General features: G+C 42.1%; 206 protein-coding genes, 2 rRNA genes, 3 pseudogenes and 2 riboswitches. Of the genes and pseudogenes, 155 read left to right on the plus strand and 56 right to left on the minus strand.

The genetic code is table 11. From position 1 onward, the window contains the following. The first annotated feature begins 70 nt into the window (after positions 1-70). From rrf (M3234_RS18285) to qoxD, 8 genes are all read left to right on the plus strand, one after another. A 5S ribosomal RNA gene (rrf, locus tag M3234_RS18285) occupies positions 71-187 on the plus strand. Between the two features lie 183 nt (positions 188-370). After that, positions 371-628 carry a DUF1292 domain-containing protein gene (locus M3234_RS18290; protein WP_262306098.1) on the plus strand — a complete coding sequence of 86 codons (258 nt, stop codon included), beginning with the start codon at positions 371-373 and terminating at the stop codon, positions 626-628. Positions 629-797: 169 nt separating this feature from the next. After that, on the plus strand, positions 798-1061 hold the full coding sequence (locus tag M3234_RS18295; RefSeq protein ID WP_262306099.1) for a hypothetical protein: 264 nt from the start codon (positions 798-800) through the stop codon (positions 1059-1061). A 106-nt stretch (positions 1062-1167) separates the two neighbouring features. Further along, positions 1168-1284 (plus strand): 5S ribosomal RNA (rrf, locus tag M3234_RS18300). 733 nt (positions 1285-2017) lie between these two features. Next, entirely contained in the window at positions 2018-2941 is a 924-nt protein-coding gene (qoxA, locus tag M3234_RS18305) for a cytochrome aa3 quinol oxidase subunit II (RefSeq protein ID WP_262306100.1), read from the plus strand. A gap of 38 nt (positions 2942-2979) precedes the next feature. After that, positions 2980-4926, plus strand: a complete 1947-nt coding sequence (qoxB, locus tag M3234_RS18310) for a cytochrome aa3 quinol oxidase subunit I (protein WP_262306101.1) — start codon at positions 2980-2982, stop codon at positions 4924-4926. Further along, on the plus strand, positions 4926-5522 hold the full coding sequence (qoxC, locus tag M3234_RS18315; RefSeq protein ID WP_066318675.1) for a cytochrome aa3 quinol oxidase subunit III: 597 nt from the start codon (positions 4926-4928) through the stop codon (positions 5520-5522). Before qoxB ends, qoxC begins: the two co-directional genes overlap by 1 nt. Before the next feature lies 1 nt (position 5523). Next, complete coding sequence (gene qoxD / locus M3234_RS18320) at positions 5524-5808, plus strand: cytochrome aa3 quinol oxidase subunit IV (protein WP_262306102.1); 285 nt, start codon at positions 5524-5526, stop codon at positions 5806-5808. 3 nt (positions 5809-5811) lie between these two features. On the opposite strand, the gene M3234_RS18325 is transcribed toward qoxD, so the two are convergent. Beyond that, on the minus strand, positions 5812-6084 hold the full coding sequence (locus tag M3234_RS18325; RefSeq protein ID WP_262306103.1) for a hypothetical protein: 273 nt from the start codon (positions 6082-6084) through the stop codon (positions 5812-5814). Positions 6085-6229: 145 nt separating this feature from the next. Between M3234_RS18325 and M3234_RS18330 the strand changes: the two genes are divergently transcribed. The 5 genes from M3234_RS18330 to M3234_RS18350 all read left to right on the plus strand — a co-directional run bounded on the left by M3234_RS18330 (position 6230) and on the right by M3234_RS18350 (position 9362). Then, entirely contained in the window at positions 6230-6655 is a 426-nt protein-coding gene (locus tag M3234_RS18330; protein ID WP_262306104.1) for an OsmC family protein, read from the plus strand. A gap of 66 nt (positions 6656-6721) precedes the next feature. Then, the gene (locus tag M3234_RS18335; RefSeq protein WP_262306105.1) at positions 6722-7600 is read left to right on the plus strand and encodes a LysR family transcriptional regulator; all 879 of its coding nucleotides are present in this window, start codon (positions 6722-6724) and stop codon (positions 7598-7600) included. Positions 7601-7724: 124 nt separating this feature from the next. Beyond that, a complete protein-coding gene (locus tag M3234_RS18340) occupies positions 7725-8156 on the plus strand; it encodes a CidA/LrgA family protein (protein WP_262306106.1) in 432 nt (143 codons plus the stop codon). Next, positions 8089-8775: an LrgB family protein gene (locus M3234_RS18345; protein WP_262306107.1), complete on the plus strand. Its 687-nt coding sequence runs from the start codon at positions 8089-8091 to the stop codon at positions 8773-8775. The genes M3234_RS18340 and M3234_RS18345 overlap by 68 nt, the downstream gene beginning before the upstream one ends. Positions 8776-8882: 107 nt before the next feature. Further along, on the plus strand, positions 8883-9362 hold the full coding sequence (locus M3234_RS18350; protein ID WP_262306108.1) for a GNAT family N-acetyltransferase: 480 nt from the start codon (positions 8883-8885) through the stop codon (positions 9360-9362). Positions 9363-9424: 62 nt separating this feature from the next. Here the strand turns inward: M3234_RS18350 and M3234_RS18355 are convergent, their stop codons facing one another. Beyond that, entirely contained in the window at positions 9425-10765 is a 1341-nt protein-coding gene (locus M3234_RS18355; RefSeq protein ID WP_262306109.1) for an APC family permease, read from the minus strand. Between the two features lie 130 nt (positions 10766-10895). Here M3234_RS18355 and M3234_RS18360 point away from each other — a divergent pair, with 130 nt between their 5' ends. Continuing rightward, positions 10896-11822 carry a D-2-hydroxyacid dehydrogenase gene (locus M3234_RS18360; protein WP_262306287.1) on the plus strand — a complete coding sequence of 309 codons (927 nt, stop codon included), beginning with the start codon at positions 10896-10898 and terminating at the stop codon, positions 11820-11822. Positions 11823-11862: 40 nt separating this feature from the next. On the opposite strand, the gene M3234_RS18365 is transcribed toward M3234_RS18360, so the two are convergent. Together M3234_RS18365 and M3234_RS18370 are read right to left on the minus strand one after the other, a co-directional pair. After that, positions 11863-12051, minus strand: coding sequence for a hypothetical protein (locus M3234_RS18365; protein WP_262306110.1), 189 nt, complete (start codon positions 12049-12051; stop codon positions 11863-11865). Between the two features lie 317 nt (positions 12052-12368). Further along, positions 12369-13691 carry a uracil-xanthine permease family protein gene (locus tag M3234_RS18370; protein WP_262306111.1) on the minus strand — a complete coding sequence of 441 codons (1323 nt, stop codon included), beginning with the start codon at positions 13689-13691 and terminating at the stop codon, positions 12369-12371. 181 nt (positions 13692-13872) lie between these two features. Here M3234_RS18370 and M3234_RS18375 point away from each other — a divergent pair, with 181 nt between their 5' ends. Beyond that, positions 13873-14847 carry an aromatic ring-hydroxylating oxygenase subunit alpha gene (locus M3234_RS18375; protein WP_262306112.1) on the plus strand — a complete coding sequence of 325 codons (975 nt, stop codon included), beginning with the start codon at positions 13873-13875 and terminating at the stop codon, positions 14845-14847. A gap of 149 nt (positions 14848-14996) precedes the next feature. Here M3234_RS18375 and M3234_RS18380 read toward each other — a convergent pair whose 3' ends face one another. Beyond that, on the minus strand, positions 14997-15704 hold the full coding sequence (locus M3234_RS18380) for a hypothetical protein (protein WP_262306113.1): 708 nt from the start codon (positions 15702-15704) through the stop codon (positions 14997-14999). A gap of 143 nt (positions 15705-15847) precedes the next feature. On the opposite strand from M3234_RS18380, the gene M3234_RS18385 reads away from it, so the two are divergent. From M3234_RS18385 to M3234_RS18435, 11 genes are all read left to right on the plus strand, one after another. Continuing rightward, positions 15848-16522: a phosphatase PAP2 family protein gene (locus M3234_RS18385; RefSeq protein WP_262306114.1), complete on the plus strand. Its 675-nt coding sequence runs from the start codon at positions 15848-15850 to the stop codon at positions 16520-16522. Positions 16523-16931: 409 nt separating this feature from the next. Next, positions 16932-17072, plus strand: coding sequence for a hypothetical protein (locus M3234_RS18390; protein ID WP_262306115.1), 141 nt, complete (start codon positions 16932-16934; stop codon positions 17070-17072). 119 nt (positions 17073-17191) lie between these two features. Further along, positions 17192-18193 (plus strand): LLM class flavin-dependent oxidoreductase, encoded by a 1002-nt coding sequence (locus tag M3234_RS18395; protein WP_262306116.1) that lies wholly within the window; start codon positions 17192-17194, stop codon positions 18191-18193. 363 nt (positions 18194-18556) lie between these two features. Continuing rightward, positions 18557-19558, plus strand: a complete 1002-nt coding sequence (locus M3234_RS18400; protein WP_262306117.1) for an ABC transporter substrate-binding protein — start codon at positions 18557-18559, stop codon at positions 19556-19558. A gap of 17 nt (positions 19559-19575) precedes the next feature. Continuing rightward, positions 19576-20448: an ABC transporter permease gene (locus M3234_RS18405; RefSeq protein WP_262306118.1), complete on the plus strand. Its 873-nt coding sequence runs from the start codon at positions 19576-19578 to the stop codon at positions 20446-20448. 8 nt (positions 20449-20456) lie between these two features. Beyond that, positions 20457-21248 carry an ABC transporter ATP-binding protein gene (locus M3234_RS18410; protein ID WP_262306119.1) on the plus strand — a complete coding sequence of 264 codons (792 nt, stop codon included), beginning with the start codon at positions 20457-20459 and terminating at the stop codon, positions 21246-21248. 134 nt (positions 21249-21382) lie between these two features. After that, positions 21383-22042, plus strand: coding sequence for a hypothetical protein (locus M3234_RS18415; RefSeq protein WP_262306120.1), 660 nt, complete (start codon positions 21383-21385; stop codon positions 22040-22042). Between the two features lie 166 nt (positions 22043-22208). Then, positions 22209-23861 (plus strand): helix-turn-helix domain-containing protein, encoded by a 1653-nt coding sequence (locus tag M3234_RS18420; RefSeq protein ID WP_262306121.1) that lies wholly within the window; start codon positions 22209-22211, stop codon positions 23859-23861. A gap of 69 nt (positions 23862-23930) precedes the next feature. Beyond that, positions 23931-24386 carry a HutP family protein gene (locus tag M3234_RS18425; RefSeq protein WP_262306122.1) on the plus strand — a complete coding sequence of 152 codons (456 nt, stop codon included), beginning with the start codon at positions 23931-23933 and terminating at the stop codon, positions 24384-24386. Between the two features lie 15 nt (positions 24387-24401). Next, on the plus strand, positions 24402-25511 hold the full coding sequence (gene hisC / locus M3234_RS18430) for a histidinol-phosphate transaminase (RefSeq protein ID WP_262306123.1): 1110 nt from the start codon (positions 24402-24404) through the stop codon (positions 25509-25511). 18 nt (positions 25512-25529) lie between these two features. After that, the gene (locus M3234_RS18435) at positions 25530-26516 is read left to right on the plus strand and encodes a C-terminal binding protein (protein ID WP_262306124.1); all 987 of its coding nucleotides are present in this window, start codon (positions 25530-25532) and stop codon (positions 26514-26516) included. A gap of 105 nt (positions 26517-26621) precedes the next feature. On the opposite strand, the gene M3234_RS18440 is transcribed toward M3234_RS18435, so the two are convergent. After that, positions 26622-27938 (minus strand): Na+/H+ antiporter NhaC family protein, encoded by a 1317-nt coding sequence (locus M3234_RS18440; RefSeq protein ID WP_262306125.1) that lies wholly within the window; start codon positions 27936-27938, stop codon positions 26622-26624. Between the two features lie 378 nt (positions 27939-28316). On the opposite strand from M3234_RS18440, the gene hisC (M3234_RS18445) reads away from it, so the two are divergent. The 7 genes from hisC (M3234_RS18445) (at position 28317) to M3234_RS18475 (ending at position 37499) form a co-directional block, all read left to right on the plus strand. Further along, on the plus strand, positions 28317-29429 hold the full coding sequence (gene hisC / locus M3234_RS18445) for a histidinol-phosphate transaminase (protein ID WP_262306126.1): 1113 nt from the start codon (positions 28317-28319) through the stop codon (positions 29427-29429). A gap of 15 nt (positions 29430-29444) precedes the next feature. Beyond that, positions 29445-30440 (plus strand): C-terminal binding protein, encoded by a 996-nt coding sequence (locus M3234_RS18450; protein ID WP_262306127.1) that lies wholly within the window; start codon positions 29445-29447, stop codon positions 30438-30440. A gap of 171 nt (positions 30441-30611) precedes the next feature. Continuing rightward, positions 30612-32147, plus strand: a complete 1536-nt coding sequence (gene hutH / locus M3234_RS18455) for a histidine ammonia-lyase (RefSeq protein ID WP_262306128.1) — start codon at positions 30612-30614, stop codon at positions 32145-32147. 173 nt (positions 32148-32320) lie between these two features. Then, the gene (purU, locus tag M3234_RS18460) at positions 32321-33223 is read left to right on the plus strand and encodes a formyltetrahydrofolate deformylase (RefSeq protein ID WP_262306129.1); all 903 of its coding nucleotides are present in this window, start codon (positions 32321-32323) and stop codon (positions 33221-33223) included. A gap of 140 nt (positions 33224-33363) precedes the next feature. Continuing rightward, a riboswitch (cobalamin riboswitch) is annotated at positions 33364-33563 on the plus strand. A gap of 139 nt (positions 33564-33702) precedes the next feature. Continuing rightward, on the plus strand, positions 33703-35991 hold the full coding sequence (locus tag M3234_RS18465) for a ribonucleoside-diphosphate reductase subunit alpha (protein WP_262306130.1): 2289 nt from the start codon (positions 33703-33705) through the stop codon (positions 35989-35991). A gap of 15 nt (positions 35992-36006) precedes the next feature. Continuing rightward, on the plus strand, positions 36007-37044 hold the full coding sequence (locus tag M3234_RS18470) for a ribonucleotide-diphosphate reductase subunit beta (protein ID WP_262306131.1): 1038 nt from the start codon (positions 36007-36009) through the stop codon (positions 37042-37044). Continuing rightward, on the plus strand, positions 37041-37499 hold the full coding sequence (locus tag M3234_RS18475) for a flavodoxin domain-containing protein (RefSeq protein WP_262306132.1): 459 nt from the start codon (positions 37041-37043) through the stop codon (positions 37497-37499). Before M3234_RS18470 ends, M3234_RS18475 begins: the two co-directional genes overlap by 4 nt. A gap of 41 nt (positions 37500-37540) precedes the next feature. Here the strand turns inward: M3234_RS18475 and M3234_RS18480 are convergent, their stop codons facing one another. Further along, positions 37541-38764 carry an NAD(P)/FAD-dependent oxidoreductase gene (locus M3234_RS18480; RefSeq protein ID WP_262306133.1) on the minus strand — a complete coding sequence of 408 codons (1224 nt, stop codon included), beginning with the start codon at positions 38762-38764 and terminating at the stop codon, positions 37541-37543. 257 nt (positions 38765-39021) lie between these two features. On the opposite strand from M3234_RS18480, the gene M3234_RS18485 reads away from it, so the two are divergent. The 11 genes from M3234_RS18485 (at position 39022) to M3234_RS18535 (ending at position 52811) form a co-directional block, all read left to right on the plus strand. Then, the gene (locus M3234_RS18485) at positions 39022-40245 is read left to right on the plus strand and encodes a benzoate/H(+) symporter BenE family transporter (RefSeq protein ID WP_262306134.1); all 1224 of its coding nucleotides are present in this window, start codon (positions 39022-39024) and stop codon (positions 40243-40245) included. A gap of 124 nt (positions 40246-40369) precedes the next feature. Next, positions 40370-41077, plus strand: coding sequence for a FadR/GntR family transcriptional regulator (locus M3234_RS18490; protein ID WP_262306135.1), 708 nt, complete (start codon positions 40370-40372; stop codon positions 41075-41077). A 53-nt stretch (positions 41078-41130) separates the two neighbouring features. Next, entirely contained in the window at positions 41131-42456 is a 1326-nt protein-coding gene (locus M3234_RS18495; RefSeq protein ID WP_262306136.1) for an FAD-binding oxidoreductase, read from the plus strand. Positions 42457-42460: 4 nt separating this feature from the next. Further along, on the plus strand, positions 42461-43825 hold the full coding sequence (locus M3234_RS18500; RefSeq protein WP_262306137.1) for a (Fe-S)-binding protein: 1365 nt from the start codon (positions 42461-42463) through the stop codon (positions 43823-43825). Beyond that, entirely contained in the window at positions 43826-45283 is a 1458-nt protein-coding gene (locus M3234_RS18505) for an FAD-linked oxidase C-terminal domain-containing protein (protein WP_262306138.1), read from the plus strand. A gap of 160 nt (positions 45284-45443) precedes the next feature. After that, positions 45444-47624 (plus strand): malate synthase G, encoded by a 2181-nt coding sequence (locus tag M3234_RS18510; RefSeq protein ID WP_262306139.1) that lies wholly within the window; start codon positions 45444-45446, stop codon positions 47622-47624. 97 nt (positions 47625-47721) lie between these two features. Then, complete coding sequence (locus M3234_RS18515; protein WP_262306140.1) at positions 47722-48498, plus strand: fumarylacetoacetate hydrolase family protein; 777 nt, start codon at positions 47722-47724, stop codon at positions 48496-48498. Positions 48499-48599: 101 nt separating this feature from the next. Next, entirely contained in the window at positions 48600-49376 is a 777-nt protein-coding gene (locus tag M3234_RS18520; RefSeq protein ID WP_262306141.1) for an IclR family transcriptional regulator, read from the plus strand. A 211-nt stretch (positions 49377-49587) separates the two neighbouring features. Then, positions 49588-51372: an L-lactate permease gene (locus M3234_RS18525; protein ID WP_262306142.1), complete on the plus strand. Its 1785-nt coding sequence runs from the start codon at positions 49588-49590 to the stop codon at positions 51370-51372. Positions 51373-51554: 182 nt separating this feature from the next. Then, positions 51555-52130, plus strand: coding sequence for a class I SAM-dependent methyltransferase (locus tag M3234_RS18530; protein ID WP_262306143.1), 576 nt, complete (start codon positions 51555-51557; stop codon positions 52128-52130). A gap of 144 nt (positions 52131-52274) precedes the next feature. Continuing rightward, positions 52275-52811 (plus strand): cysteine hydrolase family protein, encoded by a 537-nt coding sequence (locus M3234_RS18535; protein ID WP_262306144.1) that lies wholly within the window; start codon positions 52275-52277, stop codon positions 52809-52811. Positions 52812-52837: 26 nt separating this feature from the next. Here the strand turns inward: M3234_RS18535 and M3234_RS18540 are convergent, their stop codons facing one another. The 5 genes and pseudogenes from M3234_RS18540 to M3234_RS18565 all read right to left on the minus strand — a co-directional run bounded on the left by M3234_RS18540 (position 52838) and on the right by M3234_RS18565 (position 57564). Continuing rightward, complete coding sequence (locus M3234_RS18540; protein ID WP_262306145.1) at positions 52838-53722, minus strand: selenium metabolism-associated LysR family transcriptional regulator; 885 nt, start codon at positions 53720-53722, stop codon at positions 52838-52840. 12 nt (positions 53723-53734) lie between these two features. Further along, positions 53735-54831 (minus strand): annotated as a pseudogene (locus M3234_RS29725) (YeiH family protein). 244 nt (positions 54832-55075) lie between these two features. Further along, positions 55076-55741: a Dph6-related ATP pyrophosphatase gene (locus M3234_RS18555; RefSeq protein WP_262306148.1), complete on the minus strand. Its 666-nt coding sequence runs from the start codon at positions 55739-55741 to the stop codon at positions 55076-55078. Between the two features lie 461 nt (positions 55742-56202). Then, positions 56203-56364, minus strand: coding sequence for a hypothetical protein (locus M3234_RS18560; protein ID WP_262306149.1), 162 nt, complete (start codon positions 56362-56364; stop codon positions 56203-56205). Positions 56365-56490: 126 nt separating this feature from the next. Continuing rightward, positions 56491-57564 carry a sulfite oxidase gene (locus M3234_RS18565; RefSeq protein WP_311315665.1) on the minus strand — a complete coding sequence of 358 codons (1074 nt, stop codon included), beginning with the start codon at positions 57562-57564 and terminating at the stop codon, positions 56491-56493. Between the two features lie 343 nt (positions 57565-57907). On the opposite strand from M3234_RS18565, the gene M3234_RS18570 reads away from it, so the two are divergent. From M3234_RS18570 to M3234_RS18580, 3 genes are all read left to right on the plus strand, one after another. Further along, positions 57908-58522 carry a TetR/AcrR family transcriptional regulator gene (locus M3234_RS18570; protein ID WP_262306151.1) on the plus strand — a complete coding sequence of 205 codons (615 nt, stop codon included), beginning with the start codon at positions 57908-57910 and terminating at the stop codon, positions 58520-58522. Positions 58523-58543: 21 nt separating this feature from the next. Further along, positions 58544-59362 (plus strand): CPBP family intramembrane glutamic endopeptidase, encoded by an 819-nt coding sequence (locus M3234_RS29575; protein ID WP_262306152.1) that lies wholly within the window; start codon positions 58544-58546, stop codon positions 59360-59362. Positions 59363-59623: 261 nt separating this feature from the next. After that, on the plus strand, positions 59624-60640 hold the full coding sequence (locus M3234_RS18580) for an NADP-dependent oxidoreductase (RefSeq protein WP_262306153.1): 1017 nt from the start codon (positions 59624-59626) through the stop codon (positions 60638-60640). Positions 60641-60738: 98 nt separating this feature from the next. Here M3234_RS18580 and sinI read toward each other — a convergent pair whose 3' ends face one another. Continuing rightward, positions 60739-60846 carry a DNA-binding anti-repressor SinI gene (sinI, locus tag M3234_RS29730; RefSeq protein ID WP_396953967.1) on the minus strand — a complete coding sequence of 36 codons (108 nt, stop codon included), beginning with the start codon at positions 60844-60846 and terminating at the stop codon, positions 60739-60741. A 524-nt stretch (positions 60847-61370) separates the two neighbouring features. Beyond that, positions 61371-62027 (minus strand): DsbA family oxidoreductase, encoded by a 657-nt coding sequence (locus M3234_RS18585; RefSeq protein WP_311315668.1) that lies wholly within the window; start codon positions 62025-62027, stop codon positions 61371-61373. 206 nt (positions 62028-62233) lie between these two features. Between M3234_RS18585 and M3234_RS18590 the strand changes: the two genes are divergently transcribed. From M3234_RS18590 to M3234_RS18600, 3 genes are all read left to right on the plus strand, one after another. Then, the gene (locus tag M3234_RS18590) at positions 62234-63343 is read left to right on the plus strand and encodes an FtsZ/tubulin family protein (RefSeq protein WP_262306154.1); all 1110 of its coding nucleotides are present in this window, start codon (positions 62234-62236) and stop codon (positions 63341-63343) included. 150 nt (positions 63344-63493) lie between these two features. Further along, positions 63494-63667, plus strand: a complete 174-nt coding sequence (locus M3234_RS18595; protein ID WP_262306155.1) for a hypothetical protein — start codon at positions 63494-63496, stop codon at positions 63665-63667. 13 nt (positions 63668-63680) lie between these two features. Next, the gene (locus M3234_RS18600; RefSeq protein ID WP_262306156.1) at positions 63681-63902 is read left to right on the plus strand and encodes a hypothetical protein; all 222 of its coding nucleotides are present in this window, start codon (positions 63681-63683) and stop codon (positions 63900-63902) included. Here the strand turns inward: M3234_RS18600 and M3234_RS18605 are convergent, their stop codons facing one another. Both M3234_RS18605 and M3234_RS18610 read right to left on the minus strand, forming a co-directional pair. Beyond that, on the minus strand, positions 63903-64739 hold the full coding sequence (locus M3234_RS18605) for an RMD1 family protein (protein ID WP_262306157.1): 837 nt from the start codon (positions 64737-64739) through the stop codon (positions 63903-63905). It abuts the gene before it with no gap. A gap of 19 nt (positions 64740-64758) precedes the next feature. Then, positions 64759-65442, minus strand: coding sequence for a cell wall hydrolase (locus M3234_RS18610; RefSeq protein WP_262306158.1), 684 nt, complete (start codon positions 65440-65442; stop codon positions 64759-64761). Between the two features lie 446 nt (positions 65443-65888). On the opposite strand from M3234_RS18610, the gene M3234_RS18615 reads away from it, so the two are divergent. Both M3234_RS18615 and M3234_RS18620 read left to right on the plus strand, forming a co-directional pair. Continuing rightward, on the plus strand, positions 65889-66917 hold the full coding sequence (locus M3234_RS18615) for a threonine aldolase family protein (protein ID WP_262306159.1): 1029 nt from the start codon (positions 65889-65891) through the stop codon (positions 66915-66917). 116 nt (positions 66918-67033) lie between these two features. Next, entirely contained in the window at positions 67034-67741 is a 708-nt protein-coding gene (locus M3234_RS18620; protein ID WP_262306160.1) for a CPBP family intramembrane glutamic endopeptidase, read from the plus strand. Positions 67742-67788: 47 nt separating this feature from the next. On the opposite strand, the gene M3234_RS18625 is transcribed toward M3234_RS18620, so the two are convergent. Then, positions 67789-68574 (minus strand): Cof-type HAD-IIB family hydrolase, encoded by a 786-nt coding sequence (locus M3234_RS18625; protein WP_262306161.1) that lies wholly within the window; start codon positions 68572-68574, stop codon positions 67789-67791. 112 nt (positions 68575-68686) lie between these two features. Then, positions 68687-68790, plus strand: a riboswitch (SAM riboswitch). Between the two features lie 72 nt (positions 68791-68862). Between M3234_RS18625 and M3234_RS18630 the strand changes: the two genes are divergently transcribed. Together M3234_RS18630 and M3234_RS18635 are read left to right on the plus strand one after the other, a co-directional pair. After that, the gene (locus M3234_RS18630) at positions 68863-69186 is read left to right on the plus strand and encodes a hypothetical protein (protein WP_262306162.1); all 324 of its coding nucleotides are present in this window, start codon (positions 68863-68865) and stop codon (positions 69184-69186) included. A 186-nt stretch (positions 69187-69372) separates the two neighbouring features. After that, a complete protein-coding gene (locus M3234_RS18635) occupies positions 69373-70197 on the plus strand; it encodes a formate/nitrite transporter family protein (protein WP_262306163.1) in 825 nt (274 codons plus the stop codon). A gap of 89 nt (positions 70198-70286) precedes the next feature. Here the strand turns inward: M3234_RS18635 and M3234_RS18640 are convergent, their stop codons facing one another. After that, on the minus strand, positions 70287-71615 hold the full coding sequence (locus M3234_RS18640; RefSeq protein ID WP_262306164.1) for a 6-phospho-beta-glucosidase: 1329 nt from the start codon (positions 71613-71615) through the stop codon (positions 70287-70289). 186 nt (positions 71616-71801) lie between these two features. Here M3234_RS18640 and M3234_RS18645 point away from each other — a divergent pair, with 186 nt between their 5' ends. From M3234_RS18645 to M3234_RS18665, 5 genes are all read left to right on the plus strand, one after another. Then, positions 71802-72542 (plus strand): MurR/RpiR family transcriptional regulator, encoded by a 741-nt coding sequence (locus M3234_RS18645; RefSeq protein ID WP_262306165.1) that lies wholly within the window; start codon positions 71802-71804, stop codon positions 72540-72542. 76 nt (positions 72543-72618) lie between these two features. Beyond that, positions 72619-73113, plus strand: coding sequence for a hypothetical protein (locus tag M3234_RS18650; RefSeq protein WP_262306166.1), 495 nt, complete (start codon positions 72619-72621; stop codon positions 73111-73113). Positions 73114-73169: 56 nt separating this feature from the next. Beyond that, entirely contained in the window at positions 73170-73652 is a 483-nt protein-coding gene (locus M3234_RS18655) for a DUF456 domain-containing protein (protein WP_262306167.1), read from the plus strand. A 582-nt stretch (positions 73653-74234) separates the two neighbouring features. Then, positions 74235-75422, plus strand: a complete 1188-nt coding sequence (locus M3234_RS18660; RefSeq protein ID WP_262306168.1) for a CaiB/BaiF CoA transferase family protein — start codon at positions 74235-74237, stop codon at positions 75420-75422. Between the two features lie 22 nt (positions 75423-75444). Continuing rightward, positions 75445-76662, plus strand: coding sequence for an acyl-CoA dehydrogenase family protein (locus tag M3234_RS18665; RefSeq protein ID WP_262306289.1), 1218 nt, complete (start codon positions 75445-75447; stop codon positions 76660-76662). Between the two features lie 62 nt (positions 76663-76724). Here the strand turns inward: M3234_RS18665 and M3234_RS18670 are convergent, their stop codons facing one another. Then, complete coding sequence (locus M3234_RS18670) at positions 76725-77039, minus strand: DUF3870 domain-containing protein (protein ID WP_066318883.1); 315 nt, start codon at positions 77037-77039, stop codon at positions 76725-76727. A 238-nt stretch (positions 77040-77277) separates the two neighbouring features. Here M3234_RS18670 and M3234_RS18675 point away from each other — a divergent pair, with 238 nt between their 5' ends. Genes M3234_RS18675 through M3234_RS18715 form a run of 9 tightly spaced genes read left to right on the plus strand, consistent with a single transcriptional unit; the run spans position 77278 to position 86837 of the window. Beyond that, on the plus strand, positions 77278-78645 hold the full coding sequence (locus M3234_RS18675; protein ID WP_262306169.1) for a phenylacetate--CoA ligase family protein: 1368 nt from the start codon (positions 77278-77280) through the stop codon (positions 78643-78645). A 26-nt stretch (positions 78646-78671) separates the two neighbouring features. Next, positions 78672-79658: an amidohydrolase family protein gene (locus M3234_RS18680; protein ID WP_262306170.1), complete on the plus strand. Its 987-nt coding sequence runs from the start codon at positions 78672-78674 to the stop codon at positions 79656-79658. 2 nt (positions 79659-79660) lie between these two features. Then, entirely contained in the window at positions 79661-79990 is a 330-nt protein-coding gene (locus tag M3234_RS18685) for a thioredoxin family protein (RefSeq protein WP_262306171.1), read from the plus strand. Between the two features lie 33 nt (positions 79991-80023). Further along, on the plus strand, positions 80024-81649 hold the full coding sequence (locus tag M3234_RS18690; RefSeq protein ID WP_262306172.1) for an ABC transporter substrate-binding protein: 1626 nt from the start codon (positions 80024-80026) through the stop codon (positions 81647-81649). A 27-nt stretch (positions 81650-81676) separates the two neighbouring features. Further along, on the plus strand, positions 81677-82918 hold the full coding sequence (locus M3234_RS18695) for a CaiB/BaiF CoA transferase family protein (protein ID WP_262306173.1): 1242 nt from the start codon (positions 81677-81679) through the stop codon (positions 82916-82918). A 41-nt stretch (positions 82919-82959) separates the two neighbouring features. Then, positions 82960-83952 carry an ABC transporter ATP-binding protein gene (locus M3234_RS18700; protein ID WP_262306174.1) on the plus strand — a complete coding sequence of 331 codons (993 nt, stop codon included), beginning with the start codon at positions 82960-82962 and terminating at the stop codon, positions 83950-83952. After that, positions 83933-84901, plus strand: a complete 969-nt coding sequence (locus tag M3234_RS18705; RefSeq protein ID WP_262306175.1) for an ABC transporter ATP-binding protein — start codon at positions 83933-83935, stop codon at positions 84899-84901. Before M3234_RS18700 ends, M3234_RS18705 begins: the two co-directional genes overlap by 20 nt. Positions 84902-84925: 24 nt before the next feature. Further along, entirely contained in the window at positions 84926-85930 is a 1005-nt protein-coding gene (locus tag M3234_RS18710; RefSeq protein ID WP_262306176.1) for an ABC transporter permease, read from the plus strand. Between the two features lie 22 nt (positions 85931-85952). Continuing rightward, a complete protein-coding gene (locus M3234_RS18715) occupies positions 85953-86837 on the plus strand; it encodes an ABC transporter permease (RefSeq protein ID WP_262306290.1) in 885 nt (294 codons plus the stop codon). Between the two features lie 32 nt (positions 86838-86869). Here M3234_RS18715 and M3234_RS18720 read toward each other — a convergent pair whose 3' ends face one another. Next, positions 86870-87829 carry a LysR family transcriptional regulator gene (locus M3234_RS18720; protein WP_262306177.1) on the minus strand — a complete coding sequence of 320 codons (960 nt, stop codon included), beginning with the start codon at positions 87827-87829 and terminating at the stop codon, positions 86870-86872. Positions 87830-88024: 195 nt separating this feature from the next. Between M3234_RS18720 and M3234_RS18725 the strand changes: the two genes are divergently transcribed. Beyond that, a complete protein-coding gene (locus tag M3234_RS18725; RefSeq protein WP_262306178.1) occupies positions 88025-89395 on the plus strand; it encodes a phenylacetate--CoA ligase family protein in 1371 nt (456 codons plus the stop codon). Positions 89396-89456: 61 nt separating this feature from the next. Continuing rightward, positions 89457-90917, plus strand: coding sequence for an APC family permease (locus M3234_RS18730; RefSeq protein WP_262306179.1), 1461 nt, complete (start codon positions 89457-89459; stop codon positions 90915-90917). Between the two features lie 52 nt (positions 90918-90969). Here M3234_RS18730 and guaC read toward each other — a convergent pair whose 3' ends face one another. Beyond that, the gene (gene guaC, locus M3234_RS18735; protein WP_262306180.1) at positions 90970-91953 is read right to left on the minus strand and encodes a GMP reductase; all 984 of its coding nucleotides are present in this window, start codon (positions 91951-91953) and stop codon (positions 90970-90972) included. 326 nt (positions 91954-92279) lie between these two features. Here guaC and M3234_RS18740 point away from each other — a divergent pair, with 326 nt between their 5' ends. The 11 genes from M3234_RS18740 (at position 92280) to M3234_RS18785 (ending at position 98010) form a co-directional block, all read left to right on the plus strand. Further along, a complete protein-coding gene (locus M3234_RS18740; RefSeq protein ID WP_262306181.1) occupies positions 92280-92564 on the plus strand; it encodes an Ada metal-binding domain-containing protein in 285 nt (94 codons plus the stop codon). Between the two features lie 5 nt (positions 92565-92569). Continuing rightward, on the plus strand, positions 92570-93667 hold the full coding sequence (locus M3234_RS18745) for a threonine aldolase family protein (protein ID WP_262306182.1): 1098 nt from the start codon (positions 92570-92572) through the stop codon (positions 93665-93667). Between the two features lie 61 nt (positions 93668-93728). Then, positions 93729-93992 (plus strand): CGCGG family putative rSAM-modified RiPP protein, encoded by a 264-nt coding sequence (locus tag M3234_RS18750; protein ID WP_262306183.1) that lies wholly within the window; start codon positions 93729-93731, stop codon positions 93990-93992. A 112-nt stretch (positions 93993-94104) separates the two neighbouring features. Further along, entirely contained in the window at positions 94105-94539 is a 435-nt protein-coding gene (locus tag M3234_RS18755) for a PA2169 family four-helix-bundle protein (RefSeq protein WP_262306184.1), read from the plus strand. 28 nt (positions 94540-94567) lie between these two features. Further along, positions 94568-94702, plus strand: a complete 135-nt coding sequence (locus tag M3234_RS29350; protein ID WP_285858538.1) for a hypothetical protein — start codon at positions 94568-94570, stop codon at positions 94700-94702. A 50-nt stretch (positions 94703-94752) separates the two neighbouring features. Further along, positions 94753-95055, plus strand: a complete 303-nt coding sequence (locus M3234_RS18760; RefSeq protein ID WP_262306185.1) for an MTH1187 family thiamine-binding protein — start codon at positions 94753-94755, stop codon at positions 95053-95055. A 141-nt stretch (positions 95056-95196) separates the two neighbouring features. After that, complete coding sequence (locus M3234_RS18765) at positions 95197-95745, plus strand: short-chain dehydrogenase (protein WP_262306186.1); 549 nt, start codon at positions 95197-95199, stop codon at positions 95743-95745. An 18-nt stretch (positions 95746-95763) separates the two neighbouring features. Beyond that, positions 95764-95970 (plus strand): hypothetical protein, encoded by a 207-nt coding sequence (locus M3234_RS18770; protein WP_262306187.1) that lies wholly within the window; start codon positions 95764-95766, stop codon positions 95968-95970. A gap of 828 nt (positions 95971-96798) precedes the next feature. Continuing rightward, positions 96799-97104, plus strand: coding sequence for a BC1872 family protein (locus M3234_RS18775; RefSeq protein ID WP_262306188.1), 306 nt, complete (start codon positions 96799-96801; stop codon positions 97102-97104). A gap of 55 nt (positions 97105-97159) precedes the next feature. Beyond that, positions 97160-97606, plus strand: a complete 447-nt coding sequence (locus M3234_RS18780) for an ASCH domain-containing protein (RefSeq protein ID WP_262306189.1) — start codon at positions 97160-97162, stop codon at positions 97604-97606. Between the two features lie 161 nt (positions 97607-97767). Next, complete coding sequence (locus M3234_RS18785) at positions 97768-98010, plus strand: hypothetical protein (protein ID WP_262306190.1); 243 nt, start codon at positions 97768-97770, stop codon at positions 98008-98010. A gap of 54 nt (positions 98011-98064) precedes the next feature. On the opposite strand, the gene M3234_RS18790 is transcribed toward M3234_RS18785, so the two are convergent. After that, complete coding sequence (locus tag M3234_RS18790; RefSeq protein WP_262306191.1) at positions 98065-98529, minus strand: low molecular weight protein-tyrosine-phosphatase; 465 nt, start codon at positions 98527-98529, stop codon at positions 98065-98067. A gap of 120 nt (positions 98530-98649) precedes the next feature. Here M3234_RS18790 and M3234_RS18795 point away from each other — a divergent pair, with 120 nt between their 5' ends. The 11 genes from M3234_RS18795 to M3234_RS18845 all read left to right on the plus strand — a co-directional run bounded on the left by M3234_RS18795 (position 98650) and on the right by M3234_RS18845 (position 110734). Next, a complete protein-coding gene (locus M3234_RS18795) occupies positions 98650-99642 on the plus strand; it encodes an NADPH:quinone oxidoreductase family protein (RefSeq protein ID WP_262306192.1) in 993 nt (330 codons plus the stop codon). Between the two features lie 128 nt (positions 99643-99770). Beyond that, the gene (locus tag M3234_RS18800) at positions 99771-100892 is read left to right on the plus strand and encodes a DUF6688 domain-containing protein (protein ID WP_262306193.1); all 1122 of its coding nucleotides are present in this window, start codon (positions 99771-99773) and stop codon (positions 100890-100892) included. A 116-nt stretch (positions 100893-101008) separates the two neighbouring features. After that, positions 101009-103120, plus strand: a complete 2112-nt coding sequence (locus M3234_RS18805; protein WP_262306194.1) for an ATP-dependent helicase — start codon at positions 101009-101011, stop codon at positions 103118-103120. 12 nt (positions 103121-103132) lie between these two features. Beyond that, on the plus strand, positions 103133-103636 hold the full coding sequence (locus M3234_RS18810) for a GNAT family N-acetyltransferase (RefSeq protein ID WP_262306195.1): 504 nt from the start codon (positions 103133-103135) through the stop codon (positions 103634-103636). A 15-nt stretch (positions 103637-103651) separates the two neighbouring features. Then, the gene (locus M3234_RS18815; RefSeq protein ID WP_262306196.1) at positions 103652-104620 is read left to right on the plus strand and encodes a phosphotransferase enzyme family protein; all 969 of its coding nucleotides are present in this window, start codon (positions 103652-103654) and stop codon (positions 104618-104620) included. Positions 104621-104781: 161 nt separating this feature from the next. Further along, positions 104782-105648 carry an MBL fold metallo-hydrolase gene (locus tag M3234_RS18820; protein ID WP_262306291.1) on the plus strand — a complete coding sequence of 289 codons (867 nt, stop codon included), beginning with the start codon at positions 104782-104784 and terminating at the stop codon, positions 105646-105648. Between the two features lie 192 nt (positions 105649-105840). After that, positions 105841-107826 carry an NAD(P)/FAD-dependent oxidoreductase gene (locus M3234_RS18825; RefSeq protein WP_262306197.1) on the plus strand — a complete coding sequence of 662 codons (1986 nt, stop codon included), beginning with the start codon at positions 105841-105843 and terminating at the stop codon, positions 107824-107826. A 213-nt stretch (positions 107827-108039) separates the two neighbouring features. Then, complete coding sequence (locus M3234_RS18830; RefSeq protein WP_262306198.1) at positions 108040-108399, plus strand: DUF3147 family protein; 360 nt, start codon at positions 108040-108042, stop codon at positions 108397-108399. Between the two features lie 15 nt (positions 108400-108414). Beyond that, entirely contained in the window at positions 108415-108828 is a 414-nt protein-coding gene (locus M3234_RS18835) for a DUF3147 family protein (RefSeq protein ID WP_262306199.1), read from the plus strand. Between the two features lie 239 nt (positions 108829-109067). Beyond that, a complete protein-coding gene (locus M3234_RS18840) occupies positions 109068-110147 on the plus strand; it encodes a PrsW family intramembrane metalloprotease (RefSeq protein ID WP_262306200.1) in 1080 nt (359 codons plus the stop codon). Between the two features lie 239 nt (positions 110148-110386). After that, positions 110387-110734 (plus strand): hypothetical protein, encoded by a 348-nt coding sequence (locus M3234_RS18845; RefSeq protein ID WP_262306201.1) that lies wholly within the window; start codon positions 110387-110389, stop codon positions 110732-110734. Between the two features lie 51 nt (positions 110735-110785). Here the strand turns inward: M3234_RS18845 and M3234_RS18850 are convergent, their stop codons facing one another. After that, a complete protein-coding gene (locus M3234_RS18850) occupies positions 110786-111037 on the minus strand; it encodes a hypothetical protein (protein WP_262306202.1) in 252 nt (83 codons plus the stop codon). 190 nt (positions 111038-111227) lie between these two features. On the opposite strand from M3234_RS18850, the gene M3234_RS18855 reads away from it, so the two are divergent. Beyond that, on the plus strand, positions 111228-111596 hold the full coding sequence (locus M3234_RS18855) for a VOC family protein (RefSeq protein ID WP_262306203.1): 369 nt from the start codon (positions 111228-111230) through the stop codon (positions 111594-111596). Between the two features lie 80 nt (positions 111597-111676). Here the strand turns inward: M3234_RS18855 and M3234_RS18860 are convergent, their stop codons facing one another. After that, a complete protein-coding gene (locus tag M3234_RS18860) occupies positions 111677-112441 on the minus strand; it encodes a TatD family hydrolase (protein WP_262306292.1) in 765 nt (254 codons plus the stop codon). 220 nt (positions 112442-112661) lie between these two features. Between M3234_RS18860 and M3234_RS18865 the strand changes: the two genes are divergently transcribed. Both M3234_RS18865 and M3234_RS18870 read left to right on the plus strand, forming a co-directional pair. Further along, positions 112662-113240, plus strand: coding sequence for a DUF2087 domain-containing protein (locus M3234_RS18865; RefSeq protein WP_262306204.1), 579 nt, complete (start codon positions 112662-112664; stop codon positions 113238-113240). Positions 113241-113303: 63 nt separating this feature from the next. Next, on the plus strand, positions 113304-114518 hold the full coding sequence (locus tag M3234_RS18870; RefSeq protein WP_262306205.1) for an MFS transporter: 1215 nt from the start codon (positions 113304-113306) through the stop codon (positions 114516-114518). A 138-nt stretch (positions 114519-114656) separates the two neighbouring features. Here the strand turns inward: M3234_RS18870 and M3234_RS18875 are convergent, their stop codons facing one another. Next, complete coding sequence (locus M3234_RS18875; protein WP_262306206.1) at positions 114657-115778, minus strand: histidine kinase N-terminal domain-containing protein; 1122 nt, start codon at positions 115776-115778, stop codon at positions 114657-114659. Between the two features lie 274 nt (positions 115779-116052). Here M3234_RS18875 and M3234_RS18880 point away from each other — a divergent pair, with 274 nt between their 5' ends. Both M3234_RS18880 and M3234_RS18885 read left to right on the plus strand, forming a co-directional pair. Then, positions 116053-116253, plus strand: a complete 201-nt coding sequence (locus tag M3234_RS18880; protein ID WP_262306207.1) for a hypothetical protein — start codon at positions 116053-116055, stop codon at positions 116251-116253. 130 nt (positions 116254-116383) lie between these two features. Beyond that, complete coding sequence (locus M3234_RS18885) at positions 116384-117256, plus strand: aldose 1-epimerase family protein (RefSeq protein WP_262306208.1); 873 nt, start codon at positions 116384-116386, stop codon at positions 117254-117256. 71 nt (positions 117257-117327) lie between these two features. Here M3234_RS18885 and speD read toward each other — a convergent pair whose 3' ends face one another. Further along, a complete protein-coding gene (gene speD, locus M3234_RS18890) occupies positions 117328-118596 on the minus strand; it encodes an adenosylmethionine decarboxylase (protein WP_262306209.1) in 1269 nt (422 codons plus the stop codon). 209 nt (positions 118597-118805) lie between these two features. Here speD and M3234_RS18895 point away from each other — a divergent pair, with 209 nt between their 5' ends. Continuing rightward, on the plus strand, positions 118806-119531 hold the full coding sequence (locus M3234_RS18895; RefSeq protein ID WP_262306210.1) for a CPBP family glutamic-type intramembrane protease: 726 nt from the start codon (positions 118806-118808) through the stop codon (positions 119529-119531). A gap of 527 nt (positions 119532-120058) precedes the next feature. On the opposite strand, the gene M3234_RS18900 is transcribed toward M3234_RS18895, so the two are convergent. Together M3234_RS18900 and M3234_RS18905 are read right to left on the minus strand one after the other, a co-directional pair. After that, complete coding sequence (locus tag M3234_RS18900) at positions 120059-121054, minus strand: LLM class flavin-dependent oxidoreductase (protein WP_262306211.1); 996 nt, start codon at positions 121052-121054, stop codon at positions 120059-120061. Positions 121055-121056: 2 nt separating this feature from the next. Then, positions 121057-121350, minus strand: a complete 294-nt coding sequence (locus M3234_RS18905; protein WP_262306212.1) for a YkvR family protein — start codon at positions 121348-121350, stop codon at positions 121057-121059. 172 nt (positions 121351-121522) lie between these two features. On the opposite strand from M3234_RS18905, the gene M3234_RS18910 reads away from it, so the two are divergent. From M3234_RS18910 to M3234_RS18955, 10 genes are all read left to right on the plus strand, one after another. Then, the gene (locus M3234_RS18910; RefSeq protein WP_262306213.1) at positions 121523-123364 is read left to right on the plus strand and encodes a sigma-54 interaction domain-containing protein; all 1842 of its coding nucleotides are present in this window, start codon (positions 121523-121525) and stop codon (positions 123362-123364) included. A gap of 172 nt (positions 123365-123536) precedes the next feature. Then, entirely contained in the window at positions 123537-124988 is a 1452-nt protein-coding gene (locus M3234_RS18915) for an aldehyde dehydrogenase family protein (RefSeq protein ID WP_262306214.1), read from the plus strand. A gap of 176 nt (positions 124989-125164) precedes the next feature. Next, complete coding sequence (locus M3234_RS18920) at positions 125165-126253, plus strand: tartrate dehydrogenase (RefSeq protein WP_311315666.1); 1089 nt, start codon at positions 125165-125167, stop codon at positions 126251-126253. Positions 126254-126269: 16 nt separating this feature from the next. After that, positions 126270-127034, plus strand: coding sequence for an SDR family NAD(P)-dependent oxidoreductase (locus M3234_RS18925; protein WP_262306215.1), 765 nt, complete (start codon positions 126270-126272; stop codon positions 127032-127034). A 27-nt stretch (positions 127035-127061) separates the two neighbouring features. Then, on the plus strand, positions 127062-127922 hold the full coding sequence (locus tag M3234_RS18930) for an energy-coupling factor transporter ATPase (protein ID WP_262306216.1): 861 nt from the start codon (positions 127062-127064) through the stop codon (positions 127920-127922). After that, entirely contained in the window at positions 127923-128813 is an 891-nt protein-coding gene (locus M3234_RS18935; RefSeq protein WP_262306217.1) for an energy-coupling factor transporter ATPase, read from the plus strand. It begins immediately after the preceding gene. Beyond that, positions 128803-129645: an energy-coupling factor transporter transmembrane component T family protein gene (locus M3234_RS18940; RefSeq protein ID WP_262306218.1), complete on the plus strand. Its 843-nt coding sequence runs from the start codon at positions 128803-128805 to the stop codon at positions 129643-129645. The genes M3234_RS18935 and M3234_RS18940 overlap by 11 nt, the downstream gene beginning before the upstream one ends. 32 nt (positions 129646-129677) lie before the next feature. Then, entirely contained in the window at positions 129678-130229 is a 552-nt protein-coding gene (locus tag M3234_RS18945; RefSeq protein ID WP_066319113.1) for an ECF transporter S component, read from the plus strand. A 3-nt stretch (positions 130230-130232) separates the two neighbouring features. Continuing rightward, positions 130233-131192, plus strand: a complete 960-nt coding sequence (locus M3234_RS18950; RefSeq protein ID WP_262306219.1) for a P1 family peptidase — start codon at positions 130233-130235, stop codon at positions 131190-131192. 18 nt (positions 131193-131210) lie between these two features. After that, on the plus strand, positions 131211-132410 hold the full coding sequence (locus M3234_RS18955) for a M20 family metallopeptidase (RefSeq protein WP_262306220.1): 1200 nt from the start codon (positions 131211-131213) through the stop codon (positions 132408-132410). A gap of 64 nt (positions 132411-132474) precedes the next feature. On the opposite strand, the gene M3234_RS18960 is transcribed toward M3234_RS18955, so the two are convergent. Continuing rightward, positions 132475-132660, minus strand: a complete 186-nt coding sequence (locus tag M3234_RS18960; protein WP_311315667.1) for a YolD-like family protein — start codon at positions 132658-132660, stop codon at positions 132475-132477. Between the two features lie 216 nt (positions 132661-132876). On the opposite strand from M3234_RS18960, the gene M3234_RS18965 reads away from it, so the two are divergent. Beyond that, positions 132877-134178: an alkaline phosphatase gene (locus M3234_RS18965; RefSeq protein WP_262306221.1), complete on the plus strand. Its 1302-nt coding sequence runs from the start codon at positions 132877-132879 to the stop codon at positions 134176-134178. Positions 134179-134233: 55 nt separating this feature from the next. Here the strand turns inward: M3234_RS18965 and M3234_RS18970 are convergent, their stop codons facing one another. Further along, on the minus strand, positions 134234-134614 hold the full coding sequence (locus M3234_RS18970) for a VOC family protein (protein ID WP_262306222.1): 381 nt from the start codon (positions 134612-134614) through the stop codon (positions 134234-134236). Between the two features lie 102 nt (positions 134615-134716). Then, positions 134717-134929 carry a hypothetical protein gene (locus tag M3234_RS18975; RefSeq protein WP_262306223.1) on the minus strand — a complete coding sequence of 71 codons (213 nt, stop codon included), beginning with the start codon at positions 134927-134929 and terminating at the stop codon, positions 134717-134719. 327 nt (positions 134930-135256) lie between these two features. On the opposite strand from M3234_RS18975, the gene M3234_RS18980 reads away from it, so the two are divergent. From M3234_RS18980 to M3234_RS19015, 8 genes are all read left to right on the plus strand, one after another. After that, positions 135257-135904 (plus strand): helix-turn-helix domain-containing protein, encoded by a 648-nt coding sequence (locus M3234_RS18980; protein WP_262306224.1) that lies wholly within the window; start codon positions 135257-135259, stop codon positions 135902-135904. 36 nt (positions 135905-135940) lie between these two features. Continuing rightward, entirely contained in the window at positions 135941-136114 is a 174-nt protein-coding gene (locus M3234_RS18985) for a hypothetical protein (RefSeq protein WP_262306225.1), read from the plus strand. Positions 136115-136158: 44 nt separating this feature from the next. Beyond that, entirely contained in the window at positions 136159-137361 is a 1203-nt protein-coding gene (locus M3234_RS18990) for an FtsW/RodA/SpoVE family cell cycle protein (RefSeq protein ID WP_262306226.1), read from the plus strand. 52 nt (positions 137362-137413) lie between these two features. Further along, on the plus strand, positions 137414-137623 hold the full coding sequence (locus M3234_RS18995; RefSeq protein ID WP_262306227.1) for a twin-arginine translocase TatA/TatE family subunit: 210 nt from the start codon (positions 137414-137416) through the stop codon (positions 137621-137623). A gap of 113 nt (positions 137624-137736) precedes the next feature. Beyond that, positions 137737-138342: a sporulation membrane protein YtaF gene (gene ytaF, locus M3234_RS19000; protein ID WP_262306228.1), complete on the plus strand. Its 606-nt coding sequence runs from the start codon at positions 137737-137739 to the stop codon at positions 138340-138342. 165 nt (positions 138343-138507) lie between these two features. Then, positions 138508-139008: a redoxin domain-containing protein gene (locus M3234_RS19005; protein ID WP_253701353.1), complete on the plus strand. Its 501-nt coding sequence runs from the start codon at positions 138508-138510 to the stop codon at positions 139006-139008. Positions 139009-139041: 33 nt separating this feature from the next. Then, on the plus strand, positions 139042-139476 hold the full coding sequence (locus M3234_RS19010; RefSeq protein ID WP_262306229.1) for a glycine/sarcosine/betaine reductase selenoprotein B family protein: 435 nt from the start codon (positions 139042-139044) through the stop codon (positions 139474-139476). A gap of 27 nt (positions 139477-139503) precedes the next feature. Further along, positions 139504-139743 (plus strand): hypothetical protein, encoded by a 240-nt coding sequence (locus tag M3234_RS19015; RefSeq protein ID WP_082693083.1) that lies wholly within the window; start codon positions 139504-139506, stop codon positions 139741-139743. Positions 139744-139792: 49 nt separating this feature from the next. On the opposite strand, the gene acpP is transcribed toward M3234_RS19015, so the two are convergent. Further along, positions 139793-140020 carry an acyl carrier protein gene (gene acpP / locus M3234_RS19020; RefSeq protein ID WP_262306230.1) on the minus strand — a complete coding sequence of 76 codons (228 nt, stop codon included), beginning with the start codon at positions 140018-140020 and terminating at the stop codon, positions 139793-139795. A gap of 236 nt (positions 140021-140256) precedes the next feature. Here acpP and M3234_RS19025 point away from each other — a divergent pair, with 236 nt between their 5' ends. Together M3234_RS19025 and M3234_RS19030 are read left to right on the plus strand one after the other, a co-directional pair. Further along, on the plus strand, positions 140257-140448 hold the full coding sequence (locus M3234_RS19025) for a hypothetical protein (RefSeq protein ID WP_262306231.1): 192 nt from the start codon (positions 140257-140259) through the stop codon (positions 140446-140448). 143 nt (positions 140449-140591) lie between these two features. Continuing rightward, a complete protein-coding gene (locus M3234_RS19030) occupies positions 140592-140813 on the plus strand; it encodes a hypothetical protein (RefSeq protein WP_262306232.1) in 222 nt (73 codons plus the stop codon). Between the two features lie 28 nt (positions 140814-140841). Here M3234_RS19030 and M3234_RS19035 read toward each other — a convergent pair whose 3' ends face one another. Genes M3234_RS19035 through M3234_RS19045 form a run of 3 tightly spaced genes read right to left on the minus strand, consistent with a single transcriptional unit; the run spans position 140842 to position 144557 of the window. Further along, entirely contained in the window at positions 140842-141963 is a 1122-nt protein-coding gene (locus M3234_RS19035) for a Ger(x)C family spore germination protein (RefSeq protein WP_262306233.1), read from the minus strand. Then, positions 141960-143072 (minus strand): GerAB/ArcD/ProY family transporter, encoded by a 1113-nt coding sequence (locus tag M3234_RS19040; RefSeq protein WP_262306234.1) that lies wholly within the window; start codon positions 143070-143072, stop codon positions 141960-141962. The genes M3234_RS19035 and M3234_RS19040 overlap by 4 nt, the downstream gene beginning before the upstream one ends. A 21-nt stretch (positions 143073-143093) precedes the next feature. Then, on the minus strand, positions 143094-144557 hold the full coding sequence (locus M3234_RS19045) for a spore germination protein (RefSeq protein WP_262306235.1): 1464 nt from the start codon (positions 144555-144557) through the stop codon (positions 143094-143096). A 327-nt stretch (positions 144558-144884) separates the two neighbouring features. On the opposite strand from M3234_RS19045, the gene M3234_RS19050 reads away from it, so the two are divergent. From M3234_RS19050 to M3234_RS19085, 8 genes are all read left to right on the plus strand, one after another. After that, a complete protein-coding gene (locus tag M3234_RS19050) occupies positions 144885-146318 on the plus strand; it encodes a sigma-54 interaction domain-containing protein (RefSeq protein ID WP_262306236.1) in 1434 nt (477 codons plus the stop codon). Positions 146319-146569: 251 nt separating this feature from the next. Further along, a complete protein-coding gene (locus M3234_RS19055) occupies positions 146570-147334 on the plus strand; it encodes an SDR family NAD(P)-dependent oxidoreductase (RefSeq protein ID WP_262306237.1) in 765 nt (254 codons plus the stop codon). A 25-nt stretch (positions 147335-147359) separates the two neighbouring features. Then, positions 147360-148961 carry a class I adenylate-forming enzyme family protein gene (locus tag M3234_RS19060; RefSeq protein ID WP_262306238.1) on the plus strand — a complete coding sequence of 534 codons (1602 nt, stop codon included), beginning with the start codon at positions 147360-147362 and terminating at the stop codon, positions 148959-148961. Between the two features lie 15 nt (positions 148962-148976). Further along, on the plus strand, positions 148977-150299 hold the full coding sequence (locus M3234_RS19065; RefSeq protein WP_262306239.1) for an MFS transporter: 1323 nt from the start codon (positions 148977-148979) through the stop codon (positions 150297-150299). A 32-nt stretch (positions 150300-150331) separates the two neighbouring features. After that, on the plus strand, positions 150332-150895 hold the full coding sequence (locus tag M3234_RS19070) for a coiled-coil domain-containing protein (RefSeq protein WP_262306240.1): 564 nt from the start codon (positions 150332-150334) through the stop codon (positions 150893-150895). Positions 150896-150913: 18 nt separating this feature from the next. Beyond that, a complete protein-coding gene (locus M3234_RS19075; protein WP_262306241.1) occupies positions 150914-151975 on the plus strand; it encodes an alpha/beta fold hydrolase in 1062 nt (353 codons plus the stop codon). A gap of 329 nt (positions 151976-152304) precedes the next feature. Beyond that, positions 152305-153477 (plus strand): M20 family metallopeptidase, encoded by a 1173-nt coding sequence (locus M3234_RS19080; protein WP_262306242.1) that lies wholly within the window; start codon positions 152305-152307, stop codon positions 153475-153477. 136 nt (positions 153478-153613) lie between these two features. Beyond that, positions 153614-155338: a CocE/NonD family hydrolase gene (locus tag M3234_RS19085; RefSeq protein ID WP_262306243.1), complete on the plus strand. Its 1725-nt coding sequence runs from the start codon at positions 153614-153616 to the stop codon at positions 155336-155338. Positions 155339-155386: 48 nt separating this feature from the next. On the opposite strand, the gene M3234_RS19090 is transcribed toward M3234_RS19085, so the two are convergent. Together M3234_RS19090 and M3234_RS19095 are read right to left on the minus strand one after the other, a co-directional pair. After that, positions 155387-155545, minus strand: coding sequence for a hypothetical protein (locus M3234_RS19090; RefSeq protein ID WP_262306244.1), 159 nt, complete (start codon positions 155543-155545; stop codon positions 155387-155389). A 73-nt stretch (positions 155546-155618) separates the two neighbouring features. Next, entirely contained in the window at positions 155619-156629 is a 1011-nt protein-coding gene (locus tag M3234_RS19095; RefSeq protein ID WP_262306245.1) for a DUF3231 family protein, read from the minus strand. A gap of 155 nt (positions 156630-156784) precedes the next feature. Here M3234_RS19095 and M3234_RS19100 point away from each other — a divergent pair, with 155 nt between their 5' ends. The 6 genes from M3234_RS19100 to M3234_RS19125 all read left to right on the plus strand — a co-directional run bounded on the left by M3234_RS19100 (position 156785) and on the right by M3234_RS19125 (position 161573). Next, complete coding sequence (locus tag M3234_RS19100; RefSeq protein WP_262306246.1) at positions 156785-157249, plus strand: hypothetical protein; 465 nt, start codon at positions 156785-156787, stop codon at positions 157247-157249. Between the two features lie 3 nt (positions 157250-157252). Continuing rightward, entirely contained in the window at positions 157253-157426 is a 174-nt protein-coding gene (locus M3234_RS19105) for an SE1832 family protein (RefSeq protein ID WP_262306247.1), read from the plus strand. Positions 157427-157563: 137 nt separating this feature from the next. After that, positions 157564-158577 (plus strand): GNAT family N-acetyltransferase, encoded by a 1014-nt coding sequence (locus M3234_RS19110; protein ID WP_262306248.1) that lies wholly within the window; start codon positions 157564-157566, stop codon positions 158575-158577. 58 nt (positions 158578-158635) lie between these two features. Continuing rightward, on the plus strand, positions 158636-159328 hold the full coding sequence (locus tag M3234_RS19115; RefSeq protein WP_262306294.1) for an AIM24 family protein: 693 nt from the start codon (positions 158636-158638) through the stop codon (positions 159326-159328). A gap of 375 nt (positions 159329-159703) precedes the next feature. Then, positions 159704-161002: a PIN-like domain-containing protein gene (locus tag M3234_RS19120; protein ID WP_262306249.1), complete on the plus strand. Its 1299-nt coding sequence runs from the start codon at positions 159704-159706 to the stop codon at positions 161000-161002. A gap of 25 nt (positions 161003-161027) precedes the next feature. Then, positions 161028-161573: a hypothetical protein gene (locus M3234_RS19125; RefSeq protein ID WP_262306250.1), complete on the plus strand. Its 546-nt coding sequence runs from the start codon at positions 161028-161030 to the stop codon at positions 161571-161573. A 43-nt stretch (positions 161574-161616) separates the two neighbouring features. Here M3234_RS19125 and M3234_RS19130 read toward each other — a convergent pair whose 3' ends face one another. Then, positions 161617-162138, minus strand: coding sequence for a hypothetical protein (locus M3234_RS19130; RefSeq protein ID WP_262306251.1), 522 nt, complete (start codon positions 162136-162138; stop codon positions 161617-161619). 133 nt (positions 162139-162271) lie between these two features. Between M3234_RS19130 and M3234_RS19135 the strand changes: the two genes are divergently transcribed. The 3 genes from M3234_RS19135 (at position 162272) to M3234_RS19145 (ending at position 164362) form a co-directional block, all read left to right on the plus strand. Continuing rightward, entirely contained in the window at positions 162272-162631 is a 360-nt protein-coding gene (locus M3234_RS19135; RefSeq protein ID WP_262306252.1) for a hypothetical protein, read from the plus strand. Between the two features lie 80 nt (positions 162632-162711). Continuing rightward, the gene (locus M3234_RS19140; RefSeq protein WP_262306253.1) at positions 162712-162858 is read left to right on the plus strand and encodes a hypothetical protein; all 147 of its coding nucleotides are present in this window, start codon (positions 162712-162714) and stop codon (positions 162856-162858) included. Positions 162859-163624: 766 nt separating this feature from the next. Then, positions 163625-164362: an AbiV family abortive infection protein gene (locus tag M3234_RS19145; protein WP_262306254.1), complete on the plus strand. Its 738-nt coding sequence runs from the start codon at positions 163625-163627 to the stop codon at positions 164360-164362. A 15-nt stretch (positions 164363-164377) separates the two neighbouring features. On the opposite strand, the gene M3234_RS19150 is transcribed toward M3234_RS19145, so the two are convergent. The 6 genes and pseudogenes from M3234_RS19150 to M3234_RS19165 all read right to left on the minus strand — a co-directional run. Then, positions 164378-164737, minus strand: a complete 360-nt coding sequence (locus M3234_RS19150; RefSeq protein ID WP_262306255.1) for a hypothetical protein — start codon at positions 164735-164737, stop codon at positions 164378-164380. 238 nt (positions 164738-164975) lie between these two features. Next, positions 164976-165236: a recombinase family protein gene (locus M3234_RS29735; protein WP_396953971.1), complete on the minus strand. Its 261-nt coding sequence runs from the start codon at positions 165234-165236 to the stop codon at positions 164976-164978. A gap of 19 nt (positions 165237-165255) precedes the next feature. Next, positions 165256-165423 carry a recombinase family protein gene (locus M3234_RS19155; protein ID WP_262306256.1) on the minus strand — a complete coding sequence of 56 codons (168 nt, stop codon included), beginning with the start codon at positions 165421-165423 and terminating at the stop codon, positions 165256-165258. Then, positions 165410-165616 (minus strand): recombinase family protein, encoded by a 207-nt coding sequence (locus tag M3234_RS29740; protein WP_396953968.1) that lies wholly within the window; start codon positions 165614-165616, stop codon positions 165410-165412. The genes M3234_RS19155 and M3234_RS29740 overlap by 14 nt, the downstream gene beginning before the upstream one ends. Further along, positions 165552-165731: a hypothetical protein gene (locus M3234_RS19160; RefSeq protein ID WP_262306257.1), complete on the minus strand. Its 180-nt coding sequence runs from the start codon at positions 165729-165731 to the stop codon at positions 165552-165554. The genes M3234_RS29740 and M3234_RS19160 overlap by 65 nt, the downstream gene beginning before the upstream one ends. A 132-nt stretch (positions 165732-165863) precedes the next feature. Further along, positions 165864-166046 (minus strand): annotated as a pseudogene (locus tag M3234_RS19165) (isochorismatase family protein); the annotation flags it as partial. A gap of 386 nt (positions 166047-166432) precedes the next feature. On the opposite strand from M3234_RS19165, the gene M3234_RS19170 reads away from it, so the two are divergent. Then, positions 166433-166708, plus strand: a complete 276-nt coding sequence (locus M3234_RS19170; RefSeq protein ID WP_262306258.1) for a hypothetical protein — start codon at positions 166433-166435, stop codon at positions 166706-166708. Positions 166709-166976: 268 nt separating this feature from the next. Here M3234_RS19170 and M3234_RS19175 read toward each other — a convergent pair whose 3' ends face one another. Then, positions 166977-167867 carry a CPBP family intramembrane glutamic endopeptidase gene (locus tag M3234_RS19175; RefSeq protein WP_262306259.1) on the minus strand — a complete coding sequence of 297 codons (891 nt, stop codon included), beginning with the start codon at positions 167865-167867 and terminating at the stop codon, positions 166977-166979. Between the two features lie 218 nt (positions 167868-168085). Between M3234_RS19175 and M3234_RS19180 the strand changes: the two genes are divergently transcribed. Together M3234_RS19180 and M3234_RS19185 are read left to right on the plus strand one after the other, a co-directional pair. Next, a complete protein-coding gene (locus M3234_RS19180; protein ID WP_262306260.1) occupies positions 168086-168424 on the plus strand; it encodes a PadR family transcriptional regulator in 339 nt (112 codons plus the stop codon). Next, entirely contained in the window at positions 168424-168954 is a 531-nt protein-coding gene (locus M3234_RS19185) for a DUF2812 domain-containing protein (protein WP_262306261.1), read from the plus strand. The genes M3234_RS19180 and M3234_RS19185 overlap by 1 nt, the downstream gene beginning before the upstream one ends. 88 nt (positions 168955-169042) lie before the next feature. On the opposite strand, the gene M3234_RS19190 is transcribed toward M3234_RS19185, so the two are convergent. After that, on the minus strand, positions 169043-169933 hold the full coding sequence (locus M3234_RS19190) for a LysR family transcriptional regulator (protein WP_262306262.1): 891 nt from the start codon (positions 169931-169933) through the stop codon (positions 169043-169045). Between the two features lie 88 nt (positions 169934-170021). Here M3234_RS19190 and M3234_RS19195 point away from each other — a divergent pair, with 88 nt between their 5' ends. Further along, positions 170022-171041, plus strand: a complete 1020-nt coding sequence (locus M3234_RS19195) for a DMT family transporter (RefSeq protein ID WP_396953969.1) — start codon at positions 170022-170024, stop codon at positions 171039-171041. Positions 171042-171119: 78 nt separating this feature from the next. Here M3234_RS19195 and M3234_RS19200 read toward each other — a convergent pair whose 3' ends face one another. The 3 genes from M3234_RS19200 to M3234_RS19210 form a co-directional block, all read right to left on the minus strand. Next, complete coding sequence (locus M3234_RS19200; RefSeq protein ID WP_262306264.1) at positions 171120-171653, minus strand: phosphatase PAP2 family protein; 534 nt, start codon at positions 171651-171653, stop codon at positions 171120-171122. Beyond that, complete coding sequence (locus M3234_RS19205; RefSeq protein ID WP_262306265.1) at positions 171650-172801, minus strand: MGDG synthase family glycosyltransferase; 1152 nt, start codon at positions 172799-172801, stop codon at positions 171650-171652. Before M3234_RS19205 ends, M3234_RS19200 begins: the two co-directional genes overlap by 4 nt. Positions 172802-173043: 242 nt before the next feature. Beyond that, the gene (locus M3234_RS19210) at positions 173044-173220 is read right to left on the minus strand and encodes a hypothetical protein (RefSeq protein WP_262306266.1); all 177 of its coding nucleotides are present in this window, start codon (positions 173218-173220) and stop codon (positions 173044-173046) included. A gap of 286 nt (positions 173221-173506) precedes the next feature. Between M3234_RS19210 and M3234_RS19215 the strand changes: the two genes are divergently transcribed. The 3 genes from M3234_RS19215 to M3234_RS19225 all read left to right on the plus strand — a co-directional run bounded on the left by M3234_RS19215 (position 173507) and on the right by M3234_RS19225 (position 175297). After that, positions 173507-174175 (plus strand): hypothetical protein, encoded by a 669-nt coding sequence (locus M3234_RS19215; RefSeq protein WP_262306267.1) that lies wholly within the window; start codon positions 173507-173509, stop codon positions 174173-174175. Between the two features lie 25 nt (positions 174176-174200). Further along, positions 174201-174770 (plus strand): DUF4256 domain-containing protein, encoded by a 570-nt coding sequence (locus tag M3234_RS19220; protein ID WP_262306268.1) that lies wholly within the window; start codon positions 174201-174203, stop codon positions 174768-174770. Positions 174771-174919: 149 nt separating this feature from the next. Next, positions 174920-175297 (plus strand): SET domain-containing protein, encoded by a 378-nt coding sequence (locus tag M3234_RS19225; RefSeq protein WP_262306269.1) that lies wholly within the window; start codon positions 174920-174922, stop codon positions 175295-175297. An 88-nt stretch (positions 175298-175385) separates the two neighbouring features. Here M3234_RS19225 and M3234_RS19230 read toward each other — a convergent pair whose 3' ends face one another. The 4 genes from M3234_RS19230 to M3234_RS19245 all read right to left on the minus strand — a co-directional run bounded on the left by M3234_RS19230 (position 175386) and on the right by M3234_RS19245 (position 178255). After that, positions 175386-176273 carry an alpha/beta fold hydrolase gene (locus M3234_RS19230; protein WP_262306270.1) on the minus strand — a complete coding sequence of 296 codons (888 nt, stop codon included), beginning with the start codon at positions 176271-176273 and terminating at the stop codon, positions 175386-175388. Between the two features lie 240 nt (positions 176274-176513). Next, positions 176514-176873: a hypothetical protein gene (locus M3234_RS19235; RefSeq protein ID WP_262306271.1), complete on the minus strand. Its 360-nt coding sequence runs from the start codon at positions 176871-176873 to the stop codon at positions 176514-176516. A gap of 603 nt (positions 176874-177476) precedes the next feature. After that, the gene (locus tag M3234_RS19240; RefSeq protein WP_262306272.1) at positions 177477-177620 is read right to left on the minus strand and encodes a hypothetical protein; all 144 of its coding nucleotides are present in this window, start codon (positions 177618-177620) and stop codon (positions 177477-177479) included. 89 nt (positions 177621-177709) lie between these two features. Continuing rightward, positions 177710-178255, minus strand: coding sequence for an HD domain-containing protein (locus tag M3234_RS19245; protein ID WP_262306273.1), 546 nt, complete (start codon positions 178253-178255; stop codon positions 177710-177712). Between the two features lie 206 nt (positions 178256-178461). Between M3234_RS19245 and M3234_RS19250 the strand changes: the two genes are divergently transcribed. The 6 genes from M3234_RS19250 (at position 178462) to M3234_RS19275 (ending at position 183063) form a co-directional block, all read left to right on the plus strand. Then, complete coding sequence (locus M3234_RS19250; protein ID WP_262306274.1) at positions 178462-179334, plus strand: YitT family protein; 873 nt, start codon at positions 178462-178464, stop codon at positions 179332-179334. 160 nt (positions 179335-179494) lie between these two features. Then, the gene (locus tag M3234_RS19255) at positions 179495-179692 is read left to right on the plus strand and encodes a sporulation protein Cse60 (protein ID WP_262306275.1); all 198 of its coding nucleotides are present in this window, start codon (positions 179495-179497) and stop codon (positions 179690-179692) included. Positions 179693-179822: 130 nt separating this feature from the next. Continuing rightward, complete coding sequence (locus M3234_RS19260) at positions 179823-180059, plus strand: hypothetical protein (protein WP_262306276.1); 237 nt, start codon at positions 179823-179825, stop codon at positions 180057-180059. 79 nt (positions 180060-180138) lie between these two features. Continuing rightward, positions 180139-180723 (plus strand): Crp/Fnr family transcriptional regulator, encoded by a 585-nt coding sequence (locus M3234_RS19265; RefSeq protein ID WP_262306277.1) that lies wholly within the window; start codon positions 180139-180141, stop codon positions 180721-180723. Positions 180724-180749: 26 nt separating this feature from the next. Next, positions 180750-181748: an NAD(P)-dependent alcohol dehydrogenase gene (locus M3234_RS19270; RefSeq protein WP_262306278.1), complete on the plus strand. Its 999-nt coding sequence runs from the start codon at positions 180750-180752 to the stop codon at positions 181746-181748. 538 nt (positions 181749-182286) lie between these two features. Further along, positions 182287-183063, plus strand: a complete 777-nt coding sequence (locus tag M3234_RS19275; RefSeq protein ID WP_262306279.1) for an alpha/beta hydrolase — start codon at positions 182287-182289, stop codon at positions 183061-183063. A gap of 71 nt (positions 183064-183134) precedes the next feature. Here the strand turns inward: M3234_RS19275 and M3234_RS19280 are convergent, their stop codons facing one another. Both M3234_RS19280 and M3234_RS19285 read right to left on the minus strand, forming a co-directional pair. Then, entirely contained in the window at positions 183135-184730 is a 1596-nt protein-coding gene (locus M3234_RS19280; protein WP_262306280.1) for an acetolactate synthase large subunit, read from the minus strand. Positions 184731-184822: 92 nt separating this feature from the next. Further along, entirely contained in the window at positions 184823-185632 is an 810-nt protein-coding gene (locus M3234_RS19285) for a S1C family serine protease (RefSeq protein ID WP_262306281.1), read from the minus strand. A gap of 311 nt (positions 185633-185943) precedes the next feature. On the opposite strand from M3234_RS19285, the gene M3234_RS19290 reads away from it, so the two are divergent. The 4 genes from M3234_RS19290 (at position 185944) to M3234_RS29745 (ending at position 189517) form a co-directional block, all read left to right on the plus strand. After that, a complete protein-coding gene (locus M3234_RS19290; RefSeq protein ID WP_262306282.1) occupies positions 185944-186723 on the plus strand; it encodes a Cof-type HAD-IIB family hydrolase in 780 nt (259 codons plus the stop codon). A 418-nt stretch (positions 186724-187141) separates the two neighbouring features. Beyond that, complete coding sequence (locus M3234_RS19295; RefSeq protein ID WP_262306283.1) at positions 187142-187564, plus strand: ACT domain-containing protein; 423 nt, start codon at positions 187142-187144, stop codon at positions 187562-187564. Positions 187565-188436: 872 nt separating this feature from the next. Then, positions 188437-188787 (plus strand): hypothetical protein, encoded by a 351-nt coding sequence (locus tag M3234_RS19300; RefSeq protein WP_262306284.1) that lies wholly within the window; start codon positions 188437-188439, stop codon positions 188785-188787. A 577-nt stretch (positions 188788-189364) separates the two neighbouring features. Next, positions 189365-189517: a hypothetical protein gene (locus M3234_RS29745; RefSeq protein WP_396953970.1), complete on the plus strand. Its 153-nt coding sequence runs from the start codon at positions 189365-189367 to the stop codon at positions 189515-189517. Between the two features lie 65 nt (positions 189518-189582). Here M3234_RS29745 and M3234_RS19305 read toward each other — a convergent pair whose 3' ends face one another. After that, a complete protein-coding gene (locus M3234_RS19305) occupies positions 189583-191643 on the minus strand; it encodes a catalase (RefSeq protein WP_262306285.1) in 2061 nt (686 codons plus the stop codon). 78 nt (positions 191644-191721) lie between these two features. Between M3234_RS19305 and M3234_RS19310 the strand changes: the two are divergent. Continuing rightward, positions 191722-191889: pseudogene (locus tag M3234_RS19310) on the plus strand (tyrosine-type recombinase/integrase); the annotation flags it as partial. Positions 191890-192629: 740 nt separating this feature from the next. Further along, entirely contained in the window at positions 192630-192875 is a 246-nt protein-coding gene (locus tag M3234_RS19315; protein WP_262306286.1) for a hypothetical protein, read from the plus strand. The last annotated feature ends 190 nt before the right edge of the window (positions 192876-193065 follow it).

A 193065-nucleotide genomic window follows, 5' to 3' on the forward strand; every position in this document is an offset into this window, starting at 1 on the left:
AAAGCTTATTCGAGGAAGCTGTTGTTCAGCTCGTCGCAAGCCAGCAGGGAAGATAGTTCAGTGTAGTAGGCTCGGTAACAATGGCGAGATGGTCACACCCGTTCCCATCCCGAACACGGAAGTTAAGATTCTCAGCGCCGATGGTAGTTGGGGCGAAAGCCCCTGTGAGAGTAGGACGTTGCCGGGCATAAAAAAGACAATCTGTATTTGCAGGTTGTCTTTTTTAATTTTTAAATATATCCTGAAACAGTTAATTATCATAATAAATACATATTTGCTTCAACCTAGTTCGTGTAAATTCATATTTCTTATATCGGTTAGGGAATAGTATATAGGTAGGAATAAGTTTACAAGAAGGGGAGGCAACTAAATGAATAATGAACCAAGAGATTATATAACAATTGAAGATGAAGACGGGAATCAAAAACAATATGCTGTTGAGGCATTGTTTGATATGGAAGAGGAATCCTATGCCCTGCTAAAAGCGGATGATGAGACGCTCGTCATGAAAATTGAAGGCGAAGAAGGAAATCAATATTTGGTTGGTATTTCTAACCCCGAGGAGAGCGAAGCTATTTTGGCTGCTTATCAAATTGCGGTTGAAAATGCACCGGCTGAAAAGGTATAATATCCCCTTAATAGTTGAACTCACCCCAGATTGTCAAATTTGACTAACAAATTTGGAGTTTAGTTCGTATGTTTCATGAGGTGCCATATTTAATTCCAATACGATCAAAGGATATGATTTTGATTGCTCTGGGACAAACTAAGCTATCTGTAAATTAGGGAGTGAGTAAATGTTTTTGGAAGGAAGTATTATTGCGGGCGAATATGATTCTACCTTGAATGAATTTTCCTTGCAAAGGGTAAAAAGGTTCGAGACTGAATCGATTCTGAAAGAAAATCAGGTTAATCATATACATGAATATTTAAAAAAACATCAACATGAGGAAGATGGCCAAATTATTTCTCTTTATGATCAACTGCTTGTCCCTTTATCACCAAATGAAGTTGACCAATTAATTGAGGACTTGGAAAAAGTTAGATCAATGTTTCATTGAAATTTGCAATATGATTTTGAAGTGCAAATAGCAGGTTAAATAGTGGTGCTATATATAATTAAATAAAATGCCTTTTGTCAAGGAATGAACCCTTTAAAATAAATAGTCCGGCGGCAATTGCGAGGCTGTCCCACCCGTTCACATCCCGAACACCGGAGTTAAGCTTCTCAGTGCCGATAGTAGTTGGGGTGAAAGCCCCTGTGAGAGTAGGACGCTGCCGGGCAAGGGGAAGACAACCTGAAATATGGTTGTCTTTTTTGTGTTTATAAAGGGTAATTGCCTTTAAAAATGGGGCATCGCAGATATATTGGAATAATCGCGGATATATTGAATTTAACGCAGATAAAATCAAATGATCGCAGATATATCCAAAATTATCGCAGATATATGGAGAAACACCGCAGATATAATTTTCTTAGAGTCCATTTTGTAAAAAGAACACCGAAATTTCACCCCAAAACTACGTCAATAAATCCTATTGGAGCAGTAAAGCGCCGATTTTTACCCTCCGACTACGCCAATAGAGCCTATTTGTGCAGTAAACCTTAAATTTTCCCTCACCGACTACGCCAATCGGCGATATTGAAGCAAAAAACCACTCAATTTTCCTCTCACCTACGCCAATTTGTGCACCTATAGCCAGTCCAATCTTTTTTTAAAATCCATCCTACCAATCACTCAGTTACACAATTAATTCAGGTCCATTTTTGGAAAATACCCCCATATTAAAACGAAGCAATTCCCTCATAATAGTCCATCTAATATAAAAAATCCAATCAAAAGCATCTGAAATTGTTCGTTAACGGGAGATTATGAACTTTTTGTGACACATTTCACATTTCAATGTTTTTTTAATAAAAATGATTATAAGATAGTAATGCGAAGTGTGATTTACATCACTTACAAAAAACAATAATCGTAACTTTTGTTATAAACCAAAAGAAAGGGGTATCGCCTTGAAACGAATAGGAGTTTTATTGTCTTTGATTTTTACTATTTTCACAGTGCTTACAGGATGTGAGCCGTTGCTGGTTTTGGATCCCAAAGGACCACAGGCACAGGTTCAAGCGAATGACATTAAGACATCAATTATCATCATGTCATTTATTGTAATTGCCGTGTTTACCATACTCGCGATTATGTTATTCAAATATCGTGCCTCCAAGCAAAACAAAGATTACGAACCACCGCATATTGAAGGGAATGTATGGGTTGAAACGATTTGTGTCGGGATTCCGATTATTATCGTAGCATTCCTTTCCTTTATGTCGGTTAAATCCAACTATGCTGTGGAAGCAGCACCAAATGGATACGGAAATAAGGAACCGTTAGTTATTTATGCCGCTAGTTCCAATTGGAAATGGCATTTCAGCTATCCGGAGGAAAAAATCGAAACCGTCAACTATGTGTATATTCCAACCGATCGACCGGTTGAATTTAAATTATATTCCTACGGACCAATCACTAGCTTCTGGATTCCCCAGCTTGCCGGGCAAAAATATGCGATGGCAGATATGGTGAACACGCTGCACTTGGCCGCCGATGTTCCAGGGGAATATATGGGGCGGAATGCCAACTTTAGCGGCAAAGGCTTCGCAGAAAATACATTCAATGTAAAAGCGATGCCGCAAAAAGAATTCGATGAATGGGTAGACGAAGTAAAGGATACGGCCAAGCCGCTTACCGAAGAAAAATTCACCGAGTTATTGGAACCGGGCCATCTTGGCCAGTCCACTTATACAGGAACACACCTGGGATTCATGCCGCCGCCTGAAGGGGAAAACGGGGGACACAATCATGGTTCCAACGGTGGAGACAAAAATATGGAGCAGCATCAACCGAACGAAACTGATTCAAAAACAGAGCATGAACACCATTAATATTTTTAAATAAAACATCCGAAAGGAGCCAGAATAGGATGGAATTCTTTGAACGTTTTGCAATCCCACATCCAAGTGCGCCAATTTACGCTTCGATGGTAGCCATCGCGCTAACCATAGTAGCGATTATCGCCGGTCTTACCTATTTTAAAAAATGGGGCTATCTCTGGCGCGAATGGTTAACGACCGTCGATCATAAACGAATTGGGATTATGTATCTAATCTCGGCTTTACTCATGTTGTTCAGGGGCGGTGTAGATGCTTTGATGATGCGGGCGCAGCTAGCCGTTCCGGACAATAAGCTGCTTGACGCCCAGCACTACAACGAAGTGTTTACAACACATGGAGTGGTCATGATCATCTTCATGGCGATGCCGTTCATCATGGCATTAATGAACTTTGTCGTACCACTGCAAATCGGGGCCCGCGATGTCGCATTCCCGAGGTTAAATGCCCTGAGCTTCTGGTTGTTCTTCATGGGCGCAATGCTATTTAATATTTCATTCGTGGTCGGCGGTTCGCCGGATGCCGGCTGGACATCGTATTTCCCGCTCGCAGGCAATGAGTTCAGCACATCAGTCGGTTCTAACTACTATATGATCGCGATTCAGATTGCCGGGCTCGGCACGTTAATGACAGGGATCAACTTTATCACAACGATTTTCAAAATGAGAGCGCCGGGCATGACGCTTATGAAAATGCCGATGTTTACCTGGTCAGCATTAATCACAAATGCTATTATTGTTTTCGCGTTCCCGGTATTAACCGTGGCGTTGGCAATGGGAACAATGGACCGCCTGTTCGGCACCCACTTTTTTACAACGAATAATGGCGGTATGGATATGCTTTGGGCAAACCTGTTCTGGGTTTGGGGACACCCGGAGGTATACATCTTGATATTGCCGGCATTCGGGATTTACAGCGAAGTCATCTCGACGTTTGCTCGCCGGAATCTTTACGGCTATAAATCAATGGTTGTTTCGATGGTGCTGATATCATTTATGTCCTTCCTTGTTTGGGTACACCATTTCTTCACCATGGGGCAAGGAGCATTAACAAACAGTATCTTCTCGATTACAACGATGGCGATTGCCGTACCGACAGGAATTAAGATTTTTAACTGGCTGTTTACGCTATATAAAGGAAAAATTGAAATTACGACACCAATGCTATATGCGTTACTATTTATTCCGCTGTTTACCATTGGTGGTGTAACTGGAGTTATGCTCGGGATGTCGGCAGCTGACTATCAGTACCACAATACGATGTTCCTGGTCGCTCACTTCCATATGGTGATCATTCCTGGGGTCGTGTTCGCGATGCTTGCCGGTCTTACCTACTGGTGGCCGAAAATGTTCGGTTTCATGTTAAATGAGCGTCTTGGGAAGCTTGCTGCATGGGTCATCGGCATCAGCACGCTCGTCGCATTCATGCCAATGTTCTTCTCCGGACTGGACGGCCAAGCGCGCCGGATGTACACCTATTCGGCATCAACCGGGTTTGGACCGCTGAACATGATTTCCTTCGTGGGGGCAATTGGTCTCGCCGTTGGTTTTGCGATTATCGTGTATAACGTTTACTATAGTGTTCGTTATGCATCTAGAGACATCGGAGCGGATCCATGGAACGCAAGAACACTTGAGTGGGCAACACATAGCCCGGTACCTGAATATAACTTTGCCATCGTGCCGCATGTCAAATCGGCCGAAGCACTTTGGGATGCCAAGAAAAAGCGTCACATCCTGTTCCAGGGAGATTATGAAAAAATTCATATGCCAAATAACAGCGGTGTGCCGTTTATCATGAGTTCAATCTTCTTTGTTTGGGGCTTTGCAATGATTTTCAGCATGTGGGCAGTGGCCATTATTGCTACCATTGGAATCTTTGCTTGCATGGCTCACCGTTCGGTGGAGATTGATCATGGACGTTATATTTCTGTGAGAAAAATTGAGGAAACTGAAACAAAATTGCGAGGTGCGAAATAATGAAACTAGATCACTCGCTTCCGCTTGAATATCGTACTGAAGAAGGCCAATTGAAAATCTTGGGGTTTTGGATTTTCCTTGGAGCCGAAATCATGCTGTTCGGAACGTTGTTTGCTTCCTATTTTACATTGGTTGACCGTGTCGGAAGCGGACCGTCAGGAGCAGAGATTTTTGAAATTACACCGGTCTTGATTGAAACTCTAGTGTTGTTAACCAGCAGTTTTACGATTGGGCTTGGAATTCACGCCATGAGGCTTGGCCGCAAAAAAGCGATGCTGTCGTTCTTTGCTATCACCTTATTGCTCGGCCTTGCCTTCCTGGGTGTAGAAATTTACGAATTTGTTCACTATGTTCATATTGGAGCTGGGCTGCAAACAAGTGCATTTACAGCCATTCTCCTTACCACATTGGGAACGCACGGTTTGCACGTTACGTTTGGTTTGTTCTGGGGTCTGTTTATTCTCCTCCAGGTGAAAAAACGCGGGTTGACTCCGGAGACAGCCAATAAATCATTCATTTTCTCGCTGTACTGGCATTTCTTAGACGTCGTTTGGATTTTCATTTTCAGCTTCGTCTACCTGAAAGGAATGATGTAAGATGAAAGAATTATTTCCAATGAAACAAATCATGGGCTTTGTCTTTTCCCTCATGCTGACCGTTGTTGCCCTTGCCGTCTACTTTTTAAATATGTCGTTTGCCATGGGCATGACTATCCTGGTGGTGACTGCATTTATTCAGGCGGCTGTCCAGCTGGTCGTGTTTATGCACGCCGGTGAAACGAAGGATAAGGGCGCGATTTATACCAATGTTTATTATGGTGTAGCAATTGCATTGGTCACGATTTTTGGCACATTGCTTACAATGATTTGGGGTTATAACTAATTATTAAAAGGAGCGTCGTAACGGGCGTTCCTTTTTTGCTTGGATTGGGGTTAGCGGAATACCCTTATAAGATTTTTCCAGCATTTCCTCTGTGGCCACAAAAAATATTCCCATCAGAAAAATAAAAACCGCTCCGATGGCAGTTCCAATGCCAATGCCGGTCATCGTACTGGAACCGCTTACGAATAAACTGTAAGAAAGAATCAACAGTCCGATAGTTAGTATGGAACCTCCAATTAATCTTGCTGCATGTAAGATGTTTGTATTTTTCTTCATTTTCAACATTCCCCCTTACTTTATATTATTTATGTTTGTTCACAAAATTGTCAAACTCTTTTTTGTGTTTCTCTTGACAACTGATATTTAATTGTTGAAATTGTTTAATTATGACAAAATAAAAAGGAAAGGGGTAGATGATAACATGGAAACAACAATCAAATGGACTGGCAAAATGGCTTTTTCAGGAGCAACGCCATCCGGACATGAAATCAAAATGGATGCAGCAGAAGAAATCGGAGGGGAAAACTCCGGTGCAAGGCCAACGGAACTGCTGTTAAATGCCGTTGCAGGCTGTACAGGAATTGATATCATTTCGATTTTACAAAAAATGCGCTTGGAACCAAAGTCCTTTCAAATGCAAGTCAAGGGACAACGTGCTGATGAACATCCAAAGCGCTTTACCGCGATTCATATTCATTATAGCTTGGAAGGAGACCTGCCTGAGGATAAGGTAATCCGGGCGATTCAGTTATCAAAGGATAAATATTGTTCAGTGTCACATTCCTTAAATGCAAATATCACCGTGAGTTATTCCATTAATGGCGTGGAGGGGAAAAACCATTTGTAGCCAAGGGTGCATAGGACAACCTGTACATGGTTGTCCTCCTGCCCTTAAAGGATAGGAGTGTTATATATGGAATTAAGACAATTACAGATGTTCATGGAAGTTGCCAAGCATAAAAGCATTACCAGGGCGGCCGAGCATTTGCATCTTTCCCAGCCGGCGTTGAGTAAGTCCATTATGGCTCTTGAGGAGGAACTTGGGATGACCTTGATTATTCGGAGCAACAAAACAAGCGACCTGACCGACGGAGGAAAAGTTGTCCTGGAATATGCTCAAAAAATGACCGCCTTGATGGAGGAAATGAAAACAACATTAAATGATATGACCAACTTGACGAGGGGGCAACTTAATATAGGGCTGCCGCCGTTTATCGGCAGTTTATTTTTCCCAAGGGTAATGGCGAAGTTTCACCAGACCTATCCCAATATAGAACTGAACATTGCCGAATATGGCGGGGCAAGGGTGGTCAAAAGCGTGGAGGAGGGGGAAGTGGAACTTGGTGTCACTGTTCTGCCAATCGATGAGGAGCCATTTCATGTCTATCCGATTGTGGAGGAGGAAATGAAACTGCTCGTTTACAAAGATCATCGCCTTGCAGGCAAAGGAGAAGTGAATGTCAGAGATTTAAAACGGGAGGAATTTGTTTTTTATCATGAAGAATTTTCTCTCAATCAAATCTTGATGAATCATTTTCGGGCATTTGGTATTGAGCCGAAAATCTTGTTTAAGAGCTCCCAATGGGACTTAATGTCGGAAATGGTAGCAGCCAATCTCGGGATTACGATCCTGCCGCAGTCAATTTGCAACCGGGTGTTTAATAAGGACACTATGGTATTGGACTTAAAACCGACCATCCTCTGGAATCTTGCTGTCCTCACGAAGAAAGACCGTTATATTTCCAATGCCGCGAGAACCTTTATTGAATTTATTTTGCAGGACCCATTATAACTTTTGGTTATGAAAATAATTCTAAATATGTATTTTACGAATGAATGATTTCGTCGTACGATATTCCTATCGAACATTTAAGGAGTACATGTGCTCCTTTTTGTGAATCAGGAGGGGTGGAAGGATGAAATTCGGTGTAATTATTCTCCAGGTATTATTGATTCATCTCTTTTTATTTTTGGGTGCAGCCGCTAAAGCCATTATTCCACTGCCGATCCCTGCCTCCATGTTTGGCTTGGCGATATTGTTTTTGGCCATCTGTTTAAAAATGGTCAAATTGGAATGGGTAGAAAAAGGTGCCAATTGGCTGATGGCAGAATTGCTGTTGTTTTTTATCCCTTCAGCAGTAGGGATTGTGAATTACGACGAAATTCTCAGCTTTCAAGGGGCGGAGATCGTTTTCTTAATAGGAATTAGTACAATCCTTGTGATGGGCATGACAGCATGGATTGCTGAAAAAATAATCGGGAAGAAAAGAGGTGGGCGGCATGATGATGGTAACCGTAACCGTCGTAACGTACTTGATGTATCGGTTGGCAAAACGAATTGGCGGTAAATGGAACTATCCATTGTTTCATCCGTTGCTCCTAGCGCCTATTTTGTTAATCGGATTCATCTCTGTGCTCCATATTACGGCAGATGAGTATCTCGATGCGTCCAAATGGCTGACACACATGCTTGGACCGGCAACTGTTGCGTTTGCCGTGCCGATTTATAAAAACCTGCCGGTTGTGAAAAAATACATGTCAACAATCATCATTAGCATCACTTCCGGTACACTGGTGGCGATTTTTTCAACCTTTGCCTTGTCAAAATTATTTCACTTAAACGTGGAGTTTATTACTTCCATCATGCCAAGGTCAATTACAACGCCGATTGCGATCGAGGTATCGAAGGAAATTGGCGGCCTGCCTGCATTGACGACGGTGTTCGTCATTATTACCGGGGTGATTGGGGGAGTTGTCGGCCCAAGCGTAATCAAATGGCTGTCGATTCAAACACCTATTGCAAAAGGGTTAGCTCTAGGAATGGGCGCCCACGGCTGCGGGACTAATAAAGCGCTGGAATATGGGGAAAAGGAAGCGACGTTTTCATCGTTGGGCATGATTTTTGCCGCATGGATTACCTTGCTTTGGGGTGCATTGCTCATTCCTGCCTTAATTAATATACATTAATATAACGCTCGGGGGAAGAATCTCTGAGCGTTATATTATTCCTATGGGTGATTCATTCCATTTTCGGTATAATGATGATAGAAAAAGTTACCAGGAAGAGGGAATGAATGATGGAAGTTGTGATTCGCAAAGCTGAAGATACAGACCGGGAAACCTTTCTTTATTTTGTCCAGGGGCTTAGCAAGTTTAATAGAAGTAACCATCCTGAAGAGGTTACCTATGATGACTATGAAACGGTTTTGAATGCCATCACGAAAAAGGCTGCTGAAACCTTTGACGAGCGGGATCATCGGGTACATATTTTGCTGGCATTTTTAAATGGTCAAGCCGTTGGTTACGCATTGGGACGGGTATTCGATCAGGATGGAACGGCGGATAACGGAACGGGCAAAATGGGGCTGTTTGATGAATTGTTTGTCCTAAACGAAGCAAGAGGGCATGGAATTGGGAAGAAGCTAATTGACAGCCTGATAGATTGGTTCAAAAATGAGGAGATTCATAGAATAAAACTGCACGCATATTCTTGGAACAACAATGCCAAGAAGCTTTATGAGCGGTTGGGATTTAAGGAATATGCTGTTTCTTAGGAAAAATTCCTATAAAAGATATATAGAATGGCAAACTGGATCAACCAGCTTGCCATTCTTTTTTATATATTTTCGACAAATTCATATTCCGGCGGTTTTACTTTAAAGCCTTTTGTCAGCCAGGTCAAGTATACAAGACCAATCGCAAACCAGGCAAGTCCGAACCCGAGGGCCATTGCATCAAGACTGAACCAAAGATAGATGAGGAAGGCCAGCCCAATTAGCGGGAATAGCACGTATCGTGTATAGCTTGCACCCTTCATGGACTGTTTATTTTTAAAATAATATACAATAACAGACAGATTGACGAACGAAAACGCGGTAAAGGCTCCGAAATTGATCAGCGATGTTGCAGTGACAAGGTCAAGAAATAAAGCACTCAAGGACAAAACACCAATAAAAATAATATTAAACACAGGAGTTTGTAATTTTGGATGGACTTTACCGAACCATTTATTCGGTATAACGCCGTCGCGGCCCATCGCAAATAGCAGTCTTGAGGCGCTTGTCTGGGCGGCAAGTCCGGAGGCCAGGACCGATATTAACGCACCGCTTGTAAAAACGGATTGGAACAAAAGCCCGCCAATATGAATCGCAATCTCTGGTGACGCGCCTTCAATATCTTGAAAAATCGAAACATCGGGATATAGGACCTGCATAAAATAAGTGACTGTGATAAAAAAGGCTCCGCCTATCAAGGCAATCCAAAAGATGGCCTTTGGGATATTTTTCTCCGGTTGAATCGTTTCCTCGGATAGAGTAGTGACTGCATCAAACCCAAGAAACGCTAAAGCAAGGATAGCGGCCCCGGAGAAAAGTAGATTCATGCTGATTTCTTCGGAGAAAAACGGATTCAAGCCAAAGCCAGTTCCGCCGTCACCCGAAATAATTGCTCGGATCGTTAAAATAACAAAAATAATAGCTACAAGCAGTTGAAACAGGACGAACAAAGTATTTGCGGAAACAGTGATCTTAATTCCGGCGATATTCATCACTGTGATGATGACAATCAACCCGACAACCCAAACCCAAGATGGTACTGCAGGGAAGCTGGCAGACAAATAAATTCCTGCTAACACGGCATTAATCATCGGCAAAAATAAATAATCGAGCAAAGCCGACCAACCGACAAGAAAACCGAGTTTTGACCCCATGGTTTTTTTAGTATAAGTATAAGCCGACCCGGCATCAGGATAAAGTTTGACCATTTTTCCATAGCTAAGGGCAGTGAATAAAATCGCGATGGTAATTAATATGTAGGAAGCAGGTACATGACCGTGCGTTTCAGCTGAAACAACTCCAAATGTATCGAATACCGCAAATGGTGACATATACGCCAGCCCCAAAAATACGACAGGCGCTACCCCCAGTGTGCGCTTTAATGTTACTTGTGAAGACTCCAATTCTATCATTCCCCTCTCATAATGCATGAATATTATTTTAAAAGAATTATTATGCGATGTGAAGATATTTTTTAAATAAATTTTTTGCGTGATTTTCGTTTATAATGGGGAGGAGGTGAGATTGTTGCAAATGGATCATATTTTGGTAATTAGCCCGATGTACAAACAATTAAGATTGCTCATTGACAAAGAGAACTTGCCAAACAAGTTTCGGTTTTTACCGGAAGAAGAACTGTCGGAGTCCGATATTCGCTGGGCCGATGCACTGGCGGCGTTTAATTTGAAAGGTGACTTGGATTTCAGTCATGTGAAATGGGTACATTCGCTTGGTGCCGGTGTGGACAGGTTTTTATATCAAAAGCCATGGCCTGAAAATGTTTTGTTAACCAGAACCGTTTGCTCTTTTGGCCAAAGAATCGCTGAGTATTGCTTAAGCTACATATTGAAAGACGTACAATTTCACGACGAATTTCAAGCAAGACAGTATGAAAAAAAATGGCGGCCGATGACCCCGAAAATGCTGGCTGAGCAAAAGGTGATCATTTATGGAACCGGGGAGATTGGACAAGCGACGGCGAAGTCTTTATCGCAATTCGGTGTGGAGGTTTACGGTGTTTCGTTAAGCGGGAAACCGAAGGAATATTTTAAAGAGGTCCTGACCGTTGACTCTCATTTTGGCAAGCTAAGTGAAGTAGATTACCTGATTAATACAATGCCGTTGACCGAACAAACGGCTGGTTTTTTCGATGAGAAGGTCTTTGAACAGGTTAATGGTGCAGGATTTATCAATGTCGGCAGAGGGGCGTCGGTCAATGAGGGTGCATTGCTTTCAGCATTGAACAGGAAACAACTCCGATTTGCAGTCCTGGATGTGTTTACGGAGGAACCGCTGCCATCAGCGCATCCGTTGTGGAACCATTCTGGTGTAGTGATCACCCCACATATTTCTGCGGTAACCACACCTGAAGAGGGTGCCGCCTGTTTTTTGGACACATTGAGAAAGATTGAAGAGGGGACGCCGCTCGGTAACGTAGTTGACCGGAATAAAGGGTATTAATTCAATGAAAAAGGTACCAGCCCGGTACCTTTCTTGATTTTTATTTCCTTATCCCTGCCTCTTCGGCCAATTTGGTAAATCTGTCTTTTTCATTTTTTACACTTTTGGCAAAATCGGTTGTAAGAACACCGACTAAAGTGCCAAGCAATGAACCCAAGAGCACAATCAATAGATTGGATGGAGAGGCCACTTCACCGAGACCAGCCCATAAATACATGATGGTTTCCATATTAAGACAAACCTCCTATCAAAACGAAAAGATGCCAACGGGGAAAGGAGTTTTTAAGATGACGATGAAGAGGTAATACATAACAGCATGGTCTGTTTGCACCCTTATTATTATAGTTTTATAGGAGGTATATAGCTTTGTATGGGCGGTGTCTAATCGAAATCAGTGGATAAAACGTTTAATTATATTTATTTTATATAGACTTATCTCATAACTAAATAAATGTAAATATCTCGTTAAATCCGAATGGCTTTCGTCTGCAATTTAAAAGGTACCAGCCGATGGCTGGTACCTTTGTATGAAAATTATGCAGTTATTTAAGTTGTTGAAACTTCTTTTGCTTTCTTTTCTTCTGGAATAATGAAGTTTAACAGGAGTGTCGCCAACGCGCCAACTGTCATGCTCGAAGACAGGATGTAACTAACCCAGTCCGGCGTGCCGGCTAATGCTTCTTTCGGCAGAATTGTAACAGCAATGGTTAACAGAATCGGAATTCCGATAATCATCATATTACGGTCGTTAATAATAATGGGTTGAATAACCTTCATGCCATTCGTAACGATGGCTACACAGACAATCCCAAAGATTCCATTGATCACTGGTTCCGGTATACACGTAATCGCGGTCGAAAGCTTCGGAATAAGACCAAGACAAATTAAGATTCCGCCGGCAACCATCACTACCACTCTGCTTGCAACACCGGTAATCGCCAATAAGCCAGCGTTTGAAGAATAACCTGTCATTGGTGTACTGCCGAACAAGGCACCGACAAAGCAGCCAAGCCCTTCGCCGAATGAGGCACGGTTTAGGCGTTGTTCATCCAATTCCTTCCCGGTAACAGTGGAAACGACGAACCAAGTGCCTGTTGTCTCAATTAAAATAATAAAATAAACAAATGCTACGGTAATAATGGCACTAATATCAAAGACTGGTTTTCCAAAAGGAAAGAGAGAAGGGAGTGAAAACCATGCCGCTTCCTTTATCGGGGTAAAATCAACCTGACCAAACAAACTCGCCGCAATGGTCCCAACGGCAATAGCCAATAATACCGATACCAGGCGGAAGAAGGTGCCGACACCGTGCATTTTTCGGCCTAAAAGCATGCATAGAACAAGAACCCCGGCCGAAATGGCGGCAATCAGAATGTTATCTCCGATTTTTCCTTCCGCATGATAAATACTATTCATCCCAACTGGCATTAAAGAAATTCCCACGATGATAATGACCGTTCCGCCGACGAGTGGAGGAATAAATTTTCTTACCGCTTTTGCAAATAATTTAAATGGATAGCCAAGAATGGCAATCAGAATCGCGCCTGGGATTAAGCTTCCGGCAATTGCTCCCAAACCAAGTTTACCCCCGATTGCTGCAATCGCTCCGATTGGTACATATGAAGGGCCCTGAACCACGGGAAGCTTGATGCCAGTTCCAGTCTGTATCAACGTGGCAATGCCTGTGGCGAGAAAACACATCTGAATAAAAAAGGATGTGTTCTCCGTACTTAGGGAAAGTAATCCCGCAATAATAATTGGCGCAATATATAAATCCATTGCTAATACATGCTGCATCCCCAAAATAAGGGCTTTTCCAAAACTGACTTTATCGTCGACCCCGACAATAATATTATTCTGTTTTTCCAACAAAATCTCCCCTTGTTCGTATTTAAAACAATTACATTAGGATTATAATGTAAAGTTGAATAGTTTTGCAACCTAAACACGAACATTTATTTTAAAAAAATATTTTGTATTCGTATTTTACTTGACCGATTGATTAGGTGCTAATACAATAAAAGGGAGTCAAACGACAGGGGGTTCTAAATTGTTAGAGGATAAGGTATTGCAAGAAGATTGGTTAGTCGCTTGCCGTTCAAGTGATGTAGGGGAAAAGCCGATTCAAATCATGTTAATGGGAGAAAGGATTGCTGTATTCCGGACTAGTGAAGGGGTACATGCTTTCAAGGATTTATGCATTCACCGAGGGGCTGCTCTTTCATTAGGGGAAGTAAAAAATGACTGCCTCGTTTGTCCCTATCATGCTTGGGAATTTAATACGGACGGGGACTGTGTAGCGATTCCGCAATTGCCGGAAGGCCGATCGATTCCCAAGAAGGCAAAAGCAATAAAGTATGCATGTATGGAAAAGTACGGATTTATCTGGATCAATCTTGGTAATAACCAGCCGGAATTATTTTCCTATAAACAATTTGAGACGGAAGGGTATCGCAATGTCATTTGGGGACCGCAGGAGGTTCAAGCGAAACCACCTCGTATTGTTGAAAACTTCTTGGATGTCGGCCATTTGGCGGTGGTGCACGAGGGATATTTAGGAACCGATAGCCACCGAGAGATTCTTGATTATCGCGTTCATTGGGAGGATGACCGGATTTATACCGATGAAATTGCGATTTTTCAACCAGATCCGGATGGTACGGGGGTTCCAAAATATGTTTATTATACGTATGAAATTCTGCGTCCATTCACGGTGTTGTTTACTAAAATAGACAAAGAAACGGATCAAACGCTGACGATTTTATTAACGATTCGTCCGGTTGATGAAAATAAATCGATTGCCTATGGGATTCTTACTTATAGTTATGACCCGGGATTGTCCGATGAAGAAATTGTCGCATTCCAGGATATGATTTTTGCCCAGGATAAGCCGGTCGTTGAGAACCAGAAGCCCGAGGAGCTGCCGCTTGATCTACAGGTGGAGCTATCTCTTGTTTGTGACCGGATGAGTATAGCGTATCGTCAATATTTAAAAGAAATAGGTGTTTTGCTCGGGACTGCATAGTCATATAATGGCTTTAGACACTGGATTAGATTCAAAATGCCAAAATCAGAACATCGCATATTAGACAACAAACGCTCACAGCATAAAAAGCTGTGAGCGTTTGTTATTTTATACATTGACCATATACCCTTGTTGGGTGATAAAGTGGTTCACTGATTTTCCTTTGCCTGATTTAGGACAAATTGCCTCCGTAGGTAAAACGAAATGAGTACACAGCCAAGGAATACAAGAAATCCATGGGCTACTCGCAACGGCTGCCCGGCAAAGAACTGTGGGAGAAAGAGTGAAATTCCTAAAGCAAAGGGGATACCGCTCCATTTTTGGTGCGTTCCCGATTTCCAAATTGTGATCGCAACTATAATGGAAGAAGCGGCAAGAAGGAGAAGACCGATTATGAATAAAATAAGCCCCGGACCCGAACGTACCACATTTGCCATAGTAACTAATTCCGTATTATGTTGAGATACGGCCTCTAACCCTATAGCGTGGAGGCCGTATGTTTCCCCTCCATAAAATGGTAATGTAAAACCAATGCCCAAAATACATAATACTAAAGATGAATGAGTCAGTGATTTCAAAACAGTACCCTTCATTAAGATATGGAGGCCAAGTATCCCTAATGGTAATAATGTAAATGCTATGATGGCACAAATATGGGCAATAAGCCATTCAGTTGATGCAAAAGCAGCAGCGCCTTCCAGTGATGATTCATCAGAGAAGGGACGAATTGCTGGATAGAGGACAAACAATATGCCAGAAATGAATAGCGATAAAGCACTAAAATGATTTCGAATCATGACTTTGGGTTCCTCCTGACAAGTAACTTGCGAATAATATTCTTTAAATATATTCTTCATTTATAAAAAACTTCCTCTTTTTGTTGAGCAGCTTGTGGGAGATATTTGTCTTGTTGAACTCGGTAGTCATCGGGTTGGAAGTTTTTTGTGCTTTGTTTATAATAATTAGTTAAAAGCTTGTCTAAAAAATGAGGTAATCGCGGATGAACTTAAAATATCAATTAACTCGTGCTTTTTTTGTTAGTCTTATTTCGTTAACGGCATTTGCTTCGATGGCCGCTCTTGTGAGTGCCGATAAAGTTGTCCGATTTGATAAGGCAATCATAGCAACTGTCCAAGGCTTGGAGTCTCCTTGGTTAACATCAGTAATGGAGTTATTTACATGGATCGGTTCAACGAAGGTTGTGGTTGTCATCTGCCTGTTGATAATCTTTTTTCTTTATAACGTGTTGCACCATCGTTCAGAATTAATGTTGTTGATTGCCGTGGTGACCGGTACGCCAATCTTGAACCACTATTTAAAAGCTTTTTTTCACCGCGCCCGGCCTGATTTTCATCGACTGATAGAAATTGGCGGCTACAGTTTCCCAAGCGGTCACGCGATGAATGCTTTTTCAGTATATGCCATTTTGGCCTTCCTGTTGTGGCGACATATTCCTACTCGGCTTGGGCGCAGTGTGCTGATTCTGTTTAGTGGTTTTATGATTGTAATGATTGGAGTGAGCCGCATTTATTTGGGGGTCCATTATCCGAGTGACATCATCGGTGGATACTTCGCAAGCGGGTTTTGGCTGACAGCCGCCATTTGGTTCTTCCAATGGTATAAGGAAAGGCAGCCACGGCTTGAGGCAAGGGAGCTTGGGCGGAATGAAGGCTAGGGAAGGTCGGTACTATGTGCCGGCTTTTTGTATGCCTATTTTTTGTGGGACTTTAGAGAGAGGCAGAGGGAGAAGGGGTTATTTTACCCGTGAGGAAGAGGCGGGAGGGGTCAACGGTAAAAAAGAAGGCATTATTTTACCCGTGAAGTAGGGGCAGAAGGGGTCAACGGTAAAAAAGAAGGGGTTATTTTACCCGTAAGGAAGAGGCAGGAGGGGTCAACGGTAAAAAAGAAGGGGTTATTTTGCCCGTGAGGAAGAGGCGGGAGGGGTCAACGGTAAAAAAGAAGGCATTATTTTACCCGTGAAGTAGGGGCAGAAGGGGTCAACGGTAAAAAAGAAGGGGTTATTTCTAATAAGTATGACAAATAGGGCTACAATAAAAAGGATTCTATCCCTAGGAGTGAAAACATTGACAGAAAAAAATCCTATTGAGTTTACAGGTAAAGTCCTTGACCAAAGAAACAACCTGACTGGACCGGATGACGGTAAAGCTACATACCCTGACCGGCCAAAAAATGTGGCAATCAAGCAGCAGCTTAATAAAAAATAGCGGTCAAAGGCTGTCGTTGTGGCAGCCTTTCGTTTATTCTGGCGGCAAGCATTAAAGTTTCTTTCCTGGGTTCACAAAGGTACTATAGAGATGTAACTTTTTAGAAAGGAAAAATTGTTATGTCAAACATTCATATACCATTATCAGTATTAAATCTGGCCCCCATCCGCGAAGGACAAGGCCCGAAACAAGCCATTGATGCAATGATCGACCTCGCTCAAGCAGTGGAAAAAATGGGCTATAAACGCTATTGGATTGCCGAGCATCATAACACACCGACACTTGTCAGCTCCGCAACAGCCATTCTAATCAAACATACATTGGAACATACGACCACCATATTGGTCGGTTCCGGCGGAATTATGCTTCCCAACCATTCACCGCTTGTGGTGGCCGAACAATTCGGAACGATGGCGACCATTTACCCTGGACGTGTGGAATTGGGGCTGGGGCGCGCACCAGGCACAGATATGCAAACTGCAAGTGCGTTAAGAAGATCCAAAAATGATTCGGTATTTACCTTCCCGGAAGATGTCCAGGCCTTGCTGACCTATTTTGGTCCTGAAGAAGAACAAGGATATGTTAGGGCCTATCCTGGAGTCAGCACGGAGGTTCCGATTTATATTCTCGGCTCTTCCACCGATTCCGCCTATTTAGCCGCAAGCTTGGGACTGCCTTATGTATTTGCTTCTCATTTTGCACCAAGATACATGGAAGAGGCGATTTCAATTTACCGCAACCGGTTCCAGCCGTCCGAGTACCTCGATAAGCCATATATGATGGTTTGTTTAAATATCATTGCAGCAGAGACGGATGAGGAGGCAAGATTCCAGTCGACCACGATGCAGCAATTTTTCTTGAACGTGGTCCGTGGGTCAAGGATGCCGCTGCGGCCGCCGGTTGAAAATATGGATTCTATTTGGAATCCAATGGAAAAGGAAATGGCCAGCTCCATGACGAGTGTGACGCTGTTAGGAAGCAAGGAAACGATACGGCACCAGTTGGCAAGCTTCCAGGAAAAATACAATGTTGACGAGATTATGGCTGTAACCTATATTTTTGAGCCGGAAAAACAAAAACGTTCGTATGAGATTTTGAAAGAAATCGTTGATAGTAATTAAGACAACAAAAGATCGAGTATGGGATTTCTAAAATCCCATACTCGCTTTTTTTTCTTAATTGTTCGTCAGAGAAATCTTCCAACCAGTTTTCAGGTTAACAATTTGGTGATAGTAAAAATATTTGTTTTCTTGTATAAATTTTTTACCTATATATAAAAACGGCCTTTTTTTTAAAAAAGATATTGTATAAATAGTATTAGGTGTTTAAATATTATGAATTTTCAAAAACGAGTAAATCTCTACAAACAAAACAAAGGGAGGTGAAAACTAAAAGTCTCTACAAGAAATGAAAGTATATTTGTTCAGTGTGCACCGTGATCCTAATGAAAAAGTTCCGTAAAAAAGAATTTAGGGGGAAAAACAATGAGAAAAATTGGGATATTTGCACTCGTACTTGTATTACTGGCCTTGACAGGATGTTCCGGTCAAACCAGCTCTAATGATCAAAAGGATGGACAGAAAAAGGAGAGCTCTACTATATCACTTGGTGTCGCTACATGGGTTGGGTACGGACCACTTTGGATTGCTCAAGAAAAAGGGTTCTTTAAAAAGAATGGCGTGGATGTCAATCTGATGAAAATGGAAAGTAATACGGACCGTCGGACAGCTTTGGCTGCTAATCGGATTCAAGGGTTTGCTTCGACCGTGGATACACATGTTGTTTCTGCTGCAAGTAATGTCGATGTTGTTCAGGTGGTAGCTCTGGATGAGTCCCACGGCGGAGATGGAATTGTCGCAAAAAAGGAAATTAAGAGCATAAAAGATCTTAAAGGTAAGCGTGTGGCCGTTCAAACTGACGGAGGAGCAAGTTTCTTCTGGTTTTTATATTTGTTGAAGCAGGAGGGAATTGATTTTAAAGAAATTGAAGCTCAAAACATGACAGCTGGGGATGCCGGAGCTGCATTCGTAGCAAATAAAGTCGATGCCGCCGTTACATGGGAGCCGTGGCTAACGAAGGCCAAGGACACTGAATTTGGAAGCGTTCTCATGACAAGCGATGTCTCTCCGGGAGTCATTACCAGTACGATTGCCATGCGTCAGGATTTCGTAAAGGGTAACCCAAAAGCGGTAAAAGCATTAGTTAAATCCTGGTTTGAAGCAGTGGATTTCTTTAAAACCAATAAGCAAGAAGCATTAGAAATTATGGGGAAAGCCATGGGACAGTCTCCTGCTGAACTGGAAGAAGCATTAAAAGGCATTCGTCTTTATGATCAGGAAGGAAATCAGAAACTATTTGGAACAAAGGAGCAGCCGGGGGAATTGTACAAACTGTCAAAGCTGGGTGCTGAATTTTGGAAGGAACATAAATTAATTCAGAATGAGCCAAAAATTGATGAACTGATTGATTACTCATTCGTTCAATAAAGGGGGAGATTGCTTCTATGGAAAAAGTGGCGAAAAGCGAAGAAATAGTCAGTCAGCCACCCATTATTCCATATCAATCGGAACGAAATGGGTCTAGGAAAAGCAGAAAATGGCTACTGCCTCAGGCGGAGATACCGCGCAAATTATATGTCGGAATCAGCGTAGTTAGTATTGTTCTATTATTTGCCATCTGGTCATTAATAACCTATAGCGGAATGGTAGACCCGCTTTTTCTGCCAACACCTACTAAAATCATCAAGTCGGGTGCTGCCTTATTTATGGAACAAGGATTTATTAGTGATATTTGGATTACCATTTACCGGGTTCTTGCAGGCTTTCTAATTGCTGTCCTGATTGGTTTGCCTCTAGGGGTCTTTATGGGGACATTTAAAGTGGTTGAAGCCTTTTTTGAACCTATTATTTCTGCGATCCGTTACATGCCGGCATCCGCATTTATACCTCTTTTCATCTTATGGATTGGTGTAGGAGAGCTTGAGAAAATTACGATTATCTTTGTTGGTACGTTTTTCTCGTTAGTGTTGATGGTTTCAGTAGAAGTTGGGAATGTTCGGCGTGAGCTGCTAGAGGCTGCATACACGCTTGGCAGATCTAAATTTGATGTCGTTCGTTCCGTCATTCTTCCTGCCTCTATGCCAGGAATAATGGAAACTATTCGATTAATCCTTGGCTGGGCATGGTCGTATATCATTGTAGCGGAGCTTGTTGCGTCAGCTTCTGGGATTGGAAGTTTAATTTTGGAATCCCAGCGAATGCTGAATACTGGGAATATTATTTTTGGGATCGTCACCATTGGAGTACTTGGTTTACTGTCTGATTTAATTTTAAAAATAGGCATCCGAAAAGCATTCCCATGGCATTATGGAAGGTGATGAAAGTAATGGTGAATTCAAAACTACAAATAAAGAATGTAACGAAAGTATTTTCTGGGAATAAAGGGAGCAATGTACTGGCCCTTGACAATACCAATCTAACCATCTTACCCAATGAATTCATTACCATTCTTGGTCCGTCAGGCTGCGGAAAATCGACACTGCTAAGGATTGTAGCTGGTCTTGAAGAGCAGACCACGGGCCAGGTTTTTCTGGATGAACAGGAGGTTCACGGACCATCTTCCAACCGAGGCATGGTTTTTCAAGCCTATTCCTTATTTCCATGGCTTACGGTTGAGGAAAATATTCAATTTGGGCTAAAACATAAAGAATTGAGTACGGAGGAGCGTAACGAAATAGTAAGCAATTACATTGAATTAGTTCAGTTAAAGGGTTTTGAAAGACACTATCCGAGGCAGCTATCAGGAGGGATGCAGCAACGGGTGGCGATTGCTAGGGCGCTTGCCAATGATCCGGAAATTCTGCTGCTCGATGAACCGTTTGGAGCGCTGGATAATCAAACTCGGACACTTATGCAGGAGCTGCTGCTGGAGATTTGGGAGAAATCTCACAAGACAATTCTTTTTATCACACATGATGTGGAGGAATCTATTTATCTTGCAAATCGAGTGGTTGTGATGACTTCCCGTCCTGGAAAAATTAAAGCGGATATTCCAATTGAGCTCGAGCATCCGCGTCCTTACAGCATAAAGGTAGAACCACGTTTCCTAGCCTATAAAGAACAGTTGACGGAGTTAATTCGCGAGGAAAGCTTGAAGGCCATGCTGGAAGTGAAATAGGATTTTACTATACAGATAGTTAAAAAAGTGCAATATATCATAAAAATGAATACTTACAGAAAAGAAAAGGCAATTATATAATTATGAATAATCAGAAAACTTTTAAACATTTTAAATTATTGGAGGGTTTTTCAATGACCATTAAACAAGAAAAATTTTTAACCGAGTTTAAAGCAATTAAAGAGGAGCTTAAGGAATACGCTCATGACAAAGCGCTTAAGTTTTGGACGCGTGAAGATCTTTCCCATGAGGAAGTTTTCACCGCAATTGAACAGCGGGTATGGCTTGAAATTGCTTATGTGTTTTTCCTTGGTAAGCAGATCAATGATTACTGGAAAGAATTAGATAGAACCACGGTAACCGCTCTTTGTAAGCATATGTGGGAGGAAGCACACCATTATGAAATCATTTGCCGTGTGCTTGAAAAGCATGGATATACAGCCCCAACGGAACCGCCAAAAGAGCACCTTGGCTGGGAAAACCTGCACTGGGAAGCGTTGGCAAAGGACCGTGCCTGTGCTGTTGCGGTTTGGAACTGTTCCGAAACTTCAACAACAACGACTCATGACATTGTTATCGAAAACTGTAAGAGAATTGGCCTTCCAGACTTGGCAAGATGCTATGAAACTATTAAAAAGGATGAAGAATTTCATGCCAGACTTGGAGAAATGATTGTTCAAAGGTATGTGGTAAGTGACCAGGAACGTGAAAATGCGATTTGGGGTGCCCGCCGCCTCCGAGAAGAAATGATTCATTACTATGACACCATTTACCCTGTTCCTAATGAAGTTTAAGAAAGTATAAGACCCCCTGAGGTGAGTCAGACTCATTGCTTTTTTACAGGTCTGACTCCTTTTAATCTTTGAAGGAAACAGGAAATCATTAATAATAATCGAATTTGTATGAAAGAGATTAAACTTACTTACCTTTCTAAAACTGAGTAATGAAAGAGTGTGGGAGATGAAAAATAAAATACTTCTAACAACGATAGATAGTAATGTGATTAATCTTTTTCAACAAATAAATAGTGAGTATAAATTCGGTTTGTCAATCGAAGAAGGGGACAAGAATGTTTTATTAACCGAGGACACGTTAATCAGTCCGGAAACGTTAGCTCTTCTTATAGACCTTGATGATATGACTAAATGGGGTCAGGATATTATTCACCAACAATTGTCCAAGAAGAATTTTCCTCTGCCGGTGATTGTTTTAAAAGACCGTTTTTCTAATCAAGAAATGAGATTGCTTTTTAAAAATGGGGTCTTTGATTGCCTAACCAAGCCATTAGAGGAGGAAGTGGTTTATCGGCTGCTCCATGAACTGCGAAATGAACTTCAGCATTCTAATCAGAGACTCCAGCAAGGCTATGATGACCCTCACAATATTATGTCTTCTCTAAGAGTCAGTCTGATCTATAACCTACTTTATGGAAATATAATGAGCTCAAGAGAAATTTGGCATCAGAGTAAGTTAATTGGCTTAACCACAGTCCCTAATACGGCGATGGCTTTTCAAATTGATGAATTTTTTTGGAGCAACAGAGAAAAGGGAAAACAGTGGCAGGATATTGTCCGCAATAAAATAATCACGGTGACGCGGCAATTATTTAAAAATGAAAATCATGAAAGCTTAGCGATGGGAACGGCAGCCGACCAGTATGCCATTTTGCTCTCACTGCCATTTCAACAAAACCAGGATGGATATAAGCAGCTGGCAATAAAGCTAGCAGAGCAAGCGAAAAAATATATTCATAAACAAACAGGGTATACCGTTACGATAGGAATTGGCAATTATTTTGAAGACGTGAGAAATCTCCATTTTTCCTATCAGGAGGCAAAAAACGCCCTAAAACATAAGTTTTTCCATGGGAAGGATCTAGTCATCCATCAAGATGATACAGAGAGATTTGACAATGAATTTGTGTTATTGCCTAACCTGGAGGTATCGTTATTAGCTAATAAATTAATGGTTGCGGATATTTCAGCTGTATCTGAAACGGTGAGGAACTTATTTCAAAAATTGTCCTTATCTAAAACGGTTGACCCTGAAGTCTTAGTCATGCAAATTTCGGAAATTTCAACAATGCTGGGGCGCGCAGCCATCAACGGCGGTGCCAACCAGAAGGAGGTTCACACTATATTGCAGGAGTATTCATCTTTCCTGCAATACGTTGAAAATATCGCTCAGTTAGAACAATGGCTGCGAGATTTGACCCATCGTTTCCTTGATTTGATTACAAACAATCATAACGCTCATACTCTTAAATCGATCCAAAAGGCGATGGAATTTATTGAAGGGCATTATTTAGAGGGCATCACATTGGAAAAAGTAGCAAGCTACGTCCACCTAAGCCCTACATATTTTAGCCGGATTTTTAAAAATGCGACAGGCAGGAACTTTGTTGAGTACATTACGTATTTACGGATTGAAAAGGCCAAAGAATTACTGAAGGACTTGAATTACACAGTCTATCAAATCGCCTTTGAAGTTGGCTATAGTAATTCCCATTACTTTAGCAGGGTATTTAAATCGATGGTAGGAAAGACACCAAGTGAATTTCGCAATTCCATCTTGGTTCCTTCCGGTATTACAACTGAAGGACTACTGAATTAATAAAGGGAACGAGGAAAGTATTCAATCGTTCCCTTTGATTATAGCTTCTATGCAGAAAAGAGGTTGGGTATGGCGCAAAAAAACGGGCTTCCTACTTCAATTGGCAAGCTAACGACGCTTTTGACTATTCTTCAGAACCATGATATGGCTGAAAAAGTCGGCTTGGAGCTATTAAATCATGGCTATCGATATGCAGTAGGTAAAGTCGGGGCGATGGATGTCGCCAAAATAGTCGGGGCAATTGAATCTACCGCAAAAAACAATCATATTATTGACCCGCAGCAATACCGTGAAGTTCATAGTCTCTACCATGCGATTATTGAGGCGAGCCAAGGAGTATGCAGGGGTCCAACACAAATAGGAGAGATTTTGAGAACAGTAGGATTGACCTTTGCTGTTGTTCGAGGACCGCTATCCTTTCATGAGGCTGGAGATTGGATATGCGTGTGTATGTACGGTACAATCGGTGCCCCGAGAAAAGGGTTTGAGCATGAGGTGCTTGGTTTTAGTATTAACCATATTTAGCAAGGGGGAATTTGTTTGTCGAATGAAAAATGGCGCAAAAACGTTGCTCAGTTAAAACCCTATATCCCCGGTAAGGCGATTGAAGAGGTAAGACGAGAGCTTGGTTTAGAAGAAATTATTCGGTTAGCCTCCAATGAGAATCCGTCTGGACCTTCACCAAAAGCCGTTGAGGCGATGCAAAAGGCTATATTTGACAGTCAATTATATCCGGAATCGACCTCCCGAGAGCTTCGCGAAAAACTCGGAAGCATGCATAACATCCATCCGGACCAATTCCTGATTGGAAACGGTGCGGATAATGTGATTACCTTAATCGGTACAGCCTATATTAACCCTGGAGATGAAGTCATCTATTGCACACCCACATTCCCAGCCTATAGAACGATAACCTTGCTCATGGGGGGAACTCCTATAGAAGTTCCTTTGCAGTATGACTATACGTATGATTTGGATAAAATCCTTGAGGTTATCACCGAAAAAACAAAGCTTATTTTTATCTGTAATCCCAATAATCCTACTGGTACTATTCTTAAAGAAGGAAAATTGAAATCCTTTTTGGGGAAATTACCTCTGCATGTTATCGTTGTGCTTGATGAGGCGTATGTAGAGTTTATCGAAGAAAAGGATTATGATGATGGGCCAAATTTTGTAAAGGATGGATTTCCGGTTATTTTTGTCCGGACCTTCTCCAAATTGTACGGGCTGGCCGGTACAAGGGTGGGCTATTGTGCTGCGAGTCCAGAGCTGATGGAACCGATCCGTGCCGTCCGGGAGCCATTTGCTGTAAACCGGATTGCCCATGCAGGGGCGCTGGCAGCACTTGATGATGAAAAATATAAGCATAAGATAATAGAAGAAAATAGGGTTGAAAAGGGGAAGCTGACGAAGAAGCTTCAGTCTTTCGGCCTTGATGTAACCGAATCCCATACGAACTTTTTATTTGTTGATATGAGGGGAGATGTTTTAGAAATGGCTAATTCCCTAATGCAGGAAGGGATTTTGATTCGCCCATGCACCGCTTGGGGGCTTCCTTCACATGCCCGGATTACTATTGGAACGGAAGAACAAAATAAGCGTTTTATTTCGGCATTAAAGAAAATAAGAAAAAAGCAAACCACCACATAGGTAAAGGAGAGAAATAGATTGAAAGAAGGTAAACCTTTTGTTTGGATTTTAGATGATGAATGGCATGAACACCATCTGGAGAGAAAGATGTATGAAGAACAGGGTATAGAGGTAAAAGTCACCCGCTCAGAAGAATTGGAAGAGGATGTGCCGCTTTATGCGTCTATTGCAGATGGTGTAGTCGCCCAAGTAGGATTTCAATGTGGAGCAGACCTGATAGAAAAATTAGCTTCTTGTAAAGTAATTTCAATCCCAGGGGTCGGGTATAATCATGTAGATGTCGCGGCGGCAACAAAGAAAGGGATTGCTGTTTCTACAGTTCCTGATTATTGTGCTGAAGAGGTGTCTGACCATACGTTAGCTCTTATCCTTGCAGTTACACGGCGTTTGTCCTCTTACAGCCGGAAGGTAAGGGGCGGGAGATGGAATCCACTTGATACAAAGCCCATCCACCGCTTTAGTTCAAGGACAATCGGCCTCCTAGGATTCGGTCGAATCGCCCGAATGGTGGCTGAGAAGCTAAAGCCATTTGGTGTGAGGATTTTGGCGCATGATGAATTTGTTCCGGAGGAAGTAATGAAAAGAGAAGGCGTAGTTCCGGTATTATTAAATGAATTGCTTGAGAAATCGGACGTGCTCAGTCTGCATGTACCACTAACACCAGAAACCAGAAAACTGATTAATTATGAGCGTCTTTCAAAGCTGCCTAAGGGGGCTTTTGTTATTAATACCTGTCGTGGCGGTGTAGTAAACGAGGCAGACCTGCAGCAATTAATTTTAGAGGGGCATATAGCTGGAGCAGGGCTTGATGTGCTGGAGCAGGAGCCCCCTGCAGCCGATTATTCGCTCTTAACTATGGAAGAAGTGCTCATTACCCCGCATGCTTCTTATTTCTCAGAGGAATCCATAAAAGAACTAAGGACGAGAACAACCCAGGCTGCAATTGACGGAGCATTAGGAAAGGATCTGCCATATGCGTTGAATTTAAAGAAGATGAATGTTTAATAGATATAGTTATAGGGCATATCCGGAAAAACCGGAATGCCCTATTGTAATTTAGGCAGTAACCATTAAAAGACACCCTCTAAAAAAAGAGGATGTCTGGCATCTTTATAATACCACTGCGGCTATTAACCCAAAGATGAATAATGGTATATTGTAATGGATAAAGGTAGGTACACATGTATCCCAAATATGATGATGTCTTCCATCTGCATTTAACCCGAGCGTTGGACCAATCGTACTATCCGATGCAGGAGATCCTGCGTCACCTAGGGCACTAGCTGTACCAATTAACGCGGCTGTTGCCAGCGGAGAAAACCCAACGGCCATACATAATGGAACATATACTGCGGCTAAAATAGGAATCGTTCCAAATGAAGTGCCAATTCCCATCGTAATCAACAGACCGACTAACAGAATAATCAAAGCTGTCATAAACTTACTGCCGCCTATTATGAAAGATGTATTCTCAACTAACACATCAATGGAGCCAGTTTCCTTTAAAATGGTGGCGTATCCTGCAGCGACTAAAAACACAAAGGCAATTCCACCCATCATCTTCATCCCATCATCTACCAATTCATCGCCCTTTGTGAACGGTGCAACCCGCCCAATAAACATGGCAAGTACGCCAACAAGTGCTCCTATGGCGAGGGAATGAGTAAAAATTTGGATGCCTAGCGAGAGGATGATGGCAATAATGGTGATCAGATGTTGTTTGTTAAAATGAATATCTTCTGCAGTTGCGGAAATTTCCATAGATGCTGTTAAATTCCCTAGGTCTTTTGAAGGTCCCATGTCCCGGTCTTTTCGGTAGGTGATAAAAATCGCAATGAGTAATCCGACAACCATTCCTAATCCTGGTATTAGGAGGGCAATTGGCAATTGGCTGACGGCAATGTTCATACCGTAATTTTTCATCTCGGTTGCGATAATTTGATGAAACATAAGTCCATATCCTGCTGGAATGATGATATAAGGTGCTTTTAAACCGAATGTTAAGGCTGTCGCGACAGCACGTCGGTCTATTTTCATGCGATCAAACAAATGAAGTAAGGGAGGAATCAAGATTGGGATAAAGGCAATGTGTACGGGGACTAAGTTCTGTGATAGACTGGAAATTCCTGCAATGGCTAATAGTATAAATCCCCGTTTCCCTTTCATAAAATTTAACATTTTCTTTAAGAGTAACCCAGTTATTCCGGAATGTTTAATCATGACGGCAAAAATACCAAGTAAAACGACACTAAGCGCGTTTTCAGCCTGTCCTCCCATGCCGCCAATAAGCATCTGCATACTTTCTAGAAGAGAAACCCCTCCAATTAAACCTGCACTTAATGCGGCAAGTAAAATGCTAAGGAGTACATTCACTCGAAGCATGCTTAAAATGATGAGAAGAATCACGGAGACGATAATTGCATACATGAATCGCAGTTCCTCCTTTTATCAAGATGGTAATAGTGTTCATACTTTACGAGAATGTCCAAAAAGTAGATGGATATCAATTGTAAAACGCTTTCATTAAATCCCTCCTTTGAGTTTTTCTAATTTTTCGAATCTTCCTAATAGTAGCCTACTGTCCTAATTTCGGTAAGTACTTTTTTTTACGATTTGCTATAGTTTTTTAACCCGCATTTTCTATTAGTAGAATAAAGGCCATTCTTCCATCTATTTTTTTAGTATTTGGTGCATTTTTTTATGTTGAATCTGGAAAATATTAGTTTTATTCTGAATATTGTGTAAAATATTTTTATAAATGGTCATCACGAAATAAAAACCAATAGATAACTGGGGAGGATTATAATGACAGAAAATTTATGGCGGAGCACTATTCAGCATTTAGACCCGTATATTCCAGGCCAAGCTGCAAAGGATGCGGAAAATCAGGGGAATTTAAAAGAGGTAGTGCGCCTTGCTACAAATGAAAACCCGCATGGCCCTTCTCCTAAGGCAATTGCGTCGATGCAAAAAGCGATATTGGAAGGACATTTTTATCCGGATCTTACGAGTTTAGCTCTCCGCAAAAAATTGGGAAGTATCCATGGCATTGATCCAGAAAATTATTGTATCGGCAACGGTGCAGACAATATTATTACGCTTGTAATTGCTTCCTACGTAAATCCGGGGGAAGAGGTTGTCTATTGTACGCCAACCTTTTCTGAATATCATAAAAACACTTTGCTGGTAGGTGGAACCCCAATTGAAATTCCTACGACAAAGGATTACAAATTTGACCTCGAGGCCATGCTTGAGGCGATCACAGAAAAAACAAAGCTGGTCATCGTCTGCAATCCGAATAATCCAACAGGTACTATTGTCGATGACAAGGAACTGAGGGCATTCTTTAGGAGACTGCCAAGGAAGGTCGTGGCAGTTCTCGATGAAGCATACGGAGAATTCATTTCTGTTCCAAATTACTCAACCGGGGTAGAGTACGTGAAAGAAGGCTTACCGGTTATTACGATTCGGACTTTCTCAAAATTGTATGGATTGGCTGGAATGCGTGTAGGTTATGCCTTCGCAAAGGATGAACTGATTAGGCCCTTGCAAGCGGTTCGTGAACCGTTTGCCTGTAATCGGGTCGCTGAGGCAGGCGCGGTCGCAGCTTTGGAGGACGAAGACTATAAGGAAAAGGTATTACGAGAGAATAGTAAAGAGATGGAAAAAATGATCAAGGCATTCCGGGCTCTTGGCTGTTCAGTCGAAGAAACCCACACGAATTTCCTGTTTATCGATATGAAAAAGGATACTGCTATCATAGCAAATGAGTTATTTTCTAAAGGATTCTTTATTCGCCCATGTGCTGCTTGGGGTTATCCTGAACATGCCCGAATCACCATCGGTTCCGCTGAGAATAATGACAGGCTCATACAGCATCTTCAGGAAATAATGACTGAGACTTCATACCAATTATAAAAAGGGGGGCAGTAGATGAAGAATGGAAAGGATTTAGTTTGGATTCTCGATGATGAATGGATTGATCATAGTTTAGAAACGGAAATTTTTCAAAAAAATGGATGTGAGGTGCAAGTCACGCGTTCCGGGACTTTGGAGGAGGACACACCACTCTACGCCCCCTATGCAGATGGGGTAATCGTACAGGTTGGATTTCCTTGTCATGCCGGTTTGATTGAAAAGCTGGACTCCTGTCGTGTGATTACTGCTTCTTCCGTCGGCTATAACACAATTGATGTGGAAGCGGCAACAAGAAAAGGAATTAAAGTCACCCATGTTCCTGAATTTTGTTCGGAAGAGGTTTCGGATCACACAATTGCTCATATGTTAACGATTACCCGCCGGTTCCCTGCCTATAATAAGCAAATAAGGGAAGGGAGATGGAATCCAATGGATACCCTTCCAATTAAGCGCTTTTCCACCCATACCGTTGGACTGCTAGGGTTTGGTAAAATTGCCAGACGGGTCGCTGAAAAGCTGAAACCTTTCGGTGTTCGGATTGTCACTTATGCTCCGACCGCACCAAAAGAGGTGTTCGCGCAATATTCAGTGGAAGCGGTATCATTCGAACGATTATTAAGGCAGTCAACCATTTTAAGTCTGCATGTTCCTCTACGCCCGGAGAATAGAAACATCATCTCCTACAGTGAGTTGAAAATGATGCCGGAGGGATCGTTTATTGTTAATACAAGCAGGGGTGGCTTAATCAATGAGGAGGATTTGTACCAGGCAATTGTCGAGGGTCACATAGCAGGGGCAAGCCTGGATGTGCTGCAAAATGAACCACCGGATCCCCACGATCCATTACTGCACCTAGACGGAGTTTATGTTACACCGCATTCCGGCTATATCTCAGAACACTCGCTGGCGGAACTTAAAACAAAGACCTGCAAGAATATCATCGATGGCATTACGGGCAGGCCGTTAATTAAGGTTTTAAACCCTGAAGTATTAGACCGTGTTAGATTTTAGGCAGAATTGTATTATAAAACGCAAGAATTTGGTCTCATCCAGCGATGTTTCCCAAGGTAAGATGAATAAAAATATAGTTTCCAGACCATAGTCTTTTAGTTTATAGAGGTCATAACCAGTTTATTTGGTGTGACCTCTTTTCTATTTTATAAAAAAGGGAGTCGATTTAATATGCAAGTTGTCGGACAAAAGGAAATAGTCGCAGGCGGAATGGTTTCATTAGAAGACGTTATTCGGGTAGCCCGTTATCACTATAAGGTTTCGCTGGCAGAATCTGCTAAACAAAAGGTGCTAAAAAGCAGGCAGTATGTGGAGCGTCTACTCAAGGACAAGAAAGTTATTTATGGTCTGACTACCGGATTTGGAAAATTCAGTGATACGTATATATCCAGTGAGGATACCAAGGAGCTGCAGGTTAATTTGATTCGCAGTCACGCCTGCGGTGTCGGCAATCCCTTTCCGGAGGAAGTGGTCAGGGGGATCATTTTTCTCCGAATTAATTCCTTGATGCGGGGCCATTCCGGCATCCGCCTCGAGGTCATTAAAATGATGGCAGAAATGTTAAACAAAGGCGTCACCCCTGTTATTCCTGAAAAAGGCTCCCTTGGTGCAAGCGGGGACCTCGCGCCATTATCCCATCTGGCATTAGTCATGATTGGCGAAGGGGAGGCCTGCTATAAAGGGGAAATTATGGACGGCGGTGAAGCGCTAAGACTGGCTGGTATTTTACCGATTTCTCTTGAAGCAAAAGAAGGGCTGGCATTGATCAATGGGACACAGGTTATGACATCCGTCGGTGTTCTTGCCTGTTGGGATGCACAGAATCTGGCGAACTGGGCTGATTTTTCAGCGGCCTTAACAGCCGAGGCTCTTCGCGGCGTAAGGCAAGCATTTGATCCCGAAACACATGAAATCCGTCCACACTATGGCCAGCAGGAAGTGGCTAATAATATCCGGAAGCTGATAAAGGGAAGCGGATTAATGACCGATCAGGGGGAACTGCGGGTGCAGGATGCTTATTCACTGCGTTGTGTCCCACAGGTTCATGGGGCAACGAGGGATGCTTTGGATTATGTTGAAAGCAAGCTAGTAGTCGAAATAAATGCAGTCACTGATAACCCACTGATTTTTGCAGATCAAGATAAAGTTATTTCGGGAGGCAATTTCCACGGTCAGCCGATTGCTCTAGTAATGGATTTTCTATCGATTGCTGTTGCTGAATTGGCCAATATTTCTGAGCGTCGAATAGAACGTCTTGTTAATCCACAACTAAACGGCGGCCTGCCTCCGTTCTTAACCCAACATGGAGGTACGAATTCGGGATTTATGATTGCACAGTATGCTGCAGCATCGCTCGTATCTGAAAATAAGTCTCTTGCCCATCCGGCTAGCGTGGATTCCATCCCGAGCTCAGCGAATCAAGAGGACCATGTGAGCATGGGAACGATTGCGGCAAGGAAGGCTGCAAAAATCATCGAGAATGTTAGAAGTGTAATCGGAATTGAATTATTGTGCGGGGCGGAGGCAGCGGATTACCGAGGCGCCGAGAAGCTCGGGGAAGGAACGAAATGGGTATATAAGGTATGCCGAGACCATGTACCGTTCCTGGATAAGGATCGAATCATGTATAAAGACTTTCAGAAAGCGGAAAATTTCATGAAAGACCTAGATATATTGACGGAAATGAAAATAAAGGTGACAGGGTAACAGCAGGCGGCTCTAATGAGGAAAGGAGACAAATCAAGGACCATGCGATGCGGGAGATTAGTAAATAGTAGGGAGAAGGAGTCAAATGAGAAAAAATTTTAAGAGCATTCTTAACTAATTACAGGGGACTTAATGTATAATTACTTTCAATTATCATTAGAAGGAGTTATAAGATGAGTCCAAAAATAAAAACAGAACTCGATGAGTTTAGACATCGGAACCAAAACCGCGGCCGTTTGTTGGTCAGCTGCCCGGATCAGCCTGGGATTGTCGCGGCCATTTCGCAATTTTTATTTTTGAATAACGCCAATATCATTGAATCCAGCCAATACTCAACCAATCCAGAGGGCGGTACATTTTTCATCAGGATTGAATTTGAATGTCCTTCCTTAAAAGAAAAGGAAGCAGGTATGACTCGGAAGTTTACTGAAATCGCCGCTAAGTTTTCGATGGAATGGAGTTTAACCCCAGTTTATAAAGTGAAAAAGGCGGCAATATTTGTCTCCAAAGAATTGCACTGTCTTCTGGAACTGCTTTGGGAATGGCAAAGCGGTGATTTAATGACCGATATAGCCATGGTAGTTAGTAACCACGAAGAGGCAAGGGAGGTCGTCGAACGCCTCAATATCCCGTTTTATTACATCCCTGCCAACAAAGATATCCGTGATCAGGTTGAGGCTAAACAACTCCAGCTGCTGCGGGATTATGATATAGACATAATCATTTTGGCCCGCTACATGCAAATATTAACTCCGAATTTTGTGGCAGCGAATCCGAACAAAATCATTAACATCCACCACTCGTTCCTGCCAGCATTTATCGGGGCGCGTCCGTATGAACGCGCCTACGACCGCGGGGTAAAATTAATTGGTGCCACTTCTCATTATGTAACAAATGATTTGGATGAAGGTCCGATTATCGAACAAGATATTGCCCGGGTCGATCACCGTGCAAATGTGGATTACTTGAAGAAAAGGGGACGTTCAATTGAACGAAGTGTATTGGCGCGGGCTGTGAAATGGCATCTGGAGGATCGAATTATCGTCCATGAAAATAAAACGATTGTTTTCTCATAAGTGGAAAGCCTTTCGCGGCAAAATAACCGAACTAAGGGTAAAGTGAAAAAACTCTTGAAAAATGAGCCAGGTTGTACTAATATTTATCATAGTTTCCAATTCAATATATTGTTGGAATCTAAATTAATAAAACTATATATTGTGTCTGCGTTGAGAAAAGATGCCGATATCGGCTTAATAGGGAATCCGGTGAGAATCCGGAACTGCCCCCGCAACTGTAAATGCTTACGAAATGAACAAACCACTGTATAAGAATGCTGCAGAATAGGCGCTTATACGGGAAGGGTTCAAAGTAGGATGATGCATGAGTCAGGAGACCTGTCTTTCTTAATATGTTTCAACTTCTTCGGGGATTGAGAAGATGAAACGGTTGCGACAGGGGGCTGCAAAACTGTGTTTCATGCTCTCTTTTGTTCGAATCGTTTCATCCGCTCAAGAACCGCTTGAGCGGATTTTTTTATTAAAGGGGGAAGAGAGCCATGAAAACTCAGGTTGAGAATGAAAAGAAAGATGTAATCGAAACCATCAAGAAAGCGTCGGAAATCTATCAATTAGATATGACCGAGCTTCAAAACCGTATCCGCAAATTGGATGTCACCCAATCGGAAGCCAGCGAGCAAGCATTGTTTTATGCCGTAAATCAAATTTCGATGGACCAGCCAGACTGGACTTATGTTGCAGCCAGACTTTATTTGAATGAATTGTATCATAAGGCGGCCGAGAACAGAGGATGCGGCACAACAAATAAATATGGAGACTTTTACAGCTTAATTCAACAGTTGACAGAGAAGGGGATTTATTCAAGCGATCTAGTAAACTCATACAACAAAGAGGAAATCGACGAATTGGCGAAGGAAATCGATCCGGACCGTGATTATTTTTTTAATTACATTGGTTTATTTTTACTTGCAGACCGATATCTGGCAAAGGATCACGAGAAAAATGTATTTGAACTGCCTCAGGAACGATTCATGATTATTGCGATGACGTTAATGAAAGACGAATACAAACCAAGAAGGCTAGAACTGGTCAAGGAGGCCTATTGGGCGCTTAGTCATTTATACATGACTGTCGCAACTCCGACGTTAACCAATGCCGGAAAAAGCTTCGGGCAGCTGTCATCTTGTTATATTGATACCGTTGATGACTCTTTGGATGGGATATATTTAAACAATTGGGACATTGCCCGTCTCAGCAAGGATGGCGGTGGCATCGGGATATACTATGGCAAAGTTCGTGCTCTTGGTTCCAATATTAAAAAATTCAAGGGCAATTCCTCCGGTATCGTGCCATGGATCAAGTTGGTAAACGATACTGCGGTAAGTGTCGACCAATTGGGACAGCGACAGGGAGCCATTGCCGTTTATTTGGATATTTTTCATAAAGACATCATGAATGGTTTCCTTGATTTAAAGACGAATAACGGCGATGAACGGCGGAAGGCGCATGATATTTTCACCGGTGTGGCTGTACCGGATCTGTTTATGGAGAAATTACAGGAGACCGATGAAACTGGCAGAAGTATCGGAGAATGGCACACCTTCTGCCCGCATGAAGTCAAGCAGATAATGGGATGGAAGGATGAAGCGGGCAACCCGCTCGGTCTTGAAGACTTTTATGATGAAGACGACCGAAACTATTTCTCGGAGAAATATCAAGAGGCGGTCAATCATCCGCTCCTGCCGCGAAAAACGTACCGGGCGATGGATATTATGGCGCGCATCATGAAGGCACAGTTGGAAACTGGCACCCCCTATATGTTTTACAGAGATGAAGTAAATAGACAAAATCCCAATAAGCACGTAAGAGGCAGAGGCCGTACTTCGATTTATTGCAGCAACCTCTGTACGGAAATCACGCAGAATATGTCTGCAACAACGATTATTAGTGAATTCCAAGATCAACACGGTAATATTGTCATCGTCCGGAAGCCAGGTGAATTCGTCGTTTGCAATTTGTCTTCTATTAATCTGGCCAAGGCGGTACCCGCTAATGTATTAGAACGATTGATTCGTATTCAGGTCAGGATGCTCGATAATGTAATTGATGTGAACAACATTTCTGTTGGCCAGGCCCGGCAGACAAATCAAAAGTACCGCGCCATTGGCCTCGGCACCTTTGGCTGGCATCATTTATTGGCATTAAAGGGCATCTATTGGGAGACAGACGAAGCTATTCAATATGCCGATGAACTTTATGAACATATCGCCTACCTGACGATTCGCTCCTCGATGGAACTGGCTAAGGAAAAGGGAGCATACAGTCAATTTCACGGTTCGGAATGGCAGACGGGAGTTTATTTTGAACGGAAAAATTACAAAACCGAACGCTGGCTCTCGCTTAAGAGGGAGGTCGCCGAATATGGGTTGCGGAACGGCTGGTTGATGGCAGTTGCGCCCAATTCCTCCACTGCAAAAATTGGCGGTTCAACGGATGGGATTGATCCACTCTATTCCGTTGAGTATGCAGAAGAAAAGAAAAATTTTAAATTGAAGGTGACGGCACCGGATTTAAACCATCGGACCTACGATTACTATCGCCGTGCCAGACATGATTTGGACCAAATATGGAGCATCAGGCAAAATGCTGCCCGCACTCGTCATATTGATCAGGCAATCAGCTTTAACCTTTATGTCCGTCATAATATCAGGGCCAAGGATTTGTTGAATCTTCATATGGAAGCTTGGAAGCAGAGGTTAAAGACGACTTATTATGTACGGAGCACGTCTCAGGCTGAAATAAACGAATGTGAAGCCTGCCATAGCTGAAAGGGGGAAAATCGGATGAAACGGTTAAACAAAATAAAACTGCTGAACCCGCAATTTCCAAACAAATCAACCGGGATAATTAATGGGCAGTCATCTGGTCTGCTTAACTGGAATGATATTGCCTACCCGCAAATGTATGATTTGTATCAAACTTTGTTATCGAATTTTTGGAAGGCGCAAGAAATTAATATGCAGGATGATATTAAGCAATGGGGCCTGCTTACGGATGTAGAAAAAGATGTGTTTTTACGAATCAATACCCAGCTGGCGTCGTTGGACAGTCTGCAAACACCAACGATGACACAGGTGATGGATTATGTGACCGATTCCAGCTTTAAAGCAATTTTTGCGGTCATTGCCCAGCAAGAGGCGGTACATAACGAATCCTATTCGTATATATTAAGTTCGCTGGTGCCTTTAAGTGAACAGAATGCCCGGTTTAATCAGGCCAAAACTGACCCTATTGTCCAAAAGCGAAACAGCCTGATTTTAACCGCTTATGAAAGATTCCGTGAGGAGCCTACAGCCAAACACCTTTTTGAATTGAGTGTAAACTCAATTAATCTGGAAGGAATTTATTTCTATGCAGGGTTTGCCTTTTTCTACCATCTTGCTCGCCGCCAAAAAATGCTGAAGACGAGTACGATGATCAGTTACATCCAGCGCGATGAAATGCAGCATGCCTATTTTATGGCCCAGTTTATCCGGATCCTGTTAACGGAAAACCCAGAGTTGTATACGGAGGAAAATATTCATTATGTTTATCAGGCGATTGGACAAGCAGTGGAGCTTGAAAAAGAATGGGCGTCATTTATATTGCGGGATGTGGAGGGGATAAATTTAGAAGAGTACAAGCGCTATACCGAGTATCTTGCAAACAAACGACTACGGCAGCTGGGGCTGGAGAATTATTATGAAGAACACGATAACCCGATGCCGTGGATTCATGTATTTTCTGATGAAATGCTAAATGGTACGAAATCCGACTTCTTTGAGCAGAAGCCGCGGACCTATGCAAAAGTGACGCAATCAAATGGTTTCGATGAACTATGACTATAGCGATTGTCTATGCATCCAATACGGGGAACACAGAGGATTTGGTTCATTTACTTCAAGGATTATTTTCGGAAAAACAGATTGCAGTCAGCATGTATCCTGTGGAAGAGTTTCCTATATCGGAGCTTGGCAGGCTTGATGCAATTGTGGTTGGAACATATACATGGGGAAATGGCAATATTCCGGATGAAATGCTCCCGCTATATCGAGCCTTCGAGCATTATGGTAGGAAAGATTTAGTGACGGGAGTTGCTGGAACTGGAGACAGCGGATATCCGAGCTTTTGCGGGGCAGTCGATGAATTCAGGAATATGCTGTTTGTACAGAGTAATTTGGCGGCTACTTTAAAAATCGAAGTACGCCCACAGGGGAAGGATCTAGATCGCTGCAGGAAATTTGTGGACCTGATAGTGGAACGGGTGTGTAAGAAGATGTTTTCCAAGTTGACTTAAGGGTATAAGAGGTCCTCCATTTTTTGGAGGACCTTTTCTGGTTAATTCATGATGCGCATAATTTCCTTTTCCAAATCCAACGGTTCGTTTGCATAATTATAGATACCCAAAAACTTTTCGACAGCCATCGGATGGGCGGCAATCAGCTTGTTCACCATATCCTGCTGCTCGGAAACCCACTCATTTTTGGATATCTCACAGCCCATATAAAAACGGACCATAAATTCCTGCTCAAGTGCCGATTGGTATTCTTCCGCCATTTTCTCCCAAGGAGTTTCAGATTCTTTATTTTTAATAAGAATGGAAGATAAGATTTTCGCCCCGTAAACAGCGTCATGAATTCCCTGAGCCATGCTGGGGTCTTTAAAGCAAACGGCATCCCCGACCAATGCCCAGCCTTTTGCCATTGCTGTGTACCAATAGTTATCATAGCCAAGGATTCCCTTGATTGGCGCCGCTAATGTGGAACCACTTAGACGAGAGCCAAGACCGGTGTTAGGGAACTCTTCGGATAACAGTTTTCTCATCGCTTCTTCAGGGGAATATTTGAACCTTTTTACCATTGCCTCATTTTCTAATGGAAATATCCCCACGACAGTGCAAAGGTCATGATTGGTCGGAAACAAAATGGCAGTATGGTCCTTAACCCTGTATACCTCAAATTTCCGAACATGATCATATTGAAACCCGCTGAAATACCCATAATAAATCCCCAGCTTGGCAGGTGCGCGCATCATTTCCTTGCTGCCGACCAGACCTCGGATAGTAGAGTTGCGCCCATCACCACCGACCACTAGGTTGGCACGAAACTCGTGTATTTGGCCCTGACGGTCAGTCCCTTTCATGCCTGTAACGGTTTCATGATCGTATAGGATATCTGTCACCCGAAAGCTCTCGAGAACCGTCACATATGGATACGATCTGGCTTCATCAACGAGTATGGAGTCAAGGTGGGTCCTCTTGATGCAATAGCAATTTTTCTCCCCATTGACTTCAGGCATTTTTCCTTCGATGATGGTATCCTCAAATTGAAATTTGATGTCACGAATGGGCGGTGCGTTCGTTTCCACTATCTTGTTCAGCACGCCCAATTCCCGAAACAGTGCAGTGGTGTTATTGAAAAAGGTGTGGGTAGATAATGTATCGCTGGGAAAAACGGCTCGATCCACCAATAATATTTTAAAACCTGCTTTGGCGAGATAAATGGCAAGGGACGCACCTGCGCATCTTGCACCGACAATAATCACATCATATGCAGCATTCATACTATCACTCCAATTAATAATCATATTTTTTCTCCATAAAGCGTATGGGGATTTTTCCGAAAAAAGTACTGCAATGAGGAAAATGCCTTTGACAGATGGGATCGTAAAGCAGTTTCCACAAAAATTTAACTGACGTTTAACACGGGAATCGATTGACAACGATTTCCTTATTTTAAAGCAATCTTGCTTGACAATTCTGACTATTTATCACATTGTATAAAGTAATGAAAAAATGGGGGGAGGAGAAGCGAAACAACATGGGATTACAAAATAATTTTGAAAAGAGACAGATCGTAAACATCCCAAAACAGAAGGGAATCTTTCAAGGCTTAAACAGTCAAAACGTATCGTCTGGGCTGATTTCCAGTACGCTGGTCATGACAGGGCCGGCCATCATTATTTTAGAGGCGGCTGCGGCCGGTCAATTTTCAGCCCAGCAGACAATCAACTGGATGTTCGCCGTTTATGTCTTTGGCGGACTATTCGGCATTATCATGCCGCTTGTATTTCGTACCCCGATTACCGGCGGCCACTCGATCACAGGAGTGGCATTCTTGGCAACAGTGACATCCCAATTTACTTATTCTCAATTAATTGGCGGTTACATCGTTTCAGGTTTGTTGATTTTTCTCATTGGCATTTCAGGCCTTTTTACAAAAATTATGAATTGGGTTCCAAAAGAAGTGATTGCGGCTATGCTGGCGGGATTGGTGACAAGTTATGTTGTCAGGATTGTCCCGTCATTGAAGGAAATGCCATGGGTTGGAGGAGCGGCGCTGATCAGTTTTATTCTGGCAACGAAGTATAGTAAACGGTTGCCGCCAATCATGGCTGCCGTTGTGACTGCCTTTGTCGTCCTCTTATTTACAGTGGATTTACACATCACAACAGCAGCAATCGCTTTTTCTTTACCTGCACTGCAAACTCCGGAGTTTTCATGGATGGGAGTTGTTACCATTGCCATTCCACTTGCGATGCTCGTTCTGAGCAATGATGCGGCTCCTGGAATTGGAGCGTTAAAGAGTTCTCATTTTGAGCCGCAAACAAGCAAGGTCATTACCTTTAGCGGAATATTTTCGATGTTCGCCGGTTTGTTCGGAGGACAAAGTGCAAATATTGCGGGAATGATGACGACCATCTGTGCCGGACCGGATGCGGGGCCAAAGCCGAAACGGTACATCGCCTCCATTGTTTCCGGAATCGTGATTCTAATCTTCGGCATTTTTGCCTGGAAGATTGTCCCGTTCATACAGTCCTTGCCGCAGGCCTTTGTTTCGATGCTAGCCGGTTTTGCTCTAATTGGGGCGCTGCAGTCCAGCTTGCAAATGGCGTTTTCCGAAGCGCGTTATCGATTAAGTGCCTTGTCTGCCTTTGTCATCGCCCTGTCAAATGTCTCTTTTTTGCAAATCAGTTCTCCTGTATGGGCGCTTTTGTTTGGTGCCATGATCGCGCGGAGTGTAGAAAATAAGGAAGTTGCCTAGCAACGTTGTTAATTATCAGACTATATACTCAATTCTAAAAATTGTTTTGAAAAATTATCCAATACATGATTTAATAAAATCATACTTATCAGATATGTGATATCTAATGGGAAGGTGGGGGCAGGTGAAGATAGAAAAAATCTCAACGAAGAAGGTATCAGAATCCGTTGAAGAACAATTGGAAAAAATGATCCATTCCGGCATGTTTAAGGCTGGTGAAAAACTTCCTTCTGTTCGAGAGCTTTGTGAACTGTTTGGGGTTGGCAGATCTGCTGTGCGTGATGCGATTACAACCTTAAGCGGCAAAGGAACAGTTTATGTGAAACGGGGAGAAGGAACCTTTGTTTGTGAATTCGACTCTAGCAAATTGTTTAATCAGCAAATGCTCCTGTCCAGTTCAAGGGATATAAGTCAACTTTTTCAAGTAAGAAAGTTATTAGAAACCGGAATGGCTGAAATGGCCGCGGTTCATCGAACAGAGGAAGATTTACATCATCTAAAGCACACACTCTCCGGTCAAGCAGCAAATCCGTGGGAATCCGATTACCAGTTTCATTTAACAATCGCCAAGGCAACAGGCAACGAGATCCTCGTCGGATTAGTCCAATTTATTTCCACTACCATGAAAAAAGTGATGATGGATTTTCATCACTACATCCAAAAAGATGAGAATACAGTGAACTTAATTTCCCGCCAGCATCAGCAAATCATTGAATCAATTGAAAATGGAGATCCGCAAGCAGCGAAGCAGTGCATGAGCAACCATTTAAATACGGTGGAAGAGCTATTACAAGGCAGTGTATTGTCAACCAATAAAGGCAGTGCTTTTTGAAATTTTTTTAGAAACGATGTTTCTTATTGCGAAACGATTAGGGGTGAAAATAGATGATAACAGCAGAACTTCTGGAAGACTTGAAAGCTATTTTACCAGAGGAGCGAATAGCTGTAGATAATGAACAGGGACATCCGCTCGGAAATAGCGGAAAGGTGACGGTCTATCCGAATTCGGAAGAGGAAATCGCCAACATTTTACGATATGCCAATGACAATGGAAAAAAAATCTCCGTTGTCGGCGGGGGAACAAAGAGAGGTTTTGGCGGGATAATCGAGTATGCCGATATCGGGCTGTCTTTAGCGAATTATAAAGGCTTCGTCGAGCATGTCGTCGGGGACATGACCTTGACCGTGAAAGCAGGCACCCCTGTGAAAGAATTGCAGGAGTATCTGGCCCCGTTTAATCAGAAAATTGCCATGGATGTCAATTGGCCTGAATATGCCACCATTGGCGGCGTCATTGCCGCAAACGATTCCGGTCCCAAACGGCTCGGCTACGGTTCAGCTCGAGATGCAGTGATTGGCCTCCGGACTGTATACCCCGATGGAACCGTCATCCGCTCCGGAGGAAAAGTGGTAAAAAACGTGGCCGGCTATGATATGAATAAGCTGTTTATTGGCTCAATGGGAACACTTGGCGTGGTATCGGAAGTGACCTTAAAGCTTCGGCCGAGGACAAAGTATGAAAGTCTTGTGCTTCTGAGTTTCCCAGAAGGCGATCTTCAAGGGATCCGTTCATTCGCTGTCAAACTATTAGACTCGATGATGGAACCAGTGGCGCTGGAGCTTTTGAACCCGTCACTTGCAGAGAAATTAACGGGCCAGCACCGTTATACGTTGGCCATAAGCTTTGAGGATATCGAAAGCTCTGTCCACTATCAAGAGGAGTTCATAAAAAAGATTCAGCCGGCACAAACGGAACTAAAAATTCTCTCGATAAAGGATGCGCTTGTCTTTTGGGATCAATTTTATCAAATGGCTCCAAATGGTGCAGCAGACACGGCAGGTCCTCAAACAGAAGCAGCTTTAAAAATCGGTGTTGTAAACCTGGATGTTATCAATGTCATTCGCGAGTGCCAACTGCTGCAGGATACCCATCACGTATCCGCTCTGGCACACGGGGGACTGGGGCATGGTCTTTGTCAGGTGATTTTAGAAGGTTCGAGCGACGATATCCTATCAGCGATCAATCTACTAAGAAGTTCTGCAGAACAACTAGGCGGTTATGCGGTTGTGAAGCATTTGCCCTTTTCGCTACGCCAAAAGGTCAATGTCTGGGGAGAAAAACCAGCCCATTACTTCCTATTAGAAGGGATTAAGAAAAAAATTGACCCTAATAGAATCCTGAATCCTGGGAGATTTGTAGGAGGGATATAAAAATATGAGTTTAAAAGAAATGGCATTAAAGCAAAGTCCGGCGTGTGGATCAGGCAGTTTGGGAAATTATCTTTGGAGTGACCCGCCAGATGAGAGCAAATGGGCTGATTGCGTTCACTGCGGGATGTGCTTGGAATCCTGTCCTACCTACGAGCAAACCGGAATGGAGCAGCACTCTCCGCGCGGACGTGTGTACTTGATTAAGTCTGTGGCAGAAGGAAAGCTGGAAGTGAACGAGCAATTCATGGATCCTGTCTTTGCCTGCCTTGATTGTCGTGCTTGTACAACCGCCTGTCCAGCAGATGTCGATGTTGGCGGGTTAATTGAAGAAGCCCGCGGACAGATTCGCCAAGCGATGCCGCTTACAGGTGTAAAAGGGGCGGTCAATAAATTTTTTCTTAAAGGCTTGTTTCCCAATCATAACCGCTTAAACGCCGTGGGAAGCCTGTTAAAATTTTATCAGAAAAGCGGAATCCAAAAGGTCGTCCACAAAACCGGACTAATCAATATTATGCCACAGCATTTGGTGGATATGGAGGCCATCATGCCGGAGGTCAAGGAGCCAGTCCGCAAAAAATACAAACATGAACCTGTGATTAAAGCAAAAGGGGAGACCAAGAACGAAGTCGGTTTCCTGACAGGCTGTGTTATGGATGTCATGTTTAGTGATATTAATCAGTCCACGATAAACGTATTAACCCGTAACGGCAATGATGTGGTGATCCCGCAAAACCAAACCTGCTGTGGTGCTCTGCATATTCATGCAGGTGACCGTGAAACAGGGAGAAAATTGGCAAAACAGAATATCGAAGCGTTTCAGGATGTTGAAACAGTAGTTGTCAACGCAGCAGGCTGCGGCTGCATGATGCAGGAATACGCGGAATTGTTCCGCGAAGACCCAGAGTGGCGCGAAAAAGCCGAAGCATTTTCTGCAAAGGTCGAAGATATATCCAAATACTTGCATGACACAGGCTATGAAAAGCCCAAAGGAGAAATCAACACGAGAATCACCTATCACGATGCCTGTCACTTGGCGCACGGTCAGGGAATCCGCCAGCAACCGCGTGATTTGCTGCTAGATATACCTGGAGTGGATATGGTCCATATGCCAAATGCCGACCGTTGCTGCGGAAGTGCCGGGATTTACAATATTACGAACCCTGAAATGGCCGGAGCTGTACTTGAGAGCAAGATGGAAAATGTTCCGGATGACGTGGAAATGATCTCAATGGGGAATCCCGGATGCATGCTGCAAATGGCCATGGGCGTCAAAAAGTACGGCCGCAACCAAAAGATTGTCCACACGATCCAGCTACTTGACTGGGCCTATCAAAAAGGCGAGGCTGCTGTAAACAAGGAGGGGAAGTAAATGGCCGCAAAGGGCATTAAATCAAACGATAAGCATATCCTTAATCTGGCGGCAATCGTTGGCGGGGAACGGTCGATCCTCTACCAAAAGGAGGATTTGGTTGCTTACGATTGCGACGGCTTTACGCTTCATAAGCATTTGCCGAAAGCTGTCGTGTTTCCGAAGAATGCTCAAGAGGTGGCAAGGTTAGTAAAGTACTGTTCTGATAACCATTTGCCTTTCCTTGCACGCGGGGCTGGTACGGGTTTAAGCGGCGGCGCGATTCCCTTAAACGGGGAGGTCATTATTAGTCTGGTCCGAATGAAGCGCCTGCTAAACGTCGATTTGGAAAATCGCCGTGCCGTTGTTGAACCAGGCTTTGTCAATCTGAAGCTGACCAATTCCATTTCCGATAAAGGCTATTATTATGCACCGGACCCATCCAGTCAATATTGTTGTACAATTGGCGGAAATGTCGCGGAAAATGCCGGAGGAGCCCACTGTTTGAAATACGGGGTCACGACCAACCACATTCTCGGGCTCGAGGTCGTGCTGCCCAATGGGGAAATTATTGAAATTGGCAAAAACGGAATCCCGGATTCCCCTGGATATGATTTGCTCGGGCTATTGACGGGATCAGAGGGAACGCTTGGGATTGTGACTAAAATAACGGTTCGCATTTTGAAAAATCCGGAGGCGAAGCAGACGGTCCTCGCTTACTTCGATAAGGTTTCGGACGGAAGCCAGGCCGTATCAGACATTGTCTCAGCAGGGATTGTTCCGGCCGCTCTTGAAATGATGGACAAAATCGCCATCGAAGGGGTGGAAGCGGCTGCGTTTCCAGTCGGACATCCAAGGGACATCGAGGCGGTCCTTCTAATCGAGGTCGATGGGATTTCCGCAGGAATCGAAGAGCAAATAAACCAAATTCTTGAAGTTTGTAAAAAAAGAAATGTCCGTGAAGTGAAAGTTGCCCAAGACGAACAGGAGCGCGGCAGATGGTGGGCCAACCGTAAAACAGGCTTTGGCGCGATGGGGGCGATATCGCCGGACTATTTGGTACAGGACGGTGTGATTCCAAGAAGCAGGCTTCCAGAAGTGTTGGAAAGGATTAACAAGATAAGTGAGGACTACGGATTACGGATTGCCAACATATTCCATGCAGGGGACGGAAATCTCCATCCGCTTGTGTTGTTCGATGCACGGATTCCGGGTGAGTCAGAAAAGGCCTTAAAGGCTGGCAGTGCCTGTCTGCAGGTGTGTGCCGATGTAGGCGGGACGATTACGGGTGAGCACGGCGTTGGCATTGAAAAAAGAGAAGAAATGCGATTTGTCTTCAAGGATGAGGAAATTATCGCACAAACCAACATTCGTGAAGTGTTTAATCCCGATAATCTATTAAATGCCGGGAAACTTTTTCCGTCACCGGGGCGCTGTGTAGAGATAAAGACGGAGATGAAAGCCGCAGCATCAAGGTAAAAAGACAGAAATAGCACAAATTTTGCAATAATTATTGAAATGGACGCAAGAAACGTGCTATCTTTTTTTTAAAGAGGAAAAGAAACGGTGTTTCGTAATAACAAACAACCAGATATTATTGAGAATGAAACCCGAAAAATTTTAGGGAGGAGCATTTAAAATGACAAACTATGTAAAAGCAGGCAATCTTCAAGTTGCGTCAGAACTCTATGACTTTATTAATCTGGAGGTGCTGCCAGGGAGTGGAGTGGAACAGAATCAGTTTTGGGCAGATTTTGGAACATTGGTCAAAGATCTGACTCCAAAAAACAAGGATTTATTGGCACGCCGTGATGAAATCCAAGCGAAACTGAATGCATGGCATCGTCAAAATACAGGAAACTTCGATTTCGCCAAGTATAAAGCATTTTTAGAAGAAATTGGCTATCTTGAACCAGAAGTGGAGGACTTCCAAATTGCCACTGAAGGAGTAGACGCTGAAATTGCCCTTCAGGCCGGCCCGCAGCTGGTAGTGCCTGTTAACAATGCCCGCTATGCCATTAATGCGGCCAATGCCCGCTGGGGTAGTCTGTACGACGCTCTTTACGGAACAGATGCGATTAGCGAAGAGGATGGCGCACAACGTGGTGGCAGCTACAACCCGGTTCGTGGGGATAAAGTGATTGCCTTTGCGAAAGCGTTTTTAGACCAGGCGGCACCGTTAAGCGAAGCATCACATGGGGAGGCTGTCTCGTACCGCGTCTCAGGCAGCAAGCTATCCGTTACGCTAAAGAGCGGCAAAACAACAGGCCTGGCAGATGAGTCCCAATTCGTCGGATATAACGTCAATCCTGAAAGTCCATCCGCGGTTCTATTGAAAAATAACGGCATCCATATCGAGATCCAAATTGACCGGAGTCACCCAATCGGAAAAACAGATGCTGCTGGGGTAAAAGATATTCTTATTGAAGCAGCCATCACCACCATTATGGATTGTGAGGATTCCGTTGCCGCCGTCGATGCAGAAGATAAAGTGCTTGTATACCGTAACTGGCTTGGCCTGATGAAAGGTGACTTGTCTGCCACATTCGTGAAGGGCAACAAAACGATGACGAGAACCCTTAATCCGGACCGCACTTACACCTCACCGGATGGAAAGGATTTAAGCCTGAACGGCCGTTCGCTATTGTTTATCCGTAATGTCGGTCACCTCATGACGATTAATGCGATTCTAGATGAAAACGGCGAGGAGATCCAAGAAGGCATTTTGGATGGTGTTGTTACAAGCCTGATTGCGAAACATACCCTTTTAGGCAATGGTCAATATCAAAACACTTCAAAAGGTTCCATTTATATCGTTAAGCCGAAAATGCACGGCTCAGAAGAGGTGGCCTTTGCAAATGAATTATTCGACCGTGTCGAAGACATGCTCGGATTGCGGCGGAATACACTGAAAATCGGGGTCATGGATGAGGAACGCCGGACTTCCTTGAACTTAAAAGCATGTATTCGCCAGGTAAAGGATCGAATTGTCTTTATCAATACCGGCTTCCTGGATCGTACGGGGGATGAAATGCATACTTCCATGGAAGCAGGTCCGATGATCCGTAAAAATGACATGAAAGGGTCAACATGGCTGCAAAGCTATGAACAGTCAAATGTAAGTGCTGGTTTGGCGACGGGACTTCCAGGCCGTGCCCAAATCGGGAAGGGAATGTGGGCAATGCCAGATTTGATGGCAGAAATGCTGAAGCAAAAAATCGGCCATGTGAAAACGGGTGCTAATACGGCATGGGTTCCGTCACCTACCGCCGCTACCCTTCATGCTCTTCATTATCATCAGGTTGATGTAACAGCCGTGCAGGAGGAGAAGAAGCAGGAAATCAAGGACTTAACCGATGAGATCTTGCAAATCCCAGTTGCAGAAAATCCAAATTGGAGCCCGGAAGAAATCGAGCAGGAGCTTGACAACAATGCCCAAGGGATTTTAGGATACGTGGTCCGCTGGGTAGAGCAGGGTGTTGGCTGCTCAAAGGTGCCGGATATTAACAACATCGGGTTAATGGAAGACCGTGCCACGTTGCGGATTTCCAGCCAGCATATGGCTAACTGGCTTCACCACGGCATTTGTTCAAAAGAGCAGGTATTAGAGACATTAAAAAGGATGGCTAAGGTCGTAGACGAGCAAAACGCCACTGATCCTGCCTATCGTCCTATGGCGCCTGATTATGAAACATCAGTAGCGTTCCAGGCAGCCTGCGACCTTGTCTTCGAGGGATATAATCAGCCAAATGGCTATACAGAGCCTATTTTGCATCGCCGCCGTATTGAGGCGAAGGCTAAATTTGCGGTTAAACAGTAATGGATCTATGGATAGTAAAAGGGAGCAGCCTTTTCTTTAAGGGGCTGCTCCAACCCTAACAGCGCATACAGAATTTTGAAGGAGGTAGAAGAATACAATGAAATTTGCAAGATTTAAAGTCAATGAGGACGTGTATAAAGGGGTCATAAGTGAAACTGTTGTCAAAGAAATCAACGGAGATTTATTTGGGGACTGGGAGTACACGGGAAAAGAATTTTCTATAAAAGATGTAAAGCTGCTTGCACCGCTTGAGCCTAATCAGGTTATTGGAATCGGGGCCAACTTTGTTTCAAAAACTGAAGATCTTCCAAGTGATTTGCCGAAAATTCCGGTTTTCTTTTTCAAGCCGGCCACATCTGTTATCGGGCCTGAGGACGAAATCATCATTCCTGCGGGAATACAACAAGTGAAATTTGAGTCAGAGTTAGCGGTTGTCATCGGTAAAGAAGCAAAAAATGTTCCTGAATCAGATGTATTGGATTATATATTTGGCTATACAGTAGGGAATGACGTTACTGCGCCGCAATTTTTCCATCAGGATGGTCATTGGACGATCGGAAAGTCGTTCGATACGTTTACCCCGCTAGGACCTGTCATTGAAACAGTGCTTGACCCATTTAATGTAAGGGTAGAAGCTAGGCTTAATGGGGTTGAAAAGCAAAACAGTCCGACTGAACTGATGATTGTTCCGCTTCGTAAAATGATTTCGTATCTTTCCAAGGTGATGACGTTAAAACCTGGGGATGTAATCTTGACGGGAAGTCCTTTAGGAGCAGAATTTGTTGGTGAGGGCAGCGTAATTGAATGCGAAATTAAAGAAATCGGCACCCTTCGAAATACATTTATTACCGCAAAGGAAACCGTAAAAGTCTAATCCTGTTTTCGTCAATGTCCGGCAGTTGTAGACTTTATGCTATAATGATAGGAAATTTGCTTCTTCAATTACAAGTGCTACTAGAGCTAGAGGTGAAGATTTTGGAAAGAGAAAATATGGTAAAGTCTGTCAGCCGGGCATTGGATATTATTAATATAGTAGGATTGAAAAAGGATGGGCTGGGTGTCACAGACATTTCTAAGCAAATGGATATTAATAAAAGCTCCGTCTTTCGTATTCTGGCCACACTTGTCCGATATGGATATATAGAGCAAGATGAAGAAACAGGGCGCTATAAACTAGGATATAAATTTTTGGAGATTAGCTCAAAACTATTAGAGTCGATTGATTTGAGGGCTGAGGCGAGACCGTTTTTACGGGAACTGGAAAAAGAAACAAACGAGGTCATCCACTTGGTTGTTTATGATCAGGGTGAGGTCGTGTACATCGAAAAATTAGAGGGAAATGAAACACTAAGGATGCATTCCAAAGTCGGAAAAAGGGCCCCGATGCATTGTACCTCGGTGGGAAAAGCCATCCTTGCCCATTTGCCATCAAGCGAAGTGGCGGATATTCTTGAGCGCAAAGGACTTCCGGTGCATACTGATTATACCATTACCGACCGAGACACGTTCCTGCAGGAATTGGCTGGCGTTAAGCATAAAGGCTATGCACTTGACTTGGAAGAAAATGAATATGGGATTCGCTGTATTGCCGTCCCGATTTTTGATCATCTAGGAAAAGTTTCTGCAGCCATCAGCCTTTCCGGACCGACCATCCGTATGACGGATGAAAGGCTAGAACAGTTGAAGCCAAGAATGATGAAAATCGGAAAACAGATTTCGGGGAGACTCGGTCATTCAGGTCCGATTAGTTAACCCGAGATTATATAGGTAAAAAAATTATTCGGTTAAAAAATCGAATAATTTTTTTGTCCGTTTTCGTCGAAACTCTATGACTAAATTACCAAATATTTTGAATATTATTGCAACTATTAACAGGCATTTGTATAATGAATTTTATAAATGCATAATTTTTCAAAAAAATGAATGAAAGATTATGATCAAAAAATAGAGTGGGGGATGGTTAATGGGTACGGGAATGTTATCTTTTTTATCACTGTTGCCTATTATTGTTGTTGGTATTTTTCTAGTCGGGCTTAGGTGGCCGGCAAGTAAAGCGATGCCGATTTCTTATCTGGTTGCAGTGGGTTTAGCCTTATTTATCTGGCAGGTGCCTGGAGCTCAGGTAGCTGCCGCGTCCATTAATGGACTTGTGACAGCAGGTACGCTCTTATACATTATATTTGGGGCGATTTTGCTTTTGAACACACTCCAGGAAAGCGGCGGGATTAGAGCCATTCGTCAGGGATTTACGGAAATTTCACCGGACCGCCGTATTCAGGTTATTATCATTGCTTGGTTATTTGGTTCCTTTATTGAAGGGGCTTCGGGTTTCGGCACGCCAGCAGCTGTAGCTGTTCCGTTAATGGTCGGACTAGGGTTTCCGGCAATGGCAGCCGTTATCGCCGGGATGGTGATTCAAAGTACACCCGTTTCATTTGGCGCTGTCGGTACCCCGGTGCTTGTTGGAATTCAAACCGGATTATCTGCAGATCAAGGCATCACAAATGATTTTCTTGCACTGGTAACGGCAATTGGCGGGAAGGTTTCTATCCTACATATGATAGCCGGTACACTTGTTCCTCTTTTCGTCGTTGCATTAATGACGAGATTCTTTGGTAAAAACAAATCCTACACAGAAGGAATTAAGGTTTGGAAATTTGCCTTATTCGCCTCATTCTCCATGACGATACCATACGTAATTGTAGCAAACACACTTGGACCAGAGTTCCCATCGATGATTGGGGGATTAGTTGGTCTAGCCATCGTTGTTTCAGCAGCCAAAAAAGGCTTCCTTATGCCTCCAAAAGAAGAGGCTTGGGACTTCGAGGGAAAATCAAAGTGGGACCCAGAATGGACGGGCAACATTGAAATCAAGGATATTGCCCACAAAAGTGGCAGCATGAGCTTAATGCGTGCCTGGTCACCGTATATTTTAGTAGGCTTGTTCCTAGTATTAACAAGATTGACAGCACTTCCTTTAAATGGTTGGATGAAAGCTTGGACTGTTTCTTTTAATAACATTTTTGGGTCAGAAATCAGTGCCAGTTTTCAACCGCTGTATCTACCGGGAACAATCTTTATTCTCGTTTCCATTCTTACCTATTTTATTCATGGAATGCATGCAAGCGCATACAAAAAAGCGTGGGCTCATTCCGGTAAAACCACTATCGCCGCTTCAACAGCATTGATTTTTACGGTGCCGATGGTTCAGGTGTTTGCAAACACAGGCGGCGGAGCGGCGGGCTTTGACAAAATGCCAATTGAATTAGCCAATGGCGCCGCTGCGTTAGCAGGTGAATTCTGGCCGTTCTTCGCCACTTTCATTGGTGGGTTAGGTGCTTTTATTGCCGGCAGTAACACGGTAAGTAATATGATGTTCTCCTTATTCCAATATGACGTCGGTTCCCAAATTGGTGTTGATCCAACATGGATTGTCGCTCTTCAAGCAGTAGGCGGTGCGGCAGGCAACATGATTTGTGTCCATAACGTAGTTGCAGCATCAGCTGTAGTCGGCTTGGTCGGGAAGGAAGGGACAGTCATCCGAAAAACACTATTGCCATTTGCATATTATGCATTAATTGTAGGAGCTGTCGGATATTCGATTGTATGGTATTCAGAAAAGGGCTTCTTTAACATTGGTACATTTGTGGCAGCAGCCATCGCCGTGGCCGCGATTTACATTATTGCATCCAATAAAAAGAGGGCGGAAATACTGATCAGCAATGGGAACTCATTTGGCGCAAAGTAAAAATAACATTAACTGTCTGAACCATTTCAGCCGTCTAGTATCTTGAAAATCATGATTAGGGTCCTAAAAATGGGAATCGATTCATTTCGATTTCTTTTTTTCATGCTTTGAACTGGGGATAACTGATATAATAAGGTTAATTTTATGTAAGTTAATGAAGGTGAAGAGTGTGGGGCGTTCATTTGCCAAATGGTATGATTTTTTTTATGGGGCCATTAGAAAGAAACAAGTTTAAAAGTATTCGAAAAGAACTGTTATCACAAGCGACAGGCACCGTTCTTGAAATAGGAGCGGGGACAGGGATTAATTTTCCGCTTTACGGAACTGTTGAAAAAGTGACGGCGATTGAGCCAAGCCCGTACATGATAGAGAGTTCCCAATCTAGACGAGAGCAAGCAGTGGTCCCAATTGAAATGGTACAGGCGGGTGCCGAAAACCTCCCCTTTGCGGCGGACACATTTGATACCGTGGTAGCGACGCTGGTTATGTGTACGATCCCCAATCCGGAAGAAGCCTTTCAAGAAATGAGGCGGGTATGCAAACCGGGAGGGAAGATTCTCTTTTTTGAACATATCAAAATGGAAAATCGTTTTTTAGCCGCGTTACAGGACTGGTTAACTCCGGCATGGAAAAAAATCTGCGATGGCTGCTGTTTGAATCGGAATACGCTGGAGTTGTTGGCAGATACTGAAATTGTTGAATTAAAAAAGTATTATAATGGTCTATTTGTTTTGGCAGTGACCGAAAATATTAAGTAGCAAATTTCAATGGCAGTTTATTCGACTATATTTTTTTGTCAATAGAAAAAAGGCGTAAATATTTTATAAGATATTTGCGTCTTTTTTGTTGCCATTTTTCTGTATAATTTATAGTGAGGTTTGTGTAAGAAAGGGGATAGGGTAATGGAGGATAAGCGTTCAGCACTGCTGGTCATCGATGTTCAAGTAGGGCCGATGTGGGGAACATATAAAAAGGATGAAACGTTTGTGGTCATCCAAACTATGATTTCGAAAGCAGAACAGGAGAATGTGCCGATTTTTTACATTCAATTTGAGGGGCCGGAAAATGATTTGCTGGAAAGAGGGTCGCAGTTCTGGCAGTTTGCACCGGGCATTACTCCGCGGAAGGAGGATATCGTCATTCATAAACGGGGAGCGGATTCCTTTTTTCAGACAGAGTTACAGGAAGAATTGCATCAACATAACATAACGCATCTTTTTGTGGTTGGGGTGCGGACGGAATATTGCATTGATACTACCTGCCGCGCCGCCTTGTCGCTAGGATTTGATGTCACGCTTATAGCTGACGGTCACACGACGGTTGATGAGTGTATTCCGGCGGAGCAAATAATTTACCATCATAATAATGTTTTAAGCCGAGTCAGCACTCCCGAACGGAGAATTATGGTGCAATCCTCGAATGAAGTAGAATTTGATTGAAGAAGAGGCAAGCCTGCCTCCTGTTTTTATCGAAACGCATGTAAAAATAGTTCCTTAAAGGCATCGGTGGCTGGAGAAAGTATACCTTTTTTGTTAAGAATATAAAAATACCGCGTTAAAGGAACTCCGATGATTCTTGTTTGTTTGAAGATGCCAAGTTCGGTTTCTTTTTGGATGGCGGTTCGGGAAAGAATCGCGACCCCCAGACCGGATTGAACAGCGGATTTGATTGATTCCGTATTTTCTAGTTCCAATACAATGTTCAAATTGTCTGGATTGAGCTGTTTTTTTAGTAGATTGGCTTCGAGAACCTGCCTTGTTCCCGAGCCTTTTTCCCTCATAATAATCGGCAGGCCAAATAGTTCCTCGACAGAAATCTCGTCGAATAAAGAGCTCACGGATTGCGAAATAACAACTAGTTCATCCTCCAAAAACGGGATGCTGTCTAATTTTTCGTGTGGGATTGTTACTTCGATAAACCCAAGATCAATTTCGCCGTTCAGCAATTTTTCCACGATTTTATGAGAATTGTCGACTTTCATGCTGACATGGACGTGGGGATATTTTTTTAAAAAATCTCCCAGATAATGCGGCAATAAGTATTCGCCGATTGTCAGGCTGGCGCCAAGACGAAGGTCGCCGTGAATCGTTTCTGAGAGCAGGGCGAGCTCCTTTTCGGCTTTGTTCACCAGCTGGAGGATTTCTTCAGCATAATGAAAAAGAATTTTCCCAGAATCGGTTAATTCCATTTTCTTTGTGTTACGGTCAAACAAGCTTGTATTTAAGTAGTCTTCGAGATGTTTGATTTGCAGACTGACAGTTGGCAGTGGCAAATGAAGAATTTTTGCCGTTTCGGAAAAATTCTTTTTCGTGGCAGCCAAGTGAAACACCTTTAAATGTTCAAGATACACTGCACATTCCCCTTATAGAAGGTACAAAAGAAAAGGACCAAGAGCCGCTAATGCAGCAAACCCAATAATCCCGATATATACTGGCTTTACCCCGGTCCTTTTTAATTGTGAAAAATTGATGCCTAGTCCAAGTCCGGCCATTGCCATCGACATCAGTAGGACACTTGTTGATTCAATTCCATGAATGAAACCTTGCGGCAATTTGATGAAGGTATTTAGCAGGCTAAATCCCAAAAATCCAAAAATGAACCACGGCACGGGTAAATCCTTTAACCTTCTGCTTTGTTTTTGGTTGTCGTCCTTATTATAAAGGAAACCCATGACAAGTGCGACAGGAATCAAGAGTGCAACTCTTCCAAGCTTGACGACGATTGCCGTTTCGCTGCCAACGTCACCGGCGGGAGCGGCAGCAGCCACGACATGAGCCAATTCATGAAGTGTCGAGCCGACTAATACGCCATATAGCTTGGCATCGAGCCCTATGATGGGAAATAGAATGGTATAAACAATGGTGCCGATCGTGCCTAAAATGGCAACAATGGCAACGGCAAAGGCCGTTTGGTCTTGTTTTGCTTTTATTAGTGGAGCGACGGCGACGATGGCCGCTGCCCCGCAAACCGCGGTACCCACCCCGATCAGGGCAGAAAGATTCCGGTCGACACCCGCCAGTCTGCCTAGCTGACAATGAGTGCGATAGTAAAAATGATAACAATCATATCAATTAAAATAACTGAAAGACCGGTACTGATGATTTGCTGCAGGTTCAATCGGATTCCCATTAGAATAATTCCAGCGCGCAATAATGTCTTACTACTGAAAGCGATTCCTGGTTTGTAGTCCGAAGGTATGGCCATCATCCTGTTCCACGTCATCCCCAGCAGGATGGAAACAATCATAATACCCATAATCGAGAAAAAGGGCAATGCGGCGATTTGATTGGCGACAATGGCTAGAACAAGAGTCAATACTACTCCTTTGGAGAGGGTTTTTACTTTTCCCTGATTTGCATTTGTGTTTGATTTGACGTGACGTGTGGGTTTGACTGCTTTCAGTTCCCCATAAGACAACGAATTCATCTCCCTTAATGTTGTGTAAATTAACCTTAACATGGGAAACGCGGGCTATTTATACGAATCTATAATTGAAGTTATAAATATTATTTATAGGTTGAGGGGGAGGAGGATTTTCGAAAGGGATAAGGGTAGGAGGATTGCGACAGGGATGAGCTAGGATGAAGGACAGATTCGTCGGATTGCAACTGGAAATGTCCTTCATCATTGGGATGAAGGACAAATTAGTAAGGAAACTGGTTTAAAATGTCCTTCATTTGCCGCCATAATGAACATAACTAAATTAACCGGGAGTTTTAACTTCCAGCCTTTTTGAAGTATCTAGCTTTATTATTTCACCATGTTCCAAATGAATACTTTTTGCGAATAATGGCCCATCAAACACAAAGGTATGGTATTCTCCAGACTCACCCATTGGGCAGATTGGCGCATGTTGAACATCCTGTAAAAAGGATTCATCTACTAATCTTCCAAGCCAGGATTCATCCAAAACATCTTCTCGGATCCGAACAACCACAGCCTGATACCCGGATTGGACAAAGTTTTCCAGCGATTTTAAGGCGGCATCCTTTGTTGTCCATAGTGGATACAGTGCTTCAACACCTGCTGCGGCAGCCACTTTTTCGCCCCATTCCCTATGGCCTTCCAAATATAAATCCCCAAAAGCAATTCCGGTAATTTGAAATTGATTTTTCAATGTTTGGATTGTACTGACGAACTGTTCTGTATAGGTTTCAAACGTGCAATCAATAAAATGGACGGGGAGGTTTAATGCTTCTCCTTGCAACTGAATCAATTCTGTTCGCTCATCATGGGCAAATGTCCGGTTCCCGTCCTCGGGTTTTGTTGTCACTAATGAAACAATTTCATAACCCTGCTGTATAAGAACATCTAATGCCAAACAACTGTCCTTCCCGCCACTCCAAGATAAGATTATTCTATTTTTCATGAAATCACCTTTGGAAAATTAGTTTATTTGTATTTTATCATAATCTTCATTAGAATAAGCGGCTGGTCCCTTTATAAAAGACAGTTTAGTTGGTTGCCAGGGTTGATTTTGTCTAATAGAAGGCTTATAAAAGACAGTTTGATTGGTTGTAGGTTAATTTTGTCTAATAGAAGGCTTATAAAAGACAGTTTAGTTGGTTGTAGGGTTAATTTTGTCTAATAGAAGGCTTATAAAAGACAGTTTGATTGGTTTTAAGGTTGATTTTGTCTAATAGAAGGCTTATAAAAGACAGTTTAGTTGGTTGCCAGGGTTGATTTTGTCTAATAGAAGGCTTATAAAAGACAGTTTGATTGGTTTTAAGGTTGATTTTGTCTAATAGAAGGCTTATAAAAGACAGTTTAGTTGGTTGCCAGGGTTGATTTTGTCTAATAGAAGGCTTATAAAAGACAGTTTGATTGGTTTTAAGGTTGATTTTGTCTAATAGGGTAAATTAAATCCGATTCATGAACCAATTCGATCTTGTAGAGACTTCCAATTTCTTTGATTTCGCAGAAACCGGAACTGTACTTGAAAATGACGACATATTTTTTCCCGTTATAAAAAACCTGACCATTGTTCTCCATAAATCTCCATCCTTTTTCCTCATTAAATAATTGTAAAATGCTTTCCTTAAAAGATTATGAACTGCACTTAAAGATTATGTTAAGTATTTTGTAGAAAAAAGAAGAACAATGGTGTTGTTTACCGGGCTATTCTGTTTTAACTTTAATTTGTGTAACTTCATTATAGCCATACCCCTTGCGATTCCAGAATGCCTGGTCGGGCTGTGACTGGCCGTTTGAGTCGAATGCGCGAACTTTGATTGCGTATTCTTTATTTTTTTCAAAAACAGTGGGATGGGACCATTTCACCCATTGGTATCGTTTTGGATTTTCGGATAGAGCAGCCTTTTTCCATGTTACTCCATTGTCTAGACTAATTTCGACAGCGGTAACCATGCCTTCGCCAGTCCAAGCTAAGCCAAAGATATCATGACGGCCCGGTTTCAGGATTTGCCGGTCGATGGGTTGTTGAATAAGCGAATTGACATGATTTGAAGTGACTGGAAATGAATCAAGGTTATCATCCTTATGAGGGTAATAAACATAATCATCTGACTGGAACGGACCGGTAAAAGAGTCATCAATAACATGAATATTTCTTAGCCACTTAACCGATGCCATTCCATACCAGCCAGGTACAATCAGTCGATAGGGAAAGCCATGTTTGGGAGGTATCAGCTGTTGGTTATATTCAAAGGCAACAATGACATGTGGAGCTAAAGCCTTTTCAAGTGGCAGACTTCTTTCAAAATGAACATGCCTTCCTTCTTTAGTGCCGGCATCCGCTCCCTGAAAAACAATTTCATTCGCCCGATCGGTAATACCTGCGATGGTAAGAAGATAGGAGAGCGGGACACCTTTCCATTGCCCCTGATTAACGGCTCCATCTTTCCACTGGTCCCCAAACACCTTTGGCTCAAAGTAGGCCCGCTTGTTTCCGGAGCATTCCACTAAGCTAGTTACCGTTCGGGAGGGCAATGATGTAATTTGGTTGTAGTGTAGAGTAATCGGAGTTCTGACAAAACCGGTGATGGAAAGGGAGTAGGACTGATTTGTGATGGCGGGATAGGGAAAATGATTTCTTCGGTACATTTTTGCACTTGGGGTTATCGGCTCTTCAAGAAAATGAATCGGAGTTTCCTGGTTTTCGGGATGCAAACTATGTGTCGTAAGGTGAGGTTTCACTTTAAAAATTTTCTCATTTTGCTCCAATATATACACTCCTTTCCTTCCATAATTGTATTTAGTGAATAGAAATTTTATCCTAATTAATACCTTGTATGAGCATACCAAGGAAAATCTTAAAAACACTTGAAGAAATTGAAGGAAAATTAATAGAGAAGAAAAATAAATAAGCGAAGGTTCGGCCAGGTTATTGGCAGTACCTTGGCTTTTTTTAATGCCAGACCATGAAATCTAGATTGTGAAATTTTAATCCATGCGAAATTAAAGTTTTCCATAAAGGAGTGAAATTGGAAAAAAATACTTGAAAATGAATTGAGTGTCATTTATATTATTAATAAATGACACTTGATTCATTTATTTTCTTGGAGGGTATTTAGCAATGCCAAAGGTGACTGATGAACATAAGGAATTTCGCAAACAGCAAATACTCTTGGCCGCCATGGAGGTGTTTAAACGGAAGGGATATGAAAAAGCGACACTGAAGGATATTGTTGAACAGGCGGGTATGAGCCGGGGCTGGATTTATTTGTACTTTACCGATAAAAAACAGATTTTCGAAGCTTTGTTAACCTATCTCGATGCTGAGCAGGAACAGAAATTTGCGGAACTGATATCCTCTTACGACACCGTTTTTTCTGTCTTAAGTAGATTTTTTGAAGAACTACGACTAGAAATGACCTCTGAAGAAACCCTTTACCCAGCGGTTTATGAATTTTGGATTACTAGCTGGAGAGATGAGACAGTAAGAGAGTTTTTTGCCAAGCGCTATGAGCGAACCGTTGCTATGTTCTCAGACCTATTCCATAAAGGACTTGATTCTGGTGAATTTACTGCAACCATACCAGTCGATGAAATCACGAAAATGATGATGTCTAGTATAGACGGAATGATGGTTCATAGTTTGGCGTTCGGTCTAGCAAGGATTGATATGAAAAAACAGCTGGATCAATTGCTGAGGCGTTTAATGGAGTTGCTGCCTCAATCCAGTATTTAAAATGGAAAGGTTGTTGCCATCGTGCAAAACAAAAAGGTTTATTCATTTATTCTTTTGAATTTTCTAATCACTTGGGGTTGTTGGCTTGCGGTTATTTTTCTAATGGACGGCTCTTTAACGGAAGCCTCCCCTGGATTTGTTATATATGGACTGGGTGGGCTATTAGGACCAGTTGTAGCCGCGGTTATTTCCCAACGATTTTACGGTTCAAAAGTGGAATTCCGCCAATTTCTTACGGATTTAGTGAAGGTAAAAGTCAATATTGGATGGTATATCTTCGTGTTGATCGTACCTTTACTTTTAGGGATATATCCATTTTTAATAGATTCCCTGTTTACTGGTAAGATTCAGATGAGTTTTGACCAGCCGTATTATGCAGTCCTGTTAATGCTGCCAATGATGATTTTGGGAGGTGGACTTGAAGAGGTCGGTTGGCGCGGTGTGTTGCTTCCGGAATTTTTGAAAAAGTTTACACCTTTCACCGCAACATTGTTGCTTTCAGTAATTTGGGCTGTATGGCATGTGCCGCTTTGGTTTATATCTGGGACGGCCCAACATGGTTCTAATTTTGGCCTGTTTTTCGTTTCCGTCATAGGGACAGCCATTGTGCTTTCGGCTCTGTATATCAGAACGAAAAGTATCTGGATGTGCATCCTGCTTCATGCCTTGTTCAATGCAAATTCTGCCTTTTTTGCGTCATCTGGGGGCCTCCATGCATGGAATGAAACAGTCAGCGTTATAGTTAAGTTAGTAGTTTGTATAGGTTTGTTTATGTTTCTTTTAAAAGGGAGAGTCGCCACAATAAGAGCATCTGGAGGTGTATCAAATGCAAGATATTAAATGGGGAAGTCCTGCTAGTTTGGCCTGTTTAGGTGTTTTTCTAGGCGGGCTTGGTATTTTTTTCTATAGTATTTGGTCAACGTTACTAAATTAAAAACTCACAGGACAGAATGATTACTGAGCGGTTCACTTCTTTATCATAAGGATTGATCCGCTTTTTCTGTAAAATAGCAGGGAAATCCCCGATAAGAATCGAACATGTTATCAAGCACCATGAATACACTTCTCAAGGATAAGGAAAATAGACAGGGAGTGGGTTAGATGGCGAATAGCATGAATCGAAAAATTTTATTTGCAAGCAGGCCGAAGGGGATACCGGATGAGAGTAACTTCAAAATGGTTGAAGAAAGGATTCCGGAAATTAACGAGGGAGAAGTGTTAATCAAAACACTTTATCTTTCGGTTGACCCCTATATGCGCGGGCGGATGTCAGATGCCAAGTCGTATGCCAAGCCATATGAAGTTGGGGAGCCGTTTCTAGGCGGAATGGTCGGGAAGGTTATAGAATCGAAGAATTCGAGATTCGAAGTCGGGCAATATGTCGATGGCCGGCTAGAATGGGCGGAATATAATGTTTCAGATGGAAGCGCCATCCGAAAAATTAATCCGGAATGGGGACCAATCACAACTGCGCTTCATGTCTTAGGGATGCCCGGCTTGACTGCCTATTTTGGCCTATTGTACATAGGGGAACCGAAGGAAGGGGAAACGGTGGTCGTGTCCGGTGCCTCTGGCGCTGTTGGCACAATTGTCGGCCAAATTGCCAAACTAAAAGGCTGCAGGGTTGTCGGGATTGCCGGCGGCGATGATAAGTGTGCATTTTTAACAGAGGAATTAGGCTTTGATGCTGCAATCAACTATAAAACGACTGAAAATCTTCGCAAAGCGTTGAAGGAAGCATGCCCGAATGGGGTCGATGTTTATTTCGATAATGTGGGCGGGACAGTCAGCGATGCAGTCATGTCCTTAATCAACTTCCAGTCACGGACGATCATTTGCGGACAGATTTCGCAATATAACCTAGAAAATCGGGAACTTGGACCAAGAGTGGCAGGTCAGCTCCTGACGACCAGTTCGCTGATGAAAGGCTTTATTGTTTCCGATTATGCTCAACATAACAGAGAAGGCTTAGCCCAGCTTTCTCAATGGGTTCGGGAAGGGAAAATCAAATACCGGGAAAATATCGTCGAGGGCTTTGAGAATACTGTCGATGCGTTCCTGGGGCTGTTCCGCGGCGATAACATCGGCAAACAGCTGGTGAAAGTGGCGGAAGAATAAATAATGATTGGAAAAGAATGAGTTGCCCTGACAGCTCATTTTGAAAACATCTTTCTTGCACTATGTGATTGCTGATAGAGTTTATTAAATAGAGTGGCTTAGTTCAGGTGAACTAAGCCATTTTTTATTGTTGAATGAGTATTCAAGAACGCTCTAATTTCGTCGGCAGTTATACCTAATTCAAGGGCTTCTAAAATGAGCGCCACCCACTTTGTTAAAAATAATTGGGGAATTTCTGATATTGCGGCGAAGTTTATTCACAATTCTGACATATTATTTCAATTTTTTTTGCGTTAATTTATGACAACGTCGGACAAGGTTTGTCTATTAATTCTATTCGAATTGGCGATCGTATATAGAATTTAGGAACATTTTGTAAAAACCGGTGAAATACCGTCGATATTTTCAAATTTCACCTAGAGGCGAAGCCTGTTAAAATAGACATATAAAAATAAGTTTACCGGGCTTATTGCGAAATTTGAATGAACTGTGGTCAAAAAGTAGCAATTCGAGAGGGACAAGATTCCCATGCGAGGAGGATGTATGATGAATTTTAAAGTAAAATTCTGGCGAAGATTGACCAAGAGTCAAAAACTGCAATTGTTGAGGGAAAAAGCACATTTATCGAAGTCAGCGTAATGTTTACTTATTACGCTGATTTTTTTATTTGATATCTAACCCCATGAACGAAAAAAAGCGCCCATTAACAGGCGCTTTCTGAGTTTCTTGTTTATTTTTTCGGAATTTCGCAGCCGTTTTCATCACAATTGAGACCATCTTGTCCGCCTAGAGGGGTGAATGGGCCATCCTGGGCCACAACCTGCTTTAGGGCCTGAACAAAGGTTTCAACCGGCTGTGCACCGGTAAGGGAATATTTTTTGTTAATTAAAAAGAATGGCACACTGCGAATGCCGTATTGCTGCGCTTGAGATTCGTCTGTATAAACAGCATCGCTCATATCCTTGCCAGCCAGGAGTTCCTTAACGGCTTTGCCGTCCAATCCCACTTCCTCCGCCAGTTGAACCAGCGTGTCGTGGTCCCCGATGTGCTTGCCTTCGGTGAAGTAGGCACGCAGAATGCGATCGGTCATTTCCTTCATCAGGCCTTGATTTTTCGCGAACATCGTCAATCGATGGGCATCAAAGGTATTGGTCATAATGGCTTGATCAAGATGGTACTCTAGCCCGGCTTCTTGGGCCATTCGCTCGACGTTGTCGCAATTCGCCTTTGCCTGCTCCATGCTCATGCCGTATTTTTTTGCCAGCATTTCATACATATTGTAAGGCACGTCTTTAGAGCTAGATGGATCTAGTTCAAAACAGCGGTAGACTACGTCAACAGGAAAATCAACTTTCTGAATAGCGTCCTCCAGACGCTTTTTGCCAATATAGCAAAATGGTCAAGCAAAATCAGTCCACATTTCAATTAACATCGTGGAAACCTCCTTGGTAGTTGATTTTATTTAGTATACCTACTTCAAGCAGAATTGACCAATCATCTGATTCAAACCGGACATTAACACGTAATTTTTCAAGAAAAAAGTCTAAATTGCCGAAAACTTGAGTATTATCTACTAGACAAGGAGGCGATGATTTGAAATCAGTAGGCATCTTGGGTGTAGGGCAGGCAGGTGGAAATATCGCTGAAATCGCAACGACGATGGGATTTCAAACGGCCCTGATCAACACAAATCAACGTGATGGGGCCGTCAACACAAAGGTTGAGAAGAAATTTTTTGTGCCTGGCTATAATGGCGCTGGGCAGGACCGTTCCATCGGCTTAAGAGCGGTTCACGAGCATTATCGCGAACTGATTGAATTTGTGAAAAAGTCCTTTAAGAACGTCAAACTGTTATTAGTCGCATTTTCGACTGACGGCGGAACCGGATCCGGAATGAGTCCGTTGTTAATTGATATTTTGCTAGACCAGCTTCCAGGCATCAACATTGGCGCAATCGCTGTGGTGCCGGAACGGAACGTGCTCGCCGGAAATCGGATAAACGCGGCAGAATGCATCGAGCAGATTTCGAAAATTGAAGGAATTTCGTCCGTTTTTCTAGTGGATAACGATCAGATGCGCAAAGTAAACCCACAATCGAGCAAGCAGCAAATCTACCTTTCCTCCAATCGACAAGTCATGGAGGCGATTAGTTACGTCTTGCAGGTCACGCAAAAGAGCTCCATTTACGGCAACTTTGATGAAACCGACCTCATGAATATTTTGAATACGCGCGGCGTCACGATGATCTCGTCAACGACGGTAACTGATGTCAAGACGACCGCAGAGATTTCCAATAAAATTCAACGTTCCTGGGCAAACACCATATTTTGTCCCATCGACACCGTCGGGGTGATCCGCGCCGGTCTTATCTATGAAGGGCCGGAAACGGTGGCGAAGCTAATTAGCGCACCAGCCATTTTTGAAGGAATCGGCGAACCGTTGGAACTGTTTGAAGGAACGTATATTTCGGATACGGACCCAACCGTCACGATGATTCTGGCGGGGCTATCCTTTCCACGCCGGCGTTTGCAAACGCTGGAAGAGTCACTTGAAAAAAACAAGGAGAGACTGCAGTTCCTCGTCAATAAGGAGCATGCGGAGAAATATGAATCGCAGGTTTCCTGGGCGTCCAACCTGAAAGCAAAGCCGCCGGAAAGGAAACCGACAGGGGTAACGTCGAAGTTAACGAAGTATCAGAAATAAAGAGTTCAGAGCATCCTCTTCATACAAGAGGGTGTTTTTTTTATGGGATTTAAAAACTAGGTTAAATAGAACCAAGTTTTTTTGTATCCATTTTGAAAAAAATGACTAGACTGTATTGGTGAGAGTATTGCGTTAAGGAGTTGAAGGATCGTGAAAGAACCATTACAGTACTCGGATATTTTTTACAATGAAGTGATTTATTATCTCGAGCAGAAATGGAACCGCCGTCTGGATGCTCATGAACGTCATGTGCTGATTGAAGGGTATCGCTTTGGCCGGATGATTGAGGCGGAAAATGAAATTAAGATATTGTATGCAAAATAAAGGAGACTTCCAAATGTATCAAATCACCAATATGATAATCGACGACGATTTTTCCACTGAAGAGTATGTGACGGTTGAATTTCAACATAACCTGAAGAATTATAGCATTACGTTTAAAAAGTCAGACCTTGAAATTATGAATAGCTGGGTATTTGAATCTGAAACATCCTTACCGGCGGATCTCCCCGAGGAAATTGTGGAATCCATCAGGGAGGATGTTAAGAAACGAATCTGACTATGGCAGCAGTCCTGCGATTTGGAGCAGCGTCAGCACGATCTCGAATAGGATCAAGAGGACAATCACCCATTCCACGAACAGACCGCGAATCGAGTGACTGATGGTAGAAAAGCCATCCATGATATTATATAAAATCTCCGTCTTGCTTTTTAAAATTTTGTAACGGTCACTGAGCTCGAAAAATTCCATCATCTTGTCATAAAATTCGCTGGCGGTACTGCTGGACCAGGTAATTTCCGGCTTGTCCAAAATCATGATATAGGCGAGGGTGTTATATTCATGGCGAAGAATTTTAGCTGTCGTCCTCGCCAGCTCTTTGTTGCCGATTCTTAGTTTGCCTTTTTCAAGTCGGTCGATCATCGTCTCCAGCCTATCGTGGATTTTTCCCAGCTGTTCTTCGGTTTTTTCGAGGGCAACGGATTTGGCCAGCACGGTGGAAATTAATTCAGGATAGAATTCCTCAAATTCAGGGACCATTACATATTCGTCCGCGAGCTCCAGACTTTCGTTTTCATGGATGTGCAGTTTGTAATCATCGGTATAGCGGTCGGCGTTGTTTATCTCCACGTCCGGCTCAAATCTTTGAATGAATTTTAGTAAAATAGTTGTTTCACTTGGTTCGGTCTGGTTAATAAACACCACGCTGCCAAACGAGAAGATCAGCACCATTTGACCGGCGTTTATTTCGCGGCCGAGGATGGACTCTAGAATGGCGCCTTTTAGGATGAGGGGCTCCTCCCAGGTGAATTTCTTTGGAATCCCGCAGTGAATCGCAATTTTGTTCAAATCGATTTCATTAACAACGGCAAATGCTTTGAAGGTCATCGCCTTCATCGTGTATCACTCTTTTCGGTTATTTTTTAAAAACATGATCACCAATCGCTATGGTGGTTGCTCTAGAATCGAGCCAGCGGCTGGTGGCAATGACTGGATTATAGAAAAACAAGGAATCCTGAGCCAGTGTTCTTTTATCGTTCAATGCTTCGTACACCGCTTTAATAGAATCTTCGTCGGCCGGCTTATTGATTTGTCCGTTGCTCACGGGTTGAAATTGCCTTTTTTGATAAATAACTTCTTTAATCGTGTCAGGGAATTTGGGGCTTTCGAGTCGATTTAGAACGACGCAGGCAACCGCTACTTTCCCTTCATATGGCTCGGTTTCTGCCTCGGCACGGACAAGTCTCGCCAGCAAATCGATTTCGGACTGGGAAAATGGCGGTACTTTGACGGCGTTAGCGGGCTCAGTAGTAGTCTGGTCAGACCGGATTTTCGCTACATCCACTCTGGCTTCGAGGCTGGCCAAGGTTGCCGATGCTGCGGAATCTGCCTCTATTTTATTTATATGTACAGTTTGTCCAACATATATCAAGTCAAGATTTTCAATTTGCGGGTTAAGTTCTGCCAACTCTTGCAAAGTTAAATGGTTTTCCTCGGCAATTTTGGCCATTGTGTCCCCAGTTTGGACTGTGTGTGCTAATGTGGGCGTTGTAAATAAGAGTGAAATTGCGAATGTCAGTGCAGCAATCAGTTTTTTCATTGATTTCTCCTCCTGGCTTTAATTCTTTTCTTGATTTCTATTTCTATGAAATGAAAAAATAGATTAGTATTACAGTTTCTTTACATGGAAGTGTCAAATTGTAGAATGGCATGTAAATTACGTAGAATTGGTTTGATATTTCGTAGAATCGGGCTTGAATTACGTAGAATTGTGATGGGTTTACGACGAATTCTTCTGAAATTTTGTAGAATTACAATATAAAATCACGTAGCATTGCTTTCTAATAGTTGATCAAGAGGGAAATTATCCTTTTAAAATAGACCGGAATTTCAGTAAAATGGATATATCTGCGGTAAAATGAAAGATATCTGCGATTGTTGACCATATATCTGCGGAAAGTTGTAGTTTATCTGCGATGTTTTCGATATATCTGCGATAAATCAAATATATCCGCGATACATAATTACAACAGGGAGGAAACCAAAATGTACAGCTTCAAAAACGATTACAGCGAAGGGGCGCATCCGAGGATTTTGACTACGCTAATCGAAACCAACCTCGAACAGGAGGATGGATACGGGGAGGACGGCTATTCCCAAAAAGCCGTGGAGCTAATCAAAGCAAGGCTCGGGCGCACGGACGTTGATGTTCATCTCTTATCAGGCGGGACACAGACTAATTTGACGGCGATTGCGGCTTTCTTAAGACCGCATGAGGCTGCTATTGCCACAGCTTCCGGCCATATTTTTACCCATGAAACCGGAGCGATTGAAGCGACCGGACACAAAGTGATTTCCGTCGATACGGAGGATGGGAAACTAAACACGGAGCATCTTCAAGGCGTACTTGACTACCATACCGATGAGCATATGGTTAAACCGAAGCTTGTTTATATTTCCAATTCAACCGAAATCGGGACCATTTATAAAAAGCCTGAGCTGAAACAATTAAGGGAGTTCTGCGATAGGAACGGTCTCATTTTATTCATGGATGGGGCGCGGCTGGGTTCGGCACTTACTTCATCAGAGAATGACCTAACCTTGTCGGAGCTGCCGGGGCTGGTAGATGCTTTTTATATTGGCGGCACGAAGAATGGGGCGCTGATTGGCGAGGCGCTGGTCATTTGCAACGATTCTCTTAAAACGGATTTCCGCTTCCACATTAAGCAAAAAGGCGGCCTGCTCGCCAAAGGGAGAGTGTTAGGGATTCAGTTTCTTGAATTATTCCGGGATAACCTATTTTTTGAACTGGCGAACCACGCGAACAAGATGGCGGAGCTCCTCAAAACGGAGCTGGCCAATGCTAATGTGAAGTTCCTCACCGACTCGCCAACCAATCAAATTTTTCCGATCTTGCCGAACGAAGTCATAAGCGGGCTGCAAAACTCCTATGCATTTCATGTTTGGGAAAAAGTTGATAAGGATTATTCAGCGATTCGCCTTGTTACGTCTTGGGCCACAAAAGAGGAACAGGTTGCTGCATTTATTGAAGATTATAAAAAACTTGCGAAATAACGATGTTGAGACCAAATCACCGACGATTTGGTCTTTTTTGACTGGATAACATGGAAGGATTTTGTAACTTCTTGTAGAATAGTAGTAAAATAGTCTCGAGGTATAAGGGGGGAATCATGGTTATTTTTGGTATTATATTACTAGTTTTCTTGATTGGTATCTATCCGTTTTGGGATACGAAATATACCAATAAATTGAAGGCGACCTATCATGAAAAGGAACGGGTTGCTTATTTTAAGTATGTGATTTACTCTGAATGGGGCGTTACGTTACTCATTTTATTAATGGTTGCCTTAACGGCCACTACCTTTTCCGACATTGGATTTAAATTGCCCTCGGAGAGTTCAGCCAAAACGATGGGGACGTTTGTCGGTTTTCTAGTAGGGATTGGGTTCGCAATGTTCATTATGATGAGATTGCCTTTTTATCGGAAATACCAACAAGCCCAAACCAATACCATTTCTTATATGGTTCCGACCGGAAAGTTGGATAAGCGATTGGGCATTCTAGTAGCGATCACTGCAGGCATTTGTGAGGAAATCATTTATCGTGGATTTTTATTTCATTTTCTTTCAGAATCACCTTTTAACCTTGAGGGAGTTGTTTTATTGATTGTCGGGGCGGCGATCTTCGGGATTGCCCATTACTATCAAGGCTGGAAGGGAGTGATCATGACAGGCCTTGTTGGTTTCGTTCTGGGAAGGGTATATGTATCGACTGGAAGTTTGCTTTATCCAATCATTCTTCATACGATAATCGATTTGCGGTTTATATTGACCGCAAAAAAAGAACCGACCGTAAACATAGACACGAAAAGTGTATAAAAATAGAAAGTCCATGCCAAAGTAGAACCTTATGGCATGGACTCTTTTTAGCTAATAAGCCCGAGTCGTTCCAACCCGTGGCGGACGCCGTCTTCTTCAGCGGTAAGGGTAACCATATTGGCCGCTTGCTTCAATTCCTCCTGTGCAGAGCCCATGGCAACGCCCATGCCGACCAATGACAGCATTTCAATATCGTTCATACCGTCACCGAATGCAACCGTTTCATCAGGCGCGATGCCGAGGCGCTCCAGTAACTTGGTAATTCCAACTGATTTATTGGATTTTGCCATATTCACATCACAGGCCTTCGCGCCGGTCGATGTCCATCTTCGGAAATCCAGTTCAGGGATCATCGTTTGATAGAATCGTTCTTCTTCAACATCACAATGCAGGAACAATTGGAAAATATCTTCTTCCAGCCAAAACTTTGGTGAGGCCAGTTCCGGTTTCCAGTCATCATGCTGATAGGACTCTATAATATATGGATGCATTAAATCGCTGGCTTTAAAGGTTTGATTGCTTAAAAATGTCAGCGGGTGCTGATATTCTAGCGACAACCCATGTAATTTTTCCAAAACAAGCTTGTCGATTGAATTTTGGTAGATTTCATTCTTTTCATGATAGGCTAGCGAACCGTTAAAAAACACAGCCGAATCGACGCCAATTTCCTCGATGATGGGCCATGAAAAATAAGGCGCTCTCCCCGTTGCAATGGCGACCGTTATATTCTTTGCTTTTAATTGCTCGATGGCGTCTTTTGTGGCATAACTTAACGTTTTCCCGTGAGGAAGGATGGTTCCGTCAATATCTAAGATGACTGCTTTATAATTCATGTATACAATACCTCCAAGCTATTTCCACCAATCATTATACCATGAACGCAGATTGAATCCGTATATCTCTTGTTCATTTTCATATTTTGGTAGTACAATAGGAGTAATGAAATAGTTATCAAGAGTGGCAGAGAGACCTGGCTCAGATACGTCACAGCAACCTGCAGACAGGCAAGGTGCTCCAACCAGGCAAAGCGAATGCTTTGGATGATACAACGGTGACGGACCCTTTTGCATCCAATGGCGAAAGGGTTTTTATTTTTTCAAAAAGGCAAAGGAGCGGTTGAAATGAACATTAGCGGTTTTGCCAGAGGCTTAATGGCGAAAAATTATTGTAATGAAAAATTTCTATTACATGTTGCCAACTGTGTTGAAGGGCAGTTGAAGGAATGGGATGAGAATTATGAGGTCATCCTTATGAAAATGCAAGACTATGAATTTATTGTCAGAAAAGGTGTAGAAGAATATCATACTCTGCTGACGGAGAACGACATCGAAATCCTGAAGCAAAGCGGTCCATTTCAGCTTGATCGGAAAATTTGGAAGGACCTAGAGGCACAGGGGCTGCCTATTTTAAAAGGATTTGGGAATTATCTAGAACCAATATTTTAAGGTTTGGGGTGCAGCCTTATTGTGGGGCTGCACTCTTTTGCACTTTTAAAAAAAATCCTTTAAAATGTGAACTTTGTTACAGAACAATAATTAATAAAATGTTCACATTGTTTTCCGATAGAGTGATGTACAATAAGATATGTTAATTATTTCACATACTTTATTTTGCATAAGGGTGGACTTGTTATGGCGTTTAGCAAACCGGAAAAGATAATGGAAATTACAGTTGAGAATGGAGTGAAGAAGGCAAAATATGCAGCCGGGCAAACGTTAATATTAGGGTTTGAGGCCGGGGCCTTCATTGCGCTTGGTTATCTGCTGTTTATTCGTGTTACGGCACCGTTATCGGAAAGCTTGCAGGGACTAAGCAGTTTAATTGGGGCATCAGTGTTCCCAATTGGCCTGATTTTAACGCTGTTGGCAGGCGGGGAGTTGTTAACCGGGAACATGATGGCGGTGCCGCTTGCGCGATGCGCCAAAAAAGTCACGACCAAACAGGTTGCCTGGAATTGGCTGCTCGTTACGCTGAGCAATTTTGCCGGTGCCATCTTTGTCGCTTATGTCTTTGGCCATTTGGTTGGGTTAACGGAAACCGCTCCATTTTTGGATAAAACGATCAATGTTGCTGAGCACAAGCTGGAAGCGTCATTCTTGCAGGCGTTTCTATCGGGAATTGGCTGTAACTGGCTGGTAGCCGCAGCGGTTTGGCTATCATATGGGGCGGAGGATATGTCCGGAAAAATTCTTGGGATTTGGTTCCCGACGATGGCGTTCGTGGCAATTGGATTCCAGCACGTGGTGGCTAATATGTTTGTCATACCGGCCGCCATCTTTGCCGGTCATTTTAATTGGATAGAATACTTATTTAATTTTGTCCCCGTGTTTTTAGGCAATGCTGTGGGGGGCGTCGTGTTTATCGGGATGGCATACTACCATGCTTATAAGAAAAAGCAACCTGCAATCAAAAGTGCCCCGGTCGTCCAGCCGTTGGTCAAAAGCGGGAGCAGATAATATTTTTAGAAAAATCCATCCTTCTGGGTGGATTTTTTTATCCGTAAATAAAATAGGGTGGGGCTCTAAGCACCACCCTAAATTTCTATTTATGCTTCTACTTTTTGAAAGAACTGTGGTAAATGTTCTTTGTGCGCTTCTAGCATTTCATCAAGAATCTGCTTGCCCACTGTATCAGATGGAACAAGTGGGTTGATGGTCATAGCAAGTAACGCCGTTTTGTAATCGCCTGTTACGGCAGCTTCAGCAGCAACACGCTCGAACGATTTGATCTGCTGAACTAATCCACGAACAGCAACAGGAAGGTCGCCTACAGAGATCGGCTTAGGGCCGTCTTTTGTGATCACGCAGTTTACTTCTACAGCGGAATCATCCGGAATGCTGGCAATCGCGCCGTTGTTGCGAGTGTTAACCGGCTGAATATCGCGCTTATCGTTGTAAATGGAGTTGATCAGACTGCAAGCAGCATCGCTGTAGTACGCACCGCCACGTTTCTCCAATTGAGGCGGCTTAATATCAAGATTTTCATCTTTATAAAGCTCAAATAATTCAGTTTCCAAACGTTGAACCACTTCCGCACGAGTGCCTTCAGCTGCCGCCTTTTCAAGTTCTTCAGCCAGCATTTCATCCGTTTTGTAGTAATAACGATGATAGCCGCAAGGGATTGCGCCTAATGCACGAATGAAGTCAGGCTCCCAAGCAATGCCGGAAATATTTTTCATTGTCATGGCATTTTCAGGATTGGCCATCGCTTCAATCACTTGGTCTTGGACGCTGACGCCGTCTAAGAAAGTATCAAGGCCGAATACCATATGGTTAAGGCCGGCAAAGTTTACTTGTACACGCTCAGGCTCCACATTCAATGCTTTCGCCACGCCCATACGCATGCCGATTGGCACGTTACAAAGGCCGACAACCTTCTTGATGTTGCTGTAACGAAGAACGGCTTCCGTTACCATGCCTGCTGGGTTTGTAAAGTTAACAAGCCAAGCATCTGGACAAAGTTCTTCGATATCTTTACAGATTTCAAGGATAACAGGAATGGTACGAAGACCCTTGAATAATCCGCCAGGGCCATTTGTTTCTTGCCCAATGACATTATATTTTAATGGGATTCTTTCATCTTTTGCACGAGCTTTTAACAGGCCGACACGGAATTGAGTCGTAACGAAATCCGCGTCCTTTAACGCTTCGCGGCGATCTAATGTTAAATGAATTTCAATTGGAAGTCCTGCCTTGGCAACCATACGCTTCGCAAGGTTTCCTACGATTTCCAGCTTTTCTCTTCCTTCTTCGATATCTACTAACCAAAGCTCTCGAACCGGAAGCTCATCATAGCGCTTAATAAAACCTTCGATTAATTCAGGAGTGTAGCTTGAGCCGCCGCCAATTGTAACGATTTTAATGCCTTTTGACATGTAAAATACCTCCAGAAATCTATTTTTTTCTGTTCACATTTTCATTCTATTGTCTTATCAAAAAATCGTAAATGATTTGCCTGCTTTTAGGTGCAGATGCCAACGAAAGGAACTTGTTACATGCGGGTAACACCTTGTTACATGTATGTGTTAAAATAGTAAAATAGAAAGTCTGGAGGTATTTTGATGTTTCCAAGTGATGTCATAGCGTCCTTTAATGAGTTAGAAACGTCTTTATATGATTATATTTGCAAGAATGGCGAGAAAGTTATCTATATGCGGATTCGCGATTTGGCGGATGAAACCCATGTTTCTACGTCTACAGTCTTAAGGTTTTGCCGTAAAATAAATTGCGAAGGCTTCTCGGAATTCAAGGTAAAACTAAAAATGTATTTGGATGAAAATAAGGATCGAAAAGTCAAAAGCAGCCAGTATGCGGTTACTGAGTTTTTTGAACGGACATTAAATGGAAACCTGGACGCTGCCATTAGGGAGGCCGCATCTTTGATTGTGGAATCGGACAACCTTATTTTTATCGGTTCCGGGAGTTCGGGAATTTTGGCAGAGTATGGCGCGAGGTATTTTTCAAGCTTGGGGAAATTCTCCATGTATGTCAAGGATCCGTACATGCCGATTCATGCAAATTTTTTAGAAAATTGCACGACGATCGCCTTATCGGTGAACGGAGAAAATACGTTCACGATTTCGCATATCGACCAATTGAAACAAAAAGGCAGTAAGATCATCAGCATCACCAATAATAAGCATTGCACTATTGGAAAAATGTCCGATGTGAATATTTCCTATTACGTAACAGAGGAATGGTTTCAGCATTCCAATATTACGACGCAAGTGCCTGTTGTCTATATTCTTGAGGAAACGGCTCGGGAGATTCAAAAACTTTCCCAGGAAAGCAGACAGATATAGAACCTCTTGATCCATGGAAGTCACCCCAGGCTCGATTTTTGCATAGGCTAACTCATCAGATATGGGGGTGATAGCTTTGAAAAGATGGTTAAAAGCTGTTATTCTAACCTATCTTTTGATGCTGTTTTTCGGGAGCTTTTTGGCGGTAGGCTTGCTGTGGGTAGGAAAGCTTGAAAAAATGCTGCCAATTATTGTGGATATAAAACTATTTTTGTATTATTTCTTTGCCGGAGCGATAGGCGGGTCGCTTAGACACCTGTATATGTTTTGTTCTCACTACATGGAAGGCGAGTTAACCGATTACCGTCACTGGGTGATGTACATCTTTTATCCAATCTTTGCTACCGGTACTGCCGTAATCGCTGTTACTTTGATTCAAAGTGGGGTTTTATTAATTGATTTTGTGGATTATAATAATATGCCCTATGCGCCAATCAGCATTGCATTTTTTGTCGGCTTTGGTTTTAACCGGTTTTTGAAAAAATTAAACAGCGTCTCTAAGAAGGTTTTCCAAACCGATCATCAAGAGAAAAAAGCAGAGGAACCAACCAATGATAAACTGAAATTTTAATTGTAAGAGTTTTTCGCAGTTTTTAGTCGTGGCTATGATATGAGGTGAATGAAATAGTGGATATATTGTTATGGATTATTATTGTTGCCTGCTTCATTGTTAGTTTCGTCGGTCTTGTCTATCCCATCATTCCGTCTGTGTTAATGATTTGGGCCGGTGTGGCCGTTTATCATTTTGGGATTAATTCGGATGAACTTTCTTGGATTTCGTGGACAATGCTGGTCCTTCTGACAGTGTTGTTGTTCCTCGCAGACTATTTAGCGAACCTCCACTTTGTCGATAAAGCAGGGGGTTCGAAATGGGGGATGAGGGCGGCAACAATCGGGTTGATTGTCGGAAGCTTTGTGATTCCGCCGTTTGGCGTCATCGTTGTTCCATTTGTTTTGGTATTGCTCGCAGAATTGCTACAAAAGAAAACGTTCCAGGAATCCGCTAAAGTGGCGGTTGCCACCCTATTCGCCTTCTTAAGCGGCACGTTCGCAAAAGCGGTCATTCAGTTAATCATGATTGTCGTTTTTGCGGTGGATGTTGTTTTTTAAAAGGACCGGTGGATGAAAACCTCTATTTATGGATATTCATGGAAACTTAAAGACAAAATCGCTCGAAAAACGATTAAAATGTCTTTAAAAACGCTTCTTAAAGACAAAATGGTTAAAGAGTAAGATGGAAATGTCTTTAATTTGGGTTTTTCTGGAATATCAAAAACAAAATGGCTTCAAAAAGTAATAAAAATGTCTTTAATAAAGCTTCTTAAAGACAAAATTGCTAAAGAAATAAGTGAAATTGTCTTTGATTTGGGTTTTTCTGGAATACCAAGGATAAAAATTCAATTAAAAAGTTAAATTTTATCTATACGGTCAGCATTACAGGCGAAACTCTAAGAAAAAGGCCTTGAATGATTCAGAAAATTCTTGTAAAATAAACATTAGCTTCATCCTATCCGTCTTTACAACGGAAGGAAGTGAAGAATTCCATTAAACTTAAAACAATTGACTGATAAGTTTCCACATCCAGCCTTAGCCGGCTGTATCAATGGATCGTAAGCCAGTCCCATACCACATTTATGTGTGTTTGGGCTGGCTTTTTGTATTTTTCGAATGATGTTCTTAGGGGGTGGGAAATTGGCAGGAGCACTCGAAGGAGTGAAGGTGTTGGATTTAACAAGAGTCTTGGCCGGGCCTCACTGTACAATGATTTTGGCGGACCTTGGCGCCGATGTCATAAAGGTGGAAGCTCCTGGCGGCAGCGATGAAACGCGCTTCTGGGGGCCGCCGTTTCAAAATGGGGTCAGCGCCTATTATTTATGTGCGAATCGCAATAAGCGAAGCATCACGGTGAACTTGAAAACAGAAGAGGGCAGGGAAATCATCCGGACGCTGGCCAAGGATGCCGATGTGCTCATTCACAATTTTAAGACAGGGTCGATGGAAAAATGGCAGCTCGACTATGAAACAATCAAACACATCAATCCACGGCTCATCTATTGTTCGATTACGGGATTCGGCGAAACGGGCCCCTACAAGCATTTGCCCGGTTATGACTATATCATTCAGGGCATGAGCGGCCTGATGAGTATCACCGGCAGTGAAGAAAGCGGGCCGGTGAAAATAGGTGTGGCCATGGTGGATATATTGACTGGCCTTTATTCCGTCATTTCCATAGAGGCGGCTTTATATGAAAGGGAAAAATCCGGCCTAGGCCAAAAAATGGATATGTCGCTACTAGACACTGCGGTAAGCTCATTAGCAAATGTGGCAAGCAATTACCTAATATCCGGAAAAGTACCGCGAAGACTGGGAAATGATCATCCGAATATTGTCCCATATTCAAAATTTAAAGCGTCAGACGGAGATATAATTATCGCAGTTGGAAATGACCGGCAATTCGCCGACCTATGTAAGGTGATAGGAATCCCTCAAATCGCCAAGGATGAACGATACCGCACCAATGAGGCAAGGGTGGAAAACAAGCTCGAACTCACCAAAATACTGGAGGACCAACTCCAATTAAAAACAGCAGCGGAGTGGATTGCGGTTTTTTCAGAAAAAAACATTCCTTGTGGCCCCATCCATACGATGGACCAGGTTTTCGAACATCCGCAAGTGCTTGCCCGTGATATGGTCGTGCAGGTGAACCACCCGGAAGCGGGCAGTGTGAAGCTTGTCGGTTCACCTATTAAACTATCAAGAACAAAGGCAAAAATTGAACGCCACCCGCCGATTGCGGGGGAGCATACGAGTGAAATTTTGCAGCAAGCCGGTTTTTCATTAGAGGAAATCAGCCAATTGAAAGAGAACAATATTATTTAAAAAAGATGGAGGCGTATGCGTGATGGATTTTGAATTTACCGAAGAACAAGAAATGTTGAGAAAAATGGTCAGAAGTTTTGTTGACAAGGAAATTATCCCATACATGCAAGAGTGGGATGAACGGGGCGCTTTCGATCCGGTTATTTGGAAGCGATTAAAAGAATTAGACCTGTTGGGCGTTTGCATCCCGGAGCAATATGGCGGAAGTGGGATGGATTACAATTCCCTTGCAATTGTTTGTGAAGAACTTGAAAGAGGCGACACAGCCTTCCGTACGGCCGTTTCTGTTCATACCGGTTTAAACAGCATGACGCTATTGCAGTGGGGAACAGAAGAACAAAAGCAAAAGTACCTTGTTCCACAGGCAAAAGGAGAAAAAATCGGGGCCTTTGGACTGACGGAACCAGGGGCGGGGTCTGATGTGGCATCCTTAGGGACAACCGCTATAAAAGACGGTGACCACTACATTTTAAATGGGTCCAAAACATGGATTTCTCTTTGTGATGTGGCTGATCATTTCATCGTGTTCGCCTATACCGATAAAGAGAAAAAACACCATGGAATTTCCGCCTTTATCGTGGAGCGCACGATGCCAGGCTTCTCGTCAAAAGCGATTAAAGGGAAACTGGGAATCCGTTCCGGAAATACCGGTGAATTGTTCTTTGACCAGGTTAGAGTTCCCAAAGAATACCTGCTTGGGCAAGAAGGGGAAGGCTTCAAAATTGCCATGTCGGCTTTGGATAATGGCCGCTTTACGGTTGCCGCCGGTGCAGTCGGGCTAATCATGGCGAGCTTGGAGGAGAGTGTCAAGTATTGCCATGAACGAAAAACCTTCGGCAAGGAAATTGGGAAACACCAGCTTGTCCAGCAGATGATCGCTAATATGGAAGCGGGCTTGCAAATGAGCCGATTGCTGGTTTATCGCGCCGGGGAGCTTAAAAACAAAGGAGTCCGGAATACCCGCGAAACCTCGCTGGCAAAGTGGCAGGCATGCGATTTTGCCAATAAAGCAGCGGATGATGCAGTGCAAATCCACGGTGCCTATGGTTATTCTAGCGAATACCCGGTTGAGCGCTTCCTGCGGAATTCGAAAGCGCCGGTCATTTATGAAGGAACAAGGGAAATTCACACGGTCATGCAGGCAGAATACGTGCTTGGCTACCGTGAGGATAAGCCTTTAAACAACATGCTGCCGGCCTGGCCTTATGAGAACGAAAAGGAAACCGTTAAAAACGGATGAACGGTAAGGAGTGAGCCGATAGATTTGGTTCGCTCCTTCTTATTTGAGGTCGAGTCGATAAACTAATTTGTTTGAATGATCGCCTCATATTGTTTGTACAGGTCTTTTAATGCGGCAATCAGTGCATGATTGGCTTTCCCCAAATATCCGTTTTTTAATTCTTCTAGTGGTTTGTCAATCCCGTCTCGTAAACTATGGCCCCTCAAAAGTCTGGAGATATAGTCCCTGCCATGTTCAGTGGCCAACGTACAGGAGGCTTCCACAATGACTCCATAGGTCTTATCCAGTTCTACTGTGATGGTCAACGTTTCAAAAATATTCTTAGCCGCCATTCCGGATGGTAGTTTCGCATGTCCAGCAATGAAGTATGTATTCATTTTTATGACCCCTAACGTTTTATTAGATTTAGAATAATACAAAAATAGAAAATTGTTAAGAAATATATAGACATTATTTAGAATCTACCTTTTTCCCCTGGGCATAAGTGATACTTATACCCCTATTAAATACTCGTATTTCTCACCAAACTATTAACCAACTATAATACAAATATCCAGAATTATTTTAAAATCCAAATATTCGGAAAATAAATGTGATAGGAGGGGAGAGTTAGAGATGATGCTTACAAGGGTGAATACGAAAAAAGTCACCTATACAAATCCGATTTTCAACACCATGACACAAGAAGAAATTATAGCATTTCAAGAAGTTTTACTTAGGAAACAATTAAAGTATGTTTATCGAAATTCTGAGTATTACCGAAGGAAATTTCATGAAGCGGGGGCATTTCCCGAGGAAATTCGTACGTTTGCTGATTATCAAAAGCTGCCTATTTTTATGGATAAAGCAACCGAAAGAATCACCCAACAGGAGTCAATGGAACGATTTGGGCATCCATTCGGCATGCATTTGTGCAGTTCCCCGGATGAAATCTGTTTTACCGGAACCACAAGCGGTACATCGGGAGTTCCAACTTTTACTTACTCATTTACAAAGGAAGACATCGAATTTTTGAATCGCTATATCCGGCACATGCTTGAATATGGAGGCATCCATGCGGGGGAGCGGTTACTGTTTAGTCACTCGTTAGGCATATATGCGACCTCATCTATTTTGTTTGGGGTCCGCGCCCACAATGTCTTGCCAGTTGATGTGGATGTACGGGCTGGAAGCAAGACCATTTTGCAATATGCGATGATGACAAAGCCATCGGGGGCGATGATGACCCCACCATTGGCAGAGCATTTGATTAATAGGGCAGAAGAGCTTGGATGGAATGTCCGCGACCTTGGGCTGCAGGCCATTTTTACAGTAGGTGAAATCGGAGTAGGGGTTCCTGAAGTTAAGAAAAGAATTGAGGATGCTTATGGCTGCAGAATCTATGATTATTTAGGAGAATTGGGATTTTCATGTGACTCGGATGAGTATTATGGGATTCACTGTGTCGCTCCCGACCTAAACCTTTTCCCCAATGATCTAATTGACCCGGAAACGAAAAAGCCGGTAGAAATAGTAGATGGTGTGATTGGAGAAAGGGTAACAACAGAGATAAATTTGAAAGGGCTTCCAAGAATCCGATATGCAACCGGTGATGTAATCCAAGTATTTACGAACGAATGTCCTGGGTGCGGCTTTAAAGGAAGAAGAATTAAGTTTGTCGGCCGTGCCGATGACATGCTGATTGTAAAAGGTGCGAATGTCTATCCTTCCGCTATTAAGAATGTGATTTCCAGATTTATACCGGATGTCACGGGGGAATTAAGGATTGTTTTAAATAGTCCACCTCCAAGAGTCGTACCGCCGCTCCAAATTAAGCTGGAATACGGCAACCAATTTGACAAAAGTCTATTGGGAGATTTGGAGGCAAGAATCAAAAGTGCTCTTCATACAGAAGTCAGATTGACACCGGAAATCATTTGGTCCGAACCGGGTACCCTGGAGAAATCTTTAACCAAAACACCGCTGTTTGAAAAAAATTACTAAATGGATTAGAAAGTGAGGTAGTTTAATTGTTTATCGATTGTTCCAACACGCTTCCCGAATTTATTTTTGAGGCACCAAAAGAAATTGATCCCAAAAATGCTGAATATCGTGTGTTATTTGGTGCAAAATGGGCGCAATTGGCCGGATGGTCAAAAGCTGAATTTTTGCAAATGGTAAATGAACGGTCAGTTGAAACCGTCATGCAAGAGGTTTATGCAAAGCTTGAAAGTGAATTCTCCATGGAAAACTTCCTCACTATGCTCAGCGATGCAAATGTAGTTTATCATGCAATTCACAACATGGATTATGGAAGAGATGGATCCAAGCCGCCTGCAGACCATGATTATGTGGCGGAATTGCTAAAGAGATATCCTGACCGTTTTATCGGATTTGCCGGCTATAATCCGCACAAAGGAACTGAAAGTTTGAAAATAGTCCGTAAAGCATTAACAGAGCAAGGCTATAAAGCGGTGGTCATCCCTCCATACGAACACGGGGTAAAAGCGGATGACCGCAAGTATTATCCGTTATATGCCCTTTGTGAAGAATTGGATATTCCAATTTGGATCCATAGCTCCATCAATTATTTCCGTGAAACTTCCGTGTTCATTGATCATCCATCGAACCTTGAAGCGCCACTTATGGACTTTAAAAATTTAAAAATCATTGCCGGACATGGCGGCTGGCCGTGGGTCCCTGATTTAATTGCGATGCTATTAAAATATGAAAATCTTTATGTCGATACCTCGGCATTCAGGCCAAAATATATTGCTGAAGCAAATACGGGCTGGGATATGTTTATGCACTATGCCAACACACTAATACAAGACAAAATTGTTTTTGGCACCGATTGGCTGACATTAGGCATGCCAATCAAAGAAGTAATAAAGGAAATTGAAGCATGGCCTTTAAAAGATTCAGTTAGAGAGAAATTCTATTGGAAAAACGCCAATAAGGTATTCAAATTGGGCTTGGAAAAACCAGTATTGACTAAAACATATAAAGGGGAATAGAAATGGAAAATATCAAAAATATAGAGCAATACTCAGAAATTAAGAACGGTGAAAAAGCTGCAGTCATGTTATTCTCAGCGGACTGGTGCCCCGATTGCCGGTTCATCGATACATTTATTGAAGAAATTATCGGAAATAACCGTGAAGAATTTGATTTTTATAAAGTGGACTCGGATGAACGTAAAGATATTTGCGCTGAAGCGGGGGTCATGGGCATTCCGAGTTTTGTAGCTTACAAGAGTGGGAGAACAATAGCTGAGTTTATTGGTAACGATTCAAAAACAAGGGAGCAAATTGAAGAATTTCTTCACAATGCCAAAACGATGTTATAGTTTTGAAAACAATCAATTCCTGGAGGGAAATTTATGAGAAAAAGGACGTTGGGATTTGTAACTTTGTTATTAATGCTTTCTCTAATGGTATCAGCCTGCAGCAATTCAACCTCCAATAAGAAAGAAGAAGCTGACACAAAAAAGGAAGAACAGGTACTGATCTTTGGAAGAGGAGCCGATAGTTATGCGATGGATCCTCAAAATGTAAATGAGATTGAAACATGGCGGGTCACCAAGAACATTTATGAAACCTTGGTTGAGTATGATAAGGAAACAACTGATGTCATTCCTGCATTAGCAAAGGAATGGACCACTTCCGAAGATGGAAAGGTTTGGACATTTAAGCTTCAAGAGGGCGTAAAATTCCATGATGGTACTGATTTTAATGCCGATGCGGTTGTGTATAATTTCGAAAGAATGATGGATAAAAACCATCCCGACCGGTTCGAAGGAACATTCTCAGTCTACCGCGGCATGTTTAACGGTTTTAAAGGTGAAGGCAGTGTCATTGAAGAAGTAAAGGCCATTGATCAGAACACGGTACAATTTACCCTAGCCAAACCTCAGGCGAACTTTTTGTCCAATCTTGGTATGCATGCTTTCGGTATTATTAGCCCGGAGGCCATTAAGAAATATGGAGCAAAAATTAATGAACAGGCGGTTGGGACAGGGCCATTTATATTTGAGTCTTGGAAAACAAATGATTCAATCACATTGGTAAAAAATGAAAACTACTGGAAAAAGGGGCTTCCAAAACTGGACAAATTGATTTACAAGGTCATTCCGGACAATTCTGCCAGATTAACAGCTCTAAAGAATGGTGAAATTGATATCATGGTAAGTTTGAACCCATCCGATTTAAGTTCAGTAAAAAATGATAAAAACCTAAAGGTGACACTCCGCCCTCCTTTAAATGTTGGATACTTGTCGATTAACAATTTGAAAGAGCCATTAAATAATTCGAAGGTTCGCCAGGCTATCAACCATGCTATTGATAAAAAAGGAATTGCGGATGCATTTTTCTATGGTCTCGCAGAACCGGTTAAAAACATGCTTCCTTCTTCGAGCTGGGCCTATAACAACGATGTGGAAGACTACGATTACGATGTGGAGAAAGCCAAGCAGCTATTAGCAGAAGCAGGTTATCCAAATGGTTTTGAGCTCCAGTTTTCAGTTACCTCCAATTCCCGTATTTATATGCAACAGCCAATCAAAATGGTGGAAGCGATGAAAACAAGTCTTGAAAAAGCGGGAATTAAAGTAAAAGTAGTTTCACTTGAATGGGCGGCCTATCTTGACCAGATTCGAAAGGGAGAACATTCCATCGGATTAATCGGGTGGGTTGGGGATAACGGAGATCCGGATAATTTCCTATATTCCATGCTTAGTAAGAATAACGCAGTCAAGGGCGCAGCCCAAAACCATACTTTCTATCAAAATGATGAGGTAAGTGATCTTTTGATGCAGGCTAAGTCAGTGATGGATCAGAAAGAACGGGCAGAGATCTACAAAAAAGTTCAGGAGCTTGTTCATAATGATGCACCATCCGTACCGCTTGTGGAAGTAAAAGAGCCTGTTGTTACGGCAAGTTACATTAAGGGATATTTCCCGCATCCTACCGGTGCAGAAAATATGTACGAAGTGACGATTGAGAAGTAAAGAATAGATGAAAGCGAGCGGATACAGATGTCCAAGCCGTTGGATGGCATTAAAGTTCTTGATTTAAGCTGGGTTTTTTCTGCTCCCTATGCAACACTGATGCTGCAAGATTTGGGTGCGGAAGTAGTGAAGGTTGAGAGGCCTGGAGCGGGAGACCGCTCCAGATCCATCCCTCCTTTCAAGGAAAGTGTAAGCGGTTACTTTTATATGTTGAATCGCGGGAAAAAGTCGATTTCGTTGAATATGAAAAGTGAAGAAGGAAAACAGCTATTTTTAGACCTGGCAAAAGAATTCGACGTGATTGTTGAAAATTTTGTAGCTGGCACTGTAGACAAATTGGGAATTGGTTATGAGGCTGTAAAGGAAGTGAACCCCAAAATCATCTATGCTTCATTAAATGGGTTTGGCAGTGAAGGTCCATATTCGAAACTGCCGTGTATCGATGGAATTGCCCAAGCGATGGGCGGGTTGATGAGCCAAAATGGGTTAGAGGGCGGAAAGCCATTAAAAACAGGTCCGGCAGTAGCCGATTCATTGTCAGGAATTTATTTGACGGTAGGTATTTTAAGTGCGCTGCTTGAACGGAATAAGACTGGAAAGGGCCAGCGAATTGAAGTAAGTATGATGGATAGCGTGTTCTCTGTCTTGGAGGAAACCGTCATTCGAACGAGCATGACTGGCGAGCCTTTAATGGCACGTGGAAATAAGGACCCGTTAGGAGCTCCTTGGGAAGCTTTTAAAACGAGTGATGATAAATGGGTGATTGTTTGTGCTTCCGGCAATGACCGTTTTATAAAGGTTTATCACGGTATCGGGAGAGATGACATCGTAAAGGATTTCGAAGGGGATGATATTCCCTCTATGGAAAAACGCGCGGTCAATCTCGATTACTTAAACTCAATATTTGCTGATTGGGCTAAAAATAGAACGGCGGAACAAGTGCTTAGATTCTTAAGCGATTTGCATGTCCCTGCTGGGGAAGTTAAGACCGGGAAGGATTTAATCAACGATCCTCATTTGCTTGGCAGAAATATGGTGATTGATGTAGAACATCCTGTCCTTGGAATAGTCAAACTCCCAAATCTTCCGATTAAATTCTTCGGCAGGGAAATGGGACTTAGAAATGGAGACAAACCACTTGAGCCACAGCTTGGGGAACACAACAAGGAAATCCTTCACTCTCTACTTGGTCTTGATGACAGTGAAATTGATAGTTTAAGAGAAAAAGGAATTATATATGAATCAGCTTTTGTAAACTCAAAAACATAATGGACATTTCAGCCTATGAATTATGGGACAGGAGGGGGAAAATGGAGCCGCTGCTTTCTATTCAAAATCTTAAGACGCATTTCTTTACAGATAACGGCGTTGTTCGCTCTGTTGACGGTGTAAGCTTCATCGTCAATGAAGGCGAAACGTTGGGCATAGTTGGGGAGTCGGGTTCAGGAAAAAGTGTAACAGCCCTGTCGATTATGCAATTGCTGCCCCTAAGAAAAGGGAAAATTGTTGAAGGCAGCATTCTTTTTCAAGATTTGGATCTTACTAAATTAAACGAAAAAAAGATGCGCAAAATCCGGGGCAATGAGATTGCCATGATTTTTCAAGAGCCGATGACAAGTCTGAATCCAAGCTACACCATTGGCAATCAAATTGGGGAGACATTGCGACTCCATATGAAATTGAATCGGAAGGAAGCAGAAAAAAGAAGTATTGAGCTGCTTCAACAAGTCGGTATTCCGCGCGCCGAAAAGATTGTCAAGGATTATCCGCACCGATTATCCGGCGGGATGAGACAGCGGGTCATGATTGCAATGGCCCTTGCTTGCAATCCAAAACTTATCATTGCTGACGAGCCGACCACAGCACTCGATGTGACAATCCAGGCACAGATATTGGAACTCATTCAACAGATGAAACGTGAGAGCAATACCTCGATCATCATGATTACGCATGACCTTGGAGTTGTTTCGGAAGTTTGTGATCGTGTCATTGTTATGTATGCCGGAAGGGTGGTTGAGGAAGCGGATGTAAAAACCATCTTTTCTTCCCCATCCCATCCATATACGAAAGGACTTATCGAGTCCATCCCAACCTTGGAAGATGAAGTGGAATGGCTTGAAACGATACCCGGAAATGTTCCGATTCCTTCCGAGATGCCTGAAGGATGTAAATTTGCATCTAGATGTAAATTTGCCATGGACGAATGTTTTCATAAGGAACCAGAGCTCTTTGATATCGGGTCAGGCCAAAAATCACGTTGTTTCCTGGCAAAGGAGGTAAACCATGCTATCACCGCTACTTGAAGTACAAGATTTAAAAGTGCATTTTCCGATTAGAAGCGGTTTTTTCGGAAAGAACACAAATTATGTAAAAGCGATTGATGGTGTTGATTTCTCCATTTATGAAAATGAAACATTTGGCTTGGTGGGAGAATCCGGCTGCGGCAAATCAACAACAGGCAAGACGATTTTACGGTTAATTAACCCGACCGATGGAAAGATATTTTTTCAAGGGAAAGAAATCTCGAAGATCTCCTCCAAGGACATGAAATCGGTTTACCGTGATATTCAACTAATATTTCAGGACCCCTACGCTTCCCTTAATCCCAGGAAGACGGCGGGGGGGTTAATAGAAGAGCCGATGATTGTCAATACAGATTTAACATCTGAGCAGCGGAAGAGAAGAGTTCATGAGCTATTGGATGTTGTCGGATTAAACAGTTACCATGCGTCAAGATATCCTCATGAATTTTCTGGCGGACAAAGGCAGCGAATCGGGATTGCTAGAGCGCTTTCGTTGAACCCCAAATTAATCATTGCGGACGAAGCAGTATCAGCGCTTGATGTATCGATTCAATCACAGGTGTTAAATTTATTAAGGCAGTTACAAAGGGATTTCGGCTTAACTTATTTGTTTATATCCCATGATTTAAGTGTTGTAAAGCACATTAGTGACAGAATTGGCGTGATGTACCTGGGAAGAATGGTCGAGCAGGGCAGCAAAAAAAGCATATACGAAAACCCGCTGCATCCTTATACTAAAGCCTTATTTTCGGCTGCACCAAGCATAAACCCCGAAAAGAAGCAGGAGAGGATTGTCCTTAAAGGCGACCTCCCAAATCCGATCAATCCACCAAGCGGATGTCCGTTTCATCCAAGATGTTTCGCTAAAATGGCTGAGTGTGAAACAACCACACCTGAATTAAAGAACGTTGGCGAAGGACACTATGTTGCCTGCCACCATTATAAATAATGACAATAGGAGGTGTAGCAAAAAGTGTCTAATTATATTTCCCGCCGAATAGTGCAATTAATTCCTGTTCTGATTGGCATGTCCATTATTGTGTTTTCCATAATTCACGCCATTCCAGGAGACCCGGCGTCGGTTATTTTAGGTGACCAAGCCACTCCGGAAGCTGTTAAGGAGTTGCGCGAGGAAATGGGGTTGAACAAATCCTTACCCTCCCAATACTTTACTTATGTAGCAGGATTATTGACTGGTGACTTCGGGACTTCCTTAAAAACAAAAAAGCCAATTCAGGAAGAAATCATGCCATACTTAACAGCAACGATAGAATTAATGATCATCAGCATGCTTATTGCAATAATAGTTGGGGTAAATGCCGGCATTATCGCAGCCTGGAGGAGGGCAACCTGGTTTGATTATACAGCGATGCTAATAGCGTTAATGGGGGTATCCATTCCGGTATTCTGGCTAGGACTGATGGAACAATGGATTTTTGCTGAACAGTTAAGCTGGCTGCCCTCCACAGGAAGGATGAATGCAAGAGAACCGGTCGAAGCGATTACCGGGATCTTATTATTTGATACCCTCATTCAGGGAAATTGGCCAGGATTTTGGGATGTATTCAAGCACCTAATTTTGCCAAGTATTGCACTGGGAACCATTCCAATGGCGGTGATCGCAAGGATTACCCGATCCAGTATGCTGGAGGTATTGGAACTGGATTATGTACGGACTGCCCGCGCCAAGGGACTGTCTGGGTTTTGGGTGCTATACAAGCATGCTTTGAAAAATGCCTTTGCACCGATATTGACCATTATTGGAATGATGACTGGGTTGTTATTGGGAGGAGCCGTTCTAACAGAAACCATTTTTGGCTGGCCTGGAGTGGGGCGTTATATTTACGATGCAATTGGTTCACGTGATTATCCTGTCATCCAAACAGGTATCTTGATAATTGCGACGATTTTTGTTTTCGTTAATTTAATTGTAGACATCCTTTATTCACTCTTGGATCCAAGAATAAATTATCGATGAGGAGGGGAGACAATTGAAAACAATGTTACAACCAGTTCCGGAAAAAATGGCAATTCATGGACCCTCAAAAAAATCACTGTGGCTGGAAGGATGGAAAAGGCTGAAAAAGCAGCGGCCTGCCATGATTGGGTTAGCGATTGTGGTATCGTTTATTTTAATAGGCATTCTTGCTCCCGTCCTTACTTCACAGCCATTGGATGGGTTTAATCCCGAAAAAACCTTAATCTCCCCGAATTCGGAACATTGGTTTGGAACTGATGACCAGGGAAGGGATATTTATACCCGAATTATTTATGGTGCAAGAATTTCCTTATGGATCGGATTTTTCTCTGTCATTGGTTCTATCATCATCGGATCGCTTCTTGGCTTAATCGCGGGTTATTATGGAAAATGGCTTGATACAATTATTTCAAGATTTTTTGATATTTTGCTTGCCTTTCCAAGCATTCTTTTGGCCATTGCTATTGTTGCCATGCTGGGCCCAAGTTTGTTTAATGCCTTAGTGGCGATTGCCATTATTAATATTCCGACGTATGGCCGATTAATCCGCTCAAGAGTGTTAAGTGTAAAAGAAGAGGAGTATATTATGGCCGCAAGAATTACCGGCATGTCGGATAGACGTCTGCTTCTCCAACATGTTCTGCCAAACTCTATTACGCCAATTATTGTCCAAGGCACGCTGGGTATTGCTACTGCTATTTTAGAGGCAGCAGCTTTAGGATTCTTAGGATTGGGCGCCCAGCCCGGTGAACCGGAATGGGGAAAGATGCTGGCAGATTCCAGACAGTTTATCACCAACGCTCCTTGGACATTGTTGTTTCCGGGTTTCGCCATCATGCTGGTTGTATTAGGATTTAATTTGTTTGGTGACGGTTTAAGGGATGCTTTGGATCCAAAAATGAAGTAATCCATTTCCGGAAATATCTCAAAATGGAAGAATCAATCTTTTGTTTTGAGATATTTTTCAAATGGAAATATAGATTTTCGCTCCTGAAACATATCCTGTATTTCAGATTGAAAATAATTGATTGTTTTTTGACTCTCAACAGTAAACGTTCTGCTTTTTAGTTTGGCGAGCCCTAAAAAACTATTTCCGTTCACATCTTCTATTAAAGGGATGGCCAAAATATCTCCGTTTTTAATAAAGGGATTGGAGAGTGCTTCAGACTCAGTTTCAATCGCAATGGCAAGGCCATTTCGTACTGCCTCTGATATGTTTTCATTATTATTGGAGGAAAATAACAATTTGAATGGGCCGTTCTGCTGATTGAATATGTTGAAGAACCAGTTCATAAATTCTCCGTTAAACATAACAAAAGTTTGGTTTTTTAAATCTTTTGGTAGTAAAAACTCATGGTGAGCAAGGGGTGAATGTTTATCCACAAACACAAACAAATTGACAGGGTACATTTCCTTGAATGTAATGATATTTTTATATTTTAAGGTTTCTTCATAAATGACCAAAATTCCCATGTCAATTTCATCTTTGATGATTGCCTCGATGATGTTTAAAGAACTTTTTTCGATTAACGTAATTTCCTGTTGCGGAAATTCTTGTTTTAATAAAGAAAGCAGCTTTGGGAGAAAGGGCAGATGAAGTCCGGAAACGATCCCGATGCTTAATCGATTTTGTGACGATTGGTTATATTTCGCAGCTTGGTCTTTCAATTCGTCAACTTTTTTTAATACTTCAGTTGCAATCTTGATTAGTTGCATACCTTCTACTGTGGGTTTGACGCCTGTATGCATCCGCTCAAAAATTTTCACCCCCAATTCACTTTCCAGTTTTGTAATGGACTGACTGACCGCGGATTGTGATACATGAAGGATTTGTCCAGCTTTTGAAAATGAGCGTGATTCGGATACCCTAATGATGTACTCCAATTGTTCGAGCTGCACGTATATTTCACCTCTGCATCATTTTATTTGGCAATAACCTGGTTTCTATAATAATTAGATTTGTATTCGAAAATACCTTCTTTAAAAAACGACAATTGTAGGCAAGAACTATTAATTATTTCGCAGTATCTATTAGAAGTTCCTATATATCTATTAAATTTTGATATTTTAAAATTATCAGAAGGAGGGCCAATTATGCCAATCACTAAGAGTTTCGCAAAAGAAGTGAAATATACAAATCCTATGTTTAATCAGATGTCGGAAGAGGAAATCTTTCAATACCAGGAACAATTATTACAAAAACAATTACGCTATGTGTACCGAAATTCTGAATTTTATCGAAAAAAATTTAACGAGATAGGAGTTCATCCCGAAGAAATTAAATCGATCCACGACTTCCGCCAATTGCCGGCTTTCATGGATAAAACAATTGAACGGGAAAATCAGAAGGAATCAAGGGAAAAATGGGGCCATCCATTTGGCACGCACTTATGCTGTTCACCGGATGAAATCGAATTTACTGGGACGACAAGTGGAACTTCCGGGGAACCAACATTCACCTATACGTTTACAAAGGAGGATTTGAATTTTTTAAATCGATACATAGCCCATATGCTCGAATATGGCGGAGTCTTCCCCGGTGATCGTCTGCTTTTCAGTCATGCATTAGGGATATATGCGACCTCTTCCATTTTGTGGGGGATTCGATCACAGGGTGTACTGCCAATTGATGTCGATGTACGTGCCGGCAGCGCCATGATTCTAAGATATGCTGATATGACAAAGCCAACTGCTGCGATGATGACACCGTCCTTGGCGGAACATTTAATTGACAAGGCGTCAGAACTGATTGGCAAGCGTGTCGGTGATTTGGGGTTAAAAGCATTATTTACAGTCGGTGAAATGGGCATTGGCATTCCGGAAGTAAAAAAGAAAATCGAAACCGCTTACGGATGCCGTGTGTATGACTATCTAGGTGAATTTGGTTTCTCCTGCGATTCCGACGAGTATTACGGGATTCATTGCGTGGCACCTGATCTAGGCTTGTTTCCGCTGGATCTTGTCGACCCTGAAACAAAATTGCCAATTGAAATCCGGGACGGAGTGATTGGCGAAATTATTGCAACCGAATTTAATCTTAAAGCCTCGCCGCGAATACGCTTTGCAACCGGAGACGTCATCCAAGTATTTACCCATGATTGCCCTGGCTGCGGGTTTAAAGGAAAACGTTTCCGGTTTTTGGGAAGGTCGGACGATATGTTGATTATCAAAGGGGCAAATGTCTATCCTTCCGCGATAAAAAAGGTGATTGCCAAATTTGTACCTGACGTAACTGGAGAAATCCGGATCGTCCTTGATAATCCGCCTCCACGTGTGGTGCCGCCGCTAGAACTGAAGGTGGAATATGGATATCATTTTGACCAGCGGCAATTGCTAGGATTGGAGGAGAAAATAAAAAATGCTCTTCATACCGAGGCGAGAGTAACACCGCAAATTATCTGGTGTGAACCAGGCACATTAGAAAAAGCAATGACGAAAACACCGCTGTTTGAAAAAAATTACTAGAGTAGGGGGGCAAAGAATGATCACCGACTGTTCGATTACTTTGCCGAAGGGGGACCGCTGAATGGAAATCATGAAAAATAATCAGGGGACAACCGTCGTTGCCAATCAAAACACTCAATTAAAGAAATCTTTATCGAAGTGGGATCTGTTAACGATTGGTGTTGGGGCAGTAGTCGGTTGGTCTTGGGTCATTTATGCCGGCGTTTGGACGACGATACCCGGAACTGTTGGCGGGGTATTGGCCTTCCTTATTGGCGGAATTCTTTGCTCCTTTGTTGGTCTTGCATATGCGGAGCTCGCTTCTGCGATGCCAAGGGCCGGTGGGGATATCGTTTATACATTTAAAGGTTTGGGCGATCGCTGGGCTTTTTTTGCAGGGGCTTGTGTTGGTTATGGGTTATTAACCTTAATCGTCGTCGAGACGATTATGTTGCCGATCATATTAAATGCGTTAGGGTTTCCGTTACCCAAAATAGGCCCATTGTATACTGTTGGCGGAGAAACGGTTTATGGTTCTTATATTTTTGTTTCGGTTCTGGTTAACTTTTTCTTTGCTTTTTTAAATAGGAAGGGCGTCGAGTTTTCAAAGGTTTTTCAAACGATTACGGTAGCGGTAATGCTGTTGGCGGCTGTTTTTTATGTAATCGTCGGTGTTAGTTTGGGGGATGTTGAAAACGCAAAGCCTCTTGTCACCTCTCTATCGGGTATTTCCATCACATTATTAATGGTTCCAGGATTTTTATCTGGATTTAATGTTGTTGCACAGGCTGCAGAAGAAACCAATGTAAAGCCTAAGTTGATTGGCAGACTTGTTGTCATAACAGTCTGGGCCAGTGCAATCTTTTATATATTAATCATTATCGGGACTGGATTATCTGCAAGTTTAGAAAATCGCGAAACCTCGCAAATCGTTGTCCTCGAGTCATTGGTCCAGCTTTTTAATGGGTCGCAATTTGCAAAAATGCTAGTTGCCATTGCTGCATTAATTGGCATGTTAACCTCATGGAATGCCGCCTATCTTGCCGGAAGCAGGGTTCTGTTTGCACTTGGCAGGGCTAAATATATTTCAACAGGGTTTGCAAAGCTCCACCCAATTAATAAAACACCGACCAAAGCAATTATGTTTCTGTTTGGGTTAAGCAGTTTAGGCGCTTTATTGGGGACTAGTCGGGTGATTTTTACGAATATTGTGAATATATCTGGCTTTATGATGGTTTGTTCCTGGTTATTGGTTGTGGTTACCTTTATGGTTTTAAGGAAGAAAGCCCCCGATTTACATCGACCTTATCGGGTAGCATTTGGCGGGATCGTAGGGGTGCTTGCGATCATTTCGTTGATTTTTTTTCTTTTCTTGTATACCCCTTTTAATCCGTTGGGTGGTTTAACTTTACCGGAATGGATTGTGCTATCTATCATCATCCTAACGATTCTTGGACTTTATTTTAAAAATGTCCATAATAGTAACATTAGCAGAGAAGAGCGGGAAAAGTTATTATTTGATGATTCCGGTAAAAGTGAGTAATGAAAATAATTGATGCCAGTCCGCTAAAAATGTTGGACTGGCATCATCTTTTTTAATAGATTTTATCCCCATTAAAAATGGAATTCTTCACGATCGCATAGTCAACCGTGCGGATATCTTTTAACTTGTTTCCGCCAGCATAGGATATAGAAGACTGCAGATCTTGCTCCATTTCGATTAACGTATCGATTAATGGACCTTTGTGCTCTACATACATTTTCTTGCCTTCAACGTTTTTGCGTTCGCCTTTTTGGAATTCCGAAGCAGAACCGAAGTATTCTTTATATAGCTTTCCATCCATTTCGATCGTTTCTCCAGGTGACTCTTCGTGACCAGCAAATAAAGAACCAATCATCACCATAGATGCTCCGAAGCGAACAGATTTCGCAATATCCCCGTGTGTGCGGATTCCGCCGTCAGCGATAATCGGCTTGCTGGCTGCCTTGGCGCACCATCTTACAGCGGCCAATTGCCAGCCGCCAGTTCCAAATCCGGTTTTAATTTTTGTGATACAAACTTTGCCTGGTCCAATGCCGACCTTGGTGGCGTCTGCACCGGCGTGCTCCAATTCCCTTACCGCCTCTGGAGTTCCGACATTCCCGGCAATGACAAAGCTGCCTGGCAAATGCTTTTTAATATGCTGAATCATTTCAATTACGGCATTAGAATGACCATGAGCAATATCGATGGTAATAAATTCTGGAGTCAGATTTTCCTCCGCAAGATGTTTAACGAATTCGTATTCTCCCTCTTTTACACCAACACTGATTGATGCGATCAGACCCCGGGCTTGCATGTCCTTTACGAAATCCAGACGGGTTTCAGGCTGAAAGCGGTGCATGATATAGAAATAACCATTTTCGGCTAAGTAAGTTGCAATTTTTTCATCAATAATCGTTTGCATATTGGCAGGGACGACTGGCAATTTAAATTTGTGGCCGCCAAATACGACACTTGTATCACATTCGGAACGGCTCTTAACGATTGATTTTGCAGGAATTAGTTGAATATCTTCGTAATCAAATACTACATCCATGAAAAACACCCCTAAACACGAATATTCTTAATGATTTATCTTTAAATTGTTCGTACATATGCTAATTTACCCTATGTTCATCGATTTGTCAAAACATTTCTGACATCCAATTATAGTTTTGCCAAAATTGTCTCTGATTACCAAAACGTATAAAATACGAGATGAGGTGTGAATATGAATAAAAAATTCAAGTGTTTCCGAATTGGAATATTCGGGGGATAACTTCAAAGTGATTTCTTTTAATCAATAAGTCGCATCTGACTAAACCTTTTCCAATAAAGTTGAATCCTTAAAATTTCATTTTGAAACCTACAGGGGGAACATGGATGAGTTCAGAAGAAATAAAGTTTAAAACATACACACTCATGGGAGCTGATAAGCAGTCCTATTTAAGTGACAAGCCTGGCACTTATGGCGGGCACAGAAAAAGTAAAATATATGGAAGAATGGATTGCTCCGCTGCTCTTCGTGCCATCGAAAAAGGGGGCTATGTAAAAAACAGAGTATTTTTTGCGGATGAGGAGACAGCGATTGCAGCGGGATTTAGGCCATGTGGTGTTTGTTTGCCAGAAAAATATACCAACTGGAAGAAACAGAAAGAAGAGGTGTAAGAATAATGTCCGAAAAAAATAGTTTGCAAGATGCTTATAAACAAACAAAATTTCAAGTGAATGGGCATGGACCAAGATACATCCAAGTATTAAAAGAGGCTTTCGACGCTTTGGATGGCCAACTCGAGAGCGAGATGTATGGAAAAGGCGAGCTAATCGAGGCTTTTCAGCAGAATATGGCCCGAATTTTGGGAAAAGAAGCGACAGTGTTTTTTCCAAGCGGAACCATGGCCCAGCAAATCGCTATGCGCATTTGGTGTGACCGAAAAGGCGTGAAGAAGGTCGCCTATCATCCGTTGTGCCATTTAGAGATTCATGAGGAAAATGGGTTAAAGGAATTGCATCAGATCGAGTCGGTTTTATTGGCCGAAAAAGATAGAGTGATAGAATTCGAGGACGTTGCGAGCTTGTCAGAGGATGTCTCTTGTGTGCTCCTAGAACTGCCGCAGCGGGAAATTGGCGGACAATTGCCAGAATACGAAACGCTTGTGAAAATTTCAGATTATTGCAAGGAAAAAGGCATCAAATTGCATTTGGATGGGGCAAGGCTGTTTGAAATTTTACCATACTATGAAAAAACGGCCGATGAAGTCTGCAGTCTATTCGATAGTGTGTATATTTCTTTTTATAAGGGCATTGGCGGGATTGCCGGAGCGATATTGGCCGGTGACCAGGATTTTATTGAGGAGTCAAAGGTGTGGAAACGGCGCCATGGCGGTGACTTAATCAGCCTTTATCCTTATTATCTCAGTGCGGATTATTATTTCGAACAACGCAGTGGCAAAATGGGACAATATTACGACCAAGCAAGGGAATTAGCGAGTTATTATAATGAGTGTTATGGTGTTTCAACTTTGCCAGAAGTGCCTGTATCCAATATGTTTCATGTCCATTTTGCAGCGCCAAAAGAGCAAATGGAGCAGTTGTTAATCGAAACTTGCCAGGAAACAGGAATCGGCCTATCAGGTCATATAAGAGAAGTAACTGGGACTACTAGTTATTTTGAAGTTAGTATCGGAGATGGATATGGGATTATTCCTAGTGAAGACTTAAAAGCAGCCATCCGATTATTGGATGCAAAAATGAAAAAAAGTATCAGATGATGATGTAAATCACCTCCTGCCTTCCAGGTTCATTTTAAATTCTAGCTAAGAGGTGATGATCATGAAGGAAAAGAATTGGTCGACTTCACTAGAGCATGAAGAATATGAACATGATCGGGATTTGGTGATTGAAGATGCGATTAAGGCTGTGAGAGAAACGGCAAAAGGGTTTTATGTTAACGTAGTCACGCCGGCGGGTTTTGGGAATCCCGAAGACTATTTGACGGAGATCTTATTATTCCAATTTGGCAATGAAGTTGACCTTCAATACATAGACCAATGCGGCTGCGGAGGCCATGTGTTAAGGGTATGGAAAAGCAAATGAAATGAATGAAATGCCAGGTACACATTCCAATGTTCCTGGCATTTTTTATACAAATTCCATCTTTAGGATATTTTTGTGAATAATCCTCATAATAATCTTGGAGGATGTGAGGATGATGAGAAACGAAGACGTTGTAATAGAAGAATTGAACACTTTGCTTCGAGGCACCTATATGGGAATTCATGCTCTCGAACATCATATCCAGAAGTTAGATGAACCAGAATTAAAAGAGAAGTTTCAATCGATGCAGCAGGAGGCGAAGCAGAATGCCCAAAAACTCGCTGAGCGTATCCAAAATTTAAACGGGGTGCCAGCCGACAGTGAGGGTATTACCGGCAAAATGCACAGCAACATGCATAAGATGATGCTCTCTGATGAAACGCCAGAGATTATTGAGGACGCGTTAAAGGGAATGGCCCAATATGGAGTTGAATATTCAGAAGAGCTGGTAAGAGGAGACCTCGACCCGGAAAGCAGAAGGCTGGCTGAGGAAGTGATCGATACAAGCCGCAGGCACGCTGAAGAATTACGACAACTATTACATTAAAAAATGCAAAAATTAGGAGGATTTGCGCATGAATTCGAATAAACATCAACCAAACCATAAACAGAACAAGCAAGAAAACAACAAGAATGTCCCTGCTCAAAAAGATGGATTCCGCTATGATTACAATGATTCATCCGATTTTAAAGATAATGAAAAAATCTAAAAACGTGCTATGCTAATGGTGGAAAAAGTTTTTTAATCGGAGGTTTTAGCATGGCCATTATTGATATTACGGTGATCCCGGTAGGAACGGGTACACCTAGCGTTAGTGATTATGTCGCGGAAATACATAAAGTCCTTCAACGTTACGAAGGTAAGGTTAAGTATCAGCTAACGCCAATGAGTACGTTAATTGAAGGGGATCTGAAGTTATTGCTGCAGATTGTCCAGGAAGTTCACGAAGTTCCATTTCAAAAGGGCTTGCAAAGAGTTTGTACTAATCTACGCATCGATGACCGCCGTGATAAGGAAAATACGATGGAGCGAAAGCTGCAGTCGGTACAGGCGAAATTATAAAAGATGGGAGGCTCGTCATATGTCGGGCTTCCTATTTTTTTTTATAAAAATATTATGTAAACCAAAAAATATCAAAGAGGATTTTTCGCTATTTTTCAAGAATATAGATGATTAGTTAAAGAAAGAAAGTGAGTGCGTATAATGAAACATGCGTTAGTCATTGGCGGAACTGGAATGTTATCTGCCTTGCCCTTGTGGTTGGTAAAGGAAGGCTGTCATGTGTCCGTGATTGGGAGAAGCGAAGAACGATTGGTACACCTTAGGAGCCGGGTCCAGGATTCGACCTGTATCACGCCGATATCGGTTGACTACCGTCAGGAAGAGCTATTGAGAGAACAAATCAGATGGACTGTAGGCCAAAATGGTCCGTTGGACTTGGTGGTTGCCTGGATTCACTCTCCATTTAAAAATGTATTGGAAACAATGGCACGAGAGGTGGCAGATCCCCAACAATGGAGTTTATTCCATGTGATCGGAAGCCGCGCAAATCCTGAGGAAATTAAAACAGGGCTAAGTTTGGATGGAACTTGCAGTTATCGCCAAGTACAGCTTGGATTTATGATGGAGGGCGAAAGCTCGCGATGGTTAACACATAAGGAGATTTCAAACGGTGTCATCGAAGCCATTAAGAAAGATAAACAGTATCATGTGGTAGGCATACTGGGGCCGGAAAATAGAATACCATGGTAGGAAGAGGGAGGATCCGAAATGAGTCTAAGAGATAAAACACTGGAAGAATTAGAGGAAATGGAATCGGAGCTAAGTGACCAAGAGGCCGAAAGTGGTTTTGCCAACTACTCTTTGAAAATCGATATATACAAAGAAATGTTCCGAAAGCTTGAACTGCTTATTCTCAATCAACGGCGTGAATGTTCTTTTGTGCCAAAATATTACCTGCACCGTCAATCGTCTTAAAATCTACGAGATGCTCCAGTTCCGCCAAAACAAAATGGCGGATTTTTTCTTCGTTTCCACTCTCTCCCGGAATCGATAAAAGCTGTTCAAGCCGGTTGAAAAAGAGGAGGAATGGAAGTGTGTGTCCCGGTGTATTTACCATCAAAGCTAAGGAGACCCAAGCCGGTAAGGCGCAATCGGATTGGTCCGGTCATTCTGATGGAGGACGATCGTCTTAGTATATAAAAATGGCGATGACACCCCTGTCACCGCCCTGAATCCTCTTGGTTTTCGAGGATAAAATGAAAACCTTATCTTATGATCGTTCCTCCGAAACCACCGGACTCGGTTTATTTGAAAAATAGAATACTAGTGGGGAAAATCTAGATTTTCCCGCATTAACAAAGTTTATTGGCGCAGTGGAGGAATTAAAAACAAGGGACACTGCGCCAATTAGGGTTTATAGGAGTAGTAAAAGGGAGAAAAAAAGCGTGTAACTACGCTTATAAGGTTTATAGGAGTAGTAAAAGGGAGAAAAAAAGCGTGTAACTACGCTTATAAGGGTTATAGGAGTAGTAAAAGGGAAAAAAATAGCGTGTAACTACGCTTATAAGGGTTATAGGAGTAGTAAAAGGGAAAAAAATAGCGTGTAACTACGCTTATAAGCGTTATAAGAGTAGTAGAAGGCAGAAAATCAGCGTGCGACTACGCCAATAAAGTTAATTGGCGTAGTCCGGCAAGAAAAATTACCCTCTAACTGCGCCAATAATTTTTTGTTATGGACCTAAGCTCATAAAACTATAGACGTGATAAAATAGAAAATATTATGTGATGAGGAGTCAGGAGTCAATGGACAAAATTGAAGTAATTGCACGCAGGATATTTGGATGGAAATTAAATAGATGGGATCGCTGGTATGATTATGAAAATAACAAATTCATACCTGTTTCAGAGTTCCAACCCGAGCACAACCTTGATCATGCCAACCTAATCGTAGAGAAATTAAAAGAACTGGGCTTTACCTATAAAACGAATGGGGTATCCGAAGCTTGCTTTAATTATGTTTGTGAAACTGGGGAAACGCTGGCGGAAGCGATTACGAACGCGGCTTATGCGATTGCCGATAACAGCTCAGTTCCGGAAGAATGGCTGTAAATGATAATAATGTTATGTAAACTAAAATTAATTTTTGGGAGGAGGATGAGTAAGAATGAATCAAATAGAATCTTATTGGGCCAAGTTTCTAGAAGAAACAAACACTCCTGATCAAAACTATACATATTGGCACTTTGAACTAACTGAAAAACTGGCGAATGAACTGGCAGATTTGGTGATGCAGGGGAAAAAACAAGCAACAGCTTCTTCGATTTATAGCTATGAGTCTGGCGAGGAACCCATGCCGAAAGTGGGAGACTTAAGTGTCATCACAAACTGGGCTGGAGAGCCGCAGTGCGTAATCGAGACAACCTCGGTCCAAATTATTCCGTTTCTAGACGTTACCTTTGAAATTGCCCGGTTAGAAGGAGAAGACGAAAATTTGGATTCCTGGCGGGAAGGCCACATCAAATACTACCAACAATTCTGTAAACAACTAAACCAGGAATTCACTTGGGACATGCCGGTTGTATTTGAACAATTTAAAGTAGTCTACCGGTAATGACGGAAACCATAACTCATTTTTCCACAGTGCAAATCCATCGAATGGTGCCTGACACCAAGTGGAAAATTCACAATCTGTTCCCTTTTATGAGCGTTTGCCCTCCAATTAATGTGCTACGATAGTTGTACATAAAATGTTTTTGCTTGGAGGGTATATAAATGAGTTGTGGATGTTCGTCAAATTTGTTAGATGGTCAAGCCGTTGTGGATCATGTGAAAAGTAAGGGGAAGGAACATTTTCCACCGGCTGTGGCGCATGAAATTGATTGTGAGTGTGGAGAGCGTTTTACGCTGGAAACCGTCATTATGAACTGCCCAAAATGTGAGATGACCTATGCAGTGACACCATGTGGGTCAGGGGATATCAACAATATCAAGCCTGCAGGGATTAGATACGCTTAACAAAAAGGAACCAGGCGCCATCATTAATTTTGGATGGCTGCCTGGCTCTTTTTTTTATAACTTGTGCTCTACGCGAATTTTCTCAAGTAATGCCTTACAGCCTGCTGTTACAAGGTCATAGGTTTCATCAAAATCTCCGGTATAGTAAGGATCCGGCACATCCTTTTTATGGTCTGTTAAATTGAGAAGGCGGAGGATTTTTGAATGTTCAGAATGCCCAACGATTTCTGCGATATTTTTCGTGTTGCTCTCATCCATACCCACGATATAATCGAATTTATCAAAATCCTCTTTCTTCAATTGCCGGCCGACAAGTCCTTCCGCCGAAATGTCGTATTTTTTTAAGATTCCCAGCGTCCCTTTGTGTGGAGGGGAGCCAATATGCCAGGAGCTCGTGGCTGCAGAGTCTACAGTTATTTTGTCGGACAGATTTTCCTTATTCACCAAATCACGAAACACCGCTTCGGCCATGGGGGAGCGGCAGATGTTCCCAAGGCAGACAAATAAAACGTTAATCATAGTTCAAACTCCTTTAAAAAGTAACATGGAAAAGTTAAGCTATTATTATCATCGTTGAAAAAACCGAAATAGTAAAGCAATATGGGCAACCAACAAAATCTAATTGGAAGGAGACTAAAAATGTCGGACGCCTTTAAAGCATTGGTAGTCAATAAGCAAGAAAATGATTTCACGGTTAAGCTGCAAGAACTGACACTAAGTGATCTGCCTGAGGGAGAGGTGTTAATCAGAGTTCAGTATTCAAGTGTGAACTACAAGGACAGCCTGGCTTCAATTCCCGAGGGCAATGTTGTAAAGTGCTACCCAATGGTCCCTGGGATTGACTTAGCAGGGGTTGTGGTTTCATCGGAGGATCCTCGGTTTAAAGAAGGGGATGAGGTCATTGCCACCAGTTACGAGATTGGGGTTTCCCATTTCGGCGGGTATAGTGAGTATGCTCGAATTCCAGCAAAGTGGGTCGTGCCGCTTCCAGAAGGCCTTACCCTGAAAGAGGCTATGATTATTGGCACTGCCGGATTTACCGCGGCCTTGTCGATTCAACGCCTCGAGGAAAATGGAGTTACACCTGATAAGGGGGTAGTACTGGTTACCGGTGCTACAGGCGGTGTCGGAAGTTTTGCGGTTGCCATTCTCGCTAAACTTGGTTATCAAGTTGTCGCAAGCACAGGGAAGGCATCTCAGCATGAATTCTTGAACCAGCTTGGAGCACAGTCAGTCGTTTCACGTGAAGAAATTTATGATGGAAAAATAAGAGCGCTTGGAAAACAAAACTGGGCTGCTGCTGTCGATCCCGTTGGTGGCGAACCACTCGCATCGCTGTTAAGCCAAATTCACTACGGCGGGTCGGTCGCAGCGAGCGGTTTAACGGCTGGAGTAAAGGTGCCAACCACTGTTTTTCCATTCATTCTAAGAGGTGTCAATTTACTTGGCATTGACTCTGTTTATTGCCCGATGGAGACTCGGTTAAAAATTTGGGACCGGCTGGCAACCGACTTTAAACCACGTAATATGGAGGACCTGTTGCAACAAGAAGTTACACTTGAACAGCTTCCATCTATTCTCCCAACGCTTCTAAAAGGCGAGGCTACCGGTAGAACCATTGTAAAACTATAATAAGTGTGCGACACCATTCATTGATTGGATGGTGTCTTTTTTTTGAAAAATCCTTGTGCATAGAATAACTATGTATTATTATTTTATGCATACAAAGAATTACGATGTATAAGAAGGAGTTGATACTTGTGGTTGTTTTCCTCATGGTAATTCTGTTTATTTCCGTTCCATTATATGCATTCATCAGAATGATCCAAAGCTTCATTTCAAGAAAAAATGTCTCGATTAAATCAAGAGTCATTGATGCCTTTTACTCGGCAGTGATTATTGGTTTGGTTATGATCGGATTTTTTATTAATTCGCTCGGCTTGGAGGCAGGGGAACCGGTTCGAATTTTCCAAGTCACTGGTGCAAAGGTAAATGGCTATGCCTCATTGGCAACCGAGCATATTTTCTCAGTTGTTCTCTTATTGATTTTGGGCATGTTTAGTTTTTGGCTGATTGGCTCCCATCAAGGAGTCCTTTCGCCGATAGTATACACGCTCTGCAGTACGGTGATGATTGGGAACATTCTCTTTTCTGTTGTCTACCTGACTCATACCATCATGACCCATGGTGGGGAGGAATTCTCAGTTCCGCTTCTACAAGTCAGTTTTCTTTCACTACTATTTTTGTATATTGCCCGTTTAAAAGAATCGCTTAATGATTTTCTTGAACAACAGCGGGAAAAAGAAGTAAACTATACGAATCCCATTTTACTTTTTCTATACAGAATCAGTACAAACTATCAAAAAATGTCCAAACTATGGGCTATAATGCTTTTTCCAGTCCTCATCTTAATCCAATTGCTTCTGGTTTTGTTTGGTCAGCGTCCGGACAGCTTTATCCGTGTGTTTATGGAAACAAGCTCGTTTCATTATTCCCGGATTCCGGCACCGGAACCGATTATGGTTTCGGGGGACGGCCATTATTTGTGTACCGTTTCAGCCAGGGGACACAAAAAACTGGTTAAGCCAATTAGAGCCGGAATCAGACGAGGTTCGCGAATTGCCGTAAATCGCCAATTACTGATAGCCAATGCCTTTGAAAACATTCTGGAACAATACACCCCCAATCTTCATACAGTGATTCGCGGCTTTTATGACAGGTATGGCTATCCGCTCAGCAGGCATATTCGCTCCAAATGGTCCGCCGATCTTGTCTACCTATTAATGAAACCGTTAGAATGGTTCTTCCTTATCGTTTTGTATACCGTCGACCACAAACCGGAAAATAGGATTCATATTCAATATAGCGAGTTGAAAAATTGAGAAGTGCCGGCTGTCATCCTGAGAATTGGGGTGCCTGGCACTTTTTTTGTTTCAAAAGGAAAATGACGGATAATTTTTGTATAATAGGACTATCAAATCTTTGAGGGAGTTTCGGCATGGATTTTTTTGAGAGGAAGAAACGGGAAATCGGGGTATCGTTGAATGAGGTGCAAAGGCAGGCCGTGCTGCACACCCATGGCCCGTTGTTGCTCCTGGCGTCTCCGGGTTCGGGAAAAACCACCACTACGATTATGCGAATCGGTTATTTAATCGAAGAGAAGGGGGTGCGACCTTCCCGGATCAAAGCGGTCACTTTTAGTGTGGCGGCCGCGGAGGAAATGAGGGAGCGGTTCGCCCGATTTTTTCCAGGGCAAACTGGTCAGTCCGTTGATTTCTCTACGATTCACAGCTGGGCAAACAAGATTTCCACTGACTACTTGAGGAGAAAAGGATTTCCTCATCGAGTTATCGCTGAATTTGAAAAGAAATCGATTTTAAAGGCTATTTTTCAAAAAACACATGACGAAAAGATCACCGAAGATCAATTGGATGAGCTTTCTACATACATTACACTAATAAAAAACAAATTAGTTCCCATGGAGGATTGGGGAAAGGTGTCCTGTGAGGTCCCGAACGCCAAACAAATCGTCCAGGAATATGAGCAATATAAAAAAACTGCCACCGGCAAGCTGCTCGTTGATTATGATGATATGCTGACGATTGCCAACCATGCCTTAAATAAAGACCCGATGCTGCTTGGGAAATATCAGCAGCAATTCGATTACATCCTGACTGATGAGAGTCAAGACACATCCAAGGTGCAGCATTTGATTATCGAAAAATTGGTCCGGCCCCACCGGAATTTGTATATCGTCGCGGACGATGACCAAAGCATTTATGGCTGGCGCGGGGCTGACCCGCAGTATTTGCTGGACTTCCAGAAGGTCTATCCTGATGGTGTCATCTTAAAAATGGGGCAAAACTATCGCTCTTCAAAAGATATTGTCAAAGTGGCCAATCAATTTATTAAGCAAAACAAGTACCGCTATGAGAAAAACATGTTCACGGAAAATCCGCCGCACAAGCCGGTTGTCATCAAAACCTTAGCCGACTATCGTGATCAGGCCAAATATTTGGTTCAAGCACTGAAACAACTTAAGGACTATAGGGAAGCTGCCGTTTTATTCCGGAACAATTCATCTGCGATTATCGTTATCAATGAATTGGACCGGGCCGGCATTCCGTTTTATATCAAGGACCATGATCTTCGCTTCTTTTCTCATTGGGTTGTCAAAGATATTTTAAATTTTATGCGCTTGTCGTTCAATGAGAATAAATTATCCGTTTTCATGGATATTTATAAACGGTTGAACCTTTATCTATCAAAGGAGCAGGTTGCTGTCCTTAATCAAGGTTTTAGACAGGACTCCGTGTTTGATATTCTGTTGCAGCTTCCGAATCTGAAAGACTATCAGGTTAGGCGGATTCGCGAAACGAAGCAAATTTTTCAAGAGATGAGAGGAGAAGTGCCGCTGCATGCGCTCCGGACCATCCGCTATGGATTGGGGTATGAGGACACGCTTCTCAAAATGTCCGAGGAATTGGGGTTCAACGAAGACCATCTTTTGGGCATTCTTTCCACTTTGGAGCTGATTGCCGAGCCGATTGCCTCAATCGATCAGTTTGCCGCTAGGCTGAAGCATCTCGAGAGTGCAATGAACGCGGCCAAAGATAATAAGGGCCAAAACGTGGTGACCCTGTCTACTTTTCACAGTTCCAAGGGCCTGGAGTTTAAGCGAGTCTATATGATTGACCTGATTCAGGGGATTATTCCTTCACAAGATGATGTCAGCCAATTTGATGAAGGCAATCCCGCCCTGCTTGAAGAAGCGGTCCGCTTGTTCTACGTAGGCATGACAAGGGCAGAACTCCACTTGGAATTACTTGCGTATCGAGAGCGGTTCGGCAGTGGGGTGGAGGCATCGCAATTTGTCGGTGCCGTTCGGAGGATCCTTTCCCCGACTATACAAGCTTCTGAAAATAGAAGCACTACCGGGGTTAAGCAGAAGGTTCGTCCGCATTCGGGGCCAATCATAAGGGAAGTGAGCGAAGCTGACAAGGGCTGGAAACCAACGATGAGCAGTTTGGCGCTGGAAATTGAGAAGTCGTTGCAGCAGCAAAATGAACATCGTGGAAAAAACAAACCCCATGATTACCGGAAAAAGTGAAGAGGTGTTGGCATGACGAATAAAACTTGTGTATATCCGGAGCTTGAAACGGAAAGATTGCAGCTGCGCATCCTGACGCTGGACGATGCCGAAAAGGTAATGGCGCATTTTTCAGATCCTGCGGTGACCCGATTTATGGATATTGAACCGTGCAAGGATCTTAAGGACGTGGAGGAAATCATTCAATATCATATTGAAGATTCCGGCTGCAGATGGGGTATTTTTTATAAAGAGCAGTTTGTTGGAACAATCGGTTTTCATTATTTGCGAAAAAATGAAGGAGATTTCATAGCCGAAATTGGTTTTGATTTGTCGAAAAAGTATTGGAGCAAAGGGTTTATGACTGAAGCCATCCGCGAAGTCATTTCGTTTGGTTTTACGCAAATGGGATTAACTATGATTGATGCAACGGTTGAACCGGATAATGAAAAATCGATAAATTTAATGAAAAGGTTGGAGTTTAAGAGGGCCGAAGAGCTGCAGGATCACTTGGTTTACTTTTATTTAAAAAATTAATTGGGGTTAAAATAGATGAGAGAAAATCGAATAAGATTGAACGGCGGATTTCACAACGAGGTTTATTATGACAAGGGGATTAATAGAGTAATAAGAATTTCGGAACCAGGGAAAACAAAGGATATAGTTCTGGCGGAACTACAATGGATGAAATTTTTATATGATAAAGGTGTTCGTGTGCCAAGGCCTGATATGAGTATTGATATTGAAGCAGGGAGAGTTAAAACTACTTTTGAATATATTAGCGGAGACCCGGTAGACGTTACCAATATCGCTCATTGGAATTCCGAGATGTTCGAGCAAATGGGCAGGATCTTGGGTCGAATGCATGCCTTATCCAAGGAATGTATGGTACAGGATGTTAATCGGCCTAGATGGACACCTGATAACCCAGATGTTTTTCAAATATGGAGAAAATTGAGTCCTTGGCTGCAGGGAAAATACGAAATTTGGATGCAGCGTCTGGTTCCATACCATATCACCCGGGACACATTTGGGCTCATCCATAACGACTTTCATCAAGGCAACCTGATTGTGAATGAGGGAGGTTGCCTCACCGTGATTGACTTTGATGAATGTTCCTATAATTGGTACGCACAGGATTTGGCCGTCTGTTTTTATCATGCGTACTGGCAGCATGCCTCTTTCAATGGCGATGCTGAAGCGTTTTGTAAGACCTTCTTAAGTTCATTCTTTAAAGGGTATCAGGAAGAAAATTTGCTTCATCCTGACACGGTGGAACAAATGCTGATTTTCTTAAAGCTGCGGGAGATCTTTTTATATTCTTTATTTTTGCGAAAATGGGATTTGGATAGTTTGGAGGATTGGCAGAAGTTCACCTTGCAGGATTTGGAAGGGAGAATTGAGAAAGAATCACCATATGCCGGGCTCGGCGATTTTTCGTGTTTGTGTTATAAGAATAAAACAGTCGGAAAATTGATGCGAACTGTCCAAAGTCGAGGTTTCTGCGAACAAAACGAATAGTAAACCGAAGGAAACTGTCCACAAGAATGGTTTCTACGGACAAAACAGATGGCAAACCGAAGGAAACTGTCCGCAAGAATGGTTTCTACGGACAAAACCGAAGGCAAATCGAAGTGAAATGTCTTGCAAGAACTATTCCGAATCAAGAAAGGAACGAAATAATGCAAACGATAAAAAAATTAGGAACTTCATTTTGGTATATGACACCTATCTCCGAGACAGATCGGCCAATAATAGGAATGGTCGTAGGCAGGGATAAGACGTTAATGATTGATGCTGCGAATTCAAAGGCCCATGCCGACCTTTTTTTAAAAATGCTCCAAGAACAAAATGTACCGGGACCGGACATGGTTGCCTTGACCCATTGGCATTGGGATCATATTTTTGGACTTTCCGCATTAAAAGGAACAGTGTCGATTTCTTCCAAAGAAACACAAAAGGAAATGAAAAAGCTGATTCCGTATTCCTGGACAGACGAGGCATTGGCGGAGAGGGTGAAGGAAGGTACAGAAATCGAATTTTGCGCAAACTGTATAAAGGCAGAGTATGGTGAAAATAGAGATATTCGCATTACACTGCCAACCATCACGTTTGAAGACGAACTCGAAATCGATCTTGGTGGGGTCACTTGTGTATTGAAACATGTCGGAGGGGATCATGCCGCGGATTCGGTTGTGATTTATATAAAGGAAGAAAAAATCTTATTTTTGGGCGACTGCATCTATCCGGATATCTTTTCACCCAAACACAACTATACTCCGAAACGTGCTGCAAAACTTGCTGCGCAACTGGAGGAATTTGATGCAGAAACGTATATCCATTCCCATGGGCAAGAGTTATTATCGAAGGAAGAGTTTACCAAAGAAATGCAATTGTTAAAGAATATGGCCCATTACACGGAAAAGCACAAAGGCGATCAGGTTCAAATCAAATCGGAATATGAAAAGGCTCTTAACCGGGAGTTAAACGAAGAGGAACTAGAGACGATTGAGTTTTTTGTGAATGGATATGAACTAGCGAACCTATAAAAGTCAGGTATCATCCAGCGAATGGGTGATACCTGGCATTTTATTACATTTATATTGTGAAATTGTGAACAAAGTTTGAAGCATCATCCCACCACCCCCAATTAAGTGATAAAAGTCATACTTGTCGGAAAATTTTGAGTGATATCGTTAATAGTGTAGCAAGGTTAATCATAACTATTGGAGGTATGCTTCGTGGTATCACAGAATTATGAAAAACTATTTACTCCCTTCAAAATCGGAAAAATGGAAGTAAAGAACCGTATTGTAATGGCGCCTATGGGAACCAACTCAGCGTTGCCTGATGGACGCATCTCTGTTGACGAAATTGACTATTTTGAAGAGCGCGCCCGCGGAGGAGCAGGCATGATTATCTTGGGCTGCCAATTTTTAAACGCAGATCTGGCACAAGGTTCACTTGAAGGAATCTTGGAAAAAGACTACGTCATCCCACTGTTAACCGACCTTTGTGAAGCTGTACAGCGTTATGGTACGAAAATCGTTGCTCAGCTAAGCTGCGGAACCGGAAGAAATGCTTTCCCAAATATGTATGGAGAGCCACCGGTATCGGCCTCGCCAATCCCATCCACTTTTAATCCTGATGTGCTATGCCGGCCGTTAAGTGTCGAGGATATTCAGGTAATCATGAAACAATTCAAAGAATCAGCAAAACGCGTGAAAGCCGCCGGGTTTGATGCAATTGAAATCCATGGCCATGCCGGTTATTTAATCGACCAATTTATGTCGCCAATTTGGAACAAACGCGAAGATGAATATGGCGGTACCTTGGAAAAACGGATGCGCTTTCCAGTTGAAATTGTGAAATCGATCCGTGAAGCAGTCGGGCCGGCTATGCCGATCTTATTTAGAATTTCCTGCGACCATCGGTTCAATGGCGGCAGAACATTAGAAGAGAGTATGGAAATGTTAAAGGTTCTCGAAGCGGCTGGAGTGGATGCATTGGATATTGATGCTGGTTCCTACGAGACAATTGATTATATTTTCCCTCCTGCCTATTTAGGAGATGCGTGCATGGACTATGTTTGCGGTCCTGCCCGCCAAGCTGTTTCCATTCCAATCATGAACGCAGGCAACCATACACCTGAATCGGGAGTCAAACTGATTGAATCCGGCAATGCTGATTTTGTCATGTATGGCCGTCCGCTTATTGCCGATCCAGAATTGCCTAATAAATTGTTTGAAGGCAGACGTGAGGATGTCCGTCCTTGTATCCGCTGTAATGAGGAATGCATTGGCCGAATTGCCGGCCGCTTAACTAAACTGAGCTGCTCAGTAAATATCCAAGCTTGCAATGAGAAACGGTTTGCAATTGAAAAAACGGAGGCACCAAAACAAATTGTGGTCATCGGCGGCGGTCCTGGTGGACTCGAGGCTGCCAGAGTGGCTGCATTGGAAGGACATAAAGTAACGTTATTTGAAAAAGAGCTAGTCTTGGGCGGTCAGCTTGCTAGCGCCGCAACACCGCCGTTCAAAAATAAACTTCGCGAATTAATCGCTTGGTATGAAAACCAGTTGACGCAATTGGGCGTTACAGTGAAGTTAAATACGTTTGTTAAAGAGGATGACCCGATTCTTGAAAGCTGTGACCAAATCATTGTCGGGACTGGGGCTGTACCAATTACCCCTGCCATTCCTGGCATTGATCGTGAAAATGTCATTGGGGCCATTGATGCTCACTTAAAGAGGGAACTCGTCAAAGGTGACAAGGTAGTCATCACTGGCGGCGGTTTAACCGGCTGCGACCTTGCCCTTGAACTGGCAATGGAGGGCAAGCAGGTAACCATTGTGGAAATGCAGGACCAATTGGCTTCGGAAGTATTTTTCATAAATGCTGCGTCATTGTTCCCGAAGCTTGCCAAATTTAATGTCCAACAATTAACAGGTCATAAGGTTCTTTCATTCGAAGAAACCGGTTTGCGTGCACAAAAAGCAGACGGGGCTGAAGTCTTTATCGAAGCGGACACTATCATCACCGCGTTTGGAATGAAACCAAATACACAAGTCTCTAACCCAATCACTGAGAAATATTATGATAAAATCCAGCGTGTCGGTGATGTAACAAATATCGGAAAGGTCGGAAATGCGATTCGTTCCGGATTCTTTGCGGCTCTTTCCATTGATGCGAAAAAGACGAAACAGCGTGAACTCCAAGTAAATTAATTTTTCAAGAAGGCATCGATCAAATGAGGTTGGTGCCTTTTTTTATTCCAAAACAAAGACGCGATATGACAGCGCTTCAAAAATGTTAATCAAATGTTCACAAGTTCTGCGGAAAAAAAGGAGTACAATGAATATGTAAACAAATATTGTGAAAATATTCACAAACATAAAATGGACAAGTCAACTAGAAATGCAAAACAAAAGGTGGTCAAAATGGGGGAACTTTCAATTAGCGCGTTACTGATTCGGTTTGTTTTAGGCGGAGCGGCAGTCGTGGCTTCCACAATGGTGGCAAGACGATTAGGGGAGAAGGCAGGCGGGATCTTTGCCGCATTTCCAGCAGTATTTTTAGCCGCGTTATTAACCGCTGGACTCGACCTTAGGGGCGAGGATCTTGTTTCTCAATCCATTGTCCTATCAAAGGGAGCAATGGTTGGAATGGGAATCAATATTCTTGTCGCAATTATCGCCGGTTTCCTTTTAAATAAATATGGTTTGAAAAAGGGACTCATGCAAGTGCTTGGGTGCTGGTTTGTCGTCTCAATGGTCGTTGTTGCGATTACTTCCTATTAAGAAAGGTTGTTCATCATGAATAAAGATTTACTGTTACGTTTTCTATTAGGCGGGGCCGCGGTAATGGCCAGCTATTTAATTATTGTCGTTTCACCATGGGAAATTCTTGGAGGCATCTTCGCGGCATTTCCGGCTGTGATGATTACCGCCGTGCTCATGACCGGAATTAAATCAGGTACAAAGAAAGCAGCGAAAATTGCCAACGGTTCGGTTTACGGGATGATTGGCGGGATTATTTGCGCAGCAACCGTATATATGGTCCTAAAATGGAGCCATAACTGGGGATTAAGCATGCTTGTCGGATTGTTTTTCTGGTTAATCAGTTCTGTATTGGTGTCATCGCTGAAAGAGCGAATCGCCCTTATTAAAATAAAGCCCTTCAACGGCAAGATGGTATTGGCCGAGTCGAGGTTAAGAGACCATAAATAATAGAAATAAGTCAAGTGCCAGGTACCCTTATTAGGGTTCTGGCACTTTTTCACGCTAATGCTATTTCCAAATTTTCTGGATTATTTTTGCTGGTGATTCTGACTAGCCTTCTTCATTGAGCTTGTTGGCGTTTCTTTTTAAATAGTAACTTACCCCTATTAATCCCTACTTTTTGGATGTTCCCTTGCAGGAAGGGAAATAATGATATTTAACAAGTTTTTATCACAGGGGGTTGCAAAATGAAATGTCCGCAATGTGTTTACACCAATCCTGAAGGGGTCAAGTTCTGTATAAGCTGCGGCAGCAATTTTTCTAAGGCCGAGGACGGTCAGCAGGATCCCAGCAGTTTATTTTACGAGTTTGCTACTTACGTGGACATGGTTCCAAGGTTTGAACGTTCGGTAGAGCCAAAAATGAGAAATATCTTCTCCAGGGTGTTCCGCAACCATAGCATGCTGGAGGCAGAACGGCTTTTTATTGTGGGCACGGCCATTACCACACCGAAAATTGAAGAGGTAACGGAAACATGGCCAAAGCCTTGGCTGTTTGCAAGGATATTTCTGATTGGGTTAATTGCTTTTACAGGAATGCATGTCGGGGTGAGCATGTTCCATAATTTTAATTTTATCCCCGGACTTATTATCATTGGGGCGTTTGCCATTCCGCTAACAACGCTCACGTTCTTTTGGGAAATGAATGCGCCGCAAAATATTGCTTTTTATCAAATTATTTATATAGTGTTAATCGGGGGAATCCTGTCGATGTTGGTGGCGCTTGTGTTTTTTAATATCCTAAGGAATAATATCAATCCGATTACAATTGGGGTTATTGAGGAACTTGCCAAGACGGCCGTTGTTATCTATTTTGTCCGCAACCGCAAATACAAGTATATCCTCAATGGTCTTTTGGTAGGTGCGGCAGTCGGCGCAGGCTTCGCTGCATTTGAAACGGCCGGTTATGCGCTAAGAAGTCTGCTGACCGGAAGTTTCGAGAGCCTCTATTTTACGATTCTATGGCGAAGCTTTTTGGCTCCTGGGGGGCATGTCGCCTGGGCCGCTTTGACAGGTGCTGCTTTCTGTAAGGTACAGGGTAACGATGGGTTTAACCTGTCCTTGTTGCTAAAACTAAGATTTCTTCTGACCTTTATTCTTGTTGTGGCGATGCATGCATTATGGGACGTGCCGATACCAGGCATGTCACCGTATGGGCAAATTATTTTAATGGTCGCTTCTTGGGTGATTGCCATCTGGATGATTCGCCAAGGCTTAAAGGAAATCAGCAAAAAGAAAGACCACCTTGCGATTAATCCGCCTCAATAATAAGGGATTAAATGGCGTGTCATTGGGAACACGCCATTTTTTATGTGAAACTGACAAAATCCTTTCAAAAATTACCTATTCAACTATCTTCTGAAAGTGGTATCCTTAAATTTAAATAGCCTAGTCTTTGGCAGGAAAAATTTTATTTATACCCCGAATTGTTAACTCCTTTTTCACTTTTAAGCAAGATCATTCCTTACTTTTTATAATCAAAAATATCAAAATGGGAGGTGGAAATCATGCTCATTGAAACCTTAGAACACGCAGAGGTTTGTTCGGTTATCTTTATTAGAGACTATATCCAATTTTATTTTGAGGGGGAAGAAAACAACGGGACATTAACCGCATATTCACTACCGGTCGCCATTGCAAATGGTACATATTTTAATATTGACACCCCAGGGTATCGGGATGCACTGTGCTCGTTTATTAACCTTCAAGTGAGAAGGTTTGAGATTTTGAAAGGGGATAAAATAACCATTACACTTGAAAATGAAGACAGGATAGAGGTTTCCTTGAAAAAGGAAGACAGTAATGGCTTTGAGGCAGCCATGCTAAGAATTGAAAACCAGATTGCGGTGTGGTGAATGAAAGCAGAGGAATGGGAATTCCTCTGCTTGATTTATATCTTGAAAGATTTAATAATCAATCTGGCGCAAATACAAAAGGTATTCATTTTCATTGATTTTTTTCATTTTATACTTGCGCATTTGGCTTTCAATTTTTTTCTCCACATCATCTTTATTGCTAAATAAGTTAGTCAATTGGTAGATCGCTTCTGCAATCGTGATCATCCCTGCAGAACCCAGTTCAAAACCCAGTGTTTCTGTTTCCGAGAGCTGTGTTTCAGCGATTTTTTTCAAATCATCAACGTAGTCACCCTTGATCAAAATATAGGATTCCTTATTATTAAAGGCTAAGAGTAGGTGAACTATTGTTAGAGGAACAAGAAATTTGAAAGGAGTGGCGCCAAGCTGCGTACATCTAAAGTTGTAGAAAATTTCAGTCCTTTAATTCAATCCAGATTTACCTGGATTAGATAAAATAAATATATCAAAAGGGTCAAAGGGGAGAATAAAAATGCATTTAAGGATGGAGCTTTTCACAAATGAACTAGAAAAAACAGTACAATTTTATCAAAAAATCATTGGGCTTAAATTAAACAGGATGAATGATACATATGCTGCTCTAAGCAATGATACAGTTAACATTGGGATTGGGACATTCGATTTTTTGCCTGATACCCACCCGCTGAAAGCGAGGGACTTGGAGCGGTTAGGGATAGGTGTCGAAATCGTGATTGAGGTTCCGGATATTGAGAAAAAGTATAATGAAATAGTAGAGTCGGGCTACCCGCTTGAAGCGCCTTTATCTGAACAGGCTTGGGGGTCAATAGACTTTAGATTGAGCGATCCAAACGGGTATTATATTCGCCTGACGGAAGCTTAATAACAGATTTGGATAATGGCAGTAATAGGCTTATTAAAGTGGGGGAGAAGAATGAAAACTCGCCAGCGGCGAGTTTTCTTTTATATCCTGTAAAATGACTTCGTGTGTTCCAGAATCCGATCCGCCACTTCTGTTTCTGGCAAGTTTTTTATTTTTGCAATCGAAAGGATTGATTCTTTCATCATTTTCGGGTGGGTCATTTTTCCAGTGAAAGGACCCTCAAATGGCCACGGACCATCTGTTTCCACCATTATTAACTCCAATGGGTAAGCCTCGATCAGCCTCTGAATTTTTTCTTTATAGACAATTTCTGGAGTGATGGAAATGCTATAGCCATTTCTAATCATCCTCTCCATCGTTTTGGTATCGCCTTTAAACCAGTGGAAATGGGCATTTTTCATGGAATGCTTTTCCAAAAGGTCACAAACAATCGGGGCATCATCATAAACGGCATGCAGGACAATGGGCTTGTCCCATTGCCTTGCCAATTGGATAAACATCTCAAGAAGGTCAATATATTGACCGTATTGGGCTTTGGATACCTTTTGGTCCATTCTCATATAGTAGGGCAAACCTACTTCTCCTACAGCAATCATTTCGGTTCGATATTTGGTGATCCATTCTAGCAGCTTGTTTAGCTCGATTTCAGTTGGCAGGCTTTGCTCTGGGTGAAACCCGAATGCAGGCTTTACCTTTTGATCTTTACGGGATAATTCCAGATTTCGTAAACAAGATTGAAGGTCGGTGGAAACCGAGAGCATTGCCTCTAGCCAGTCTACATCAGTCAGGATAGTTGTGATTTCTAGATCTTTGTATTTGTCCAAATGGATATGGGAATCAATCATTTTCAACTTTAGTCACTCCCTAACCATATTCTACTCTAATTGGGAATCCGAAGTCAGGCATACAGGCCGTCAAAGTTGATGAAGGACAAACCCAGGTAGTTGAGCGCCAAAAATGTCCTTCACAAATCTTTTTGGAAAAATGATCATTTTCCACTTGCAAACAATACGAAATTTGAATACTATCTAATTAGATAATTATAAAAGTAGGTGCATACCAAACATGCAATTAAACAAAATGGTTGAATTTCATAAAGCTCTTGGCGATTTGACGAGGATTCGCATTATTGGGCTACTGAAGCAAGGACCGCTGCACGGCCAGGCGATTGCCGGGAAACTGGGACTCAAGCCGCCGACGATTACCCACCATATCGCTAAACTAAGAGAAGTGGGACTTATTAAAGAACGGCGCGATAAAAACACCATCTATTTTTCGCTTAACACAAAAGCGTTAGAGATGGGTGCGAAGGCGATTTTAAACATAGGAAGTGGAGGAGGAGATGAGATGGAAATGGCTGTGACAGCAGAGGAACGAGAGTCCATCATTAAAAACTTCTTCACAAAAGAAGGTAAACTGAAAAACTATCCGGCGCAAAGAAAGAAAAAGCTGGTTGTGCTTGAGCATATGCTCAAAGGACTTGAACTAGGAAAAGTTTATCCTGAAAAAGAAATGAATGAATATTTAAAGCAGTTTCACGAGGACTATGCGACATTGCGCCGCGAATTGATCATGTGCCAATTTATGTACCGGGAAAATAACCAATACGAACTAAACCCGGTCGAGCTGTGGTGGCTTAAATAAATTTTTTTGCAAAACTAATTAGATAAGCATTAAATTAGATGAATACGAAAGTAGGTAGAGGGGATGAGCATTTCTTTTATAAAACAGGAAAAAAACTACCGACGGTTATTTTTCGCCGGGGTTGTAAACGGGATTGGGGACCGCTTCAGTTCGGTTGCTGTCCTGGCGATGCTGTTGCAATTAACTGGATCTGGGCTTGCGGTTGGGATGACACTGGCGATTCGGCTGCTGCCGTTTGTCATTTTTGCGCCGATTGGCGGGAGACTGGCAGATCGCTTTTCAAAAAAAACAATGATGGTCGCAACCGACCTCGTCCGAATTTTATTTGCCTTATCCTTTTTGTTCGTCCATAGCAAAGACGATCTCTGGATTGTCTATGTAAGCACGTTTATGCTGGCGGCAGGGGAGGCTATCTATGGACCAGTCCGCAAATCGGCGATTCCGCAGTTAGTAAGTAAAGAACATCTATTAAGAGTGAATAGTCTAGAACAGGTGTTAATTGGAATTGTGTTAATCGTAGGGGCTTTTTCTGGTGGTATCGTGGCTTACCTGTTCGGGGCAGGATGGACGTTTTGGATCAATGCGGTATCGTTCCTGGGGGCTGCTGCCATTATTTCGACGATTACATTCCCAGAAAAAAAAGCATCTCAAAAAGAAGCAATAGAGATCCATAAAGAAAAGCTGTTACCTACCTTTAAGAAGGTCATCTTGATGTCAATTCCGGTGCAAATTCTCCTGTTTTGCTCGATCGTGGCATCGTCCTTGAACGGTATTGATAATGTTCTCATTAGTGTCTATGCCGTGAAGGAATATCACTTGGGGGACGTTGGAGTGGGACTGTTTTATGGAGCACTGGGGATTGGCTTGGCGCTAAGCTTTGTTGTCGTGAATCGACTGCGAAAACATATCCTTGGAATCGGACTGGTTTGCCTCCTGCTTGAGGGCACCTTCCACGTGGTCATTAGCCAAACTGGGCACGTAACAGCAGCGTTTTTCCTATTTTGCGGAGCCGCCCTTATGTCTGGAATAGGCAATGCCTGTTTTGACACGGTTTTGATGAAGGAAATCCCTGAGGAACACCAAGGAACCATGTTTGGTTTATTGGAAGCCGTCACCAACCCGTTGTTGGGTGTATCCATGTTCCTATCAGGGGTAGCCCTTGATTATCTCACACCACGCTCTCTCGGATTACTTGGTGGAATCGGCTATATGCTCATAGCCATCTTTCTGATTGCCATCCTATCAACCCGACGGATTCGGGAGAGGGAAACAGCTTAAAGCATATGCCAATTGGGACGTAGTGGTTATATTGGTAAAATGATCGCAAACCTAATAAACCCAATAAAAAAGACTATCTTCCTTATTGCTGCCACATGGATGCAATTACAAAGATAATCCCACAACTGATAGGAAGATTTAGTTTGTTTTAATAGGGAAGCTAATTTGGAAGGTTGTTAAATGATCGTTTGACACACAACTAATTTCACCGTTATTTTTTTCAACAATATTTTTGCAGACGAACAGGCCGATTCCAGTTCCCAGTTTCTTGGTTGTAAAAAATGGTTCGAAAATAATTTTCAGTGTTTCAGGGTGTATGGTTGGGCCATTGTTAGAGATGCAAATATGGATTTTATTCTCCTCTATCATGGAATGGATTGTAATTTTTCTCGGATTTTCTTCTTCACATACAGCGTCAATGGCGTTGATTAACAGGTTCAGAATCACTTGTTTTAACTCAATGCGATCGCCGTAAATTTTAATATTCTCATCAATATTTGAGGTGACTTGGATATTGCCATCCACAATGCTTGGATATAAGAAATCCAGGACTTCTTCGATTAAAAAATGGATTGTAATATCTTCATTGGTGCTTTCGGCCAGCGTGTTCATTTTTGATGTGTGAAGGAACTGAGTAATTCTGAACTTTAGCTGTTCGAGTTCTTTTGAAATGACATCCAAATAGGGCAGGTTAGGATAATCGTGGTTTAATAGTTTGATAAATCCCATGATAGATGTTAGCGGATTGCGAAACTCATGAACAAAGCTTGAGGACATTTGGCCAAGAATGGACAATCTATCCTTATGGGTTTGGGAAATAAATAAATTCCTCTCTCGCAGTCTCTCATTGATGATTTCGGTATACTTGGTCACTGCATAATAGCAGAATAAATCAAACTGTTTATTGATTATTTCAATGATGGGCTGCAACTCTTCCGCCGATAATCCAGAGAGGTTGATATATTTGATGATCAGGCTTCGGCCCAAATTGACATTATAAACAAATTCACCTATATTGACATTGGCATCGGCCCTCTCCTGGGCCACTTTGTGTGCCAGTAATTTAACTTCGTATTCCGAAAATTCCTCCAAAATCGATTTGGTCATAATTTGGTACATTAATGAACCATTCCGGCGTATCAGTTCTTTATTATCTTTTTCATAGTGTACGATGATTTGCTCTTCCCAAAAATCTAAAAATCGATCTTGATTCTCCTTGAGATACCGGCCTATATTTCCTATATCTACGTTTATTTCCATCAACAAGCCTACTTTCCGCTATTTATAAAGAGAATATAACATAAAGTTTTCAAAATTTATATAATAAATTGGGAATAAGGGCTCGTTCTACACTTCAGTATTGGTACCATTATAAAGAACGTGTTTATCTTGTAAAATAGTAATGGGTATGTAGAGGAAAATTAGCCGCGTTTGTAGAATTAATAATAGAGAAAAGTATTTTTTTAGCTTTGAAGATTTATAGTGTACTTCCCAAATGAAAGCGCATACAATAATGATGATTGGAGGCGATAGCATGATTTATATTTATGGTGATGATTACATCAAATATTTAAACGATGACAGTGCCGGCCAGCTAACGTATGATCAATGGAAAAGTAAAAAAAGCAAATCAGTGTCCGCTAAGACCAGTTCAAGCGGAACCTTCCATGCTTCCAATTACACGCATGGGTACCATTCTCCGGGGGTTATAAATAAAAAGTATCGACAATCATAAGGTCTATCAAGTGCCAGTCACCATCCAGTTAATGGGGGTGACTGGCTTTTTCTTATTTCATTATAATGGCACAGCTACTTTCGGTATAATAAGAGTAAATAATGCAATTAGGAAAGATGAGGTTAGTGAGATGATTGTCATTGAAAATGATTTACTGAAGGTAGAGATTAGCCACAATGGAGCAGAAGTACGAAAAGTACTACATAAGCAAAACGGGATGGACTATATGTGGACGGGGGATCCAACCTATTGGGGCCGCGTCTCACCAGTACTTTTTCCGATTGTTGGGCGATTGAAGGAAAATCGCTATCAACTCGACGGTAAGACCTACGAAATGTCCCAACATGGATTTTTGCGCGATGTTGAATTTAAGGTAGGGAAGCAAACGGCAACTGACGTTTCATTTTTAGTTGAGTCGGAAGGCCGCTTCACCCCCATTTATCCTTACGAATTTATTGCGACTATTCGGTATATTCTTAACGAGGATTCCCTCATTGTGCATTGGGAAATCGTGAATGAAGACGAGGAAGAGATGTATTTTTCAATTGGTGGCCATCCGGCATTTAAGGTTCCACTATTGGAAAATGAAACAATCGAGGACTACAGCCTGCACCTTACTCTTGCTGCTAACAAGGATGTAATCGAATATGAAATAAAGGAATCACTAATCCAGGAGAAAGGGCCTGCCAATGGTCTTTCAACGATTCGACTCACGGACTCGCTGTTTATTAATGATGCTCTTGTTTACAGCAACATCGATCAAATTACGATGGTGTCCGAAAAGACAGGACATGGAGTAGAGGTCCTATTCGAAGGGTTTCCGTTTGTGGGAATCTGGTCAAAATACACAGACGGAAAAATCGCCCCGTTTGTTTGCATTGAGCCGTGGTACGGGATTGCTGATACATATAACACTACGGGAAACCTGAAGGAGAAATTAGGCATTAATATCCTTAAACCTGGTGAAACGTTCCAAACGAAATACAAAATAAAATTTAAGTGAAGCAGGGAACGGTCTAGAGTCTCCAAAAAGTGCCTGACATATGTTGGCCGGGTACTTTTTGGAGTATCACCCTATAAATTTCCGATTTCTTCCTGATAGAGCTCATGCAATTTGAGGTTAGTTTGACGGTTAATAATCAAGCCGGTTTTGGGAGTTGGAATAGTAGGAGGAAATTGAAATATAGCTTCTAGGTTCGACTCAATGGCTTGATGAGGGACGGAGATGACCGTCAGTCTTTTCGTGATCCGTTCACGGCTGGCCAAATGAAAGCCCCAGACCCCAAAGGAGGGTACTACCGAATAATAGGGCTTCGTATGGAAACCCGCTGCCTTCCAGGTTTTGGCGATACTCCAATAGACTTTTGCGGTGTCCTGCGGGGAAATGGCCTGGCAGGCGATGATCCCTCCAGAAGTTAAATGCTTGCCAATTTGGCCAAATAATTCTTGTGTGTACAATTGGCTTGTTACCGCATCCACCGGGTCCGGAAAGTCGATTATGATGACATCATACCCCTTGATCGAACGGTTTACGTACTCCTTCGCATCCACTGCATGGACTGTTACCCTTTTATCCTTAAGTGAGCCCGCATTGACTGTAACAAGCGCCGGTTCATGTTTCGCGAGGCTAATGACCTTTGGGTCAATATCCACCAGGTCCACATGGCTAACATCCTGATATTTAATGACTTCCCGAAGCGCTAGCCCGTCTCCGCCGCCTAAAATCAACACCCGTTCCCTTGATTTTGCCAGTTCCATTGCCGGTAACACCAGCGGTTCGTGGTAATGCCGTTCATCCAGCGACGAAAACTGGAATTCTTCATTCAAATATAGTCTAACGTCTTTTGCTTCGACGAGAAAAATGTCATGGAACTGGCTCGGCCCCTGGTACAGAATTCGATGCCTGCCATTTTTGATTTCTTTTAAAATTTTCATATCCCAAACATTTCCCCACGGCCTTCTTGCCCAATTGTCCATTTCTGGTTCAGTCTCGTTTCGCCCGTCAGTGCCACGGTTGATTTCAGCGAGTCTGACCCGTTTTGCTCCCAGTTTGCCAAGGAATTTTTTTAAGGGAGGTAAGGCGTCCTGCGGGGCGCACGTATATAAATCTAAAGCGGCATACCCGTGTTCCGGCCAGGTGTGAATTGAAAAATGAGAAGTAGCGATGGCGATAATTCCAGTTACCCCTTGAGGTGAAAAGGAGTGGAAGTAAGCCACCAGGATTTCCAACTGCAGTTCTCTTAGGGTCTCGAGCATTAAATTTTTCAGAACATCGGCGTTATTTAGTAAATCCGCGTTACAATCATAGGCATCCACAATCAAATGCTGTCCTCTTATGTCCATATCCTTCATCCCTTCACTAACCTTTGGAAGCCACCGTCCAGAATTTCATAACTAAGTTATGATATGAATTTACTCCTAGTGCAAGAAGCACCTAGAAATTTTTTTATTGAAAAATTGGAAAAAAATACTTTACACACTAACGAACGTTAGTATATATTATGTACAGAAGCTAACGAACGTTAGTATCAAATGGTAAAAGGGGATTAGGGATGGCGCAGTCTAAAATTTGGTTTGTATTAATGATGAGAACGGTGCTTTTTCTGGTGTTTGGTTTGGTCATGATTGGATTATTTAATGGTTTCGGGTCGGGGGATGCGATGAAGGAAGCGGAGAAATGGTGGCCGTTTCAGGCGATTTTGGCCAATATCGTAAGTTTCCTAGTTTTAAATACATTGTTGAAAAAAGAAGGCAAATCCTACAAATCGATTTTGCAATTCAAAAAAGGAAAAACAGGTAAAGATATTGGCAAAGGTTTGCTCTATTTATTGATCAGCTTTCCTTTTGCTGCGTTAGGTTTGTACGGCGGTTCCTATTTACTGTTGGGTGATATCCAGCCTCCAACCAATATGCTGCAGGCCATACCTGTATGGGCAGCCATCGTTGCTCTGCTTGTTTTCCCGCTGACCAACGCATTGGTCGAACTTCCGACCTATTTTGGCTATGCTTTTCCTAAGATTGAGAAGAAATGGGGCTTGGCATTAGCTTTAGTCCTGCCGGCACTGTTCCTGTCGATTCAGCATGGACCGCTGCCGATTGTGTTAGGCGGGTCCTATATCTCTTGGCGTTTGCTGGCGTTCCTGCCGTTGGCCTTCGTGGTCGGGATCATCTTTCATAGGACCAGAAACATTACACCGCTGATTATCACGCATTTTATTATGGATTTCCAAATGGTCATATACGTGCTGTTGGCTTCGTTGGGTATGCCGATAGCGTAAGCAGGAGCCATGGGGACGGTTCCTGGGAACTGACAAATTTGGATTGGAGTAGTTTGAAAGAAAAAATCGTGTTGCACTACGCCAATAAAGGTTATAGGAGCAGTGGAAGGAAAAAAATCGTATTCCACTGCTCCTATAAAGGTTATAAGAGCAGTGGAGGGCGAAAAAAACGTGTTCCACTACGCCAATAAAGGTTATAGGAGCAGTGGAAGGCGAAAAAAACGTGTTGCACTACGCCAATAAAGGTTATAGGAGCAGTGGAGGGCGAAAAAAACGTGTTCCACTACGCCAATAAAGGTTATGGGAGCAGTGGAGAGCGAAAAAAACGTGTTCCACTATGCCAATAATAGTTATAGGAGCAGTGGAGGGCGAAAACATTGGTATGCTAAAGAAAAGGAAAACGCTCAAATTTTTTTCAAATGGAAGCCTTAGAAATGGAAAAAAAGGTCCTGATTTTAGCAGGGTGTTCAGATAGTTCTCGTGGCTCAAAAAAAGTGCCAAGCATCCATCCAGCGCTTGGCACTTTATTAAGACAAAACCTCTGACGCGATAAGTCGATAGGACTCTAGCCGGTCTTCGAGAGAGTGGGTAATCGTCACAATCATAACTTCATCGGCTTGATAGTTTGATTGAATCTCCATTAGTTTGTTTCGTACTTCTTGAGGATGACCTATAATCATATTCTGTTTCATTTTTTCCATTTTTTCAGTTTCTTTTTCTGTTAATACGTATCGCTTTGCTTCTTCAATCGAAGGAACAAATGACCCTTCACCTTTCTCTTTTTGCAGCGCCCAAATCAGGTTGCTTAATGCGATATCCTCCGCTTTTTCAGTTGTTTCCGCACAAATGGCGGAGATAGTCAGCAAAACATATGATTCTTGCCCTTGTTTGCCGGGGTGAAAACCGTCCAGATATTGTTGGATAATGGCTGCACCGTCCTGGTCACTCATAAACTGGCCAAATGCATATGGCAACCCGTTTTCCGCCGCAAGTAACGCACTTTTCTTGCTCGTGCCAAGCAGCCAAGGCATCGGCGCCGTATCAGGGATTGGGGCAGCCTTCACTTTCGCAAACTCGTGCCCCTCAGGAAAATCCTCATTAAAAAAATGAAGCAATTCTTTTACCAAGTCCGGCATTTTGAAAACCTGCAGCAAAAAGTGATCCGATAAGGCATTGGTTGCCTCGGCGGACCCACCTGGGGCTCGGCCGATTCCAATATCGATACGCCCCGGAAACAAGGTAGCCAGCATATTGTAGACTTCGGCCACCTTATAAGGCTTGTAATGCGGCAATAAAACAGCCCCAGAGCCAATTCGGATTTGTTTTGTTTGTGCCCCAATAAAACCGAGCATCACTTCAGGAGCAGGGCAGGCCAAACCAGGTAAATCATGATGCTCGGCAATCCAATACCTCGTATACCCCAGTACTTCTCCCGCTTGCGCCAATTTCATTGATTCATATAACGCCTCTTTGGCTGATTGTCCGGAAGAGATGGGGGATTGGTCCAATATGCTTAATTTCATCGCTAGACGCCTTCTTTCTTACTCCCAACCAAGGTTAATGTAAATTCTCCGACTTGCCCTTTTTCATATAGGTTGGCTATGGACGTAGAATACTGTCCAATACTCCCTCTAAACGACAGACCTGTTGCTGGTACTACCACATCGAAGGTTCCTTCGTAAAGCAGCGTGGTAATCTCATGATATTCTTCACTCGTTACTTTAAAAGTAATCCAAACTTTATGCTTGCCGTTCACCGACTCTTCCTTGTAATCATCCACGTGGATTAACGTCCCATTTAAACTGATTTCTTTTACCAAATAATCGTCCCCTTTTATTTGTTATTGACAGAATAGCATTTGACTTAACGGAGGAGCAAGCAAGTGTGTTACATGGTTTACATATTCCATAATTGGTTTTACAATAAAAGTAAGAATATTTAAAAAATAGATATTAGGTGATCGCACTTACTTTTTAGTAGGGAGTAGAATAATGATTGCTCTTTTTAAAATGAACGATTTATACGAAGACGAAATAAAAGATTTATTAAAAGACATGGGGTACACATCAGCCAGTTTTTATTCCATCAATTCTATCCTCGACCAGATCATGAACCCCATGGTCATTATCACGCCTGCCATTTTTCAAAAAGAACTGGCTGGCCTTTCGTTTCCGATTATCCCGATTTCCTTCACAATAGCCGATATTCAAAAGTCAATCAAGAACATGTTTGATACACCGAACGATATAGAGCATGCCTTTCTGGCCTCAGCGGAAGAAATCGAGTGGCTAAGAAAAGAGCGGGACGACCAAAGCGATGATAACGGGATACAACTTTCCTTTTTTACGGAGAAACTACCACCGGCACAACTTCCGAATCGCAACTGTCTGGCGCCAATCTGGATGAAAGGCTTATTCTCCAGCCCGCATATGAAAAATTTGCATTTTATTAAGCCCTCTTTCGCATCATTGCACCCTTATTTGCAAATTGCAGTTTCATTGGTGAACTTTACCGAGGAAATGGTTAAGGAACGATATCAGGTGGACGCCATCGTCAATTCCACCCACGACGGCGTGATTGCCGTCGACAGAATTGGAACTATTCGCCTTGTCAATGAACATGCCAAGACCATCCTCGGTGTGGAAGGGGGAATGAAGGGACGCAATATCACGGAGTTTATCCCGCAATCGGACATGTTGAGGGTGTTGGAAACCGGGAAGGTGGAAAGGGGGGATCTCGCTGCTGTCGGCGGGCGGCAAATCGTCATCAACCGTACACCTGTTATCGTCAAAGGAAAAATTGTCGGCGCGGTTTCCAATTTTAAGGAAATCACCGATATTCAAAAAGTTGAACTTCAATTGCGGAAAAAGCTCCATCAAACCGGTCTGGAAGCAAAATACCGCTTAAACGATATAGTCGGGGAAACATCAGAAATTATGGAGGCAAAAGAGTTGGCCTCCAAATTTGCCGAAACAGAGTCGACGGTGTTAATCACGGGCGAGTCCGGGACAGGAAAGGAATTATTTGCGCAAGGAATCCACGCCGCCAGTCCGCGCTCACTTGGCCCGTTTGTTGCCGTAAACTGCGCCGTTCTACCGGAAAATCTCCTTGAAAGCGAAATGTTTGGCTACGAGAAGGGGACCTTTACCGGCGCGTTAAAAGAGGGAAAGCCAGGGCTTTTCGAACTGGCCCACGGGGGAACGCTGTTTTTGGATGAAATCGGCGAAATTCCGATGCGGATTCAAGCCCTATTATTGCGGGTGCTTCAGGAGCGGACGATCAGGCGCGTTGGCGGTGAGCGGATTATCCCTGTCGATGTTCGCATCATTACAGCGACAAACCGGAATTTGGAGGAAGAGGTGGAAAAGAAAGAATTCCGCTCAGACCTCTTTTACCGTCTGAATATATTGGCCCTGGAATTGCCGCCCCTACGCCAGCGTTCGGCGGATATACCTATGCTGGTAGACGCGTTTGTTAATGAATTTAATGAGAAACGAAAGACGAAAATCATTCATGTCGAAAAGGAGTTAATCCAGTTATTCCAGAAATACGATTGGCCAGGGAATATTCGTGAATTAAGGAATACGATTGAACGGATGGCAGTACTGGAGGAGACGGGGTCTTTAAGGCTTCAGGGCGCAAGATTTCTTTCTGAAAAAATTAGAAGGAAATCAGCAGATGGAGCGGCCGATAAACAAAGCATTAAAAGCAAAGAAAAGGACCTTATTATCTCGACGTTAGAAAAGTTCGGCCATAATAAAAAACTGGCGGCACAATCGCTCGGAATTGATCGGTCGACGCTATGGAGAAAAATGAAAGAATACAATCTATAATGTTGCAAAAAACAATGGCGTGTTGCAAAATACAACATCTTATGTGGAGGCAGGGAAAACGACCTCCTGCTTTTTATTTAATATTTGGAATTTTCATAATTTTTTTATCCTGGCACAGAACTTGCAACAATCATAAACAAGTTAAAAAGCCATGGCGTATTGGAGGGATAACATGAAATTAATGTATATCAATGGTGAATGGGCAGCATCACTTACCGATGAAACTTTTTCCGTTTATAATCCGGCCAATCACGAAGTCATTGCCGAAGTTCCTAGCGGTGGAACGGAAGATGTCCATCTCGCTGTTACGGCAGCAAAAAACGTTTTTGAATCAAGGGAATGGCAATCTTTAAAGCCAAGTATCAGGGGGAAGGCCCTGTATGAAGTCGCCCAAAAAATGCGTGAGCGATTTGAGGAACTGGCGATGGTCGAGACGCTCGACACGGGAAAGCCATTGTCGCAATCTAGAAACGATGTCGAAAGCGGAGCGCGCTACTTTGAGTATTATGCCGGTATCGCCGATAAAATGTTTGGTGAAACCATTCCCGTGGCCCCGAATGTCATTGACTACACAGTCCGTGAACCAATGGGGGTCTGTGCCCAAATTATCCCGTGGAATTATCCGCTGCAGATTACGTCAAGGGGTGTTGCGGCAGCGATTGCGGTCGGCAATACCGTGATCGTCAAGCCTGCTGAGGATACACCGCTGTCTGCCTTAAAGCTTGCAGAAATCTTTTCCGAGATTAATGTCCTGAAAAATGTCCTTCAGGTGGTAACTGGTTACGGGGCAGAGGCGGGAGCGGCACTCGTAAATCATCCGGATGTCAATCATATCACGTTTACCGGTTCAGTCGTGACGGGGTCAAGCGTGATGATGGCGGCGGCAAGAAATATTGTTCCGGTCACACTGGAGCTTGGAGGGAAATCCCCGCATATTGTGTTCCCCGACTGTGATATCGAAGAAACCGTTACCTGGGTCATGCGGTCGATTATTCAGAATGCCGGGCAAACCTGTTCCGCCGGATCGAGGCTGTTGATCCATTCGGCCATAAAAGAGGAAATAGTGAGCAGGTTAACTGAGAGAATGAAGAATATATCAATCGGTCCTGGGGTGACGGACTCAGATCTGGGCCCGATTATCTCAAAACGGCAGTTCGACCGAATTTTGGCAATGGTGGAACGAGCCAAGGAGCAAGGTGGCCGGGTTATCATCGGCGGCAAGCGGGCTGTGGTTGAGGGAACGGGTGAAGCGTATTATTTCGAACCGACTATAATTGACCAGGTGGCGCCAACAAGCGAAATTGCCCAGGAAGAAGTGTTTGGCCCAGTCCTGACGGTATTTGAATTCGAGACGGAAGCGGAAGCGATCCAGTTGGCGAATGGAACCGCTTATGGGCTGGTGACCGGTATTTGGACCAACGACATCTCCCGGGCGCACAGAATCGCAGCCAAGGTGAAAAGCGGCCAGGTGTTTATTAATGACTACGGCGCAGCCGGCGGCGTCGAGCTTCCGTTTGGCGGGTATAAAAAGAGCGGAATCGGCCGCGAAAAAGGCGTCGAAGCCCTGCAAAATTATACACAATTAAAAAATATCGCCATCAAAATCAAGCAGGCGGAGGATTAATCGCTTGGTTGTAAGCAAGGTTTACTGTCGGATGAGATGGGTTTACTGTCGGACAAGGTGGTTTACTGTCAGATAAGATAGATTTACTGTTGGATAGGGCGGTTTTCCTCTCAAATAATCAAAACCACCCGCTTTTGCGAAAGCGATTTCAAAGTCGAATGAAAGGAGTGAAAAATGTGCAGCACTTTTCGATAGCGTTGATTCCCGGGGACGGCATCGGCCCGGAAGTCATGAATGAAGCGATGAAGGTGTTAAGAAAAGCGGAAGGTATTCACGGCGGGATCACGTTTTCCTGCGAGTCGTTGGACTGGGGCTGCGATTATTATCTGCAGCATGGAAAAATGATGCCTGACAATGGACTCGAGCTGTTGAAGGACTTTGATGTCATTCTGTTTGGGGCCGTCGGCGCAAAAACCGTTCCAGACCACATCTCGGTTTGGGAACTGATCCTGCCGATTCGCCGAAAATTTCAGCAGTATGTCAATTTGCGGCCAATTAAATTGCTGCGCGGCCTCGAAAGCCCGTTACGATACAAAAACCATGATGACCTTGATTTCGTTGTCATCAGGGAAAATACCGAAGGCGAGTATTCCAATATGGGGGGACGCGTCCATGAGGGAACCCCTTACGAATTGGCCGTGCAGAATAATATTTTTACAAGATACGGTTCTGAAAGAATCTTAAACTATGCTTTTTCCTACGCCCAAAACAGGGCGAAGAAGAACCTGACCGTGGCAACGAAATCAAACGCCATCAACTTTACCATGCCGTTTTGGGATGAAATTGTGAAGGAGATCGGCGCGAGTTACCCGGAGGTCAACACGCAAATCTACCATATTGATGCCCTAGCCGCCTACTTTATTTCCCGGCCGGAAACGTTGGATGTGGTCGTCGGAAGCAACTTGTTTGGCGATATCCTCACCGATTTGGGCGCGGCCATCGTAGGGGGCCTCGGGCTGGCGCCATCCGGCAACATCAATCCGGAGCGAGTCTACCCGTCGATGTTCGAACCGATCCATGGCTCGGCACCCGACATAGCCGGAAAAGGGATTGCCAATCCAATTGCCTCGATTTGGAGCCTAAGCCTGATGATGGAACATCTACAGCTTCCAGAAGTCGGGAAACTGATCCTTGATTCGATTGAAGGGGTATTGGTGGATGGAAAAATCAGAACCCCTGACCTTGGCGGCACGGCCAAAACAACGGATATGGGCGATGCCATCGTCACTAAAATGACGGAACTAAGCGTAAGCATGAATGTTTAATGGAGGTGTCCAAACTATGAGTCTATTAACCGGAAAAACCGCGATTGTAACCGGGGCTGGATCGGGAATGGGGAAAGCGATTGCCCAAACCTTTGCCAAAGAAGGCGCCAATGTTACATTTGCTGATTTAAATGGAGACGCTGTGGCCGCGGCGGCAAGTACCACCGGCTTGAATCACGTTCAGGCAGTACGGGCCGATGTTACAAATGATACCGATGTCGCCAACCTTGTGAAGCAAACCTTAGAGGCCTACGATGGCTTGGATATTGTGGTAAACTGCGCCGGTGTGCCGCAGGCCTTCACCGCGATTGAGGAATTAACCCTGGAACAATGGGATTTCATTATGAACGTCAATACCAAATCGATCTTCCTGATATCGAGACATGCTGTTCCCTACATGAAGCAGCAGGGGAGCGGCAGCATTGTCAACATCGCCTCGATAGCCGGGATTCGGGCCCGCCCCGGATTAAACGCCTATTGCGCTTCTAAAGGAGCGGCGCTCATGCTAACAAAGGCGCTCGCGCTGGAGCTGGCTCCCTATAAAATCAGGGTCAATGCGATTAACCCCGGTCCGGCCGACACGCCAATGATCGGTAAATTCCTATCAGGTGATCAATCCCAAAAAGACGAGGGCGTGAAAAAGATTTTTCAAGACAGTGTCCCCCTTGGAACGTTGATTCAGCCCGAGGACATTGCCCAGGGCGCGCTTTATTTGGCATCTGACCTTGCCAAGATGGTAACGGGAGAGGTGCTGAATATTGATGGAGGCCGCGGGATTTAACCTGAAACGGCCAGAAAGGAGGACATAATGGAGCCGATTATCTCCGTGGAAAATGTCTCATTTTCCTACAAAATTAATGAAAAGACGAAAGTTTCCGTACTTAAAAATATCTCCTTTTCCATACTTCCCGGTGAATATGTGGCCATTATTGGCCACAATGGGTCGGGGAAATCGACGTTATCGAAGCATCTAAACGGGATTTTAACCCCTGATGAAGGCGATGTCTGGGTCCGCGGGTATAACACGAGGGAACAAACAAAGAAACGGGAAATTCGCCGCACGGTCGGCACCGTATTTCAGCACCCGGACAACCAAATTGTCGCGACCATCGTTGAGGAGGACGTCGCTTTTGGCCTTGAGAATATCGGCGTCCCACGGGAGGAAATGAAAAAACGGGTCGATGAGGCGCTGGAAACCGTCAACATGTTGCCGTTTCGTCTCCGGCCGCCCCACCATTTGTCCGGGGGCCAGAAGCAGCGGGTCGCGATTGCCGGAGTGCTGGCGATGAAGCCAGATTGCATCGTGTTCGATGAAGCGACTAGCATGCTAGATAGCTTCGGCCGCAAGGAAGTGCTTCAGGTGATGCGCGAAATGAACAATGCCGGGATGACGATTGTGACCGTGACCCACCATATGTCGGAGGCGGCGGAAGCGGACCGGATTATCGTCATTGAGGACGGGCAGATTGTCATGGACGGCCCGCCACGGGAAATTTTTCAACATAAACAGGAGTTGGAGGAGCTGCAATTGGAAGTGCCAGCCATAAGCCAGCTCGCCGGGCTGATCAACGGACAACTAAATGATTTTTCAAAAGACCTGATCAAGGAAGCCGAGTTTATTGCGGAAGTAGAGAAATTTGCCAAAGGTGTTCGCAAGGAGGTGGGATAAATGCCGGCACGGCCAATCATTGAAATTGAAAACCTGTCGCATACGTACATGAAAGGAACCCCGATGGAGCATGTCGCCTTAAAGGGGACGAATCTGTATGTCGAGGAAGGTGAATGCATCGCCATCATCGGCCATACCGGTTCGGGAAAGTCGACGTTAATTCAGCACTTCAACGGCTTGATGCGACCTGAATCCGGCAAGGTCATCATCGATGGCGAAGATCTGTCTCAGAAAAAGGTAAATTTGAAGACTCTGAGACAGAAAGTAGGACTTGTGTTTCAAAACCCGGAAGATCAAATTTTTGAAAAAATCATTGGTGACGATATTGCCTACGGGCCGTTTAAATTGGGACTGCCATTAAAGGAGGTGAGGGAACGGGTAAAATGGGCGATGGAAGTGGTCGGCCTGGATTTTGAGGAAATGAAGGACAGACAAACCTTTGCTTTGAGCGGCGGCCAGAAACGCAAGGTTGCGCTGGCAGGGATCTTGGCGTTGAAGCCGAAGATACTCGTGCTTGATGAACCGACAGCAGGGCTCGACCCCAAGTCAAGAAAGGAATTGCTTGGAAAAATCAAGGTGTTAAACAAGGAAGAAAAATTAACCGTCGTGTTTGTCTCGCACAACATGGAAGAGGTGGCGATGCTTGCCGACCGCGTCTACGTGATGGCAGACGGAACGGACGTCTTGTCCGGCACCCCGAAAGAAATTTTTACCGACAAAGAAAAACTGCAGCGCCATCAAATTGGGACGCCTGAGACAGTCAAAATTCTTTACCGGCTGAGCGATCTCGGCTACAAGGTCAAGACGGACGCGTTTTCCATTCACGAAGCGGCGGAGGAAATTATGAAGGTTCTTGCCGGAACGAAGGAGGTCTCGAACTATGTCAAATGAATTTGAAATATCCCGCAATATTACCATTGGTCAATATGTCCCGACAGGTTCGTTTATCCACCGCCTTGATCCAAGAATCAAGCTGCTGTCGTTTGTGGTGCTCGTCCTGGCAATTGCCCTAAATACCAGTTATCTCGGCAATGCCGTTGGTCTGGTGCTGTCGCTCTTCCTATTCTGGGCCTCGAAAATCCCAATCAGCTACGGGTTATCAGGGGTAAAGCCGGCGATTCCATTTATCATCATCCTTGCCTTGCTGCAGTTGCTGTTCCAAGGCCAGTTGTTCTCGGGCGGTACCGTCTATGTGGATTATGGTTTTATCCTGATTACCAGTGAAAGCATTCGCCTGGTGATTGTTTCGGCGGTACGCTTTATTGAAATTATCTTCTTAAGCAGTGTGCTTACCTTGTCTACATCCACCACAGAAATGACACATTCCATTCAAAGCTTGCTGAGTCCGTTAAAGAAAATTCATTTTCCGGTTCACGAGATTTCGCTGATCACGACGATTTCCATCCGGTTTGTGCCGACCTTCGCCATTGAGATGGAAAAAATGATGAAAGCGCAGGCTTCAAGGGGAGCCGACTTCGGGACCGGCGGTTGGTGGAGAATCATTCAACGGACAAAAGAAATGTTTCCGATCATCATTCCGTTATTCAATATCGCCTTGTCACGGGCAGAGGACCTGATTCTGGCGATGGAATCCCGCTGTTATACACCGGGGGGCGACAGGACGTCCTACTCCGTTTATAAAGCGGCGGGGAAGGATTACCTAATTTTGGTGGTTGGTTTGTTATTCGCAGTGCTATTACTTTTTTATCCGTTTCCTTTTTAAAAAAAATACCAAAACAAAGGGGAGAGTTTTGAATGAAAAAGACATTGACGGTTCGTGATATTGTCATTGCCGGTGTGCTTGGTGCGGTCGCGATTTTGTTAGGGGTAACACGATTGGGCTATATTCCAGTGCCGACGGCGGCAGGAAATGCGACGATCATGCATATTCCGGCGATCATCGGCGGGATTATGCAAGGTCCAATTGTCGGCTTGATTGTTGGCGCGATTTTTGGAATTTCGTCGTTCCTGAACGCAACGGTTCCGCTGTTTAAAGATCCGATGGTCGCGATATTGCCGCGGCTGTTCATTGGTGTCGTAGCCTGGCTTGTGTACGTTGGCATTCGCCGTAAGAGCGAATATTTGGCGGTCGGGGCTGCCGCTTTTATCGGGACCTTGACGAATACAGTGCTTGTATTGACAATGGCAGTCGTCCGTAATTACATGACTGCAGGGGTGGCCTGGACCGTCGGGCTAACCAACGGAATTCCTGAAGCGATTGTCGGTACAATTGTAACGCTTGCTGTTGTCCTTGCATGGAAGCAACTTGGCAAATCGCAAAAATCAAAGATTTCGAAGGATTTGTAAAGAATGCACAATCAAATCATTGATGTACCGGGCGTAAAAGTCGGCTCTGCCGAGAACACGCAGGCATTGACCGGCTGTACTGCCATCCTGTTTGAAGGCGGTGCTGTGGCGGGAGTGGACGTAAGAGGGTCCGCTCCCGGCACCCGGGAAACCGACTTGCTGAACCCGGTCAATTTGGTCGATAAAGTGCATGCCATTTGTTTAAGCGGCGGCAGCGCCTTTGGCCTTGATGCGGCTTCAGGCGTGATGCAATATTTGGAGGAGCAGGACATCGGCCTTGATGTCGGCGTCGCAAAGGTTCCGATTGTCCCGGCTGCGGTACTGTTTGATTTGCCGTATGGCGACCCAAAGGTACGGCCGGACCGGCAAATGGGCTATGAAGCTGCCACAGCGGCAACTGTTGAAAAATTTGAAACAGGAAACAACGGGGCAGGGTGCGGCGCGACCGTCGGGAAACTGGCGGGTCCTGCCTATTGCATGAAAGGCGGCCTCGGGAGCGCCTCGCTCCGGCTGGAAAACGGGGTCGTAATCGGGGCAATTGTCGCGGTAAACCCAGGCGGAGATGTCCGCAATCCGGAAACAGGGGAGATTCTTGCCGGGCCGTATAAGGATGGGGAACTGCTTGACAGCATTCAGCTTCTGCAACAAAACTACCGGCCGACGATACCTGCAGGTTCCAACACCACGATTGGCGTCGTGGCGGTCAATGCCCAATTAACGAAGGCCGAGGCGACGAAAGTGGCGCAAATGGCCCAGGACGGCTACGCGAGAACAATTTTTCCAGCCCACACGATGTTTGATGGTGACACCATCTTTGTCGCCGCCACCGGCGGGGAACGAGTCCCGGTCGATGTGATCGGCGGGCTGGCCGCCAAGGTAATGGCGGAGGCAATTGTCAACGCGGTGAAATCGGCGAAGAGCGCTGCCGGCATTATCGCTCATAAAGATTTGCCGAAAAATTAATAACACGGAGGGGTATAGTTGGCTGTATATAATGATGTGGATGAACAGGAAGTCATTAAGTTAACGCAGGACCTCGTTCGGATACCAAGTGTGTACCGCCCGCAGGACCCGCTTGGAAATGAAAGCAGGGCAGCCCAATATGTCTATGAATACCTGAAGGGACTTGGGCTTGAGGTCTATATCGAGGAAGTCGTCAAGGGACGTCCGAATGTCATCGGCATTCTCGACTCGGGCCGCCCAGGCAAAACGATTTTATTCGAGGGCCATACCGATGTGGTCACTGAGGGAGACCGGGATGCCTGGAGCTATGACCCGTTCGGGGCCGTGATTGAAGGCGGTCGCATGTTTGGCCGGGGGACGAATGATACAAAAGGAAATCTGTCGGCCGCAATCGCCGCCGTTCATGCGATTAAACGCAGCAACATCAAATGGAACGGAAAAATCATTTTATGCGTCCCTTGCGATGAAGAAGGAATGATGATTGGCATCAAGCACTTCATCAAACGCGGCTGGGCCAACGGCGTCGACGGTGCGATCATTTGCGAACCCGAGGAAAATCAAATCTGCATTACGCAAAAAGGGGCAATGCGGGCAGTCGTCCGTACATACGGAAAAATGGCCCATGGGGCGATGCCGCTTACCGGCATTAATCCGAATACAAGAATGGCGCAGATTATTTGTGAACTGATGGTCCTTGAGGAGCGTGAGAAGCATCGGGTCGGAATGCATCAATACCTGGGCTTGCCAAGCATCACCCCGACGATCATTTTGGGGCCAGAAAAAGGCGAGCCGCAAATCAATGTCATTCCTGATCATTGTTACAGCACCCTGGATATCCGCACCGTTCCCGGCCAGGACCATGATCAGCTACGTGTTGACATGGAAAATATTTTGGCGAACCTGGGTGGTAGGGACCCTGACTTTAATGCTAGTTTAGAGGTGATTGAAAGCCGGCCGTGGACCGAAACCAGCCTGGAGGATCCAATTGTCAAGGCAAGTGTGGAGTCTTATCGATCTGTCAGCGGCAAGGAGCCGATCTATAACGGCGTACCCGGTGCTACAGACGGAACCTTCCTGCACCTCGCAGGAATTCCAATCGTCACTACAGGAGCAGGTGACCGACACATCCCCCATCAAATCAATGAATACATCGATCTTGACGAGTTGGTAGAAGCCTCTAGAATCTACGCCCAAACCGCGATGCTTTTCTTGGGGTGAAAAACTATTGAGAATCACAAAAAAAGCCAAGTGCCATCCAAAATATGGGAGGTTGCTTGGCTTTTTAATGTATACGTCTAATTCCAGATAACCGGATTGTAAAAGACTCTTGCTTTTCATTTATGATAGAAAGTAATTGTTCATTGATACTAAGCCCTTTAACACGCCCTTTAATCGTTTTTACAGAACCATTCGAATAATAGTCAATCGTGATCGGGTTATTTTCAGTTAGTTTTTTTAAGTACATCATAATCTCTCCTCTCTCTAACCAATCCCATTATATAACCTGTATTTTAAGTTATCGTAAATTGGCTGTTAAAAGATAATTTAATTTAGGCAGAAGAAGAACTGTGTTAAGAAGATTTAGATTTTTTGTTAAATTTATGTAGTATTGGATTTATTCTCTATTTTTTATGTTATAAAAGGTATGCCACTAGTTTTTTCTCAAGAAAGGTGTTGTGTTCGTTTGCTACATTCTGCTATTGTGCAGCATGATGTTCATTTGAATTCTCTTCCGCTATTACATTACAACAGATTGAAAAAAGTGAAAAATGTCATTCTGCTCATCGGTGATGGGATGGGATTTTCCTATACAACCGGCCTGCGTTATTTCCATCATGGTTCGCAAAAAGGATTAATGAAGCCAACTATATTTGATCAATGCTTTGTGGGCTCCCAATCAACCTATTCATTAGATCTTAGGAGCAATATAACGGATTCCGCCGCCGCGGGCACTGCTTTAGCCACGGGATACAAGACGTATAACGGAGTCCTTGGTTTGAATGTAAACAATCAAGCGGTTCCGACCATTTTGGAATATGCGAAATTTAGAGGCAAATCAACGGGGCTGGTTGGGACGAGTCAAATTAATCACGCCACGTTAGCGGCGTTTGCTTCCCATATTGAATCCAGAGACCAATATGAACAAATCGCCGATGATTACCTGGATGAGAGAATAGAAGGGAAACAAAAAATTGATGTTATGCTTGGGGGAGGAACTTCCTTTTTTCTAAGAGCGGACCGGAATTTGGCGGAAGAGTTTATTTCTCATCAATATGGTTTTGTGACCAATTTACAGGAGCTTTTGACGAATAAAACAGAAAGACTTCTGGGATTATTCGCTCCAGTTGAACTGCCAAAACAAATTGACCGCGATTCATCGATACCCTCACTATCTCAAATGACAAAAGCGGCCCTGAAACGGCTGCAGCAAAATCCCAATGGTTTTTTTCTGCTGGTAGAGGGAAGCCAAATTGACTGGGCAGGTCATGACAACGATATCGTTGGGGTGATGAGCGAAGTGAAGGACTTTGAGGCTGCTTTTGAAGAGGCGGTGAAGTTTGCTCTTCACCGAGAGGATACGATCGTCATCGCCACCGCTGATCACTCAACAGGAGGGATGAGCATTGACCGGAATGATAACTATAAATGGAATCCAAGTGTGATTAAATCCATTACCGCCACACCCACAGTGATTGCCGCACGTATACATGAAACGAAGGATATAACAACATTGAAGCAATATATTAAATTTCCTCTTCAAGAACAGGACTTACAGAGAATCCAATCCACGTTAGAAATGGAAGTAAAAGATACGAAGCTGGCGCTGATCGACATGGTTAATCATTACTCCAGTACGGGCTGGACAACAAAAGGGCATACGGGAGAGGATGTGCCCATTTATGCCTATGGTCTAAATAGACATTTGTTCAGCGGCCGGATGGAAAATAGTGATATTGCACGAATACTTTTTGAGATGATGGATTAGTAAATGCGCATGAGAACTCTCATGCGCATTTTTTCGATTACCCGTTTGTAAAAAGTTATTTTTTCTCCATAACCGCAAAGTAATTTCCTTCAAAATCCGAAAAGTTAAATACTTTGCCTGAAGGCATGTTCATTATTTCCCCAACAGTGATATTTTTATTAGATAAGTCTGCATGTAATTGGTCTAAATTTTTCGTGAAAAACATTAAAGAAGGCGTTCCGAGATTTAATTCCGGCGACATTTTTGCAATGAATTCCTTATTATGAAGGATGATGCTTGTCTCCGCATCCTTTGTCGGAGCAATTTCTATCCATCGAAACCCTTGGCCATTGTCTTCTTCATTCATGACACTAAATCCCATAACTTCCTTCCAAAATCTTACGGCTTCGTCTTGGTTGTTCACATATAACATGATTTGCCCGACTTGATGAATCATTTTCAATCACTCCATTCTTAAATTTAGGTACCTTGATCAACACATTTTATTATTCTAAGTTTACCCAAACATACATATGCTTGTCCATGTCATTGGTAAACCTCATGGATGCAATGCTCGAAATGGCACATAGGGGCCCAGATAGGGAAATGCCGGTGGATATCCGTAAAGGAGTGGAATCATGTGATAGGTGTGATGCCCAACAAGCACACTGTAAGGATGATGATGAATGGGCAGACTCCAAGGTCCGAACATTGGTAGATGGGCACCAGAGTAGATGGCTCCGGTTGGTCCGGTAATGATGGTTGTGGTCATGCTGTCACCTGCTAAAACAATTTTTACATTATATGGAGTGGCTAGGGCGAAGGTTCTGGCGTTTTTTGGCGGATCAGTGGCTGCAATCAGAAATAATGTTGACAAAATGTCAACGGGATAATAAAGTAGGATTGAATATAATAGAATGTATCTGATAGGTTTATTACTGGAGAATTGGCTATTTGGCCATTTTAGCCCCGTTACTCATGATGTTTTATTTTGACAAAATGTCAACATCCAACTATATAGTTTACTAGTTTAATATCGGTACTCAGAGATTTGTGATTTAAAAAATACATATTTTTTATAAAGGAAAGGGAATGGAGAATGTCAGATCAATTACATATCAATAAATTTGGACCACGACTAAAAGAATTACTGCTGGAACGTTCCTTATCCATGCGTAAATTTAGTGAAATGACCGATATTGATAAAGCGACTATTTCAAGGATTATTAATGGGAGAAGGAAAGCGACTCCAGAACATTTACAGAAATTCGCGGAATGTCTGGGTGTTCCGGCGGCAGAATTATTCATCGCGGCTGGCTATCCGATTAATCAAGACCAGAAGCAGCCAAATTCCGATATATATGCTTCTCTCGACAGCATTCAAAGCATTCTCGAATCCACTGGGATGTACGATTCCTCGTTTTCTATTGAAAATGTTAAACAGCAATTGGAGCAATTTCACCAATATTCGCAAACAGAAGAAGGAAAAGAGACGATTTATAATGGTTTTGAGAAAAAGCTGAAGAAAACCGGCAGCATTGGACCGTTTATCAATCATTTAAAGGAAATGTTTGAAACATTCCGCCTGGGAAAGGCAACTCCTATAGAGTTGGGGATCATTGGCAGTGCGCTGATTTATTTTATTATTTCAGTTGACGTTATTCCCGATTATATTTTCCCGTTGGGGTATCTCGACGATGCCATGGCAGTAAAACTTACTTTAAACCTATTAACGGCAAAAGTATGACAGTAAATAAAATCATGAATTCAACAGGTGAGAGCAATGGATACGAAAGGAAATATGAACAGGAAAGTAAAAAGGGTCATCTACAGTTTAATCGTGATAGCGATACTGACCGTACTGACTCAATGTCAATCTGTAAATATGCGAGGGGTGGATGATATTCCGAACCCCAAAAACCATTTGGCTATGGAATATGAAACCTTGAACTATTAACCCTTCAGAAGGGAAGAACATTAGAATTAACTTGGAGAAAGAAAATGAATCTTACATCTACGAACAACAGACAATTAGACGGGCCTATCCTTTTGATATTAATCGCATTCTCAATTATTAGTTTGGTCTTTATTTACAGCAGTCAGCAAACCGGCCAATATGGAGCACATAATTTTGCTTTGAAACAGGGGATAAATTATATCATTGGCTTTACCCTGTTAATCTGTGTCGCAAAGCTGGATATTGACCAAATAGAGCAATTGGCGTGGCCCAGTTATATCATTTTATTTATTAGCATTATCCTCATAAGAGTGGCACCCAACTCGATTGCACCAGAAATTCTCGGGGCAAAACGATGGTACAGCATCCCTGTCATAGGTTCAATCCAGCCATCCGAGTATTTTAAAATTTCTTTAATTTTGTTGACGGCAAAACTCATTTCACAACATAATCAGAAACATCTAGCAAGAACCTTTCAATCAGATTTAATGCTTGTAGGAAAAATTTTGCTGATAACCATTCCTCCATCTTTAGTGGTTTATCAGCAGCCAGATACTGGTATGGTTGTTCTCTATCTTATCGCGATTTCGAGTATGCTTTTCCTATCCGGACTTAACCGAAAATTGGTCGCTTTGTCTGTCCTGGTGCCTGTTTTATTGGCATCAGTTCTTGTCTATTTATATTTTTTCAAGCCAGACATCGTCTACGATCAATTGATCCCACTGTTAAAGCCGCATCAGCAGGAACGGATTATTGGCTGGCTGGACCCATACGAAAATAAAAATCAGGCATATCAGAGCCAGCGTTCCATGTTAGCGGTAGGAAGCGGCCAAGTGCTGGGAAAAGGAATCAAGGAGGGAAAAGTTTATATTCCGGAAAAGCACACCGATTTTATTTTTGCGACTATCGCAGAGGAGGGGGGATTCATGATAGGGTCGATCGTTATCCTTTTGTTCCTGCTGCTGATATATCGAATTATTCGGATAGGCCTTAAATCGCAGACCGACTTCGGTATGTATATATGCACTGGCTTAACATTTAGCCTTTCGCTGCAAATCTTTCAAAATATAGGCATGGTGATTGGAATCATGCCTGTTAAAGGGATGGCTCTTCCATTTTTAACCTATGGAGGCAGTTCCTTGTTTACCAATATGATTTTTCTGGGCATGATCTTATCCATAAGTAAAACATTATCGGCCTATTCATTTCAAAATTCAAGCAAGGTTTTAAATAATCAACTTTATTGAGATTAATCTTTTCCATGAACGGTCCATATCGGAAAAAAAGGAGAGGAAATAAATGTTTTCAAATATTGGGGTACCAGGATTAATTCTAATTCTTATTGTTGCACTCGTCATTTTTGGACCTAACAAGCTTCCAGAAATAGGTCGTGCATTCGGGAAGTCTCTTAGAGAGTTTAAAAAAGCAACTGAAGATTTTGGAGAAGATAGGGAGCTCGAGGTGAAAGAAGTCCAGTCAACCGAAAACAGTGAAAAAATAAGTAAGTAAACCCTTTTAAGGTGGTAATTTCTTCTAACATAATTAATGAATTGGATAATATATATACGCATATGAACCCTTTTAAAATAACAACGTAGATGTTTCAGCAAGAGGAGGGTAATATGCATTTATTATCCATTATTTTAATTGGAATTGCCGCCAATCTTGATAATTTAGGAATCAGTTTTTCCTATGGATTAAGGGCAACAAAAATTCCGCTTACTTCGAATATTGTGATCTCGGTCGTATCAATGGGTTGTGCCTATCTTTCCATTATTGCAGGTAATTTTATTTCGATGTTTGTTTCTATAGCGATTGCCAATTTTGTTGGCGGGATTATCATTATCATTATTGGGATTCAATGTATTATAAACTCCCTCAAGCTAGAAAAATCTCCAAGAGAAATAAAAGTGGATTCTAATTATGCGCACGTGATTCATCAACCAGATTTAGCAGATGTCAACAACGATCATGTTATTTCTTTAAAGGAATCGATTTTTTTAGGTTTTGCTTTAGCGATAAATTGTTTAGCGATGGGATTGGGGGCTGGAATTACTGGTGTATCTCCGGTATTAACCACATTGTCAATTGGATTATTTTCACTCCTCTCGATTTGGATTGGTGGGCACCTTGGTCATAAAATTTCCGGGGAGAACATGGGGAAATACTCGAATATTGCTGCAGGGATTCTGTTAATTTTAATCGGTATTTATGAAATATTCATATGACAGGCCAACAATAAACAAAGGCACGCTTTCCAATAGGAGGAGAAAGCGTGCCTTTGTTTTTGACATAGTAAGAAAGTGAAAATATGAAATTATGTGGATAATCTTACAAGAATTTGTTGATACTGAAAGTGTTTGAACCTAAATGAATGGAAAGGGGAATTGTATATGGCTCAAGGTGCTTCTGAAACAAGCACACTGAAATTGGGTGATCAGGCACCCGATTTCACATTGGAAGCCCATGGTGGTCGCAAAGTGTCCTTAAGCGAATATCGTGGCTCCAAAAATGTCTTTTTATGCTTTTATCCTTTAGATTGGACCCCGGTTTGAGGCGCGCAAATGCCTTCTTACGAGGATGATCTTTCTCGTTTTGAAGAGTTCGATACCCAGGTCTTGGGTATCAGCGTTGATAGTGTCCACAGTCACGATGCATGGCAAAGATCAATCGGCGGAATTTCTTATCCGCTTTGCTCTGATTTTTATCCGCATGGTGAAGTCTCGGAAAAATACGGTGTCCTTCGTAAAAATCCGGATGAGCCAGCCTATGGAGCATCGGAACGTGCCCTATTTCTCATAGATAAAGAAGGGATTATTCGTTACATTGATGTTCATCCACTCGATCAACAGCCGGACAATGAAGAATTGTTTGATGTGTTACGCAAATTGTAGCTATTAAAACTGAACGAAAAAGGAGGGCTGTGTATGGAACTTTCAAGAAAAGCGATCCCATATACACCCGTTACGAAGGCGCTGCATGAAATGACGATTATGATTGTGTCGACATCAGGTGTCCACCTAAAGGATCAAGAACCGTTCAATACCAATCCGGCAGAAGGGGACGCTACGTTCCGGATTATTCCGGGGGATGTCGATTCCAAGGATTTGACGGTCACACATGCAGCGCCAAAAGAACATTATAATACCGATGCCCCTAAGGAAGACATCAATTGTGTGTTTCCGATTGATCGATTACGAGAAATGGTCGAAGATGGAGACCTTGGCGGGGTTGCCGAAAAGCATATGACGATGATGGGTTACTCGATGCGATTAAATAAAATCAATAACGAGACGATTCCGGCCCTCGTAAAAGAGGTCGTCCGTTCAAAAGCGGATGCCGTCCTGTTAACAGCCGGCTGACCGCTCTGCCATCGCACTGTAGTTACAGTGCAGCGTGGAATTGAATCGCAGGGTATTCCAACAACCCTGATTACCCTGGATGTGGCACAATCGAGTCTGATGAGACCGCCTCGCGCGATTCATCCAGTCGGATTCGAATTTGGGCACTCATTGGGCAAGCCGCACGACAAAGAGACCCAAAGAAAAGTATTGCTGGCGGCATTAGAGGAATTATTGACCAAACAAGAGCCAGGACAAATACACGAATCGCATTTTCCTAGCTATTGAATGGTAAAAGGGACGAGCAATTTTGCAGTCGTCCCTTTTTGTATGGAGTTTAACGGTTTTCAATAAAACGAACGACATCCCCGACAGTTTGCAGGGTCGCGGCTACCTTGTCACCAATCTCGATTGCGAATTCATCTTCAATTTCCATTGTCAGGTCCACCATATCAAGCGAATCGGCTTCAAAGTCGTCCTTGAATGATGCATCCATTGTAATATTCTCCATTTTGACACCGAGCTGGTCTGAGATAATCGGTTTTAACTTTTCAAATGTGGTCATTTGTTATCCTCCATACTTTTGATGTCCATCATTATACCAAGCAAATTCGAATCTTTAAACATAAAAGTTTTGCCAAATAGCACTATGGGAAACAAGTCCGGCCCGTACCTTAATCATATTTTCCCACGCCAATATTGGCCAATAAAAAAACAAGGGCAGCATTACATATTTTTTCAGATACTTTTCATTTTCAGAAGGTACCCTAAAAAAAAATAAATAAAATAGGAGAATGTAACATGAAGCATGTAGCAATGATATTCCTGGCCTTTATGTTTGTAATGGCGTTTCATTTTGCGATTAGTGGGAGCAACCTTGCCATTGCGGATGATGAGCATAGTGAGGAGTATGAACATGATGAAAGAGGTGAACACGAGAAAGAGGATGGTCCCTATAAGGAGATCGGAAAAAAGGTTGGTGGGGAACGGTAATGGCCATGGGGACTGCGGGGATCATCTTCCCGCTTAGAAAGTCAATAAAGACAGTGATAACAAATTTTCCTAGAACAAAAAAACCTTTTATTTCACTTTCAAAGTTTTTTGGGTAATATCATATCTTTTTTGGAATCGCAGCCTTGGCTTTAGGTTCTATTCATGGATTGACCATGTACCTAAGCGAAGGGGAATTGGAAAGTGAAGGGTTGCTTGGATTAGGTGCAGTTGCGTTAATGGCTATCGCCGGCATCTTTGGTGCAGTCTTATATAAAAATAAAAAACTGAAAACTTTTCGAACCGCCCATACGATTTTAATTTCTGTTGCCATTTTTTGGGGACTCGTTCATATCTTTGCTGCCTAAGTTGAGGAGCCGCGTGGCTCCCCATGATTCATTCCACGATACCTGTTTTAGCAATGGTAAATTTGACATTAACATTTACTTTAGCTTTTGGATATATTTTATGCCATTTTTTCCTGTTCAGGTTTGCATGGCGAACGGAGCTTCGATATGTCTCGCCTAAACCAAACGGATCAGACTGCACCGATTGACAATAAGCAACAATCTTTCTAATATCTTTCTTCATTTGATTAGCAATTTCTCTTTCGAGCAATTGGATGGTTTTGGGTGACTTTAAATCAATATCAGCATTTATTTCTTGGATCCGGGCATTGATTTTCAGGTTAAGATTAAATTCGAGATTTTCTTTGTTGATTAGTTCAATTTTAGGGTTGCTTAAAACCGTATCTAGGGCGACGGCCAGTTGTTTGTGTGGAAGGTGATCTCCTGTCAAACCCAACGATTCACCGGAAATCGGAATCTCGAATGCGCCTGATTTAAGCGGTGATTGAAGAGTTCTGACATAATAACTTTGATAAAAATTAAGTTTGCCCACCAATTTGTTATCTTTTAATAATGCCACTCCAGATATCCTTACCCTATTTTTCGTTTTCTTGAGGATTGGCAATACGGGATCCTTGCCTACAGCATAATTTCCCTGCAATGTTTCATGAAGAGTAGAAGAAGGGATAAGGGACCATCTTACGTTATGGTCAATCTCTTTATAAATATGCTGACCAACATCGGGTATTTGGTTATTGACAATCCCTAGCAAATCCTCCGTTTGTCCATCGACTATCCCCATGTAAATTAAGTCACTGATAGAGGGATCCCTAACAAAGGTATCGGTAAACGGTTTGATTCCATGCTTGGCGATAGCTTCACTAAATAAAACGACCCTCAATTGGCCCGAGAGCAGCTTTTTAGAGGACATTACGTCACTATGAATCCGATTCCCTCTGGCAGTTAACGCTTTCGTCGTAATAATTGTCGTTTTTTGTTTAGCATTTGGATCAACGGTAAGAATGACCAACGATCCTTTAATTTTCCCGTCTTTCTCAAGATCATAACCTTTTGTGGTGACCAATCCAATTTTTTCGAGAGTTTTTGGTTTCGCACATCCTGTTAGAAGGAGAATAATGAAAACTAAAAGCCATTTCTTATATTGCCTCATAGTGCTTGCTCCTTGTTTGACTTCCATTTCCTTTTTATGAAGGCTAAAAAAAATAAAAGGATGGGATAGCAAAAGGCCAGATAAAACCCAATAGGCACAAATAGCTGATTTAACCGGCTTATTTCCAATCGGGTTTTAAAAAATAGGCTCACCACGAACAGGAGGATGGAAAAAATCAATAAACTTTTTTTCTCTACTACCTTAAAACTTCTTTCCATCCCCCGGATGGCAGACCACATATAAAACATTAGGTTAGGAAGGATAATGATCATCCAATAGGCTATTGTCACGTACTCAAATCGTTCAATAAACGGGATTTTCGATATTCTAAACATCGTAAGTGTTGCCCAAATATTAGATACCAACTGTCCCGGACTAAAATAAGCAATGGAGATGACCATGATCGCGACATAAACAATCGTTGAAATGAGTATGCCTAAATGACTATAAAGTTGAACCTTGCTCTTTTCTTTAAAGTGGGGATAAAGGACAAAGAATAACTCAAAACCAAGAACAGTCGAGGTCATGCGATAAGTCCCCTTGATAATCCCCAATGGATTCGTATCTAGCACCGGAAGCAATTGAGAGAAATCGGCATACTTCAACGGAAATAGGAGCAAAAACAAAACCCACAAAGAAATGATAACATTAAAAAAACAGATGCCAATAATCACGCGGATTCCCCCGGTAATCCCATAAATCATTAACAAAAATAAAGAGAGGGAAAACAACCATATAGGCGTCTCAGGGAAGATCCAGCTTTGGACGATCTCAATATAGTTTATAAGAGTAATGAGGGTGGCATACAAACAATATACAATAAAGATGGCATTAAAAACCTTACCGATGATTTTGCCAAAAACATCATCATGGACACCAAAGATGTCGGTAGAACCATATAATTGCAAGGTTTTCAGGATGAGAAACACAATCAAATGTACCAGGAGTCCTACAAGTATCACGGAAACCCAGGAATCATGCTTTGCGTACATATATATATAACGTTGGAACCCATTTATTCCAACCCCAACCTGAAGATCGTGCATAATATAGAAGGCCATAAAAGCATTTACCAAAAGCGGCGGCTTTGGTTGGTAGTTTGCTTTCATTCGGGACACCGCCATTCGCCATTATTTTTGTTTCTTTGCTTTCTCGGGATTGTATTTATGTTCATCCTTTGGCCTTAGTTCGATTGGACGATTAGAGGTATAAGTAAACGGCAATCTGATAATATTGGTTTTCCAATCGGCAAATCGCGGCGGATAGAACGGTGCCATAAACGGGGCGCCGAGCGTTGTTTGCCGCAATAGATGCAATAACAGCAAACAGAAACCGAACATGATTCCGTATAACCCCCAGCATCCTGCTAACAGGATTAACGGGAATCTCAAAATTCGAATGACATTGCCCATTGTATAGCTAGGCGTAATAAATGACCCGAGTGCCCCCAAAGCAACGATAATAATGAGGATATTACTCGTAAATCCGGCGTCAACGGCAGCAGTGCCAATGACAATACCGCCAACGATACCAATTGTTTGTCCCACTTTTGTTGGCATCCTTGAACCCGCTTCTCTTAAAAATTCAATCATAAATTCTAAAAGAAATGCTTCAAATAAAGGAGGGAAAGGCACCCTCGCTCTTGATTCGCTAAGTGGAATTAGTAAGGCTTGCGGGACAATTTCATAATGATACGTTAATACCGCGACATAAACAGCGGTGAAAAAAATCGACATAAACACCCCTGCCATTCGCAGTAATCGTAGAAAAGTGGCGATATGCCATCTGACATTGATATCCTCCATCGTATGGAAAAACTCAATAAAAGAGTGCGGACAGCAAATCGCTAATGTGCTGCCATTCACTAGGACGGTGATCTTGCCGTTTAACAACCAATGACTGACCAAATCCGGTCTCTCGGTAACCGTCATTTGCGGAAAGAGCGATAACGAGCTATCTTCAATTAATTGCGATAAAACAGCACTGTCAATAATCCCGTCTATTTTGATGCTCGTCAATCTTTCGCGAAGATTGTTTACATACTCTTCCGATGCGATGTCTTTTATATACAACATAGAAACGGCTGTATGCGTCCTTGTTCCAATATGAAACATTTCCTGACAAAGATTAGGATCAGCCAAATATCTTCTGATTAATTGAATATTGGTAGACAGGCTTTCATTAAAGGCGATTTGTGACCCAACCACTTGGGATTCATTTTCAGACTTGGATAAGGCGCGTTTCTCATCTGATGGAATATTCACCAAAAGGACGGATGAATCCCCATTTAAATGAACGATGACACTTCCAGTGAGGACTGCCATAATCGCTTCATCCAAATTTTTCGATTTTTTGATATCAGATACCGTAATTTCACCCATGATGGCATCAATCTCAGAAAAGCTTTCGTCTTTAATCCGACCAAGGATATCTTGGTGTAGCATTAGTTTTTCAATAAGGGTATCAATATAAAGTAATGTCATTCCGGAGCCTGCAGATTTCACCATCAAATCTGCGCTATTTTGAAGTCCTTTTTTCAGCGCAAGTGTCATTTCTTCGGTTGTTGGCGGAATAGGCCTGATTATTTTTTCCATTTTAGGATTCGTCCTTGCTTGTGGTAATAATATCTAGAGTAGTATTCCAAAAATATGAAGGACTATTCCATCAATAGAAAGCGGTCAGCGAAAAAAGCGGATCCGTTAGGGCAGCTTTTTTCTTCTTCAGAAAGGAATTTTGAAATTTTTGTAGAATTATAAATATTGGAATGATTCCTTTTCGAATCAAGTGGATAAATTGATTCTCTATGAAATCAGCCTTTTTGTTGTAAAAAAATCCTCTTCATGGATGGGTTGGGAGAGTGCCTGTAATATGGATGTTTTGGTTATAAAAGTTTCATGCTCATATGGGTGGGGGAAAATGAAATGACAAATCAATCGATAAATTTGGATTATTTATCAGAGTGCATGAAACTTGACCAGATCAACAAGTCAGATATTGAAAACATTTTGGTTTCTATCTTTCAATCAAGCTATGACGGCATTTACGTGGCAGATCAGAATGGTGTCGGCATCATGGTAAATACGGCGTATTCAAGGATTACGGGCGTCAAAAGTGAAGAATTGCTTGGAAAGAGTATGAGGACGGTGGTCAAAGAGGGGATCGTGTCGGAATCGGTCACGGTCAAGGTATTAGAAAAAAGGACACCCGTGACCATTATCCAATCGGTTCGGGGCAAGGAATTGTTGGTAACTGGAAATCCAGTATTTGACAAGGTTGGGAATATTGTCTTTGTCGTTACCAATGTAAGGGACATTTCGGATTTAAATCATATAAAAACTGAACTGCTTCACTCTAGAAAAATGACCGATCAATACATAAGCGAAATTGAAGAATTAAGAAAAAGAGAATTAATTCATATGCACCTTGATGGAATTGTCGCACAAAGCCAGGAAATCATGAAGGTGTTCCATTTGGCTAGAAAGGTGGCAAAGGTGGATTCTGGTGTGCTCATTTTAGGGGAATCCGGTGTCGGAAAGGAAGTCATTGTCAACTACATCCATCAAGAAAGCGACCGGGCTGCCAAACCATTGGTTAAGGTAAACTGTGGAGCCATACCGCACCACCTGCTGGAATCCGAATTGTTTGGTTATGAACGAGGAGCCTTTACAGGGGCAAACAGCCATGGGAAACCTGGTTTATTTGAACTCGCCAACGGGGGAACCATCTTTTTGGATGAGATTGGAGACATGCCGGTCGACCTACAGGTCAAGCTGTTAAGGGTGCTGCAGGAATTTGAAATCATGCGTGTCGGTGGCACAAAAAGCATCAAAATGGATGTAAGGGTGATTTCCGCGACCCATATGGATTTAGAGGCCATGGTCGACAAAAACGACTTTAGACGGGATCTTTACTACCGGCTGAATATTGTTCCCATCAAGGTTCCGCCTCTAAGGGAAAGGAAGGTGGATATCATTCCACTTGCCTTCTATTTTTTAAACAGGACCAATGAAAAGAACCGGTTAAATAAGCGATTTCATTCTGAAATTCTGCAATTTTTTGAAGGATACAGCTGGCCTGGGAATATTAGAGAGCTTGAAAATTTAATTGAACGGCTGGCGGTCATGACCGATCAGGAGGAAATATCGTTGAAGGATTTGCCGCCATATATGCTATCAGGCAAGGGCTTCGCCAAACCTGAACCTGGCAAGCTGAAAGAAACGGTTGCAAACGTGGAACGGAAGATGATAAAAGAGCAGATGGAAATATCGAAAACAACACGGCGCGCTGCTGAGGCATTAGGGATTAGCCAATCAGCACTTGTAAAGAAAATGAAAAAGCTAGGTTTAACCGTTTGATGAAAAAAGGAATCAAATTTTTAAAAAGTCAGCATTAAAAAGCTGGCTTTTTATTTTTTTGGCTGTTTTCCAATATTTCAACAGTAATAATTTTAAAAAGTTTATCTTTTTTTGGATATTATTGTCGAAGAATTGTAAAAATTCTATATTTACGTAAAGTTGGCACGTAATTTGCAATTAGTATAAATGGATTCATCGACAGTTTTGTCAGTTTCTAAAAATCGAACAGTGACGGAAAGGGGTAGAAGGGTATGAACCTGCCAAGTTTTCAGCTCAATGGAAAGGTTGCACTTGTGACGGGCGGAAGTAAAGGCATTGGCTATGGAATGGCCCAGGCATTAGGGCATTATGGGGCAAAGCTGATTATTTCCAGCCGCGGGACAGAGGAAGGGGAATGGGCTGTTTCTCAGCTAAAAAAGGAGGAGATTGATGCTGCCTATATTCCTTGCGATGTAACGAAAAAGGATCAAGTAGAAGCATTGGTCAATCAAATTGTTGAGCAATATGGTTCACTGGATATTTTAGTGAACAATGCCGGGATGAATATCCGTAAGCCGCTCCCTGAAGTAGAAGAAAGTGATTGGGACACGGTTTTGGGTGTCAATCTCAAAGGGATTTTTCTGGTGGGACAGAGTGTAGCCAAACAGATGGTGAAACAAAATTATGGAAAAATCATTAATATTTCTTCGATTCTTGGATCGATTGGCATGCCGTTTCAATCCTCCTATGCTGCCAGTAAAGGAGGCATTAACCAATTAACAAAAGTTTGGGCTGAAGAATTAGCCCCTTATAACATTACGGTTAACGCCATTGGACCAGGTTATATTAGCACGCCGATGACAAAAGAGTGGCTTTCTGATCCTGAACGGTCGGCAAAAATTATAAATTCTACCATGATTAAGCGAATCGGTGAAACATCGGATCTTGTAGGACCAGTCGTATTCTTCGCTTCTGATACGTCAAAATATGTGACGGGCCAGGTGCTGAATGTCGATGGAGGATGGACGGCCCGATAATCCCAACGTTGCAGGAGGTTTTACCATGAAGATAATCAAGGAAATCCACTTTAACCGGGAAGTGAAGGTGTTCGAACCCCGTCCTAAGAATCTCTTTTCGATGCTTGAGGAGTCTGCGGAAAAATACGCCGACAAAGAGGCACTAGTGATGAACGGGATCCAGTTAACGTATAAAGATATGAGGGTTAAAGTGGAAAAGATTGCCGGGAATTTGCAAAAATCGATGTGTGTAAAAAAGGGAGACCGGGTCGCACTTCTATTAGGCAACAGTATTGAATTTTCCTTGCTCGTGTTTGCTTGCGCCAAATTAGGGGCGATTGCTGTCCCGTTAAATACAAGATTAAAGGAAACAGAAGTTTCCTATATGTTGGGACAATCCGGCAGCAGGCTGTTGTTTGTCGATGACGAATTCCTGCCTAAGGTGGAAAGCATGCGAGATGAGGATTCCATATCGACGGTCCAATATTTCTTCTTAGTTGGAAATGGGACGCCCCAACGAAAAGATTATCTTCCTTATGAAATATTGGAACAAACCTCTACAGTCGAGGAAGTGTTTGTGGCGGAAGACGATCCATTATTTATTATGTATACGTCGGGAACGACCGGGCTTCCAAAGGGAGCAGTTGGCAGTCATATAGGTGCCATCCACAGTTCAATGAATTATCAAATGGTGCTCAACACGAATCATGAAGCCAAGACATTAATCGCTGTTCCGCTGTTTCATGTAACAGGGTTAATTGGCCAGCTTTTTCACATGATACGGGTCGGCGGGACGTCCGTCATCATGAGGAGATACCAGACGGAGGAATTCATCCGGTTAACGGCGGAGGAACAGGTCAGCTTCTTGTTTAATGTTCCAACTATATACATTATGATGATGTCTCATGACAACTTTTCTTCATACAATTATGCAAATGTAAGCTGTATTGCTTATGGCGGAGCGCCAATGTCCTCGGAAACCATTTATAAACTGAAAAAATATTTTCCGAACGCCCGCCTGCATAATGCTTACGGGGCGACGGAAACAGCGTCACCGGCGACGATTATGCCTAGAAGTTACCACGAAGCCAAACTGGATTCCGTCGGGCTGCCGGTTCCGGTCGGAGACTTAATCGTCGTAAACGACGAAGACGAACCGTGCCTGCCTGGGGAAGTAGGAGAATTGCTAATCAAAGGCCCGATGGTTGTCGAGGGCTATTGGGACAATGAATCAGCAAATCAGGCATCATTTTGGAACGGCTATTGGCGCTCAGGGGATTTGGCCATGATCGATTCCGATGGGTTTGTGTATATCGTCGACCGCAAAAAAGATTTAATCAACCGCGGCGGTGAAAAGATTTTCTGTATTGAAGTAGAGAATGTTCTTTATAATCATCCGAAGGTTTTAGAAGCCGCTGTCGTCGGAGTCCCGGATGCTCTGTTTGGAGAAGTCGTAAAAGCGGTGATAGTCCCGAAGACCGGCGAAATCATCAAAAAGGAAGAAATAAGAGACTTCGTAGCAGAAAGACTAGCAAATTATAAAGTTCCGAAACTAATCGTATTTGCATCAGAACTGCCAAGAAACCCAGGTGGAAAGATATTAAAGAATGTATTAAGGAACCGGCAAACACAAGAAAATGAATCCTAGGAAGGAAGAGAGAAAATGACTGCTATTGTAAAAAAAGCGTGGGGATATCGGTATTGGGTTCTTGTCATCCTTTGGTTGGTCTATATCATTAACTATTTTGACCGGATGGCGGTCCTGACCTTTCTGCCTTATATCCAAAAAGATCTGAACTTAACGCCGGTCGAAGTTGGACAGCTGGCATCCGTATTTTTCTTTGCCTATGCGGCTGCACAAATCAGCGCAGGTTTTCTCGCCGATAAAATTGGTTCCAAAAAAGTCATGTATATTGCCGTAGCCGTCTTTACCTTCGTTACCGCCTTAACCGGAGTCGTGAAAAATTTCGCGCAGTTTATTGCGCTGCGGATTGGCTTGGGTCTAGGAGAAGGACACCATTTTGCTCCTGCCATTCGTGCCATCAATAACTGGTTCCCATTTAAAGAAAGAGGACGAGCCGTTTCCTTCTTTGCCACATCTTGGGCTGTGGCTCCTGCTATTGTGCCAGTAATCGTTACTAGTATTTCTATCTACTTCTTTGGAGGGGCTTGGAGACCGGTATTCTACGTTCTTGCGATTCCAGGTGCACTCGCCATCTTCCTATTATGGCGATTTGTGGCGGATTCACCGAAAGAAATGATTGATAAAGGAAAATTGAGCAAGGACGAGGATATGGAGGAAAACAATGCAGCCCCTGTCAAGATGTCTAAGGAAGAAAAAAGAAAACAATATGGCGTTTTCCTGAAAGATCTTAATTTTTATGTCTTCACTTTGTGTTTATTCTGCCAGTTGGCTGTTTACTGGGGAACATCCACATGGTTAACTTCGTTCCTTGTGACACAGCATGGGCTGAATCTGAAGGAAATGGGCTTTTTCGCCTCCGCACCGTATATTGTCGCCTTCTTCGCGATGATGCTTGGCGGATGGCTGATGGATAACGTCGTTCATCGCATGAAGCCGGTAGCGTTAATCGGCTATCTTGGAAGTATTCCGGTGCTCTGGATGCTGGGTTCTGTCGAAAAGGGAAATACAGGTATGTTACTGACATTGCTATTGCTGGTGGGATTCTTTGTCAACTTGAACTTTGGTTCCATCTATGCTTACCTGCCGAAACGCTATCCAAAGGAGATTGTCGGAAGCGCAACCGGGCTGGCAAATGGAATTGGCCAATTGGGTTCGTTCGTCTCGCCGCTGATTGCCGGTTATTTAGTAACCGTCGGGGCCAATGGCACACAGGATTTTAGCAAGGTATTTATCTTTTTTGCCATCGTCTCAGCGATAGCAGCTATATGTGCCTTGATTTTAAAAGAAAAACAATCCAAACAGGCTGATCTCAAAATAGCCGATAAGAAATCTGTAAGTTAAGAACCCATCAAAATAAGCGGGAGGATCTGAAAATGGCTGGCAGCAAAACATACGATCCATATGAAGCATGGAAAAACCTAATGATCAATTGGGAAAAACAGGCCAATGATGTGATTCATTTTTGGACAAACAGTCGTGACTATATTAAGTGGTCACAGGGAGCGACGGACCTGCAGCTCCGGTATCTGGAGATGTTCCAAAGAAATCAGCAATTACTGCTCACTCAGTTACAGCTACCAACGAAAAAGGACCTCGCCAATGTAGCGAAACTTTCGATTCAAACAGAGGAAAAGCTGGATGCCTTGGAGGAGCAGCTATGGAATGTCGAGGATGCCATTGAATCCACAAATAAACAGGTTGGCAGTTTAACAGAGGTTTCCCGTGAAGCTGTCAAGGTAATCAAGCAGCTTAAAACAGAGCAGAAAAGAGACAAAAAAGAGTTGGAAACGATAGACGAGATCCATTTCGAACTCCTGGAAATCAAAAGGGAATTGGCTGAGATGAATAGCTTAAAAGAAGAGATTGCCAGTCTTAAAGCCCAATTGGCAGGATCGAAACAGGACAAGGAAAAGGAACTTGCGGCTTTAACCAAATAATCGGAAGGAGGAAGGATTTTGGCAACAAAAACTAGCAATCAAACCGTCCTGCCAGCCTTCAATTATGAAAAAGAACTCGAGCGTTGGACAGCGTTTGCCAATGCCATCATGGGGCCGGAGCTTGGCGCAAATCACACCCCGAGAAAACAGGTTTGGGCAAAAAATAAGGCAACGCTATGGCATTATGCCCCTGCTGAAAAGAAATATGACATTCCGGTATTTATGATTTATTCCCTGTTTAACCGGCCTAGTATTCTCGATTTTGCCCCGGGATCCAGTGTGATGGAAGGATTAGTCAACAATGGCTACGATGTCTACCTATTAGACTGGGGGATCGCAGGATATGAAGATAAAGATATGACCATTGAAGACTATATTGCCGACTATATTCCAAAAGCGGTGAAGCGGGCGCTACGCCATTCGAGGACGGAGGAAGTGTCCGTAATCGGTTATTGTCTAGGCGGCACCTTTGCGGCGATGTATGCCGCGATTGCGGAGGAACCAATCAGGAACCTGATCGTCGCTACTGTTCCCATCGATTTTAGCGTTTCGGTACTGCCGGATAAATGGGAGCAGGAATTGAAGGAAAGCGGGTATAACGCGGATCGACTGATTGAGGTATTCGGAGTGATCCCACCGGCTTACGTTGAGGCAATGTTCCGGTCTGTGACGGCCCCGATTTATAACAGCCCATATGTCACCCTGTTAACGCGTGCGAATGATGAGCGCTTTGTCGAAAAGTGGAAACGGATGAATAAATGGAATAGCGGTCATGTTCCGTTGACGGGCGGGGCATTCCGCCAAATGACCACTGATTTCTTTAAAGAAAATAAACTGGTCAAGGGCGAATTCACCATCCATGGCCAAAAGGTCGATTTAGGAAAAATAACCGCCAATCTGCTGGTGGTCAGTTCAAAAAACGATACCCTGATCCCTGAAGGCCAAAGCCTGCCGTTAATGGAATTGGTTTCTAGTGAGGATAAAACCTACCTCAGTGTGGAGGCAGGACACGTTTCCCTGGCGATGACAGGAAAATTAAATGGCATCCTGGAAGATTGGCTTGGAGAGCATTCGAAGTAATAGTTAGTGCTGCCCGTTGGAGGATTGATCCGATAACGGGTAGTTTTATCTAGATAGTGCTGTCATAAATATTACTGTTTATGTTCCAATGCGACCCTATTGGTACTATTATCTAGCGATAGGTCAAATAGAAGGGTTATATGCGACCGGCCCGGTGAATTTTTCAAGCGATGGGTCGCATAGAAAGTCTATATGTGACCGTGCCGATGATTTTTTCGATCGTTCGGTCATATGAAAAACTCTTCCTTGATACCATGGAGCAGTGTAATTACATGGAAAAGCAATATTCTTTTAGAAAAGTACCTAACTAAAAATAGGAGGAATGAAGCATGGCTGTTTTGCAATCGAAGGTTTTTGACAGGATCGACGAAAAGGAAGCGGTTCAATTTTTACAGTCATTGATCCAGGTGAATAGTGTGAACCTGCCAGGAAATGAAAAAGAGGTAGCTGAGGTGATTCAGTCCTTTTTAAAAACATGCAGTCTTCAAGTTGAATTGGATGACTTAGGGGACAACCGGGCCAATATTTTTGTTACATATCCCAATGGGGGAAAGGATGACAAATTTCTGGTATACAGCGGTCACCTTGATACCGTTCCAACGGGAAAGGTGGAGTGGGAGCATGACCCGTTTTCCGGGGAAGTAGTCGATAACAAGGTATTTGGCCGCGGTACAACCGACATGAAAAGCGGCGTGGCAGCGATGGTCCTTGCATTGAAGTATTTGGAAGAGGCCGGAGTGAAGCTGAATGGAAAGCTGCAGTTTGTCGGCACAGCAGGTGAAGAGGTGGATGGATATGGTGCAAAAACAGTGGTTGAAAAGGGACAAATCGATAAGGCCACAGCCTTAGTTGTGTCGGAACCTAGTGAAAACCAAATTTTCCATGCCCATAAAGGCTGCTTATGGCTCGAAATCACCACTTATGGAAAAACAGCCCATGGGTCAATGCCGGACAAAGGGATAAATGCCATTTTAACGATGAATGAAATTATCAATCGTCTGCAAACCTATCAATTTGACTACAAGCCACACTCGGTATTGGGCCTTCCGACGTTAAATGTTGGAACAATTGAAGGCGGCGTCAAAACAAATGTAGTCCCAGATCAATGCAAGCTAACCATTGATATCCGAACTGTGCCCGGACAGAGCAATGAGCAAATTTTACAAGATATTGAGAATTTGGTTAAGGCTGTTGCTTTGAATTATGAGATAAAAGTCTTGAATAGCATGGCATCCGTGGGTACAGACGAATCCGATGATTTTATCAAACTTGCGATCGAGACCGGAAAAAACCATCTGAACCTAGAATTAAAGCCATCAGGGGTTAATTATTATACCGACGCATCCGTTTACTGCCCGCATTTGCAGGTACCCGCCTTCATCTTTGGCCCGGGAATCCCGACGCTCGCCCATCAGCCGAATGAATATGTGGAGATTGAAAAATTCATAGAATCAATTCAGTATTTTATCGCGCTGGCGATTGATTATTTGGGAGAAAGGTAGAAATTGAGGGAGCGGGGCTGTTTTACTCTCGGATAGGGAGAAATTACTCTCGGATTTAGCATGAATAATTTTACCCATATGGTAATAGATTGATTTTGATAGCCTGTAATTCTATTAGTAGGAAGGTGGAGGGATTTTGAGTAAAATAATTCACGAAAAAAATGTCCCGTCGGTGATGAGAGACGGGACTACACTGTATGCGGATGTGTACCGACCCGAAAGAGAGGGAAAATATCCCGTTTTACTGCAACGGACCCCGTACAATAAGACATTTCTCCCCCTGACAACCATGGTATTGGACCCAATCGCAGCCGCGCACCAGGGGTATGTCGTGATTATTCAAGATGTCCGCGGCCGGTTTGAATCCGAAGGGGAGTCTTTTTACGCCTATAAAAATGAGTATCAGGATGGATATGATTCAGTAGAATGGGCCGCTTCCTTGCCATACTCTGATGGAAATGTCGGTATGTATGGTCTGTCGTATAAAGGGATGACGCAATTTCAGGCTGCGGTCATGCGGCCGCCGCATCTTAAAGCTATTTTTCCAATTACCTGGGGAACCGATGTGTTTATGTATCGTGGCGGCGCCCTTGAACTGGGTTTGTTGATATCCTGGTCGTTAGCCACGATTGGACCGAATGCCGTGATTAGGGCGAAAAAGGGAAAGGAAGACTTCCTCCCAGAGTTTATGCAAATGGTACATGCAATCGACCATATTGAAGAGGCCGGCTTTCATCAATTGCCGATTCAGGACAGCCAGTGGCTTAAACTCGGTGATGGTTTCGCCTCGTTTGTTTACGACATTCTTGAACACGAAACAAGGGATGAATACCATCAGGAAATCGGTGTGAAGGAAAAATCCGAAAAGATCAATGTCCCTGTATTCGGAATTGCGGGTTGGTATGATCTCTTGCTGGGCCAGGACCTCGAGCACTATGAAACATGGAACCACAAAAACAATACAAAGCTGATGATCGGCCCTTGGGCCCATGCAGGATTTGCCCCGCAGGTAGGAGACTTGAATTTCGGTTTAAGCGCATCAAGCTTGTTGCTCGAATTGAAAACTGATTTAACAAGCTTGCAATTACAATGGTTTGATTATTGGTTAAAAGGAATCGAGAATGGGATTATGGACGAGGCTCCCGTTAAAATCTTTGTCATGGGAGAAAACAAATGGCGCAGCGAACAGGAATGGCCATTACAAAGGACCGTTTATACGCCGTATTATTTCCACAGTAATGGCAGGGCCAATACAAAGGATGGGGATGGTTCCCTATCGCTAAACCTGCCGCAGGACGACAATTTCGACAGTTATGTGTATGATCCCGCCAATCCCGTTCCGACTCTTGGGGGCAACCATCTAATGCCAGCGAATTACCCGCGAGGGCCAATTGACCAGCAACACCTTGAAGCACGGGAGGATGTCTTGGTCTACACTAGTGAGGAATTGGTGGAGGATTTGGAAGTAACTGGGCCGGTGAAGGTCATCCTGTATGCAGCAAGCTCAGCGGTGGATACCGACTTTACGGCAAAGGTTGTCGATGTCCATCCGACTGGGAAAGCAATTAATATAGTCGATGGAATTATCCGCGCAAAATACAGGGAGACAAATCAGCCCGCTTCGCTCATCACGCCTAATGAAGTCTACCGCTATGAAATTGACTTGCTGGCAACCAGTAATGTTTTTAAAAAAGGGCATAAACTTCGAGTAGAAATCTCTAGCAGCAATTTTCCGCGTTACGACCGCAATCTCAATACAGGGGAATCAGGAAAAAACAGTAAAGAATGGGTTTCTGCCATCCAACGAGTGTATCATAGTGAAAAATATCCATCGCACATCTTATTGCCGGTTATTCCATAAGAAAAGCCAGAGGGACGGTTCCAGCCACGAACCGTCCCTTGTTCATGCTTAATCGCGCATGGCGCCTGCCTCTCGGGAAGTCATGTCACCTTGTCCTGCGTTAACATCCCTTTGAATTTGCTGTTTTACCTGTTGTGCATTCGTGCCGGCAAATTCGGGCTTCATAATTGAACTTACATTAGGCTTAGATTGTTGACTTTGTTTCATACAAGTCCAAGTCCTCCTCAATTAATTGTTTAACAATCTTATTATTAACCAAACATGGTATTGTTGATAAGTTTTATTCATTCCCATTGATAATCTCGGAACGGTTCTCCATTTGTGGGGGTTCCTCGAACCAGCCATTTTCAATCTTAATTTTTATTCCTTCTTGAGCGTAAAAATAAATATCTTTTGCGATTAACATGGATTTCATTGCTAAATCGTTTCTAAAACTAAAATATGCACCTGTTCCAGTGCCAACAATGGAAAATCCATTGAGGATGTAGATGCAATGCATCATCAGCTTATCAGAAAAAGGTGGTACCGTTGAGGAAGTTACCGTCGCTCCTGAGGTGGCGGAAAGTTGAACATCTGCCTCCAGAAGTAACTCCTCCATTATTTTAATTTGTTTCTTTGCGAGATCCATCCCTTTGATAAAATATTGTTTAACCTCTTTGTTCTGGGCACATTGGGCAAACCCTGTAATAAGTTGCATACCAATATTATTTGCTTCAAGATTGTGATGAAGGATCCCGACCTCAAGGTCAGTTAAGGCCCTCTTATCGCCGGTGAGTTTAAAGCCCTCCCTAAACTTTTCACTAGTAATAAACTCATTTTTTTTCGGCATAGTTACTTTTGGAGGCAGGCTAAGAATTCCCTTTTCCAGTAAATAAAGGGTTGAGAGTTTATAGATTTTTTGAGTAACCGTGGTGAGACCCTCATAAATCGCCATCACCTTTTTATTGTAGGTCATATTCATGCTAAGGGTGTATAGCCCCATACTCACTTCTTTTAAGATACGGACAAACATCACATCAAACCCATTGTCATATAACTTTGGCGCTTCTAAATTCACATCGTCCAATGTAAATCCAACAGGTATAGCCATACCTTGTTCCGAAAAAATCTCTTCCATCTCATTACAATAAAAGTTTAGCTCCTGCCACAATCCACCTAAAAGATTTCTTGCCTGGGTGTCATTGGACTTTTCGATAAAATACTCCAAAAATCGCATAATCAAGGTCTTTTCTTGGTATGTTTGCCAAAGCGAGCCAACTTCAGAAACATTTATAGGATTTGTAAGGATCAATTGAAAGTACCTCCTACTTCATATCTGAAAAACCCAATATTTGCATATAATTAGAATTTCCATTAAAAGAAAAACAATACTGTTGTTTGCAGAATGGCGCTAACAGTGATTTAGCGATAAAATAGACAGGAATGAACGAAACGGGGAGAATGAACATGAGTAATGAGATTGAAGAATTGAAACTGGAATTAAACCGTCTGAAGGACGATAACCGTGAGTTATTTCAAACCCTAGTTGAGCCGGGATTACATAGGAAAGTACAGGAATTTCTCGATAGCTTCGAGGATTATTTCCGCGAACGGGGCTTTGTGATTCGGAAAAAGGAAAATAAGGTTAGGGTCTCGTTTGATGATCTTCATTTAAAAGCTTTTTCCGACGGCGGCCATGATATCTTTATCATGAGAGGGAAAGAGCAAATTGCTTCAGTTACCGTGAAATTTATTGGTGAGGGTGAGTCTGGTGGACGACAGGGTCAAAGTGTTGACTTGTTGGACCAGTTGGAAAAGGAAAAATCTTTGGCCAATGACTTGAGCAATCCTGTGTTTTATTACACTGGAAGGGAATTTGGCTTTAAATACGAAACGCCATTATCCGTTCTGGAAAGTATATTTGGGGTATAATCGATGAATAAAAAAGAGATTGAATATAAAATAATGGAGTTAAAGGATGAGTATGTTCAGTTGCAGCATAATCTCGAAAAATTGGAATACGTAAAAGGAAATTTGGACCCGTTGGAAAAACGGATTTCTGCCATTGAAGAGGAATTACGCACATTAAACCAGCTATTAAGAAAATAAATGGCCATTCTTTTGCCATGCTATATCCCCTGATTTAAGGGGATTTTTTGTTTAAAAAAGGATTTTTACAAATATTGTAGAAATAATTACGAGTTTGGCCGTTTCATAAATTTATGGTGCAAATCATGGAGGTAAAAATGGGAATTTATAAACCAAGTAAAGTTTCAAGCCATGTGAGGCTTCGTGAGATAAAAATTCCAGAAGACTATGAGCAACTTGCCATTTTACTAAATTTAATAGAGCCTGGTGCCGCCACAGCTCAATCCCTCGAAGAAGAAAACCGGCAGATTCCAACATCATCTAATCTAAAACTAAATGAAAACGGTCTTTTGGTTGGTTTCGGCAGAACAAGAGTGGTTGCAGTGACAGAAGAAGGCCAAATCATTGGTTTTGGTGCTGCTTTTCGTGCTCCATGGGTGGATCCTGGTCAGGTAGGAAGTGAATTCTGTGTTCACCCTGATTATCGGGGACAAGGTGTCGGAGAGATGATTGTTTCACATATTGAAAATTGGGCCAATGAACATCAAGCCTCTGTATTATCCTCAATCGTTATGGATTGGATTGATGAGTCGCTTCCATTCGTACAAAAGCGTGGCTTTACAGTGGATGCCCATGTTTTTGCATTAGAATTAGATGTCAATCAATTTGACGCTGCAAAATATGTAGGTTTCGTAGAACAATTTACATCGGCTGACATTCAGTTTGTTACGTTAGCGAACCTGCCAGGAGAAGAGTCCGAACATAAACTTTACGAATTATGTGTTGAGACATCCAAGGATAATCCAGGCCAGTTCGGAAGCCTTCCTCCTTTTGAGCAATGGAGAAAAGAGTTTCTGCCGGAAGTCACTTCTCGTTATGACTGGGTACTTATTGCTATTGAAGGTGACCGTTTCGTCGGAGTAACTCAATTATACAGCACTGAAAATTCTGGTGTGTTGTATACTAACTATACAGGAGTTCAAAAAGAATACCGCGGTCGCGGCATCGCAAAAGCATTAAAGTTATTGTCTATTCATGCAGCAATTAATGAAGGGGTACATACGATGACGACAGATTCGGAAGAAAATAATGCTCCAATGCAACATATTAATAGAAGTCTTGGCTATCTTCCGGGAAAAGGGCATTACCGAATTCTAAAACAGTTAAAATAACAGGGGACATTTTACGATTTTCCCAACGTAATTACTTTATGGAAGGATGTGGTCCATGATGAGCCGGTATTCAATGGAGGAATTTATTAAACAAACGGAGCAAAAGGATAAAGGAGAAGGCTTTTTTGAACTAGAGACACCCCGTTTACTGGAGGTAAACTTGGACGGTCTTGTATGGGCAAAAGCGGGGTCCATGGTCGCATATCATGGAAAAATAAAATTTGAGCGCGAAGGAATTTTGGAGCATGGACTTGGCACTGCATTTAAAAAGGCCTTAACTGGTGAAGGGGCCTCGTTAATGAAAGCAAATGGCACGGGAAAATTGTATCTTGCTGATGAAGGGAAAAAGATAATCATATTAAATCTGCAAAACGATTCCATCTATGTGAACGGCAATGACTTACTGGCATTTGAACCAGGGATTAACTGGCAGATAAAATTAATGAAACGTATTACCGGAATCATGGCAGGGGGGCTATTCAATGTTCGCTGTGAAGGATCGGGCATGATTGCAATCACCTCACACTATGAACCGCTTACATTGAGGGTGACGCCTAGCCAGCCGGTGATTACCGACCCAAATGCTACGGTTGCCTGGTCCGGAAACCTCCAGCCTGAGTTTCAAACAGATATCAGTTTAAAAACATTCCTTGGACGGGGCAGCGGTGAATCAATCCAGATGAGGTTCGAGGGCGAAGGTTTTGTCGTTGTGCAGCCTTTTGAAGAGGTAAAAAGGGTGGAAAAGAGTTAACCAGGTCTTGTAAAGCCACATTAAAGGAACCCATGATTTTAGGAAGATTACCAGATTTGTAGTTCTAGGCAGAGAATGTGCTAGGCACCATCCAGAATTTTGGAAGGTGCCTGGCACATTATTGTTTTATGATATGAAATTTAGACTGTTATTTAATACTTTTCTCCACGTTATCTGAACTGCTCTGTCTATAAATAAACGCTCTGTTTATTTAATTAGTTGTTCTGTTTAAGGAAATCCTCTGTCGAAATTACATTGGCATATTTTCCGTTAAGGGCACCAATAAAGGCATAATGAACCTGTTCTGCCGGCACGATGTTACCTTGATAAGATAAATCCCTTGTCGTACATGCATCTTCAATAAGAGATGGAATAATGACAGTTCAGCCTCTTTATAATACTGATTTTACAAGGGTTTTAAGCATTTTTGTAGTTGATACAAATATTTTAATAAATTTTTACAAATATACCTCAAAAGAGTCTACTAAAAGTCTTTTAGGTATTTTAAAGAAATTAAAAGAAAATGACAGGTTATGGATACCACATCAAGTAGCTCTTGAATACTTTTTTAATTATGAGGGTAATATGCACAAACAAAAAGAGGGTTATGATTTATTGGAAAATGAGTTAAAAAAGTTAAAAGAGGATGCTGAAAAAAGATTAGAAGCTGTTAAAAGGAATCATCCATATATAGATATTAAAAAATTTCATTTTATCTTTAATGACATTGAGCAGTCAAATTCTAAAGTACAAGAACAGATAATAAAAGAAATCACCAACTTACCTGATCCTAAAGCAATTCAACAGGATTTATTAAATTTATTAGATGGAATTATTGGTGAGCCTTATCCTCAAGAAAAAATTAATGCAATTGAGACAGAAGGAAAAGAGAGATACCAATATGATGTACCTCCAGGATTTAAGGACAAAAAAGATAAAGAAAAACAAGACTTTAGAACCTATGGTGATTTTAGGTATCAGCAGTTATATGGTGATTTAATTGTATGGAATCAAATAATGGATAGAGCAAAAAGAGAGGGAAACCAAACTCCTATAATTTTAATTACTGAGGATAGAAAAGAGGATTGGTGGGAAAAAGAAAGTGGCAAAATTAAAGGGCCTCATCCCCAACTAATTCAGGAGTTTATTAATGAGACTCAGCAGAAATTTTATATGTATAGAACAGATAATTTTGTCAGATATGCATTTGAGTATTTAGGTGCAGATATTTCAGAGGCACAAATACAAGAGGTAACAAATGAGGTTGAAAACATCAGAAGATATGAGGAATTTAATGAGAATAAATTAAAAATACAAAAAGCCACAGCTTTAAATAAAGTAACTGATTATTTAACTGAGGATGAAAAAAATGTTTTTTTTCAAATGGTTGAGCAGTCTAATGATTTAGAATTGGATTCATTTACAGCTAATTATAAATATGGGCAAGCTGTCAAATGGGCATTTAGAACTGCTTTACCAAAAATAGAAAAGAAGTTTCAAGACCTTGTTATTTTACTATCAACACTCAATGCAGAAAAAGGGCACTTAGGGCAGCATTTTTATAATTCTTTATCTGAGGATACTGATGAAAGAGTTTTAAAGTTATTAAATGAAATGCCAAATATTAAAAGTACAATAAACTTTTACAAGGCTTTTCCTGATGGACATCTCTAAAAAAATGTAAATGGAGGTAATAACTTTGCCTTTTTATCAGGTTAAAGATAAGTATGTATTTTTGTACCTTAGCAATTACAATAAGCTGAATGACATTGCTTTAAAAGACAAAGAGCCTTCATGGACTTTCAGCTCCAAGATTAAAGGAAGAAAAGAAAATATTGAGGCTAAAAAGCTCAGAGAAAAAACTATTAACCATATTTATAAAAACAGCCCATATGATCAGTTTTACAAAGAATGGATTTACTTTGATTTACAAAATCATAAAGACATTCTAGAGGATTTACCTTATTTATTGTATGACTATGGCTGTATCAATAAGTTATTTTCTTACAGAGAAATTCATGATGATACCATGCAGACATTTTTCCCTGACCTATACTATGACAAGGACTGCCAATATGAGTTAGCTCTTTTTTCAAAAGGTGGGTTATTTAAAAAGCAGGAAAAGATTTTTAGTACCATTATAGATATAAGAGAGATTGTCAGTATCAAGGGAGAATTGAATGACTTTACAATTGAGGTAAGGGATAAGACCTTACACTTTGGAATGACAATTACAATAAGTTAGTAAGCTAAAAGAGCTTTACATAAATGAAAGAGGAGCTGTTTTTTCAACTCCTCTTTTGTTGTTCTCTTTTTGTTTTTACAATATCATTCATATAATTAATAAGTTTATGTCCTGTTTTTAGCGAATCCTGTATATTATCCACTGATATTTTTTGGCTGCTTAAGGAGGCAGACATTAAATAATAAAAATATTGTAGGTCACTTAAAATTCCCTCTAACTCTACAGTAAATTCTAATAAGTCACTATGCTTTATCCATTTATCTTGTTTAAATAAAAAACTTGAGCCTGTTCCTTTAGAGTATAACTCTAATATTCCAAACTCATCCATATACTTTTGATAGTTTAATAATTGAATACAATTATATTCTAATTCCTTTGCTACAGAGTTAATAGCAATCATCTCATTTTTTCTTTCTTGACTAATATCTCTTCTTCTCTGCTCCCTGAATTGCCTATTAATGTTAATATAAGAAATGGCACCTCCAACACAAGCTCCCAAAAGAGCAGAAATAACAGGAACAGGGATATATGTGGGGATTTGAGATAATGTATTAAGAATAAACATTGATTTTCTCTCCAGTCACAGTATTTTCCATGCTATTATATCTGAAATAACAGTATACTGGAATACATTGACATTAATCTAAACTTTGCTTACTATCTGTTTGATTAATAGAGCAGAAATAGGAGGATCAGTCATGTATGAGGATAAAGGTACAATAACTGAGGATGAGCTGAGATTAATATCTAGGTATGCTGATGATGTACAGGGTAGGCTGAAAGATGAGCTGTTAAAGGCTAAAGAAATGCCTAAGAGCTTTAGCTATTACAGTTGGATTGACTATATGGAGCAGGGATTAACAATTACTTTTAAAGATAATACATCCATAATAGGAGAGCTAAATACAGCTAGGCTAGCCAGAGCTTTATTGGAGATAAATGATGGTATTAAAAGAAAGCCTCTTAAAGAGGAGCTAGAGCATGATGGCAGGTTAGAGGAGTTTAAGCAGTATCCCAAAGGTACAAAAGTAAAAGCAAATGGAGATATTGTTTACTGAGAGCTGATGAGGCTCTCTTTTTTGCTTGCATTTTTTAGCTGAATTTAACAAAAGATAACATAAAAGGAGTAGGATATAGCATGAGAAATACAAAGTCTGAGATAAATTTTCCTGAGACATTTTTGCAGATTGCCTTAGGAACAGCAGTTAGTATTATTCAAGGTGTAATCATATACAAGAGCATCAAGAATCAAATAGAAAAGGGAAAGGGTTCTGAGGCTAAATAAGCCTCTTTTTATTTTGTTTTACTTAACAGATATTAGCTTTTGGTATTGCCTCCTGATATTGAAAAAATAGGTTATGTATTTTATGTAAGGTACTCTCCCTGTCTCCCTAACCCTATCCCCCCCTGTATCCCCCTCTAAGCCTCAAACAGCTATAAAACAGTCTAGGTTAGTCAAAATATATTACTGAGCTGCTAAGTAATAATCTGTGCAGTATGAGAGCTATGCTAAGGCTAAACAAATGCACAGTATATCTACAGTCTAATACTGAGATTGTAGCTAATGCTTCAATTACATGCCTCTATCCTTACTGCATCAATACCTATACAAAAAGCTGTATACTATATGCAGTAGGCTGAACAAATTTATTAACCAATGGAGTCAGTCACAGCCATCCTTTTTTACTGTTAAAACAAAGTTCAAATAATGCTTTGTTTCCCCTGAGCATATAGTAGTTTAGGAGGAACATAAATGCTTTATTTATTTTATTAGTTGAGGCTTTTTAGTAGAATTATATTTGTAATGGAGAATATTGGAGGGATGTCCTTGGGTGAATTGGTTTGTACCTATGAAAAGTTGGAATGGGATGATTTTGATACAGAGTCTGCTAAAAGGTTAAAATGTGGGATAAGAAAATGATTGAGCTGCACAATGCAAAACAAAATAAATCAGCAAGTTAAAGGAGGAGTTAATAAAGGTTCTTCCTTTTTTTTCTTTCTGTACAGAGATACAATATATGTAAAAATTGAATTTTTTGGGAGAGATGGCAATGAGCTTTAACCATTTAAAAGTAGAGGAAATTGAAAAAATCTTTCTTAAAATCTATGAGAATGCTTGTGAGCTTTTAGAGGAGGCAGAGCTTCTATATAATCATCAGAAATTTGCAAGAGCTTACCTTTGTGCTCATATTGCCTTTGAGGAATTTGGAAAATTACCTATGTTAAATTCTGTTGCTATAGATGTTTATTTTGGAAAAAAAATAGATTGGAAAAAACTTAATAAGGATATAAGAAACCATCATTCAAAAATTTCTCAAAGTTATACAACCATTCTATTGATACTTTTTAGATTTATGAAAAGAAATGGATATAAAAAATTCAGCTTTAAATTAATTATTAACTGCTATGATGAAATAGTTAAATTTATAAATGAGGACAATTGGTCATTGGCAGATAGTGCTGAAGAACTTTATATGGAGATTGAAAATCTAGTACAATTAGATACAATTCCTGATGTAGCAAGTATGTTAAATGGTTATAAAAATGCCAGCTTATATGCAGACTTTAATGAAGGTAATTTTTATAAACCCAATGAAAAAATTTCTAAAAATATTTGTGAGTTTGTAATTACATTAGCTCAAATACAAAGAAAATTTATAGAATTACCTAAAGTGCATATAGAAGGATTTAGATTTAATGAATTAGATGAGGAGTGGGAATACTCAATTGAATATAAAAAATTTATAGATTCGCTTGATGAACTAGAACAATTACAAAAACAAAAATAAAAAAAGGAGAGGCTATTACAGCTCTCTCCATTTAATATCCAGAACAGGCTCATTTTTTGTATCAGCAGTCTTTGTATAAACAATTTCCTTAATGATGAGCTTTAATGTAGCATTTTGCTCCTCTAGCTCCATTTCCTCAAAAGTATCAATCATTTCAATTATCCCTTTTACTTTGTCTACCTGGGCAGTTGCATCTAAGCTATTCAATTTACTTTGGATAAGGATTATTTCATTTTTAAGAGCTGAAATAGTATCCTCTAAAGCCTTCATTTTTTGTTGATAAGAGTCTTTGTCTAACTCCTTATCTAGATACAGGTCTAACAGCCTTTTGGCTTTTCTCTCCTGCTTAGCTAGGTCAGTCTCAAGACTTTCCAAAGTAGATGCTAAACTGTTTTCGATGTTTATGTATCCTCAGCTAACAAACTTACTAAAGTCTGTTCTAGCTCTTGTTCGTACAGCTTTAAAGCTTTTAGGACTGCACTTTCAATTTTATAAATTGCTACTTCTCCATTATGGCATTTAGTATCTAAATCAATCTGTTGCCTACATGGTCTAATCTGATAAAAGGAGTACTTTCTCCCAGTTTTTTCTGATTTATTATTTAACTGTATAGTCATTCCTTTGCCACAGCAGTCTTTTTCAGCCTCTTAGAGTTATAACTTGATTCTCCTAAATAAACTCTGTTTTGTAATACACCTAAAACTCTGTCTGTCTTAAATGGATTACCTTTTCTAGACCTGTATCCTAACTGGTTTACTTTGTCAGCTATCTGTCTGGAGGAGTAGCCTAACAAAGCTAATTCAACCATTTTTCTAACTATCTTTTTCTCCTCAGGGATGACATATAATTTTTTTGTATTTCTTATCCCAGATATAACCTAAAGGAGTTACTGATCAAATCCATCTATTTTTAATAGCAACAGCATCATATTTACCTTTATTTAATCTGTGTCTAATCCTTTTAAATTCATAAGCAGAAAGGACAGATGTAAATCCAAACATTAACTCCTGATTTTCATGTGAAAGGTCTATAGTATTGTCAGGAGTTTCAATAAATGCCATGCTCTATAAATATTTCCTTTAATTCTGCTGAGTCTCTTTCATCCCTGCTCAATCTGTCAGGATGAGTAACAAGGACTCTGCTGTATTTACCTTGTATTATCCCCTCAAGCATTTTTGCTGACTCAGGCCTATTCCAAGTTGATTGAGGACTCAACCTCTTGGAAGATGTCAAAGCTGTATCCCTTTTGTTCATCTATTATAATTAATGTTTCCCTTTGATTTAGTAAGGTTTCCTCTGCTCCTCCATCTTCCTCTCTAGATTTCCTTACATAAAGAGCTACCTTTAATTTTGTTGCTGCTTGTACCATTTTGATTTCTCCTCCTAAACATAGCTATGATTTATTGCCTCTATTTCTAAATTAGAGAGCTTTTGCAATCTGTGACAGGTCAGAGCTATTTATTTATTGGAGGTTGAACTGTGTTTTCCTGACAGTAGATTCAAAGCCCAGCTCCATTGCCGCTCTGACTGTGGCATCAATACACATATGTGTCATCATCCCGACAATCACTAGCTTCGTGACGCCGTTTTCTCTTAGTTTGCTTGCTAATTCAGTCCTAAAAAAGCTGTTAGGGGTATGTTTGATGATAATACTTTCCTGGGGATACTTAGAAAAAGCCGAGATTCGGCTTTTTTTACTTTAAACCAAATAGGCATAAATAACCGTAAGTGAAGTGACCCCCTCGAGTTGGACTGAAAGTCCAACTCAAGGGGGTTTTTGTTTAAGCGTAAGTAGGTTAAAAATGGAATTCACTTACATTTAAGGAATATGTAATTAACGTGGTTGCCAAATTGGTGAATCAACAGGATAACAAATGCGATTAGGCAGTTTGCGGGGCACAATCACAATAATTGATAAGAGAGGAAATTATAACATGGGCAAATTTCGTTCTTGGGAATCGAAATTTTTCAAGATATGCGGAATAATGGGAGGCCTCCTATTTATTCTTTTTGGGATAGCATTTGTATACTCACATGGGACCACGCCCCAAAATAGGATGTTGCGCATTTTTGGCTTCGACCAAGTTGACAGCGTTAACCATCCTACTTTATGCCTGTTTAGGAACAACATTGGTAAGTTTTCATAAATACGCGATGAAAACAAGTAAGCTGGGACGATTTTCTTATAGGATAGTCCAATTAAGTTATCTAACTCTACTTGTTTCAATCGTTTTGCAAAACATTGTTGTTGATCCACATACAGAATGGGATTCACCAGTATCGATTATAGGGTGGATCCTGCAAAACATATCGTGGTTACTATTTACGATTGCCATGGTTATATAACTTTGGTTAATAAAAAAGGATTTTCCTGTCGTATCGGCCCGTTTAGCATTTTATTAGGGTTACTTGCCTTTTTAACCTTTTTTGGAGATTTAATGATTTATAGTTTCTCGTCTGGTAGTATCCTTTGGGACATCATCCATGCGGCAATCTATTTCCCGTTTGGATTAGTTTGGATTTTATTGGCTTTACAAATTTCAAAACAGGATCCGTTCAATTAATGAACGCAAAAGGGCACCCCCAACCAAACAGGAGGGTGCCCAGCTATTTATTAATTGGTAACCTTGTATTTTCTCAAAGAAAGGAACAGGAAAATGCCCATCGCAATAGCGGACCACATAAGTGAAATAGCGGGATCAATATTATTGACAACGAATAAGGATGGAATATTGCCAAAAGACGAATCATCCATCGTAAGGAACCAGCCTAGGAGCATATTGTTGGCAGCATGTGCCCCAATTGACAATTCAGTACTGTTCGTTTTCACCGAGACATAGGACCAAATGAATCCTGTTAACAAGTAATCCAGCCCAACCAAGATAGGTGAATAGCCCATTTCGGGATTGATAAAATGGAGCGAGCCGAAAATTCCTCCAGCAATAAGCGATAAAACCAAAGGGTTCCGAATCCACTTTCCAATTAGCTGCATCAGATAGCCCCTGAAAAAAACCTCTTCACATGTCGTTTGGATTGGAGTGAGAACTAGTACTAACACAAATAACAGCAAAAAATCAGAAAGACCGATATCATTAATTGAATAATCCCCCGGATTTAGGATCGCGTCAATAATTGTAGTGGCACTAAGGATGACGAAAAAGGTGATAAATCCATAGCCGACTTTCTTCCAGTCTATGTTTCTATTAGGCGTGATTAACGTCTTAAATTTCCGTTTATGGATGAAACGAACAGCAACAAAAATACCGAAAATCCAAATGATAAAGGTCGAATTCATTAAAGCAAAATTGAGTAATGGGTCTAGACCAATGTATTCCATTTTCTCCGCGTCATAATAGGTATTAGGATCCCCATCCGTTCCAACCAAGACCTCACCAATGATGGCATAGGGAATGCCAGCGACGAAGATAAACAGAATGATCACAATAAATGACGATAAATACCTCTTCCAGCTATTCTTGCCTTCTTTAACATGAATAAAATCCATTTAGGTTAATCACCATCATTCTTGTAGTTTATAAAAACAAGAAAATTATTTCATAATTGGGGAAATTAGTCAATGAAAGGTGCTGCCATAAAGGCGGCTTTTGGTAGCCTCGCCTTTGAGGCAGCTTTTTTTATTGATATCCTCTTGACTGTTATATCATTAAACGATATATTATATTTAATGATATATCATTAAATGATACATAAAGGAGGGATAGTATGGCTAGGAATGACACGCTAGAGATGGGGGAATTGACGGACACGGCCTACTATATCTTATTGTCATTAGTCGAAGCCAAGCATGGGTACCTCATTATGCAAACCATTGAGGAAATGACAGACCAGCGATTTTCAATCGGGCCAGCCTCGATGTATACCACCATAAAGAAACTGTTAGCTTCTGAATTAATTAAACTATTTGAAGATCATGACCCAAAACGAAAAACCTATATTGCAACGGAAAAGGGCATTGACCTTTTAAAAAAGGAAGTAAACCGAAGACGGGAAATGGTCATACATGCCGAGGCAGTATTTAATAGAAAGGGGGAGCAGTTGTGATGAAAAAAGTGAAATATGTACCTAGTGGCGGTTTAGCTTTTTATGAGGAAAAAGAAATGCTGAAGCTTGGCAAATATGCTAAAGAGGGTTGGATTTTAGAAAAATTTGCAGGCCTGGGTTATAGTCTAAGAAAAGGGGAACCTCAGGATATTCAATATTCGCTAGATTATCAAAAGGATGCAGATGAAGAGTATTTTGCCATTTTTGAAGCTGCGGGTTGGTCCCATGTATGTTCTGAAGGAAATGAAATTCATATTTTTAGTGCCCCAACAGGAACCAAGCCAATTTATACAGACAAACCAACGATTGTAGAAAAATACGAACGTGAAAAGAAACAAATGGGGAAAACAGCTCTTCCATTCTTCATATCCACTGTTGTATTTTGGCTGCTTAGTTTCTTAACTAACTGGGGAATGGTCCCAAAAATCCTTTTTCAAGTAATGGGGTTGATATCCCTTGTCATCCTAGTCTTTCCGGGCTTACCCTACCTTTCTTATCAATATAAACTATTGAAATTGCGAAAGGAATAACAACATAAAAGTGCCAGGTACCTCAAAATAGGAAGGTACTTGGCACTTTCTTGTACTTTTTTTGAAGGAAATTATGCTCCTGTGCTTGTTACATACATGACTGATAATCAATGGGTTCGATTGTAGCTGATTTATTTGATTCGATTGTTTCCACAAATTTTTCAATTGTTGGTGTTAAGTAATGATCAGCCCTTCTTATAAAAACGGTTTTTATCTTACTATATTGTTCTGGAAGTATATGACATTGAATGAGTCCACTTTTTTCCAATTGGGTAACTGCTGATTTTGGTACGAAAGTAACGCCAAGCCCCGCGACGACACTTCGCAAGATCGTTTCTAAGGTACCGAATTCCATTACTTTTTGTGGTGTGATGTTTTGGTCTTTATACCAAGCTTCTAAACGTGCTCGGTATCCACAGCCTTTGCTAAAGCATAGGAATGGTTCCTCTTTCAACTCTTCAAGTGTGGGGGAGTGCCTATCTGAAATTAGAACAAGTTCCTCTTGAAATACTTCATGTGAAACAAGATCGGGATGGAAGGCTGATTCTGTAACGAATGCTCCGTCCAACTTATGATTTAATACTTCTTCCTCTAATGTTTCTGTGACACCAGTAAATACAGATAAATCGACATTTTTATATTTCTTTATATAGTTAGATAATATTTCTGGTAAATGAATGACGGTTTCAACTGTGCCAATTTCTAATTTACCAGACGGTTCATCGTTACTTTGAACGGCTTTTTTCATTTCGTCTGTTAACAATAATATCTTTTTACTATAAGTTAATAGTCTTTTTCCTTCAGGTGTCAAACTCATACCTCGACGATGTCGATTAAACAAAGGGGCATTCAGTTCAGTTTCGAGCTTATGAATTCTCGATGTAATATTCGATTGCACATAACTAAACTCTTTTGCTGCTCCTGTAATCGTTCCTTTTTCTGCCACCATCTGAAAAATCTCTAAGTCTTTAAATTCCACTTTTTATTCCTCCACGCCCCATTTTTTCTATACATTTTATGATATCACTAATAATGATATAAAACATCATTATTATTCGTTTTACAAGATGTCAAAAATGTTCGATTATGTATATGCAGCGGGGAGAAGGAGGCAGAGAAGTTTGAGAAATAAAGTATTATTAGGGGCTATTTTATGTTTTATTGCAGCTGTTTCATGGGGAGCAATGTTTCCTGTAGCACATGCAGCTTTCAGATATATTGATCCCTTTTATTTTACAATCATTCGTTATGGTTCTGTAACGATTATTTTAGTCTTGATTTTATTATGGAAAGAAGGAAAAAAGGCTTTTCGATTTGAAGGTAAAGGCCTTCACTTATGGTTTTTCGGTACGATGGCATTTACCGTCTATAATCTGCTAATCTTCTGGGGAGAAAATTTATTAGGAGAATCAGGCGTGATGGAGGCATCAATAATGGAGTCATTAATGCCGATGATTTCCATTGTGATTGTATGGATGACTTATAAAAACCGTCCTCCAATATTCACATTGATATGTGTATTCGTGTCATTTATCGGTGCCGTTCTAGTGATAACAAAAGGTAATATTAAAGCATTTCTGGGTGCGACGGATCATTTTATTCCTACATTGCTTCTATTAATTGCTGTGATTGGGTGGGTCATTTACACGATGGGTGGCAGTAAGTTTGCCGGTTGGTCTGCGTTAAGGTATTCAACGTTGAGCTGTTTATTTGGAACGGTTACAGCCATTGTCGTTGTGGCAGGGGCAACACTGCTTGGATTTATATCCGTCCCATCGGAAAAAAACATCATAGTTATAATCCCGCATTTATTATTTATGATCATTTTTCCTGGTGTTATTGCGTTGCTCGGTTGGAACATCGGTGTCAATTTATTATCGCCATTAAATGCACTGTTGTTCATTAACTTTGTTCCTGTTACAACTCTCGTTATTTCGACTTTTCAAGGCGGGCAGGTCACCACATTCGATCTTGTTGGTACTTTCTTCATAATTGTTTCCCTTTTGTCTAATAATATTTTCTTAAGAATGTTACAAAAGAGAGAATCAAAGAATCATGTTCAGGAAGATTTGCTTGAAAATATATAAAAATGAATTTTTCAATATAAATATGAAAAGTGCCAAGTACTTTCCTGAAAAAATAGGAAGACACTTGACGCTTTTCTGTTATATACATAGCAATAAGTAGGATAAGCCGCCAGCGGATATTCCAAGTATCGCTCCGGCGACCACATCGGAGGGATAGTGCAAGCCTAAATAAATTCTTGATACCCCGACACAGATTCCCATGAGAATCAAAACAAGGGAAATCGAAGGGACGGCCAAAATATAGGGAGTCATCACGGCAAAGATAGCCGTCGTATGTCCCGAAGGAAAGGAGTGGTCTTGTAATGGATTTTCTAGTATATTGGTTTCTTCAATCGTCAAATAAGGTCTTTTTCTAGGAAAAAGTATTTTTGTTATCTGGACGGGAATATGGCTCGATGCCAAAGCAAGAGCACCGGCAATGGCAAGAAGCCGCGTTTCCTTGGACCAGGCTAGGAGATAAAGCAGAATGGTGGAGAGAATGGTAAAACTCGCCCCTCCCAAATGCGTAACCGTTCGAAAAAATAGATTCAAAAGATAGCGATGAAAATGCCGGTTAATATTCTGAAAGACGCGACAATCAAACCCATAAAGGACATGTATTAATTTGCTCATAATCTGCTCCCCGTATAAGGTAATATAGTTTCTTCAAGATGAAAATCTCCGACCTTCAGGATGAACTGCAGGATCTCTTCAGCTGCATTGGCCCGTAAAAATTGCCGTTGAGATCTGATTATCTTATTTAGCTTTTCTCCATCATTTTCCAACAACTTGGCTACAGTAAGGGGAACTTCCTTGGGGTTTTTGCACACAACCCCTAAATTTAGAATTTCAGCGAAGGCTGGATTATCCTTCTCTTGTCCCGGCAATGCTCCGGTGATGATCAGGGGCGTGTTGGCGGCGATCGCTTCAAACATGACATTAGGGCTCCCTCTGGTAAACGCGATATCAGCTGTATGCATCAAATCCTGTACATTTTTGGTGAACCCATAAATCTCGACCCTGTCGCCATATTGGGAATTCAATGATTTTTCCAGCTTGGTTTTAAGTTTTTTATTTCTGCCCGCGACTATTTTCACGGTGCAATCAAAATGGTTGAGCAGGCTTCTGGCGATTTTCTCCATATTTCCTACACCCTCACCGCCGCTCATAATTAAACAGGTTAACGGTTTCTCCTTTTTATAACGGGGGCGTTGCTGACCGTCCTTGCGAAGAAATCGGGACCGAACGGGGAATCCTGTCATCTTTATCTTCTTGGCCGGAATCCCAAATTGGGCACACTTGTTTTGGGCTTCTAATGTGGGGCTAATAATGTAATTTGCCCGTCTATCCGCCCAAAGAGGAGAAATGTTCACAAGGTCAGCGATTAGGGTAATGAAAGGGATGTTTAATTGCTGCTTTTCTAAAATATTCAGGATAGAGCCATTAAAATTAGGGTGAACAGATAAAATGACATCCGGCTTCACTTCGTCGAGTAAGGTTAGAAATTCATCTTTAATTAGTGTTTCAATAATTGTGTCGACTAAATGAGGGGTTGAAGCAGATAGCTTCCAGATCAGTTTCCATAGTGTCTCAGAATTTCTGGTGATGGGACCATAGGCTTTCCCGATGGTTGACAGTAATGGCGTGCCCAGCGAAAATCCATCGACAACATGAATTTTCACCCGGTAATGGCTTTTAACTTTTTCGCACAGGGATTCTGTAATGCTTCTATGGCCATGCCCAGTAATGTCAGATGAAATAATCAATAGCTTCTTTTCCATCGTACCACCCCTCGTATTAACTTATTGTCAAAAACCATTTATGTCGATAAAGCCATTTCTTATTTTTATTATATTGGGAATTGATTGATTTTTTATTAATCCAGTGTAAAAAGTATATATAGATATTGTAATAGGAAAATAGGGACTGGCATAGCTTGGTGAAGATGGCTTATTTGATGAGGATTAAACAAATAAACAAGACGGCTGCTGCCGTCTTGTTCCGATTTTTGGATTTATCCTGTTTATTGTTCAGAGTTGCTGTCTTCATTTTCAGTACCATCTTCCTGAGGGTTAGCATCCGTTTCTTCAACGTTTGGATCATCAGAATCTGTACTAGAATCTGAGCAGGCTGTGGCAGCTCCCAATAACATTAATGCAGACATCAAAGCAAATAACCATTTTTTAAAACTTTTCATCATTATTCCTCCCTGCATGTTGCATATTGTTTTACAGTTTTATCTTACAAGCTTTTGAGTGAAATAGAAGTCCATTTTCCAATTCTTAACATAACTTAACCGAATTCATAAAACCCTTTAATAATCGCCATTTAATATTTAAAAATAATTAACGAAAATGATGACTTCTTTCACTGGACACGGGGATTTTATTTTTTTGACAGGCAACTTGTTTTTCTTCCTCATTTCATAGACATTACCATAATTGAACTGATAGAATAATTAGATATATTCGAGAGGTGAATTTTAATTGCGAAAAAGAGTAGCATGCTTACACGCCCATTATTCAAATATTGATTATATCGAAAGCGCACTTGCCCCTTATGACATTGAATTCATCCATTTTGTTGACCCCGGCTTAATGTATCGGGTTACACATGATGAGAGGTTCAATACGGAGGATGCCCAAAATAAAGTGAAAGAACAAATAGAGTGGATGGCCCAATGTAATGTGGACGGAATTTTGATCACGTGCACGAACTACATTGCACTTTTACGGGTAGACGAACTCTCCATTCCAGTGCCAATCATAAAAATTGATGAGCCTTACTTTGAAACTATTTGTAATAGAAGCGATCCACAGATTATACTATTTTCAAATCCCGCGACGGTTGCAGGGACGATGGAGCGTCTCCATCAATATGCGGAGCTACAGCAAAAATCTTTAAATGTAGAGGTCATGGTCATATATAATACGTTTGAGTTGTTCATGAAAGGTCAAAAACAAGAATATAATCAACAAATTTCCAAGTTTCTGCAAAAAATGATCAAAGAAGATAAAATAATCTCCGTTGCTCAATTATCGATGGTTGCGGCAGCGCAGGAAGTGGAGCAGATGACAGCTAAGCGAATCATTAATCCTTTGGATACATTAATTTCTTCTTTAGTAAACCAGTTAAAAATAGACAGGAAATCATGATTAAAATCATATGGAGGAAATAAATATGACAAACGGAAATAAAAAGGAATTATCACAAGAACAACGTGAAGAATTGCTCGGAACATTGAAAGCCCGGTTTGAAAAAAACATGAACCGCCATGAGGGCCTTGAATGGGCTAAAGTGCAGGAAAAGCTAGAGGCTAATCCTGATAATCTGTGGTCACTGCATGAAATGGAACGGACTGGCGGAGAACCGGATGTTGTCGGTTATGATGAAAAAACCGACGAATACCTTGTTTATGATTGTGCACCGGAAAGTCCCAAAGGCCGCAGAAGTGTTTGTTATGACCATGCAGCGCTGGAATCAAGGAAGCAGCATAAACCAGAAAATAGCGCGATGAATATGGCTGCTGACATGGGCATTGAGCTGTTAACGGAAGAACAATACCGGGAGCTGCAGAAGCTTGGGAAGTTCGATTTGAAAACGTCGAGCTGGGTGCAAACACCTGCTGCGATTAGGAAACTAGGCGGAGCCATCTTTTGTGACCGTCGCTATGACACAGTCTTTGTGTACCATAATGGGGCAGAATCCTACTATGCCGCCAGAGGGTTCCGTGGCTCGTTTAGGGTCTAAATTTTCTCACAGACAGTGGACCGCCTGTGCCCCATCTTGAAAAACCGAGCCATCGGACCTGGGAGCGTTAATAAAAATGGAGCTTTATGTTCAAATTAATGGTACAGTTAGAAGGAATATTATCAAAGTGAGTAGGAGAACAAAACAACATGATTGAGGTAAAAACATCTTCACTAAGTGATGGAGAATTTAATAGAGGCGTATTTGCTACACGTGATATCAAAAAAGGGGAGCTTTTACATGAAGCACCTGTCATTGCTTACCCAAACGAACAGCATGAACACATAGAGAAAACCTTACTGGCCGATTATGCTTTTGAGTATGGGATTAATCATACTGCTATCCTTCTTGGTTATGGAATGTTATTTAACCATTCTTATGAACCGAATGCCTTTTATGAGATTAATTTTGATAACCACACATTTGAATTTTATGCCTACAAGGATATAAAAGCAGGAGAAGAGATTCTCATCAATTATAATGGCGATATTGATAACATGGATCCATTGTGGTTTGATAAAGACTAGTTTTCGTTCAAATTAAGGAATTCAAGGGTCAGTCCCTCAGTGCACCAACATTTCACGCACTGGGGATCTGACCCTATTTTTTGAAATATTATTTGTTGATAAAAGAATCTATCGTTTTCGATACCTTTGTTGCGGTGGCCATACTATCCCAATGGAGGTTATGAGAGCCTCCTTCAAAATCCACATAGGTAACCTTTGCAGATGATTCTGCCAGCAGGGACCTTAATTGATCTTGCACTGGTTTTGGGAATAGGACATCCTCCGTACCCCACAAGACTAGAACCCGTCCAGTCATTTCCTTTATTCCATCGGTGTTATCAAAATGGCCGGCTCCGTTGAATGTACTCTTCCAGCAATGAGTAGGCATCTGGGAAGCATGGGCTAACGTGGCTTCTCTAAAACTGGAGTCATCATTTGTAGTGCCTGCCCATTCTTGAATGAAGGATTCCGGCAAGGAAGTGTGATCCGGAATGTTATTCAGTCCCGGATATCCATCCTCGGTACCGTCGCCATATAAAATCCAAGCTAAAACTTCATTATCAACATTTACAGCAGGGCTGGTGGCGATGAGAGACGATGAAAGCACTCTTTCAGGAATATGTACATTTAGTTTTTGCGAAATCAAAGACCCGAGCGAGTGTCCGACGACATGGGCACGCTGCAATCCTACAACATCCATAAAGGCAATGACATCTTGAGTATGGAGCTCAACCGTATAGCCCTTCTCGTCCGTCTTCGGTTTATCAGACAAACCATGTCCACGGTATTCCGGTACGAAGCAATGGTATCCCTTCTCAGCCATCAGTGGCGCGACCTGTGACCAGGATACACGGCTGTCTGTTGCACCGTGAAGAAAAAGAATTGGGGTGCCATCAACAGGACCGCATTCGGTATAAGCATAGGTTACACTGGTGGATAGTTTAACTCTTTTACAAGTCCAATTGATGTCTTGATACTCGGTAAATGATTTCAGCATGTGATTCCTCCTTTAGTAAATTCTGAATATTGTTTATTTTCATTAAAACTATTATATTATATATGGCAACGAGTAATTCATACTTTTAAAAGAAAAGTAGGTATTTTTGAGGATCACTTAGGGCTGAATATTTTTTGGTATGTAAAGTGGGTTTAAGCATTACAATCGCATTCGGAAGGATTTTATATGTAAAGGTCCCTATATCCACGAATGGATTGAATATAGGGGCCTTAAGTATTTTTAACTCTTTTTTATGAACTTTTTAAAAAATGGAGTCACTTCCTTGAATAGGGGTTGATATAGTTTATAGGTTTTAATCGCCTCGTCAACAGTATCCATCAATAATCCTAGATCGATTTGATTAAGATAGTTTTCGATTGGGTTGTTGTTGGGGTTGTGTATTTGGTCCTGTGAATGATTGGGTCTGTTGCCAAACAGCCATGGATCCCATTGGGGAGCATCGGAACGTTCTGGTTGGTCGTGGTTTGATTCTATAGGACTTTCCTCCTCTCGATAACCTCTTCGATTTTCCCCAAACATTATTCGTGTAAATGGGTCCACATTGCCCTTTGTCTGCTTTTGGTCGTTGTGAAGCTCCATAGTCTATTCTCCCTTTCATGCCGTTTTTACCTATATATAAAATATGATATTTTTCATTAGAGGTGTGGACATATTCCTAGAAAGTTTACAGTGGTATTTTTTTTTTATGGTTTCGTGGTAAAATAAGGTAACGTAAGGAGGGGTTATCGATTTTTACATTTATTTTGTTTGTTGCGTTGATTGTAACGGTTGTCTCGATTGGATTAGCTGTAAAAGGAAATCATAAGCTCTATTGGATTGCTTCCTTGTCCGCCTATATTTTCAGCTTCATCGCCGCTTTCAGTATTGGACAGATTACAGTTGGACTGGTATTTATACCTTTAATGTTAGCGATCGGTTATTCGTTACATCTTATAAGGAACAAAATACAAGCTGCGGTTTTTATGATACTAGGAATCTTTATTGGAGCGATAGTGGTGCTTTACGTCGATGATGCGTGGCTGTTTTTTCCTTTTCGGTTTTTGAGTTGAATAGATAGTAGTAACAGAGAAATGCTGCAGGTAAAATAGCGATTAACTTAACCAGGTTATGAAGGAACTTAAGCGACTTCACAACCCGGATCATCCATTGGCTTAAATACTTCGAATCTTCTAGGGGCCGGAATCAAAAAAATGATTTCACCATCTGTGATGTATCATTGCAATTTGTACAGCGATATTCCAGTTCAAGCGCATCCTCATATACGTGATGGACCGTTTCTTTTTTACAGTTTTCACAATACCTCATTTGTTGAATCTCAATCCCCAAGATGTTCCCTCCGATCTAAAACCTTTTAACAGTAATATAACCCATTTTAAATAAAATTAATTTGCCCTTATTATTTAAGGCCCGTTCTTCTATGCAGGATCAAAGCCATCCGGTATAGCATGTTTTTTCAATTCCTCATTCACCATTTGGTCCAGCCGTTCAATCATTTTTTTCGATTTCTCTTTATCCATTTTCTTATAATGGTGCATGCCGCCTTGTTCTTCATCCATCTCATCGGCCAATTTAACAATTTCCTGGAGCGGAGTTCGTTTGCTAAAGGCTTCGGGCATATAAGAATCTGTGTGAAATAAAATAGCCAGTGCGATTTCTTTAGCAATAATGGGATTCTCACCCAATCGAATCAATAATTTATGTGCCCGTTCCGCGCCTTTTATGGCATGAATATCATTCTTTCTATATAATTCATAATCCCATTTTCCATTTCGGTACCACGTATAATGGCCCATATCGTGCAACAAGGCGGCTTTCGTGGCTAGGTCGACAGAAACATCATATATTTTAGCTAATTTAAACGCATGGTAGGCACATGCAATGGCATGGACAATTCCTGAGCGGCTTAAATATTTTTGAGCGATATGATGATTGAATATTTGACTTAACGTTACCTCACGCATTTAATATCACCCTCATAAAAATGATTAAGTTGTATTATAAAACATTTATAGTGGATTTTCTAAAAAAACGTGATGGTTAAAGCGGATTTAGAGAATTTTTTCCAAGTATAGGTCAAGTTACATAGCTGAATAGATGATACAAATCATAAATACCTTGGGGAATTTTGGATAAACTTAAATTAGCATAACATGAAAGTAGGCTTAAAATGGGTAAAATTAAAAACCAAAAGAGAAAAGTACTAATCATGATCCTTCGGGCTTTGGTCATTATCATCGGGGGATTTATCGCAGCGTATGGACTTGAAAGTGTACTAATCCCGAACCACGTATCTGATGGAGGGGTAACCGGACTAAGCATTGTTGGTTCCAAATTATTTGGCTTGCCATTGGGATTGCTAATTGTGGTTATTAACATTCCTTTCATTTGGTTGGGGTACCAACAAATTGGAGCGAGTTTTGCCATTTATTCCGCTATCGGAATCGCTTCACTGGCTATTGGGACAAGCCTCATGCACCACATTCCGACGATTATTGAAGGAGACACCTTGTTGATTACTGTTGTTGGCGGGATGATCCTCGGTTTGGGGATGGGGGTAGCGTTGCGTAATGGCGGTGCATTGGATGGAATTGATATGCTGGCCGTCCTGCTTTCGCGAAAATTGCCGTTTGGGACAAGTGATCTTATTCTGTTCTTAAACTTGTTTGTGTTTATTTTTGTTTCATTTGTTTTTGGCCTTCAAGGGGCTTTTCTTTCTGGAATCGCCTACTATATTGCTTCAAAGGTCATCCACATCGTAGAGGAAGGGTTAAGTGGATCCAAAACCTTCAAGATTATTACAACAGAACCTGTATTAATGGTAGATGCGATACGGGAAAGTCTAGGGCGAAGTGCAACCTACAATGAGGTTTATGGCGGGTATACCAAGGAGAAATTTAAGGAAATCACTTGTGTCATTAATCGCTTAGAAGATAGCAAAATAAAGGAAATCATCCAAGAAATTGACGAAGAAGCCTTTGTTACGGTTTATGATGTAGCAGAAGTGAAGGGCGGAAACTTCAGAAAGCGGAATATTCATTAGATAAAGCAAGTAATCCTCGTACTTATCATAAGAATGGTGAAAACTTTGTCTATAATCGTTGACAACTAATGGTTATGGATGTTAAAATGGTTAATTTTGATTAAGTTTGAAATTTATGGTACCATTAACAAGACATCAAATTCGGAGGTGTTTTGTGCATATGTACGAGGTGAAAGGTTTTCAAAGTATAGAATTCGAAGAATTAATTCGTAAAGTAAATGAATTTCTAAGCTCCTTAGCGGACGATAATCTTATCGATATAAAATACAATACTACTCCTCTTGATATTAGAAGTCATACTGAATATGGAGTTCATCCAGATTCGAAATACACAGCCTTGGTTATTTTCAAGAAATAAACTTCTTTAAAAGCAAGGAAAGAGATTTCTTGCAGCCTTTTTTTATAAAAATGAAAGTACCGTCAATAGGCGGTTATTTTTTTACCTAAAAAACAAACATATGTTCTATAATAGAAGTGAGGTGAAAGATGTGAAATTTATCCTAGAGGTTCATCTAAGTATTGATGGAACGGGTATGGTCTCAAGTGGACCGTTTAAAGCAAGGAGCAAAAGCGATATTCCAAGGGCGGCGTACCAATACATACAAGAAATAAAACGGGAAACCGGGTATCGTACAACGATTATTGAAAAAGTAATTATAAACGGAGAGGAAGACATAACCGATAGAATAACAGAAATAGAAAATCGACTGGTACCCAAAAGGTAAACCTTTCTGGTTAAATCTGATTTAGTTACTTGGGTGAAAATGGTAAAATAAAGGTAAAAATTCTGCGAGGGACCATAACATGAAGGAAATTCTGTTAAAATACATGAATGAATTTACCACCCTAAACGAGGCAGAAAAACGGAAGATCTCCGAGGCGATTAAGATCAAAGAATTTAAAAAAGGAACAATCCTTCTTGCACAAGGAGATCTGCGCGTTGTTAAATGTTATTTCGTTTTAAAAGGGTGTGTTCGCCAGTTTTTTGTAGATGAATCTGGCAAAGAGGTTACTGCAAATTTTTTTACCGAAGAGCAAGCGATTCCGATAGTCACTGACCAAATGCAGGCAGAGCCTTCGAAGTACTCTTATACGTGTTTAGAAGATTCGATGTTGGTAATTGGCGACTTCGATTCTGAGCAGGTGATGTATGACAAATACTCGCAATTGGAAACCATGACGCGCAAAATGATGGAGATTAGCCTTCGCGAGGTACAAGATGAATTCGCCGAGTTCATCAAGTCGACTCCCGAAGGACGGTACAAATCAATCGTCAACAAGCGTCCTCAACTATTAATCCGTGTTCCCCAGCATCAATTGGCCAGTTATCTTGGCATGACCCCAGAGTCGCTGAGCCGAATCAAAAAGCGATTAAATAAAGACGTATGATATTTAGTGTGCGAGGAGGCGGGTAAATGAAAGCGATTGTGTACAAAAAGTATGGTCCCCCTGAAGTTCTTTTTCAAAAAGAGGTAGAAAAGCCGGTTCCTAGAGAAAATGAAATCCTGGTAAAAATAAAAGCAACCACTGTAACGGTTGCAGATATACGGGCACGAGCTTTTTCGGTTCCTCCCGCTTTTTGGCTCCCTGCTAGGATCGCACTGGGTCTGAGGCAGCCGAAAAAGGAGATATTGGGAATGGAATTAGCTGGAGAAGTGGAATCCGTAGGGAGTAATGTGAGCAAGTACAAGCAAGGTGACCAGGTTTTTGCTGCCTCCTTGCAGGGATTTGGCGCTTATGCCGAATATAAATGCCTCCCAGAGGATGGACCTGTGGCGCTAAAGCCAGCCAATATCACCTTTGAGGAAGCTGCTGCCATACCCATTGGGGCACGTACTGCCTTGCATTTCCTTAAAAAAGCCAACGTTGGGAGCGGGCAAAAGGTACTAATCTATGGTGCTTCAGGTAGTGTCGGAAGCTTTGCCGTCCAAATCGCCAAGTATTTCGGGGCAAGCGTAACAGCGGTATGCAGTACCTCCAACCTTGATTGGGTAAAACGATTAGGTGCCGACAATGTCATTGATTACACGATAGAGGATTTTTCCGGTACCGGCGAGAACTATGATGTCATCTTTGATACAGTAGGCAAGAGTTCACTTTCAGCCTGCATGAAATCATTAAAAAAAGGCGGTACATATATTAATCTCACAGTACTGCTCCCAGGCATTGAGATGATAAGGGCAAAAATAACCAGAGGCATGAAGCTGATCTTAGGCCAAAATGTACCTGAAACTTCAGGTGCTCTCGTTTTTCTTAAAGAACTGGTTGAGGCGGGGGAGTTAAAAGTGGCCGTTGATAGATATTATGGATGGGATGAAATCGTGGAGGCTCATCGATATGTTGAAGAAGGACACAAGAAGGGGAATGTGGTAATAAGGTGCATTGAGAGCGAGGGGGGAACCACCACACGGTGATACAAGGGGGAGAAAATCAGGTGGAGGGTCGAATAGATGGGTTGTAAACGACCGAGCACGTGTAAAAATCAAGGGGAAGGTCGAATAGAAAGGCTCTAAGCGACCAAGCCGATGGAAAAATCAGTGGGACGGTCGAATAGAAAGGCTCTAAGCGACCAAGCCGGTTGAAAAATTAGGGGAACGGTCGAATAGAAGGGTTCTAAACGACCGAGCCGGTGAAAAAATCAAGAAGACGGTCGAATAGAAGGGCTCTAAACGACCGAGAAGGTGTGAAAATCGTGGGGACGGTCGAATAGAAGGGCTCTAAACGACCGCGGCCAGCGAGTAAATCAGGGCGACGGTCGTTTAGAGCGTTAAGGTTAAATAATAATGAGTTCAAGCATCAATCACCAGCAGTTTTCGAACGGGGGAGTATCATTTTAAAAAACCTAGTTGACGGGTAGGAATAATATGAATTATAATCTATTTAATAAAAATGAAACAGCGACAAATATAATATGTGCCAAATTATCGGGAAAATGAAGGGAGGAAACGGTTAATGAAAGAATCATATCGAGTATTGGATGGAGCAGAATCGTTTTTTATAGAAGGCAGCAAAGTCGGCATCTTACTATCCCATGGATTTATGGGAACTCCACAGAGTGTAAGGCACTTGGGGGTAAAGTTATCGCAATTAGGGTATACCGTTTTTGCCCCGCTGTTAACAGGCCATGGGACTTACCCTCATGATTTGGAGAATGCGACTCACGGTGACTGGATCTCTGACCTTGAAGCCGGGTATAAGTACCTTAATGAGCGGTGTTCAACGATTTTTGTCATGGGCCAATCGATGGGCGGGGCCTTATCGCTTTGGCTGGCGAATAAATATCCAAATATCAATGGCGTCATCACGATTAATGCGGCGTTAAGTATACCGGATTATGAATATTTAGTCGGAAAAACAAGTCCCAGATTTCTCCCTGAAGGTCCACCAGATATTCGGCTGAAAGGTGTTCAGGAAATAACGTATGACATGGTCCCGTTACGAGCGATTCATGAAATCCAAGCGCTTATGAAAAAAACACCTGACATCATTCCAACCATCAACCAGCCTATCCTTTGCTTTAAATCAATAGTCGACCATGTCGTACCGCCGGAAAACACCGATTATATCCTCGACCATGTAGGCTCGATTCAGAAAGAGGCAGTGACACTTTATCATTCTTACCATGTTGCTTCGATGGATCATGACAAGGATGAAATCATTAAAAAAACACATGCCTTTATACAGGGAGTCAGCGCAAAATCCACTACTCAGCAAATGGTTTTTTCATGATTCGAGAATTATGCTTTAACAATAGGGGGGCATAAAAAGGGCCCCCCCATTTTCCAGCCGAAAACCGATTGTCAATTCGGCATAACCACTTCAACCAAGACAATCTCTTCCTGGCGCTGGAGATTCTCTTTAAGTACGACTCCAAATTCCTCTATGGTCATAACCTTTTTTCCCTTAATGCCAAAGCTTTCAGCCAGTTTGACAAAATCAGGGTTTTGGTAAGTGACACCGAAGTTATCTCCAAACCGTTTGTTCATTTGCTGAACCTCAAGCTTTAACATCGAATCATTCAAGACAATGATCATAAAAGAAAGCCCGTGCCTATTGGCTGTCTCAAGCTCCGCAATATTCATGACGGCGCCGCCATCACCAGTAATACAGATAACCGGATCATTAGGACAAGCCAGTTTGGCGCCAATCGAACCTGGAAGGGCAATTCCCATCGAAGCCAGCCCGTTTGAAATGATGACTCTATTTGGTTGTTTTGGCTGATAGGTCCGGGCAATCGAAACCTTATGAGCGCCGACATCTGAAATCACAATTGTATTCTCAGCTGCCACGGCTTCAATACAATGCAGAATTTGCTCGATGGTCAATGGGGTGCCACTTGGTTTGAACTGACCATCGTTAATTTGATGGGCAGTCATAATTTTTTCCTTGAGATTACCGGCAGGGACCCAGGATTTTGGTGGGAGCACAAGTTGATTAAGGGACTGGAGTGTCTTCTTGATATTCCCGACACATTCGATTTCGACCGGGTAATATTCATTGACTTCCGCAGGTAACGTGTCAATATGCAAAACGGGAATCTTACTTTCGTTCCAATTTTTCGTAGGAGTTTCCACCAAATCCAAGCCAATGCATATGATCAAATCACTTTCCCTGATTCCTGCAATCACCTCGTCCTTTTCAGCGAATCCAAAAGTAAAATAATTGCAAGGGTGTTCTTTTGGCAGTATCCCTTTTGACATAAAACTGTGCGTAACAGGCGCTTGCAATGTGTTAATCAAGGCTTGCAGCTCCTGGGTTGCATCCTGTCTTATCACACCATTTCCGACCAGAAAAAATGGTTTCCTGCTGTTTTGGATGAGGGTACGGGCCGCCTCAATCGTTTCCACTGCAGGGACTGTTTCGGGCAAAGGCTGAACTGGTAGCGGTTTGGCAGAAATCTGTTGCGTTAAAAAATTCTCCGGCAGAACAACCGCCACCGCACCTGGTTTTTCCATCGTCGCCAGTCGAAACGCTTTCCGAATGGTAGCAGGAACAGTTTGTGACTCCATGATCTGATTGCTCCATTTTGTCACTGGTTCCGTTAGGGTAACGATGTCCAGATATTGATGTGATTCTGGATGATTCCGGGCCACACCCGCCTGGCCAATGAGTGCAACCAGAGGGGAATGATCAAGCTGGGCGCTGGCGATGCCTGTCAAAAGGTTGGTAGCCCCGGGGCCTAAAGTGGAAAAGCAAACACCCGCTTTGCCTGATAATCTTCCGTACACATCCGCCATGAAAGCCGCCCCTTGCTCATGCCGTACATTCACAAATTGAATTTGGGTAGATTTGGATAAAGAATCAGCGAGATCAATCGTCTCCTTGCCAACAATCCCAAAAATATATTCCACCATTTCGGTTTCTAAACAGCTGATGATGATATCAGATACTTTCATAATTCCTCCTTAAACAACGTGATTTATCCAAAGTCTACCCAGAATTAACCATAAATTATCACAAAAATAGCCTCCATACGAAAGGAGGCAACTTAGTTCTTCACTTCATCAAGCATCTGCCTGATATAGAACGACGGTACGGCAGCACCGATAATTTCTTTGGTTTCGACTTCCGGGTTTTGCAAGGTGGCAAAAATGACGCCAATCACTTGTCCTTCCTGATTGATCACCGGACTTCCGCTGTTTCCTTTATAAATCGGGGCTTCAATCATCAGGACGGGAACATCCCATCCAGATAACTGGACTGGGCTTTTCACCACGCCTTCATTGGCGATTTGCGAAAAGCCTAGCGGATTGCCGATAAAAAGAATGTTCTCGCTTTTCCATATTTCCCAATCTTGTTCTGCGGCAAGCGGCAGAACGGGCAAGTTCTCTGCCTTTATGTCAACAATGGCAAGGTCAAGATCCGGCCGGGTGGCAATGACCTTACCTACGTAAGATTCGCCGTTACGGAAATAAACATTTACCCGGTTCGATTTTTCGACCACATGGTGGTTGGTGACGATTAACCCATCAGGAGCGACGGTAAAACCAGTCCCCCTCACACCGTCCCACTCCAGCGAGACAACAGACTTTTTGTATTCTTTCACTTCCGGTTGCTTGGACAGTTGGTTAGACACTTTGACAAACCGAATCGCAGGCAGGTTAAATACATCGAACCACATGCCCAACGTGCTGATTAAAAGAGCAAACACAAGCAGTGAACTAATTATTTTGGCAGCAACTTTTCTGCGTTTTTTACTTTTGGCCTTCTGTTTTTCCCATTCGATTATTTCTTCCTCGGTGAGTGATGCTTCCCACTCAGGCGGTTCCTGATTTACATCCTGGTTTTCCTTGTCCAACGCAATAGCCCCCATAAATGGTGATGATAGTTTTATTATAGCGGTTTGGACGGGGGAGGGGATGATTTTTCAAGCAAATCTTCTAAGTTGAGAGTAAAAGATGCTTATCCAAGAGTAACAGATGACTATCCGAGAGAATAGGTTCCTTAACCGAGAGTAAAAGAAGCTTATCCGAGAGAAAAGTAGATTATTCAAGAGAAACCGTTTTGGTAGCCCTTATTTTTTCCTAAAAGAGTATCTAAAATTGTATAATACAATCAGAAATCACTTTGTCAGTGTTGTCAAAGCTGAAATGGGAAGGCAGGAGCGACATGGAGAACAAGAGCGTAATATTTTTTGATATAGATGGGACTTTATTGGACGAGGATAAAAAATTGCCAAGATCAACGAAAGAAGCTATTTTTACATTAAAAGAAAGGGGGCATGTTGTTGCCATTGCAACAGGACGTGCACCATTTATGTTTGAGGACTTGCGCAAGGAATTGGCGATTGACACCTACATTGGCTATAACGGGCAGTACGTTGTGTTGGAAGGGGAAGTCCTATACACAAATCCTTTAAAAATCTCCTCTGTTGAAAAATTAACCAGCACAGCCTTGCAGCGAAATCATCCGGTCGTCTATATGGACCATGAAGATATGAAAGCTAATGTTCCGGAACACAAATATATAAAAGAAAGCTTTGAGTTTTTTAAATCAACCAGTTTGCCTACTTATGATCCGCATTATTATAAAGGGCGCGAATTATATCAAGCGCAGCTTTTTTGCGCAGAAGGGGAAGAGGAGCAATACGAGCAGGAGTTTCAAGACTTCGATTTTGTCAGATGGCATCCTGTGGCAATGGATGTCGTTCCAAAAGGTGGCTCCAAGGCCAAAGGAATCAGCGAGATTGCGAAAAAACTAGGGTTTTCTCAAGAGCATCTCTATGCCTTTGGCGATGGTTTAAATGATATTGAAATGCTTTCAATGGTGGAAAATAGTGTCGCCATGGGAAATGCCGACGAAAAAGTAAAGCAAGTAGCCAAATATGTGACAAAATCTGTTGAAGATCATGGCATTTTTCATGGCCTTCAAATGGTGGGTTTATTGTAGCCTAAGCAGGCCTCAGTTATTTTTAAAAATGCATACAAAGGGCATTGGGGGATAGATTTTCCCTAAACCTTAACCAATCTGGCTTGTCGTAAGGGTGATATTATTGAAAAATACAAAATTACGATTGATATGGATCCTTCCTAATGTATTTTGTTATTTAGTGTTAATCGGCTTTTCAGCTTTTGTATTTGTAAATGCTGATGGTTTAAGAGAAATAAATAGATTATTGATATGGGTAATAACGATGATTATTCTATTCTTGGTGTCAATTTTCGGTAGTTTTCGAATATGGGGATGGATAAAAGAAGGAAAAATGTAATGAATCCTTATTGAACGGGGGCCCTACCTCAAGAAGAAAGTATGGCTTTTCTTATTGAAGTAAAGTGCAGGTTAGTAAAACAAGGGTTTGAAGGAATAAATGATATCATTTCTACAAGGAGCGAGTGCTAAAAATATGAAATTAAAAATTTTAGATTCAACTTTTTCTGTTGTGAAATTTCCACCAACTGACACAATACCATTGTGGGCAATAAACTCCGATGTATTTTCTATTACCCGAACAGATGAAGAACTGTCCATCGTGTGTCCTTCCGAATGTTTATCGATGAATGAAGTATTTAAGGATGTTGAAAACGATTGGAAGTGTATAAAAGTAGAGGGGGTTTTAGACTTTAGCTTAACTGGAATATTAGCTTCATTAGCGAATCCGTTAGCCGAAAACAAAATCAGTATTTTTGCTATTTCAACCTTTAATACGGATTACCTGCTCATTAAAAGCCATTCAATTGAGAAGGCAAAAGTCGTATTAGAGAATGAAGGTCACACTTTTAACAATATTTAAAAAAGGTTATTGCACTACCGGGGGCGATTGCTGAATAGGGGGGATCGCCCCTTACTTACCAGTAACGCACATTCGCAAAAAGGCTTAGTCAATTTGACCGAGCTTTTTTGTTTTTATAGAAAAAATTAAACTGGACTGAGACCAGTTCCGCTAAATAAACAATCTTTAATAAAAATTACTTTTCTACTTCAACGAAAGGCTGCTTTCATACAAAATCTAGTTGTCGTTACGGAAGTCTAGTTTAATAAGGGTATTTTAAACTATACTCGTTTATATTTCGATAGGTAATAGCAGCTGGTGGTATCGGTGATGGGGGAATAAACGGAACGACAAATGGTTTATACCATGGATTGTAGTGATGCAAATATATGTAGTAAATCATTAATATCATCCTCTCATTCAAAGTTACAGTAAATTATGAGTGTCCATCTAAATATGTTTGGATGGATGCCTAGTTTATCAAATTAACAATATTTTTAAAACAAGGGGGATACCACCAACTGTGCAGTATAGCACACTAATGGATACAACATGGGGATTTGCTTAAAAAAAGGAGCAAGGCTTTTCCTTCTTCAAATAACGGGAGGATCGTGCAATACGGCAGGACTTTTAGAGGGGGTGTCAAATTACATTTTTATACGATATAAACGTGTTTAAAAAGGCCACAAATTTGAAGGAAGAAGTTTTCCGCATTTTAGTTTGTCTTATCATTTGGACTGCATTTGTTTACCAAAAGCCAAAATTGACAACTGCTGAAGCCACAGGTTATGCAGTAATATGTTTGAACGTTCCCCCAAAAAAATTGGGAATAAAAGCGGTTTAATAAAACATATATTGTTAACTTCTTTTATAACATCAATGATTATCATTAAATGGTTGAATTGTTTACTATTGCATATTCTTTTTTTAGAGAACAGAGCACCTTGCCTGATTGGTATATTGAATTATGCGAGATTTTGAATTGGCAAGCACAGTCCGATAGGTCGGGAGTTTGGACATATTATGAAATATTAAATGATTCTATTGCCGCCATACTTATAAGTAGACTAAAAGCAAAAGAAGAAAATGAAATTCTTACTATGTATATGACGGGGATAGATAAATATAATGATGAAACCATAATGGAACATATTGATAAATGGATTTGGAAGAATGAAGAGAAGATATACCAATATATAACTGATATATTTATATGCAATAAAGACTGGTGTTATAGTATCTAACTCAAAACTAATATCTGGAAACCTCAAAGAATAGGAGGCGCAATCTGTAATTGTGTCCGCCATTTGTAAAGCTGTGCTTCAATTTAATCAAACATAGCAATACTTGATTGAAATTTGTTGTGGAGTATAAATAATGCTTCCTTTATAGAGTAAGTGCCAGATGTTTGAAAAACATTTCTTGAAATTCATCTCGTGATATAAACGGATTTATTCTGCTTAGGAATTCGGCAATTTCTTCTCCATTTGCATACCATCTTCTCTCTGTATCCGCTACAGGTTTTTGATTTCCTGCCTTTGTGGCTTTAACATGTTCCGCAGCAATTAAAAGGTGTTCCCTTATTAAATTGCTGAACTTTGCGGCTATTCTATTTCCATAGAAAGGCTTTAGTAAATTCCCAATATCTGTAGCGTTTCGGAGTAGCATGTCCGGTAACAGCGTCTACATCAGGTAAATAAAAGGCAATTCTATTGATTGTCATTCTTGTCTAGTACACGTGTTGTTCCCAAACTAAACGCATGGCATTAATTAAACGAACTTCCTGTTCAGCTACACTGGCTTTGTGGGATCCGATATTGGATGGTATGGTGCTCGACTGATGGAGAAATGACAGGAACTACAGGAAGGTCGTTATCACTTAATCAAATAAATATCAATCTAACAAATGTTCCAATAGATCCTACGAATCCATTATCGAAACAAGTAATGGCGGTACTAGGAACGTCTCCCTAGCACCGCCATCTCTTCGTTTCACCTAATTTTGCAAGTAAGCAAGCTGTTCTATACGACAGCCCCTTTTACTTCCTGTTCCAAAATCGGCGCTTCGCAATTGCTTTAACAAACGCTTCCCCGAAGTTGTTAGTGCCCGAAGCAAAGACGACACCCTCAAGTTCTCCGTTTTTCTGGGGCTCTATGTACGCTGCCCCTGTGGTTGCCACGCCAATCGGTTTGTAATACTTGTATGTCCCTTGGATATAGTCTTTCACATACCAGTCAAAGGCAGCTTGATTTTGCACGCGTCCACCTACAACATACAGAGAATCATAAAGAACATGATTCGCCGCGTAGAAATTTTGGTCCAACGTGATGGTCGTCCCTTGTGCTCCTGTAACCGTACCCAATCGATCGCTGACAAACTCCACGAAGACTCCATGTTCGACGAGCGTGTTCACCACTGTGATGACCTCTTGATCGGGAAACCCGTCGCCAATCAGAACGCCAACCCTCATGGTATAGGGGAAATGCGGTGTATTGGCTTGACTCAGAGCTGGAGAGGACGCAGAAACGGAAACTTGCTTGGTCGATGGTGGTCGTACGTCGATGTTTGAAGCAATGGTGGAAGCCAATGTATGGTCCACTTGTCCGAACATATCCACGACTTGTTGACGAACAGATTCGCTCTTCACTTTTGAGAGTTGAAAAATGAATGACTGTAATATATGGTTTTTTTCAACGTCAGACATACTATTCCAGAACAGACGTGCTTGGGAAAAATAGTCCTTAAACGTGTCGCTTATGGCATTGGTGGCTAAGCCTTTTATCTTTTCGGGGTAGAAATCGAACCCGCCCTGTTCGACTGGTGTTGGACTGGGTGTATTGCCCGCTAATGAGTTTTGATAGTAGTTAACCTGGTCAATATCGATGCGTTGGCGATGAGCCCCTTCTCGCTGGTAGTTGTGAAAAGGACAGAGCGGTCGATTGATAGGTATTTCATTGATGTTCGGACCACCCAATCGATACATCTGCGTATCGCGATAAGCGATAAGTCGGCCTTGTAATATCGGATCGTTGGAAAAACCGATGCCCGGAACCACATTGGTCGGATCAAAAACGGATTGCTCGGTCTCCGCAAAAAAGTTGTCGACATTACGGTTCAGTGTCAGCTTTCCGATGTAATGAACAGGAACGATTTCTTCCGGCCAAAGCTTCGTCGGATCGAGAACATCAAATTCGTATGCGTGTTCATTTTCCTCTTCGATCATTTGCACCCCAAATTCGTACTCGGGATATATCCCGCGTTGAATCGCCTCATAGATATCTCGCCGGTGAAAATCGGGATCCAACCCGCCGATGATGAGGGATTCTTCTTGGAGAAGCGAATGTACGCCGAGGACTGGCTTCCATTGAAAGCGTACAAATCGAGAGGTTCCTTGGTCATTGATGAACCGATATGAATTGATCGCGTAACCCTCCATCATTCTCCAACTTCTTGGCAACGTCCGATCCGACATCAGCCACATGATAAAATGCGCGGACTCCTGGTTACTTGCTACAAAATCCCAAAAGTTATCTTGTGCTGCTGAAGCTGTCGGCATATCCGTGCGTGGATCTGGATTGGCCGCATGATGTGAATCAACAAATTTCTGTGCGTCATTCACGAAGAACACGGGTATATTTAATGATAATAGGTCGAAATTGCCCTCGTTAGTATAAAATTTCACTGCGAAGCCTCGTAAATCGCGCGAGGTATCCATCGATCCGTGACCGCCATGATTTGTTGAAAAGCGGACGAATACGGGCGTACTTGCACTTGGATTTTGTAAGAATCCCGCCTTGGTATAACGCTTCATCGACTGATAAACCTGGAATGTCCCGTGAACACCGAACCCTCGAGCATGGGCGACGCGTTCTGGAGTACGTTCTCGGTCAAAATGCATCAGCTTATCAAAAAACAGAAAGTCCTGTATCAGAGCAGGGCCTCGAGCTCCTGCCTTCAATATCCCGTCATTGTTGGATACCTTTAATCCCGCACTTGTCGTAAGGGGCTTTCCCGTATTCTGAACACGAAATTCCTCAAGTTGTTCATTTTTTTTGTTGCCTTGATTCTCTTTTTCGTTAGGAGCGTCATCGTAATTCATATTATCTCATACCCCCCAAGATCATAATGCATTTAACGCTATAGTATATGTATTCCCGAGTTCTCCCCAGTATTCGAAGATATTTATCATTTTAGATTCCATCAGTTCAGACACACGTATGCAGTTAAAATGTTAAATAGTGGAGCTGCTATACTTACAGTTCAGGAACTTTTAGCTCATAATTCTCTTGAAATGACTGTCCGGTATGCAAAATTAATAGATAGTACCAAGCGAAGAGTATTTGAGTAAGCTTTGAAACAGGGGCTGTTCAGATTTGATATAAATGACCAATGAAACAAATTAGTCCAGATGATGAAATACCAACAGATATACGCCCTTCATGTTAAATTTTCTTCAACAAACGGCCATTTTCTTGAATAACTTACTAAGATTGTGAACGGGTAAAGTTGTGTATTGGTTGAAGTTATCAATAAACAATTGAAACATACATTTTCTATGAACTAAGAAAAAACCTCTCTGAACTCCTGTGAATTCAGGAATTTCACGAGAGGTTTGTTTTATATGTTGCTCTTCGAAAAATATTTCCGGGTATCTTCACGTATTTGTTTGGGTAAGACACCATCAAGTTCTTCATTTAACCATGAAAGTGTTTTACTACGTAAGTCATCACGCATTTCGGATGCATTTAATAATATTGTTTATATTCTTCAATTAGAGAGAAAACAATTGAGGAAGTTAAACCAATTTCATAAAGTTTGTAATTTAATTGCCTTAGTCTAAAAGAATAAGATAGAACGCCTAATGCGGTGAAAATCGCACGTTGGGTGCGGAGCAGGGGAAAAGACGGAGATTACATCAAAGTCTTACCTATTGCTATTAAGCTAAAGGGGAATTGAGTTGAAGATGAGTTGCGGCGGCACCTCTTTTTTTGTTGATCAACTAAAGGAGCAAAATATTGAAAGAAGGAAATAATCCTAATTTAGTTGAATTGATAAGTGATTGCAAATATTGTGGGGTGTCGTTCAATGCTAAACGAAGTTAGAATTTGGGGAAAGGAATTAATATGTGACATATGTTCCGAAAACCAATGGTATAAAAGTAGTCTTAAAACAGAATATCAAAGCGAAGAAAACATCAATGAGTATAACGAGGAAATAAGATATGTGTTTGAATGTAAAAAATGTGGTAATTGTAGGATATTCGGAATGGTATCTAACGAAAATGACGTTGATGATGTGAATATGACAATTAGCCCAATCTCCGAAAAGTAGGATTATCTTCAACGGGGGCGTTAATCTAAGAAGGATTAACGCTCTTTTTTGTAGAACTTATTGAGCTAAACCAGCTAATAGTTTGTCAATATTTTTCAATAAAGATTTAAAATATCTCATGATATACTAAAAATGTACATGCCAAATAACCTTCCGTTAGACTAATTTTGGAAGTTTTGTGTTATTTAGT

Source organism: Neobacillus niacini, assembly GCF_023715785.1.
Lineage (GTDB): Bacteria > Bacillota > Bacilli > Bacillales > Cytobacillaceae > Neobacillus > Neobacillus niacini_E.

Coding starts and splice junctions, on each gene's coding strand:
- M3234_RS18290 (WP_262306098.1), top strand. CDS start 371: ATGAATAATGAACCAAGAGATTATATAACAATTGAAGATGAAGACGGG.
- M3234_RS18295 (WP_262306099.1), top strand. CDS start 798: ATGTTTTTGGAAGGAAGTATTATTGCGGGCGAATATGATTCTACCTTG.
- qoxB (WP_262306101.1), top strand. CDS start 2,980: ATGGAATTCTTTGAACGTTTTGCAATCCCACATCCAAGTGCGCCAATT.
- qoxC (WP_066318675.1), top strand. CDS start 4,926: ATGAAACTAGATCACTCGCTTCCGCTTGAATATCGTACTGAAGAAGGC.
- qoxD (WP_262306102.1), top strand. CDS start 5,524: ATGAAAGAATTATTTCCAATGAAACAAATCATGGGCTTTGTCTTTTCC.
- M3234_RS18325 (WP_262306103.1), bottom strand. CDS start 6,084: ATGAAGAAAAATACAAACATCTTACATGCAGCAAGATTAATTGGAGGT.
- M3234_RS18330 (WP_262306104.1), top strand. CDS start 6,230: ATGGAAACAACAATCAAATGGACTGGCAAAATGGCTTTTTCAGGAGCA.
- M3234_RS18335 (WP_262306105.1), top strand. CDS start 6,722: ATGGAATTAAGACAATTACAGATGTTCATGGAAGTTGCCAAGCATAAA.
- M3234_RS18340 (WP_262306106.1), top strand. CDS start 7,725: ATGAAATTCGGTGTAATTATTCTCCAGGTATTATTGATTCATCTCTTT.
- M3234_RS18345 (WP_262306107.1), top strand. CDS start 8,089: ATGATGATGGTAACCGTAACCGTCGTAACGTACTTGATGTATCGGTTG.
- M3234_RS18350 (WP_262306108.1), top strand. CDS start 8,883: ATGATGGAAGTTGTGATTCGCAAAGCTGAAGATACAGACCGGGAAACC.
- M3234_RS18360 (WP_262306287.1), top strand. CDS start 10,896: ATGGATCATATTTTGGTAATTAGCCCGATGTACAAACAATTAAGATTG.
- M3234_RS18365 (WP_262306110.1), bottom strand. CDS start 12,051: ATGGAAACCATCATGTATTTATGGGCTGGTCTCGGTGAAGTGGCCTCT.
- M3234_RS18380 (WP_262306113.1), bottom strand. CDS start 15,704: ATGAAGAATATATTTAAAGAATATTATTCGCAAGTTACTTGTCAGGAG.
- M3234_RS18385 (WP_262306114.1), top strand. CDS start 15,848: ATGAACTTAAAATATCAATTAACTCGTGCTTTTTTTGTTAGTCTTATT.
- M3234_RS18395 (WP_262306116.1), top strand. CDS start 17,192: ATGTCAAACATTCATATACCATTATCAGTATTAAATCTGGCCCCCATC.
- M3234_RS18400 (WP_262306117.1), top strand. CDS start 18,557: ATGAGAAAAATTGGGATATTTGCACTCGTACTTGTATTACTGGCCTTG.
- M3234_RS18405 (WP_262306118.1), top strand. CDS start 19,576: ATGGAAAAAGTGGCGAAAAGCGAAGAAATAGTCAGTCAGCCACCCATT.
- M3234_RS18410 (WP_262306119.1), top strand. CDS start 20,457: ATGGTGAATTCAAAACTACAAATAAAGAATGTAACGAAAGTATTTTCT.
- M3234_RS18415 (WP_262306120.1), top strand. CDS start 21,383: ATGACCATTAAACAAGAAAAATTTTTAACCGAGTTTAAAGCAATTAAA.
- M3234_RS18420 (WP_262306121.1), top strand. CDS start 22,209: ATGAAAAATAAAATACTTCTAACAACGATAGATAGTAATGTGATTAAT.
- M3234_RS18425 (WP_262306122.1), top strand. CDS start 23,931: ATGGCGCAAAAAAACGGGCTTCCTACTTCAATTGGCAAGCTAACGACG.
- M3234_RS18440 (WP_262306125.1), bottom strand. CDS start 27,938: ATGTATGCAATTATCGTCTCCGTGATTCTTCTCATCATTTTAAGCATG.
- hisC (WP_262306126.1), top strand. CDS start 28,317: ATGACAGAAAATTTATGGCGGAGCACTATTCAGCATTTAGACCCGTAT.
- M3234_RS18450 (WP_262306127.1), top strand. CDS start 29,445: ATGAAGAATGGAAAGGATTTAGTTTGGATTCTCGATGATGAATGGATT.
- hutH (WP_262306128.1), top strand. CDS start 30,612: ATGCAAGTTGTCGGACAAAAGGAAATAGTCGCAGGCGGAATGGTTTCA.
- purU (WP_262306129.1), top strand. CDS start 32,321: ATGAGTCCAAAAATAAAAACAGAACTCGATGAGTTTAGACATCGGAAC.
- M3234_RS18465 (WP_262306130.1), top strand. CDS start 33,703: ATGAAAACTCAGGTTGAGAATGAAAAGAAAGATGTAATCGAAACCATC.
- M3234_RS18470 (WP_262306131.1), top strand. CDS start 36,007: ATGAAACGGTTAAACAAAATAAAACTGCTGAACCCGCAATTTCCAAAC.
- M3234_RS18475 (WP_262306132.1), top strand. CDS start 37,041: ATGACTATAGCGATTGTCTATGCATCCAATACGGGGAACACAGAGGAT.
- M3234_RS18480 (WP_262306133.1), bottom strand. CDS start 38,764: ATGAATGCTGCATATGATGTGATTATTGTCGGTGCAAGATGCGCAGGT.
- M3234_RS18485 (WP_262306134.1), top strand. CDS start 39,022: ATGGGATTACAAAATAATTTTGAAAAGAGACAGATCGTAAACATCCCA.
- M3234_RS18495 (WP_262306136.1), top strand. CDS start 41,131: ATGATAACAGCAGAACTTCTGGAAGACTTGAAAGCTATTTTACCAGAG.
- M3234_RS18500 (WP_262306137.1), top strand. CDS start 42,461: ATGAGTTTAAAAGAAATGGCATTAAAGCAAAGTCCGGCGTGTGGATCA.
- M3234_RS18505 (WP_262306138.1), top strand. CDS start 43,826: ATGGCCGCAAAGGGCATTAAATCAAACGATAAGCATATCCTTAATCTG.
- M3234_RS18510 (WP_262306139.1), top strand. CDS start 45,444: ATGACAAACTATGTAAAAGCAGGCAATCTTCAAGTTGCGTCAGAACTC.
- M3234_RS18515 (WP_262306140.1), top strand. CDS start 47,722: ATGAAATTTGCAAGATTTAAAGTCAATGAGGACGTGTATAAAGGGGTC.
- M3234_RS18525 (WP_262306142.1), top strand. CDS start 49,588: ATGGGTACGGGAATGTTATCTTTTTTATCACTGTTGCCTATTATTGTT.
- M3234_RS18535 (WP_262306144.1), top strand. CDS start 52,275: ATGGAGGATAAGCGTTCAGCACTGCTGGTCATCGATGTTCAAGTAGGG.
- M3234_RS18555 (WP_262306148.1), bottom strand. CDS start 55,741: ATGAAAAATAGAATAATCTTATCTTGGAGTGGCGGGAAGGACAGTTGT.
- M3234_RS18560 (WP_262306149.1), bottom strand. CDS start 56,364: ATGGAGAACAATGGTCAGGTTTTTTATAACGGGAAAAAATATGTCGTC.
- M3234_RS18570 (WP_262306151.1), top strand. CDS start 57,908: ATGCCAAAGGTGACTGATGAACATAAGGAATTTCGCAAACAGCAAATA.
- M3234_RS18580 (WP_262306153.1), top strand. CDS start 59,624: ATGGCGAATAGCATGAATCGAAAAATTTTATTTGCAAGCAGGCCGAAG.
- M3234_RS18600 (WP_262306156.1), top strand. CDS start 63,681: ATGTATCAAATCACCAATATGATAATCGACGACGATTTTTCCACTGAA.
- M3234_RS18605 (WP_262306157.1), bottom strand. CDS start 64,739: ATGAAGGCGATGACCTTCAAAGCATTTGCCGTTGTTAATGAAATCGAT.
- M3234_RS18610 (WP_262306158.1), bottom strand. CDS start 65,442: ATGAAAAAACTGATTGCTGCACTGACATTCGCAATTTCACTCTTATTT.
- M3234_RS18615 (WP_262306159.1), top strand. CDS start 65,889: ATGTACAGCTTCAAAAACGATTACAGCGAAGGGGCGCATCCGAGGATT.
- M3234_RS18620 (WP_262306160.1), top strand. CDS start 67,034: ATGGTTATTTTTGGTATTATATTACTAGTTTTCTTGATTGGTATCTAT.
- M3234_RS18625 (WP_262306161.1), bottom strand. CDS start 68,574: ATGAATTATAAAGCAGTCATCTTAGATATTGACGGAACCATCCTTCCT.
- M3234_RS18630 (WP_262306162.1), top strand. CDS start 68,863: ATGAACATTAGCGGTTTTGCCAGAGGCTTAATGGCGAAAAATTATTGT.
- M3234_RS18635 (WP_262306163.1), top strand. CDS start 69,373: ATGGCGTTTAGCAAACCGGAAAAGATAATGGAAATTACAGTTGAGAAT.
- M3234_RS18640 (WP_262306164.1), bottom strand. CDS start 71,615: ATGTCAAAAGGCATTAAAATCGTTACAATTGGCGGCGGCTCAAGCTAC.
- M3234_RS18645 (WP_262306165.1), top strand. CDS start 71,802: ATGTTTCCAAGTGATGTCATAGCGTCCTTTAATGAGTTAGAAACGTCT.
- M3234_RS18665 (WP_262306289.1), top strand. CDS start 75,445: ATGGATTTTGAATTTACCGAAGAACAAGAAATGTTGAGAAAAATGGTC.
- M3234_RS18670 (WP_066318883.1), bottom strand. CDS start 77,039: ATGAATACATACTTCATTGCTGGACATGCGAAACTACCATCCGGAATG.
- M3234_RS18675 (WP_262306169.1), top strand. CDS start 77,278: ATGATGCTTACAAGGGTGAATACGAAAAAAGTCACCTATACAAATCCG.
- M3234_RS18685 (WP_262306171.1), top strand. CDS start 79,661: ATGGAAAATATCAAAAATATAGAGCAATACTCAGAAATTAAGAACGGT.
- M3234_RS18690 (WP_262306172.1), top strand. CDS start 80,024: ATGAGAAAAAGGACGTTGGGATTTGTAACTTTGTTATTAATGCTTTCT.
- M3234_RS18695 (WP_262306173.1), top strand. CDS start 81,677: ATGTCCAAGCCGTTGGATGGCATTAAAGTTCTTGATTTAAGCTGGGTT.
- M3234_RS18700 (WP_262306174.1), top strand. CDS start 82,960: ATGGAGCCGCTGCTTTCTATTCAAAATCTTAAGACGCATTTCTTTACA.
- M3234_RS18705 (WP_262306175.1), top strand. CDS start 83,933: ATGCTATCACCGCTACTTGAAGTACAAGATTTAAAAGTGCATTTTCCG.
- M3234_RS18715 (WP_262306290.1), top strand. CDS start 85,953: ATGTTACAACCAGTTCCGGAAAAAATGGCAATTCATGGACCCTCAAAA.
- M3234_RS18725 (WP_262306178.1), top strand. CDS start 88,025: ATGCCAATCACTAAGAGTTTCGCAAAAGAAGTGAAATATACAAATCCT.
- M3234_RS18730 (WP_262306179.1), top strand. CDS start 89,457: ATGGAAATCATGAAAAATAATCAGGGGACAACCGTCGTTGCCAATCAA.
- guaC (WP_262306180.1), bottom strand. CDS start 91,953: ATGGATGTAGTATTTGATTACGAAGATATTCAACTAATTCCTGCAAAA.
- M3234_RS18740 (WP_262306181.1), top strand. CDS start 92,280: ATGAGTTCAGAAGAAATAAAGTTTAAAACATACACACTCATGGGAGCT.
- M3234_RS18745 (WP_262306182.1), top strand. CDS start 92,570: ATGTCCGAAAAAAATAGTTTGCAAGATGCTTATAAACAAACAAAATTT.
- M3234_RS18750 (WP_262306183.1), top strand. CDS start 93,729: ATGAAGGAAAAGAATTGGTCGACTTCACTAGAGCATGAAGAATATGAA.
- M3234_RS18755 (WP_262306184.1), top strand. CDS start 94,105: ATGATGAGAAACGAAGACGTTGTAATAGAAGAATTGAACACTTTGCTT.
- M3234_RS29350 (WP_285858538.1), top strand. CDS start 94,568: ATGAATTCGAATAAACATCAACCAAACCATAAACAGAACAAGCAAGAA.
- M3234_RS18760 (WP_262306185.1), top strand. CDS start 94,753: ATGGCCATTATTGATATTACGGTGATCCCGGTAGGAACGGGTACACCT.
- M3234_RS18765 (WP_262306186.1), top strand. CDS start 95,197: ATGAAACATGCGTTAGTCATTGGCGGAACTGGAATGTTATCTGCCTTG.
- M3234_RS18770 (WP_262306187.1), top strand. CDS start 95,764: ATGAGTCTAAGAGATAAAACACTGGAAGAATTAGAGGAAATGGAATCG.
- M3234_RS18775 (WP_262306188.1), top strand. CDS start 96,799: ATGGACAAAATTGAAGTAATTGCACGCAGGATATTTGGATGGAAATTA.
- M3234_RS18780 (WP_262306189.1), top strand. CDS start 97,160: ATGAATCAAATAGAATCTTATTGGGCCAAGTTTCTAGAAGAAACAAAC.
- M3234_RS18785 (WP_262306190.1), top strand. CDS start 97,768: ATGAGTTGTGGATGTTCGTCAAATTTGTTAGATGGTCAAGCCGTTGTG.
- M3234_RS18790 (WP_262306191.1), bottom strand. CDS start 98,529: ATGATTAACGTTTTATTTGTCTGCCTTGGGAACATCTGCCGCTCCCCC.
- M3234_RS18795 (WP_262306192.1), top strand. CDS start 98,650: ATGTCGGACGCCTTTAAAGCATTGGTAGTCAATAAGCAAGAAAATGAT.
- M3234_RS18805 (WP_262306194.1), top strand. CDS start 101,009: ATGGATTTTTTTGAGAGGAAGAAACGGGAAATCGGGGTATCGTTGAAT.
- M3234_RS18810 (WP_262306195.1), top strand. CDS start 103,133: ATGACGAATAAAACTTGTGTATATCCGGAGCTTGAAACGGAAAGATTG.
- M3234_RS18815 (WP_262306196.1), top strand. CDS start 103,652: ATGAGAGAAAATCGAATAAGATTGAACGGCGGATTTCACAACGAGGTT.
- M3234_RS18820 (WP_262306291.1), top strand. CDS start 104,782: ATGCAAACGATAAAAAAATTAGGAACTTCATTTTGGTATATGACACCT.
- M3234_RS18830 (WP_262306198.1), top strand. CDS start 108,040: ATGGGGGAACTTTCAATTAGCGCGTTACTGATTCGGTTTGTTTTAGGC.
- M3234_RS18835 (WP_262306199.1), top strand. CDS start 108,415: ATGAATAAAGATTTACTGTTACGTTTTCTATTAGGCGGGGCCGCGGTA.
- M3234_RS18840 (WP_262306200.1), top strand. CDS start 109,068: ATGAAATGTCCGCAATGTGTTTACACCAATCCTGAAGGGGTCAAGTTC.
- M3234_RS18845 (WP_262306201.1), top strand. CDS start 110,387: ATGCTCATTGAAACCTTAGAACACGCAGAGGTTTGTTCGGTTATCTTT.
- M3234_RS18855 (WP_262306203.1), top strand. CDS start 111,228: ATGCATTTAAGGATGGAGCTTTTCACAAATGAACTAGAAAAAACAGTA.
- M3234_RS18860 (WP_262306292.1), bottom strand. CDS start 112,441: ATGATTGATTCCCATATCCATTTGGACAAATACAAAGATCTAGAAATC.
- M3234_RS18865 (WP_262306204.1), top strand. CDS start 112,662: ATGCAATTAAACAAAATGGTTGAATTTCATAAAGCTCTTGGCGATTTG.
- M3234_RS18870 (WP_262306205.1), top strand. CDS start 113,304: ATGAGCATTTCTTTTATAAAACAGGAAAAAAACTACCGACGGTTATTT.
- M3234_RS18875 (WP_262306206.1), bottom strand. CDS start 115,778: ATGGAAATAAACGTAGATATAGGAAATATAGGCCGGTATCTCAAGGAG.
- M3234_RS18880 (WP_262306207.1), top strand. CDS start 116,053: ATGATTTATATTTATGGTGATGATTACATCAAATATTTAAACGATGAC.
- M3234_RS18885 (WP_262306208.1), top strand. CDS start 116,384: ATGATTGTCATTGAAAATGATTTACTGAAGGTAGAGATTAGCCACAAT.
- speD (WP_262306209.1), bottom strand. CDS start 118,596: ATGGACATAAGAGGACAGCATTTGATTGTGGATGCCTATGATTGTAAC.
- M3234_RS18895 (WP_262306210.1), top strand. CDS start 118,806: ATGGCGCAGTCTAAAATTTGGTTTGTATTAATGATGAGAACGGTGCTT.
- M3234_RS18900 (WP_262306211.1), bottom strand. CDS start 121,054: ATGAAATTAAGCATATTGGACCAATCCCCCATCTCTTCCGGACAATCA.
- M3234_RS18910 (WP_262306213.1), top strand. CDS start 121,523: ATGATTGCTCTTTTTAAAATGAACGATTTATACGAAGACGAAATAAAA.
- M3234_RS18915 (WP_262306214.1), top strand. CDS start 123,537: ATGAAATTAATGTATATCAATGGTGAATGGGCAGCATCACTTACCGAT.
- M3234_RS18925 (WP_262306215.1), top strand. CDS start 126,270: ATGAGTCTATTAACCGGAAAAACCGCGATTGTAACCGGGGCTGGATCG.
- M3234_RS18930 (WP_262306216.1), top strand. CDS start 127,062: ATGGAGCCGATTATCTCCGTGGAAAATGTCTCATTTTCCTACAAAATT.
- M3234_RS18935 (WP_262306217.1), top strand. CDS start 127,923: ATGCCGGCACGGCCAATCATTGAAATTGAAAACCTGTCGCATACGTAC.
- M3234_RS18940 (WP_262306218.1), top strand. CDS start 128,803: ATGTCAAATGAATTTGAAATATCCCGCAATATTACCATTGGTCAATAT.
- M3234_RS18945 (WP_066319113.1), top strand. CDS start 129,678: ATGAAAAAGACATTGACGGTTCGTGATATTGTCATTGCCGGTGTGCTT.
- M3234_RS18950 (WP_262306219.1), top strand. CDS start 130,233: ATGCACAATCAAATCATTGATGTACCGGGCGTAAAAGTCGGCTCTGCC.
- M3234_RS18960 (WP_311315667.1), bottom strand. CDS start 132,660: ATGATGTACTTAAAAAAACTAACTGAAAATAACCCGATCACGATTGAC.
- M3234_RS18970 (WP_262306222.1), bottom strand. CDS start 134,614: ATGATTCATCAAGTCGGGCAAATCATGTTATATGTGAACAACCAAGAC.
- M3234_RS18975 (WP_262306223.1), bottom strand. CDS start 134,929: ATGACCACAACCATCATTACCGGACCAACCGGAGCCATCTACTCTGGT.
- M3234_RS18980 (WP_262306224.1), top strand. CDS start 135,257: ATGTCAGATCAATTACATATCAATAAATTTGGACCACGACTAAAAGAA.
- M3234_RS18985 (WP_262306225.1), top strand. CDS start 135,941: ATGGATACGAAAGGAAATATGAACAGGAAAGTAAAAAGGGTCATCTAC.
- M3234_RS18990 (WP_262306226.1), top strand. CDS start 136,159: ATGAATCTTACATCTACGAACAACAGACAATTAGACGGGCCTATCCTT.
- M3234_RS18995 (WP_262306227.1), top strand. CDS start 137,414: ATGTTTTCAAATATTGGGGTACCAGGATTAATTCTAATTCTTATTGTT.
- ytaF (WP_262306228.1), top strand. CDS start 137,737: ATGCATTTATTATCCATTATTTTAATTGGAATTGCCGCCAATCTTGAT.
- M3234_RS19010 (WP_262306229.1), top strand. CDS start 139,042: ATGGAACTTTCAAGAAAAGCGATCCCATATACACCCGTTACGAAGGCG.
- acpP (WP_262306230.1), bottom strand. CDS start 140,020: ATGACCACATTTGAAAAGTTAAAACCGATTATCTCAGACCAGCTCGGT.
- M3234_RS19025 (WP_262306231.1), top strand. CDS start 140,257: ATGAAGCATGTAGCAATGATATTCCTGGCCTTTATGTTTGTAATGGCG.
- M3234_RS19035 (WP_262306233.1), bottom strand. CDS start 141,963: ATGAGGCAATATAAGAAATGGCTTTTAGTTTTCATTATTCTCCTTCTA.
- M3234_RS19040 (WP_262306234.1), bottom strand. CDS start 143,072: ATGAAAGCAAACTACCAACCAAAGCCGCCGCTTTTGGTAAATGCTTTT.
- M3234_RS19045 (WP_262306235.1), bottom strand. CDS start 144,557: ATGGAAAAAATAATCAGGCCTATTCCGCCAACAACCGAAGAAATGACA.
- M3234_RS19050 (WP_262306236.1), top strand. CDS start 144,885: ATGACAAATCAATCGATAAATTTGGATTATTTATCAGAGTGCATGAAA.
- M3234_RS19055 (WP_262306237.1), top strand. CDS start 146,570: ATGAACCTGCCAAGTTTTCAGCTCAATGGAAAGGTTGCACTTGTGACG.
- M3234_RS19060 (WP_262306238.1), top strand. CDS start 147,360: ATGAAGATAATCAAGGAAATCCACTTTAACCGGGAAGTGAAGGTGTTC.
- M3234_RS19065 (WP_262306239.1), top strand. CDS start 148,977: ATGACTGCTATTGTAAAAAAAGCGTGGGGATATCGGTATTGGGTTCTT.
- M3234_RS19070 (WP_262306240.1), top strand. CDS start 150,332: ATGGCTGGCAGCAAAACATACGATCCATATGAAGCATGGAAAAACCTA.
- M3234_RS19080 (WP_262306242.1), top strand. CDS start 152,305: ATGGCTGTTTTGCAATCGAAGGTTTTTGACAGGATCGACGAAAAGGAA.
- M3234_RS19090 (WP_262306244.1), bottom strand. CDS start 155,545: ATGAAACAAAGTCAACAATCTAAGCCTAATGTAAGTTCAATTATGAAG.
- M3234_RS19100 (WP_262306246.1), top strand. CDS start 156,785: ATGAGTAATGAGATTGAAGAATTGAAACTGGAATTAAACCGTCTGAAG.
- M3234_RS19105 (WP_262306247.1), top strand. CDS start 157,253: ATGAATAAAAAAGAGATTGAATATAAAATAATGGAGTTAAAGGATGAG.
- M3234_RS19110 (WP_262306248.1), top strand. CDS start 157,564: ATGGGAATTTATAAACCAAGTAAAGTTTCAAGCCATGTGAGGCTTCGT.
- M3234_RS19115 (WP_262306294.1), top strand. CDS start 158,636: ATGAGCCGGTATTCAATGGAGGAATTTATTAAACAAACGGAGCAAAAG.
- M3234_RS19120 (WP_262306249.1), top strand. CDS start 159,704: ATGACAGTTCAGCCTCTTTATAATACTGATTTTACAAGGGTTTTAAGC.
- M3234_RS19130 (WP_262306251.1), bottom strand. CDS start 162,138: ATGTTTATTCTTAATACATTATCTCAAATCCCCACATATATCCCTGTT.
- M3234_RS19135 (WP_262306252.1), top strand. CDS start 162,272: ATGTATGAGGATAAAGGTACAATAACTGAGGATGAGCTGAGATTAATA.
- M3234_RS19140 (WP_262306253.1), top strand. CDS start 162,712: ATGAGAAATACAAAGTCTGAGATAAATTTTCCTGAGACATTTTTGCAG.
- M3234_RS19145 (WP_262306254.1), top strand. CDS start 163,625: ATGAGCTTTAACCATTTAAAAGTAGAGGAAATTGAAAAAATCTTTCTT.
- M3234_RS19155 (WP_262306256.1), bottom strand. CDS start 165,423: ATGGCATTTATTGAAACTCCTGACAATACTATAGACCTTTCACATGAA.
- M3234_RS29740 (WP_396953968.1), bottom strand. CDS start 165,616: ATGAACAAAAGGGATACAGCTTTGACATCTTCCAAGAGGTTGAGTCCT.
- M3234_RS19160 (WP_262306257.1), bottom strand. CDS start 165,731: ATGGTACAAGCAGCAACAAAATTAAAGGTAGCTCTTTATGTAAGGAAA.
- M3234_RS19175 (WP_262306259.1), bottom strand. CDS start 167,867: ATGGATTTTATTCATGTTAAAGAAGGCAAGAATAGCTGGAAGAGGTAT.
- M3234_RS19180 (WP_262306260.1), top strand. CDS start 168,086: ATGGCTAGGAATGACACGCTAGAGATGGGGGAATTGACGGACACGGCC.
- M3234_RS19185 (WP_262306261.1), top strand. CDS start 168,424: ATGAAAAAAGTGAAATATGTACCTAGTGGCGGTTTAGCTTTTTATGAG.
- M3234_RS19195 (WP_396953969.1), top strand. CDS start 170,022: ATGTCAAAAATGTTCGATTATGTATATGCAGCGGGGAGAAGGAGGCAG.
- M3234_RS19200 (WP_262306264.1), bottom strand. CDS start 171,653: ATGAGCAAATTAATACATGTCCTTTATGGGTTTGATTGTCGCGTCTTT.
- M3234_RS19205 (WP_262306265.1), bottom strand. CDS start 172,801: ATGGAAAAGAAGCTATTGATTATTTCATCTGACATTACTGGGCATGGC.
- M3234_RS19210 (WP_262306266.1), bottom strand. CDS start 173,220: ATGATGAAAAGTTTTAAAAAATGGTTATTTGCTTTGATGTCTGCATTA.
- M3234_RS19220 (WP_262306268.1), top strand. CDS start 174,201: ATGACAAACGGAAATAAAAAGGAATTATCACAAGAACAACGTGAAGAA.
- M3234_RS19225 (WP_262306269.1), top strand. CDS start 174,920: ATGATTGAGGTAAAAACATCTTCACTAAGTGATGGAGAATTTAATAGA.
- M3234_RS19230 (WP_262306270.1), bottom strand. CDS start 176,273: ATGCTGAAATCATTTACCGAGTATCAAGACATCAATTGGACTTGTAAA.
- M3234_RS19235 (WP_262306271.1), bottom strand. CDS start 176,873: ATGGAGCTTCACAACGACCAAAAGCAGACAAAGGGCAATGTGGACCCA.
- M3234_RS19245 (WP_262306273.1), bottom strand. CDS start 178,255: ATGCGTGAGGTAACGTTAAGTCAAATATTCAATCATCATATCGCTCAA.
- M3234_RS19250 (WP_262306274.1), top strand. CDS start 178,462: ATGGGTAAAATTAAAAACCAAAAGAGAAAAGTACTAATCATGATCCTT.
- M3234_RS19255 (WP_262306275.1), top strand. CDS start 179,495: ATGTACGAGGTGAAAGGTTTTCAAAGTATAGAATTCGAAGAATTAATT.
- M3234_RS19265 (WP_262306277.1), top strand. CDS start 180,139: ATGAAGGAAATTCTGTTAAAATACATGAATGAATTTACCACCCTAAAC.
- M3234_RS19270 (WP_262306278.1), top strand. CDS start 180,750: ATGAAAGCGATTGTGTACAAAAAGTATGGTCCCCCTGAAGTTCTTTTT.
- M3234_RS19275 (WP_262306279.1), top strand. CDS start 182,287: ATGAAAGAATCATATCGAGTATTGGATGGAGCAGAATCGTTTTTTATA.
- M3234_RS19280 (WP_262306280.1), bottom strand. CDS start 184,730: ATGAAAGTATCTGATATCATCATCAGCTGTTTAGAAACCGAAATGGTG.
- M3234_RS19290 (WP_262306282.1), top strand. CDS start 185,944: ATGGAGAACAAGAGCGTAATATTTTTTGATATAGATGGGACTTTATTG.
- M3234_RS19295 (WP_262306283.1), top strand. CDS start 187,142: ATGATATCATTTCTACAAGGAGCGAGTGCTAAAAATATGAAATTAAAA.
- M3234_RS19300 (WP_262306284.1), top strand. CDS start 188,437: ATGGTTGAATTGTTTACTATTGCATATTCTTTTTTTAGAGAACAGAGC.
- M3234_RS29745 (WP_396953970.1), top strand. CDS start 189,365: ATGGTATGGTGCTCGACTGATGGAGAAATGACAGGAACTACAGGAAGG.
- M3234_RS19305 (WP_262306285.1), bottom strand. CDS start 191,643: ATGAATTACGATGACGCTCCTAACGAAAAAGAGAATCAAGGCAACAAA.
- M3234_RS19315 (WP_262306286.1), top strand. CDS start 192,630: ATGCTAAACGAAGTTAGAATTTGGGGAAAGGAATTAATATGTGACATA.